This window comes from Megasphaera stantonii (assembly GCF_003367905.1).
GTDB classification, from domain to species: Bacteria; Bacillota; Negativicutes; order Veillonellales; family Megasphaeraceae; genus Megasphaera; species Megasphaera stantonii.
On the sequence record NZ_CP029462.1, the window covers coordinates 1,151,397 to 1,382,082 of the forward strand.

Genomic DNA, 230,686 nt, shown 5'->3' on the forward strand with positions numbered 1-230,686 from the left:
CGCCGCCTCGACGACTTCCTTAAACAGCTCCAGCCGGTCGTGGAAGGAAAATCCCATGAAGCGGATTTTTCCCTGAGCTTTCAGCTTTTCTATCTTTTCAATAAGGCCGAAGGGAATGACCTTTTCCTTCCAGCCGCGGTGCATGATCATGTGGATATGGTAAAAGTCGATGACGTCCGTGCCGATAGCCCGCCGCGATTCGTCAAACATCCTTTCGAAATCGTCAGGCGTCTCCATGATCCACCACGGCGACTTCGACGTGACGTATACCCGGTCGCGCCAGCCGTTGGACAGGGCCTTGCCTACGGCCAGCTCGCTCTGTCCGCCCAGATACACCCGTCCCGTGTCGATGTAGTTGACGCCGCCGTCGATGGCCCGATGGACCATATCGACGGTCTGGTTCATGTCGATGGTCTTGCCGTCGGCCAGCATGGGCAGGCGCAGCATGCCGAAGCCCAGGGCTGATACCTTGACGCCGGTCTGACCCATAGGCCGGTACTTCATCTTAGGATTGTAATTTAATATGTCTTTGCCGTCTTCTGCAACGCTTTCCGTCTTTTCTTTTGCCAGGGCCGTCGGCCCCATGACCATGCCGGCGGCGACGGTCAGGGCCGCGCTTTTGAGAAAATCTCGTCGGTTCATCGCCATTTCCTTATCCCTCCAGTCCGAGTAAGTAGGCCGGATTCCGCCGCACCAGCGTATCGACGACACGCTGGGACACGCCGCCGTCCAGCAGCTCGCCGATGCAGGCCCGCATCCCTTCCGACGGGTCGGGCATGTTCGCCTGGCCCATATCGGTAGAAATAAAGCTCCGTTCCGGCGCGACGGAAACGTAATTCATAAAATCCCGGGCTGATTCCCGTTCATATTGGCTCATCGCCGTGCCGGCTCCCCACACGCGGGGCAGGTAGCACAGCTCGATATATGCGCCCAGATCGACGCAGCGCTTGATGTCATCGGCCGTCATGCGCCAAATCAGGGAATTGACATGGGTGACGACGAATTTATGTACGCCCACTTCCTTGGCCTTGGCCGCCATGAGCAGGCTCTCCTGAGGCGACGAATGGCCCGTCGCAAAGATGATGTCGTGGTCGGCGCAGATTTCCATGACCTGCACGACCTCCGGCAGGACCTTGCCGTCCTGGACGACGGGAATCCCCTGTCCCGCGCGGCCTTCGACGGCGTTAGGATATACGGCGGCCATCGTCGGCATCCAGATGCATTTGCAGCAGTGCCCTGTCGTTTCCACGGCCATCTTCGCCGCGTGGACGTTGATTTTGTCGCCGATGGCGTAATTCATGCAGAAGCTGCCGAACACTTCAAAATCCGGCAGGGACTGGCGGATGAGATAGGCCCGGTCGTGGCAGCTCCATTCGTTCGACTTGTACATGACGGCCCGATAGCCCAGCTTCTTGGCCTTGCAGGCGAAATCAAACTCATTGATGCACCGCTCCCGCACGTCCGGCGCGGCATGGATGTGGATGTCGCAGACTCCCTTCAATAATTCGTCCGCAGCGCCCTTCTCTTCTTCCATCGCCGCCGCAGCCGACGGGATGCCGCCGGCTACATTGGCCATGACCATGGCGCCGCCGGCTAATCCGGCTTTTTTCAAAAACTCCCGCCGCGTATATGTGAATCCCTCACGCATAGCAAGCTCCTCCTCATTTTATTACATGTTAATACAAAACGTTATGTATATGGCAAGCAGTCGCCGTCCGGCGCCTTGCCTCTACCGATATTGTATCCCTTTCATGACAACGGGGCTAATGCTTGTTTCAAATAAAAAGAAATACGGCGCAAGCATTTTTACAGATCGGCAAGGTTCCATCTGTCTGGCGCCAATTAATTGTAGCTGGGCTGATGAAACAACGCTTCAAAGGCTTCCCGTTCGGCAACCCGGTCATAATAGGCCGCTTCCTGCTCCGGCGAATCGAAGGCCCGTACGGCATGATACGACGCGTTTTCCGAAGCAGTCTGGTTGGTATATCGTTCTTCAAAGGCCTGTCTTGCCTGTTCCTGCTGGTAATGGGCAGCTTCCTGCTCCGGCGAGTCAAAAGCCGGTACGGCGTAATACGACGCGCATTCCGAAGCGGTCTGGTTAGTATATCGTTCTTCAAAGGCCTGTCTTGCCCGTTCCTGTTGGTAATGGGCAGCTTCCTGTTCAGGTGAATCAAAGGCCGGCGCGGCGGCAAAGGCAGACGCGCTCATCAGGCATAATACGATAGCAGCCGTTACTTTTTTCATCATCGAATCTCTCTCCTTTAAATAAATAGTTAAGAAACTACACTAGCAATCCTAAAAATAAGTCTTTTAATTTTTTATTTCCTTTAGGATGACTTTAGTTTACACCCTGTTTCTTATTATGTCTAATGCCTATGTTTTATCGCTTAAAATACGATACGAGCATTTTTTATTGTCCCAAATTCACTCCGCTCCCACTGAGGTCATCGCCATGACCAAACAGCCAAAGGGCATAGAAATACCCCGACAGCTTGTCTTCACGCAATCTGTCGGGGTATTCCTCTGCTGCAGCATCCATGTCTACAGCCATATTTCTATGACGGAAAAGACGAGGAGAGCCGCCAATATCCAGTTTAAAAGGCGTTCATAGTTTTTAAAGAAACGGTCCAGCGCCGCGCCGGCTAAAGCCCAGACGACATTGGACGCCGCGCAGGCCAGGCACATGACGATTCCCAGGCCGACGATGATGCCTTCGCTCGTATATACGGGCAGGAGAAACGACGTGTAGCCGATGAGCAGGAAGATCATGACCTTGACATTCGTAAAGTTCAGCAGCATGCCGGCCAGAAACCGTTTCCCCTTGTCGACGGCCTTGCCGCTGCCGCCGCCTGCCGACGGCGCGAACATCTTATAGGTCAAAAATAAGATATACGCCGAGCCAACGGCCTTTAAGGGAATTTCTATCCACGGCAGGGCCGCCTGCAGCGAATGGATGAAGCCGTAAATGAGGCCATTCAAAATAAAAAAGCTGACGAACAACCCCCACAGCAGGGGCGCCGCGCCGCGAAAGCCGAGACGCCGGCTTTCGGACATGGCCATGAGGTTATTTGGCCCCGGCGTAAAGGCCATGACGAAGGTATACGATAAAAATGCTAGCAGTTCCATAGGGCACTCCCCTTCTCGCGGCGTCTTACAGGCACTCCTTGACCATTTTTATTTCGTATACAGGGTCACCGTCAGGACGCCATTCCGTATTTTTCACTCGTTCTGTAATATGAAATCCCAGGCATTCATACAAGCGTATCGCATCGGTCAGGGGCTCCGCCGACCAAAGCATGAGGCGGGTACAGCCCAGTTCCTTTGCCTTGTCTAACACTGTCTTCATCAAAGCCGATCCGACGCCGCAGCGCCGGTAGTCCGGCTCCACTAAAAACAGCCGAACCTGCCCTTCGCCGGCCTCGCCGCTCTGGCAAAGCATGACGCTGCCAATCAGCCTGCCGCCGCACTCGGCTACCCAAAGGGCTTCCCCCTCCTGCTGCGCGCCGGCAAACTCCACGGCGATCTTCGCGGCATACTCCGTAAAAGCCGGCCCCCAGCCGTATTCAGCCGGCAATGGGCGTCGGCGACGTACTGTTCTTCGCCGCGCCGATAGGGACGAACGATATACTTCATATTGCTATGGCCTCCTTTGCCTCTCTGTACTACAAGCATACCATACGATAGGTCAAAAAGAAATTTGACATTATTCATGCCCGGCCATAGAATGAAGTTATATCAGCAACCCGAAAGGATGAAATGTATGACCTTGCAGCAATGTCGTTATATCATGGAAATCGAGAGGTGCCGTTCCCTCACGGAAGCGGCGAAACGCCTCTTCGTCACCCAGCCGAGCATTACGAAGGCCGTGCGCGAGCTGGAAAAAGAGTTGGGCATCACGATTTTAAAGCGGACGAACCGCGGCGTCGACTTTACGCCGGAAGGCAAAGAGCTGGCATCGTACGCCCGGCTCCTCGTCGAGCAGGCCGACGCCGTGCGCAGTCGTTTTACCGGCAAACACGAGCCGACGCCGCTGAAATTGACCATCGCCTCGCAGCATTACCACTTCGTCACGCCGGCCCTGGCCGCTTTGATCGGCGAGATGGCCGATCGTTCCTATGAAATCGCCCTGCGCGAAGGAAAGGGAACGGACGTCGTCGAGCAAGTCGGCTCCGGTGCGGCATCCGTCGGCATCTTGTGCGCCTCATCCCTCAACCAGGCCGTACTGGAGCGCAAGCTGGCCGCCTATGGGCTGGTCTTCACGCAGCTGGCGACGCTGCCGGAGCACGTCATCCTCAGCAGACGCCATCCCCTGTCGGCCTTTTCCACACTGCGCCCGGAACAGCTCGCGCCCTACCCCTATATCACCTTCCGCAAGGACGATACGCTTCTCGATATTACGGAAAGCTATTTCACCCTCCGCCGTGCGTCCCGCCAAATCTTCGTCGAAGACCGGGCGACGATGAACTACCTCATCGTCCATACGGATAGCTACTGCCTCGGCACGGGCTGCCTGAGCGAGGGCTTTATTCCGCCGGATATCGTCCCTGTCCCCCTGGACGTGCCGTGGAATCTCTGCGTCGGCTATCTGCAGCGGAAAGACGCCCTGCTGTCGGAAGAATGCCTGCAGTTTATCGGGGACCTGCGCCAGGCCCTGCAGGACTCGCTCCCCCTTCGGTCCTAACGTACAGATCATCTGCGTATATTGCCTACAACAAAGCCCCGGCTTCCGAGCGCCGGGGCTTGTCGTATATTCTGCAAAGAAAGGAATTATTTCAATACGGCTCCCGTATTAGCCGACGTAACCAGTCGGGCGTAACGGGACAGGTAGCCCGTCTTGACCTTCGGTTCCGGCTGTTTCCAGGCCGCCTTGCGGGCCGCCAGCTCTTCGTCGCTGACCAGCAGCTCCAGCTTGCGGTTCGGGATGTCGATGGAAATCATATCGCCGTCTTCGATGAGCGCAATAGGTCCCCCTTCCATCGCTTCCGGAGAAATGTGCCCGATGCACGCGCCCCGGCTGGCTCCGCTGAACCGGCCGTCCGTAATCAAGGCCACTTTCAGACCCATGCCTGTAATGACTGCCGTCGGGTTAAGCATTTCCCGCATCCCCGGGCCGCCCTTCGGCCCTTCGTAGCGGATGACCACGACGTTCCCTTCTTTAATGTCGCCGCCGATAATCGCCTTGATGGCTTCTTCTTCCGAGTCGTAACACTTGGCCGTGCCTTGGTAAACCAGCAAGTCCGGTTCGACGGCGCTTTCCTTGATGACCGCTCCGTCAGGAGCCAGGTTGCCAGAGAGGATAGCGATGCCGCCGCGGTTCATGTAGGCGTTGTCTACGCTGTGGATGACGTCAGGCCGTTCGATATCCGCTTGGTCAATGCGCTCGCCTATGGTTCCCGTCACGGTCTTGGCCTCCGTATGGATGATGCCCAGCTTCGTCAATTCCTTCATGACGGCGCTGATGCCGCCGGCTTCGTTTAAATCCTGCATGTGGTACGTGCCTCCGGGGCTCATCTTGCAGATGTACGCCGCCTTGCGGCTGATTTCGTCGAACTTCTGCAGCGGCAGGTCAATGCCTGCTTCGTGAGCGATAGCCGGCAGGTGGAGCACCGTATTGGTCGAGCCGCCGATAGCCATGTCTACGGCGATGGCGTTTTCAAAGGATTCCATCGTCATGATATCCCGCGGGCAGATATTTTTCTTCACCAGCTCCATGACGACGGCGCCGGCCTTTTTCGCCAGCATGCGGCGGGCTCCGAAATAAGCCGCCGGAATGGTGCCGTTGCCGGGAAGGCCCATGCCCAGGACTTCGGTCATGCAGTTCATCGTGTTGGCCGTGAAGATGCCGGCGCAGGAGCCGCAGCCCGGGCAGGCTTCGTGTTCCATCTGGTGCATTTCTTCCGGCGTCATCTGGCCCGATTCGACCTTGCCGGCCGCTTCGAACATGGTGCTGACGCTGATATCCTTTCCCTTATGGCGTCCGGCCAGCATGGGGCCGCCGCTGACGACGACTGTCGGAATATTGATGCGTCCGGCAGCCATGAGCATGCCCGGCACGATTTTATCGCAGTTGGGGATCATGACCAGTCCGTCGAAGGCGTGGCCGTTGGCGACGGCTTCGATGGAGTCGCAGATGAGCTCGCGGCTGGCCAGCGGGTATTTCATGCCGTCGTGGCCCATGGCGATGCCGTCGCAGATGCCGATGGCCGGAAATTCGATAGGCGTACCGCCGGCGGCGGCGATGCCCAGCTTGACGGCTTCGGCGATGTCCCGCAGGTGCATGTGGCCGGGGATGATTTCGTTAAAGGCGTTGACCACGCCGATCAACGGCTTCTGCAAGTCTTCGTCGCTGTAGCCCATGGCGTGAAACAAGGTGCGGTGGGCCGTACGGGTGCTTCCTTTTTTTACTACGTCGCTTCTCATATCAACTATCCTTTCGTATATAGGGTATATTATCTCATGCGCATCTGCTTGACGGGGATGACGCCGCGGGACAAGGAAATCTGCCCCGTCCTGGCGATTTCAATGACCTCGTAGTCGTCGAGCATCCGCAGCAGCGCCTCGATATGGTCTTCCCGTCCTGTCAGGCGGAAAATCAGGGAGTCGCGCTGTACGTCGACGACCTTGGCGTGGAACAAGTTGGCAATATTGGTCAGCTCGTCCCGCACAGCCGGCGTATCGCATTTTACCTTGACCATAGCCAGCTCGTAGCTGACGAGAGGCGCGTCGTCCAGATTGACGACCTTGATGACGTCGATGAGCTTGGCCAGCTGGTTGACGGCCTGATCGAGCTCCCAGCGGTTTTCGACGGATACGACGATGTTGATGCGCGTCACGTCCGGCTCTTCCGTATAGCCGGCGTTGATGCATTCGATATTGATGGCCCGGCGGCTGATGAGGCCGGCCACGTGGGTGAGTACGCCCGGTTTATTGTCGGCTAAAATAGCCAAGTGCTGTCTCATCATTGTGCTTCTCCTCTTAAGACCATTTCGTCCAGGCGCTTGCCGCCTGGTACCATGGGATATACGTTTTCATCGGCCGGAATGTAGACGTCCAGCAGCGCCGCCCCTTCGGCGGCAAAGAGCCAGTCCAGGCCCTGGGCCAGTTCTTCAGGCTTGCGGACAGTCCGCCCCGGCACGCCCATGGCTCCCGATACGGCCGTAATATCCGGGTTGTCAGCGATGACCGACTGGGAATAATGCTGGCCATAAAACAGGCGCTGCCACTGGTTTACCATGCCGAGGACGCTGTTGTGCAGGACGATGACCTTGACGTCGACGCCGTACTTATGGAGCGTCGCAAATTCCTGGCAGTTCATCATGATGCTGCCGTCGCCGGTAAACAACAGAACCGTCGAGCCAGAGCATCCCAGCTTGGCCCCCATGGCCGCCGGCAAGCCGTAGCCCATAGTCCCCAAGCCGCCGGAGGTAATGAAGTGACGAGGCTTGGAAATGTCGCAGAACTGGGCGGCCCACATCTGATGCTGGCCTACGTCGGTGACGACGAAGTCGTCTGCGCCCAAACGGCTGTTGACGGCTTCGAACAGCTTCTGCGGCGATACGGCATCGGGAAGATCCCGCGTCGCAAAGGGATGGGCCTCGTTCATAGCCAGGACCTCTTTCCGCCAGTCGGCAAACTGGGCGGCGAAATCGACATCGCTTTGCCGTACCTTTTCGGCGAACAGCGGCAGGGACCAGCGAAGGTCGCCGTTGACGCTGATGTCGGCATGAACGATCTTGTTGATTTCTACCTTGTCGATGTCGAAATGGACGATCTGGGCGTTGGGCGCAAAGTTTTCCACGTCACCTGTAATGCGGTCGTCAAACCGCGTGCCTACGGCGATGAGCAGGTCGCATTTCGTCACAGCCATGTTGGCGGCATACGAGCCGTGCATGCCTACCATGCCCAGATGGGCGTCGTACGAATCGGGTACGGCCCCCTTGCCCATGAGGGACGTAATAACCGGCACCTGCGTCTTCTGGACGACGTCCCACAGGGGAGCGGCCATATCGGCGAGGATGATGCCGCCGCCCGTCAGAAGGACGGGACGTTTCGCCTGTTCCAGCGCCGCTACGGTACGGTCGATGTCGTAGGCCTGCCCCGTGTATACGCCGCTGTAGCCCCGCAGCTCTACCGTTTCGGGATATTCATAGTCGAACTCGGCGTCGAATACGTCCTTGGCTACGTCGACGAGGACCGGGCCGGGCCGGCCCGTCGTGGCGATGTAAAAGGCTTCCCGCAGCACCCGGGGCAGATCCTTGACGTTCTTTACCAGGTAGTTGTGCTTCGTAATCGGCGTCGTAATCCCCGAAATGTCGGCTTCCTGGAAGGAGTCGCGACCGATAAGAGTCGTCGCGACCTGTCCGCTGATGACGACGAGAGGGATAGAGTCCATGTTGGCCGTCGCAATACCCGTGACCATGTTGCACACGCCGGGGCCCGACGTGGCGAAGCATACGCCCGCCTTGCCCGTCGCCCTGGCGTAGCCGTCGGCGGCGTGGACGGCGCCCTGTTCGTGGCCTGTTAAAATATGGGGAAATTTGGCTTTGTATAATTCATCGTACAAGGTCAGAACAGATCCGCCGGGATAGCCGAAGACGACTTGTACTTGTTCACGTTTCAAGCTTTCGATGATCGCTTGTGCTCCGGTCATTTTCATAGGCACATACCCTCTTTTCTATGGATTGGAATGATTAGTCGTTGGTGTCGTTTTCATGAAGCCACGGCATCATGTCGCGCAGCTTCGCGCCGACCTGTTCGATCGGGTGTTCCGCGTGCTGGCGGCGCATCGCCATGAAGTGAGCCCGGCCGCCGGCCTTGTTTTCCAGGAGCCAGTCCTTGGCGAAGGTGCCGTCCTGGATGTCGCTCAGGATCTTCTGCATAGCCGCCTTTGATTCGGCCGGGATGACCTTCGGGCCGGCTGTGTAGTCGCCGTATTCTGCCGTGTCGCTGATGGACTTGCGCATCTTGGCCATGCCACCTTCGTACATGAGGTCGACGATGAGCTTCATTTCGTGGAACGTTTCAAAGTAGGCGATTTCCGGCTGATAGCCTGCGGCGACGAGCGTTTCGAAGCCGTTGGTGATGAGCTGGCAGATACCGCCGCAGAGGACGGCCTGTTCGCCGAACAAGTCCGTTTCCGTTTCTTCCTGGAAGGTCGTCTGGATGACGCCGGCCCGGGTGCCGCCGATGCCGCGGGCATAAGCGAGGGCGATGTCAAAGCACTGGCCCGTCGCGTCCTGTTCGACGGCGAATACGTCGGGAACGCCGCCGCCTTCTACGAAGGTACGGCGTACGAGATGGCCCGGCCCCTTCGGCGCTACCATGAATACGTCGACGTCGGCCGGCGGCACGATCTGCTTAAAGTGGATGTTGAAGCCGTGGGCAAAGGCCAGGGCGCTGCCGGATTTCAAGTTCGGCCCGATTTCGGCGTTGTATACGTCGGCCTGCTTTTCGTCGGGAATGAGGATCATCGTGATGTCCGCTTCCTTGACCGCTTCAGCTACTGTTTTGACTTCCAGGCCTGCGGCTTTTGCTTTTTCAGCAGATTTGCTGCCTGCGTACAAGCCGACGACGACGTCGACGCCGCTTTCCTTCAGGTTCAGCGCGTGCGCGTGGCCCTGGCTGCCGTAGCCGACGATGGCTACCTTTTTGCCGTGCATGACATCCCAATTTACGTCCTGATCATAAAATACCTTTGCCATTTGAACATCTCTCCTTTTGTATGTAACAAGTAATGATTTCGTTGGCCTTTAGAGAATACTGCAATAGGGAAATAAAAAAATCCGTCCCTCACTGAGGGACGGATTGAATTCCGCGATACCACCCTGATTCCCAAATCCATTACTGGACCCAGGCTCTCTACAACGTACCAACATACGCGTTTCCTATAACGTGGAAAAATCGTCAGCGCTTAATACGTACTTCAGCGCTCCTCTTCCGGGATGATTTTCACGGCCCTGCAATTACCGGCTCGCACCGCCCGCCGGCTCTCTGTGAATTGACTGAGGCAATTACTCTTTCCCATCATCAGATTTCATCTATGTCGCCCTCAGAAGGACATCCTTCTGAAGAACTTGAACTTATTCTACAAAATGCCGTCCCATTTGTCAATACATTTTACTTACATTTTTCTCAAAAAAGCAAAGTTAAACATTGCATTTGTTAAGTAAAACGTTTATTTCATGTTTGATTTCCAAGGTACCAGCGGACAAACTGGCGGGCGATGCGGCCGTTGCGGCCTGAATGTTCCATTTCCCAGCGCAATCCCAGGATGCGCAGCTCGTGAGCCTCCAGGACAACGCCGGCCTTGCGCAGCTCGTGGTCGATGATCTGCAGATACTCGTCCTGCGTCGGCGCGGCGTAGTGGATGATGAGGCCGAAGCGGTCCGACAGGGAAATGGATTCGTTCTGGCTGTCGTCGCGGTATACCTCGTCCAGATCGTCGCGCCGGTCGCGCCACGTTTCCTTGAGCAGATGGCGGCGGTTGGACGTGGCGTAGATGACCACGTTATCCGGCTGTGGGATAATGCCGCCGTCGATGACCGATTTCAGGTATTTGTATTCCTTTTCGTCCTCGTCGAAAGACAGGTCGTCGAAAAAGAGGATGAACTTCTTGCTCTTGATGGCGCTGAGATGCTCCATGAGAGGCGGCAGCTTCTTCATCTGTCCCCGTTCGACCTGGACGAGGCGCAGGCCCTCCTTGTGAAATTTGTACACCAAGGCCTTGACGGCCGTCGATTTCCCCGTGCCGCGGGCTCCCGTCAGGAGGACGTTGTTGGCCTGCCGCCCTTCGATGAAATTGACTGTATTGCGCAGGAGCTTTTCCTTCTGCACGGCATAGCCGATGAGGTCGTCCCACTCGCGATGGCGGAACGTCTCGATGCCCTTCAGCTCTCCTGACGGCAGCAGGTAAAAGGCCATATACCGGGCCATATCGCCCCGGCCGTAGGCCTTGTAGTGATGGAGCAGGGCTTCGGCCATCTGCGCCGCGTCGGCCCCGTCCATGGCCTCCGTCAAGGCCTGCAAAAACTCGTATTCCTTCGGAGCAGCAGGCTCGTAGTCGTCCAAAAAGGCGTCGAAGCGGAAATCAGAAGGCTTGGCCTGCAAGTAAGGCCGCAGCAAATGCATGTCCTTCTGCAAAGCCCGCAGCAGCCCCGCCCCGTAGGAACCGCAGTCCTCGATAGCCGTCGCGGCGATGTTGTTGCCGCGGCACAGCAGGTACAGCAGATACTGCCGCCAAACATTCCCCGATAAGCCAAGCCGTTCTGCCGCTGCCAGCAGCGCCGCAGCCGCGGCATTCCGCTTATTGACGTTGTCCGAACTCAGCAAATATTCCCCCATAATCAACAACACCGGGTCGGACAAAAATTCCCGGCACACCAGCAATCCCCGCAAATCAGGATAATTCATACGTCATTCCCCCTGTCCGGCAACAGCCGAATCGATATTTCATTTTTCAAAAGAATAGCAAAAAAAACATAAAAATGCAAGCCACGCCGCCGTCTCATCGTCAAACGCTTCGATTTTACTTGACGACTACGAGGCCGACAGCATATAATAAACATGAAAAGAGGCATGACGCCGACAAACGGTTATAGCCCCTATACTAAAAAGCGAGAAATAGACCGCCTAAGTTTGGAGACTAGAGGGCGGTCATTTCTTTTGGATAAGAAGCACTAAAACGATAAGCAATGCTAAAAAAAGATTCGTATCGTTCATGGGCATCACCCCCATTCATTTCAAATGGATAGGGGCGACATAACCGCCTGCCGTTGTATGCGTCATGCCTGTATTAAGATGATACTTGACAGGTGGACATGCTGTCAATATAGTATAAAAAAACGATATATCCATTTGCATACTAACAATCCCTGTAAAGCTCCATCGCTTTATAGGGATTTATTTGTATATGCAGTTGTTACGCCTTCGACGCTACATTTTGCAGAGCGATACTACCTCCCAGATGTAATCTTCTGCTTAACGCAAACAGACACTGCCAAACGAGGGCAGTGTCTGTTCCGTATGCACATACAGCGTCAAAAACGCAAGCTTATTTTGCTGCGTCGTCCCGTTTTACGACGCGGACGCGTTCGACCGTCGGGTTGCCGTCTTTATCTTTGTGAACAACGTCGACAGTGAATCGTTCTAATTCAGGCGCAAATTCCGTCAAAATCTTATCGGATAACTTCGCGCCGTTGAGCATCGCTTTATACAACATAGCTGCAAATTCATACCGCGTCATGGGACGAGCGCCGTCGAAATTCCCGTCAGGATAGCCTTCGATGACGCCGTTGCCAGCCAGGGTCGCAACGTATTCATACGCCCAGTGGTTCTGCGGCACGTCTGGGAAGAGCTGAAGCTTCGACGTATCCAGTCTGCGGCCGGCGTTGACGTCGAGCATCGCTGACTTCATGGCTTCCAATTCCTTACGCAGGTCTTTGATTTCCTTAGCCATGGCGACGCGGGACGTCGATACGCCGTTTCCTTGTCCAATCTTGAAGGACACACCGGCATTGACCATGTTGTCGTCATTGCCGACAGTACCGCCGACGCTGAACATGGTGTCTTCATTCGGACGGTAGAATGCGCCGATAGCCACAGCGTTTTCACCGCGGTAATTGCCGTAGCCTGCGGCAAAATCCCACTTGTCGTCGGGGTCGAAATCGAGCGGATGAAGGGCTGCCAAGGCAGCTGCTCCTGCGCCGACTTCGTCAATGCGGCTGTCTAATTCGCCGACTTTGTTGCCGATGTTGGTAATTTGACTTCCCATATTGGTGATCTGGTCGCCCATATTGGTAATTTCCGTCTTAATGCCAGACACCGCGCCGTGGAGCTGCGATTCCGTAGCGGCGTTGTCCGAGCCTTTGTAGCCGCCTTCTTCATATTTAGACCAATCCCATGTCGTATTCGTCAAGCCGTTAACAAGACCGTCGCCGCCTTTATTGATGTTGACCGTATGGCCGCCGCTGGTAACGGTCATGCCTCCTTCATTATTTTCATTGAGAGCAATTTTATTCGCACCGTTGCTGCCAATAACGGTAACGCTACCGTTTTCCGAATGACCTTGCTCATCCGTTTCATGACCGCCGAATACCGGATTATCGCTCATGCTGACTTCAAAATTCTGACCATTGTCACCAGCCGTACCCGGATTTTCTGTATCGCCGCCTGTTCCCGGATCGGTCGTCGAATCCGGCGTTTCTGTAACGTCAATATTTGTATCGCCGTCAATAGAAACATTTCCAGTTTGTCCACTGCCAGCATTTAACCCTTGAATTGTTACCTGATAATCCTCTCCAATACCATACTTATCTTCTAAAGTAAGTGTTAGTGACCCATTGTTTTGAATAGAGTATGTACCTGCTTTTACAGCGTAATCGCGTAGCTGACTACCATTAATAGCATCTGTTGAATCGGCACTAACGCGGCCTTTCGATACTCCTGTAATACGTCGAGTAAATGAATGGCTCCCCGAATCATTGCTATAAGAACCACCAACAGATACTACGCCATATATATCTCCCTCAGAAATATTCCAATTTGCTTTAATATGTTTATCTAGCCACTCATCAACTTCTGTTTGAGTTAATACGTCTCCAGCATCAACTTTACTATCACGCCCTAACGCTACGCTATTTTCAGAATTAACGGAACTATTGTACCCAAGAGCCGTACCACCCAACGCATTTACAGACGAATAACTCCCAAGTGTTGTAGAAAAATTGACTTCATCACCGATTGTGGCTAAATATCCTAGGGCAAGTGATTGTTCTGAATTTACGCCAACATTAGCTCCTGACCCAAATGCGGCAGAATAACTTGCGCCATCCTTAATTTGCGTTATATCTGTTGGGGCAGTTGTCATCGGTGACGTAACCCCACCAATAGCAATTGCTTGAACCGCATTTTCTCCAATTGTAGCAGAACCCCCAATAGCAATCGCTGCTTTTGCACCATCTTTTATTTCTGTCCTGCCTTCCACATATCCTCCACCAGAACCGCCGATAGCTATAGCATTATCGGCTTCATCATGAATTGTCGCCCACTCGCCAACAGCTACACTTTCTATACTATCTCCTACAGAGAGCCTATTCCCTAATGCAGCAACATAACTAGCATTTACTGCAGAAGATCTACCAATAACCAGAGTACTACTAGCAGTAGCTTTAGCCATCGTACCGATGACAACACTATTATTGGCATATGTATCTTTTTCATCATTATACGCGGCTGCCTGATAGCCAATAATAACATTAGAATGTGCACCTTTCGTTTCATTCCCTATCATTACTGAGGATGTGGTATTAGACGTTCCACCAACCATCATATTATTCCCAATAATAGTATAATTATCACCACTATTTAAAGAGTTATCGTTACCAAGAATTATTGAATTTTGAGTTGTTCCTTTCCATACATTATCACTACCAATAATAAAACTATTTGTAAGATATGCATTATTATTAGAATTATTAGAGTTATTATCCCCTATAACTAAGACACTATCATCATCATTACTCATATTCCCAATAAATGAATTATCGTTGCCAAATACTTTACTTTGATCAAGATATTTAAGATTATTCTCTTTTCCTTTAATAACATTATCACTACTTTGGTCAATTATATTATGCTTACCAAATATTGAGTTATTAGATGTCGGATGATTACTTAATCCTGTTAACTTATTTCCATCACCGATAATAAAATTATTTACATTGGTAGAAGGATTGCTAACATTGTTTTCTTCATCTAAATACGCCGAATAATTTCCATTGTTATCAGTACTCCCCGTCCATGTATCATTTTCTGCTGCCCACACCGGCACAACTCCCACGCCAGCCGTCAAAGCCAGCACTGCCATCAAGGCCGCGGCGCTTTTACCAAGCGTCCGCCCCGTGCGTTTAGCACAGCTATGGGCCAGTTCCGATACGACGACGTACCGTTGTTTTGTTTTGCTCCAAATGATTTTATATATCTTGTTCATACGTCTTCCTCCTTATATATGTCGCGTTTTCTTTTTTCGGTGTTGTGAAAACCATTGTTTGCGGCAAGCTTCGCTGCAAAAGGATGTCCGCCGGTCCTTCGGATCACTTACATCGACGCGGACGCCGCAGTTTCGGCAGTAAAAGGAACGGGCAACGCCGTGAGGCTTCACGTGCTGCGAATGCTTCCAATACAGCCGCTCGCAATGAGCCGAGCAAAATTTCGTCCGTTTATCTCGTCCGTCGACGATGGTGACGAGCGTACCGCAGCGCACGCAGTGAAATTCCCGCACTACGTCCGCCCCTTTAGGATGTTCGCCGCGATCGATTAAACCATACCGATGGGCATACCTCCGGCAAAAAGCGCTGCAATATTTCTGCGTAATCCTGTCAGCCGTAAACATAGCGCCGCAAACTAAGCATTTAGCTTTTCGCTTCATTATCTCGTCCCGCTATCTCCAGCCATGCCAGGCAGAGAAAAAAAACGAATCCATGGACGCAAAAAAGACAGCATATCCCTATGCTGCCTAAAAAAATACGTTCTATATATAAGGGGACGCACGTATCCCCATACATTTTTCATTATGGGCAGGTCAAAAATAATATACTTATAGTACCCCCCCCCCCGTATGCGATTTTTTCATGTTGCTGCCTGCCGACGTATGACTGTACATCTGCCGTTCGTTCCAGCTAGAGACCATCTTGCTCACCCCCTTTATATAGTTAAAAGTATACATCTTTTTTCCTATAAATACAATATGATAAATGCTTTAATTCATAAATAACAGCGTTATAATCAGCTATTTTCTGCTATATATTAAACATATATGAACACCTCATTTATATGTTTGTCAATGTATTTTATTCCAATTATTATTCATTTTATTAATATTTCGTTTGTATCGTTTCCTATTTCTTATATTTACAGTGACTTTTAATGATTTATAGTTTTTGACAAGAAAAAAAGGTTCTTTGTCAAATGTTGGGGTATATGCTCTTGTTACAGTATTTTGTAGCTTCCCGTTCCCAATCATTGGTTAGGCTATATATAAAATTCGGTTCTTAAACCGGCTATATCTTCGAATCCCAAAGCTGATTCGTTTTAGTACTTTGATTTTATTGTTGCACCCTTCGGTATATCCGTTGGACCATTGGTATTTCAGGGCATTTACAATCTCTTCGAACCAGTCTGTAAACGATTTTTGCAGCGATTGAAATTCTTCCAGGTCAGCAGAACGGACCAATTCCAGCCACTCCTGCAGCGCTGGTTCTGCATACGGAGTTCTCTTCATATCCAGTACCTTATAAAAGGCTTCTTTGAGTGCGTACGCTTTCCATAAGTCTTCCGAATGCGACAGGATTTCCTCAAGGCATACTAGTTCGTCCGGCGTCAGCGTATGGCCGGCTTTCCGCAGAATCCGTTTATTCCGCTTGAAGTAACGGCTTTTCTTGGGGAATGATTTCTGGGTTCACTTGCGTACTCGTTCCATAGCCCGCAGCACCAGTCGGATGATATGAAACCGGTCGCATATAATGACGGCATTGGGAAAGACTTCTTGTACGACTTTCCGAAACAGGTTAGATATATCCATGATGACCCAGCGCACCCGGTTTCGCTGTTTCTTTGGGAACGAACGGAAATACTTGATGATATCCTGCGTATTCTGGTTGGGCAGGATATCCAGAATCTTATGCGTAAAGGGATTCGTGATGCTCGTCTGATACTTCTGCCCTTGGGCGTTGCCTTTGAATTCATCCAGAGCCAACAGCCATGGCAGTCTTGTTGGTTTAGCATATTGTATGCGGTCAAAATAGCGAATTACTGTAGGAACAGACACTCGGTAGCGGGCGGCAATGGAGGTAAAGGTCTGGCGTTGTCTGCATTCCTTGAGAATCAGCATCTGTACTTACTGGCTACGGCGCTGATACGGCTGTACAAACGACAGCGACGGATAGAAGGTACGATAACAGGCCGGGCAGCTATACCGCCGTTTACGAAACTGCGCATATACGGGAAGGTCATTTACAATGGCAATGAACACGGTTTGCGAACGGTAATCCTTAATACGGGAAGTACGGGTATGACAATGCGGACAGCACTGTTCTTTCTTTGGTATAGACAGATGAAGAATCTGCTTATCTTCCAGCATTTCCAAAGAAGTTACTTCAGCCTCTTTTAAAGAGAGCATTTCTTCGATATAATAAAAATTGGACATAGGACATCTCCTTTCTATTGGGTTTGGTCGCTTTAATAGTAACAGGAGATTCGTCGTATGTCCATTTTTTTATAAAATGGGGTAGCGGCAGATATATGATGTCTGTCGTTACCTCAACACCTATTTATTATAGAACCAGTTTTTGCTGATTTTTCCATTAATCAATTAATCAAAAAATTAATCTAAAATTTCGCCGCATTAAACAGACCAAAAAACGGAAATAAGCAAAATAATTAATTACAGTGCTAAAAAGCGCAGCTCTGTGAGTTATTCCACAAAGCTGCGCTTTTGTTGTGCCGTATGTCAACTGTATACGGGCCGTTTACTGCTGGAGCCAGCGGCGCACGTCGTCTTCGGCATCGAGAATCGTCGTGCCGAACAGCGTCAGTCCCTGCCCGATCGTCGCCGTCGGGCACAGATCGTGCAAATCCTGCAAGCTGGTGCCCCAGCCGCTGCCTTCGTGAGTGCAGAAGGGCATGATGAGCTTTCCGCCGAAGTCATGGGATTCGAGGAAGGTCCACACGGCCATGGGCATCGTGCCGCACCAGTTCGGATAGCCCAGGAACACGACGTCATACGGCGCGACACTGTCCAGCTGCCGTTCCAAAGCCGGGCGGGCGCCATCGGCCTTTTCCTGTCTGGCGGCGGCTACGGTTTCTTTATAATCGTACGGATAGGGAATATCGCGCCGTATATGGAACAACGCGCCTCCCGTATACTGCCGTATCATGCGAGCCACCCGCTCCGTATTGCCGACAGTCAGATCGACTAATTTCCCGCTGGCATAGTTTTGGCCGGCGTGAGAAAAATACGCAATGAGACAATTTTGTTCCCTATACTTCATGCTCTCGCATCCCTTCTCTCCAGATACGCCGCAAATGCTGACTTGCTGCGGCATCTATTATTATATGCCAAAAGCAGCCTCCCGTGAAGACAGACAAGACATCGGCATAACGAATCATTTTGTTATGCAGTGCGCGAATAGATTCCCATGTATCAGGCTATGCAGTCTGCAATCGTCATGATATACTAAGACCGTTGCTCGCTCCATCCTGGCAACAGGAAGGTGGTGAAGCCTGTGCAAAAAAACACTCTCTATTTATTTTGGAAAGCTGTCATGGTAAATGTAACCGCCTACTACATTTGCAAAGGACTAGACATGCTTTTCCAGTTACTGAGCAACTAGTCTCGGATTGACATTTCCGTAATTATGTCAAAAAGCCCATGAGACCGCCATCTCATGGGCTTTTTCATACCTGTGCAAAACACTCTCTATATAGTCTTGCCTAACTGCATTATAACAAGGCTCTCACTGCAAGTCAATGCTCCGCGCCCCGATATGCCGCTTATCCCTGCAGCAGCTGCCGGGCAAAGGCTCTGGCGCGTTCCGCTTTTCCTTCGTCCATGAACACGGTCTTATATCCCAAATGCCGCTCGGCAAACAGTCCGGCGTAGCGGAGCCTGGAATGCTTGCAGTAGCGCCGTACGCCTTCGGCGAAGAGGTCCGCGCCGTGCTCCGGCTTATAGCCGCAGGTCGTAAAGACGGCGACCTTCTTGCCGGCCCACAGCGCCGGGCCTACTTCGTCGCCGTAATATTTATTGAAGCCGTATACGCAGCGGTCCAGCAGGGCTTTCATCGGCGCCGTGCAGTACCAGGAATAGATAGGCGTCGCCAGGACGATGACATCGCTGTCCTTTATGTCGGCAGCGATGGCCGTCATATCGTCGTCGATGACGCAGTTGAAATCAGACCAGTCCTTCTGGCAGCCGCGGCAGGCGTGACAGCCTTCTATCTTTTTGTCGTACAGCCAGGTCAGCGTATATTCTGCGCCGCCCCGTTTCAATTCGTCGCAGAAGGGCTCCAGACATTGGGCCGTGTTGCCGTGCTTTCGCGGGCTCCCCATCAAAATCGCAAACTTCATCGCCTCATCTCCTCATACATCACAAAAACTGTTTCATCCCTATAGTTTCATTTATGAATCGAATAATGATGATTTTATTTTATCATAAGCCAGCCTATTTGGCGAATCTTTGCAAGGACTGCGTATTGTAGTACAATAGTAAAAGATTATGCAAATCATACTATAGATTAGAAGCTATATAAGGAGGGCTCCGCATCATGGCTCATGTAAATGAAAATTATTTAAAGCTCCCCGGCAACTATTTATTCGCTACGATTGCGAAAAAAGTAGAAGCCTTTTCTAAAGCGCACCCTGAAGCAAACATCATCCGTCTCGGCATCGGCGACGTAACGCGCCCCCTGGCTCCGGCCATCATCGAAGCGATGCACAAGGCCGTCGACGAAATGGGCAAGGCCGAAACATTCCGCGGCTACGGCCCCGAACAGGGATATGATTTCCTCCGTCAGGCCATCATCGACGGCGACTACAAGACGCGCGGCATCGACCTCGACATCGACGAAGTATTCGTCGGCGACGGCGCAAAGACCGACGTTGCCTGCATTCAGGAAATCTTCGGCAGCGATTTGAAATTCGCCGTAGCCGACCCGGTATACCCGGTTTACCTCGACTCCAACGTCATGCTCGGCCATACGGGCGACTGGAACGCCGAAAAGGGCATTTACGACGGTGTCGTCTATCTCCCCTGCACGGCTGAAAACGGCTTCAAGGCCGAACCGCCGACGGAAGACGTAGACATCGTATACCTGTGCAACCCCAGCAACCCGACGGGCACGGCCATGTCCAAGGCCGAACTGGAAAACTGGGTCAAGACGGCGAAAGAAAAGAAATTCATCATCATCTACGACTCAGCCTATGAAACATATATTACAGAACCGGACGTTCCCCACAGCATTTTTGAAATCGAAGGGGCTAAGGAAGTCGCCATCGAACTGCGTTCGTACTCCAAATGCGCCGGCTTTACGGGCACGCGCTGCTCTTACGTCGTCGTCCCGAAGGCCTGCGTAGGCTATAAAGCCGACGGCACGGCAGTCGAACTGAACCCCATGTGGAACCGCCGCCAGTGCACCTTCTTCAACGGCACGCCTTACGTCATCCAGCGCGCCGCCGAAGCGTACTACAGTCCGGAAGGCCAGAAGCAGTGCCTCGCCGACGTCAACTACTACATGGAAAACGCCCACATCATCCGCGACGGTTTGGTAGCGGCTGGCTTCACGGTATACGGCGCGACGAACTCCCCCTATGCCTGGGTACAGACGCCGAACGGCATGAAGAGCTGGGATTTCTTCGACCTGCTCCTGGAAAAAGCCCACGTCGTCACGACACCGGGCTCCGGCTTCGGACCTCACGGCGAAGGTTACCTGCGCCTGACGGCCTTCGGCACGAAGGAAAACACCATCGAAGCGGTCAAACGTATTGCTGATTTAAAATTATTCAAATAAAAAGGTGGTTTAACCATTGAGTACCAATCTGGAAGTCGGCATTGTCGGCTTGCCGAACGTCGGCAAGAGCACCCTGTTCAATGCCATTACCAAAGCCGGGGCAGAAGCGGCAAACTATCCTTTCTGCACGATTGAACCGAACGTCGGTGTCGTCGAAGTGCCGGACAACCGCATCCAGGTCCTGACGGACATGTATCATCCGAAAAAGACGATTCCCGCCGTCATGCGCTTCGTCGACATTGCCGGCCTCGTAGCCGGCGCGTCCAAGGGCGAAGGGCTGGGCAATAAATTCCTCAGCCACATCCGCGAAACCGACGCCATCGCCGAAGTCGTCCGCTGCTTTGAAGATTCCAATATTACCCATGTGGCCGGCTCCGTCGACCCAATCCGCGACATCGAAATCATCAACACCGAGCTGTGCCTGGCCGACTTGGAAACGACGCAGAAGCGGGCCGACCGCATCGCCAAGGTAGCCCAGTGCGGCGACAAGGCGGCGAAAGCGGAATACGAAGTCCTGAAAAAGGTCCTGGCGGCTCTCGAAGAAGGCGAACCGGCCCGTAAAGCCGGCCTGACGGAAGACGAGCTCCCTCATGTCAAGGACTTGAATCTCCTCACGCTGAAGCCGATCATTTACATCGCCAACGTCAGCGAAGACGAAGCAGGCGATCCCGACTCCAACCCGAACGTCAAGCGCGTCGAAGAATACGCCGCTCAGGAAGGCGCTCAGGTCGTCGCCGTATCGGCTAAAATCGAATCGGAAATCGCCGAGCTTCCCGATGACGAAGCCTCAGTCTTCTTAGAAGAGCTGGGCCTTCCCGAATCGGGTCTGGACAAGCTCATCAAAGCCAGCTACTCCCTTTTGGGCCTTATCAACTTCTTCACGGCCGGCGCCGACGAAGTACGGGCCTGGACCATCGTCAAGGGCACGAAGGCGCCGAAGGCGGCCGGCAAAATCCATACGGACATCGAACGGGGCTTTATCCGCGCCGAAATCGTATCGTATGAAGACCTCATCGCCTGCGGCAGCGAACAGGCCGCCAAGGAAAAAGGCCTCGTCCGCCTGGAAGGCAAGGAATACGTCATGCAGGACGGAGACGTTACATACTTCCGTTTCAACGTCTAATATCGTCTATATTCGTAATACACGCATAAAAAAAGCGCTGTTCCCATCAGGGGCAGCGCTTTTTCACATGATTTACATATATTCGTCTTCGTCGTGCCAGGACTTGCGGCCTTCCCGTTCGTCCGTAAAGCCGACGAGATAGTCCAGCGACACATGGTACAGCTTAGCCAGTACCATGAGCTTTTCTACGGAAATTTTTCGTTTTCCCAGCTCGTACATTCCATATCCAACTTGCGAACAGTTCAACACTTTCGCCACATCGGCCTGGGACATTTTCGCTTCCAGGCGAAGGGGCTTCAAACGGCTATAATATTTCATCGTACCACCCTAGCTCCACTGCAACAACGGGGAACACCGCATTCCCATTTACTTCATTATCTACCTTATATAACTATAATCTATTTGTATGGTTATATCAACAATTTTATGACAATCTTTCCGCGAAAATATGGCGCAAGTTCATTCTTTCTTTACATATTATGCTATTCTATAAGGTAATAAAAAACGACAGGGAATATATAAAAAAAAGTATAAACCCTGTCGTTATCTTTGTTATGATCTGCAAAGGCGCTCTCAGCCGACGTTGACGAGCTTGCCCGGATTCATGATATCATTCGGATCCAAGGCCTTTTTGATAGCCCGGATCATCTTCAATTCTCCTTCAGGCGTGCAGGCTTCAAATTCTTCCAATTTCTTAAAGCCGATGCCGTGTTCTCCCGACATTTTGCCGCCTAAGGCATATACGCGGGGGAACAAATCGTGATGAAAAGCTTTGATTTTATTAAACCATTCTTCCGGCGATAAGCCTTTATTATTCAAAGGCAGGACGTGAATGTTGCCGTCGCCGATGTGGGCTACGGTGACGCAGTACAAATCGTATTTCCGGCGCAGTTCCGGCAGCTGTTTCGTAATATCGGGAATCTTGTCCAGCGGCACGACGAAATCTTCTGTCTGGAACATCTTGTCGACGCTGCGGGCCGCTTCGGCAAATTGCTTGCGCAGCTTCCAGATACGGGCGTCGGCTTCAAATTCGTCGATAGAGCCGTTGGCTTCCGCCAAGTCACAGAGCTGTTCCATCTTGCGGTCCGAATCGTCTTCGTTAAACGATTCGACCGTAACGATGACGTAGTCGCAGCCGTCGTCGACGTGGGGCATCTTCATGTCCAGGAATTTGCAGGTCAGCTGCAATGCTTCGTTATCCATAAATTCGATGCTCGTCGGGTCGATGCCGGCTTTTAAAATCCTATTCGGCAGGGCGAAGGCTTCTTCATCAGATTTAAACACGCAGACCATGTTGAAGCTATACGGCGGCAGCGGGCGAAGTTTGACCGTAACCTCTGTGATGATGCCTAAAATACCTTCCGAACCTGCCAGCAGCTGTTCCAGGCATAAGCCGGTAGAGCACTTTTGCAGCCGCGCGCCGAGCGTGACGATATCACCGGTCGGCGTAACGACTTTCAAGCTGTAAATCTGGTGGCGCGTCGTGCCGTATTTGACGGCTTTATTGCCACCGGCGTTGTTGGCGACGTTGCCGCCGATCTGGCAGCTTTCGGCGCTGGACGGATCGCCTGCGTACAACAAATTATGTTTCCGCGCTTCAGCCTGCAAATCGCCGGTCAATACGCCGGTCTGGCAGGTAGCGTACATATTGTCGGCGTCAAATTTCAAAATCTTGTTCATGCGTTCCAATTCGACGACGATGCCGTGATAGATGGGAATAGCGCCGCAGGCGACGCCGGAGCCGGCCGAACGGGGCGTCAATGGAACCAAATACTCGTTCGCCAGCTTGACGATCGCCGCTACTTCTTCCGTACTGCCGGGAAATACGACGACTTCGGGCTTGCGGAAGTAAATCGAATTTCCTTCTTCATCAGTCTGATAGGCCGTCAAATAATCTTCATCGGTCTTGACATACTTATCCCCTACGACGTTTCGTAATTTTTCCAGTAATTCCGGCGTAACCGGATTAAACGTTGCCATCATTCAATCGCTTCTTTCTGTATCTAAAATTTAGCTCATACCCCTCACTTTGAGCCGCTCGCGAGTGTAGGAAATCCTACCGGCTAAAAAGCGATTGAAGATAGTATAGCACGTTAAAATATATTGTAAAGGCTGCTGTTTTCAATATATTTATCATTTACAAGGCAAGACGTCGTTATAAAGATAGGCTCTCTTCCGATAATTACTTATGGTTCTACGTTTTACCAAAATTAATTCTCTTTGGTTATATATTATTTTGTCATGCAATTCATGATTAGAATACCTACTCAGAAAGCTGCTCCCACGTCTCGTACGCAGCGTCCAGCTGTGCCTGCGTTTCGTCGTAAAGGCGGGTCAGCTCCATCATCTTGTCGGCGTCGGTCTGCACGTCAGGCAGGTTCATCTGCACTTCGTACATCTTGAGCGTCGCTTCCAACTCGGCGATTTTCATTTCTATTTTTTCCAGCTTCAAGGCCGTTCCGTACGACGGTTCCTTGCGCGCAGGCCCTTTCTTGGCAGGCGGTTCCGCCTTAGCCGCTGCAGCGGCCGGCTTAGGCTTTGCCGCAGCCGTTTCCGCTTCCCGTTCGGCTAATTCCTGAGCCGCCCGTTCTTCCGCTTCCCGCACCTTTTCCCGGTAATAGGTATAGTTTCCTAAAAATTCCTTGATCTTCTTATCTTCCAGCACGAGGGTCCGCTGGGTAATCTTGTCTAGGAAATAGCGGTCGTGGGATACGACGAGGTACGTGCCGCCGAATTCCTGCAGGGCCTGTTCCAGTACTTCCCTCGTCGGAATGTCGAGATGGTTCGTCGGTTCGTCGAGGATGAGGAAGTTGGCGCCCTGCAAAAACAGCTTCAATAAGGCCAGCCGCGCCTGTTCGCCGCCGCTCAGGCTGTCGACGACCTTAAATACGTCGTCGCCTTGAAAGAGGAAGCGGCCCAGCACGGAACGGGCTTCGTCTTCGCCGTAGCTGAAATCGTTCATGATTTCTTCCAGCACCGTCCAGGCGCCGTGCAAATCCGTATGCTCCTGGGCGAAGTAGCCGATATGCACGCGGCTGCCCAGGGTGATGTGGCCCTTGTCCGCTTCGATTTCGCCCATAATCATGCGCAGGAGCGTCGTCTTGCCCGTGCCGTTCGGCCCGATGAGGGACGCCGACTCGCCGCGGCGCAGCAGCAGGGACAAGTGGTCAAATAACTGCCGGTCGCCGAAGCCGCCGCAGATATCGTCGAGGACGAGGACCTTTTGGCCGCATTCTTCTGCCGGCGCAAAATGGAAATGCAGCGTTTCCGCTTCAGGAGCCAGTTCGATGCGCTCCAGCCGGTTGAGCTGGGACTGACGGCCCCGGGCCTGCTTGGCCTTGATGCCGGCCTTATACTTGCGGATATATTCTTCGGTCTGGCGGATATGGTCCTGCTGTTTTTGGTAGGCCCTTTCCAGAGCCTTGCGCTGCTCCGTCCGCTGGACGATGTACCGGGAATAATTGCCCTTGTATTTGGTCACCTTGCCGTGTTCCAGCTCCAGTATGCCCGTCGCCACCTTGTCCAGGAAATAGCGGTCGTGGGACACGATGAGGATGCCGCCGCCATAGGACAGCAAGTAGCCTTCCAGCCATTCCAGCATGTCCATGTCCAGATGGTTCGTCGGTTCGTCGAGGAATAAGTAATCGGGACGGCGTACTAAGGCCTTGGCCAGGTTGATGCGCGTCTTCTGGCCGCCGGAAAACTGCTGCACCGGCCGGTCCAAATCGGCTTCGCCGAAGCCCAGGCCGTGGACGATCTTCCGGGACATGGATTCGTATTCATAGCCGCCGAGCCATTCAAACCGTTCCTGCAGGCGGGCGTATTTGTTCATGACGCTTTCATCGTCGGGATGGGCCTGCATGTCCTTCTCCGCATCCTTGAGCTGTTCTTCCAGGCGCAGCACGTCCTGCCAGGCCTCGGTGATGGTCTGCCGCAGCGTTACGTCGTCTTCAAAGGCAATATCCTGCTGCAGGTAGCCGACCGATTCGCCTTCGGACACGACGAAGACGCCGCTGTCATATTCTTCCTGACCCATAAGGCATTTCAGGAGCGTCGATTTGCCTGCGCCGTTGGCTCCGATGAGGCCGATGCGTTCGCCGCGGCGGATTTCAAAGGATACGTCCTGAAACACCGTATGGACGCCGAATGATTTCGATAATTTCTGTACTTTTATACTTCCCATGGTTATCCTCTCATCTATGCTGCATCATGATATAATTTGCTAAGTATACATTATAGCATATCTGCTGCCGCCGCGACAGCTTCCGGCCGTTGTCATATCCCGGCGAATATGCTACAGTAAAGGCAAAGACACCTTTTGAAAGCGGGGGATAGATTATGATGTACAAACACGTTATGCGCCGCGCTGCGGCGGCCTGCCTGTTCGTAGTGAGCGGGCTGTTTCTGAGCGGCTGCGCCGACCTGCACGCCGACATGACCTTTAAGGACGACGGCTCCATCGTCCTGCGCAAGGACTTATCCTTTCAGATTCCCATGCAGGCCGACATGGCCGCTTCCCTGAATCAATGGAAGCAGGAAGACCGGCAGAACGGCTTCACCGTCGAAGATACGGCAAACGGCTACCGGTCCAGCAAAACCTACGCCGGCATACAGGATATTGCCGATACAGGCGGCGAATTCTGGACGCCCGACCCGGAATACGGTGAAATCCGGCTGCACAAGGGCCTCTTGTATGACTATTATTCCATCCATACGCGGATCAAGGGACAGGAAAACGCCGCCCTGCCACAGGCCCATTACGAAGACAATATTCCCAATTTCTTCCAGGTACCGTCCAGCGTCGACGTCTGGAGCTATTTGGAATACCGTAAGCAGGCTGAACGGGAAGCGGCCCAGCTCAACGAAATCCATAACCAGGCCGTCGCCGCAGCCGTCAACTCGGCGTCTCTCGACTTTACGATGCACCTGCCCATGGCCGTCGACGCCACAAACGCCGACCAGGTCCTCGACGACGGCAAGACCCTCGTCTGGGATTTGAAGCCGGCCTTTATCAACACCCAGGGCGCCTCGGCAGGCCAGGATATTCACATGCAGGCCCAGTTCCGCATTTTCCATCAGACGACAGCCATCCTGTTAGGCGTCGTCTGCGCGGCCCTCGTCATCGCGGCGATTGTCTGCGCCGTCCTCGTCAAGCGCAAGCAGCCGACGGGACAATCCAAGCCCTATCTCATCGGCCTGGCCGTCTCCATCGTCTGCCTCGTCGGCTTAGGCGGCCTCGTCCAATCGGCTACGGCAACGCAGGTCACCTTCTCCGACAGCGACCGCATCATCAGCAAAGCGTTGCCAGAAGGCTCAGCCTATCAAACACTTCCGTCCCCCAACAGCCTGGACACCGCCAAGGCAATGGCTGAAGACCATACTCTCCATGGTGAAGTCGTGGCTGTTTCCGAAGAAGATGACGACGGCTACCTAGCATTGTTCCAGACGACAGCCGGCCCTTGTTTCGTCATTGCCGACAAAGCCAGTGATTCCATTGCCGTTGTGCCATTCAAACAGTCGCTCATCCATTTCCGCACACAGTACACCCAGTTCTCGAACGGTAAAAAGAGCTATTACCCCCTTACCTTTATCATGGCCCGGCAGAATGACACGAAAGATAGCCCTGACGTAAAACTAGGCATCTGGCAAAACGACATGCATCAAATTCCCACATACGTTCTCATTGAACCCGATGAAAACGATGTCATCCACGTTGACGGAAATCCGTCTTCAGCTTGGAACACCCTTACGCCATCGCATTATCAAGTGCCAATGAAAGATGAAATAAATATCCGCATGGCCAAGATTTTTGCCAACCACATTGACAGCCTGAGCAAGGACGTCCGGGCCCGCGACGTCATCCTGCCGAATAAATAAATACGCACAAAAAGACCTCGTACGACGCCGTACGAGGTCTTTTCCATGTCTTTATTTTTTAAGCAATCCCTTTTCTTCTATAAAGGCCGCCAGGAGCTCCGCCGTACCGACCATGAGCTCCGGACAGGATACGGGGCCGCCGTTGGCCGGGCTCTTGAGGACGCGGCAGCACGACGCGTGGAACTTACCCATCCACAGCTGATAAAATTCCTTTACGGGAGCGTAGATTTCCGCCTTGGTCTTTTCTTCCGGCGTATTGCGGCCTACGAGAAGGCCCAGGATATGGCAGGCGCCGTTCAGGGCGCCGCAGAGACAGCCCGAGCCGCCGACGCCGCCGCCCATGACCGATACCATGCGGAACACGTCGTCCGACAGGTTGAGGCCGTAATATTCATTGCAGGCCTTTAATACCGTTTCGGAACAGTTATTACCGCCTTGCTGGTATTTTTTTACTACGTCTTGAATCGATTCCATTTCGTATTACCTCCTAATGCAATATCTCGTCCTTTGATTATATCACATTTTTGCCGTTCTGCCCGTTACTTTCGTTCTCGTCATATCAGGCCGGCAGGCTATGCAAATATAGCAATTTGACAAATCTGAGATTCATGATACACTATGTTCAAGACAATTTTACATCCTTTTATCCAGAGCGGCGGAGGGACTGGCCCAATGAAGCCCGGCAACCGATAACGACGGTGCTAATTCCTGCGGATTGATTTCCGAGAGATAAAGACCCTGCGACGATACCTCTTTCTCTTGGGAAAGGGGCTTTTTTCATGGGATAAAAGGCTAAACGGTCTTACGCCATATCATTTTATATTTAGGAGGAATCATTTATGAAGCATTTCAAAAAACTTACCGTCCTGGCCGCTGCGGCTCTCTGTGCGCTGGCCGTATTGGCCGCCGGCTGCGGCAGCGACGCCCCGGCAGGCGGCAAAGAGTCGACGCAGAATAAGGTCCTGACCGTCGGCGCGACGCCCGTTCCCCACGCGGAAATCTTAAACGAAATCAAGCCCCTCTTAGCCAAGGACGGCATCGATTTGAAGATCATCGAATTTACAGATTACGTCAAGCCGAATCTGGCCCTGAACGACAAGGAGCTGGACGCCAACTTCTTCCAGCACGGCCCCTACATGGAAACGTTCAATAAAGAACACGGCACGCAGCTCAAGGCCATCTGCAAGGTCCACATCGAGCCGATGGGCATTTACTCCCATAAAGTCGCCAAACTGGACGAATTGGCAAACGGCGCGAAGGTCGCCATCCCCAACGACCCGACCAACGGCGGCCGTGCTTTGCTCATCCTGCAGAAGGCCGGCCTGATTTCCCTGAAGGATAACGGCAGCATCACCTCTACGGTACAGGACATCGTGAAAAACGACAAAAACCTCCAGTTCGTCGAATTGGAAGCCGCCCAGATTCCCCGCTCCATTGACGACGTAGACATCGCCGTCATCAACACGAACTTCGCCATGGAAGCCGGCCTCAATCCGCTGAAGGACGCGATTTTCCTCGAAGATAAAGACTCGCCGTACGCTAACATCTTAGCCATCCACGAAGGCGACGAAAACCGCCCGGAAATCCAGGCTCTCGTCAAAGCCCTCCAGTCTCCGGAAGTGAAGAAATTCATCGAAGACAAATACCAGGGAGCCATTCTGCCCAGCTTCTAATACAACACACATATATATTCATGCAAAAGGGCCTCGTTCCAGGCCCTTTTGTTATACATACGGCCATACTTCATGATATAATATAAACAAAAACACGCGGCTGTACTCGTGCTTACCCCCTGTCAGCTATGCAGCAAGGAGCAATATATATGCGCACAAATGAATTATTTGCCAAAAAAACAGTCTTTTCCTTTGAAGTCTTCCCGCCCAAGCCGGATACGCCCATCGAGACGATTTACGCCGCTTTAGACGAGCTGAGCCAGCTTTATCCCGATTTCATCAGTGTCACCTGCGGCGCCAGCGGAAGCGGCAGCGGCGGCAACCGCACCGTCGAAGTGGCCTCGGCTATCAAGCACACCTACGGCTGTGAAACGGCGGCTCATATGCCCTGCATTTACCTGACTGAAGACGACGCCCTGCGCACGTTGGACGCGCTGAAAAAGGCGGGCATCGAAAATATCCTGGCCCTGCGGGGCGACGAAACGCCGGGCCGCGAACGGGCCCATGTCTTCGAACATGCCAGCGACCTCGTAGCCTTCATCAAGCAGAACGCCCCGGAATTCAACGTCATCGGCGCCTGCTATCCCGAAGGCCATGCGGAAGCCCAGACCATGGCCGCCGACATCCGCAACTTAAAGACGAAGGTCGACGCCGGCGCCAGCGAGCTCATTTCCCAGCTCTTCTTCGACAACGCCACCTTCTACCGCTTCCTCGAACGGTGCGAAATCGCCGGCATCAGCGTCCCCATCGAAGCGGGCATCATGCCTGTCACCAATAAGAAGCAAATCGAACGGATGGTGTCCCTGTGCGGCGCGACCTTGCCGGTCAAGTTCCAGCGGGCCATCGCAAAATACGGCGACAATGCCGAAGCCATGCGGGATATCGGCATCGCCTACGCCATCGACCAGATCGCCGACCTTTTGGCTAACGGTGTCGACGGCATCCACGTCTACACGATGAACAACCCCTATATCGCCAAGAAGATTACAGAAGCCGTAAAAAATCTATTATAAGAAATCCAAAAAAGCCCTGTACAGCATCGCTGCACAGGGCTTTTAGTTTACCATATCGTTTTATTCTTTCAGCACGTAGCCGTAGGCGTGGACGCGGCCGTCGTCTTCGTGTTCCAGGTATACGCCCTGGATTTCCGAGGCAAAGCCGGGAAGCTCGTTGAGCCCTTCTTCGAGGGCCTTGAAATACTGGACGGCCGTCGGCGACCACCGTTCGCCCGGCACGACGCAGAGGACGCCCGGCGGATAGGGCAGGGCCCCTTCGAGGGCGATCCGGCCTTCCAGCTCGTCGAGAGGGACGAGTTCGCCTTGTCCGCGGATAAAGGCGTGCTGCGCTTCCTGCGGCGTCATGACGTATTCGGGGAAATAGTCGCGGCGGAACAGCTTCTTCTGCAAATTCTTTACATTTCTCGCCTTGTAGAAATCGTGCATTTCCTGACAGAGCTGCTGGATCGTGTAGCCGGCGTAGCGTGCCGGATGGGAATTGTACACGCCCAGGAGGACTTCCTGCATGGGTACGTTGTTATCGACAAACCGTTCGAAGCGGACGAGCTGCGACGTCAGGAAGCGGAGCTTATTCCAGTTTTCCGCCGGCGTCAGCAGGAACAGGATGGAATTCAGGTCGCACTTTTCCGGAATGACGCCGTTGCCCCGCAGGTACGTCGCCAGGATATTGGCGTGAATGCCGAAGTCTTCGTACTCGCCCGTCTCAGCGTCGATGCCCGGCGTCGTGAGCAGAAGCTTGCACGGGTCGACGCGGTACTGATCCGGGCCGTAGCCTTCAAAGGCATGCCATTTTGCGCCTGGCTCAAAAGTGAAGTAGGCGATGTCGTCGGCCATCTGCTCCGTGTCGCCGTCCTGCCAGGGCTTCCCGTGTACCGTCGGCGCGATGAACGGCTTGATGTAGTGGCAGCGCTGGAGGATGCTCTTGCGGGCGTCGATGCCCAGCTTCACGCAGTCGCGCCACATCTTCCGGCCAGCGTCGCCCGAATGGATTTTGGCGTTGACGGCGATAGTGGCGAACATGGGATAAAAGGGGCTCGTCGAGGCGTTGGCCATAAAGGCATTGTTAAAGGTCTTATGGTTGCAGTAGCGCTTCTGGTCGTGAATGTGATTGTCCTTCTTATGAATCTGCGACGCCTGGGAAAAGCCGGCTTGCTGCTTGTGAACCGACTGGGTCACCATGATGCCCGGGTCGTCGCCGTGCAGGTCCAGCAGCAACGGCGAGCTGTCCCGCAGCATGGGGATAAACTGCTCGTAGCCGACCCAGGCCGAATCGAACAGGATATAGTCGCAGAGATGGCCTATCTTGTCGACGACGTAGCGGGCGTTGTACAGCGTGCCGTCGTAAGTGCCGAGCTGAATGACGGCCAGGCGGAAAGGCCGGGGCTGCTTCGCCTTTTCCGGATCCCGTTCAGCAGCCAGCTCGCGCAGGTAGGCTTCGTCGAAGCAATGGGCGTCGATGCCGCCGATGAAGCCGTAGGGGTTGCGGGCCGTTTCCAAATATACCGGCGTCGCCCCGGCCTGGATGAGGGCACCGATGGCTACGGATTTATGGTTGTTCCGGTCATACAGTACCAGGTCGCCCGGCGTCAGCAAGGCGTTCGTCACGACCTTATTGGACGACGACGAGCCGTTGAGGACGAAATAGGTCTTATCGGCGTGGAACACTTCGGCAGCAAAATCCTGGGCTTCCAGGGCCGGCCCTTCGTGAATCAGCAAATCGCCCAGCGTAACGTCGGCGTTGCATATATCGGATTGGAAAATATGGGGACCGTAGAAATCATAGAGATAGCGTCCTGCCGGATGCTTCTTGAAAAATTCGCCGTCCTGATGGCCAGGGCAGTCGAAAGGATTGTTTTTTTCGCTCACGTACTCTACGAGGTCGGCGAAAAAGGGCGGCAGGACAAACTGCTCGTAGTTGCTGGCCAGCCGCTCTGCCGTAGAAATGCAGCGGCTCTTGTTGACCATTTCCTCCGTAATGACGGCGTCGACCTTGCCGATATATTTTTCCGGAAGCCGTTCGCCGCCAGGCATGATAATCATGATGGGAATGCCGAAGCCCGTCGCGTCGATCTTGTCGATGTAGGCGAAGTCCTGGTCGGACAACACGGCGACGGCTACGTCGGTAAAGTCCGTCTGTTCGACAGGCACGATTTCCCTGTCGCTGTCTACGAAGTAGTATTGTACGTCAAAGCTGTACGCTATCTTTAAATGTTTCATATCTAGTCTCCTTATCCTCTTCCTTTACTTTTTATAGTTTTTATGGGGCATACTTCATTTTAAAACAATAGGGCCGTCCCTGACAAGACTTGCCGGAAAATTAACCGCTTACAGGTAATACAAAAAGCGAGCCCTGCAGGACTCGCCTTTTTCAGCATAGGTATTATTCTGCGTCAATGACGTCTTTCACGATGGCAACGGCTTTTTTCAAGACATCCCAGGGAATGTTGAGGGGCGGCAGGAGGCGCAGCAGGCCGTTGGCCGTCAGGACCAGGACGCCCTTGTCCACGCATTCCTTTACGACGGTTCCCAAGTCCTTCTTGAGCTTCACGCCGATCATCAGGCCCATGCCCGACACGAATTCGACGTTTTGGCAGCCTTCCAGCTCAGCCTTGATATACGCGCCCTTTTCCCGTACTTCGGCCATCAATGCGTCGTCCAGCCGTTCGATGATGGAGATAGCCCCGGCGGCGCAGATCGGGTTGCCGCCGAAGGTCGAGCCGTGGGTGTGATCCGTCAGCGTATATTGGCAGGAATCGGCAAACATCGTCGCTGCAAAGGGCAATCCGCCGCCGATAGCCTTGGCCGTCGTGACGATATCGGGATGAATGCTGTAATTCATGTAGGCGTACAGCGCGCCTGTACGGCCGTTGCCGGTCTGTACTTCGTCGATAATGACCAAGATATCCTTTTCATGGGCATAGTCGACGACGGCACGGACAAAGGCCGGGTCAAGAGGATGGACGCCGCCTTCGCCCTGTACCAGTTCCATCATGACGGCGCAGACGTTATTTTCTTCAGCCAGGGCCTTGACCGATTCGAAGTTATCCGCTTCGGCATAGACGAAGCCGTCCAGGAAGGGGCCGAAATCTTCGTGGAGCGAATCCTGGCCGCAAGCCGTCAGCGTAGCCATCGTCCGGCCGTGAAAGCTGTTTTTCAGCGTGATGATCGTATAGCGGCCGTCGCCGTATTTGTCGTGAGAATATTTGCGGGCCGCCTTGATGGCGCATTCGTTCGATTCCGCGCCGGAGTTGGAAAAGAAGACCTTTTTCATGCCCGTCTTTTCGCAGAGCATTTTCGCCAGGATGACCTGAGGTTCCGTGTAAAATACGTTGGAAATATGGCTCAGCTTATTGAGCTGGGCCATCACAGCGTCTTTCCAGACGTCGTCGCAGACGCCGAAGACGTTGACGGCGATGCCGGCGCTGAGGTCGATATACTCCTTGCCGTTGACATCGTACAGGACGGAACCCTTGCCGTGGTCCAGCACGGCGTCCATCCGGTTGTATACGTTTACGATATATTCTTTATCTGCAGCTTTAAAATCCATAGCCAATTCGCACATCTCCTTTTTTTCATGCAATAGCCGTTCAGCGGCCTTCGGAATACTTGTTGACAAACATCGTGCCCAGGCCTTCTTCTGTCAGCAGCTCGATCAGGATAGCGTGGGGAACCATGCCGTTGACAATAAAGACCTTCTTGACGCCGGCCTGAATGGCGTCGATGCAGCACTGCACCTTGGGAATCATGCCGCCGGCGATGACGCCTTCTTTTTTCAGCTCGTCCGCCTGAGCCAGGGTGAGGTCCGTAATCAGCGACGACGGGTCGTCCTTGTCGCGCAGGACGCCATCGATGTTCGTCATGGACACCATGCATTCGGCGTTGAGAGCACCGGCGATTTCAGCCGCCGCCGTATCGGCGTTGATGTTGTAGGCCTGCCCATTTTTATCCGTACCGATCGTGGCGATGACGGGAATGTAGCCCTTATCCAGATTATCCTGAATGATTTCAACGTCCAGCGACGTAATCTTGCCGACGAAGCCCAGGTCGTCGCTCTGCTTGCGGACGCGGATCATCCGGTCGTCGAGGCCGCACAGGCCGATGGCGTTGCCGCCCATCGAGCCGATGAGGCTGACTAAATCCTTGTTGACCTGGCCGGCCAGCACCATCTGGACGATTTTCATCGTCTCCGCGTCGGTGACGCGCAGGCCGTCGATGAACTTCGATTCGATGCCGACGCGGTCCAATACTTCCTTGATGTGCGGGCCGCCGCCGTGCACCAGGACGACCTTGATGCCGATGAGGTTGAGCAGGACGATGTCGCCCATTACAGCCCGTTTCAGGCTTTCGTTGACCATCGCGTTGCCGCCGTATTTGACGACGACGATTTTGCCGCTGTATTTTTTAATATACGGCAGGGCGTTCATCAAAATCTGCGCCTTCTGGGCGTTCGTTACCGATTGGATATCGTGCATTGCTATGTCTTTATACTCTGTCATTTACCTTTCCCCCAGTACAAAAATGTAACGTGGTACAAGAAACTGCGTTCCCGCAATTTCATTGTACCACGCAGTCCTTTCAGATTCTGCTGCTCAGCTGCAGGCCTGTAAGGCCGGCTGGAATCCCAGCTGCAGCATAGTGCGCTTCATGGCCTGGGCCAGCGACGCGCCTCCGACCGGCTCGGACGCCATGCCGTTGGCCAGGGCAATAATCGTATACCCTTCCGTATTGATCGCGCCCGTACAGGCTGCCAGGGCGTCCCGCAGCTGCTGCGGCGTCGCTGCGGCATCCGTCGTGAGGATGCACAGTCCCGGCTTCGCCTCGGTGCCGTCGGCGGCCATGCCGTTCATATGAACGGAGCCGCTTCCCAGCGACACGGCGCTGTCCGTCATATCGCCTAAGTTGTCGATGACCGCGCCGACCTGAGCGCCGTGAGACGGCGAAAGCGACGCGCCTAAGGTTTCCAGGCTGTCGATGAGGCGGGACGGGCGGAAATGCTGGCCTTTTACGCCGCTGGCGACGAAGGCCACGTCCTGGGCGCCTATCGCCAAGTACTGCGACGCCGCGCTGCATACTTCCTGCTGGATTTCCTGTCCCCGCAGGCCTTCGGGAAGGGCCGCCCCGTTGTGCAGCAGCAGGGCCTTTCCCGCACTCTGCCATACGCCCTGAGCGCTGGAGACGACGATGGAGCAGTTTGTACGGCTTACGATCATAGCCAAATCCAATCGCACGCGGCTGTCACAAAGGCCGCTGTACGTACCGGCCGCGCTGAATCCTTGCGGTAAGCAGCTGTCATCATATACCTGTTTCATACTAACTCCACCTTTCTATTGCTGCGTCTTTACTTCGTTATCTGTAATCCTGTCGTCGGGTCGAGGCCCAACATGATGTTCATATTCTGAATCGCCGCGCCGGAAGCGCCTTTTCCCAAGTTATCGAACAAGGCCGTCACGACGACGCGCTGGTCATTGCCCGTCACGAGAATTTCCATATCGTCATATCCGCTCATGGCGTTGGCCGCGACGAAGCCGCTCTTGTCTTCGCCGAAGGGAAGGACGCGGACGATGGGGCTTCCTTCGTAATGAGCCGCCAAGGCCTGCCAGACGTCCTGCGCCGACGGTGTTCCCTTCAGCAAATGAGTAAACAAGGGAACCATGACTTCCATGCCGCTGTAGTAATCGTCGACGATGGGAGAGAAAATCGGCTCCTGAGCCAAGCCGCAGACGGCGACGATTTCCTTCAAGTGCTTGTGCTGCTGCGTCAGGCCGTATTGGCGGGGCGAGAACAATTCCTCGCCTTTGTCCTCTCCCTCATACTGGGCGATCATCTTCTTGCCTCCGCCGCTGTATCCCGTCAGGGACACGGCGCTTACGGGATAGTCGTCCGGCAGGATGCCGGCCTGTACCAACGGCTGGACGACGGCGATGACGCCGCTGGCGTGGCAGCCCGGGTTGGCGACGCGGTCGCTTTCGGCGATGGCCTGATACTGAGCCGGTGACAATTCAGGGAAGCCGTAGGTCCAGCCGTCGGCCGTCCGATGGGCCGTCGACGTGTCGATGAGGCGGACCTGGCAGTCGGCCGCAATGGCGACGGCTTCTTTCGCCGCCCCGTCGGGAAGGCACAAGAACGCCAGATCAGCTTTCTTCATGCATTCCGCAATCGCTTCGGGCTCCTTCCGCAGCTCGTCGGCAATGGGAACCAGCTCGATATCCTGGCGGCTCTTCAGCCGTTCGTGAATTCTGAGCCCTGTCGTACCTTCATGACCATGTATAAATACCTTCGTCTTCACCTTTCATGCACCTCTATACCTTACTGCCCCGCGGCCTTACCTTCCTTCTTACCGCGGCGGCGTTTTGTTGAATTTTTATTCATTATAATTGCATTTTAATAGTTTGTCAAGATTTATGCAGGATTTTTTACATAAAAATAACCTGTTGGCCTCCATTCTCACAGAAAATACACGCGATTTGTTATATTTTTTCGTATTTTCTCAAGAATTTCTGTAAAAAGGCAACAAAAGACCGCAGGAACCTGTTTCCAAGTTTCTGCGGTCTGTATATGTAATCTGTCTTAACGCATATTTTTTAACGATCCATGTCGTAATCCTGCAAGGCAGCGACGTGATGATAGCCGTCGTTTTTGCCTTTATTGGCGAAAACGCGCAGGACCTCGCGGGCCGTATCGAGAGACGTCAGGCAGGGAACGGCCAGCTCGACGGCCATGCGGCGCAGGTTGAAGCCGTCCCGTTCGGGATGCTTGCCGAAGGTCAGCGTATTGACGACCAAGTCGATCTTGCCGTTGCGGATGAGCGTCGCAATGTTCTGCCCGCTTTCATGAATCTTGCGGACGACGTCGACGGGCATGCCGTGGTCGTTGAAGTACTGGCCCGTGCCTTCCGTAGCGATGATGTGGTAGCCCAGTTCCTTGAAGCCGTGAGCCAGCTGCAGGGCTTCTTCCTTATCGCGGTCGGCGACGGTGACGAGAATCGTGCCGCCGGCGGGGATACGCATCTTCGCGCCGTTGACGGCTTTGTACAGGGCTTCGGAATAGGTCTTGCCGATACCCATGACTTCGCCTGTCGATTTCATTTCCGGCCCGAGGGCGATTTCCGCCAGGCCGATCTTGCTGAAGGAGAATACAGGCGCTTTGGCGGCGACGTGGCCCTTAGCCGGCAGGAGGCCGCTGCCGTAGCCCATGTCTTTCAGCGTTTCGCCCAAGGCGATGCGCGTCGCGACTTCGACGATAGGGAAGTGAGTTACCTTGCTCAGGAAGGGAACGGTACGGCTCGAACGGGGATTTACCTCGATGATGTACAGCTTGCCCTTCGATACGACGAACTGGATATTGACAGCGCCTTTAACCTGCAGTTCCAGGGAAATGCGCGTCGTGTAGTCGACGATCTGGTCGATCATTTCCTGGTCAAGGTGCTGCGGCGGATAGACGGCGATGGAGTCGCCCGAATGGACACCGGCCCGTTCGACCTGTTCCATGATGCCGGGGATGAAGACATCCGTGCCGTCGGCAACGGCGTCGACTTCGACTTCGCGGCCCGTCATGTATTCGTCGATGAGGATCGGATGGTCCGGCGAGGCGATAACGGCTTCGCGCAGGTACCGTTCCAGTTCTTTTTCATTATATACGATTTCCATGGCCCGGCCGCCGAGAACGTAAGACGGACGGACGATGAGGGGGAATTCCAATTCCTGAGACACCTTCATAGCTTCGCTGTCGCTGGTGGCGATGCGGCCATCGGGGCGAGGAATGTTCAGCTTCGCCAATACTTCGTCGAACCGTTCGCGGTCTTCGGCCCGGTCCATGCCTTCGACAGACGTGCCGAGGACCTTGACGCCCCGTTTTGCCAGGGGAGCCGCCAGGTTGATCGCCGTCTGGCCGCCGAACTGGCAGATGACGCCGACGGGCTTTTCCTTGTCGATGACGGCCATGACGTCTTCTACGGTCAGCGGTTCAAAGTACAGGCTGTCGGACGTATCGAAGTCCGTACTTACCGTTTCCGGGTTGTTGTTGACGATGATGCTGTTCATGCCGGCCTTGCGCAGCGCCCAGGCAGAGTGGACGGAGCAGTAGTCAAATTCGATGCCCTGGCCGATGCGGATCGGGCCGGATCCGAGAACGACGACGCTCTTGTCGCCCAAGGGCTTGACTTCGTCTTCGGCGGCGTAGCAGGAATAGTAGTACGGCGTAGCCGCTTCAAATTCGGCGGCACAGGTGTCGACCATCTTGAAGGTCGGCGTAATGCCCTTTTCCTGACGGAAGGCCCGTACTTCGTCTTCCGTCTTGCCGGCAAAGCCGGCGACGACGGCGTCGGGCATGCTGTACCGTTTAGCCAGCCGGACGTTGTCTTCCGTAAGGCCCTGCTTCTTCAGGGCTTCTTCCAGGTCGACGATGTTCTTCAGCTTGCTGAGGAACCACATGTCGTAGCCCGTAATATAGTGAATCTTTTCTTCGCTGAGGCCGAGGCGCAGGGCCTGGGTGACGACGAAGAGCCGTTCGTCGTCCTGCTTCTGCAGGAGCTCAGCGATTTCGATGAGGGATTTGCTTTCCAGCTTTTTCAGCGTCAGGTAGTTCACGCCGATTTCCAGGGAACGGACGGCCTTGAGGAGGGCCCCTTCAAAGCAGCGGTCTAAAGCCATGACTTCGCCGGTAGCCTTCATCTGCGTGCCCAGGGTCTTGTCAGCCAAGGCAAACTTTTCAAAGGGCCAGCGGGGGAACTTGACGACGCAGTAGTCGAGGGTCGGCTCGAAGCAGGCCGTCGTCTTGCCCGTGACGGCGTTGGTAATCTGGTCCAGCGTCAGGCCTGTGGCGACTTTCGCCGCAACCTTGGCGATGGGATAACCCGTCGCCTTGGAGGCCAGGGCCGACGAACGGCTGACGCGGGGGTTTACTTCGATGACGTAGTACTGGTTGCTGTTCGGGTCGAGGGCGTACTGTACGTTGCAGCCCCCTTCGATTTTCAGGCGGCGGATGATGGCCAGGGACGCCGTGCGCAGCATCTGGTACTGCAAATCGTTCAGGGTCTGGCTCGGCGCGACGACGATGGAGTCGCCCGTATGAACGCCGACGGGGTCGATGTTTTCCATGTTGCAGACGATGATGCAGTTGTCCGCTTTATCTCGCATGACTTCGTATTCGATTTCTTTCCAGCCGGCAACGGACCGTTCGACGAGGATCTGGTTGATCGGGCTGAGCTTGATGCCGCGGGTCGCGATCATGAACAGCTCGTCTTCGTCGTGGGCGATGCCGCCGCCCGTGCCGCCGAGGGTGAAGGCCGGACGGACGATGATCGGGTAGCCGATTTTATCGGCAAAATCGATGGCCGACTGGACGTCTTCAAAGATGTCGCTTTCCGGCACGGGCTGATTGATGTCCTTCATAGCTTCCTTAAAGAGCTCGCGGTCTTCCGCTTCCTTAATGGCCGAAAGGTGGGTGCCCAGCAATTTTACGTTGTATTTTTCCAGTACGCCGGCGTTCGCCAGTTCGACGGCCATGTTCAGGCCGACCTGGCCGCCCAGGGTTGCCAACAATCCGTCGGGACGTTCTTTTTCAATGACTTCCGTCACGTAATCGAGGGAAATCGGTTCGATATATACGCGGTCGGCAATATCTTCGTCCGTCATAATCGTCGCCGGGTTGCTGTTGATGAGGACGACTTCCAGGCCTTCTTCCTTCAAAGCCCGGCAAGCCTGCGTGCCGGCATAGTCAAATTCTGCGGCCTGGCCGATAATGATAGGGCCGGATCCGATAACGAGAACTTTCTTCAATCCTTCTATCATGTTAATTTTCCTCCATCATCTTGATAAATTGTTCAAATAAATACAAGTTATCAGTCGGTCCCGGCGAAGCTTCCGGATGGTACTGCACACACATGATATGTTGTTCCGGCACTTCGAAGCCTTCCAGCGTATTGTCGTGCAGGTTGCGGTGCGTAATGACGACGTTGTCCGGCAGGGACGCTTCGTCGATGACGTAGCCGTGGTTCTGCGACGTAATGTATACGCGGTTCGTGCGGATATCCTTGACCGGATGGTTGGCGCCGCGATGGCCGAAGGTCAGCTTGCGGCTCTTGCCGCCCAGCGCCAGGCCCAGCATCTGCAGGCCGAGGCAAATGCCGAAGATAGGCTTCTTGCCGATGAGTTTCTTGACTTCTTCTACGACGTAGGGAACGTCCTTCGGGTCGCCGGGGCCGTTGCTGAGGAAAATGCCGTCGGGATTGATGGCCAGTACGTCTTCGGCCTTCGTTTCCGCCGGGAAAATCGTCAGGCGGCAGCCGTTGCGGACCAAATCGCGGAGGATGTTGGTCTTCGCGCCGTAGTCCATGACGGCGACGTGGAATTTGCCGCTGCCCATGTGCTTGATGTCCCGCGTCGTGACGCGGCGGACGAGCTGCGTTTCCAAAGACGTATCAAACAGTTCCTTGACAGCACTTTCGCTCATCGTTTCGGGAACGATGACTCCCTTCATGACGCCGTGGCTGCGGATCGCCCGCGTAACGGCGCGGGTGTCGACGCCGTACAGGCAGGGAATATGATGGGTCCGGATGAACGTCGCCAGCTCGCCTTCGTTCTGCCAGTTGCTCGGCGCATCGCAGAGCTCGCCGACGACGAAGCCCGCCGCATAGGGACGGTCGGCCTGTTCGATTTCGTGGAACAAGCCGTAGTTGCCGATCAGCGGGTAGGTCATCGTAATGATCTGGCCGGCATAGGACGGGTCCGTAAAGGTTTCCTGATAGCCCGTCATGCCCGTATTAAATACGACTTCGCCGACAGCCGGTTCGCTCATCAGCATCTGGCCGTAAAATTTCTGTCCATTCTCTAATATGAGAATTCCTTTCATCGTAAGACCTCCCCATCTTTCATTACAAAGGCGCCGTCGACGACTGTCGCTACGGCCTTTCCTTTAAATATCATTTCATCAAAGGGCGATGCTTTGCCTTTGGAGTAGAACGCCGATGCGTCTACAGTCCATTCCTTGTCGAGGTCGAGAATCGTCAGGTCTGCGTCTTTTCCCGGAGCGATGACGCCGGCGTCGAGGCGCAGGATCTTGGCCTGAGCCGTAGACATGGCGTTGACGATCGTCATGAGGTCGACTTCGCCCGTATGATACAAGTAGGTCAGCACGGCGCCGACGCTCGTTTCGAGACCTACAAAGCCGCTGGGAGCCAGGTTGAATTCCTGGTCCTTTTCTTCCCATTCGTGAGGCGCGTGGTCCGTGACGATGGCGTCGATGGTGCCGTCCTTCAGGCCTTCTACGACGGCGGCGCGGTGGTCGTCCGAGCGCAGGGGCGGGTTGACTTTAAAACGCGTTTCAAAGGAGCGAATTGCTTCGTCCGTCAGGATCATATGCTGGGGCGTCGCTTCCGCCGTGACGCGGAGGCCTTTTTTCTTAGCCTGCCGTACCATGTCGACGGCGTTCTTCGTGCTGATGTGAGCGATGTGAACGGGCGTGCCCGTCGCTTCGGCCAGCAGGATATCGCGGGCGACGGCAATGTCTTCGGCGACGGCCGGACGGCCCTTAATGCCCAGCTGATTGGACACGACGCCTTCGTGCATATTGCCGCCGGCGACGAGTTCCGTTTCTTCGCAGTGGTCGATGATTACCTTGTCGAACATGCTGGCGTATTCCATCGCCTTGCGCATGAAGTCGGAGTTTTCGACGAAGCGGCCGTCGTCAGAAAAGGCGACGACGCCGGCCTTGACCATGCCGCCCATGCCGGACAGCTCCTGGCCTTCCAGGTTCTTGGAAATCGCGCCGATGACTTCGACCTTGACGACGCCTTCTTTTTCCGCTTTATATTTCAGGCCTTCTACGATAATGGCCTTGTCGATGACCGGGCTGGTGTTGGGCATCGTAGCGACACGGGTAATGCCGCCGGCCGCCGCGGCCCTCGTGCCCGTAGCGATGGTTTCCTTCGCCGACTGGCCGGGCTGGCGGAGATGGACGTGCATGTCGATAAAGCCCGGCGCTACGACCAAGCCCGACGCGTCGTATACTTCGGCTCCTTCTGCCGGAAGATTCGTTCCTACGGCTTTGATTTTGCCGTCTTCAATGAGGATATCGCATATTTCATCTTGCTGTACAGCCGGGTTGACTACCCTGCCGCCTTTAACGAGTAATGTCAACGTCATCGCCTCCTATGATTGTCAAATACAGAACTGCCATCCGGACGGACACGCCGTTTTTAACCTGTTCCTGAATGGCCGAATGGTCGCTGTAGCACGTGTCCGTGTCGATTTCTATGCCGCGGTTCATCGGGCCGGGATGCATGACAAGGACGTCGTCCTTAGCCAGGGCCAGTCGCTTCTGGTTGATGCCGAAAAGGGAATTGTATTCGCCGGCGCTGGGGAAGAACCCGATGCCCTGCCGTTCCTTCTGAATGCGGAGAACATTGATGACGTCGGCATCCTGAATAGCTTCCTCCAGGTTGTAGTGAACGGTGACGCCCATGGATTCCAGCTCCGGCTGGAGCAGCGTGCGGGGGCCGACGAGGTGCACGTCAGCGCCCATGGTCTGCAAGCCGTAAATATTGGAGCGGGCTACGCGGCCGTGGTCAATATCACCGACGATGACGACTTTCAGTCCTTCTATACGGCCCTTCGCTTCCTGAATAGTAAACAAGTCGAGAAGGCCCTGCGTCGGGTGTTCGTGCGCGCCGTCGCCGGCGTTGATGATGATCGGGTCGACGCATCGGCGGGCAAACCAGGGAGAGCCTTCCTGCTTCTGCCGCATGACGATGGCGTCTACGCCCATAGCCGTAACGGTAAGCAGCGTGTCGCGGAAGCTTTCGCCCTTCTGAATAGAGCTGCCGCGGGGCGTAAAGTTGATGACGTCGGCGCCTAAGTATTTTGCCGCCATTTCAAAAGAACCGCGCGTACGCGTGCTCGGTTCCCAGAACATATTGACGACAGACTTGCCCTTGAGCAGCGACAGCTTCTTATCGCCGCTGTTGACGACGGCCTTCATCTTCTTTGCTACTCGCAGTATCAATTCAATTTCTTCTTTTGGTACTCCTTGCAGCCCTAACAGGCTTTTTCCTTGGATACTAGCCATTGGAATCCTCCTTATAAAAAAAGACCTTTGCCGAAAGGCAAAGGTCATATCCATATCGCATGCATGGCAAACATATGTCCCTTTTTAGCCTCTCTGGACTATATTAAAGGTACAGTCATAAATATGGTGATGAATAACCCGGCCTCTCTGGACCGACAGTCTATTCTCTCTTATTATTGTATCTACCCATTCCTATAAAGTCAAGATTTTTTTATCTACCTATAAGGCCAATTTAGGGTCGGCCTCTTCCGGCCCGCCTCAGGGCGCCCCGTGCAGGTATACTTCCTGCGGCGCGATGACCAGGCTGCCTTCCTCGATAAACACGTCGTTAAAAAAGGCTTCGAACAGCTTGGCCGGCACATACAGCATGCCCTCGACGTTTTCCGGCCCGATACCGTATTGGTAAATGTGATTCAGGTTCACCGTCTTCAGCGAGCCGATGCGCTCGTACATATCGACGCCGGGATAGAGATGCATGTAAACCGTATTCGTCTCGATAAAGGCGCACTGTTTTTCTTCGTCCCAGGCGACGGTATAGCCCAGCTGCTCCGCTACGGGACGAAGGGGCACCATGAGCACGCCGTTTTTCTCATACACCGAAGCCGTCAGGGGCGTCTGGGCGCTGTTCCGGCCGATAAGAATCGTATACTCCGGCAAGATCTGGCCGGACGTCTGCACCGTAAGGGCCGGCTGCATGGGCTCGCTCACCGCCGTATCCGCCGCGCCGGCCGGGGCTGCGCAGAGCAGGCAGAGCGCCAAACCAGCTATATAATGTAGTCTCATAGCACATCCCTCCTTGAGATTTCCTGCTATCCCCCGACATGCTGCCGGGCCATGACTAAGAACACCGTCATGAGAACGCAGACGAACCCGATTAATTCGGGAATATAAAATACAGTCCCCAGCACCAGGGCGGAAACGACGGACGCCGAAACGGGCTCCAGCGTACCGATGAGCGTGGCCTTAATCGGGCCGATGTCTCCGACGCCCCGCAGGAATAAGATAAAGGTCAAGTCCGTGCCGATTAAAATAATGGCAGCAAAAATGATATATCCCGCCGTATCCAATACGGACGGCGTATTCCAGGGCTGGATGAACAGCGAAAACAGCGTTCCGCCGACGAGAAGGCTCAGCGCGTTGACCGGCACGCTGCCCCATTTCCAGACCAGATTCTGCGCCAAAAAGGAATAGCATACCGTCGCCACGGCCGCCGCCAGCCCCCATTGCAGCCCTTCCGGCGACAGGGCCATCCGGGATAAATCGCCGTGCGTCGCAATGAGAACGACGCCGACGAGAGCCAAGACGATGGACAGGCCTTCGCGGAAGTCGGGAAGACGCCGCGTCCGCAGGCAGACGATGACCGCCATCATGACGACGCTCAGGGTCTGCAAAATCCCCGCCGTGCCGGCGTTCGAGTATTGAATGCACTTGAGGAACGACACCTGGCTGAGCAGGAGCCCCATCAGACTGTATCCCAGCATCGAGATGCAATCCTTTTTATTCCTCAAGATATTCAGCATCGTCTTGTATTCCCTGCCGGCCAGCAGGGTCAATACCAGTCCGGCGCAAACCATGCGGATGCTGGTCAGCCAAAAGGGATCGACGCCGTAACGGCTCAGCAAATACTGTCCGGCCGTCCCCGACATGCCCCAGATAATCGCTCCGCCGCCGGAACAAAGATAACCGCGCATCATGCTGCGCTTAGCCATAGTACCGCTCCTTTCTCCTTGCCTGTAATTGTAACACAGAGAGTGCTCCTTATCCAGTCGGCGCAAAAAGAAAACACAGCAACTTCATGAAGAAATTACTGTGTTTCATACATCTATATACGATTAGAAATGAAGCAGCCCGCCGCTTTCGTTCGAAACAGGAACGGCTAAGATGCCCGTCGGCTGGGGCTGGGAAATCAAAAAGATCAGCGCCGCCACGATAGCCAGGGCGATGGTCACCCGCGAGAAGACGCCTCGTTCGCTGTATTCCGGCACGCCGAAGAAGCGGATACCGATGGACGCGCCGATCGTCGCGAACAACGCGCCTACGGAGAAATACCGGTACATCCCATAAGCCAGGATCAAGCCGACGATGGACGCCGCGTTGATGACGATGGGATAGCAGCGCGCCAGCATCGACTGGTTGGCGCGGCGCATGCTCATGAGCCAGTCCGTCGCGTCGATGCCGACCAGGCCGGTAATAAAGGTCGAAGCGTATAAAATGCCGTCCCACTGCGATTCCAGCCTGCGGCGGTCGCCGGCAATCCACATCAGTACCGTCAGCAGCAAAATAGCCGCGCCGGCGACGAGGTAATAATACTGCTCGGGAATAAACTGAATGACGAAGACGCCGACGAGGACGCATACGCTGGCGACGGCGCTCATCTGCACGAGCTTCTGCTTCGTCGGACGAATCTTCTTATTCATGCTGGTATAAATCTTAGCGAAGATTTCCAGCAGGAAGACGACGACAAAGAAGACGATGCCCAAAAACGGGCTGAGCAGCGCCAATCCCAGGGTAATCACCAGCGGGATGATAAACTTGACTCCCGGGAAGATGATGAAGGTCTTCATCGTCATGACGTGCTGCTGCGAATACACCGTAAAGTAGGTAAAGGTATTAAACAACAGCATGGCGACGATGGTCTCGCCGGGCTTCGCCCCCATGTACAGGAAGATCATGAGCAGGTACATGCTCATGTTGATGCCTGTGAAGCGGGCAAATACGGCAGACATCAGGCCATACATCAAAAACGGTAGAATTACTGAAAAGATATCCATTCTGACCTCTCCTGCTTCTTATTTCAAATGGTGGCTGCCCCGTTCCGTCATGGGAAGGCCTTCCTTGCACAACGGGCAGTCGTCGGGCTGATACGTAGGAACGGTCAAGTGAAGCAGGGCCTGTACGTCTTCCTTCGGCACGCCGAATTCGGCCTTGCCGCCGCTGCGGTCTACGAGGAGGCCGACGCCGACGATGACGCCGCCGGCTTGTTTAACGACGTTGACGACTTCCTGTACGGAACCGCCCGTCGTGACGATGTCTTCTACGATGAGGACGCGTTCGCCCGGTTCGATGCGGAAGCCGCGGCGCAGCGTCATGACGCCTTTTTCCCGTTCCGTAAAGATGGCCCGCGTGCCTAAGGCCTTGCCGACTTCATGAGCCAGCAAGATGCCGCCGGTCATCGGCCCCATGACGGTCTGGACATTTTTGTCCTTAAACCGTTCTGCCAATTCCTTGCAGAGCTTTTCCGTATATTCCGGATGCTGGAGGACGTTGAACTTTTCAACGTACAGCGGGCTGTGAAGGCCCGACGTCAATAAGAAATGGCCTTCCAATACGGCTTTCGTGTCTACTAATAACTGTCTTACTTCTGCTTCTGTCATCATGATGCTATACCCCCTGGATTTCTTCTAATATTTTGCGAACGGCTTCCCGCGGTTCATCAGCCTTCGTAATGGGCCGTCCGATGACTAAGTGGGACGCGCCGTCCTGCAGCGCCTGCCGCGGCGTCGTAAACCGCTTCTGGTCGTTGGCGACTGCGAAGGACGGGCGAATGCCCGGCGTAACGATGAGGAAATCGGAACCGTTCATTTCGCGGATGGCCTTCGCTTCATACGGCGACGAAACGGTGCCGTCGATACCGGCTTCCTTAGCCAGCTTAGCCAGGCGGAGAACCGTTTCGGCAATCGTATATTTTCCGCCGATTTCTTCCCAGCACGCTTCGTCGATGCTGGTCAGAACCGTGACGGCCAGCAAGCGGGGCCGTTCGATGCCCAGCTTTTCCGCCTCGTCGCGGACGGCTTCCGCAGCAGCTTCCATCATCGCCCTGCCGCCTGTGCCGTGAAGGGTCATGAGATCGGCTCCCAGCCGGGTCAAGGCGCGAATGCTCTGGCCTACCGTATTCGGAATGTCGTGTACCTTCAAATCGAGGAACACGTGCTTTCCCTGGTCCTTCAAATAGCGAACAGCGTCCGGACCGGCGCTGTAAAATAATTCCATGCCGACTTTATAGAAGGAAACGCTGTCTCCCAACGATTCGACAAGCTTCTTCATGTCGTCTAAAGAATGTACGTCTAAAGCCGTTATAATGCGATTATCTGCCATTCGTAACCCTCCGCGCAAAAAAATAAACTGCATAAGCCCCATACTGCATGGGCATATCTAATTAATTATGTCACGTTTTACCATACCTGTCAATTTACTTTTCCACTTGGGAACGCAGCTTTTGCGGCAGTAGCACCGGAATCCGAAATCCGCCGCACTTCGGCGAAAAGAGCATTCCCGGCCATGTCGTCGATAATCGATAAAGCAATCGTCTTCGCCTTGTCGCTCGTAGCCTTCGGGTTGTCCGGATCATCCAGGCGCAGGGCAAAATACGCTGTCTTTTCTTCCCTTTCATATAGCCCGACAAACCAGGCGTCTGTATTTTTCCCATCGACTCGCCCAAAACCGGTCTTGCCGTACACCTTCAAACTCGTCTCCGCGTCGTCCCTCGTCAGCATCAGCAGCTTCAACGTATTGGCAAGCTCGCCCTTCTCCGGACGTTCCATGATGCGCCGCAGCACTTGAATTTGTTCCTTCGGAGAGATCTTTAAGGACGACTCCAGCCAAAAGCCTTTTAAGTCAGTTAACGGCTCTCCTTCGTTTAAATCTCCCTGCCAGTCGGAAATATCCCTGTTGCCATAGTTCATCTCGTCGATATAAGCCTGCATTACAGGCTGCCCAATGTCGTCTATGACCTGCCGGTAATACCAGACACAGGATTGCCGAAAAGCATCGGGCAACCCAATATCGCGATTCCACGGCTCATACCAGTACCTCGTCCCGTTCCATGTCCGCACGGAATCATTCATCTGAATTACGCCCATATCTAACCCGACGTAGGTAGAGAAAATTTTGAAAGTCGAGCAGGGCGACGAGCGTTTTTCGCTGAGCTCTTTTTGGTATACGGCATAAGTGTCGGACTCGGGATAATAAAAAATAGCCGTGCCGTTTACGCCGTCGAAATATTCCTGTAAATTGATTTCCACCGTCGTTTCTGCTGCAGTATGGCTAACGCCTGCGGAAAAGAGTATTACCGTCAGACAGCATATGAAAACGAAAAATCTTTTAAATGGATTGGTCTGCATTTTTTCATTACCTCTTCTTTGAACTCATCTCTTAAAAGGATAGGAAGACGCACATATACAAAAAAGAACGCATACATATCGTATACGTCTCCTGCTAGCGGTCGCCGCACCTATCAGTCGGACCGGCGCGCATGTATATGTTTCTGTAACATATCCCGTTTACGTTAGCGGTCCGACATAAGTGACTCACACTCGTTTGCGCGTCGCTTTCGCTCCTTCAAACGAGGTTCGCTACTTATCCCAGGGCTTGCCCTGGGTAGATGGGAGGTCGTTGTATACAAAAAGACAGACAGTGTATCAGCACTGTCTGTCTTTTTGTAATCAGCGGCTTCCTATCCTTCCAGGGGGCCTCCCCCCAAGTACTTTCGGCGTTTGCGGGCTTAACTGCTGTGTTCGGCATGGGAACAGGTGGATCCCCACAGCTATCGCCACTGAATTTTCCTAAGGGCCCGTGCCCTTACAACTGCATAAAACGAACTTCCTTAACGAGCCTCCGCTCTTCAAACATTTTCTTTCCCTGCTTACCCTAAAGGGTAAGTGATTCAGTCGGTTTTACGCGTCGCTTTCGCTCCTTTAAAACCGCTTCTCTACTTAAGTCAAGCCCTCGGTCTATTAGTACCGGTCCGCTCCGTGCATCACTGCACTTCCACTCCCGGCCTATCTACCATGTCGTCTTCATGGGACCTTACTTGCTTTCACAATGAGAAACCTCATCTTTAGGCTGGTTTCACGCTTAGATGCTTTCAGCGTTTATCCGTCCCGGACGTAGCTACCCAGCTGCACGGCTGGCGCCATGACTGGTACACCATTGGTCCGTCCACTCCGGTCCTCTCGTACTAGGAGCAGCCCCTTTCAAGTTTCTTCCGCCCGCGATGGATAGGGACCGAACTGTCTCACGACGTTCTGAACCCAGCTCGCGTACCACTTTAATGGGCGAACAGCCCAACCCTTGGGACCTACTTCAGCCCCAGGATGTGATGAGCCGACATCGAGGTGCCAAACCTCCCCGTCGATATGGACTCTTGGGAGAGATAAGCCTGTTATCCCCAGGGTAGCTTTTATCCGTTGAGCGATGGCAATTCCACTCTCTACCACCGGATCACTAAGCCCGACTTTCGTCCCTGCTCGACCTGTCCGTCTCGCAGTCAAGCTCCCTTCTGCCTTTACACTCTTCGCGCGGTTTCCGTCCGCGCTGAGGGAACCTTTGGGCGCCTCCGTTGCTCTTTCGGAGGCGACCGCCCCAGTCAAACTGCCCGCCTGAGACTGTCCAAAGACTCGTTACGTCTCTCGTTAGAATCCCAATAAAACAAGGTTGGTATCCCACCAGCGGCTCTGCGGATACTGGCGTATCCGTTTCTCAGCCTCCCAACTATCCTGTACATCTCTTACCGGAATCCAATCTCAGGTTACAGTAAAGCTCCATGGGGTCTTTCTGTCCAGTCGCGGGTAACCTGCATCTTCACAGGTACTTCAATTTCACCGGGTCCCTCGTTGAGACAGTGCCCAAATCGTTACACCTTTCGTGCGGGTCGGAACTTACCCGACAAGGAATTTCGCTACCTTAGGACCGTTATAGTTACGGCCGCCGTTTACTGGGGCTTCAATTCTCTGCTTCGCCTTATGGCTAACACGTCCTCTTAACCTTCCAGCACCGGGCAGGTGTCAGCATCTATACGTCAGCTTTCGCTTTAGCAGACGCCTGTGTTTGTGGTAAACAGTCGCTTGGGCCTCTCTTCTGCCGCCTATTCCTGCTCCCTGCGTTTCTGCAGCTCACATACTTTAGGCTATCCTTTTCCCGAAGTTACGGATACATTTTGCCGAGTTCCTTAACGAGGGTTTTCCCGCGCACCTTAGAATTCTCTTCCTGCCTACCTGTGTCGGTTTCGGTACGGGCGCCTGAGTCCTCACTAGAAGCTTTTCTCGACAGCCTAGTTCCTGCCCCTTCGCCATTGTCTCCAATGGCTCCCATCACTTCTCGGCTTTTAGTATGGCGGATTTGCCTGCCACACAACCTACCAGCTTGGACGTGCTCTTCCAATCGCACGCGCGCATTCCTTTCTGTGTCACTCCTTCGCTCAAACAGACTCCTGCGGTACAGGAATTTCAACCTGTTGTCCATCTCCTACGCGTCTCCGCCTCGGATTAGGTCCCGACTTACCCTGGGTCGACGATCGTTGCCCAGGAACCCTTAGGCTTTCGGTGGAAAGGATTCTCACCTTTCTTTTCGCTACTCATACCGGCATTCTCTCTTCCTGCCTGTCCACCTGTCCTTCCGGTCAGGCTTCTCCCATGCAGGAACGCTCCCCTACCCAAGTATCTTTCGATACTTGCCAAAGCTTCGGTTCCGTACTTTAGCCCCGGTCATCTTCGGCGCAGAGTCTCTCGACCAGTGAGCTATTACGCACTCTTTTAATGGTGGCTGCTTCTAAGCCAACATCCTGGTTGTTTTCGAAATTCCACATCCTTCGCCACTTAGTACGGCATTGGGACCTTAGCTGTTGGTCTGGGCTGTTTCCCTCTTGACTACGGGCCTTATTACTCGCAGTCTGACTCCCATGTATAAGTACAGCCATTCGCAGTTTGATTAAGTTCGGTAGCCGGACAGGCCCCTACCTCGTTCAGTGCTCTACCGCCTGTACTCTTACCATGAGGCTAGCCCTAAAGCTATTTCGGGGAGAACCAGCTATCTCCACGTTCGATTGGCATTTCACCCCTACCCACATCTCATCCAAAAGCTTTTCAACGCTCACTGGTTCGGTCCTCCACACATTTTTACCTGTGCTTCAACCTGGACATGGGTAGATCACTGTGGTTTCGGGTCTACTGCTACCAACTTATCGCCCTGTTCAGACTCGCTTTCGCTTCGGCTCCGCGTTTTCCGCTTAACCTCGCTGGCAACAGTAACTCGCCGGTTCATTCTTCAATAGGCACGCCGTCGCGCATGTAAAGCGCTCCGACTGTTTGTAGACATACGGTTTCAGGTTCTCTTTCATTCCCCTCCCGGGTTCTTTTCACCGTTCCCTCACGGTACTATTCGCTATCGGTCCATATCAGTGTTTCGCCTTGGAGGGTGGTCCCCCTGCTTCCCACAAGGTTCCTCGTGCCCCGTGGTACTCTGGATCCTGCTCCATGGTCTTCCTTACGCTTACCGGGCTCTCACCGTCTCTGGCCCAGTTTCCCAACTGGTTCTGCTTCGTCCAACCATTTGTTAGCAGTCCGCAACCCCACAGCGGTTTCCCGCTCTGGTTTGGGCTCTGCCCTCTTCGCTCGCCGCTACTGAGGGTATCTCTGTTGATTCCTTTTCCTCCGGCTACTTAGATGTTTCAGTTCACCGGGTTCCCTTCCTTTCGGATGACAGCACTCCTGCTGCCGGGTTTCCCCATTCGGACACCTGCGGGTCTCTGGTTACTTGCACCTCACCGCAGCTTTTCGCAGCTTATCGCGTCCTTCATCGGCTGATATGGCCAAGGCATCCGCCGTACGCCCTTACTTGCTTGACTTTATGTCTTCACCGTTTTTCAGAGTTTCTTCGGTTCGTTAAGTCTTTCTCTTTTCTTCAAAAAAGAGGTTTGTTCGTTTCGTTTTATGCAGTTGTCAAGGTACGGGTCTTTCATCTTTTGCTTGAGAGGTTCATGGCCTCTCAAAACTGAACAATGTGTACGTACGTCAGAATGCCGACCTGAAGTTTCGTAACGTCTTCCTCAGAATCCGTTACTTCTTCCCTAGAAAGGAGGTGATCCAGCCGCACCTTCCGATACGGCTACCTTGTTACGACTTCACCCCAATCATCGCCCCCACCTTCGACGGCTGGCTCCGTAAGGTTACCTCACCGGCTTCGGGTGTGAATGACTTTCGTGGTGTGACGGGCGGTGTGTACAAGGCCCGGGAACGTATTCACCGCAGTATGCTGACCTGCGATTACTAGCGATTCCTGCTTCATGCAGGCGGGTTGCAGCCTGCAATCCGAACTGGGACTCTGTTTTTGGGGTTTGCTCCGGATCGCTCCTTCGCGTCCCTCTATTAAGAGCCATTGTAGTACGTGTGTAGCCCAAGCCATAAGGGGCATGATGACTTGACGTCATCCCCGCCTTCCTCCGCATTGTCTGCGGCAGTCTCTCCTGAGTCCCCGCCATGACGCGCTGGCAACAGAAGATAGGGGTTGCGCTCGTTGCGGGACTTAACCCAACATCTCACGACACGAGCTGACGACAGCCGTGCACCACCTGTTTTCGCGTCTTCCGAAGAAGAACTCTCCATCTCTGGAGATAGCACTCAATGTCAAGGCTTGGTAAGGTTCTTCGCGTTGCGTCGAATTAAACCACATACTCCACCGCTTGTGCGGGCCCCCGTCAATTCCTTTGAGTTTCAGCCTTGCGGCCGTACTCCCCAGGCGGGATACTTATTGCGTTAACTCCGGCACAGGAGGGGTCGATACCCCCTACACCTAGTATCCATCGTTTACGGCCAGGACTACCGGGGTATCTAATCCCGTTCGCTCCCCTGGCTTTCGCGCCTCAGCGTCAGTTGTCGTCCAGAAAGCCGCTTTCGCCACTGGTGTTCCTCCTAATATCTACGCATTTCACCGCTACACTAGGAATTCCGCTTTCCTCTCCGACACTCCAGTCTCACAGTTTCCGTCCCCTCACGGGGTTAAGCCCCGCACTTTTAAGACAGACTTATGAAACCGCCTGCGCGCCCTTTACGCCCAATAATTCCGGACAACGCTTGCCACCTACGTATTACCGCGGCTGCTGGCACGTAGTTAGCCGTGGCTTTCTCTTACGGTACCGTCATTCTAATGTGGTATTGGCACACTAGCCGTTCGTCCCGTATAACAGAGCTTTACAACCCGAAGGCCGTCTTCGCTCACGCGGCGTTGCTCCGTCAGGCTTTCGCCCATTGCGGAAGATTCCCCACTGCTGCCTCCCGTAGGAGTCTGGACCGTGTCTCAGTTCCAATGTGGCCGTTCATCCTCTCAGACCGGCTACTGATCGTCGCCTTGGTGGGCCGTTACCCCTCCAACTAGCTAATCAGACGCAAGCCCCTCCCCCGGCGGTAGCATATTCAGAGGCCACCTTTCTTCCCACTGCCATGCGGCAATGAAAACGTATTCGGTATTAGCAGCCGTTTCCAGCTGTTGTCCCCATCCGGAGGGCAGGTTGCTTACGCGTTACTCACCCGTTTGCCACTAGAGTCCATAGGAAGCAAGCTTCCCATGTCCTCCCGTTCGACTTGCATGTGTTAAGCACGCCGCCAGCGTTCGTCCTGAGCCAGGATCAAACTCTCCATGATATGTGAAGAGCTGATTGCTCGTTCTTGCTTATTATTGGTGTTACCTGTTTTGAAATCTTATTGCTAAGACCTCGCACTCTGGCGTATTGTTTCGTATCACACTGTTCAGTTTTCAAAGGCCATGCCGCCTCGCGACGACTTGTATATCTTACCAGACTCGCCCGGGCTTGTCAAGCACTTTTTGAAGTTCTTTTCAAGCGAACCGGCTATCCGGCCTGCCGCGGCGCCCTGCCGCAACAGCTTGTTTAGTATATCCCCTTTTTAGTCTATTGTCAAGGAAATTTTTCTACAAATTTTATAAAACGTCGCAAAACAGGAAAAGGCGGCGGGAAACCCCTGCCGCCTCGCCTGATTTATGCTTATTCAGCCATTTTATAAATCTTATATATATCGGCCGACGTCAGCTGCCCGAAGCAGCCTTCTTTGACCATATCCCGCTTCGTGCATTTCTTCGCCATGTCCCAATACTGTTCTTCCGTCGGCTGGATGCCCAATTCCGTCAGCGACGTCGGCATGTCGATTTCTTTAAAGAAGGCTTCCATTTTGGCGATGCCTTCCAGGGCCGCCGCTTCCTCGTCTTCAGTCTGCACGTCGAAGACGAGACGGGCTAATTTAGCGAAGCGCCCTACGTCTTTATGCAGGACGTACCGGGCCCAGCTAGGCCAGATAGCCGCCAAACCGGCGCCGTGGGCGACGTCGAACAGGCCGCTGACTTCCATTTCGATATGGTGCGTGCCCCAGTCGCCGCGGCCGTTGCCGCCGTCGAACAAGCCGTTATGAGCGAGGCTGCCGGCCCACATGATTTCAAAATTGGCGTTGTAGTCCTTCGGATTTTCTTTTACGATGCGCGCGTTTTTGATGACGTTGCGGATGAGAGCCGCCGCCATGGAGTCGGTCAGGTCGTCTTCTGCATTCGGGTTGAAGAACCGTTCCAGCACGTGCATGATCATATCGACGTTGCCGCAGGCCATCTGATACGGAGGCAGCGTGTACAACAGCTCCGGATTCATGATGGCGAAAATCGGGCGAAGGATGTCGTTCTGATAACCGATTTTATACCAGCCCTTTTCGTTCGTAATGACAGAAGCCCAGCTCGTTTCGCTGCCGGCTGCGGCGATGGTCAGAATGCAGCCCAGGGGCACGACCCGTTCCGGGACGGCGCGGCGCAGATAAAAGTCCCACACGTCGCCGTCATAGTAATAGCCCATGCCGACGGCTTTGGCTTCGTCAATAACGCTGCCGCCGCCTACGGCCAAAATGAAATCAATCGATTCCTGTTTTGCCAATGCAATAGCTTCGTGCGTATGCGAAAGGAGCGGATTCGGGTGCACGCCGCCGAAGGCAACATAGGACACGCCGGCGTCTGTCAGGGCCTGTTCCACCCGGTCGAGCAAACCGGAACGCTTGACGCTGCCGCCGCCGTACAGGACCAGCACCTTCGTTGCGCCGTAGCTCTTCACGATATCGCCGACCCGCCGTTCTTCGTCTCGGCCAAAAAAGACCTTTGTCGGCGTATAGTAGGTAAAATTATTCATAGTCATCCCTCCATATCTGATTCTGCGTTGTGATGATACCTTCATTATATAAGGTCGTCCCGTTCTGTGCAATCAAAACAGATGGGGCAATCTGCACGCATACGATACGACCTTGCGCGCTGTATGCAAAAAAAGAGACTCCGCAGAGCCTCTTTTCAGCAGATATTATGCGTCGAACAACGTATCCTGCGAATCCTCTTCGCCTTCTACAGTGATCGTATCTAACGCAGCGACTTTATCGTCGCCTTCCAGTTTTTGAATCTTGACGCCCGACGTATTGCGTCCCTTCTTGATGCCGATGCTTTCGATATCCGTGCGGATGACGATGCCGTTCGACGTAATGAGCATGAGCTCCTGGTTTTCGTGGACGACTTCTACGCCGACAATCGCGCCGGTCTTCGGCGTAATCTTGAAATTCTTCACGCCTTTGCCGCCGCGCAGCTGGATCTTATAGGCGTCCATGTTGTTCCGCTTGCCGAAGCCTTCTTCGCTGACCGTCAGGACCTGGCAGTCCGGCTCGAGCACGTCGGCGCCGATGACGCTGTCCCCTTCGGCCAAGGAAATGCCGCGGACGCCGCGGGTATTGCGTCCCATGGGACGGACGTCGTTTTCATTAAAGCAGATCGCCATGCCCAGCTTCGTCGCCAGAATAATGCGCTGATCTCCCTTCGTCAGGCGCACCTTCGCCAAGTGGTCGCCTTCCATGAGGGAAATGGCGATGAGACCGTGGCGGCGGACGTTTTTAAATTCCTTCAGCTCCGTCTTCTTGACCAGCCCCTTTTCCGTCGCCATGAACAAGTTCATAGACGGGTCTACCTGGTCCAGGTCGATGAGGGCGTTTACCTTTTCCCCGCTGGCCATCTGCGGCAGGATGTTGATCGCGGCGATGCCCTTGGAGTTGCGGCTGTTCGCTTCGGGGATTTCGTAGGCCTTCAGGCGGTATACTCGGCCAAAGTTCGTAAAGAACAAGACCGTATTGAGGGACGACGTATACAGCAAGTGGTTGACGGCGTCTTCATCCTTTGTGCTCATGCCCTTGATGCCCCTGCCGCCCTTATTCTGCGTATGGTATACGTTGGCGTTGATGCGCTTTACGTAGCCCCGGCGCGTCAGGGTAATGACCATCCGTTCGTTCGGAATCATGTCTTCGATAGCAAAATCGGACGAGTCGGCTACGATTTCCGTCCGCCGTTCGTCGGCAAATTTCTTCTTTGCGTCGAGTAATTCCGTCTTGACGATTTCCATGATCTTATGGTCGTCAGACAGGACGTCGCGCAAGTAAGCGATCCGGTCCTGCACTTCCTTGTATTCCTGTTCGATTTTTTCCCGTTCCAAGCCGGTAAGGCGGCGCAGGCGCATGTCGAGAATCGCCGTGGACTGCTTGTCGCTGAGGCCGAATTTGCTCATCAAGGCCTGTTTGGCGATTTCATCGGTCTGAGATTCGCGAATCGTCCGGATGACTTCGTCGATGTGATCCAGCGCAATGAGCAGGCCTTCCAAGATATGAGCCCGGGCCAGCGCCTTTTCCAGTTCAAATTTGCAGCGCCGCGTAATGACGACCTTCTGGTGATCCAAATAGTAATGGAGGACTTCCTTCAAGGTCAAGATGCGGGGATGGCCGTCGACGAGGGCCAGCATGATGACACCGAAGGTTTCCTGAAGCTGCGTGTGCTTGTACAGCTTGTTCAGGACGATGTCCGGGTTGGCGTCGGCCCGCAGCTCGACGACGATGCGCAGCCCCTTGCGGTCCGATTCGTCCCGCAGGGCCGTAATGCCGTCGATTTCCTTGTTGCGCGACAAGTTGGCAATCGATTCGATGACCCGGGCCTTGTTGACCTGATAGGGAATTTCCGTGACGACAATGCGGTTCTTCCCCTTCGCCATGGGCTCGATGGACGCGCAGGAGCGCATCTTGATGCTGCCGCGGCCCGTAGAGTAGGCTTTTAAAATGCCGTCGCGGCCCATGATTTTCGCGCCCGTCGGGAAATCGGGCCCTTTAATCTTGGTCATGAGCTCGTCCAGGCTCGCTTCGGGATTGTCGATGAGCATGACGCAGCCGTCGATGACTTCGCCTAAGTTATGGGGCGGAATGTTGGTCGCCATGCCGACGGCGATGCCGGCGGAGCCGTTGACCAGCAGATTGGGGATCTTAGACGGCAGCACGACCGGTTCCTGGAGAGAACCGTCGTAGTTAGGCATAAAATCAACCGTATCCTTGTCGATATCTTCCAACATTTCGCCGGTGATCTTAGCCATACGCACTTCTGTATAACGCATGGCAGCCGCGGAGTCGCCGTCGACAGAGCCGAAGTTTCCGTGACCGTCAACAAGAGGGTAGCGCGTGGAGAAATCTTGGGCCAGGCGGACTGTCGCGTCATATACGGAACTGTCACCATGGGGATGATACTTACCTAAAACTTCCCCGACGATACGCGCTGACTTTTTGTACGGCTTGTTCGGCGTCATGCCCGCTTCATGCATGGCGTACAAAATACGGCGGTGAACAGGCTTGAGCCCGTCCCGTACATCAGGCAGTGCGCGCGTAATGATAACGCTCATGGCATAGTCGATGTACGACGTCTGCATTTCGCTTTCCAGACAAACCGGTAATACTTTATCAGATTGTTGTTCGTCCACAATGTCACCTCAAATATAATGTAATAATATAAATACTGGGACGTCCTGCACATATCATTATAGATATATATTTAGGATATCTGTTCTATTATACCAAAAAATCAGCGAAATAGATAGCTCCGCCGAAAAACAGCCCTGTATCTGCCTTGACGCGCCTTTTATAAAGGATGTAGAATAGAGAAAAAGCATTCTTTAGGGAGAATCCATCATGACAACATCGCCTATTATACCCGATGATCCGGCAAAGGAAATCGGAAAAATTTTAAAGCGCATCCGCTTTGACCGCGACTTGACGCTGGATAATGTCGCCGCCATGACCGGCGTGAGCAAAACCATGCTGGGACAAATCGAACGGGGCGTATCCGTACCGACGATTTCCGTCTTGTGGAAAATCGCCAAGGGACTGCAAATTTCCTTGTCGACCTTGCTGAACGAACCGCCGCAGCAATACCAGGCCGTCGACATCCTGAAGGATCTGCAGCCCATTTACGATGAAAACAACAACATGATATTGTATAATATCTTCCCCTTCAATCCCCTCAGCGGCTTTGAATATTTCTACATCATCCTTCAGCCCGGCACGAAGCATCATTCCGACGCCCACCGCAACATCGCCGAAGAATACGTCATCGTCACGGAAGGCACCCTGACCCTGCAGGTCGAACAGCAGACCTTTACGCTGACGGCGCCGGCCAAGATCAATTTCCGGGCCAACGCGGACCACTACTACATCAACAACACGGATAAGCCGGTTATTTTCCAGAATATCATGAAATATTAATGCACGCCCGCAGCAAGAGCTGCAGCAAAAAACCTCTCTGCCTCCTATCCCATGGATAGGAAAGCAGAGAGGTTCTTTTTTATTTAAAGGATACGGCGCGGACGCCTTCTCTTTCGATAATATCGGTTAAATGCTGCAGCTCCTCCTGCGTGGGAGTCCGGAACTCGCCCTCGTCATAGGGCATTCCCAGCTGCACATACTTGTCCACGCCATACGGATGATAGGGCAGCAGCTCGATCTGCGGGTCGCGGAGATGATCCTTGACAAACTGCGCCGTGCGGCTGATGTTGTCGTCGTCGCCGTTGACGCCCATAATCGTCGGAATGCGGACGACGATGCCGCCGCGCTGCGCGCCGAGAGCGGCGATATTGCGCAGGATGAGGTCGTTGTCGACGCCGGTAAAGGCAAGGTGCTTGTCCCTATCCATGTGCTTGATGTCCAGGAACAGCAAGTCGATTTTATCCAACGTAGGCTGCAGGGCCTCCAAGTCAAAATAGGCGCTCGTCTCGATAGCCTGATCCAGCCCCATGTCGTACACGGCGTCGACGAGCTCTGCCAGAAATTCCGCCTGCATGGTGCATTCGCCGCCGGAATAGGTGACGCCGCCGCCGGAATTGCGGAAAAACCGCAGCTGCGATTCCAATTTGGCCACAATCTCATCGACAGTATACTCTGTGACAGTATTCTTGCGTGCCTTTTCCAGACATGCGTCGACGCAGGCGCCGCATCCCGTGCAGCGTTCCCTGGCCTGGGGCGACTGGAAATCGAAGGGGATGCCTTCGGGGCATACAGCTTCGCAGCGGCGGCAGCCAATGCACCGCGACGCGACGTACAGGATTTGATTTTTCGGCGTATATCCTTCGGGATTTGCGCACCACCGGCAGCGCAGGGGGCATCCGGCGAAAAATATCGTCGTCCGGATGCCGTCGCCGTCGTTGACGGAATAATTCTGCAGCTGTAAAATGCGGCCCTTAGAAGCCATCGTGGACGCTCCGGCGAATGATGGAATCCTGCAGCGTCTTGGAAAGGTGGACGAACTGCGTGCTGTATCCGGCTACGCGGACCAGGAGGTCTTTGTAATCTTCCGGATGCTTCTGCGCTTCGAGGAGCGTTTCCGTAGACAAGGTGTTGAACTGTACGTGGAAGGCGCCCATATCGAAGAAGGTCTGTACCATAGCGGCCAGGTTGCTTCTGCCCCGTTTCGTCTTGACCAAGTCGTGGCTTAAGCGCATGTTGAGCAGCGTGCCGCCGGAGTGAACGTCCTGGTTCATCTTGGCGCAGGAATTCATAGCAGCCAAAGGCGTAGACGTATCGGTGCCGGCGACAGGCGAAACGCCTTCGGAAATCGGTTCGCCGGCCTTGCGTCCGCATGCCGTCGCGCCGATGACCCGGCCGGTCGGAATGAAGTTGGAAATGCCCATAAAGGCGCTCGTAAAGGGATTTCCGTAAATATCCGTGTATTTATGCGTTTCTTCATAGAAATGATTGGAAATGCGCTGGGCGATGTCGTCGACAAAGTCGTCGTCGTTGCCGTACTTCGGCGCGTTCTGAGCCTGCTTGCGCAATTCTTCGTAGCCTTCCCAGTTCTTGTCCATGGCGTCGAGGATTTCGTCCATCGTGCAGACCTTATCTTCGAACACGAGCTTCTTAATCGCCGCCAGGCTGTTGGCCGATTCGGCCAGGCCGATGCCGGTCAGAACGGGGCCGACGTTGTACTTGGCGCCGCCGTCGACGAGGTCCTTGCCCTTTTCCAGGCAGTCTTCAAACAACGCCGAGAAATAGGGACGGGGAATCATGTCCTTCTGCAGGCGCTGGGCGATGAGCGTACCCGTGACGGAAATGTCGATGAGGTTGTCGAACTGTTCCATGAAGGCTTTTTCTACGTCTTCGTACGAAGCGAACTTTCTGTCCTGATAGATAGGCAGGCCCATTTGCTTGCCCGTCATGCGGCTCTTGCCGCCGTTCGTCGCATATTCGAAAGCGCCGCTGAAGTTGACGTTTACGGTGCTCGTCCATTCAAAGGTCTTGCGGAAGTGGGGAACAACGCAGCCGCAGTTATTCCAGTCGCGGGCGTCTTCCGTATCGTAGCCGAGGTTTTTCAGCATCTGGTAGCCCGTCTTATCGCTGTGAATGGCCGGGAAGCCCGTACCCAGGGCGACGAGGTCCATGACGGCGTCGACGAATTCCTTCGGGCTGTTCTGGGAAATGCGGACGGATAAGCCCGGCTGATGAGTCTTTACTTCAGCCGTCGCCTTCAGCGCCAGGTAGCTCAGCTCGTTCGTCGCGTCCTTGCCGTAGCGGTCGCTGCCGCCGACGGTCAGGTTCTGGAACTGGTTATAGCCGGCGAAGAAGTCTGCCGTGTTGGCCGAAATCGTCCAGACCCATTCGGACAGCTTGAGCCAGTAGCATTCGATGAGCTCTAAAATACCGTCGTCGTCGTGGAGCTTATTGTCGATATCGTAGCGGTAGTACGGATACATGTACTGGTCGAAGCGCCCCGGGTTGAGGGACAAGGGATTTTCCATCAAGATGCCGCCGAGCTGATAGAACCAGATCATCTGCAGGGCTTCCTGGAAGGTCTGAGGCGGGAATTCGGGAACGCGGCGGCAAATCGCGGCAATCTGCTGCAATTCGCTCTTGCGCACGGCGTCCGTCTCAGCCGCAGCCATTTCTTCCGCCTTGTCGGCATAGCGATGGGCCAGGATAATCATGCCTTCGCCGCACAAGATGACGGAGCGGTAGAAATCGTATTTTTTCAGCGCGTCGGGCTGGGAAAGCTTGAGCTGGGCCATTTTTTCCCGGCACGTATCGATAATGCCGCGGAAGCCTTTCTTAAACAAGACGTCCTGGTAGTCCGGCGTAATTTCGCCTACGGACTGACGCCATTTGGAATCGATATCGATAATGCCCGTATCGACGGCGACCTTCGCCGTTTCCGCCGGAATCTGGGCCAAGAAAGCTTCTTCCAGCGATTTGCCCTTCCAATAGGGGAAAATATTCTGTCGAACGAAGGCACGCTGTTCGTCGGTCATTTCATAGGGATCCTGCACGCGGTCAGAGAAATGATCCATTTCCCGATCTACCCAGGTCCAGGAAAATTCAGGCGTCAGGATACCGCATTTGCGGAATTCGCCGACGGCGCCGACGATGAGCTCGCCGGGGAAAATCGTAACGACGAGTTGTTCGCACACGTCTTTAAACGCCTGGGCGCGGCGAATCGGTTCCGTCTGGCCTTCCGTTTTTTTATACGACTCGGTCCAGATTCTGGCCCGGTCATAGGAAATAGCCGGTTTGTTATTTACATATTCATTTTTTGCTCTTTGAATTCGTTCCGTAAGCATAGGATGTGCCTCCTCTTTGAAGTACAAAGCATTTTGTGCGCTATAACGTCTTTCATGACTTCAATGTATCACATTAATGCTCCATTGTCAATAGAAAAAAGCAGGTCCTTTGCCGCATGCCATCGGGCCCGGCGGCGCGAGCTCTGTCGCCGCTGCGCCTCGCCCTTCGGCGCGATAAAAGGGCCGCCCCGCCGCTGGCGAGACAGCCCTTCATCGTCCGATCCCGACGGAAGGAGCGCCGTCGTCAGGACAGGTTATCCATTGTATTCCTTATATAATTCGTTCAGGATGTGCCGTCTCGTCACGAGACCTACGAGCCGGTTGTTGTCGATGACCGGAATCAGCTTGAGATGCTCCGATACCATGATGCCGGCGATCTGTTCGACCGTCGCCTTCGGCGAAGCGACGACGACGTCCGTCGTCATGAGCTCCTTCGCGTTGCAGGCCATCTTCTTCTGATAGCCCTTTTCATACTCGTTCATGCCGTTGTAATAGACGTTTTCTCCCAGCAAACTGGAATAATGGGCCATATGGGGCTTAACTTTTTTATACACCAGGTCTGCTTCCGTCACGATGCCCGCCAGAGCGCCGTCGTCCCGTACAATGGGAATGACGGCTACGTTATGCTCTACCATCATGTCGATGAGGTCAAAGACAGACGTGTCCGGAGCGGCCGTGACAAAGCTTTTTTCCATAATATCGGCAACAGTACGTTTTTCCATCGAAAACCTCCCCCTCTCAGCGTACTTGTCTGGAATAGGTCGTATGCAGCAGCTTGTGGGCTTTTTCACCCAGCGGCTCGCCCAGCCAGTTTTGATACAGCGCCTGAATCTGCGGATTGTCGTGAGATTTGCGGAGACGGCTGGCGTCGTCGATGCGATACAGCGCTTCCATTCTCTTTTTCTTGATAGCCATGCTCGTCGGAACGGGCTGGCCGCCGCCGCCGATGCAGCCGCCGGGACAGGCCATGATTTCAATGAAATCATATTCGGCGTTGCCGGCCCGGATGCGGTCCATGATCTGCTGCGCCGCTCCCAGGGAATTGCAGACGGCAATGCGGACCTTATGACCGGCTACGTATACCGTCGCTTCTTTCGTCTGATACAAGCCGCGGACGGCCGTATATTCGATGTCCTTCAGTTCTTCGCCGGCTACGATATCGGCGACGGTGCGCAAGGCCGCTTCCATGACGCCGCCGCTCGTGCCGAAGATGACGCCGGCGCTGGAGCCGAGGCCAACCAAGGGATCGTCGAAGTCGCTGTCCGGCAGAGATTCAAAGCTGAGCCCGTCTTCGCGGAGCATACGGCCCAGTTCACGCGTCGTAATGGAAATATCGACGTCCTGATAGCCCGACGCGCGCAGCTGCGGCCGCAGGCATTCGGCCTTCTTGGCTGTGCAGGGCATGATGGACACGCTGACGATATTCGCCGGATCGACGCCGGCCTTTTCGGCCCAATAGGTCTTGATGATGGAGCCGAACATGCCCTGCGGCGATTTCGCCGTCGACAGATGATCCAGCAAATCGGGATATTTCAATTCGCACATGTTGACCCAGCCGGGGCTGCACGACGTAATCATCGGCAGGATGCCGCCGTTCTGCACCCGCTGCAGGAACTCATGGCCTTCTTCCATAATCGTGAGGTCGGCGCTGAAGTCCGTATCGAATACGCGGTCAAATCCCAGGCTCTTCAGGGCCGATACCATCTTGCCCGTTACGATACTGCCCGGTTCCATGCCCAGCTCTTCGCCGAGAGATACGCGGACAGCCGGCGCGATTTGGCATACGACGACCTTGTCGGGATCGTGGATGGCGTCCCATACGCGTTCCGTATCGTCCTTTTCGCGAATCGCCGCCGTCGGGCACACACTGGCGCACTGGCCGCAGTAGGTGCAGGCTACGTTGGACAAATCCTGCTCGAAGGCCGTCGAGACCATGGAGTCAAAGCCGCGGCGGGCGTAGCTGTATACGTTCATCTTCTGTACGTCGCGGCACATGCGGATGCAGCGGCCGCAGAGGATACATTTATCCTGATCGCGGACGAGACAGGGATTGGAATCGTCTATCGTATGGGCTTTCATTTCCCCGCCGTCGAAGCGCCGCGTGCGGACGCCCAGGTCGGCGGCCATCTTCTGAAGCTCGCAGTCGCCGTTCTTCTGGCAGGACAGACAGTCCTGAGGATGATTTGCCAGCAGGAGCTCCATGACCATACGGCGGGCCGCCCGCACCTTGCTCGTATTCGTCTTGACGACCATGCCTTCGGCTACGGGATAACAGCAGCTGGCGACCAGTCCTTTGGCGCCGCTGACTTCGCAGATGCAGAGACGGCACGCGCCTTCAGGCTTTAAATCAGGATGATAACACAAAGTAGGAATATATATACCGGACATCCGCGCCGCTTCCAAAATAGTAATTCCTTTGGGAACCGTGACGGTCATGCCGTTTATCGTTAAAGTAATCGATTCCATAACACACTCTCCTTACGCCTTTTTAACAGCCTTGAACGGACATTTACTCATGCAGACTCCGCATTTGATGCAGCGCTGCGGGTCGATAACGTGCTTTTCCTTCGGCTGGCCCGAAATCGCGTGGACCGGACAGTTGCGGGCGCACAAGCCGCAGCCCTTGCATTCGTCAGAAATGACGTAGTGCAGCAGGTCGGCACAGACGCCGGCAGGACATTCCTTGTTTTCAATATGGGCCTTGTATTCGTCGCCGAAGTAGTGAATAGTGCTCAGTACGGGATTGGGAGCCGTCTGGCCCAGGCCGCAAAGAGCAGACAATTTAATATTATTGGCCAAATCCTGGAGGAGATCGAAATCGCGGCGCGTCCCCTGGCCCTTTGTAATGCGGACGAGGATTTCCAGCATGCGCTTCGTCCCTTCGCGGCAGGGAGCGCATTTGCCGCACGATTCGGCCTGCGTAAAGGTTACGAAGAATTTCGCCACGTCGACCATACAGGTCGCTTCATCCATGACGACCAAGCCGCCGGACCCCATCATTGCACCGATGCCGGACAAGGAATCAAAGTCGACAGGCGTATCAAGCATGGCTTCAGGCAGACAGCCGCCGGAGGGGCCGCCGATCTGCACGGCTTTAAAGGCCTTGCCATGAGGAATGCCGCCGCCGATTTCAAAGATGATTTCCCGCATCGTAATGCCCATGGGCACTTCGGCCAGGCCCGTGTTGTTGATTTTGCCGGTCAGGGCGAAGACCTTCGTCCCAGGAGACGTCTTCGTGCCGATGGAGTTGAACCACGACGCGCCGTTGCGGATAATCGAAGCGACGTTGGCCCACGTTTCGACGTTGTTGTTGTTCGTCGGCTTGCCCCATAGGCCGCTGTTGGCCGGGAAAGGCGGACGGGGACTCGGCGTGCCGCGGCGGCCTTCAATGGAAGCGATGAGAGCCGTTTCTTCGCCGCAGACAAAGGCGCCGGCGCCTTTCTTGATATGAATCTTAAAATTAAAGCCGCTTCCTAAGATATTATTGCCGAGCAGGCCGATTTCTTCTGCCTGCTTGATCGCGACTTCCAATCGGTGAATAGCCAAGGGATATTCAGCGCGGCAGTAGATATACGCTTCGTCGGCGCCGATAGCGTAGCCGCCGATGCACATACCTTCCAATACAGAGTGGGGGTCGCCTTCAAGAACGCTGCGGTCCATGAACGCACCCGGGTCGCCTTCGTCGGCGTTGCAGATGATGTATTTCTTATCGCCCGGCGCGTTGCGGCAGAACTGCCATTTTTTCCCCGTAGGGAAGCCTGCGCCGCCGCGGCCGCGCAGGCCTGAGGCAACAACTTCGTCGATGACGGCCTGCGGTTCCATGGTCAGCGCTTTCGCCAGACCCTGATAGCCGTCCATGGCGATGTATTCGTTGATGTTTTCCGGATCTACGAGACCGCACCGTGCCAGGACGCGCCGTACCTGCTTCTTGTAAAAGGGAACTTCGTCGTTTGTCTCAACGCGCGTTTCCGTCACGGGGTCCATGTACAGCAGCGATTCTACGACTTCGCCCTTCATGATATGCTGTTCTACAATGTCTTTGGCGTCGCCGGCCTTTACGTGGACATAAAAGGTATTTTCCGGATATATCGTCACGATAGGGCCGTTTTCGCAGAAGCCGTGACAGCCCGTCTGAATCAGCTTAACCGCCGCCGACAAGCCGTTGTCTTCCAAAGCCTTCTGAAAGGCCTCCTGCAACTTTACGGAATTGGAAGCCACGCAGGCCGTACCGCCGCAGACCAGGATGTGCTTCTGCACGCCGGGACGAGTCCGGTCGACAGGCGTTACGGGAACGTTCTTTTCCGGCATCCGTATTTTCATATAGTCTTTCAGGGATTCGCGCAATGCGTTTAATTCTGTTATGGATTTCATTCCTGTATACTCCCTTCACGGTAAAATGAATCGATCTTATTCGTAGCTGGCCAAAATACGGGATATGTCGTCGCTCGTCAGCCGGCCGTACGTTTCGCCGTTGATCTGCATGACCGGAGACATGCCGCAGGCGCCCAGGCAGGCAATGGTTTCCAGCGTAAACTTCTGATCGTCCGTCGTGTTGCCGGCTTTGATGCCCAGCTGCTTTTCCAGCTCGGCCAGAATGTGCTTGCCGCCGCGGACGTGGCAGGCCGTCCCCTGACAGCAGCAGATGATATTGCGTCCCCGCGGGTTCAAATGGAACTGGGAATAAAAGGTTACGACGCCGTACACGTCGGCAATCGGCACGTGAAGCCGTTCGGCAATGTACACCAGCGACGGCCGGGGCAAATAATTAAATAAATCCTGCACGTCCTGCAGGACGGCGATCAGCGAGCCTTCCTGCCCTTCATACTTCCTCATGATTTCATCAATTTTATCTTTTTTCTGTTCAAACGCTTCTTGTACGCTATTCGATGTCATCATATCCGCCTCCCATATTATGCAATTTTCTCATTTTCCCATTGCATTTCGATAATGATACTATACAACTTTTTTATCAAAATGTAAACATTTAAGTATAATATGCATTCTATTTAATTATTTGTGAATCTTTTAACTTTATTAAACGTTTTTGTAACAATTTTCGTCAACTATAAAAAACAGGGATGCAAATAGAGTACGGTCTCCATCTGCATCCCTGAGTCTGCGCCCAAAAGGCTGTATATGTAATTGTCAAACTAGCTGCTGCATCCGCTTGTATACGGGAAGCTTCCGCAAGTGAGCGAGCGTAAAAGAGGCCGTTACGCCGATGAGAATCCCCGTGCCGACGCCGGCAACGGAAAGCACCGGCAAATACAGCATGATTTTGATATTTTCCACGACCAACGAAGCGACGATGACCTGTCCCAGATTATGAAACACGCCGCCGGCTGCGCTGACGCCGATCAAGCTGAACCGTCCCGCCCGTTTCAGCGCAATCATGCTCACCAGACTAAAGGCCGCGCCGGCCGCGCTGTACAAAAAGGCGTTGATGCCGCCGCCGAAGGCCGTCGATAAGGCGACGCGCAGCAGCAAAATCAGGCAGGCGTCCCGCTTTTTCGGCAGGGCGTACAAGGCGATGACCGTAATGAGATTGGCAAGGCCCAGCTTAGCGCCCGGCGCAATGAACGGCACGGGCAGCATGCCCTCGACGATATATAAGACGAGGGACTGGGCGACAAACAGGCTCAATATGATGATGCGAAAGGTTTTGTTCATGTGACACCTCTACCGGGCGGGAATAACATCGGGCTCGCCGCCATGGGACGAGCGCACTTCTACGAGGACTTTGTGAGGCAGACAGACCGTCGTCGCACCGGGCTGGGAAATAAAGCCTTCTCCGATGCAGATTTTATCGGGGCAGTCCGCCTCGACGATGCCGATTTCCTGATCTCTCACGACGACCGTATTATAGCCCGACTCGGTACGGATCGTAAACGTATCCGTACCGTGATGATCTGACAGCGGTACCGTTTTATATTCTTTTCCATCGACCTGTATGACGGCGTACGTCCCGCCCTTGTCTGCCGAATTGCCGCCGAGCAGGAATACTCCCTCGGGAATGAAGGAAGCCGCCAGCAGCGCCGCTATGAGGATAATATCCCATTTTTTTATCATGACACGACTCCTATCCGCCGAAAGACAGCCATTCCTGCCTCATCGGCGCGGTGCAGCACCGGTAATCAACGTATTCTAATTATAGCAAATTTTAGTATAATAGGGAAAAGAAATACTATCTGAAAAAGGAGCCCTCGCCATGAAATACAAGATATGCCTCGCCGTCTTAGCATCCATCCTCGCCCTCGCCGCCTCGGGGTGCAGCTCATCCCAAGACGAAGGGCAGCCAAACATGCCCCAGCAACAGCAGTCCGAGACGAAAACCGCGCTGCCTATCAGCGCTGAATCAGAACGATTTTGCCAGGAAGGACTGGCCGCCTACAGCCGGTTCGAATACGACGCGGCCATCGCCGCCTACGACAAGGCCATACAGACCGACGGCCGCAATTACCAGGCCTTATCGGGAAAGGGCGTCGCTTTAGCCATGCGCGGCAACGAGACGGGGAGCCGTCAGGATGTCGCCGACGGCATCGCGTCCATTCAAAAGGCTTTGGCCCTGCAGCCCGATTACGTCCCGGCCTTTTACGACCTGGCCCTAGCGTATAAAATCGACGGCCAGTACGACAAATCCATATCCTATTTTCAAAAGGTATTGGCAGCTGACCCGAACAATACGTGGAGCTATTACGGCATAGCGACCATATACGGCGATAAGGGCGACGCCAAAAACGCCGTAGTCTATTTGAAAAAGGCCGCCGCACTGGACAAAGAAAACGTCTTGGAAGCGGCCCGCACGCAATCCCACTTTGACTCCATCCGCAATGACGCGGAGTTCCGCGCCCTCGTATCGCCGTAAGTCCTCGCGCCGGGCCAGACGTAATACAAGCCCCATATCATTTCATAAAAAAACGCTGCGCGCCCGTAGTTCAGGCAGCAGCGTTTTTCCGTTCTTATACAGGTTACATGTCTTCTTCGGCAATTTCGCAGAGGATATGGCCGATCATGATGTGCATTTCCTGGGCCCGGGCCGTCGTCTTTGCCGGAACGGCCAGGATGACGTCGCACAGCTCCTTCATCTTGCCGCCGCCGATAGCCGTCATGCCGATGACCTTCATGCCTTTGGCCCGCGCTTCGGCAATGGCCGCCAGGACGTTGCCGCTGTTGCCGGACGTCGAAATGCCGACGAGGACGTCGCCTTCGTTCCCCAAGGCCTGAACCTGGCGGCTGAATACGGTTTCATAGCCGTAATCGTTGGCCACGGCCGTCAGGACAGACGTATCGACGGTCAGGGCAATCGCCGGAAAGGCCCGCCGTTCCTTCTGGAATCGGCCGACGATTTCCGCCGCCAAGTGCTGCGAATCTGCGGCGCTGCCGCCGTTGCCGCAGAACAGGATTTTATGGCCCGTCTGCAAGGCCGTCTTGATTATATCGCCGGCTTCGGCAATGGCCGGGGCTAAGGCCTTCGTCGCCTGAAATACGGCTTCATGTTCTTTCATACGTTCTTCAATGATATTCATACGATAGCGCCTCCTCATCAGACATTGGAATTATCGTCTACTACGCGGATTTCCCCGCTGTGCGGATGGATGACCATGCCATAGACAGCGATATCCTTCGGTAAATAGGGATTAGCGCGCAGCCGCCGTACCGTTTCCTTTACAGACGTATCGACGTCGCCGATCGGGTCGGCCCATTGCCGCAACTTCGGCCGCACGGCTTCGATGACGGCGCTGTCGATGCCGGCTTCGGCCATTTTCCGGCTCAGGCTGTCCGACGTCGTGTTGAGCATGCCGCAGTCGTCGTGGCCCATGACGACGATATCATGGACGTGAAGCTCGTACACAGCTACCATCAGGCTGCCGATTACGCTGTCAAAGTCGTCGAAGGCCGTGTTGCCGGCGACCTTGATGATCTTCGCTTCGCCGCGGCGTAGCCCCATGGCCGGCTCGAGGAAATCGAGAAGGCGCGTATCCATGCAGGTCAGTACGGCCAGATTGCGGTTCGGGTATTTGCTCACTTCGTCCAAACCGCCCTGGGCCAGGGCTTCCTTGACAAAGGCTTCGTTTGCCGTCGTAATTTGCTGTATCAATGCTGACATGATCTGTTCCTCCTATGGCCGCGCGGCTCTGGCGAGCTGCTTAGCCTTAACCTATTCATCTATTTGTTTCTATTCATTTCGTCTGCTCCGAACGCCTTCGTATCGCCGCATTTCACGACGCCCATAGGAAACAGGCCGTCCGGACTGGCTCATAGATAAAAAAATGGTGCGCCCAAGATGACTCGAACATCCGACACGCAGTTTAGGAAACTGCTGCTCTATCCAACTGAGCTATGGGCGCACAATAATACTATACGCTATGTATGATAGCATGAATCTATAAAAAAATAAAGTGGAGATTGCGCAAAGACCGGTTCCCTTCACACAAAAAAACGTCGCCTCATCGTCGGAAAACGCGGAGGCGGCGTTAGTTATGATTTATATATTCAGTTAATTCGAAGCGAGTTTCCGGCTGTCCTGACGATGGAGGAACGTTTCTCCCGCAATTCCCGGCTTCGTCATCTCTTGCGGCGAAAGAATGACGTCGAGCTGTTCTTTCGTCAAGGTGCCGTGAGCCAAAATGATGTCCCGGACGGGCCGTCCCGTGCTGTACGCTTCTTTAGCCAGCATTGCAGCTTCTTCGTAACCGATATGCGGCAGCAGCGCCGTAATCACGCCTACGCTGCGGTCCACCCAATGCCGGCAGCCGTCCGTATTCGCCTGCAAGTCCTTCAGAAGGTAATCTACAAAGGTCTGTACAGCATTCGTCAAATAGTCCATAGAATGAAAGAGATTAAAAGCCATGACCGGCTCCATGACGTTCAATTCAAACTGGCCGTTTTCAACGCCGAGCGTAATCGCCATATCGTTGCCAATAACCTGATAGCAGGTCTGATCCAGCACTTCGGCGATAACGGGATTCACCTTGCCCGGCATAATAGACGACCCGGGCTGACGGGGCGGCACGTTCAATTCATGAAGGCCGCATCTCGGTCCGGACGCCATAAGGCGTATGTCGTTTGCCATTTTAATCAGTACCAGCGCCGCCGATTTCATGCTTCCCGATACGTCGGCAAATACATCTGTATTATTCGTGGCATCGACCATATTGCGGGCCGTAACGAACATTTCCCCCGTCAGCTCCGACAACTTCGCCGCGGCCAGCTTGCTGTATTCCGGTTCGGCGTTCAGCCCTGTGCCGACAGCGGTGCCGCCCATATTGACAACATGCACGTCGTCCAGAGACGTTTCGATTCGCCTGCGGGCGCGGCGAACGGCGGACGCATAGGCGGCCATTTCTTGTCCTAACGTAATCGGCACGGCGTCTTGCAAATGCGTGCGGCCCATTTTCAATACGTTTCTAAATTCATCGGCCTTTTCATCCAGCCAAAATTCCAGCGTCCGCAGCGTACTGGCCAAGGCCTTCCCCTTTGCGGCAAGGCAGACTTTGATGCCCGTCGGAAATACGTCGTTCGTCGACTGGGCCATATTGGCATGGTTGTTCGGCGAAATGATGTCGTATCGACCCTTCGGCTTGCCTAAGATTTCCAGAGCCCGATTACAAAGGACTTCGTTCATATTCATGTTGATAGACGTGCCGGCGCCGCCCTGAATCGGATCGACGGGAAATTGATCGAGCCACTGTCCGTCTATAATTTCATCGGCTGCGCGCGTAAGCGCCTTCCCGACGATGGCATTCAATCGCCCCGTTTCCATATTCGCCAGCGCCGCCGCTTTTTTCACAGTCGCCAGGGCCTTAATAAAATCCGGATCCAGCCGTTCGCCCGTAATATGAAAATTCTTAACGGCCCGCATCGTCTGCACGCCGTAGTATACGTCATCCGGTACGTTCATCGTCCCTAAAAAATCATGTTCTTTCCGCATAGGTGTCCCTCCAATGATACAGCAAGCAAAATACAAAATATTAAACTAACCGCGTCTTGCCGTTTTTCGTCACGGCGCTGACGAGAACAAATACGACGAAGTTCGCCGCTAAGGCGATAAACCCGGCGTTAAAGTGTCCGCCCAGCACCGGCAGCGGGTCCATCTGATTCAGCATGAGATAGAACACGAGTACTTCGCCGACGACCAGTCCGCAAAGGGCGGCTTTCTTACTGGCCTGCTTCCAAAACATCCCCAAAACCAGCAGCGGGAAAAACTGGGTGACGCCGGAATACCCTGTCAGCAGCAGGTTGACGAGCAGATTGGAGTGGAAAATAGACAGATACAGCGCCGCCGCCGTCAAAATGAGAATCAAGTATCGGGCCGTCCGCTTCATGTGCTCCGGCGAAATCCCTTCGTCGCCGCGGCGCAGCCCTTTAATGTATATATTGCGGGAAATGAGAAGGGACGTGGACAGCAGCAGGTCGGCCGCAGGAATCATGCAGGCCAGGGCGCCGGCCCCTCCGATAATTCCCAGCACCCATACGGGGAAGGAATCCTTGACCATGTATAAGAAGGCCATGTCGGCGACGGGAATCGGATTGTCCGCATATACCAGGACGGCCGTAAAGCCGACGATCATCGGGAAGATGAGAAACAGGTGGCACACGGGCAGCCATACGGCGTTATGCCGCGGCACATCGGGATCCTTGGCGCTGAAGGTGTTCGTCGAAAAATGCGGCCACATGTAAAACCCCGCCGCCATGACGACGAGGGTCGTCATAGCCCAGATGATATCCAGATTGCCTGTGCCTCCGGGAAACATCATAAACCCCGGCTTCATCGCTTCGACCTGGGCAAACATTTCGCCGATGCCGCCGCAGTAATGGTACGGCAGATATAAGCCGAAGAACAACATGGAGCCCATCATCATGACGTCCTTGACGACAGCCGTCGACGCGACGCCCTTCAAGCCGCTCAAAAATACAAACAAAGCGACCATGACGAAGGCGATGACCATGGCGTATACCCGCGGAATCGCGCCCAGGGACGTGACCTCTACGATAAGGCCCAGCGCCGTCAGCTGCAGCTGCAAATACGGAAGCAGAAAGGCGACGCCGATGCAGGATACTAAAATACCTAAAGGCCGGCTGTCGTACAGGTATTCGACCAAGTCGCCCTGCGTGACGAGCTGATGGCGATGGCCGTACTGGCAGACCCTCGGCAGAATATGATAGCCGACGACGTAGGCCAGCGCCCCGTAGCCAAGGATATAGAAGGTCGGGCCGCCCTTGGCGTAGGCCCAGCCGCTGGCCCCCAAAAAAGCAAAGGCCGTATACACCTCGCCGGCCATGATAAACCAGTTCAGCCAGCGTCCGAAATTCCGTCCCCCGACGGCCCAGTTCTCAGCGTTCATGTGCTTATCTTTCAATCCGGGAATTGCGCCCAGTACGGCGATCCCGATGATGAAGACAAATAAAATAACCAGTGCGCTCATTGCCTCCATAACATACTCCCCCTCTCGAACAGATACAAATTACGGCGTCGCCGCGTCTAATACGGCCTGCATCCACTGGCCGATCATCGCGCCGACAGTCAGACGTGTTTCATCAAAAGCATGGTCGGCCTCCACCATATCGAACTGCTGCACAGCTGACGTTTCATGGAGCTGCAGCTGCCGCCACAGCGGCCCGATCATGTCTGCCGCCGGCGCGACATCGTCTTTCGCCGCGCCGATGAAGTACAGGTTCCTGTCTTTGAGGTCTTCGGCGGCATGGCGAAGGCCGAACTCGGCGTGAAGACAATACTGCGCGTCTTCATATAAGTCCTTCATACTGGACAGGCGCAGGACGTCGGCTCCCTGAATCAGCAGCTCCTTCAGCGATTCTTCGTCTCCCCTTTCAAACAACGACGGAAAATCGTAAGGAGCCATGACGGCGGCTCCGCAAATCCAGGGAAGACGCCGCATGGCGTTTACGGCGGCAAATCCGCCCATGCTGTGGCCGATAAAGAACATCTTGCCCGTATCAATACCGTATGTAGAAGCTGTTTCCGTCGTCCGGGCCCACTCCGCCGCAGCCACGGCGTCTTCGATGATGCCCGACAAGGTATACTGGCCTTCGCTTCCCCAGCAACCCCGATACGATATGTTTACGGCGACGGCGCCCATCCGGCGCAGCCCCTGCCCGATATCGAACAGCGACGTATACCCCGGATACCCGTGCAGTAGGATTGCGCAGGGACGCCGTTCTCCCGGCGGTCTTCCCGGCGTCATCACCGTCCCGTATATATGGGCGTCCCCGCCGCCGCTGAGAATACTCAGCCCTTCCAGAGCCGGCGGTATTTCTCCGGGACGGCAAAGCGGGTCCTGATACATATATTCCAAATGCAGCGTCATATTACATCTCCTTTTTAGACCGCATCCGGTCTTTTTTATCCAGCACCCACAGCGTATGGATACAAGCCACCGTTACGATGACGCCGGCCTGAATCCAAAAGGCCAGGAAGGGCAGCCCGGCAATCTGCGGATGAAAGGTATTCACAAACGGCAGGGCCGCAATAATCCAAATAAATGGAATCACCGTCAATAGGCATTTCATAGCATGTTCCCCCTTTTCACTACAAAACAATTTGCGGCGCGGCTGTTAGGAATGAAGCCGCAGCCAGTCTACGGCATACATGGCGTAGATGCCGGCCGCTCCCGGCAGCGCCGATTCGTCAAGCGTAAAGGTATCGCTGTGATGGGAATGCACGGCGCCGACGTCGGGATTATAAATGCCGATCAGGGCAAAGCACCCGGGCTTCTTCTCCAGATAGTAGGCGAAGTCTTCGCCGCCTGTCGTCTTTTCCAGCGTCGTCACGGCGTCGCCGCCCAAAATCTTTCTGACGGCGTCTTCCGCAATGGCCGAGCAGCCTTCCTCGTTGACGACGGGCGGTACCATGACCCGGTACTGCAGTTCTGCCGAGGCGCCGTAAGCCGCCGCCGTGTTCTGAACAATCCGTTCCATCGTCGTCTTGATGTCCTCCGCCATTTCTTTCTTGAAATACCGCGTCGTACCGCGCAGCTCCGCTTCGCCGGAAATGATGTTGAACCGCGTGCCGCTCTTCATGGTTCCGACTGTCAGGACGACCGAATCCAGCGGACTGACATGACGCGACACGACGCTCTGCAAATTCAGGACGATGGCCGACGCGACGACCGTAGCGTCCACGGTCTGCTGAGGCTGCGAGCCGTGGCCTGCCAGGCCGTGTACGAGAATGGTGAATTCATCGGCCGCCGCCATCCGTTCACCTTTTTCGACGGACACCTTCCCCGACGGCACGTCGATCCAAAGATGGCCGCCGAAGATGGAGCCGATTTCTTCATACCAGTTTCCAAAGCGTATCATATACGGCGCGCCGCGCCCCGTTTCTTCGCCGGGCTGAAAAATCAAATACACCGTGCCGTACAGCCGGTCCTTCATGTTGACCAGCATACGCGCCGCCCCTAATAACACGGCGATATGGCCGTCGTGGCCGCAGGCGTGCATACAGCCGCTGCAGCGCGATTTGAAGGGCACGTCGTTTGCTTCCTGTACGGGCAGGGCGTCTATGTCGGCCCGCAGGGCCACAGCTTTTCCCGGATGATCCCCTTCAATCTTAGCGACTACGCCCGTATGCTGCTCCGGATTCACTTCGCACGGAATGCCCATGTCTTCCAGAATATTGACGATTCGCAGCGTCGTCCGCCGTTCCTGAAAGCTCGTTTCCGGATATTCGTGAAACTGCCGCCGCCACTGGCGAATCTGTCCTTCGTATGTTTTCATATATGTTTTAATCATATCGGCGTCGTTCATCAGTAGTTCCCCCTCTGCCGTTCAGATTATTTCACACTACGCGCCGCGCGGCTCCGTTTTCCCTCCAGCCGCGCAAAAAAGCGCCGTTGAATGCAGATTCAACAGCGCCTTTGCCGCACGTACTATGAAATTAAAGCCATTATAGGGGTTCCCTTTCGCCTTGTCAATAAAAGCCCCGTATTTTTTACAAAATAGTTAGAAATAGTTTAGAAAAAGTAAGGCTTGCGCGTCTATGCCATCCTTTCTATAATGGAAGGTATAAGTAAAGAAAGGACCTCTGCATATGATTGATCTCCACGCTATTGCAACAGAACAGCGCAACGAACAGACGCGGCATATAGACCGGCTGTCTACGCTGGATATGATACGCCTTATCAACGAAGAAGATACAAAGGCTGCCCTCGCCGTCGGCGCTATCGCCCCGGCCATTGCCGACGCCGTCGACTTGATTGCCGGCCGGCTGCGGCAAGGAGGGCGGTTATTTTACATCGGTTCGGGTACGTCGGGACGGCTGGGCATACTCGACGCCGTCGAATGTCCGCCGACGTACAGCACGGACCCCGACATGGTCCAGGGCCTCATCGCCGGCGGGTACGAAGCCATCTTCCGGGCCAAGGAAGGTGCCGAAGACTCACAGGACATGGGACGGGCCGACCTGGCAGCCAAGGCCGTGACGGCAAAAGACGTCGTCGTCGGCCTCAGCGCGTCGGGACGGACGCCTTACGTCCTCGGCGGACTTCAGTACGCCGCTTCCGTCGGCGCAGCGACGATTTCCATCGACTGCTCACCTCAGGCCCCTATCGCCCAGTATGCGCAAATCGACTTATGCGCCCTCGTCGGCCCGGAGGTCATCACCGGCTCGACGCGCATGAAAGCCGGCACGGCGCAGAAGATGATCCTCAACATGCTGTCTACAGGGGCCATGATACGGCTCGGCAAAGTATACGGCAACCTCATGGTCGACGTAAAGGCCTCTAATGAAAAGCTGAAAGAACGAGCCTGCCGCATCGTCATGACAGCGGCCCAATGCGGACGAAGGGACGCCGAACAGGCCCTGCTTCAATGCCGCGGGCAGGCTAAAACGGCTATCGTCATGCTGCGCCTCGGCGTGTCCGCCGCCGAAGCGGAGCAGCGGCTTGCCGCGCACGGCGGATACATAGACCGGGTATGCAAGGAGACACCTCATGACCGATAAAGAATTAGCGGAACAGCTGCTGGCCGCCGTCGGGCCGGCCGAGCGCATCGTCCACGCCTACAACTGCATGACCCGCCTGCGTCTTCACGTCAAGGACGGCGGCATCCCTGCCGAGGAAATCAAAAAAATTCCCGGCGTCTTAGGCGTCAACAAGTCGGGCGACGAATGGCAGATCGTCCTGGGCCCCGGCAAGGCCACCAAGGTGACGAAGGAGTTTAAAGCCCTTCTGGAAAAAGACAGCGCGACGCCCAAGTCCGACGGCGGCACGATTTCCTCCCTTGCCCAGGCCGCGTCGGTCGGCGACGGGAAAGAGCTCCACGACGCCATACAAAAAAAGAACGCCACGCCGGCTAAGCTGGCCTTAAAGAAAATTTCCGCCATTTTCGTCCCCATCATTCCGGCCTTCATCGCCTGCGGCCTCATTACGGGACTGCTGAACGTCGCCTTGAAAATAGAACCGTCGTGGGCGGCGTCGCCTATTGCGCAAATGCTGGCCGTCGCCGGCAGCGCCGCTTTCTTCGGCCTGAATATATTCGTCGGCATCAACGCCGTAAAGACCTTCGGCGGTTCGCCCATGCTCGGCGGCGTGCTGGCCGCCGTCATGAGCCATCCGTCTCTGGCGTCGATTTCAGCAGACGGCATCGCCTTCGCGCCCGGCCGGGGCGGCGTCGTCGCCGTCCTTCTCGTGTCGCTGTTCGCCGCCTGGCTGGAAAAAAAGCTCCATCGCCATATTCCGGACATGTTCGACCTCTTTGCGACGCCCCTCATTACAGTCCTCCTTTCCACCTTCGCGGCCCTCTGCATCTGCCAGCCCGTCGGCGGCTGCATATCCGAGGCCATCGGCGCGGCGGCGACGGAGTCTATCCGTTCCGGCGGAGCCGTCACGGGCTTCCTGTTAGGCGGAGCCTTCCTGCCCATGGTCATGGCCGGCGTGCACCAGGGCCTCACGCCGATTCACGCCGAGCTGCTGGCCCGCTACGGCGTGACGATTCTCCTGCCCGTCCTGGCCATGGCCGGCGGCGGACAAGTCGGAGCGGCCCTAGCCGTATATGCCAAGACGAAAAACAAAGGGCTGCGCAAAACCATCGCCTCGGCCCTGCCCGTCGGCATCATGGGCGTCGGCGAGCCCCTCATCTACGGCGTCACCCTGCCCTTAGGCAAGCCCTTTATCGGAGCCTGCATCGGCGGAGCCTGCGGCGGCGCCGTCCAGGCCTACTACATGGTCGGCTCGGCAGCCTTAGGAATTTCCGGCCTGCCCCTGGCGGCCAGCACCGATAATATTCCCATCTACCTGCTCGGCCTGGCCGTATCCTATGCCGTCGGCTTCATCGCCGCCTGGATTCTCGGCTTCGATGACCCCGAGCCATAAGGAGGAACGACATCATGAAAACGGGAATCTCCCTGTACCCGGGCCTGCACGGCACGGCAGAAGAACATTTGGCATTACTGGAAAAGGCCGCCGACGCAGGCATAAGCCGTGTGTTTACGTCCCTGCATATTCCCGAAGCAGACACTGCGGCGCTGCGCCGGGAACTGCGCGCCCTGCTGCAGACGGCACGGCGGCGCGGCCTGGACGTCGTCGCCGACGTATCGCCCCAAACGGCGGCCATCCTCGGCGCCGACAGCCTTCAGCCGCAGCAGCTGCGGGAACTGGGCATCACGACAGCCCGCCTGGACTACGGCTTCGACGTGCGAAAAACGGCCTTATTCAGCCGCATCATGTCCATCCAGCTCAACGCCTCGACGGTACAGCCCGAGTATTTAGACGCCCTGCGCGACGCCGGCGCAGACTTTTCCCGCATCGACTGCCTGCACAATTTCTATCCCCGGCCTCATACGGGACTGAGCGAAGCCTTTTTTACCGCCCAGACGGCGTGGCTCCAGCGGGAAGGCCTGTCTGTCGGGGCCTTCATTCCCAGCCAGCACGGCCGGCGCGGGCCTTTATTCGAAGGGCTGCCGACGCTGGAAGACCACCGCCGCCTCGACGTCAGCCTGACGGCCCGTCATCTGGCCGCCTTAGGCGTCCAGTCGGCCTTCATCGGCGACGGCCAGCCGTCCGACGCGGAGCTGGAAGCCCTCGCCGCGGCGGGCCGCGAAGAGAAGGGCGTCGTCGTCTTAAAGGCCCGCCTCTGCAGCCGCGAGCCCTGGGTCCGCGATTTCCTGTCCTATACCTTTACGTCCCGCCTGGACCCGTCCCGCGATATGATACGGACGCAGGAAAGCCGCTCTCATGCGAGCGGCTCCATTGTAAGAGACGAGGCTTGCCCCCGCCGCGGCCTGCGGCGCGGCGACGTAACCATCGACACGGATATGTACTTGCGGTACCGGGGAGAAATGGCGATTATGACGGCCGACGCCGAAGAAGACGACAAGACGATGATCGCCGCCCAAATCCTGCCAGAAGAACGGTTTTTGCTGAACTATATCACGCCGGGGCGGCGATTCCGCTTAGAATTCGTCCGCTGATCAGGATTTGCAGTTCAGCAGCACGACGGCTCCCAAAATACAGGCGATACCGCCGAGGCCGGCCGCCGTAAGGAGTTCGTGAAATACGGCGACGCCGACGAGGGTCGACGTCAGCGGTTCGACAGACGCCAGGATAGACGCTTTCCCCGCTTCCATCTTATTGAGCCCCAGCGTATACAGGCCGAAGGGCAGCGCCGTCGACACGACGCCCAGCAGGACGAACAGAGCCGCCGCTTCGGGCACTGCCAGGACGACAGCGGCAATCTGTCCGGCATGGCTGAAACCGATAAGCCCGGCCGCGGCGACGACAAAGGTCCACGTCGTCACGGCAAAGGGCGTGTATTTCGCCAAAGCATAGCGGGCAAAAATCGAATACAAGGCGTAGCCGAAGCCGGCTCCCAACCCGGCCAGGACGCCGGGAACGTTGACCTTCCCTACGCCCAGCCCGCTGACGAGGACGCACCCGGCAAAGGCCAGGACCAGGCACAGGGCTTTCACCGGCGTGAAGGCTTCTTTAAACAACAGGACCGACAGGACCATGACGATGCTCGGCGCGGTGTACAGCAAAATGGCCGCCATGGACAAGGTCGTCAGCTGGATCGCCGTGAAATAGCAGATGTTGAAAAAGACGATGCTGCACAGGCCCGTCCCCAGGAACATCCATATGTCCCGCTTGGCAATGGCCAGCTCTGACGACCTCGTGCTGGCCATGAACAGCACCATGACCACTGCCGTCACAAAGGAGCGGCCGAAGGCAATCTGGACCGGCGAAAATCCCAGCGCCGCCAGCTGACGGGAAAAAATCCCGATGACGCCCCAGCAGATGCCGGCGGCGATAATAAAAAACGGCGCCGTCTTGCCGTCAAGTCGTATAGTCATAGTCCATCCCTTCTTTTCCCTTTGTTATGCGTTTCATAGTAAAAGACTTTCGTCTCATTGTCAATACGCTGCCATAAGCGCTCCGCTATCGCCGCGCGCCTATGGCATGGTATACTACATGTATATGCACGATGTATAGTCACGGTATCTGCTTCGCCGATACCGCCTCTGCCGCCCTGCCTGCGCAGGAGAAAGGAGATACCTCTCATGTCCGCATCATCATGGAAACGAGCGGCCATACGCGCCGCCATCTGCATCACCCTCAGCACAGCCGCCGCACCGGCCGCGCCAGTCCAGGCCATTAACCTCGGCGCCATCGGCACGATCATCGGAGCCGGCGTACAGTACGCCAGCCTGAATAAGCAGCTCAGCTATCTGGACAACGAAGGGCGCGACGAATTCATGGAACAGGTCAAGGCCCAGTACGGCGTCAATTACGACCCGCAGGCCAACGCCATGACGGCCCGCGTCATGGAAAACCTGTCCCGCTCCGTCGCGGCCATCGACCCGTCCATCCTGGATAAGCCGTACAATTATTTCGTCAACAACGACACGTCCTTCAACGCCTTCTGTACCATCGGCCACAACATGAGCGTCAACATCGGCCTCTTTGAGCCCCTGAACTACAACGAAAACGAAGTCGCCTTCGTCCTGGCTCACGAAATGGGTCACGGCCAGGAAAACCATCCCATCGAAGGCGTCAAGAAATCCATGCCCCTCGATTTACTGGCATCGCTGGCCGGAGCCAACGGCAGCGCGGCCCAGCTCGGTTCAGCTATCTTGTCGCAAATCGGCACGGCTAACCTGGTCACCAAGCCCATGGAAAAGGAAGCGGACAAGCTGGCCTTCGAATACGCCGTCGGCGCAGGCTACAACCCCGGCGCGGGCGCCGCCTTATGGCAGCGCATGCTGGAAAAGGGCGGCTCCGTCAAGACGAGCGGCGTCATGGAGCTGTTCAACGACCATCCGACCAACGTCAGCCGCCGCGACACGTACAGCAAGACCCTAACGAAATGGAGCAACAACGTCGTCAAGGTCGACGCCGAAACGGGCATGATTTCCATCCGCGGCAAGGAATGGTTCGCCCCGGCCGATACGGCTTCTATGAGCGGCCGGGAACAGGCCTACCTAGTTGCCGGCAACCTGGCCGCCGTCTACCATCAGAACAAGCGGCCGACGGCCTCCGTCCATACACAGGGACAGATGCTCTACGTCGGGCCCCAGCCTATTGCCGACCTGAGCGCCGAGCCGGACCCAGCCGCCGTGACGGCACGCCTGCAGGCCCTGCTGTAATCGGCATAACACAGTATCTTTTATTTTCCCTGCCTAAATGATACAATAGCAGGCAGGAGGAATCACACTTATGGATCATGAAATGAAATTAGCCGTCCTCATCGACGCGGAAAATATTTCCAATAAGTACATTGACGTCATCTTATCGGAAGCCAACAACTTAGGCGACGTCATATACAAGCGCATTTACGGAAACTGGACGACACCGCAGATGGCCTCGTGGCGCAGCACCATTCTGGACAACGCTATCCAGCCCGTGCAGCAGTACAGCAACACGACGCGCAAGAATTCGTCCGATTCGGCCCTCATCATCGACACGATGGACCTGCTGTATCAGAGCCATCTCGACGGCTTCTGCATCGTATCGTCGGACAGCGACTTTACCCGCCTGGCATCGCGCCTGCGCGAATCGCAGAAATACGTTCTCGGCATGGGCGAAAGCAAGACGCCCCGCTCCTTCATCTCGGCGTGCAACAAGTTTCTGTATTTAGACGTCCTGCTGGAAGAAGCGGAAGAAAACGAAAGCGAAGAAGCTAAGCCTGTTTCAACGCCGGATACGGCCGTAGCGGCCCAGCCTTACGTACTGGCTCACGAAAAAACGCCGGGCAAGGATTTCCTGACCATCAAGCAGGCTCTCATCAAGCTGACCGAAGAAAACTCCGACGACAACGGCTGGATTTTTTCCGGCACCCTGGGGAATTTGCTGAGCAAGCAGTTCTCCGACTTCGACGTGCGCAACTTCGGCTACAAGAAATTTGTCCCCTTTATCGAATCGCTGAAGCTGTTCGACGTAAACACCATTACGGACGACAAGAACAAGACGGTAAAGCACAATTACTTCCGCCTCAAGTCGCAGACGTCGTACCGTCCGGCCCGCTCGTCCCATCCGTATCACAAGAATTACCGCTAATACGGCGAGGTACAATGGAACGGCCCATCCCGTTCCATGGCACCTCGTTTTTCCTATCGGCCTGCTCCCTTGGAAATACAGACGAAAGGAAGGGTTCCCATGTCTGACGAACAAATGCAGAAAACGCTCGAATCGCTGTCCCGAAAGCATCCGAACCGGCCCATCGCCGTGACGGCCGATTTGGCCAACGACAACTTAAACAGCATTTGCCGCCTGTCCCTGGCATGGATCAGCGACGGCAGCGTCCACGGTCTCACCTTCTTGATCAAGCCGCCGACGGACGAGTTTACGTGCCGCAAAATCACGGCCGACATGGTCGCCGACTGCCAGCCCTTCGCCGACGTCTGGGACGGTGAAATCAAGATATTGCTGAAAAACGCCGTCCTTTCGGCGTATTCGTCAGAACAGCTCTTCCTGGCCATCAAGGCCAGCTACGAAGCCAGCGGCAAGCCCTTTTCCATGGAAGACGCCTACGTCCGCGACCTGAAATTTCTCGCCGCGGCCTATATTGCCGACTTGGAAAACTTTTCTTTTTTATCGATTATGCATTACATGAACATTTCTGTAGACCTGGACAATTCCCTCAGCCGGGCCATGGCCTGCGCCTGCGGCATGAACTGGATGGAAAATCTGTATCCCATCGGCAACTACGGGCTGCCCCTGTCGGCCGTCATGGCCGGCGCGCTCCACGAACCGACGGAGGAAGAAACGCAGCGAAAGGCTGAGGCGCACAAAACACTAGAACAGGCCGCTCACTATATGCAGCGCCTCTTCCTACCCTTCGTCCTGCTGTGCCTGATTCTGGCTGGCTACTATCTATACTCGCTGCAGGAAAACGCCAAGACTCACGTCGACTTTTCGCAGTACTCGTCAGTCAAGGCCGTGCCGCCGGAGCAAAAGCCCTCCTTTCCAGCCATCGAGACGAATAAAGAGTACCTGATGCTCCGCGGCACCTACATCGTCTGCGACGCCGGGACTATTCCAGAATTTCTCGACGCCTTTCAAAACCACGACGTCGAGCTGATTCGCCAGATGGTGCGCTCCGACGAGGTCATCGTCTTTATGAATCCGACGCGCGTAAAATCACTGAGCCCGGCCGATGAAAAAGGCTTCGTCCTCGTAAAAATCCTCGGCGGCGAATACGACGGCGCGACGGGCTACGCCCACAGCATGATGCTGGAATAAGACTGTACTTCACATACCGACATACGCCCTCTTTATAGAAAGGACACGATATTGATTATGAAGCACTCTCCTATAGTTACGTTTCTAAAAGGCTTGATCGTCGGCGGAACGATGCTCGTTCCCGGCGTCAGCGGCGGCTCCATGGCCATCGTATTAGGCATATACGACAAGCTCATTCACGCCGTCAGCGCCCTGACGCGGCTCGATAAGGCCTCCTTTTTCTTTCTGTGCGCCTTCTCCGCCGGCGGCGGCCTCGGCATCATCGCCTTCGCCAAGCCGCTGCTTCACTTCATGGAAACGTATCCTATTCCCACGTCGTACTTCTTCCTGGGCGCCGTAGCCGGCAGCGTCCCTATTACCTTCCGCCAGGGAAATATCTCCAGACTGTCAGCTAAGGCCGTCCTGTATATCCTCTTGGGCGTGGTCATCGTCGCTTTGTTCGCCGCCGCGCCTATAGACGGGCTGCACGCCCAGACGGAGGTCGGCTTGTTCTTCCTCATCCTGTGGATCGTGACGGGCTTCGTCGCCTCCATCGCCCTCATTCTGCCGGGCATCAGCGTATCGTACCTGCTGTATCTCTTAGGCGTATACGACCAGATACTGCTGGCCATCAGCAGCCTGTCCTTTTCCCTGCTCATCCCCTTGGGCGGCGGCGTCATCGCCGGCATCGTGGCAACGACGAAATTGCTGGAAAAAGCTATGAGCCGCTATCCCCAGGCGACGTACCTCATCATCTTAGGCTTCGTCCTCGGCTCCATGTGGGAGCTGTTCCCCGGCGTCCCGACGGATCTGCTCTCCCTCGTGTCCGCCGTCGTTCCCCTGGCGGCCGGCTTCGCCGTCATCTATACCCTTTCAAAGCAGGAGCTTTCCTAAAACCTTTATAAAAAAAGCTGAATGCACGCGTCTAAGCGTATGCATTCAGCTCTTTTTGTATGCCTTCTTACATGATGGACAGCTGCGAATTCAGGACGTCCGTAATGAACATGTAGCCCGGCGCATGGGTAATCATGAACTCCGGCTTCACGGCCATGGCCACGGCCTGAGGCGTCACGCCGCAGGCCCAGAAGACGGGCACTTCGCCTGGCTTGATGTCGGACCGCTCGCCGAAGTCGGGCTTGTCGATGTCGGAAATGCCGATGGCTTCGGGATCGCCGATGTGGATCGGCGCGCCGTGGACGAAGGGCATGCGCGTCGTAATCTGCACGGCCCGGATCGCATCGGCAGGCTTCATGGGCCGCATGGACACGACCATGGGACCGTGAAATACGCCGGCCGGCACGCACTCGATATTCGTCTTGTACATGGGCACGTTGTGGTTGTCCGTAATGTGGCGGATTTCCAGGCCCGCCTCTATCATGGGGCCTTCAAAAGAAAAACTGCAGCCCAGCAAAAAGGCCACCAAATCGTCGCGCCAGAACGGCGCGGCATCGGTCACTTCGTCAGTCAGCTCGCCATGGCGATAAATGCGGTACCGCGGTATGTCGTGCCGCAGGTCGGCTTTGGGAGCCACGAGCTTCGGCACGGGAGAGCCGGCTTCCGTCACGTCCAACACGGGGCAGGGCACCTTGTTGCGCTGCGTGAACAGCAGGAAATCAAAGGCCAGTTCCTTCGGCAGCACGGCCATATTGGCCTGGGCGTAGGGAGCGCACATGCCGCTCGTCGGCTTATCCAATTCTCCGGCCCGGATGAGGCTTCGCACTTCTGCCGGAGACGCTTTCGCTAAATCCATGACAGTTCCCTTCTTTCTATGTATTTAAAATCTCTTCCAGATGCTCTTCCAAGTAATTCGTGTTGACCTGGCCGCATCGGAAGGCTTCCGTCATCAAGATCTTCCGCTGCAGGGGAATATTCGTCGTCACGCCCTCAATTTTAAAATCGGCCAAGGCTTTTTCCATCTTGTCGATAGCTTCCAGCCGCGTCGGAGCCCATACGATGAGCTTGGCAATCATCGAGTCGTAAAACGGCGTAATGACGCAGCCTCTGTACATAGCGCTGTCCACGCGGATACCGCGGCCGAAGGGCGGCGTATAGCGCGTGATTTTCCCTGGGCAGGGCATGAAATTGTGCATCGGGTCCTCAGCGTTGATGCGGCATTCGACAGCCCAGCCGTTCATGCGGATGTCGGCCTGCGTCCACGGCAGCTTTTCCCCTGCCGCAACGAGTATCTGCGCCTTGATCAGGTCTGTCCCCGTCACCATTTCCGTGACGGGATGTTCGACTTGGATGCGCGTATTCATTTCCATGAAATAGAAATTTCCCGTATCGTCTACGATGAACTCGACAGTGCCTGCGCCGCTGTAGTCGACGGCTTTGGCGGCCATGACGGCGGCTTCGCCCATCTTCTTCCGCATGTCCGGCGACACGACGGGCGACGGCGCTTCTTCGATGACCTTCTGATGACGGCGCTGCGTCGAGCAGTCCCGTTCGCCCAGGTAGACGACGTTGCCGTAATTGTCGGCCATGATCTGAATTTCTACATGCCGCGAATGGGATAAGTATTTTTCCAAATACACGCCGGCGTTGCCGAAGGAGCGTTCCGCTTCCTGTGAAGCCTGCCGCAGGGCCTTGACCAGCTCCGTGCTGTCTTCGACGATGCGCATCCCCTTGCCGCCGCCGCCGGCCGTAGCCTTGATCAGCACGGGATAGCCGATGGCTTCTGCCGTGCGGCGCGCTTCGTCTTCATCGCAGATGACGTCTTCCGTTCCCGGAATGACGGGCACGCCGACGCGCTTCATCGTGCTGCGGGCCATGGCCTTGTCGCCCATGTGGCGGATAGCTTCACCGCTGGCTCCGATGTAGGTGAAGTGATAGTTTGCGCAGGCGTCGGCAAAATCGGCGTTTTCCGACAAAAATCCATAGCCCGGATGAATGGCATCGGCCTTAGCCGCCTTCGCCGTTTCGATAATGCGGGCAATATCCAAATAGCTTTTCTTGGCCTGAGCCTGTCCGATGCAGTACGCTTCGTCGGCCAGGCGGACAGGCAGGGAATCGCGGTCGGCTTCAGAATATACGACGACGGCGCTGATTCCCAACTCGTGACATGCTTTGATAATACGCACGGCAATTTCGCCGCGGTTGGCAATCAATACTTTCTTAAACATATGCCCAAGCCCTTTCTATGCGCCGACATGGCCTTTTTTCACCTTGAACAACGGCTGGCCGAATTCGACGAACTCGCCGTCTTTTACCAGCACTTCCGTAATCTCGCCTTCTACCATCGCTTCGACTTCCGTAAAGAGCTTCATCGCCTCCAATACGCAGACGACCGTATTCGGCGTCACGGCCGAGCCGACCTTTACGAAGGGAGGCGCCTTGGGGTCCGGTGCGCTGTAGAAGGTGCCTACGATAGGCGCCGTAATTTCGACGATGTGCTCGCCGGGCTGCGGGGCTTCAGCCGGAGCGGCGGCGGGCTGGACAGCCGGCATCATCGGCTGCGGCACGGCGACGGCTACGGGCGCGCCGCCCTTTTCCAGCAGGACCTTTCCGTCCTCATAGGCCAGTTCCATCTTATTCAGGGATGACGTTTCAAGAATCCGTACTAATTCCTTGATTTCTTCTAGCGATAACAAACAAATCCCTCCTAGTTATAGCATGCCTGCGACGGCAATCTTTATATTTTCCATGCAGCGTTCCATGTCGATAAACAGACGCTCGCCTTCTTCGTTGCTGATCAGCCTGAAATACATGCGGTCGCCCGGCTTGAGCTGGGCCACGCGGGCTACGTCTACCTGGGCGACCTGGCCGATGACGGGATAGCCTGCCGTCGTCTGGTGGTCAGCCATCAGGATGATGGGCATGCCGTTGGGCGGCACCTGTACGGTTCCCAGCCCGGCAACTTCGGAAATCATTTCCAGGGGCCGCTTCATTTCCAGCTTAGGGCCGTTCAGGCGATAGCCCATGCGGTCGGACTGTGTCGTAATGAGAAAGTCCGTCCCGAAGAAGTCGTACTTGGCCTTTTCCGTAAACTCGTCGTACTGCAGTCCGGCCATGACCTTAATCGGCTTGCGCAGCCGCTCCGGCGTCGTATGAACCTTGCTGATGCTCCAGCGGGCATGCGTAAAGGAATGAGCGCCGCGGGTCAGCAGGTTGAACATCATCTGCTGGCCGTACTCGCTGGGCTCCTTCGTATTCAGCAAATCGCCGCGGCGCAGGGCCCGCCCTTCCAACCCGCCGAACTGAGCCCGCAGATAGGTGCTCTTGCTGCCCATGACGACGGGCACGTCGTACCCGCCGGCCACGGCCAGATAGGCCCGGCAGCCGACGACACAGGGGCCGAAGCGCAGGATCGCGCCGGCCTTGACGGCGACGGGACGGTGCATGGGCACCTTCTGGCCGTCGATCACCGGGCCGAAATCGCCGCCGGTAATAGCGATGAGCGTATCCGACGTAAACTCGATCGTCGGCCCCATGAGGGTGATTTCCAAAGCCCCTTCGGTTTCATCATTGCCGACCAGTATATTCGCCAGCCGCAGGGAATACACGTCCATCGCCCCTGAAGGGATGACGCCGATCTTCTGGTATCCATAGCGTCCCGTATCCTGAATCGTCGTCAGCAGGCCCGGGCGGATAATGTTAAGACTCATGGCCGTATTCCTCCTTTAAGGCTGCAAATTCTTCTTCCGATACGGCGTAAAACTTCACGATGTCGCCGGCGTGCAGCAGGCTCGGATCGTCTTCCTTCTTCAAGGAAAACATATCCATCGGCGTGCGCCCGATAATCTGCCAGCCGCCGGGCGTGCTCAGGGGATATCCCCCGGTCTGTTCGCCGGCAATGCCGATGCTGCAGGCCGGTATGGCTACGCGCGGCGTATCGCGGCGCGGCGTGGCGATGCGCTTGTCCATGCCGCCCAAATAGGGAAATCCCGGACAGAAGCCGATCATGTACACCAGGTATTCCGGCTCCGTATGGATGGCGATGACTTCCTCTACAGACAAATGATTGTACTGGGCCACATAGTCGATATCCGGCCCGTATTCTCCGCCGTAGCATACGGGAATCTGCACGACCCGGGCCGTTTCCTTCTGTACGTCGGCCAGCTGTTCCATGCATCTGCAGAGGTACGCCGACGTAATCTCCAGGGCCGAGTCGCTTTTATACTTACCGGCCTGCTTTTTGACGACGAAGGGATTGTAGTACACGGCCAGGCTCGTATACGAAATGACGTATTCTATCATCCCGGCGAAGGGATGGGTTTCCAAATAATCGGCCAGCGCCTTGACCTTGCAGTGAATTTCCGGGCTGATCGTACTGCCGAAATTCACGAGGACGCCGGCTTCGCCTAACGGTTTTATCGTAAATTCATGGTTCAAGCGTAACAGCCTCCCTGTCACATAAACAATTTAGGCAGCTGCTTCATAATAGTCAGCACGCCCATGTACGCCGTCATGATAACGACGATGACGCCGAAAATGCTCATCCACACCGGATGCTTGTAATCGCCGACGATCGATTTCTTATGGGCCGCGATGATCATGACCAGCAGCGTAACCGGCAGGATCAGACCGTTCAGCGTCCCTACGAGGATCAGCGTCTTGACGGGCTGTCCGACGAAGGCAAAGACGACCGTCGAAAAGACGATGAAAGCGATGACAAACCAGCGGTAGTTGTTTTCGATCTTAGGGCTGAAGGTGCGGATAAAGGAAACGGACGTATAGGCCGCGCCGATAACCGACGAAATAGCCGCCGACCACATGACGACGCCGAAGACCTTGTAGCCGATATCGCCGACAGCCAGCTTGAATACCGAAGCCGGCGGATTGGCCGGGTCGAGCTGCAGGCCGCTGGCTACGACGCCCAGCGTCGCCAGGAACAGGAATACGCGCATGACGCCGGTCAGGCAGACGCCGGTAACGGAGCTGCGCGTAATCTGGGGCAGCGCTTCCTTGCCGACAACGCCGGCGTCGACCAGGCGATGGCCGCCGGAGAAGGTAATATACCCGCCGACGGTGCCGCCGACGAGGGTGACGATCGCCAAGGGATCGATGACGTCGGGCACGAAGGTCTTCATGACCGCTTCGCCTACAGGCGGGGCCGAAGACACGGCGACGTACAAGGTCAGCACGATCATGACCACGCCGGCAGCCTGGGTGAATTTGTCCATGAGCACGCCTGCCTCTTTAAACACGAAAATCGAAATGGCAATCACTGCGCTGATGACCGCGCCGGTTACGGTATCCATGCCGAAGATGACACTGAAGCCCATGCCGGCGCCGGCGATATTGCCGATGTTAAAGCCCAGGCCGCCCATGACGATCAGGGCCGCCACGACGTATCCCAAGCCGGGAAGGACCATATTGGCCACGTCCTGGCCGCGCTTTCCCGAAATGCCGATGACCCGCCATACGTTGAGCTGCGAGCCGATATCCAAAATAATAGACGTCAAGATGACGAAGCCAAAGCTGGCCAGCAGCTGCTCCGTAAACACGGTCGTCTGCGTTAAAAATCCCGGGCCGATAGACGACGTAGCCATCAGGAAGGCCGCGCCCATCAGCACGCTGAAATCAAATCCTTTTTTAGTTTTCATACTCTCGCCTCTTCCTCCTTCATCTCAAGACACCCTTACCGGTGTATAAAGGACGTTATCTGAATCTGTTCCTTCTGCAGCGCCTCGCCGATGCTCCTGGCAAAGGCCAGGGCCTTCGGGCTGTCGCCGTGAATGCAAACCGTATCGGCCTTGACGGGAATATCCTTGCCCGTCGCCGTACGGACCTTGCCTTCGGTAATCATCGTCAGTACCTGCCGTATCGACGCGGCGTCGTCTGTAATCATGGCGTTCGGCTGCGTCCGCGGCGTCAGCGACCCGTCTTCCTGATAGGTCCTGTCGGCGAATACCTCGCTGGCCGTCTGCAATCCCGCAGCTTCCCCGGCTTTGACCAGCCAGCTGCCGGCCAGGCCGAACAGCACCAGCTGCGGGTCGACATCGTACACGGCCTTGGCAATCGCTTCGGACATGGCCTGATCCTTGGCCGCCATGTTGTACAGGGCTCCGTGGGGCTTGACGTGCTGCAGCCTGCCGCCTTCGGCCTTGACAAAGGCCGACAGGGCCCCGACCTGATAGACGATTAAATCGTAGATTTCATCGGGCTTCATGACGATATTGCGGCGGCCGAAGCCGTTCAAATCCATAAAGCCCGGATGCGCGCCGACTGCCACGCCCCGTTCCAGAGCCAGGCGCACCGTCTTGTGCATGACGAAGGGGTCGCCGGCATGCATGCCGCAGGCGATATTCGCCGAGCTGACGTAATTCAAGACGTCGCTGTCGTTGCCGATAGTATACATGCCGAAGCTTTCGCCCAAATCGCTGTTTAAATCGATTTTCATCATCTGAAATTCCTCCCGTTTATTTTCATATTTTATACAAAAAAGCGCTGAATATTAAACATACTCAGCGCTTTTATCCAGTAAAGTATATTTATAATTCATTATAATATACCACGGAAACCCTTGTCAATATATAGTCATTTCGACTATTTTCTTAAATTTTTAATAAAAACAGGGCCTATCTTCCGTTCTGGCGGTACATTACATATTTTCACATACTTTAAAGATTTTTATTGCATCAATATAAATTTTTTTATTTTTATCGCTATAATCCTGCGTTTTTATTTTCAAATGAAATTTAATTGCGCCATTCGAAAACGCCGCGGTTCAGGACAGCCTTCCCCGTCGTCTTGTTGACCAGCTTGAAGTAAGCCGTTCCTTCACCCATCTTCCAAAGCTGCAGCATAACCGGCGTATCGGGGAACAAGACTGACGTCATCTGCGCCGCCATGCGGGTCATCCGTTCCGGCTCGCCCGGAATCAGCGCGCCTATCGCCATGCGGCAGGCAAAGCCGAAGGAGCACAGGCCCTGCATGAACGACGTTTCAAAGCCCATCTTCTGGGCGTACTGCGGGTCGACGTGCACTAAATTCGTATCGCCGGTCAAGCGGTACAGGAGGTTCTGCACGGGGCTGATATAATCGTCGATTTCAACGTCGGGACCCCTGTCGGGAATCTGGACGGGGCTCTTGGGCATGGGCGCGCCGCCGAAGCCGCCGGCTTCGTGAAAAAAGGTCGTCGAGTAGTTGGTGCATACGTCGTTGCCCGCCTCGTCGCGCACGTCGATGCGCGTGCGCACGACGGCGCCCTTGCCTTCGCCGCGGTCGTATACGTCTGTAATAACATCCTGGTACTGGAAGGTTCCCTTAATCGGATCGATAGGCCGGTGCATGATAATTTCGTGGTCCATGTTCAAGAAGGAAATAGTCGGCTTGATGATGTCATTGGCCAGCATAGACGCCGGCAGAGGCATCCACTGATACGGCCGGACGTTGACCGTCCCCCAGTACGGCACGGTACCGTAGGTCGGGATGGCCTTCAAATACTTCTCATAGGTATACATCAAATCGTCCCGCTTGGCTCCGACTGCCAAAGCGTACAATACGACGTCGCGCCAGTTGTACTCCAGATAGCGCGGCTCCATCTTTTTTCCTACGAGGATTTCATCCAATTTCAGCTTCATCATACGTCACTCCTTTATGCGTTCTCGCGTCTAGTATCTACGTACTATTGTACACGATGCACAAGGGAATATCTACAGGACCGTATGCCCCCTGGCTGGACTTTTATTGCCAATACCTGTCCAGACGGGCGGCGGCAGCCTCGATGTCGTTGATCAGCTTGCACGTGTGATACCCGTCGGCCACGGCGTGATGAACTGAGACGGCCAGCGGCAGCAGCACCTTTTTCCCGGCAGCCTCGAATTTTCCGAAGCGGATGAGGGGGAACAGGAGAGAATTTTCAGCATACGTATCCTGAGAAAAGGACGTGAAATGAAGCCACGGCACCGACGATACAGGACAGAAATTAGGCGGCTGATTGGGCTTGGCCTTGACGAAGCCTTCTCCATTCTTGTAGGTCTCTATGTCTGCGGCAACGCCGTCGTAAAAGGCCCGCAGGTCCCCATCGTACTCGCTCCAGATATCAGAAAAAGTCTTATCCTCTTCGTGAAAGACCGTATAACAGGGCACGACGACATCCCAGTATCCCAGCCGGCCGTCGCCGTCAAAGCTCATGCGGAATTCCCTGTTCTCATTGACGGCCCGCATGATCGCATACAACATAAGAGGAAAAAACCGCAGCTGCCGCTGTTTCTGAAACTCCCGCAGCGGCGCAATATCGATGTGGGCCGTCAGCGTGTAGCGGCACTTGATTTGATTGTAATAATAATTGAAATGGTCCCTGCGGGGCCACGTTTCCCAGTCGATGGGATGAAACATAAGCAATCTCTCCTCACTATCCAGATATGGCGCAGCGGACGGCCTTATACGATTTTTTCGGCAATCAGTATATCCATCACATGCTGATGCAGCGTGCCGCCGCTGACGCAGTCGAAGATAATTTCTTCGCAGCGGTGGAATTTCCAATCGGCAAACAGCGAAAACAGCTCGCCTGACCGCCAATAACCGCCGTCGATCTCTTCATCAGGCGGAGGCGGAATAAAAGGCTTCTGGACGAATACGTTCAGGGCGCACAAGCCGCCGGGCCGGATGCAGCGCTGGTACTCCTGCAGGATGGCGCCTCGCCGCTCCGGCGGAAGATAGTGCAGCACGCCGCTTGCAAACAGTATATCATATTCCTGCTGCGGCACATACTCCAGCATGTCGGCCCGGAAGAATTCTGCCGCCGCCGTCGGATGCTGGCTCGCCAGCCATTTCGCCTTGGCTATGCCTTCGGCGGCTAAATCAAAGCCGACAGCGTCGTACCCGCACCGCGCCAGAAACACGGCGTCCTTTCCCTCGCCGCATCCCATATCCAGGACCAGGCGTCGCTGCGACGGCGGTTTCAGCCGCAGGATATCGTAGCACATTTCATTGGGCTCCAAGCCCCAATAAAACTCGTCGGCCTTATACCGGTCGTCATAGACAGTCTTTCCATACTGCCGATGATGCCCCAGCAGCTCGTCGGTGCTCGTCTGCAGCAAATCCGCCAAGGCCGGCAGCAGCAGGATATCGGGCATCGTCTTGCCCCGCTCCCATTTGGAAATGGCCTGAGCCGATAGGTGCAGAGCCTTCGCGATATACTCCTGCGTAAAACCCAGCTCCTTGCGGCGGCGCAGCAGTATATTTCCAAATTGTGTCTTCATCGCTTTCACCTCTCCCTCTAATGGTACGGCACGACGCTTTGCTATGGCAATAACTGCCTGCGGGAATTATTCAGACAAATTCCCCTATCCGTTGATATGGCAGAATTCCTCGAAATATCCGAATCACTCAGCCCAACGTTGCGATGTATCCTAAAATCAGCTATCATCAAATAAAAACCATATAGGAGGGCAGCTTCATGGCACAACACATCATCGTCGTCGACTACGACCCTTGCTGGGAACAGAAATACCTGGCCGAAGCGGAAACCATACGCGCCATTCTGGGCGAAAACTGCACGGCAATCTTCCACATCGGCAGCACCGCCGTCAAAGGACTGAAAGCCAAGCCCATTATCGACATCATGCCCGTCGTCCGCGACATAGCCGCTGTAGACGAAAAGCAAGGCGCCTTCGAAGGAATAGGCTACGAATACTTAGGCGAATTCGGCATGGCCCGCCGGCGCTACCTGCGCAAAGGCGGCGACGAGCGGACGCACCAGGTCCATATCTTTCAGGAAACGGACAGAGCCAATATCGAACGCCATCTGGCTGTCCGCGATTTCCTGCGGGCCCACGGCGAGATCGCCCGGCAGTACGGCGCGCTGAAGGAAACCCTGGCCCGCCAATATCCCTACGACATCGAAGGCTACTGCGACGGCAAAGAGGCCTTTGTAAAAGACCTGGAGCGCCAGGCATTGCGTTGGAAACAGAACGCACCTTCATCTATTTGACGAGGTGCCGTCCAGATGATATAGTAAAAATCAGATACGTTAAACACATGCGTTATATCCGTTATTTTTCTTTACATAATAAATAATTATATCTGTTATGTTTTGTTTTTAAATGCTATCATGCCATATATCATCAAATAATGCCATTACGGCATCGTACGAAAGGAGTTTTGCCTTATGAAAAATACCGTCGCTACGCTGCAGGCGCAAAAGGACAACCACGACAAGATTACCATGCTCACGGCTTACGACTATTCGACGGCCAAGCTCATGGACGAAGCGGGCATCAACATGCTGCTCGTCGGCGATTCTCTCGGCATGGTCATGCTCGGCTACGAAGACACCCTGCCGGTCACGATGGAAGACATGATCCATCACACCAAAGCCGTATCGCGGGGCGCAAAAAACGCTTTCGTCGTCGGCGACATGCCCTTCATGTCCTACCAGACATCTATTTACGACGCCGTATACAACGCCGGCCGGCTCATGAAGGAAGGCCGCTGCCACGCCGTCAAGCTCGAAGGCGGCATGAGCGTATGCCCGCAGATTAAAGCCATCGTCGAAGCGGGAATTCCCGTCGTCGGCCACATCGGCCTGACGCCCCAGTCGGTCAACGCCTTAGGCGGCTTTAAAGTACAGGGCAAGAGCGAAGAAGCAGCCCGCAAGCTCATAGAAGAAGCCAAAGCCGTCGAGGCGGCCGGAGCCTTTTCCATCGTCCTCGAATGCGTACCGGCTAAGCTTGCCGAGCTCATTACGGCGTCCCTGCGCATCCCGATCCTCGGCATCGGCGCCGGCGTCCACTGCGACGGCCAAATCCTGATTTATCAGGACATGCTGGCCCTGTTCAGCGACTTTACGCCGAAATTCGCCAAGCAGTTCGCCAACGTCGGAGCCCTCATGAAGCAGGCCTTCGCCGACTACATCAAGGAAACAAAAGAAGGCGCCTTCCCCGGCCCGGAACACGGCTTTAAAATCGACGACGAAGTCATTGAAAAATTAAAACAGTAAAAAACAAAAAAGCTATGCCTTCCCATGGAAGACATAGCTTTTGATCGTTGATACGCCATATGCCAAAAATATATACGACAGCCTTTGACATAGCCCGTATATATCGCATATACTAAACATCTAGGCGCTGCAAAAAGCGGTAGGCGGTTAATCCTGGCCCCGGAAAGGGGCGATGCCCTATGACACCATACGACCTGTTGGCCTTCGTGTTCTTAGTGGCAATTTGCATTATTGCATTAAAAGCATAAAAGGAAATCCGCCCCACAGCTACCAACTATAGGCGGATTTTCTTTTTTCCTATGATATGGGGCTGACCGTTGCCGGCAGCGCCTTTTTTCTATGTTTATTATACGTAAATCCTGTCAATTCGTCAAATATCCGAGACGCTACGGCTCGTAAATATCGCCGTATTCCTTATGCCGTTTGAGCCACGCCGACGCATAGGAACACGACGCGCCGGTTTTACGGCCTGTACTGCGGATGTAATCCGCCGCGGCCTGCACCAGCATTCCCGCCGTTCCCTGCCCCTGCTGCGACGGGTCGACGCCCGTATGGACAATATCGTATTTCCCGTTCTGATCCTGAAGGAAATCAATCTCACCGACAGTCTTTCCCTCTTCATCTTCTATCCAAATTCGCTTGTCGCTGTATAACATCTTCATGGCATATCATCTCCTTTGTTCTTAGTATATGCCATGAAAGCTGCCCTGTATGTTGTTTTTCCAACAAAAGCTATATTTCTCCATACTTAAAACGCATCCCATTCAGCAAAGCGTTCATTCATGCGCTTTTTCTTTTGCCTTGCCTTTGCCGGCCCTTCTGACGCCGGGCCGAAGGGCATTTTTCCTGCTTCTACTGTGCGCTTATAGAACAGGGCGACGGCTTCTTCTTCGCTTAATCCCATGCGGGCAAAGATAGCCGCCGCTTCCTTGCGCAGCTGTTCATCTATCATCCTGGTGTTCCGCCCCTTTCTCCATACGCCTGCGATGGCGTTCTTCCGCTTCGCCGTTGATGCCGTCGAGAGTCGCCATATGCCCTACGGCATACAGCATTGTCTTCAGCATGACGACGCCCAGCACAGCTCCCGTACCTTCTCCCAGAGCCATGTCAGCGTGGATAGGCACGTCGTATTCATCTATACCGCACAGCCGCAAGGCCGCGCTCATGCCGGGCTCGCGGGAAATATGCGACGGCAGCGCATACTGCCGCACGGCCGGATGGGTCTTCACGGCGCAGGCCAGGGCTACGGCTGTAATAAATCCGTCGATGTAAAACGGCAGATGAACGTCGGCACAGGCCAGCATTGCGCCGTACAAGGCAACTAAGTCGAATCCGCCGACGCAGCGCAGGGCGTCCTCCGGCGTCTGGATTTCCCCTTCATATTTTTGCAGCGCCTCCTTGACGACCTGCTCTTTGTGAAACCAAAGGCGGTAATTGCCCTTAGACGAGCCGTGGCCGACGAGAAACGCGCTGCCGGCCGGCGCTATGGCCGTCAGCACGGCGGCCGACGTCGTCGTGTTTCCTATGCCCATTTCACCGAAGGACAGGATGTTGCATCCCCGGGCTTTCGCCGCTTCGACCCGTTCCCTGCCGACGGCGGCGGCGCGGGTAAATTGTTCCGTTGTCATCGCCGGCTGTACCGAAAAATCGGCCGTCCCTCTGGCGATTTTCCTGTCGACGCCGACGGCGTCTTCACTGTCGATGCCGACGTCTACGACTTCGTAGGGAATGCCGTGACAACGGCAGAAACAGGTCACAGCCGACGTTCCTTCCGTCATATGCACGCTCTGCATGTACGTAATATCAGACAGCTGAGCTACGACGCCGGAGCGGACGACGCCGTTGTCCGCGGCAAAGATAATATGGCGGGGACGAAGTTCCTCCTGAAAGGAGCCCCAGGCCAGGAAAACCTGACGCACCTGCTGCTCCAGCAGGCCCAGGCTTCCCGGCGGCTTGGCTAAGTTATGGAGCCGTTCGTCTACTTGCGCTGCAAAATCCATTATACCGTCATCCCTTTATAAGCCCAATAAGCGCGCCGCCGCGCCTCACCCTGCTCATCCAGCGCCGGCAGCGTTACGCCGTGGGGCCGGGCCTGTCCCGTTTCCTCTTCGATATGGACGAAGGATACGAAGCATTCCGCCGCCATGGCCCCGTCGGAGCGCCGCGTCATGGCGATATGGGCGCCGACGCTCGTCGTCCCGGCATAGACGACGGTACTGGAAATATCGATGGTGTCGCCTTTGCGGACCGGCCGGAGAAACCGCAGCCCGTCCAATCCCAGGCAGACGATATGGCCGCTGTTCAGAAAGCTTTGCACGGCCAGAAAGCCGCACTCAATCATATACGACGCCGCCTGCCCGGCAAACAGCGTGTCATGAGGATTTAAGTCCTTTCCCAGTACCATATGAGCCGCCGATACGTGCCTGTCGATTCCCGTCATAGTCATTCCTCCCCAACTTACCGTTAATGTATCTATTGTATCATACTATAGCGAGGAAATAAGCCTAGTCTAGCCTTGAAAATTCGTTTTTTTTATGTCAAAATAAAACAATATAGAGGGGGTATAGTATGTCTACGATTAAAGATATCGCTCGTGAAGCCGGCGTTTCCATCGCCACCGTTTCCATCGTCCTGAACGGCAAGGGACAGGAACGAAAAATTTCCAAGGAAACGCAGGCCCGGATACACCAAATCGCCAAACAGCTGAAATACGTGCCGAACCAGTCGGCTAAAAAGCTGCGGGCTACGCAGAAAAACAGTTACGCCATAGCGTTTTATTGGGCGACGGACTTCCGCATCAATTACCTGGCCCGTATTACGCTGGGTATTCAAAAAGAAATTATGCAGCAGAATAAGGTCGTCCACCTGACCGTCGTGCCCTACGAGGTCGACAACCTGAAAAAGCAGATGGAAACGACGCAGAATGAATTTTTTAACGGCATCATCATCGCCAATATGTCTAACGCCGACATGGAATATTTAAACTCCTGCGACATTTCCTATCCCGTCGTCCTGTTCAACAGGGAATCGCCGAAATACAGCAGTGTCACCATGGACAACTACGAAGTCGGCGCCCAGGTCGCCCGCCATTTCCTCGACAAGGGAATCTACGACGCCGGCGTGCTGACCCACGACACGACCTTCCCCATCATGCGCATGTGGATGAAGGGCTTTCTCGACACCTTTGCCGAAGCCGGCCATCCCGTGCCGGAGGAAAATATCGTCCTGTGCGACACGTCGTCTTCCAGCGCTATCGACGCGACGAAGAAGCTCTATGCAGAAAAGCGCCTGCCGAAGGCCATGTTCTGCGAATCCGACGTACTGGCTCACGGCATGCTGTTCGCCTGCCATGAATTGGGCGTCTCCATTCCCGGCGACGTAGAAGTATTTACCATCGGCATCAACATGGCCGAATTCAACGATTACGCCATTCCGTCCTTGTCCCGCATCGATATTCCCATGCGGGAAATCGGCGAAAAATGCCTCCATCTCCTCGTCGACCTCATCGAAAAGAAGACGCCGAATCCGACAGTCGTCTACGCCGAGGGCATTAAAATCATCGGCCAGTCGTCGCCGGAAGCCTAATGGCCCGGCCGGAGGAGAGGGGATTCCGTTGCGCCGCCGCGGCAAACATGGTATACTGAACCTATCTTGGGGGAGTATGGGTTCTGGTGTGCCCTCTGGTCTTCAAAACCAGTATGAGGAGTTAAGAGCTTCTTAGGTAGGTTCGATTCCTACACTTTCCCGCCAACTACCCGACAAGGCAGCCCGCAAAGCCGCCTTGTCTTTTTTAGTATCTAGCCGCTCCGTTTGCCTTTGCAATAGAAGCAGCCCGATAAAAAAGCGAAGACCCGTAGTCGCGGTCTTCGCTGTTTTTACGTTATCCTTCGGCTACGGCCTTGGCAATTTCCGTGCAGATCAGGGGAAATTCGTCGTCCCGCAGCGTCCGTACGGACAGGCACAGCCAGTCTTGCTGCACTCTGGCGACAACGGGGACTTCGGCATGGCGCAGGCGGCGTTCTAATTCTGCCGCCGTCAGGCCTTCTGACGCGACGGCGGCGGCGTACCCCGGCAACGTATATTCCGGATAGGAACCGCCGCCGACCATGTCGCGGACCGGCACGGTCTGCACCTGCAGGGCCGCGTCGGCAGTCCGCAGCATTTGGGCCAGCACATCGGCTCGCCGCAGGCATTCCTTCTGGGTCCGCGCCAGCATCTGCAGCGCAGGAATAGACCGTATTGCCAGGTCTTCGTCCCGGTACAGCTGCAGCGTCGCCTCCAAGGCGGCCAGGGTCATCTTATCGACCCGCAGGGCCCGCAGCAGCTGGTGCTGTTTCATCGGCTCGATATACTCGGCCTTGCCGACGATAATGCCGGCCTGCGGCCCGCCGAGAAGCTTGTCGCCGCTGAACATGACGACATCGCAGCCTTGCTTCAGGACCTCCTTTACAGTCGGCTCGTAGGGCAGGCCGAAGCGGCGCATGTCGACGAATAATCCGCTGCCCAGGTCGTTGATGAGGGGCAGGCCCTTGGCGTGGGCCAGCTCGGCCAGCTCCTGGGCAGGCACGCTTTCAGAAAAGCCTATGATGCGGTAATTGCTCGTATGGACTTTCATAATCGCGCCGGTACCTTCGCCGACGGCCCGGCTGTAGTCTGACAGGTGGGTCTTATTGGTCGTCCCGACTTCCCGTATCGTGCCGCCGCTGGCTTCGATGACGTCGGGAATGCGGAACAGGCCGCCGATTTCCACGAGTTCTCCCCGGGAAATCACGACTTCCTTCCCCTGCGTCATCGACGTCAGGGCCAGCAGCACGGCGGCGGCGTTGTTATTGACGACGAGTACGTCTTCCGCCCCAGTCAGCTCTTTCAGCAGCGACTGCAGGTGGGCATAGCGGGAGCCGCGGCGCCCTTCGTCCAGATCGTATTCCAAGTTCGAGTACGACGCGGCGATTTCGCCTACGTGCCGTCCAATCTCCTCGCTCAGTACAGACCGGCCCAAATTCGTGTGAAGAATTGTCCCCGTAGCGTTGACGACTGTTTTCAGGCGCAGGGATTTCTGCCGGCGGAAATAGGCCAGCACCATGCCGTCCAGCTCGTCCTCTGCCGGTACGTCGCGGCGGCGTTCGGCCAAAATGTCCCGGCGCAGTCCGGCCAATACGTCCTGTACAGCTTGTTTTATCAGGCTGCGGGACAGGTTTTGTTCCCATTCGGCCAGCGCAGGCCGCTGCAGCAGTACGTCTACTTTGGGAAGCTGCCGCAGCAGCTGTCTTGTATCTTGTTTCATTGCCTCACCTGCTTTCTATACAATCTGCGCCGTCGTCGAGGACTCGCCCTCCTTCGGCGCGCCGCGTCACGTGCTGTTCATCCATGTAATCCAGTAATTGAAGGGCCCCTTTGCGCCCGATACCTAAGAGATCGCGGAAGGCAGCCAGCTCAATGGGCCCCTTTTCCCGCACGTAGCGGCAGAGGCGGCGCACGGCATCGTCATAGGCCTGGCGCGCTACGGCGTACTCCGGCGATAAGATCACAGCCGTCTTCCCCCGCATGGCTTCCAGCACGGCCCGGCCATCCGGCCAGGGAGCGATCAAATCGCTGATCTTTACAGGCGTATACCCCGACTGGATTAAGGCCGCCGTCATGGCGTCGCGGGCCTTTTTCTGCTCCGGCGTAAATACGACGCGGAACCGGCTGGCCGCTGCGACGGCATCCTCTATGCGGCAGCTCCCGTCTCCTTCCATGAGGCGCAGGATCTCGCCGGCTTCTTTTTCCGACAAGGAACCGCCCAAACGAGAGCGGAACTCGCCGAGGGGCATGCCCGGGCGCAGGGGATATTCCTTGTGATAGGCCAGCAGGAGCTGCACGGCCCGGCCTTTAAGCTTTTGATACGCCTCCCGATGGATATAGCCGGCCGCCGTCTCGTACAGAACGCCCTCTTCCGAAAGGCGGGCTGCAGCTGCGTCCAGTACGGCGGCATCTGCTCCCAAGGCGGCCTGCACGTCGGCCTGACGGGCAAAGGATTTCGCCTTGTGGAGCAGGTAATCGCAGAGCCCTTCGTCGAGGCTGCCGCTGTCCTTCGCTTTTAAGCTGTCCAGCACGGCTTCCTTAAAGCGGCGGTGCTTGCGGGGATTAGCGTCCAGTACTTCGCCGCCGCCTAGGGTGCGCATGGGGGAAAAGGTCCGCAGGATAAATCGATCCCTTGCCTTGACGACGATTTCATCCCCTTCCAGCCGCAGCTGCACAAAGCCTTCCTGTCCGGGCAGAATCGACTCCACGCCCAGGGGAACAGCCCGAACCATGACTTCCTGCGTCCCGACGAGGAGACGCAGGCGATCCCACATCTGAATCAGACAATCTGCTCGCTTTAAGCAGGAAACCTTGGCGTCGATCATTCTCGTCGGCGTCAAATCGGCGGAAGCACACAGCACATTGCCGCGACGTACCTCATCCGTCCCGATGTTGGCCAGATTGAAGGCCGTCCGCTGGCCCGCCTCGGCCCGTCCGACGTTTTGCTCATGAATCTGTATATTCCGAACCCGCACGGCCCGCTTCTTCGGATACAAAAACAGCTCGTCGCCGACGGCCACAGCTCCGTCCAGCAGCGTCCCCGTCACGACGGTACCGAAGCCCTTTACGGAAAAGGCCCGGTCGATATTCAGGCGGGCCGCGCCGCCGGAGTACCGTTCCGACAGATCTTCCGTCATGGCCTGTATCTTGACGACGAGGTTCGAAAGGCCCCGTCCCGTAAGGGCGTCCGTTTCGACGATGTCAGCATTGGCAGCTGCTGTATCGGCCAGCTTGGCACGGATATCCTCCTTGACCAGTTCCAGCATGTCCTCGTCGACCGTATCGGCCTTCGTAACGACGACGAGATACTTCTCAATTCCCAGAAGTGTCAAAATATCCATATGCTCGACCGTCTGGGGCATGACGCCTTCATTGGCATCTACGACCAGCAGCACCATGCCCAAGCCGGGCAGGCCGGCGACCATATTTCGGATAAATCGCTCGTGTCCTGGAACGTCGACGATGCCGGCGCGCGTGCCGTCGGGCAAATCCAAATAGGCGAAGCCCAGGTTAATCGTCAGGCCCCGCCGCTTTTCTTCCTTCGTCGTATCCGTATCGATACCGGTCAGGGCCTTTACCAGGGTCGTCTTGCCATGGTCTACGTGGCCGGCCGTCCCGATGACGACATGTCTTGCCATTTACGCACCGCCTCCCTGTTTTTCATAAGACACCTTCAATCCGTCCCGCACGGCATGATACAAGCTCTCGCAGGAAAAGCCGCATTGCGCCAGCATCGCCGTCAGCGACCCTTCCTCCTCCAGGTCGTAGCGCAGGGAAAATCCGCAGCTGGCGTAAATTTTTCCCGGCGTCGGCACGATGCGGGCCTTTATCTGACGCCGCTTAGCTTCCGCCTCGGCCTGCATCGCGTCCTTCGTATTGTAAAACAAAGCGATGCCATACGTTTCCATAGGCCCTCCTACGGCTTGACAATACGGTCGGCCGTCCGCATCAATTCGACGATGCGGTACATATTCGTGATTTCGCCGACAGCGACTTTATCCGTCAGCCCGTAGAAATTGAGGCAGGCGCCGCAGGCGTAAATCGGCACGCCCATCTGCGCCAGCTTCTGCAAATCTTCCAGCGATTCCGAGCCTTCCGTTACCAGGGGCACGCCGCCGTTGTAAAAGACGACGCACTGAGGCAGGACGTCCTGCTCCGTCAGGGTATACAGGAAGGTCTTGAGCAGGCTTTTGCCGAAAGCCTCGTCGCCGACGCCCATGTACGGCGAATTGACGACGACGATATACGAATCGACGGCCTTCGCCATTTCGGCTGCTGGAGACGAGACCGCCGCCTGCCCGTTCTTGGCGATGACGACGACGTAGCGATCCGGCGATTCTTCCGTCAGCGTATACGTGCAGCCCAGCTGATCGGCCAGGCGCTTTAAGTTTTCCGTCGCGATTTTATTATCGACAATCGTCTCCACTACGTCGTGTTCCTTCAGTGCTTTATGGGTTTGAATTACGGGAAGGGGGCAGGCCTTGCCCGTCATATCGATTTTAAACATGTTTCCATTCCTCCTTATACGATACGTTCTATTTCATCATTCTCCGCCGGCCTCACGTCTCCATGGCGGCAATATCCCGCAGGGCCCGCAGGGCCGCCGCGACGTCGTCCTCCGTCGTAAACCGGGAAAAGGAAAAGCGCACGGCGCCGCGCCGCTCCGTATGGAGCTCTTCGTGCATAAGCGGGGCGCAGTGAAATCCAGACCGCGTCGCCATGCCGTATTGATCCCATAAGATATCGCTGACCAAGGCCGAATCGGCGTCGCCGACATTCAGGGCGTATACGCCGACGCGAGGGCTGGAAAAGTCGCCGTACAGCGTGATGTTCGGCAGCTCCCGAACCCCTTCCGTAAAGATGCGCCCCAACGCCTCCTGATGGCGGACTGCCGCCTCCAGGCCTTCGTCAAGCAGCACCTGCACGCCTGCAGCCAGTCCGGCGATACCGGCAACGTTGGCCGTGCCCGCCTCGAATACACCCGGAATATCCCGCGGCTGTTCGTGGTCAAAGGAATGGACGCCGTCGCCGCCCGTAATATACGGCCGCACCTCCGTATCCTTTCGGATGCAGACGCCGCCCGTTCCTCCCGGCCCATAGAGTGATTTATGGCCCGTAAAGCACAGGGCCGTGACGACGCCGTCAGACAAGTCGATAGGATAGGCCCCTGCCGATTGGGACGCATCGACGACGAGCATCAGGGAATGCTTGCGGCAGAAAGCCTTGACGCGCTCCAAATCCACGACGTTGCCCGTCACGTTCGATGCATGGTTGCACACGACGGCCTTCGTCGACGGCCGCAGCTTCTGTTCCAGTTCGCCGTACTGCAGCGCGCCCGTACCGGCTTCCGAGCCTATAAAATCGACGGCCGTTCCCTGCTGCTCCAGCTGATACAGGGGCCGCAGGACGGCGTTGTGTTCCCATGTCGTCGTCAGGACGTGATCACCCGCTCCGAGCAGCCCTTTCAGCACCATGTTGAGAGCCGCCGTGGAATTATGCGTAAAGGCCACGTCGTACGCCTCGCCGGCATGAAACAGCGTCTTAATCAATTCCTTCGCCTGCAGCACTAACCCGTAGGCTCGCAGCGAATAGGCGTGGGCGCCCCGGGAAGGATTGCCCAGCAGGCCGCCGCTGAGGGCGTCGTACACGGCCTGGGCCACGGCCTGCGGCTTCTGCGCCGTCGTCGCGGCGTTGTCAAAGTAATACATGTCCATCGCTCCTTTCCGCAGAACTCCTAACCGATTTCATTTGTTAAAAAAAGGCAGCTCGCAACGGAGCTGCCTTTTATCTTGCCTGTAGGCGAATTAGAGGCCAAAGCGGGCAAAAATCGTATCGACATGGCTGAGCATCTTATGAACGTCGAAGCAGGCTTCGATGTCTTCGTTGCTCATGAATTTAGCAATATCTTCGTCTTTTTTGAGGTTTTCCAGGAAATCTTCCCCTTCGAGCCAGCGCTTCATGGCGTTGCGCTGTACCCAGCGGTAAGCCTGTTCGCGGACTGCGCCCTTTTCAACGAGGGTGTTGAGAAGAATCGGGCTGTAGATGAGGCCGCCCGTCAGGTTCAGGTCCTGCATCATCTTTTCCGGATATACGATGAGGCGGTCGACGACGCGCGTAAAGGTCTGGAGCATGTAGTCGAGGGCAATGGTGCTGTCCGGCAGAATAACCCGTTCGACCGACGAATGGGAAATATCCCGTTCATGCCAGAGCGCTACGTCTTCCAGCGCCGCCTGGGCGTTGCCGCGAATGACGCGGGCCAGGCCGCACATGCGTTCACACGTAATAGGATTGCGTTTATGCGGCATGATGGACGAGCCCTTCTGTTTGGGGCTGAAATATTCTTCCGCTTCGCGGACTTCCGTGCGCTGGAGGTGGCGGATTTCCGTAGCGAATTTATCGATGGAGCTGGCAATGACGGCCAGTGTCGTCACGAATTCTGCATGGCGGTCGCGCTGCAGCGTCTGGGACGAAATCGGCGACGCAGCGATACCCAAATGTTCGCAGACGTATTTTTCTACGAAGGGGTCGACGTCGGCGTAGGTGCCGACAGCGCCGGAAATCTTGCCGACGGCGATCGTTTCCTTCGCCCGTTTCATGCGTTCGATGTTGCGTTCCGTTTCAGCCAGCCAGTTGCAGAGCTTGAGGCCGAAGGTCGTCGCTTCGGCATGGATGCCGTGGGTACGGCCGATGCAGGGCGTATATTTGAATTCAACGGCGCGGCGGCGCAGAACGTCGCGGAAATCTTCCAGATCCTTGATGAGGATATCCGAAGCCTGCTTGAGCATATAGCCCATGGCCGTATCCTTTACGTCTGTCGACGTCAGGCCCAGGTGAACATATTTGCCGGCTTCGCCGATGTTTTCCGAAAGGGTGGAAACAAAGGCGGCAATATCATGATGTGTTTCCGCTTCGATTTCATGGATGCGTTCGACAGAAAACTTCGCTTTTTCGCGAATTTCCTTGGCCGCTTCCTTCGGCACGTTGCCGAGCTCGGCCTGGGCTTCGCTGGCCAGGATTTCTACCTGTTTCAGCGTATCCCATTCGTTGAATTCTGTCCAAATCTGACCCATTTCCGGTTTCGTATAGCGTTCAATCACGTTGAATCTCTCCTTTTTAGTTCATGAGTACGGTTGTAAAAAACTCACCAGTGCTATTATACACTATTTGCCATGCCAAAGGTAGGGCAAAGTGCGTATTTCATCGGCAAAGAACCCTTATTTCACGGACAAACCGCCGCAGGCCTCGTACATCCTGCGGCGGTTCTCTTATTCAACGACGAGCGCGCCTTCTTCGCGCTGCGCCGCGTAGCCTACGATTTCCGCGCAGGGAATCGCAGCCTGCAATTCTTGCAGCAAGGCCATGCAGTCCCGTTCCGAGACGGCGATGAGCAATCCTCCCGACGTCTGCGGGTCATACAGGATATCCATCATAGCCCGGCCGATGTCGCCCCTGACGATGACCTGCCCGTCCGTATAAGCCCGGTTGCGGTATGCGCCGGCGGGAATAAAGCCCATGTCGGCCATCTCGCAGGCTTCACCGTAATAGGGAACGCTTCCCGCCATGACGTGCAGCGTAAGGCCGCTTCCCCGGGCCATTTCAAAGGCGTGGCCCAAAAAGCCGAAGCCCGTCACGTCGGTGCAGCCGCCGACGTCGTAGCGGACCATGATATCCCTGGCCGCCTTGTTGAGCTGCGCCATTTGGCTGTGCAGCTCGCGCAGCAGGCCTTCCTCCACCATATCTCCCTGGGCCGCCGTCATGAGGATGCCTACGCCTAAGGGCTTGGTCAAAATCAATACGTCGCCTTCGCGGGCCGACGAATTGCGCAGGAGCTTCTGCGGATGGACGAAGCCCGTCACAGACAGGCCGTACTTAGGCTCCTTGTCTTCTATGGTATGGCCGCCTGTAATGAGGACGCCCGCTTCATAGGCCTTATCATAGCCGCCCTGCAGGATAGCCCGGACGGCATCCTTTCCCATCTGCGAATTGATGCACATGACGTTCATAGCCAGCTTCGGCTCGCCGCCCATGGCATACACATCGCTCAGGGCGTTGGCCGCCGCAATTTGTCCAAATAAGAACGGGTCGTCGACGATGGGCGGAAAGAAATCGACGGTCTGCACCAAGGCCAATTCCTCGCTGACGACGTATACCGACGCGTCGTCGCTCTTATCGTAGCCGACGATCAGCCGTTCGTCATATCTTGTTGGAATACCTTCCAACAGCTGCGCCAGTTCCCCGGCGCCAATCTTAGCACCTCACCCCGAGCAGGACGCCATTTGAGTCAATTTGATCCTTTCATCCATAGCCGGCACCTCCCTTCTTCAGCTTCCATATCCCTACAGGATACGGTTTACCGGCCTTCCCGTTCCAGGATTTCCTTGCCGACAGTCACGCCGGCCGCCGAGGCCTGCACCAGCCCCCGCGTAATGCCGGCGCCGTCGCCGATGGCAAAGAAATTGGGAATCTTCGTTTCCAATTTGTGATTCAGTTCCAGCCGGTTGGAATAAAATTTAACTTCCACGCCGTACAGCAGCGTATGGCGCGAATTGGCACCGGGAGCCACCTTGTCCAGCGCCTCGAGCATTTCCTTGATGTCCTGCAGGTGGCGGTACGGCAGGACGAGGGACAAGTCGCCCGGCGTCGCATCAGGCATCGTCGGCCGCACGAGGCCCCGCAGAATGCGCTCCGGCGTCGAACGGCGGCCGTCGAGAAGATCTCCCAGCCGCTGGACAATGACGCCGCCGCCGAGGATATTGGCCAAATTGGCGATGTATTTGCCGTATTTGATCGGCTCGTGGAAGGGCTCGGTGAACTTCTTCGACACGAGGATGGCAAAGTTCGTGTTTTCGCTGCGCTTGTGAGCATAGCTGTGGCCGTTGACCGTCAAGAGGCCGTCGTTGTTTTCTTCTACGACGAAGCCATAGGGATTCATGCAGAAGGTACGAATCCTATCGTCGAAGGACTTGCTGAAATAGATGAGCTTCGATTCGTACACTATGTCGGTAATGGTCTCTAAAATTTCTGCCGGCATTTCTACGCGCACACCGATATCGACGGCGTTGGACGTCAGCTTGAGGCCCAGCTTGTCTACTTCGCCGACAAACCATTCCGAGCCTTCCCGGCCCGGCGCGCAGACCAGGTAGCGGCAGGCATACAGCTGATCTGCTATGATAACGCCCCGCACCTGCCCGTCTTCCACGACGATATGGTCTACGGCCGTATCGGCCATGATGTCGATCTTGCCGTCGAGGAAGTCGCGCATATTCGTCAGTATCTGGGCGTTTACATCCGTGCCGAGGTGGCGTATCCGCGCCGGAATAAGCCGTAAATCAGCCGCCGCGGCCTTGCGCTGCATCTGGCGGATGCACTCCTTATTTTCGTCGCCGTATACCTTGCGGTCTGCGCCGCCGAAGCGGCAGTATACGTCGTCGACATAGGCTATTTTTTCCATGAGCTCGGCCTTGGACATGTAGTCGTCCAAATTGCCGCCGTATTCCGTCGTCAGCGTCAACTTGCCGTCGCTGAAGGCGCCGGCGCCGCCCCAGCCGCACACGACGTTGCGGACCTTATCCTTAGGCAGGGCGTTTTTATTGCGGCTCGTCGCAATGCGCTCGCGAATGTCCTGCCCCTTTTCCACGATGAGAATACTCAGGCCCGTATCGGCCAGCTCCAGAGCCGTAAAAATACCGGCCGGCCCGGCCCCGATAATGATGACGTCATAGGTTTTTACAGCGTTCATCGTCTATCTCTCCTTTCGCCGCGGCCTGCTGCCGCGCAGTCGGGATATCTGCGATTGTATATCAACTATCCTCATTTAGCGTATCATGGGGCACGGGCCCTGTCAATATAAGGCGACCCCTGCTCTTCCCGGCAGGTTGTGCTATAATAAGGGCATGACTATACAAGCAAGGAGAGGTTTCATATGGCACAAAAACGAAAAGACCGACGGCAGCAGGCTGTCGACGACCCGAAGGAAGAGCTTCGGCTGCAGGAATACATCTTTCTCTGGACCTTCCTGCTCATGGTCCTCCTATTAGTGTCCTTATATCTGCAAATCAATCCGATCGTCCCGGCAGCGGCAGGCGTCGTCCTCGTCGTGTCTACTATCGCCCTGTACGTCAAATACCGCGAATTCTACGCCGTCCGCGACCGAGGCCAGCGTACCTGGTGCTCCGTCCTGTCGATGTACGCCAGCCTGCTCCTCACGCTGGGCTGCGCCTATTACTACTCGCAGCACGAAAAGCTGACCGACGAATACGCCCTCGTGTTCCTCTTCGGCTTTCTGTTCTTTACGTACATGGCCTACCGCACACTGAGCCGTTCCATGGTCGTCGGCAACAAGCGAGTTCGCGTAAAACGCTGACGGCAGCGGGAAAAAGCCGGCAGGAAACAGTTATGCCGAAAGGCCAGGCAAAAGGCCGAAACGAATCAACTGCATACTTGAGAATATAAAAACAGCGCACACGATATCGTATGCGCTGTTTTTATGCACGCCGCTATAAACGGCGCAGCCTGTCGCTCTTAGCCTTCGAAGGGATGAGCGGCCTGTTTTTTCATGATATCTGTCGTAATTGCGTCAGAGCAGCAAACGGCGACGACGTCTACGACGTCTTCTGTCGAGCAGCCACGGGACAAGTCGAGAATCGGTTTTGCCAAGCCCTGAACCAAGGGGCCAAGAGCCGTTGCGTTGGCAAAACGCTGAACCATCTTGTAGCCGATGTTAGCAGCATCGAGGTTCGGGAAAATGAGGACGTTGGCATGGCCGGCAACCTTGGAACCCGGAGCTTTGCGTTCGCCAACTTCCGGTACCAACGCGGCGTCAGCCTGCATTTCGCCGTCGAAGTCGAATTCTACGCCGCGGTCTTTCAGGATCTGTACAGCCTGACGAACTTTGTCGACAGATTCGCCGGCGCCGCTGCCCATGGTGGAGTAGGACAAGAAGGCAACGCGAGGTCTTAACATCTGTACAGTTCTTTCAGCACGTTCCACGCAGATGCAGGCAATGTCAGCCAGCTGTTCTGCCGTCGGATCGGGAATAACACCGCAGTCGCCCAGTACGAGGATGCCGTTATCGCCGTACTGCGGCGTATTGGTCAGCAAAATGAAGGCACTGGATACGGTCTTGTTGCCCGGACGGGGGCCTACGACCTGAAGGCCGGCGCGGATAACGTCGGCAGACGTCGTAATCGCACCGGATACGACACCGTCAGCTTCGCCGAGAGCAACGAGGCCGGCAGCGAAGAAGGTGTAGTTGTTAACCATAACTTCGTATGCTTTTTCCGGCGTCATGCCTTTCTTTTCGCGGCGTTTTGCAAAATATGCGCACAATTCGTCCATGCGGTAATACGTTGCCGGGTCGATTACTTCAACGCCCGTAAGGTCAATCTGGTATTTAGCAGCATCTTTTTTGATTTGTTCCAGTTTGCCTACGAGGACAATTCTGGCAAAGCCTTCGGCCAAAACACGTTCGGCAGCTTTCAGTACGCGGGGGCTGCTCGTTTCCGGAAGAACAATCTTCTTCTGCGCTTTCGCAACACGGGCTTTCAAATCTTCAGTAAATCGCATGAGGGAACCACTCCTTAAATAAATCTTAAAAATGAATGTTTGACAGCTTTATTATAATACAAAATGGAGTCGAATCAAATACGTTTCGCCTGCTTATTGCAATAATACGAACAATTCGGCATGAAAGTTAATCATTTTATAATATACTATTATGCATTTATGCTATCATACATGAGTCTATGTGTTATCTTAAAGGCCGGCGGCAGAACGAAGGGAGTTTCGTTCCTGACCAGAAGACGAGGAATTTCAGCAAAGAGGGGATATCTTCGTATGCCAACAGGAAGCAACGACAGACATTCGGTACGCAGCGTCTTGGCCAATAACCGTCATACATGCAAAAAAAGACATACACCGAAGTGTATGTCTTGTAAAAAAATTGGTGGGCGATAACAGGATCGAACTGCTGACATCCTGCTTGTAAGGCAGGCGCTCTCCCAGCTGAGCTAATCGCCCGGATAGTGGTGACCCCTACGGGATTCGAACCCATGTTCTCGCCGTGAAAGGGCGGTGTCTTAAACCACTTGACCAAGGGGCCATGCTAGAGTAAATGATGGTGATCCACCCGAGATTCGAACTCGGGACACCCTGATTAAAAGTCAGGTGCTCTACCGACTGAGCTAGTGGATCATAAATTTGGCAGGGGTAGCTGGATTCGAACCAACGATGACGGAGTCAGAGTCCGTAGCCTTACCGCTTGGCGATACCCCTGTATTGGCTCCTCAAGTAGGACTCGAACCTACGACAAATCGGTTAACAGCCGATTGCTCTACCGACTGAGCTATTGAGGAATAGCTTCCTCTTAAAGAGGAAATATGGAGCGGAAAACGAGGCTCGAACTCGCGACCCCCACCTTGGCAAGGTGGTGCTCTACCACTGAGCTACTTCCGCATGACGACGAAGTTTATTTTAGCACTTTCGTTTGTGCTTGTCAACACATTTTTTGAAAGTTTTTTAAGAACTTTTTTGCGACGTTCTTTCTAACCTTCTCTGTGTCGGCGAGTTCATCAGAACGCTTAATCATAATATCACGCCTCCTGTAATCTGTCAATAGATTTTTTCACTTTTTTCGCAAATAGTTGATGGAATTGATTATATGATGAATTCTACCAGATATACTCTACTTTCTCCATAAAAGAAGCGCCGCAAAAAATATCTCCGCGGCGCCTTACCTATCTTACGTTTATGTAGCTGTCATGAGCCAAGACATGCAGGAGAATCGTGTCTGTCCTGCCGCCGTTCCTTACCGCCATGATTCAGCTTCTCCGATAAAGCCGCGGACGACGTTGGGGATTTCCAGGTCTTTCGTGCCTGCGCCGTAAGCCGTGATGTCATGGACAAAGGACTTGGGCCGGGGGCCGATATAGGAAGCCAGGGTCTTGACGAGGGCCGCGCCGGTCGGCGTGACGAGTTCGCCGCGGATGTCCGTAGCATAATAGGGAATGCCTGCCAGCAGTTCTGCCGTAGCCGGAGCCGGTACGGGCATAACGCCGTGGGCGCAGCGTACGAAGCCGCTGCCGACGTGGAGAGGCGACGCGCCGATTTGCTCTATGCCCAGATATTCGAGAGCCCAGGCAACGCCGACGATGTCCAGGATGCAGTCGACGGCCCCGACTTCATGGAAATGAATCTGGTCGACAGGCACGCCGTGAACCTTTGCCTCGGCTTTTGCCAGCTCGCCGAATACGGCGAGGCTTTTCGCCTTAACGCTGTCCGACAGCGGCGACGCTTCGATAATCGCCGTGATTTCCTGCAGGCCGCGGTGCTGGTGATGATGGTGATGGCCCGTCGTATCGACGAGATGCTCGTGGCTGTGCGAACCGTGATGTTCGTGATGATGATGGTGCTCATGATCGTGCCCGCCGTCGTGCGCATGGTGATGACGTTCCGCATCAAGAATTACGTTGTAATAGACCGATTGAATTCCCAGCTTGGAAACGGATTCGCAGACGAGGGAATATCCTTCCAGCTTCAGCGAAGCCATGGCGTCCTGAAAGGCGTCGAAGGGCACGCCGGCCTGCAGAAGCATGCCGGTGAACATATTGCCGCTGATGCCGGAAAAACAATCGAGGTATAAGGTCTTCATGTATAATCTCCTTCCTGCCGCAAAGGGGCATCGCTATCGTCTTATTTCAATTCCTTATTCATCATGTCTACTGCCGCATCCAGCAGGGACAAGCCGATGACCGAGCCCATGCCCTGATCCGTATCCTGCCCCGTTTCAAAGAAGGCCTTGAGGCCCATCTTTTTCATCTGCATCTGATGAACCGGCTCGGCATATCGCGCCGAAGGGATGACGTAGTCGTCTACCTGAGAGCAGAGGGCCCGGCTGAGCAGTACGGCCGCTCCCGTCACCGCGTTGTCGAATACGACGAGGAGACGGCGATGGGCCGCCGCCAATATGAGGCCGACCATGGCGGCGATATCGGGCGAGCCGGCGCGGCGCAGCAAATCCAGAGGATCGCCGGCATCCAGTTCCAGCCGGTCCATGAGAGCCGTCAGCTGCTCCAGCTTGCCCTGCGATTTCATATGGGACGGCAAGTCGTTCATAGAATCGCGGAAGAAGGCCGCTGTGAGGATAAAGGCCGTCAGCAGACCCCGTTCGCCGATATTGCCGAGGCCGAGGGCGTTGTAATGCTCGTCGGCCAGATTTTCTCCGATTTGCAGGCCGCTGAACATGGCGTCCAGCATCTGGTCTTCCGTCATGGCCGGCCCTTTGGCCCAAAAATGGCTGCCGTGCATGACCTTCAAGTCCTGAACGCCTTCCGATTCGGGAATATTCTGCTCCAGTCCCATATCCAGCAGCAACACGCCGGCTCCTATCTGATGGGCCACCTTGTTGATATGGCCCTTTCCGGCGGCGATTTCCAGCGCGGCGGCCTTGCTGCCCATGCCCTTCGTTTTATTTTCCCCGCCGTCGACGGCGTGGTCGGCGGCAAATAAGACGACGGCTTTTTTCAGCAGCGATGGCTGCAGCGTATCGGAGACGCCGGCAATACGGCCGGCCAAGTAAGTCAAATTCCCGTCCTGAGGGACGGCAAGGCTCGACAGCTTCGCGTAGCACTCGCCGGTCTTTTCCAGATTCAGGGGGCCGATACCGGCGATTACCTGTTCCAGCACACTATCCATTGCATACCTCCTGGTTACTCATTTTTGTCTATTATACCATAAAAGGACGGCTCTCCTGCAGAGAGTCGCCCCTTTTTATGCGGCTGAACAGTTTTATAATGCGCTGCCAAAGGCGTCCGTGTCGACGATCGCCTGCTTGAAGGCTTCTTTCGTCAGCGGAGACGGCACGCAGTTCCATTCCGTAATGGCCGGCGCTTTTTCGACGATCGCGTCGATTTCGTCGGCTTTGATATCCAAATCGGCCAACTTGACCGGATAGCCGGCTTTCTTGTAGAAGGCGGCTATCCGGTCGCGCAGTTCGAACTGCTTGTCGTACGTCAAGAGGACGAGTACGCCGAAGGATACGATTTCGCCGTGGAGATGGCCTTCTACGACCTGCGGCAGCACCGTCGACGAGTTGTAGAACAAGTGGGCGATAGACGAGTTATAATAGTATACGCCGTTGTGGCCTGTCGTGCAGTTGGAAACGAGGCCCGTGCTGATGATGATGTCCAATACGACCTGCTGCAGCTCATAGGTGACCTTCTTTTCCTTGAAGTCAGCCAAGGCTTTTTCACCGTATTCGAGAAGCGGTTCCGTGCAGACCTTGCCCAAAGCCCGCCCCAGGAGAATCGTATGGAAAATGTCGGCTGCGCGGCTGGCCAATTCGCTTTCGCATTCCTTGCTCATGGCGTCGCCGATGCCGGCCCAGAACAAGTCGAAGGGCGAGTCGGCGATGATGTCCATATTGATAAACGTATGGACCGGCGGCGTCGGCAGGTAGTAGTAACCGGCGAAGGATTTATCTTCGTTGTACATGACGGCGATGGCCGTAGACGGAGCGCAGTTCGAAGCGACCGTCGGGAAGGCGAAATAGGGCTTGCCGACTTTATCGGCTACGACCTTGCAGGTGTCGATAGCCCGGCCGCCGCCTACGCCGAAAATGAGGTCGGCATTTTTAACGGCGTCTTCAGCCATCAAGGCGTCTACCCGTTCGTACGTCGCGTCGTCGCCGTACCACAGCACGCCGAGAACTTCCAGATCGGTGTTTTTAATGGCGTCGAGGAGCAGCTTTTCCGCTTTGGACAAGGCCGTTTTGCCGCCGATAATGACGACTTTTTTGCCGAAAGGCTTCGTAACCTGGCCGATGGCATCGTAAGCGTTGGCGCCGATCGTAAAGGCCGGCAGCACCAGTGTGTAATCAGACTGAGACATAATTGTACCCCCTATACAAGTTATGTAAAATATAAATAAGTAATAGCTGAAGCCGTCATGCTATACGGCTCGAAAAAGTTAAAGCAGATATATTATACCACTGTCAGCAAAATCTGACTATTGGTAAACGAACATTATGTTTTTTTGTTTTCCTCCGGCGTATATTATCAATTGATATACATATCTGCATAAAATGATATTTTTTCATCACATACTACATATGACTTGTAACCTCTTTCATTATACTAGATAAGGCATGTATATTTGAGCCATTTTTTATTTTTTTGTCACCAAAAGATTTTATTATCACCGGAGGACGGACTGTGCCCCTGCCCACCTTGAAATTTTAATCTTATTGATATATAGTTAGAGTCGGTTAAAGGGCTTGCTCTAGTAGGAATCATTATAGCAGTTCATTTCTCAAAAGCAGCCCTAAAATTTTAAAAGGAGGTTGTTTTTGTATGAACGGTTTGTATTTAGTTATTGTTTCTGCACTCGTGTTCGTACTGGCTTACCGCTTTTACGGCGCCTTCATCGCCGCTAAAGTATTGACGCTGAACCAGTACAAAGTCACGCCGGCATTCCGTTTCGAAGACGGCCACGACTATGTTCCGACGAACAAATACGTCGTATTCGGCCATCACTTCGCAGCTATCGCTGGCGCAGGCCCGCTCGTAGGCCCGGTTATTGCCGCTCAGTTCGGTTATTTGCCCGGCGCGTTGTGGATTCTTATCGGGGGCGTCCTCGCAGGGGCCGTACACGATATGGTTATCCTCTTCGCTTCCATGCGCTATGACGGCAAATCCATCGCCGAAATCGCAAAAGCGCAGATCGGCGACAAAATCGGCTTGGCTACGTCCTTCGCCGTATTGTTCCTGAATATCCTCGCTATGGCCGGTATGGCCGTCGTCGTCGTCAACGCCTTGCACGACAGCCCGTGGGGTACCTTCACCATCGGCATGACGATTCCTATTGCTATTCTCGTCGGCTTGTATCTGCAGTTCCTGCGCCCCGGCAAGATTCAGGAAGCTACGATCATCGGCGTCGTCCTCGTATTGCTCGCCGTCGTCGTAGGCCCGTCCGTCCAGGCTTCGCCGACATTGGCTCCTATCTTTACCATTAGCGCCAGAGGCGTCAGCATCGCCTTGATCCTCTACGGTTTCATCGCCGCTGCCCTCCCTGTATGGCTGCTCCTCGCTCCGCGCGATTATTTGTCCACGTACATGAAGATCGGTACGATCGGCGCCTTGGCCCTCGGCATCATCATCGTCGGCCCGAGCGTTGAAATGCCTGCCGTTACGCAGTTCTGCGCCGGCGGCGGCCCGGTTATTACCGGCCCGGTTCTTCCGTACATCTTCATCACTATCGCCTGCGGCGCTATTTCCGGCTTCCACTGCATGATTTCCACAGGCACGACGCCGAAAATGCTCATGAACGAACGCTCTATCCTCCCCGTAGGCTATGGCGCAATGCTTACAGAATCCTTCGTCGGCATGATGGCTTTGATCGCAGCCTGCGCTCTCCAGCCGGCCGACTACTTCGCTATTAACTCTACAGCCGCTCACTTCCAGGCTCTCGGCATGCAGGTCGTTGACCTCCCGATGCTGAACCAGATGGTCGGCGAAGACGTTGCCCATCGTCCCGGCGGCGCCGTTTCCCTGGCAGTCGGCATGGCTCACATCTTCTCCAGAATTCCTGGCCTCGACCACCTCATGAACTACTGGTACCACTTCTGCATCATGTTCGAAGCATTGTTCATCATGACGATCATCGATGCCGGTACTCGTGTCGGCCGTTACATGTTCCAGGAACTTATCGGCCGCGTATGGCCTAAGTTCGGCGATCCCCATTGGCTCCCCGGCGGCATCATCGCTTCCGCATTAGTATCCGGCGCTTGGGGTTACATCGTACTGCAGGGCAGCTTGTCCACGATTTGGCCTATCTTCGGCGTATCCAACCAGTTGCTGGCTATCATTACCTTGGCTATTTCTTCCGTCGTTATCTGCAGCATGGGCAAAGCCCGCTACGTTTGGGTAACAGGCTTCCCCTGGGCTGTTTTGACGGTCGTTATCTTCTGGGCAGACTTCCTCAACATGTTTGAAATCTATCTGCCTCAGGGCGAAATGCTCATGTTTACCGTTTCGGCCATCATGGCTATCCTGGTAATCATCATCAGCGTCGCTTCCCTCAAGAAGTGCATGTACCTGGCTAAGACCGTTCCTGCCAGCTACGATACTACAGCTACCGTAGAAGCAGAAGAACTGAAGCATTTGGAACAGCTCGTCGCTCAGCAGGACGACGAAGGCGCAAGAGCAAGACGCTTCAAAGAATTGACGATTGCTCATCATTAATTCGAAAATTTGCTTGTCATGTAAAAAGGCTGTCTCGTAAGAGGCAGCCTTTTTCTATATATGGTATAATGCAGTATATCCCTTGGCGGCCTGCCGGCGCAGACTGCCGCACACTGTACTGCAAGGAGATGTTTTTATGTCCGAATATATCTGCAACGATTGTCCCCGGCGCTGCGGCGTCGTCCGCAGCCAATACTACACGCCCCATGCGCCCATGGCCGGCTACTGCCATACGTCCCTGCAGCCCGTCGTAGCCAGGGCGGCCCTGCACTTCTGGGAAGAGCCCTGCATCAGCGGCACGCGGGGTTCGGGGACCGTATTTTTTACGAGCTGCAACCTGCGCTGCTGCTTCTGCCAAAACGCCTCTATCAGTACGGGCGGCACGGGCATTCCCATTACGGTAAAGCGGCTGCGCGAAATCTACGGCGAACTTATCGCGCAAGGAGCCCACAACATCAATCTCGTCACGCCGACGCCCTATACCTGGGCTGTCCGGCAGAGCCTGGAGCAGCCCCTGCCCGTTCCCGTCGTCTACAACTGCGGCGGCTATGAAGCGCCGGAAACCATTGACGCCTTACGAGGTAAGGTACAAATTTATCTGCCTGACCTGAAATACATGGATTCGGCTCTGGCCAAGCGCTACAGCGGCGCCGCCGACTATCCCCAGGCCGCGGCGGAAGCCATCCTGCGCATGTACGACCAGGTCGGCCCCTACGAGCTCGACGACGACGGCATCCTGCAGAAGGGCGTCATCATCCGCCACCTCATCCTGCCGGGCTGCGTCGAAAACACTAAGGCCGTCATCGACTGGGTGCGAAGCCATTTCGACGACGGACAAGTCCTGTTCAGCCTCATGCGCCAGTACGTCCCCTGCGGCAAAGCCGCCGACTATCCCGAAATCGACCGCTTCCTCACTGACGAAGAGTACGACGAAGCCGAACAGTACCTCTTCGACAGCGGCATCGAAGACGGCTTCGTCCAGGAAAAAGACAGCGCCAGCGAAACCTTCATTCCCAGCTTCTGCGGCGAAGGCGTGCTGAAATCGAAAAAAATATAATATTCAAACGCCCAACAAGCAGCATATCCTTATACTGCATCTATTAGAACTTCTTAAACAAACTAGATCGTCCTATATATGAATAAATACAAAAGGGAAAGGCTTCGTCATGCAGATAAAGCCTTTCCCTTAATGTATTTACATGTATAACTAAAAATATTTATTCTTTTATATCAACCCAATATCAACCCAATACACATTGGATTCATAGGCATTTAGCGCTTTAAAATCCAATGAGAGGTCTTTCTATTCTCTGAATCACGCTTAATCTTTCCTTGCTGCTTTAAACGAGTCAGCAGCGTCAATATCTTTTCTATTCACATGCCTTTATCACTTTTTCTATAAAGAGTAATACGGCGTGGCTGTTCGTCACGCCGCATTATTCGCATTTAGCTGTATATATTTCAGATTACTCTTCCATATCAAATACTTTCCCCGGATTGAGGATCAGATTCGGATCAAAGGCTTTTTTGACGGCTTTCATGAGGGCCAGGGCCGCCGGGTCCTCGTATTTAGCGAAGAGGGCCTTGCGCTTTTGGCCGATGCCGTGTTCACCGGAAATCTTGCCTCCCAAGGCGTAGACGGCGGCGCAGGCCGCATCTTCAAAGGCTTCTATCTTCGCAGCTTCTTCGTCGGCCGTAAAGCCGCGGCGAAGCACGTCGAGGTGCAGGTTGCCGTCGCCGGCATGGCTGACGCCGCGGAACTTGACGCCCTGCGCCTGCCCGATTCTTTCCAGCTCTATCAGCAGCTTTTCCAGCATATCCGGCGGCACGACGAAATCTTCCATGGCTGCGACAGGACATTCTGCTGCCGACGCTTCCGTAAAGGCCTTGCGGGCGTTCCACACCTTATCGGCGTCGGCGACGAAGATTTCCAAGGCTCCCTGAGCCCGGCAGATTTCATCGACGGCGACGCACATATCGTCTACGTCGTCTTCGCTCTTGCCATCGAGCTGAATGACCATGTAATTGCCCTTGTCCGAGTAGGGCTGCTTTTCGTCGAGGTACTGCTCGACGACGCGGATGACGGCGTTATCCATGCATTCAAGGCACGTCGGCTCAATACCGGCCTTGGGAAGAGCCGTTACGAGGGACAGGGCGCTTTCCACCGTCGGGAAGACGGCCAGAATATCTACGGTATATTTTGGCAAGGGAACGAGCTTTAAAGTCAGCTTCGTAATGATGCCTAAGGTTCCTTCGGAGCCGATGATGATTTTTTCCAGCGGATAGCCAGCCGTCACTTTTTTCAGCCGGCCGCCGAACTGGGCAATCTCTCCCGTCGGCGTCACGACTTCGATAGCGTATATCTGGTCCCGCGTCGTACCGTATTTCACGGCCCTGTTGCCGCCGGCGTTGGTCGCCGCGTTGCCGCCGATAAAGCAGCTGTCGCCGCTGCACGGATCGCCGGCATAGAGCAGGCCCTTCGATTTTGCCAGCGCCTGAAGCTCCGCTGTAATGACGCCGGGCTCGACGACCATGTACATCTTATCGGCGTCGAACTCGAGAATGCGGTTCATCCGTTCCGTACTCAGTATGATGCCGCCGAAATCATTGGTCACGGCGCCAAATTCCAGTCCCGTGCCGGCGCCGCGCGGGACGACGGGAATCCGTTCCCGATTGGCCAATTTCATGACCGCCGCCGTCTGCTCCGCCGTTTCCGGCAGTACGACGGCCTCGGGCAAATGGAAATATTCCCGTTCGACGCCTTCGTCTTTCTCGTAAGGAATCAGCTTATCCTTATCAGTATATACGTATTTTTCGCCGACAATCCCCTTCAATTCTTCTACTAAGGCCGGCGTAAGATGATGATACTCTTTCACTTCGTTCCCTCCCCGAAAAAATAAGCAGTTTACGTTATTATACCATATTGACGCCCTAATTTCCCCTTGCTATGATGATGTTAACGACTTCCATTCACACCTCGAGGCTCTTATGACAAGACACGTACTAACAGAAGAATTAATTTACGAAATACTCTCAGTCGTCGCCGAAATCCCTGCCGGCTCCGTTGCTTCGTACGGCCAAATCGCCCGGCTCATCGGCCGCGATCGCAACGCCCGGCTCATCGGCAAGGTCCTGTCCATGGCCCAATACTACGGCAAATACCCCTGCCACCGCGTCGTAAACAGCGCCGGCCGTACTGCGCCGGGATGGGCCAGGCAGCGGGTTCTGCTGGAGCAGGAAGGCGTGCAGTTCAAACCTAACGGCTGCGTCGACATGAAGCGATATCAATGGGAGTATTAATCAACAGCCTCATCAGCATAAACGAAGGGCTTGCCGCCTCCAATACATGAGCGGCAAGCCCTTTGCTGCAGTTGTATTCAATTATAAAAACAGTCCCCGCATAAAGGGCACGAAGAAGGGCTCGTAAATGAGCCGCAGGAAGGCGAATACGGCAAAGCCGATCGTACCACCGACGAGAGCGCCGTTGATGCGAATCCAGGCCAAATCTTCGCCGACCTTGCTTTCCAGGAAGGCGTTGAACTTTCTCTTGTCGAAGCCCGTCAGCACGTCTCGGACGGCTACGGCGATGAGCGAGTGCTCGTGTTCCAGGATGACGTTGCAGGCCCGGCGGATCTGTTCGTCCAGCCAATCTTTGATTTCCGGATGAGCGCTGCAGTATTCGACATAGCGCAGGAATTGTTCTTCCAGCAAATCCTTCAGCTCTTCTTTTCCCTTATCGCCTTGGGTAAAGTAGTCCTTGGCCGAACGCTGCGTCGCGCTGAGCCACTTTTCAATAGGCAGGGAATCGACAAACTGGTCCTGCCAGTTCTGCACGCCGTAAGCCAGCTGGCCGTTCATCGAATACAAGAACAATTCAAACTTGCGGCACAGCCATTCACGCTGTTCCCCTTCGGCCTGTTCCCACTGGTCCAGCCAGGAGATGATGCCTTTTTTGATGTCCTTGGCAATTTTCCGCGTGTCGACGACGCCGATAAACTTGTTAATCGTAATGATGGATACGGTCGAATACTTCGATTCTTCCATCCACTGCTGAATGAGCTTATCCAGGAGGGCGTCGAAATCGTCGCTGCGCACCAGCTCGCGGCCCAAGCCGACGGCATCGTTGAACATATGGCTGTTCGGATCTTCCAGCAGCGATATGAGACGATCCTGGAAGAAGCTGACCAACGGCTGCCGTTTCAAATACTGGCGGATATGATCGGCGATGGATTCCTGCGTGCTGCCCTTCTGGGCGTGGTTATAGGCACGCTGGGCTACTTCATACAAGAGAGCGCGGAATTTTTCCCGACCGCTGGGGCTGCGAAGCCAGCCGATAAACTTATCCATAAAGGATATCTGATATAACTTATCCTGCCACATATTGGGCTGGAGCAGCTTTTCCGAAATGATCTTCGTAATGCTGTCGATAATCTGCGTACGGTTGCGGTACAGCAGCTCCGTATGATAGGGGAAGCCCAGGGGCTTGTCGAACAGCGCCGTAACGGCAAACCAGTCGGCAATACTGCCGATGAGGGCCGACTGAATGACGAAAAACAGCAGTTCTTCCCACAAGGTTACGTCGTGGGTATACCACCACCAGAAGATGGCCAGAAAGCAGAGAAAGGACAAGGCCAAAATAGCGTTGGCCCGCTGGCGATATGTCATACTATACGCCTCCTTTCACGGCATACATGACGAGATAGATGACGGCGCCGAGAATTGCGCCGACGAGAGAGCCGTTGACGCGAATCATCTGCAAATCGTACCAGACGCTGCTTTCCAGCTGCTGCGCCAGATAATTTCCGTCGTACTTCATGATTTCCTGTTCCGCCGTCTTGCCGAACCATACCTGGAGCCGCTTCAATTCACGGGCGGCGAAGGCCAAAGCCGTGCGGTTCATCTGTTCCACCTGGTCGGGACTTTGCCGCCACCGTTCCAGCTTGCCGATGACGTATTTCGCCGCGACGGTGCAGACGCGCTTCTGCCGTTCCGGCGTCTGTACATAGCGCTGCCAGGCTTCCTTCGTGTCGGGACGGGTAACCAGGCTTTGATACATGCGGTTCTTGTAGCTGTCGATGCGTTCGTGCCATTCGCCGTTGAACTCGATGCGTTCCGTTTGCTTCCACAAATAATTCAGGGCCTGCTTGCGCTGCGGCGAATCTTCCCGCTTCGCGTCGTCCAGCAGGCTGAGGCATTTTTCCTGCAATTTTTCGGCGACGTGCTCCGGCCGGAACATGTCCATCTTGAGGGCCGCCTTGATGGCCCATTCAAAGAGGAAATTCCGTTCGGCATATTGCTGCAGGGACGCCTCGTAAATTTCGCCGATGTACTTTTTCATCGTATCGCTCTTGACGAGTATTTCCAGATGAAGAATCATGAAATCGAGAAAATCCTTCCCCGATTCGCCGCGCAGGCCGATCTTAATAGCCCGGCTCATGATAGGGGCCAAATCGATTTTTTCAATAGCCTGGCCGCCGACGCCGGAAAAGGCCTTGACGACGATTTTCATATCGACGGTATATAAAAACGTATTGAGGATTTGCCCAAATACGCGTTCCGCCGACTGAAAGCCCTTCTCCGTGTGGAGATACTCAAGGGTCGCTCCCAATATCGGATGATGCTTCAGCACGTTGTACATATTGGGCACCGTCAGGATTTCGCTTTCAATCATGTGACGGGCCATTTCGGCGATCCGTTCCTTGCTGTTCGGAATCAGGGCCGTCTTAAAGGAAATGCCCAAGGGCCGCCGGAACAGAGCCGTTACGGCATACCAGTCAGCCAGGCCGCCGATCAGGGCCGCTCCGGCTAAATGGGTCAATAACCCGCCCCAGAAAAAGTCCTGGAACGGATACGCCAGCAGCAGGATAATCGCCGCCGCCGCCAGTATATAATTGGCAATCTGACTGCGTTTAGGCTGCGCCGCCGTGTGTAATTCAGTCATGCTATACCTCCTCTGCTCTTCCAGTATATGCAGATATTGCTGCCTTATCGAACTGTCGTTTCCTCGCCTTTGCGGGCCGGTATCCACAAGGGCACGCCGCCGTAGGCCGCCTTAAAGTCAGGCGACGGCGACCAGACCGTTCCAAAATGATGCATAGAAACTAACAGCTTGTTCACATGCACCTTGTCTAAAAATCCTTTTACGCCCCATTCGCGCGCTCCTTCCAGCCGCGCGTCTACGGGGAAAAAGGCAACGTCTACAGACAGGCCGGCCAGTTTCTTCATTTCCCGGTCGAAATTGCCCTTCGCTTCGGCGTTGTTTTCGTCCGTGTCGCCCAGCCAGTGCCACCAGTTGAGGTCGCCGGCATGGAAGATGGAAAATCCGTCCGTTTCCACAAAAAAAGAACCGCCTTCGTCTGTAGAGCCATACTGGGTAATCGTTGCGTCTTCCATATGTATTGTATCATATAAACGCATAGTTTGCATTTTTTTTACGTCTACATCTTCCAGCGTCACGCCGTCGTTGAGAATATAATGGGCCGTATGGGCGGCGAAGTCGGCAATGCGGGGATTGAAGTGGTCTTCATGCCAGTGGGTGACGAAAAACCATAGGGGCTTATCCCCTTTCGCATAGGATTCCACCTTTCCTGCCGGATCCTTAAAGTAGTCGAATACCAGCACTTTTGTATCCGTTTCAACGGCAAAGCCGCTGTGGGCTAAAAACGTAATGTTTAATCCTGTCATATCTATTCCTCCTTGCTGTACGTAAATTCCATAGGTATTATCATGAGGCTATTATATTATTATACCATTAATTGCGCCTGTTCTTGAAGGCTTGCAGCGACATTATCTTCATTTTCTCCAGATTTCTCCAACCCATCCTCTCATGGATATGACTAAGAAGAATATGTTTCGTTTTGTTTATGTCCGATTCGCAAAGGCGAGTACCAAAATAGTCATAGATGAGGTATAATAAGAAGTAATGTACTCGTGATTCAGGAGGATTATGGTATGGCTGAAAAAGCACAAATTTTAATTGTCGAAGATGAAAAACAAATTGCTCGTTTTCTTCAGATGGAGCTCGAACACGAAGGCTACGAGTGCGGCATCGAAACGAACGGAGCCGCGGCGCTGGACCGCATCGGCCAGGATCATTTCGATTTGATTTTACTGGACGTCATGCTTCCCGACATCGACGGCCTGACGATCTGCCGCCGGACCCGCGAACTATCCAACGTCCCCATCATGATGCTGTCGGCAAAGGACGACGTCGAAACGAAGGTCGCCAGCCTGGACTTAGGAGCCAACGACTATCTGACGAAGCCCTTCAACAGCAAGGAATTATTCGCCCGCATCCGCGTGCTCCTGCGCGAACGGGACTATAAGCCGGCTGACGAAAACTTCCTGCAGCTCCAGGACATGATGCTGTATTTGGACCGCCACGAAGTCGTCATCGGCACGCAGAAAATCATTTTGACGAAGAAAGAATTTGAACTCTTGTCCTATTTAATCCGCAATAAAAACATCGTGCTGACCAGAGACCGCATCGTAGAAGAAGTATGGGGATACGATTATATTGGCGACACGAACGTCGTCGACGTGTATATCCGCTATATTCGCAGCAAGCTCGGCAAGGAAAAAGGACGGGAATACATTCAGACCATCCGCGGAGTAGGATATGTGGCAAAGGATTAAACAGGCAATACTGCAGCATCCGACCTTCGCGCCCCTGCCGCTCTTCGCCAAAATGGTGCTCCTCTATTCTTCCATCGTATTCTTTATCCTCATCGTCGTATCGGTCATCACCGTCGCCAGCATTCATTACATCATGAACGACTCCATTAAAGAGGATTTGGAATCGAGCGCGCAAAACACCGTAGCCTATTTGGATTCGTACGGCAAAGTCGACTCTTCCGTCTTCGTCCGGTCCAATCTGCCCAATTTCGTTACCCTGCAAATTTACAACGGCGCCGGCAAATTGGTTTTGGATAATTGCCCGACTCATACGATAAAAAAATTGAGCGACCGCCATATCGACGAGGATATTCAGGATAAAACGGTAAACGCCCTGCCGACGACGATACAGGGCAGCGAAACGACGGAGTTTTCCTATTACAAAAAATGGGACGGCGACGACGGCAAGAGCTACTACCTGCGGTTCTCCCGCCAGCCTGATAAGGAAAACGACTTCATTACCCTGCTGTCCAAGCAGCTGCTGGCGTCTATCCTCATCTGCTTGGCCCTGACCGTTCTGACCGGCATGTACCTGATGAAAAAGTCCCTGGCGCCGCTGCGCATCATCAACGACACGCTGGAAACCATCGAGGTCAACCAGCTCGATAACCGCATTACCCTGTCAGATAACCGCAACGAGCTGCACGACTTAGCCGTTACGATCAACCAGGCCTTAGACCGCATCGAATACGGCTATAAACAGCAGCAGCAATTTATCAGCGACGCGTCGCACGAGCTGCGCACGCCGATTACCGTCATCGCCGGCTACGCGGACCTGCTGGACCGCTGGGGAAAAAACGACCCTGCCGTGCTGCAGGAAAGCATTACGACCATCAAGCAGGAAACGGAATACATGCGCCAACTCATCGAGCGCCTGTTGTTCTTCGCCCGCACGAACAGCGGCACGCTGAAGAAGCACTTCGCCGACATCAACACGGCCAAGCTGCTCCAGGATGTGTACAACGAAGTGACCCTGCTGGATCATGACCATAAAATCACGATTGTGGAAAACGACGAAGCGACGATTTATGCCGAGCCGGGCAGCGTAAAGCAAATGCTGCGAATCTTCGTCGACAACGCAGTCAAATACACGCCTGCCGGCGGAAACATCACCCTGTCCTGCCGCCGCGACGGCGACAACGTATACTATTCCGTATCGGACACGGGCATCGGCATTCCCGAAAAGGATATCGACAGGGTATTTGAACGATTTTACCGCGTCGAACAATCCCGGGCAAAAGAAACAGGCGGCTCCGGCCTAGGCTTATCCATCGCCCAATATATCGCAAAAGGGAATAACGCCGAGCTCTCGCTGAAAAGCAAATTAAATGAAGGAACGACGATTTCCGTTATATTTCCCGTGAAGAAAGAAGAAGAAATAACTGAAGAGTAAAGAGTACCCCCGCTGTCTTATTTGCAGAGACAGCGGGGGTACTTTATGTTTCGCGTCGTGTCATCTTGTTTAGGGTATCGTCATCAAGGCTTCGAATCGGCAGGCTTTGCAGCATAAGCCTATCAGCATTCTATCTTATGTGTCCCGATTCGAAGTAAGCGACTCATTACCGTTTGCGCGTCGCTTCGCTCCTTCAAACGGTGTTCCCTGCTTATGCTTACTCTAGGAACCTGGAAGGATAGAAAGCCGCACATATACAAAAAAAGAACGCATACATGTCGTATACGTCTCCTCCTGGCGGTCGTCGCACCTATCAGTCGGGTCTGCACACATGAATACTTCTTCATGACATGTGCTGCTTACGTACGGACCCGACATAAGTGACTCACACTCGTTTGCGCGTCGCTTTCGCTCCTTCAAACGAGGTTCGCTACTTATCCCAGGGCAAGCCCTGGGTAGATGGGAGGTCATTGTATACAAAAAGAGAGCAGTGCCAATGCACTGCTCTCTTTTTGTAATCAGCGGCTTCCTATCCTCCCAGGGGGCCTCCCCCCAAGTACTTTCGGCGTTTGCGGGCTTAACTGCTGTGTTCGGCATGGGAACAGGTGGATCCCCGCAGCTATCGCCACTGAATTTTTCCTAAGGGCCCGTGCCCTTACAACTGCATAAAACGAACTTCCTTAACGAGCCTCCGCTCTGTTTACGGTTCCTTTCTCAGAACCTGCTTCCAGATTCCCTCACCCACTCCCTCCGGGAGTAAGCGACTCGCTCCTGTTTGTGCGTCGCTTCTCAGCTCCTTCAAACAGGGCTCCCTGCTTAAGTCAAGCCCTCGGTCTATTAGTACCGGTCCGCTCCGTGCATCACTGCACTTCCACTCCCGGCCTATCTACCATGTCGTCTTCATGGGACCTTACTTGCTTTCACAATGAGAAACCTCATCTTTAGGCTGGTTTCACGCTTAGATGCTTTCAGCGTTTATCCGTCCCGGACGTAGCTACCCAGCTGCACGGCTGGCGCCATGACTGGTACACCATTGGTCCGTCCACTCCGGTCCTCTCGTACTAGGAGCAGCCCCTTTCAAGTTTCTTCCGCCCGCGATGGATAGGGACCGAACTGTCTCACGACGTTCTGAACCCAGCTCGCGTACCACTTTAATGGGCGAACAGCCCAACCCTTGGGACCTACTTCAGCCCCAGGATGTGATGAGCCGACATCGAGGTGCCAAACCTCCCCGTCGATATGGACTCTTGGGAGAGATAAGCCTGTTATCCCCAGGGTAGCTTTTATCCGTTGAGCGATGGCAATTCCACTCTCTACCACCGGATCACTAAGCCCGACTTTCGTCCCTGCTCGACCTGTCCGTCTCGCAGTCAAGCTCCCTTCTGCCTTTACACTCTTCGCGCGGTTTCCGTCCGCGCTGAGGGAACCTTTGGGCGCCTCCGTTGCTCTTTCGGAGGCGACCGCCCCAGTCAAACTGCCCGCCTGAGACTGTCCAAAGACTCGTTACGTCTCTCGTTAGAATCCCAATAAAACAAGGTTGGTATCCCACCAGCGGCTCTGCGGATACTGGCGTATCCGTTTCTCAGCCTCCCAACTATCCTGTACATCTCTTACCGGAATCCAATCTCAGGTTACAGTAAAGCTCCATGGGGTCTTTCTGTCCAGTCGCGGGTAACCTGCATCTTCACAGGTACTTCAATTTCACCGGGTCCCTCGTTGAGACAGTGCCCAAATCGTTACACCTTTCGTGCGGGTCGGAACTTACCCGACAAGGAATTTCGCTACCTTAGGACCGTTATAGTTACGGCCGCCGTTTACTGGGGCTTCAATTCTCTGCTTCGCCTTATGGCTAACACGTCCTCTTAACCTTCCAGCACCGGGCAGGTGTCAGCATCTATACGTCAGCTTTCGCTTTAGCAGACGCCTGTGTTTGTGGTAAACAGTCGCTTGGGCCTCTCTTCTGCCGCCTATTCCTGCTCCCTGCGTTTCTGCAGCTCACATACTTTAGGCTATCCTTTTCCCGAAGTTACGGATACATTTTGCCGAGTTCCTTAACGAGGGTTTTCCCGCGCACCTTAGAATTCTCTTCCTGCCTACCTGTGTCGGTTTCGGTACGGGCGCCTGAGTCCTCACTAGAAGCTTTTCTCGACAGCCTAGTTCCTGCCCCTTCGCCATTGTCTCCAATGGCTCCCCATCACTTCTCGGCTTTTAGTATGGCGGATTTGCCTGCCACACAACCTACCAGCTTGGACGTGCTCTTCCAATCGCACGCGCGCATTCCTTTCTGTGTCACTCCTTCGCTCAAACAGACTCCTGCGGTACAGGAATTTCAACCTGTTGTCCATCTCCTACGCGTCTCCGCCTCGGATTAGGTCCCGACTTACCCTGGGTCGACGATCGTTGCCCAGGAACCCTTAGGCTTTCGGTGGAAAGGATTCTCACCTTTCTTTTCGCTACTCATACCGGCATTCTCTCTTCCTGCCTGTCCACCTGTCCTTCCGGTCAGGCTTCTCCCATGCAGGAACGCTCCCCTACCCAAGTATCTTTCGATACTTGCCAAAGCTTCGGTTCCGTACTTTAGCCCCGGTCATCTTCGGCGCAGAGTCTCTCGACCAGTGAGCTATTACGCACTCTTTTAATGGTGGCTGCTTCTAAGCCAACATCCTGGTTGTTTTCGAAATTCCACATCCTTCGCCACTTAGTACGGCATTGGGACCTTAGCTGTTGGTCTGGGCTGTTTCCCTCTTGACTACGGGCCTTATTACTCGCAGTCTGACTCCCATGTATAAGTACAGCCATTCGCAGTTTGATTAAGTTCGGTAGCCGGACAGGCCCCTACCTCGTTCAGTGCTCTACCGCCTGTACTCTTACCATGAGGCTAGCCCTAAAGCTATTTCGGGGAGAACCAGCTATCTCCACGTTCGATTGGCATTTCACCCCTACCCACATCTCATCCAAAAGCTTTTCAACGCTCACTGGTTCGGTCCTCCACACATTTTTACCTGTGCTTCAACCTGGACATGGGTAGATCACTGTGGTTTCGGGTCTACTGCTACCAACTTATCGCCCTGTTCAGACTCGCTTTCGCTTCGGCTCCGCGTTTTCCGCTTAACCTCGCTGGCAACAGTAACTCGCCGGTTCATTCTTCAATAGGCACGCCGTCGCGCATGTAAAGCGCTCCGACTGTTTGTAGACATACGGTTTCAGGTTCTCTTTCATTCCCCTCCCGGGTTCTTTTCACCGTTCCCTCACGGTACTATTCGCTATCGGTCCATATCAGTGTTTCGCCTTGGAGGGTGGTCCCCCTGCTTCCCACAAGGTTCCTCGTGCCCCGTGGTACTCTGGATCCTGCTCCATGGTCTTCCTTACGCTTACCGGGCTCTCACCGTCTCTGGCCCAGTTTCCCAACTGGTTCTGCTTCGTCCAACCATTTGTTAGCAGTCCGCAACCCCACAGCGGTTTCCCGCTCTGGTTTGGGCTCTGCCCTCTTCGCTCGCCGCTACTGAGGGTATCTCTGTTGATTCCTTTTCCTCCGGCTACTTAGATGTTTCAGTTCACCGGGTTCCCTTCCTTTCGGATGACAGCACTCCTGCTGCCGGGTTTCCCCATTCGGACACCTGCGGGTCTCTGGTTACTTGCACCTCACCGCAGCTTTTCGCAGCTTATCGCGTCCTTCATCGGCTGATATGGCCAAGGCATCCGCCGTACGCCCTTACTTGCTTGACTTTATGTCTTCACCGTTTTTCAGAGTTTCTTCGGTTCGTTAAGTCTTTCTCTTTTCTTCAAAAAGAGGTTTGTTCGTTTCGTTTTATGCAGTTGTCAAGGTACGGGTCTTTCATCTTTTGCTTGAGAGGTTCATGGCCTCTCAAAACTGAACAATGTGTACGTACGTCAGAATGCCGACCTGAAGTTTCGTAACGTCTTCCTCAGAATCCGTTACTTCTTCCCTAGAAAGGAGGTGATCCAGCCGCACCTTCCGATACGGCTACCTTGTTACGACTTCACCCCAATCATCGCCCCCACCTTCGACGGCTGGCTCCGTAAGGTTACCTCACCGGCTTCGGGTGTGAATGACTTTCGTGGTGTGACGGGCGGTGTGTACAAGGCCCGGGAACGTATTCACCGCAGTATGCTGACCTGCGATTACTAGCGATTCCTGCTTCATGCAGGCGGGTTGCAGCCTGCAATCCGAACTGGGACTCTGTTTTTGGGGTTTGCTCCGGATCGCTCCTTCGCGTCCCTCTATTAAGAGCCATTGTAGTACGTGTGTAGCCCAAGCCATAAGGGGCATGATGACTTGACGTCATCCCCGCCTTCCTCCGCATTGTCTGCGGCAGTCTCTCCTGAGTCCCCGCCATGACGCGCTGGCAACAGAAGATAGGGGTTGCGCTCGTTGCGGGACTTAACCCAACATCTCACGACACGAGCTGACGACAGCCGTGCACCACCTGTTTTCGCGTCTTCCGAAGAAGAACTCTCCATCTCTGGAGATAGCACTCAATGTCAAGGCTTGGTAAGGTTCTTCGCGTTGCGTCGAATTAAACCACATACTCCACCGCTTGTGCGGGCCCCCGTCAATTCCTTTGAGTTTCAGCCTTGCGGCCGTACTCCCCAGGCGGGATACTTATTGCGTTAACTCCGGCACAGGAGGGGTCGATACCCCCTACACCTAGTATCCATCGTTTACGGCCAGGACTACCGGGGTATCTAATCCCGTTCGCTCCCCTGGCTTTCGCGCCTCAGCGTCAGTTGTCGTCCAGAAAGCCGCTTTCGCCACTGGTGTTCCTCCTAATATCTACGCATTTCACCGCTACACTAGGAATTCCGCTTTCCTCTCCGACACTCCAGTCTCACAGTTTCCGTCCCCTCACGGGGTTAAGCCCCGCACTTTTAAGACAGACTTATGAAACCGCCTGCGCGCCCTTTACGCCCAATAATTCCGGACAACGCTTGCCACCTACGTATTACCGCGGCTGCTGGCACGTAGTTAGCCGTGGCTTTCTCTTACGGTACCGTCATTCTAATGTGGTATTGGCACACTAGCCGTTCGTCCCGTATAACAGAGCTTTACAACCCGAAGGCCGTCTTCGCTCACGCGGCGTTGCTCCGTCAGGCTTTCGCCCATTGCGGAAGATTCCCCACTGCTGCCTCCCGTAGGAGTCTGGACCGTGTCTCAGTTCCAATGTGGCCGTTCATCCTCTCAGACCGGCTACTGATCGTCGCCTTGGTGGGCCGTTACCCCTCCAACTAGCTAATCAGACGCAAGCCCCTCCCCGGCGGTAGCATATTCAGAGGCCACCTTTCTTCCCACTGCCATGCGGCAATGAAAACGTATTCGGTATTAGCAGCCGTTTCCAGCTGTTGTCCCCATCCGGAGGGCAGGTTGCTTACGCGTTACTCACCCGTTTGCCACTAGAGTCCATAGGAAGCAAGCTTCCCATGTCCTCCCGTTCGACTTGCATGTGTTAAGCACGCCGCCAGCGTTCGTCCTGAGCCAGGATCAAACTCTCCATGATATGTGAAGAGCTGATTGCTCGTTCTTACTTATTATTGGTGTTACCTGTTTTGAAATCTTATTGCTAAGACCTCGCACTCTGGCGTATTGTTTCGTATCACATTGTTCAGTTTTCAAAGGCCATGCCGTCTCGCGACGACTTGTATATCTTACCAGACTCGCCCGGGCTTGTCAAGCACTTTTTTGAAGTTCTTTTCAAGCGAACCGGCTATCCGGCCTGCCGCGGCGTCCTGCCGCAACAGCTTGTTTAGTATATCCCCTTTTCGTCCTGTTGTCAAGAGATTTTTCCTACAAAAATGTGTGTTTCGGAAAAACACCTGGTAAACGCCGCATCAGGCCGTCTCGTTTAAATGGCGGCAACAAAAAACGCTAAAGAAATCCAATGGATTTCTTTAGCGAGTCCGTACAAATACAAGCGATTAAACTCCGGCGCCCATCAAGCGGTCAAGCGTATTTTCTGCAAAGTCCCGAGCAAAAGCCCGCGCTTTCTGATCACTTTCTTCTTTATTATCTTCCCGTTCCGTCGGCGTGACATAGGTGCCGACGATTTTGCAGCCCGAAGGAAGGACATCGATGACGGTGCGCAAAATTTTCGCCGAGTCGTCGGAGAAGGGTCCGCTCTGCACTGTGACAAATACGGCGACGTTTTTATTATCCAATTGTTCCAAAGCCTGCGCAGCGCCGGCGTCTACGGCATCGCCGTCAGCCCAGCAGCCCAAAAAAACGCAGTCGTAGGAGTTGATGTCGGCCGGCATTTCTTCAACGGGCAGGCACGGCGTACCTTCCGGCAGTCCGCTTACGACGTGTTCGGCAATTTTTTTCGTTCTTCCTGTATGAGACGAGTACAATACGATAGATTTCATGATGTGATCACTTCCCTCTTCTTTCTTAAGACGTTCCGTAAAATGATAATGAAATATCATCTTGCCTAAAGTATATTATTGAGGTGTTCTTTTGTCAATATATCTCATCACGTTTTACTCATACATTTTTTGCCAGTTCACAAAGAAAAAAATTCACAACAAGACTTCTTTGCCATTCTTTTCATTCATGACTTCTACAGCCACCATAGCCATCGCTTTAGCCCCTACTAAGGCCTGCATTTTCCCCAGCTCGCTGCCTGCTGCCGCGGCGAATTTCTCCGTATGAGCCGCCGCGTCGTAGCAAATGCAGATTTCCGGCTGACAAGCCCGCGTGACCTGGCTCACGTTGCCTACGTCGCTGGAACCGTCGGCATAATCATCGCCCTTTACATCGAAGGGTTCATGGAGGGCGTTAAAGGCTTCGGCAAAATATACGTTCATTTTGGCATCTTGTATCATATTTTTATACAGCGGCTCATAATGAACCATCGCGACCTCGGCCCCGTGCGCCTGGGCAACAGCTTGAGCCAGCTCGCGAATCTGCGGCAGCATGACCGTTTCTAAATACTGCGCGTCGAGAGCCCGTATCGTAGCCCGCATTACCGCTTTATCGGGGACGATATTGGGCGCGATGCCGCCGTCCGTAATGATAGCGCCAATCAGATGGGTTTCCGTCCATGTCTGTTCCAGGTCTTTCAGCTGCCGATAAAAATCGACAAGGGCATCCAGCGCGTTGATTCCCTCGTATTCCCTGTCGGCAATATGGGCGGCCTTGCCCAAAAAGGTAAATTCCATCGGATGAGAGGCATACGACGTGCCGCCGATGCTGGTCGTATCGGCACAGGGATGAAGAATCACAGCAGCGTCCAATTCATCAAATACGCCCTGGTCGCTCATATACACCTTGCTGCCTGCCGTTTCTTCCGCCGGACAGCCGTATACATGGACAGTCGCGCCGGCGCCGCAGACAGCGGCAAAGGCCAGGGCCGCCCCGACGCTCATAGCTGCGATGAGATTGTGCCCGCATCCATGGCCAATCTCCGGAAGGGCGTCGTACTCCGCTAAAAATCCCATGTGAAACGGCCCGTCTCCCCACGAAGCATGAAAGGCTGTCGGAAACGCTTCGGGCACGACGTCTTCCACCGTAAAGCCGGCGTCGCCCAGTACCTTCCGCAAATAGGACGACGCCAAATATTCGCTGCCGCCCAATTCGGGATGGGCGTGTATGTAGTCGGCAATTTCATAAATTAAGGACTGCAGCTCGTCGACCTTTCGGCAAGCTGCTTCCTTCATCTTCTGCTTATCCATGTCAATCTCCCTTTCTGCTTCAGAATGTCGGCGCAGTAATGGCCAGCTCCGCTCCGTCCGCCGTACTGCGCAGCCAGGCAGTCGCACCGAAGGGAAGCCAGGCGTTATGCCGGCCATGACCGGCAGGAAAGCCCCAAAGGGACGGCTTTCCCCAGCGCTGGGCGTATTGGAATACGACTTCCTTTACGGTGAACTCATACTCGCTCTTCTGCGTCGGCTCACAGTGGGCAAAATCGCCGAAGACAAAGGCCGCTGCCCGCTCGGACAATCCTGACTGCTCAAACTGGCACAGCATCCGGTCCAGGGCATAGGCGTCTTCGCCGATTTCTTCCAGCAGCACGACGGCAGCCGTGCCGTCCAGCTCATACGGCGTCCCCGTCAGGACCGACAGGAGCATCATGTTGCCGCCGCACAAGGGACCGGAAACGCAGCCCGGTACGATAGGCTCCAGCATAGTTCCTTCGGGAAGGGAAAGGGATCGCGCCGAAAAGGGCGACTGCAGCCCCTGGGCAAACTGCTCCCGCGTATAGTCCGACGCCGTATGGCCCAAGGACATGGCCATGGCGCAGTGGACAGTCGCCATGCGGCAGCGCTGCTGAAACGCCGTGTGCAGGGCCGTAATGTCGCTGAACCCCATAAATAATTTAGGATGGGCCGCAATGAAATCATAATCCAGAAGCGGCAGCAGCCGGGCCGCCCCATATCCGCCGCGCAGGCAGAGCACGGCGGACACGCCGTCGTCGCCGAAGGCTTCGTGAATATCCTGCGCCCGCAGCTCATCCGTGCCGGCCAAGTAGCCCCAATGCGCGCCGACAGACCGTCCCAGCTTGACGTCATAGCCTAAGGATCGTATGAAATCGACGCCTTCCTGCAAATCGTCGTCCGCCAGGGCAGCCGACGGCGCTACGATGACAATCGTATCGCCTGGCCGCAGCGGTTTCGGAAAAGTATACATGCAGTTCATCCTTTCTGATCTTCTAAGTAGGCCCGTTTAAAATCGACGACGCCCAAGGGCGACCAATGATAGCCCTTGACATAGGGCTGCACGACGTAGGGCTGCGTCGTATAGTAAATCGGGATGATGACGCAGTCGTCGAACAAAATTTGTTCGGCTTCGTGCATATACTGCCGGCGCAGCGCCGGGTCGTTGGTCTCCTTAGCCGCCTGTACCAGATTATTATATATAACATTATGATAGCGGGCGTCGTTATCCCTATCTGCAAACACGTCTAAAAACGTCATCGGGTCGACGTAGTCGGCAATCCACGACGCCCGGGCAATTTGGTAATCGCCTTGGCTGCGCGTCGCCAGGAACACCTTTGATTCCTGATTCGCCAAAAAGACATCGGCTCCCAGCGCGTCCTTCCACATGGACTGCATCGCTTCTGCGATGGCCTTGTGCATTTCATTCGTATTGAATAAAATCGTCACCTCCGGCAGCGGATGGTCTTCGTCATATCCGGCAGCTTTCAGATATGCTCGGGCAGCCGCCTCGTCTTCGACAGCTAAATCGCCGCCTTCTTCACGAAAATCGCGGCCCGTCTTTTCATCGACAATTCCCGGCGGCACCCAGGCGTAGGCCGCTTCCTTCTGAGCCCGCACGACATAGCGCACCAGCTCTTCCCGCCGCACGGCCGCCGCAAAGGCCCGGCGGACGTTCACGTCGTCAAAGGGCGGCTTCTGCACGTTGAATACATAGTAATACGAGCCAAGGTACGGCGCAATCTTATACAGCCCCAGCGCCTCTAATCGTTCCTGTTCCGACGGCGGCGGCTCGACGGTCATATTGGCCTGTCCGCTTTCTACCAGCGTGAGGCGCGTCGCCTGAGAGTCGCTGATGGGAAATTCAAGACGGTCCAAAACGACGGCGCCGGCATCCCAATAGGCGTCGTTTTTCACCATATCAATTTGGCTGGAATGATTCCAAGCCGTAATCTTATAAGGCCCGCTGCACACCATCGTCTCTGCGTCAGCCGCCCACGTATCAGGCCGGGCTTCGACGACGTGCTTCGGCACGGGGTAATAGCAGTGGAAGGCCGTCAAATTGAGAAAGTAGGCCGTCGGGTTCGTCAGCCGCACCTGCAGGGTCTTATCATCCAAGGCAGTGACGCCCACTTCGTCAGCTCGGGCCTGCCGGTTAAAATACGCTTCGGCCTTATCAATGCAGAACAGCATGTAGGCGTTTTCCGAAGCGACGTCCGGATTCAGCACCCGCTTCCACGAGTATTCAATATCCTGGGCCGTAATCGGCGTGCCGTCGCTCCAGCAGATGCCGTCGCGCAGATAAAACGTATATACCTTGCCGTCCGGCGAAATCTGCCACGAAGCGGCCAGGGCCGGCTGCGGCACGTCATGGTCATCTAAGCGGGTCAGCCCCTCGAAAATCTGCAGCTCCACGTTGCTTTCCGGCAGGGCCGTCGTCATCGCCGGGTCCAGGCGCGACGGCTCGGCTTCCAGCACATAGCTTACCGTATCGGGACGGGGCGCAGCCCCGCAGCCCCAGCAGGCCACCAACAGCAGCCCCAGGCCGATAGCCGCCAATATCCGTTTCATCATAGGCCCTCCTCTGCCACGGCGTGGCAGGCGACGTACCGCTCCGGCCGCACCTTTCGCCACAGGGGCTCTTCCCGGCGGCACCGGTCCGACGCATAGGGACAGCGCGGATGAAATACGCAGCCTGACGGCACGTCGAAGGGCCCGGGAATTTCCCCTTCGACGACGACGCGCCGCTTGTATCCCGGGTCGGGACGCGGCACGGCGGAAATCAGCAGCTTCGTATAAGGATGAAGGGGCCGGTGAAACACGTCGCCGCCCGGTCCCAGCTCGACGAGGCGTCCCAAATACATGACGCCGATACGGCGGCTGACATGATGCACCATAGCCAAATCATGGGAAATAAACAAATACGCCAATCCCAGCTCCTGCTGCAGCCGCTTCAGCATATTGACGATCTGCACCTGCACGGATACGTCGAGGGCCGAAATGGGCTCATCGCAGAACACGCATTCCGGCTTCAAGGCCAGGGCGCGGGCGATGCCGACGCGCTGCCGCTGGCCGCCGCTGAATTCATGGGGATAGCGCTGGGCCGCTTCGGCCCGCAAGTCGACCATCTCCAAGAGAGCCTCTACGGTCTTCCGCCGTTCCGACGCCGTAGGGCAAAGGCCGTAGTTCCGCAGGGGTTCACTGATAATATCGCCGACGGTCATACGGGGGTCCAAGGACGAATAGGGGTCCTGAAAAATCATCTGGACGCAGCGCCGGTACGCTTTGGCCGCATCGGCCTCTGCCGTATCCCGTCCCTTATATAATACCTGTCCGCCCGTCTTTTCATACAGTCCCAGTACGGTGCGGGCAAAGGTCGATTTGCCGCAGCCCGATTCGCCGACTAAGCCGACGGTCTCGCCCGGCCGTATAGCCAGCGATACGTCGCGCACAGCCGTCACTACCTTATTCGGCCGTCCCAGCCAGTCCCGGCCTGCGACGAATTGCTTCGTAATATGAACAGCCTCAATCAGATTCACAGGCCTTCCTCCTTTCCGGGCACAGAAGCCAGCATGCCGCGCGATGGCCGCCGCCCAGCTCGTACGGCGGCGGCAGGCTATGCGTACAGATGCGCATGGCCTGCGGACAGCGGCGATAAAAGCGGCAGCCTGCCGGCATATGGAACAAATCGGGAGCCTGTCCGTCGATGCCCGTCAGCTCCTTATCCGGCCGCGACGGGTCCGGCAGCGACGCCAGCAGCCCCTGCGTATACGGATGGGCAGGCCGATAAAAAATATCTTCTACAGCCCCTTCTTCTACGACACAGCCGGCGTACATGACGTATACGCGCCGGCACATCTGGGCGATGACGCCGAGGTTGTGGGAAATAAGGACGACGGCCATGTCCAGCTGCTTCTGCAGCTCCTGAATCAGCGCCAATACCTGCGCTTCCGTCGTCACGTCGAGAGCTGTCGTCGGCTCGTCGGCGAAGAGCAGCCGCGGCTCGCCGGCCAAGGCCATGGCGATGAGGCAGCGCTGGCGCATGCCGCCGGACAGCTCATGGGGATATTGGCCCAACCGCTTTTCCGGATTTGTAATCCCGACGGCCCGCAGCAGCGCCAGGGCCCGTTCATCCCGTTCCTTCCGGCTCTTGAATTTCGCCGGGTCCAGGCCTTCGCAAATCTGGCTGCCTATCGTCAGCACCGGATTCAGCGAGGTCATAGGGTCCTGGAATACCATAGCCATCTGCCGGCCCCGCAATGCGTTCATATCCCCCTCGCGCAAGGGCAGTATATCCCGGCCGTCCCAGTAAATATGGCCGTTCGTATACATCGCCGTTTCTTCCGGCAGCAGCTTCATCGCCGACTGGGCCGTAATGGATTTGCCGCAGCCCGATTCGCCGACAATGCCCACGGTCTCGCCGGGGTATACCTGCCATGACACCTCATGCAGCCCTTCGAGGATGCCGCGGTACGTGCGGAACGACACGGACAGCCCATCGATTTCTAATAACGGCTTCATCGGCTACCCTCCTTCTGGTTTTGCGGGTCTAAGGCGTCGCGCAGGCCGTCGCCGAGAAACATGAATCCCAGCATGGTCAGGCTCAGGGCAGCCGCCGGAAAGAACAGCTGGAACGGGAAGGAACGCATGCTGTTGATGCCTTCCGAGGCCAGTACGCCCCAGCTGGCCATGGGCGCTGATACGCCCAGGCCGATAAAGCTCAGAAAAGCCTCCGTAAAAATAGCGTCAGGAATGGATAAGGTCAACGTGACGATGATCGGGCCAACGCAGTTGGGAATCATGTGGCGGCGCAGAATCTGCCACGTCGACGCGCCGCAGGACCGCGCGGCCAGCACGTAATCCTGCTGCTTTAAGCTCAGTATCTGGCCGCGGACGATGCGGGCCATGTTGAGCCAGTACGATATGCCCAGGGCCAGGTAAATATTGAGCAGGCCCGGACGAAATACTACCATGAGCAGGATGACGTACAACAGCATAGGAATCGAATACAAGACGTCGACAATATGCATCATGATCCGTTCCGTCCGGCCGCCGACAAGGCCGGCGACGCCGCCGTACAAGACGCCGATGCATACGTTGATCAGGCTGGCAACCAAACCGATGGACAAGGAAATGCGCGCGCCGTACAGGACGCGGACGAACAAATCCCGTCCCAGCGCATCGGTACCGAACCAGTGCTCCCGCGACGGCCAGGCATTGGCCATGGTGAAATTCTGCGCGTCATACGTATACGGCGACAGCCACGGCCCGACGACGGCCAATACAGTCATGACGGCGACGATCGCCATGCCCCAGAGGGCCAGCCGATTTTTTTTCATCTGCCGCCAGCCCCGCTCGCGCAGCTTCTGCGGCGGAACATAGGGCTCCAGGCGCGCTTCCGGCCCGATGGGCTCAAATTCACGAGCGTCCATGGTCATTCCCCCTTACGCGATTTCAAGGCAATCCGCGGGTCCAGCAGCGGATACACCAGATCTACCAATAAATTCATCAGCATGATAAGAAAGCTGTAAAAAATCGTAATCCCCAATATGACCGTATAATCGCGGTTATATATGCTGGTAACAAAATGCCGCCCCAGACCGGGAATGGCGAACATGGACTCGACGATAAAGCTGCCCGTCAGCAAGGCCGCCGCCAAGGGGCCGATGTAGCTGACGACCGGAAGCAGGGCGTTGCGCAGGGCGTGGCGGCACAGGAGGGAGTATTTGCCTGCGCCGCGGGAGCGGGCCGTGCGTATATAGTCCTGTCCCAGCGCGTCGAGCACGCTGGAACGGGTCAAGCGCATGACGAAGGCCGTCGGGTGGGCTGCCAGAGCCAACGCCGGCAGGATGACGTAGGACGGCCCCTTCCACATCGCCGCCGGCAGCACGGGCCAGGTAAAGGCGAACAGCTGCACCAGCAGCGCCGCGATGATAAAGCTGGGAACAGATACGCCGAAGGTCGCCCCAAGCATCAGGGCGTAATCGAGCCAGCGGTTCTTGTGCCAGGCTGCGGCCAGACCGGCCGCCACGCCGACGCCGACGGCCAGGCACAGGCTGATGCACCCCAAGGCGGCCGATACGGGAAAGGTTTCGGCGATGATGTCGTTCACCGTGCGGCCAGGATATTTATAAGACGGGCCCAAATCCAACACGGCGGCCCGGCCGACGTAATCGGCATACTGTTTCCAGAGCGGGTCGTTCAGATGGTATCGGGCCTCGATGTTTTCCATGACGGCCGGCGGCAGCTTCTTTTCCTGCGTAAAGGGGCCTCCCGGTATGGCGTGCATCAGCCCGAAGGTAATCGTAATAATAGCCCACAGCACGACGGCAGCGCCGGCTATGCGCTTCAGGAGATATATAATCATGCAGCGTTCCTTCTTTTCAAATCTTGTCCTTCCGCAGGAAAAAGGCGGCGCCATGCCCGCCCGTCGCCATGCGGTGTCTTTATTATATAAGTCCGGCATGAATTCAGCAAGACCATAAGACGGGTCTATCATTTTCCAAAAAGTTGCAGTATAATGAACGTACTCAAATAGATTATTATAAGTATATAAAGAAATATATAGAATGTTCCATATAAAAGAGGCGAATCGATCATGAATTGGAAAGTCTGTTTAGCCATATTAACCTGCAACGTCGTGTTCATGTCTTCCAGCTACACGATGCTCATTCCTTTTCTGCCCATGTATTTGACGCGGGAGCTGGGCGTAGACGCGTCTTCGGTCAATATCTGGTCTGGCGTCGTCTTTTCGTCGACCTTTGCCGTCAGCGCGATCATGGCTCCGATTTGGGGACGCCTGGCCGATAAGAAGGGCAAGCGGCTCATGGCGATCCGTTCCAGCCTGCTGCTGGCGATCAGCTATTTTCTCGGCGGCATCGTCACCTCGCCGCTGCAGCTGACGTTCATGCGCATGTTCCAGGGCTTTGCCGCAGGCCTGTGGCCTATGGAGCTGGCTATTATGACGACGTACGCGCCGCCTAAAAAGCTGGGCATCTGCCTGGGCGTCATGCAGGGCGCCCTGACGGCCGGCGGGGTCATCGGCCCCCTGTTCGGCGGGCTGCTGGCGGAAATCTTCGGCATGCGCATGTCCTTTTTCCTCGCCGCAGGCGCTTTATTCCTAAACTTTCTCATCCTCGTATTCTTCATCAAGGAACCGCCTGATACGGACGCTCCGGCAGAAACGACGAAGGCCGCCGCGCCGGCAGAAGAGGGCAGCCTGTGGCATCATCCCCTCATCCGCAACATGCTGATCTTCGCCGTCTTCGTGCAGATGGTCATCCTCATCATCCAGCCCGTCCTGACGACGTACGTAACGGAATTGGCCGGCCACCTGGACAACCTGATCTTCATTTCCGGCCTCGTCTTCTCCTTGGGCGGCTTTGCCAGCGCCGTTTCATCGCCCTTGTGGGGCCGGTTCGGCCAGCACCACGGCTTCCACACGTCGCTGACCTACGCCTTGTTCGCCACGAGCCTCGTATTCTTCCTGCAAGCCGTGCCCGACGACCTCTATTACTTCGCCGCAACGCAGTTTGCCATCGGCCTGTTCTTCTCCGGCATTTATCCGTCCATCAACGCGATTTTAGCGGAAAACACGACGGCCCACATGAAAGGCCGCGTCTTCGGCCTCCTCTTTTCAGCTCAGCAGATCGGTTCTATGGCCGGGCCCCTTCTCGGCGGGGTCATTGCGACCTTCGTCGGCATCAAATTCGTCTTCGTCCTGGCCGGCGTCATCGTGCTCATCATGAGCATCTTCGCCCGCCGTCAGCAAAAAATCGCCATGCGGCAATATCACCCATAACGAAAAACATCCCGTAAGCCTGTCCGGCAGTTATAGCCGACGCGCCTGCGGGATGTTATTTTTTTGCTTCTTTATTTGCGTCCTTATCGTGTTTTAAGGAACGTTCGTCCTCTTTGAGCTTTTTGAACTCTTCCCGGTCTTCCTTTTTTGCGCCGCCCCAGCGCAGGACCAGACCTCCGGTTACGCTCCACGTCTGTTTCATATCAGGGCCGAAGCGCCGCGTCAGCTCGCCCCAAATCGTATTGCCCTGGCCCATGGTGAAAGACGTGCCGACAGTCATATTGTACCAAGATGACGGCCCCGACCCCAGCGACACGGAAGCCGAATCGCCGCTCTGCACATTCTTCCCTTCTCCGTACAGGGGGCCGGTAAAATCGCGCTGCACTTCGAACCGGCCGTAGGCCAGCCCCTCATTGCCGCGAATGCGATAGGTTTTTCCAGCCATGAGTCCGGCCTTTCCCGTAAGCAGCGTCTGATTCTTCGGCGTGTACACCGCTGTCGTCCCTACGGACGGCAGATTCATATAGCCGAAGGACACGCCGACCTGGGGCTCCCAAAAGAAGCTGTCTGCGGCAAACTTCGTCTGGTACCAGCGCAGGCCCAGCGCCGGCATCCACGTCCGATACGATTCCGACCGGCTCTGGCCGGCCTCGTCCGTATAAGACAAGTGATTCCGCAGGCTCGTCACTCGAAACACGCCTTCTATGCGGTGGGAGTCCGCGCCCTCCCACGACGTGTACCAAGCCGCGCCGTATTTCTTCATGGCCGACGACGCGCCGCCGTACGATATATCGCCGGAGTCATAGCTGCTCAAATACGCGTTCGAAGACCCCGACAAGTAAAACAGCCCCTGCCGCATCGTGCCGCCGCGCCAATTCCACACGCGCCCCGCTTCGTAGCCCAGCTGCATGGAGCTGTAATCCTGGGACAGCGAGGCGCTGCCATAGCGGGGAAATACGTCGCTGCGGTAGAAAAACTTTACCGACCAGTCCGAGGCATCCGTCGGCAGCTGCATGCCTTTAAATGCCGCAAACCGGCTGTCGTCAATGCGCCGCCATATCAAGTCGTCCTCTATGCGGTAAGCGTTGACGGCCCCAATCTGCCCGGCCGCAATAGAATAGGCAGTCTGCCGCCAGTCGCTGGATTCGGCAGCATGAACAGAAATGGTGAAATTGACAAGAAGGCAAATGACCGCAAGCCCTTTCTTTTCCCGCTGTCTGAGCATACTCCGTCCTCTCCTTTCACTTCTCATGTAAACGGGACAGCCGACGCTTCGCTCCTGACTGCCTGTCTATTTTTGCAAATAGATAAAAATCGTATCCCCATAGTGAAAGAGATACGATTTTAATTACTCACTTCATAACACATTAGCTATATATCATCTTATTACGTTCATTTTACATCATATACCATTCTTGTCAATATACCTTATGAGTGCCATATCATATTATCAACATACTATTCCTTAAATAAAAACTCAATTAAAAAATAGTATTTTTTATATAGCTCTTCTAGTTCTTTCGCAGTATATTCTTTATAATGCTTTGACTTTGTCAGATTATCAAAATATGCCTGGAATGAATTTAACAGCATCGTATTTTTGATAAAATATATCGGCAAGGTGTCCGGATGAATCAGCTGGATGTTCTTCTTTAAAAATCCTGTAGAATAACTCGTGTTAAACGACAAATTTATAAAATTAGTGCCGCTATATTTCTCCGTTGTAGGCAGTAATACGCCGAACGTAATATTAGGATTGGATTGAATCAACTTCAATACATGTTTAATATGAAGCTTTCGTTCCTCAATTGTCATTTGATAGGGAAAATCGGTTAAATTAATATTTCCCGTTTCCAAATATCTAACAATCGAATTAGTAGGCAGCATAAATCGCAGCGGTACTTTTTCCAAGAGATTCTTGAAAAGATTTTGAACTCTTTGAACCCATTCCACGTCGGCCATTCCCAAATTGCCGACTTTTGCCTTCTCAATCATCGAATTGAATACCTCGTCAGGAAGGAGAAATTCAAAGCCGTTCACGCAAAAAAAGAAAAATTTTTGTGAAGCGTAGAATTGATCGCGAAATCCAAACCGCGTCATTCCCAATGTCTGCTTCGGCTCCAAAATAACGGGCTGACTCGCCATAAATTGCTTGCATTTTGTATATACTGAATGAGCTTGCTTTAAATCAGCACTTGATGTACAAATTTCAATTTCACCAGCTGCGTTCACACTATAAAAAATAACAAATTCATTATTGATTGCAATTATATTATTATAAGCATTAGATTTCTTTTCATATATAGTAAAATCATAATTCAGCAAATCGTTCAAACATTGAAACAATATTTCAGCCGCGCCAATCGCACCCTTTTCCAATTCAGAAAGGTCTAAAAATACATGTATATCGCAAGGCCAATGATTTAATTTAATGTCATAAAAAATCTGCCAAAAGTGATTTTTAGCCAAATTGAAGAATTCTCCTGTAATGATGATAGTTGGCGGTACAGTACTTTCTTCTAACTTTTCTTTGATTATTTTTTGCAAAAAAGCAAAGCATTCCGCTTTTCCCAAAACAATTTTATCATCAGTAATATTAGAGATGCTAACCCCTTTTTTACACTCTAAAGAACTGCGGTACGCACAACTAAGGCTCTGATAAATTTCAAAGGCTACATTTTCTTGTTCAATTGATTCTCTGCCTAAAAAATGTTCAGCAAAAGCTTCTAAGTTATTTTGCTTAATGATAATTTCTGAAAGAAACCGGGCAATCTCTTGATTAATTCGATCTACATTTTTAGCTGCTGGCAGGCGAATCCCTGTCGTCCATTTACTAACATATGACAAATCATAGCCAATGGCATGAGATAGGGCTGCATATTTAATCTGTGAAAAATTAAGCAACTCCTTTAACACCAAAGAATAACTTTCTTTTTTCATCACGCTCATCACCTTTACCTTACAACAACTACTAACGAACAATGTTTGTATACAGTATACCAAAATGCAACGCATATTGTACACAAAAACAATCAACTTGCACAAAAAACCCCAAGCCTGAATAGTTACAGTTCAGGCTTGGGGCATAATATCAAACAATACCAGTGACCATATACAGGAATACAGCAAAGAATGCCATGGCAAATTTCAATAGTGTAACACCAAAAATATCTTTATACGATTCTTTATGAGTCAACCCGCAAATAGCTAAGGTCGTAATAATGGCCCCATTATGAGGCAGCGTATCCATGCCGCCTGCAGCCATAGACGCAACGCGGTGCAATACTTCAGGCGGAATTCCAGCTGCCTGCGTCGCTTCCAGCCAATGAGCGCTGAAAATTTCCAAGGCAATCCCCAAGCCGCCAGTCGCCGAACCAGTAATAGCCGCTAATACGTTAACCATAATCGCTGCGTTCAGCAGAGGCATGCCTTCTCCAACGCTATACAACGAATTGGCTATTTCCGTAAAACCGGGCAGCGAAGAAATAACACTTCCGTAACCGACTTCCGACGCTGTGTTCATAACAGCCAGCAACGAACCGATCGCACCGGCATTTAAAGCCGATTTAATACTGATATTCTTAGGCATAAACCGATAGCCTAAGCCAATAGCCAGCAAGATGGAGACGATAAGCCCGATAATCAGCGCCCAAATCGAGATAACGCTGCTAATCGCTTTTGTCGCCAAAGGCAATCCCATCTTTTGGAAGGGCTCGATCATGGAAGGATCCCATTTGTAAATAAAGGAGAGATAGAAACTTACAGCCAGTACCGTAATCAGAGGCAGAATCGAAAAATACCATGGCGGCGTCGGCTGATCCGGGTCGATAGTCGCTTCATTCAGCGTATGATTTCCATAGCCTTCGCCATGTTTTTCAGCAACTTTTTTCCGCCAATTAATGTAGATATAACACAAGGCCAGCGTCATAATGCCGCAAATAGTACCCAGTGTAGGAGCAGCGTAAATAGTCGTTCCCAAGTATACCGTCGGAATAATATTTTGCAGCTGCGGAGTTCCCGGAGCCGAGTCCATAACCATTGTCAGCAAACCAGCTGTTAATGCTCATGTACGGTAAGGAAGCAAGCAACCGAAAACAAGAGATAGACCGCCAGCACTACACTATTCCGAACCAAAGACCAAAAGATAAGCATTGTGGGAAAATCTAAACTTTTGGATTTTCCTACAATGCCAACTACGGCGGAATCCCTCCCACTCCTTATATCTTTCTGTATACATTGAATTTGTATTTAGTAAAATGCAGACAACACCACGGATCGGCTTTTGGTTGGACAATTCCAACCAAACACCACAGCAGACAGCAGAAAACATTCTGAACGCTAGGAAGCCGGTATGATTGTTACATATAAGGGGAAGAAAAATTTCTTTTAGGTACTTGCTTTCCTAAAACTGATGTGATACAATGATTTAATCCAGAAAAGGAGTAAAAAATATGCGGCAAGGTATTCTTAAATAAAACTATAATCAAATAGTGGGAACAAAGGATTATGATAGCTCCTTTTGTAGGGGCTTAGTTTTTTGTACCCAATTTAAGAATACTTTTGCCTTATCAATTTTGACATATCCCCAAAAACAGCAATCACAAACAGGTGTATGCTGTATATGTGTATGTCCGCAACTTATAATCCCAGTGGTAAAAGTATTTTACTGCTGGGGATTTTTATGCCCTTTGGGGCTGTAAAGGGAGGACAATCACATGAAAATAATCAATATTGGAATTCTTGCCCATGTAGACGCTGGAAAGACGACCTTGACGGAGAGCCTGCTATATGCCAGCGGAGCCATTTCAGAACCGGGGAGCGTCGAAAAAGGGACAACGAGGACGGACACCATGTTTTTGGAGCGGCAGCGTGGGATTACCATTCAAGCGGCAGTCACTTCCTTCCAGTGGCACAGATGTAAAGTTAACATTGTGGATACGCCCGGCCACATGGATTTTTTGGCGGAGGTGTACCGCTCTTTGGCTGTTTTAGATGGGGCCATCTTGGTGATCTCCGCTAAAGATGGCGTGCAGGCCCAGACCCGTATTCTGTTCCATGCCCTGCGGAAAATGAACATTCCCACCGTTATCTTTATCAACAAGATCGACCAGGCTGGCGTTGATTTGCAGAGCGTGGTTCAGTCTGTTCGGGATAAGCTCTCCGCCGATATTATCATCAAGCAGACGGTGTCGCTGTCCCCGGAAATAGTCCTGGAGGAAAATACCGACATAGAAGCATGGGATGCGGTCATCGAAAATAACGATGAATTATTGGAAAAGTATATCGCAGGAGAACCAATCAGCCGGGAAAAACTTGCGCGGGAGGAACAGCAGCGGGTTCAAGACGCCTCCCTGTTCCCAGTCTATCATGGCAGCGCCAAAAATGGCCTTGGCATTCAACCGTTGATGGATGCGGTGACAGGGCTGTTCCAACCGATTGGGGAACAGGGGGGCGCCGCCCTATGCGGCAGCGTTTTCAAGGTTGAGTACACCGATTGCGGCCAGCGGCGTGTCTATCTACGGTTATACAGCGGAACGCTGCGCCTGCGGGATACGGTGGCCCTGGCCGGGAGAGAAAAGCTGAAAATCACAGAGATGCGTATTCCATCCAAAGGGGAAATTGTTCGGACAGACACCGCTTATCAGGGTGAAATTGTTATCCTTCCCAGCGACAGCGTGAGGTTAAACGATGTATTAGGGGACCAAACCCGGCTCCCTCGTAAAAGGTGGCGCGAGGACCCCCTCCCCATGCTGCGGACGACGATTGCGCCGAAAACGGCAGCGCAAAGAGAACGGCTGCTGGACGCTCTTACGCAACTTGCGGATACTGACCCGCTTTTGCGTTGCGAAGTGGATTCCATCACCCATGAGATCATTCTTTCTTTTTTGGGCCGGGTGCAGTTGGAGGTTGTTTCCGCTTTGCTGTCGGAAAAATACAAGCTTGAAACAGTGGTAAAGGAACCCTCCGTCATTTATATGGAGCGGCCGCTCAAAGCAGCCAGCCACACCATCCATATCGAGGTGCCGCCCAACCCGTTTTGGGCATCCATAGGACTGTCTGTTACACCACTCTCGCTTGGCTCCGGTGTACAATACGAGAGCCGGGTTTCGCTGGGATACTTGAACCAGAGTTTTCAAAACGCTGTCAGGGATGGTATCCGTTACGGGCTGGAGCAGGGCTTGTTCGGCTGGAACGTAACGGACTGTAAGATTTGCTTTGAATACGGGCTTTATTACAGTCCGGTCAGCACGCCGGCGGACTTCCGCTCATTGGCCCCGATTGTATTGGAACAGGCATTGAAGGAATCGGGGACGCAGCTGCTGGAACCTTATCTCTCCTTCATCCTCTATGCGCCCCAGGAATACCTTTCCAGGGCTTATCATGATGCACCGAAATACTGTGCCACCATCGAAACGGCCCAGGTAAAAAAGGATGAAGTTGTCTTTACTGGCGAGATTCCCGCCCGCTGTATACAGGCATACCGTACTGATCTGGCCTTTTACACCAACGGGCGGAGCGTATGCCTTACAGAGCTGAAAGGATATCAGGCCGCTGTCGGTCAGCCGGTCATCCAGCCCCGCCGTCCAAACAGCCGCCTGGACAAGGTGCGCCATATGTTTCAGAAGGTAATGTAAAGATACATAATCGTCAAGACGGCAACAATCAGAAGTTATGGAGGGTAACAATGGAATATAGTAAGGAAGATTTAATGGAAGCAAAAAAGCAAATTTGGGGAGTGGGAGAGAACATGGGAACAGAGGAAAGTAAAAAAATCTGGGAGGAGAACGCACAATTTTGGGATAATGCAATGGGTGACGAATCTAATGAATTTCACAGAGAGGTAGTGCGTCCCAAAGTAACGGAACTTCTATCTCCTAATCCTGCGGATTACATTTTGGATATTGCGTGTGGCAATGGAAATTATTCTTCGTATCTTGCACAAAGAGGCGCTTCGGTTGTCGCTTTTGATTACAGCAAAAAAATGATAGAATTGGCTAAAAGACGGCAATCACAATATGCAAAACAAATTGAATTTTGTGTGGCGGATGCGACCGATAGAAAAAGTATATTAGAATTAAAAAGAAATCGAGCCTTTACGAAAGCAGTTTCTAATATGGCAATTATGGATATTACGGATATTGAACCACTTCTTATGGCTGTTTATGAACTGTTGCAGGAAAGCGGAATTTTTGTCTTTGCAACGCAACACCCTTGTTTTGTCACGTTGACTGAAAAATATATGACACCGCACAGTTACTATGATATAGCGATTGAAGGGCAACCGAAAGAGCAGATTTATTATCATCGTTCCATACAAGATATTTTAACCTTTGTTTTAGAGCTGGATTTGTCATTGATGGATTTTATGAAGAATGTTTTAAAACCAACAAAGAAATTCCTATGGTAATGATAGTAAGGCTTAAGAAGGTAAAACGTGATAGCTTAAAATAAATTCAAGTTTGTCGGGTAAATAGCAAACCCAGCCGAGCCAGTCAACGGTCAAGATGAACGGCGCATATGCGCAGCCGTTGACAGCCCCGCCCGCCTTTGCTGGTAGGCAATCAAGGGGCGACAGCAAGAAGTGCCACCGCCCCGCACTATTATTCAGAAAGGGGAATTTCCATGACCGACCAGATAGCCTATCAAGAATATATCCAGCGCAGGTACAACGCCTTTTGCAAGACTGTTATCCGCTGTGCCGCCTTGGACAAGATTTTGAAGCTTAAACGGCAATGGGAACGGCAAGTTTCCCTTGACTATCTGATGAACGAGAAGTTTGTCCAGTTTGCCGCGTCGGAGCCGGACGAGGAATACCCATTTACCGTCTGCGGTCAGACCGTCCTGCTCTGCAACGCCGCCCTTGCCGACGCGATCTCTGTTTTGCCGGAGCAGACGCGGGAAGAAATCCTGCGCTATTACTTTCTGCGCCAGCCGCAGCGCGTGATCGGCGCGTGTATTGGCCGGTCACGCAGCACAGCGGGGCGGCATATCCAGCTTGCCTTGCAGCGGCTACGCGAAGAAATGGGGGTGAGCCGGTATGAGTAGACTTCTCCCCTATGAAACAATCCTCAAAGCCCGTGAGGGCGACCCAGAAGCCGTGAACGCTGTCCTGCTCCACTACGCCGGATATATCCGCTATTTCTCAAAAGTGAACGGGCAGGTCAACGCCGAGGTGGAGGACTATGTAAAGCAGCGGTTAATTGACTGTCAATTCAAGTTCCGGCTTGACGAACCACCGGACAAGTCATAAAAACTGAATACCAGCCGCCACCGACGCGGCCAGCGAAAGCAGTAAGTCTTGAAAAAGATTTACTGCTTTTTTTGTTGTCCGGCTCCGCTCCCGGCCATTTTGCCCCCTGCCGGTTGTAGTAGTAAGCGAGGAGGGAATTTTTCTGCCCTGGTGTTTGGCATTTGGAGCATTTACCCGTAGTAGAGGGCAAAGAGAAAGGATTTCTCCAACACCGGGTAGAAACCACTGCGTCCGGTGTCATTTTAGCGAAAGCGGGCAGGAATGCCCTTTACAGGATTAGTAGTAGCAGAAAAAGAGAAACAAACTTTTGTGGTTGCAGTTTTCCAAAAAAGTGGCGGACGGAAGTGAGAGAAAGTTTGCAGTCACGGAGAGCAAGTTTCTACCACGGTGCCAAAATCCGCAATTCTGCGGTTTTGCCCCTCGCGGGAAACTTGTTGGGGAGTGCCTTCCCCAAACCCTGCTTTGCGCCCTTGCGGGCGAAAAAACTGAAAACAGTTTTTGTTATTTTCCAAAAAGTTGCCCAATGGGAGAAGTAGAGAGTTTTTTACCCCAAACGCAAAAAAATTTTTGTTATTTCCCGAAAAGTTCAGCAATGAAAGGGGTAGAGAGATTTCTCCGCCCAAAGTAGAAAAAAGTTGCCCAATAGGAGGAGTGAGGGGAAAAATTCTCCGCCCAAAATCCGAAAAAATTCAGCAATAGGAATAGTGAGAGGAGGTTTTCAGCCTATGCCGAAGCGATACAACACACCCCACCGCAGCCGCGTTGTGAAAACCCGGCTGTCCGAAGATGAATACGCCGACTTCACAGCGCGGCTTGCGCCCTATGGTATCAGCCAGTCCGAATTTCTCCGGCAGGCGATACGGCGCACCGCCATACGCCCCGTTATCCATGTATCAGCGGTCAATGACGAGCTGCTTTCCGCTGTCGGGAAACTCACAGCCGAGTACGGCAAAATCGGCGGCAACCTTAACCAGATAGCCCGGTGTCTGAACGAGTACGGCGCACCCTACAACGCGCTGTCCGGCGAGGTACGCGCCGCCATAGCCGACCTTGCCGCCCTCAAGTATGAAGTCTTACAGAAAGTAGGTGACGCGGTTGGCAACACTCAAGCATATCAACTCTAAAAACGCCGACTACGGAGCCGCCGAACAGTATCTGCTGTTTGAGCATGACGAGTTTACCATGAAGCCCGTCCTTGATGAAACCGGCAGGCTTATCCCCCGCGAGGACTACCGGCTGTCCACGCTGAACTGCGGCGGGGAGGATTTTGCCGTTGCGTGTATGCGGGCAAATCTCCGCTATGAGAAAAACCAGCGGCGGGAAGATGTGAAAAGCCACCACTATATCATCAGCTTTGACCCACGGGACGGGCCGGACAACGGCTTGACCGTAGACCGGGCGCAGGCATTGGGCGAGAAGTTTTGCGCCGAACATTTCCCCGGCCACCAAGCCCTTGTATGCACTCACCCGGACGGGCATAACCACAGCGGCAATATCCATGTGCATATCGTCATTAACAGCCTGCGGATTGAGGAAGTGCCGTTCCTGCCCTACATGGACAGGCCAGCCGACACGAAAGCCGGGTGCAAGCACCGCTGTACCGACGCGGCCTTGCGCTACTTCAAGTCCGAAGTCATGGAGATGTGCCACCGGGAGGGGCTTTATCAAATCGACCTCTTGAACGGCAGCAAGAACCGCGTCACAGACCGAGAGTATTGGGCGCAGAAAAAGGGACAGGCCGCGCTGGATAAGCAGAACGCCCCCATGATTGCAGGCGGTATCACGCCCCGGCAGACCAAGTTTGAAACGAACAAGGAGAAGCTGCGGCAGACCATACGCGCCGCGCTGTCTGCGGCGGCCTCATTCGAGGACTTTTCCTCTCTGCTGCTGCGGGAGGGCGTGGCCGTCAAGGAGAGCCGGGGGCGGCTTAGTTACCTCACGCCAGACAGGACAAAGCCCATTACCGCCCGCAAGCTGGGCGACGATTTTGAACGCGCCGCTGTCCTTGCCGTTTTGGAACAGAACGCCGCCAGAACCGCAGAAAAGGCCGCAGCTATATCCAGTACGCCGCCCTCTATCAAAGACCAACTGCGGGCAGACAGAGCCGCCCGAACCGCCCCGAATGTGCAGCGGCTTGTGGACATTGAGCAGAAGAAAGCCGAGGGCAAAGGCCGGGGCTATGAACGCTGGGCGACCATGCACAACCTCAAACAGATGGCCGCGACGCTGAATGTGTATCAGGAATACGGCTTTACTTCCCCGGAGCAGTTAGAAGCCGCCGTTGATACTGCCTATCAGGAAATGCGCCAGACCAGCGGCGAACTGAAAGCACTGGAAACGAAGCTACAAGGGAAAAAGGAGTTGCAGCGGCAGGTGCTTGCCTACGCCAAGACCAAGCCCGCCCGCGACGGGCTGAAAGCGCAGAAATCCGAGAAAGCCCGCGCCGCATACCGGCAGGCGCATGAGAGCGACTTTATCATAGCCGACGCAGCCGCCCGGTATTTCAAGGCGCATGGTATTACCAAGCTGCCCGCCCGGAAAGCGTTGCGGGACGAGATCGAGCAGCTTGTTTCCAAGAAATCCGGCCTGTATAACACCTACCACGAACAGAAACAGCGGTATGCGGAGTTGCAGACCGTCAAGCGGAACATCGACCAGATTTTGCGCCGGGAGGAACCCCGCCGCAGAAAGGAGCAGAGCCATGAACGATAAGCTGCCCCGCATGGACTACCGACAGCACCGGCGGGCGCGGCGGCTGGTGCATGAGTGCTGTAACTACGATGGAGGGAACTGTCTGCTGTTAGATGACGGGGAGCCTTGCGTGTGCGTCCAGAGCATTTCCCTTTCCCTCATGTGCCGGTGGTTCCGTGTGGCTGTCCTGCCCCTTGACGGGGAACTGGCCGCAGCCCTCTTGTACCGGGGGAGCCGGAAACGGTGCGCCGTCTGCGGCGCGGCCTTTGTCCCCAAATCCAACCGGGGAAAATACTGCCCCGACTGCGCCGGACGCATGAAGAAAATCAAAGCCGCCGAGCGAAAACGGAAACAAAGGCATAAATGTCACGCTTTAGAGCCTTTCAAACCCGCATAAATCAAGGCTTTTTTCGTGGGTGTCAAAGGGTGTGCGATACATTTATCCTTTTCCTCCGGAAACGGCGTTCTAAATGCGTACAAACCGCCAAAATCAACCCGAACACAGGGAGGTGATACTATCGCTGATTATATCACGGCAGACACGAAGCTGCCCGCCTATCTGCCCTATCCCCGTTTCCTGTTCAAAATGGAGATTTCCCAGACCGCCAAGCTGCTCTATGCGCTGCTGTTAGACCGCTCCACCCTCTCCCAGAAGAACAAGTGGCAGGACGACGAGGGCAGGATTTATATTATCTATCCCATCGCGGAGATAGCCGAAATACTGGATAAAGGCAGCACCACCATAAAGGGGGCGCTTAACGAACTGGACATGGCGGGGCTTTTGGAACGGGAACGGGGCGGCTTCTCCGCACCGAACCGGCTATATGTGAAAGTGCCGCGTGTGCCACAGGTACAGTTTTCCGACCAACTGATGGCCGGAAATCCGACCCTCACAGAGCCGGAAAACCGACCTACTGATGGTCAGAAAACCGACCTTATGATGGTCGGAAAACCGTCCCCTAACCAAACTACTATAAACAACCTTACAGAGAACCAAACAATGGGAGCGAGTGGGGAGCCGCCCGCAGCTTTTGGCAGATACCAGAATATTTTTCTGTCACAGACCGAATACGACGAGTTGCAGGCAGAGTACCCCGACAGGCTGGAACGGTTCATCGAGGAATTGAGCCAGTATATCGCCGCCACCGGGAAAGATTACCGCAACTATGCCGCCGCTGTCCGTATGTGGGCAGACCGGGACAGAAAGGGAGCCGCAAAACAGGGCGTCCCCGATTACTCATTCAAGGAGGGAGAGAGCCTATGAACACCACATTTTCAGAAATGATTGACAGATTGACCGCCACCACCCCGGAGCAGGAGGACTACACCGGCGAGGACGGTTTACTGTACTGCGGCAAGTGCCATAAGCCGAAAGAAGCCTATTTTGCGCCGGACAAGGCCGCTATCTTTGGCCGTGACCGCCACCCGGCAGAGTGCGACTGCCAGAGAGCCGCCCGCGAGGAACGGGAAGCCGCCGAGAAACGGCAAAAGCACCTTGACACCGTAGAGGACTTGAAACGCCGGGGCTTTACCGACCCCGCCATGCGGGACTGGACTTTTGAGAACGACAACGGCCAGAACCCGCAGGCAATCCGGGCGCGCAACTATGTGAAGAACTGGGAACGGGCTTACGCCGGGAATGTGGGCTGCCTGTTCTGGGGGAGCGTCGGCACCGGCAAGAGTTACCTTGCGGGCTGTATCGCAAACGCCCTCATGGAGAAAGAAATCCCCGTCTATATGACGAATTTTGCCCTTATCCTCAATGACCTTGCCGCCAGCTTTGAGGGCAGGAATGAATATATTTCCCGTCTTTGCCGCTATCCGCTGCTAATCCTTGACGACTTCGGTATGGAGCGCGGGACAGAATACGGGCTGGAACAGGTTTTCCATGTGATTGACAGCCGTTACCGCAGCCGCAAGCCGCTGATCGTCACGACCAACCTCACGCTTTCAGAGTTGCAGCACCCAAAAGACACCGCCCATTCCCGGATTTATGACCGGGTGCTGGAAATGTGTCCCCCGGTGTGCTGTACCGGCGGCAATTTCCGCAAAAAGGCCGCACAGGACAAGCTGGGGCTTTTGAAAGAACTGATGAACGAGTGAAAGGAGTATTGCCTATGGCAGATAACAAGCAGCCCGACACCCGCACCGCCCGCCGCCCCGACTGTGTGACGGAAATCCGCATGGGCAATTCCGTCCTTGTCGTGTCCGGCTATTTCAAGAAAGACACTACCACCACCGCCGCCGACAAAATGGCGCGGGTACTGGAAGCGGAAGCCGCTGCTACACAAAAACCGGCGATTTGACAAGCTGTAAAGAAGCAGATTTGACACTTTTGCCGCTATACAACCAGCCCTGTTCCGTGGTACAATGAAACCACGGAATAGTGGGGCTGGCTGTCGGAAACGGAGGATTTTATGTGGCGAATTTACAATACAAGTGCAACACCTATAAAAAATGACACATAGGTTTCTGATATAATAATGCTACCAAACAAAATCTATATCTCGGAGGAAACCTATGTGCCACTATCATCATCTTACTCTATCTGAACGAGAAAATCTACTCTTTTTTCGCGCGCAGTCCTATTCTATCTCTCGAATTGCGGCGGCCCTCGGCCGAGATAAATCCACGATCTCACGGGAACTACGCAGAAATACAGTGAACGGCAAGTATCTGCCCATCACCGCACAACAACAGTATGCCCGCCGCCGTAAGGCATGCAAGCCTCACAAGCGGTTAGAGAATGCCGAGCTATTCGCATTGGTTAAAAATCTCTTCCTGGTGCATCATTGGTCCCCAGAAGAAATTGCCGGACGCTTGCAGCTGGAACATCAGAAGGCACTCCTTAGCTATGCAACGATTTACCGCGCCATATATGCCGGTATGTTTGATGAAACGTCGTCCTCCCATGGGTCCCGCGGTGCGGTCCGCCGCTTGCGGCATCATGGAAAATCCCGGCATACCCGGCAATATCAGGAACGACGGGGTTCTATTCCCATCTCTCACGATATTTCGGAACGGCCAGCAGGAGCCGCTAACCGCTCCCGGCGAGGACATTGGGAATGTGATACCATAGCAGGAAAGACAGGAAAAGCCTGTCTGGTTACGTTGGTAGATAGAAAGAGCCGGTATCTGGTAGGAGGCAAAGCAGCCAAAAAGACAGCACAAGCCGTCAATACGGTATTGCTTCAGGTACTGCAAGGGCAACCTGTAAAAAGCCTTACGCCGGACAGAGGAAAAGAGTTCGCCCATCATGCCGCTGTCACGGAGGCCTTGAACGGCGTGCCGTTTTATTTCCCGCCGCCGCATCAGCCCTGGCAGCGGGGAAGCAACGAAAATACCAATGGCCTAGTCCGAGAGTATTTCCCGAAAGGGACGGACATCACACTCGTTCCAGAAGCCTATGTGCAAGCTGTTTTTGCAGAACTAAATCGCCGTCCCCGAAAATGTTTAGGATACAAAACGCCATACGAAGTACATTACTCTAAAAAGTTGCACTTAGCTTGACAATTCGCCGTTAAGACAAGCCACCCAAAACCTCATTACCGCCCTTTATCCGAGATTGTCCCATGAGGACGAATTGCAAGGCGAGAGTAATTCCATATCGAACCAAAAACGGATACTCGAAACCTTTGCAAAACAGAATGGCTTTACCAACCTGCGCTGGTACACCGACGACGGCTATTCCGGCGCGAACTTTCAAAGGCCCGGTTTTCAAGCCATGCTTGCAGACATTGAAGCCGGGAAAGTGGGTACGGTCATCGTCAAGGACATGAGCCGGTTAGGGCGTAACTACTTGCAGGTGGGATTTTACACGGAAATGCTGTTCCCTCAAAAGGGAGTGCGTTTTATCGCTGTCAACGACAATGTGGACAGCGCAAACGGCGGCATGGACAACGATTTTACCCCTCTGCGAAATCTGTTCAACGAATGGCTGGTGAGAGATACGAGCAAGAAAATCAAGGCAGTAAAACGAGCAAAAGGCATGAGCGGCAAGCCCGTTACCAGCAAGCCGGTGTATGGCTACCTCATGGACGAGGACGAGAACTATATCGTTGACGAGGAAACCGCGCCGGTAGTCAAGCAGATATACCAGCTTTGCCTTGCCGGGAACGGCCCGACCAAGATTGCCCGTATGCTTACGGAGCAGCAAATCCCCACGCCGGGGACGCTGGAATATCAGCGGACTGGCAGCACACGCCGCTATCACCCCGGCTATGAGTGCAAATGGGCGACAAATACCGTTGTCCACCTGTTGGAAAACCGGGAGTACACCGGCTGTCTGGTAAACTTCAAGACGGAGAAGCCCTCTTACAAGACCAAGCACAGCGTAGAGAACCCCATCGAGAAGCAGGCCATTTTCCCGAACCACCATGAGCCGATTATCGACACGGAAACATGGGAGCGCGTGCAGGAGTTACGCAAGCAGCGCAAACGCCCGAACCGCTATGATGAAGTGGGGCTGTTCTCCGGTATGCTGTTCTGCGCCGACTGCGGCCATGTGATGTACCAGCAGCGGTATCAGAACAAGAACCGCAAGCAGGACTGTTACATCTGCGGCAGCTACAAGAAGCGCACCCGCGACTGTACGGCGCACTTTATCCGCACCGACCTGTTGACCGCCGGTGTCCTCTCCAATCTCCGGCAAGTGACCGAGTATGCCGCCAAGCATGAGAGCCGCTTTGTGAAGCTGCTTATCCAGCAGAACGAGATCGGCGGCAAGAGAAAGACCGCCGCAGCCACGAAGCAGCTTGAACAGGCACAGGAGCGCATTTCTGAAGTGAGCCGCATAATCAAGCGGCTGTATGAGGACAATGTGAACGGCAAAATCAGCGACGAGCGTTTCATGGAACTGTCGGCAGACTATGAGCAGGAACAGCGGGAACTGAAAGACCGCGCCGCCGCTTTGCAGGAGGAACTTTCCAAGTCGCAGGCCGCCACCGTCAATGCGGAAAAGTTTATGGGTATCGTCCGAAAGCACCTTGCCTTTGAGGAATTGACCCCCACCCTCTTGCGGGAGATGATTGAGAAAATCGTCGTGCATGAGTGCAGCTATGACGAGAACGGCACCCGCAGGCAGGACATTGAGATTTATTACAGCTTTGTCGGCAAGATTGACTTGCCCGAAGCCTAACGCCCGACCTATCCGACACAACGCGCGAGTGCCGGATAGGAACGGCAAAATTTTTTACACTTCTATTACTTCTTTATCGCACATCAGTAAACACAGCCGGAATTAAACGTTTGGGAATATTAGCTTCTCTGAAAATAGAAGCTGCAAACGGATAAATGGCAAATACGGCAACGTATACGCTGACGCCGCCATATGCCAAAATGATGCACACCATCATGACGGACAAAATAGCTTTATCTTTCCCAAGCTTTTGAATAACGAATTCAGCAATACTGCGGGCCATCCCCGTTTCTTCCATGACTTTGCCAAATACAGCGCCTAACAGGAATATCGGGAAGAATGATTTTACAAATACAACTGCTTTACCCATGAATAAGTCCGTATACGCCGGCAGTAAGTGGTACTCCGCCATACTAGCTGCAACTAAGGCGCATACCGGCGCAAACAGAATAACGGAAAAGCCTTTATATGCAATGGTAACTAATAATGCTAAACTCACTATAATCATTACGACTTCCATACTATTCACCATCCTTACTATAGCAGGTAATTATAGATAAAGGCTGCAAATCAGTAGAATGCATAATTTACAGCCTTATCGTCTCACAAACTATTACTTGCCTTTAAATACAGCCTTGCGTTTTTCAACAAAGGCCTGCATACCTTCTTTTTGATCTTCTGTTGCGAAGCAAAGGCCGAATACTTCCGCTTCATAGGCAATGCCTGTAATGACATCGCAGTTAATGCCTCTATTAATCGCTGCTTTAGAAAGGTTTACGGCGACAGTTCCTTTAGAAGCAATGACCTTCGCCGTTTTCATTACTTCTTCCATGAGCTGTTCCTGAGGTACTACCTTGTTAACTAAGCCAATGCGATAGGCTTCCTGCGCGTCGATCATCTGTCCCGTATAAATCAATTCTTTACCGTATCCGCGGCCGACGACTCTGGGCAGACGCTGCGTTCCGCCAAATCCAGGCGTAACGCCGAGCCCCACTTCGGGCTGGCCAAATTTCGCCGTATCAGCAGCGTAGCGGAAATCGCAGGCGCAAGCTAATTCGCAGCCGCCGCCTAAAGCATATCCGTTAATAGCGGCGATAACCGGCTGGGGCAGATTTTCAATGCGTGTAAATACATCCTGTGCTAAAATCCCAAACGTCCTGCCTTCGATAGGATTCATCGTGGACATAGCCACAATGTCCGCACCGGCTACGAAAGATTTCGTTCCGCCGCCAGTAATAATGACAACTTTGATATCTGTATTGCTTTCAATCATGCCAACGCACTGGCCTAATTCATGAATTGTTTCCGGATTCAAAGCATTTAAGGCTTTAGGGCGATTGATCGTCACGGTAATGATGCCGTTATCTATAACGTATTGTATATTTTTGAATTCCATGTCGTTCACCTCACGAAAATATCTTCTGAATATGTTCTATTCTTCACATGAAATAGCACCAATATCTTTTAAGTGCTGAATGGCAGCGTCATCATAGCCATATTCCTTCAAGATTTCTACGGTATGTTCGCCAATTTGCGGCGCGTCCCGTTCCACCGTCGGCTCAATATCTTTCGGACTCTGCGGCTCTTCTAAGCAGAATCGTACCGGCGACATCGCCTGCAGCGTTTCCGTATGATTTAAGTTTTTAACCGGCACGACGTATTGATTTTCCAGCGCCTGCGCGTCCGTCAGTATATCCTTGACGTGGCGGATGTAGTCGAAAGCAATATCTGCTTTAGCCAGCCGTTCGGCCATTTCTTTCTGCGTATATTTCGCAAAGCCTTCACTGATAATTTCAACCAATTCTCTCGTACGTTTCTTTGCTTCTACGGCAGTGCAAAAGCGAGGATCGTCTACTAAATCCGGCCGGTCAATCACGTCTTTCATCAATGTATTGTAATACCGCTCATGCTGCAAAATACTCATGTAAATCCAGTTGCCGTCGGAGCATTTAAAACTGTCCATGACGGGAGCCATCGGATTTTTACGCGTTTTCGGATATTCGTCGCCATACTGGGTAGCAACAACCAAGGCGCTGTTGTTCCAGATAGCCTGCCCATATAAAGAAACCATAACCTTGCAGCCTTTGCCGGTCTGCGCCTTCTGATACAGTGCGCCGGCGATACCGCCTGCCAAGGAGCACGCCGTCGTCGCGTCGCCAAAACCGTATGGCGCGTTGATTGGAGACGTATCGACTTCCGCAAAGTCCATCATCGCACCGGAACGAGCCCAAAACGCAACTACGTCGAACCCAGGATTGTCCTTCGCCGGACCAAAATCGCCGTAGCCGTTCAGCTGAGCCCAAATCAGCTGGGGATATTTTTTACTCAGCGTTTCATAGTCTAAGCCCAGGCGCTTTAACGCTCCCGTACGATAGCTGGAAACAAATACGTCTGCCGATTCGAGCAGTTTCCCTAGAATCTGCTTGCCCTCTTCGGTTTTCAAATTGAGAGCCAAGCCGCGTTTATTTGCGTTATAAGCGGCCCATAAAGGGTTGCAGTCTTTTTCAATAGGAGCCTGCAAGGTCGTACCGGATGTACGAATCGGATCGCCAAAAGGAGGCTCTACTTTTATGACATCGGCGCCCCAGTCCGCTAAAATCTTCGCAGCGCCCGGGCCAGCGACAAAATAGGTTAAATCAATAACTTTAACGCCTTTCAACGGTAAAAACATGACGACACCTCCTTACTTCAAGATAGACCGGCTGATGACTACGCGCTGAATCTGGTTCGTGCCTTCGTAAATCTGCGTTATCTTCGCGTCGCGCAGCAAACGTTCCACCGGGTATTCTCTGGAATAGCCATATCCGCCCATAACCTGCACGGCGTCTAAAGCGACTTGAACGGCGATATCAGAAGCAAAGGTTTTCGCCATAGCCGCTTCCGTGCCAAAGGACTTGCCGGCGTCTTTTAATTCAGCAGCGTGGTATGTAAGCTGACGAGCAGCTTCAATTTGAATCGCCATATCGGCTAAGGTAAATCCAATCGCCTGATTTGCGCAAATCGGTTTGCCGAATTGTTCCCGCACCTTGGAATATTCCCTGGCCGCATCATAGGCCGCCGATGCGACGCCGACGGCCAAGGCAGCAATGCCGATGCGGGCAGAGTCTAAGGTTACCATGGCTATCTTAAATCCTTCGCCGTCTTTGCCTAACTGATTTGCTTTCGGTACTCGGCAGTTATCAAAAGCAAGTTCTACAGTAGAAGACGCGCGAATTCCCATTTTCTTTTCATGTTTTCCAACAATAAAGCCTGGCGTGTCTTTTTCTACAATAAACGCCGTTAACCCCTTAATTCCCAAGGAACGATCTTTAGAAGCAAAAATAATGAAAGTACCGGCAGCACTGCCATTGGTAATAAAGCATTTCGTACCGTTTAAGACGTAATACTCGCCGTCTTCTTTAGCCGTTGTCGCAACTTGGGCTGCATCGGATCCTTCACCCGGTTCGGTCAATGCAAACGCTCCGACAACTTCGCCGCTGGCCAGCGAAGGAAGATATTTTTCTTTTTGTTCTTCTGTCCCAAACATCAATATCGGCAAAATCGCCGCCGAGTTATGGACGGCCATGACCGTACCGGTCGACGCGCAGGCCTTGGAAACTTCTTCCAAAGCAGCGACGTAAGACACCGTATCCAGTTCCGCGCCGCCAAACTTTTCAGGTACGACGACGCCCATAAATCCCATATCAGCCAAAGCTTTCGCGTTGTCCCAAGGAAATTCTTCCGTTTCGTCACAATGCGCAGCCATAGGAGCAATCACTTTTTTAGCTACGTCGCCGGCAATGTTTTTAATCGCCAATTGTTCTTCGTTCAAAATCATACAAATCACCTCTGCAAGAAAATTTAAAAATCGTTCGTACTTATGCTTTTATTATAAATACACAAGTAGTTGAATTATATACACAAACACTCGACACATTTTGACATGGATGTCATGGTATTTTGTCATTTTATTTGGCAAGTTTCTATTTTCACAATAACAGCCAAAGTATATCTGTCTATCCAATGTATAATTGCATTGTCTAATATGCAGCAAAAAAGCCATGATATGCCTTTTGCCTCATCGCATCGGCATATCATGGCTTTGTCGTAGGTTGTCTCAGCCACGCTTAGAAATAGATTTTATTGTTTCTTTTTTCACAAATAATATACTGCACACGGCTCTTGGCTCCATAGTATAATCTATAAACCGCAGCCAAAAACATGAACTATAACACAAAACGCCCTGCCTCCGTATCAGAAGCAGGGCGTTTTCCTATATTTCTATGTCTGTATTATTTAAAATACGCTACGCCGGCAGCAAAGATGGGCTGGAGTTTGTTGCCGCTGATGTTTTCGAAGATGTCATCGGCGCTGAACCGTTCTGTATGGGCCATCTTGCCGAGGACGCGGCCGTCGGGGCTGGTAATGCCTTCGACGGCGAGGACCGACTGGTTCGGGTTGTATTCGCTGTCATAGGTCGCCTTGCCGGATAGGTCGACGTACTGCGTGGCGATCTGGCCTTTGGCGGCTAATTCGCGGATTTGTTCCGGCGAGGCGACGAAGCGGCCTTCGCCGTGGGAAATGGCCACGGTGTGGACGTCGCCGGCCTTGACGTTGCTGAACCAGGGGCTCATGACCGATACGACCTTGGTGTCGACCATGCGGGACAGGTGACGGCCAATGGTATTGTACGTCAGCGTCGGGCTGTCGGCCTTCAAGGGCTGTACGTGGCCGTAGGGCAGGAGGCCCAGCTTAATGAGGGCCTGGAAGCCGTTGCAGATGCCGAGAGCTAAGCCGTCGCGCTGATACAGGAGCGATTCGAGGGCTTCCGTAAGAGCAGGGTTGCGGAACAATGTCGCAATGAACTTGCCCGAGCCTTCCGGTTCGTCGCCGGCGCTGAAGCCGCCGGGGAACATGATGATCTGGGCCTGGGCGATGCGCTTGGCCATTTCGTCGATCGATTCGGCCAAGTCCTGCGCCGTGTTGTTGCGCAGGACCATGACGTCCGCTACTGCGCCGGCCCGTTCAAAGGCTTCGGCCGAGTCATATTCGCAGTTCGTGCCCGGGCATACAGGGATGAAGACACGGGGCTTGCCGAAGGATTCGCTGCGGCGCGGGCCGTAGGTCGTGAACAAGGGCAGCTCGGCGTCGCCTTCGCCGCTTTCGCTCTTGATGGGGAATACGCCGTTCAGCGGTTCTTCCCAAGCCTTCTGCAGGTCGGCTAAGGCAATCTTCACATCGCCGATTTCCATGAGGCCGTTGCCGCGGGTCAGGCCGACGCGGCACACGTTGTCGCGGCGAACCCATTCGACGGCGTCGTCCGTATTGGCTTCGACGACGATTGCGCCGTAGCGGAGGTTGAAGAGTTCCTGGGCGCTGAAGGCGCCGTCGATTTCCACGCCGAGACCGTTGCCGAAGGCCATCTGGGCGATAGCCGCGGCAACGCCGCCTTGTCCGACGGCGTGCATCGCCTTAACCTTGCCGGCGACTACGGCTTCGTGGAGGAAGTCGCAGTTCGCCTTAAAGGCGTCGAAATCAGGCACGCCTTCGCCGTCGCAAGGCAGGTCGAAGAGGAGCACGGCGTTGCCGGGCTGTTTAAATTCAGGAGAAACGATATTCTTCGTATGTTCGGGAACGATGGCAAAGGATACGAGGGTCGGCGGAACCGTCAGGTTTTCGAAGGTGCCGCTCATGCTGTCCTTGCCGCCGATGGCCGCAACGCCCATTTCTTTCTGGGCGATATAGGCGCCGAGAAGGGCGCTGACAGGCTGGCCCCAGGCCTTTTCGTTCGTGCCGAGGCTCTGGAAGAATTCCTGCATGGTCAAATAGACCTTCTTGCGGTCACCGCCGAGAGCCACGAGCTTGGCGATGGACTGGACGACGGCGTAGAGCGCGCCGTGGAAGGGGCTCCAAATCGCCAGATCGGGGTCGTAGCCGTGGGTGAAGATGCTGGCCGTCGTCGTCTTGCCGTTCATGACGGGGATCTTGGCGACCATGCCTTCAACGGGCGTCTTCTGGTATTTGCCGCCGAAGGGCATGAGGACCGTGCGGGCGCCGATAGTGCTGTCGAACCGTTCGGCAAGGCCCTGTTCGGAGGCGATGTTGAGCGTCCCCATCGTGTCGAGCCACGTTTTGGCGACGTCCGTCACTTCGGGAGCCGTAAAGAAATCTTTGTCTTCCGGAGCCGTGACGAAGGCCTTGCGGCGCTGGGTTACGCCGTTTGTATCGAGGAAGGCTCTCGTGATGTTGACGATATTCTGGCCGCGCCAGTGCATGACGAGGCGCTTTGTATCCGTCGCAACGGCGACGATGGTCGCTTCGAGGTTTTCTTCTGCGGCGTATTTCATGAATTCGTCGACGTGTTCCGGTGCGACGACGACGGCCATGCGTTCCTGCGATTCGGAAATAGCCAGTTCCGTGCCGTCGAGGCCTTCGTATTTCTTCGGAACCTTGTCGAGGTTGATGTCGAGGCCGTCGGTCAATTCACCGATAGCAACGGAGACGCCGCCGGCGCCGAAGTCGTTGCAGCGCTTGATGAGGACCGTCACTTCGTGGCGGCGGAAGAGGCGCTGGATTTTCCGTTCTGTCAGGGCGTTGCCCTTCTGGACTTCAGCTCCGCACGTTTCCAGGGATTCGACAGTGTGCTTCTTCGACGAGCCCGTCGCGCCGCCGCAGCCGTCGCGGCCGGTCTTGCCGCCGAGAAGGATGATGATGTCGCCGGGGACGGGCGCTTCGCGGACGACGTTGTTCCGCGGCGCTGCGCCGAGGACTGCGCCGATTTCCATGCGCTTCGCTACGAAGCCCTGGTTATAATATTCCTTAACTTCGCCCGTCGCCAAACCGATCTGGTTGCCGTAGGAGCTGTAGCCCTTGGCCGCGCCGGTCGTCAGCGTGCGCTGGGGCAGCTTGCCCTTGAGCGTGTCCTTGACGGCCTGACGGGGATCGCCGGCGCCGGTGACGCGCATAGCCTGGTATACGTAGGAACGGCCGCTCAAGGGGTCGCGGATGCAGCCCCCCAGGCAGGTTGCCGCGCCGCCGAAGGGTTCGATTTCCGTCGGGTGGTTGTGCGTTTCGTTCTTAAACAGGAGAAGCCATTCTTCTTCCACGCCGTCGACGTCGACGGGGATGATGATGGTGCAGGCGTTGATTTCGTCCGATTCGTCGAGGTTCTGGAGCTTGCCGGCAGCCTTCAGCTCTTTGACGGCGATAGTCGCCATGTCCATGAGGGTCTGGGGTTTCTTGCGGTTCAGGTTTTCCCGCGTCGTTTTATACGCTTCGTAGGCCCGCTGGATAGGCGCGGTGAACTTGCCGTCTTCAAAGGCGACGTCTGTCAGTTCCGTCATAAACGTCGTATGGCGGCAGTGGTCGGACCAGTACGTATCGATGACGCGGATTTCCGTTACCGTCGGATTCCGCTTTTCTTCTTCGCCGAAATAGGTCTGGCAGAACTTCAGATCGTCAAAGCTCATGGCAAGGCCCATGTGAGCCGACAATTCCTTCAGCGCGGCGTCGTCCATCGTCGTAAAGCCTTCGATGACGGCGACATCTGCCGGCTGTTCCCAGGCCATTTCCAGGGTGTCTACCGGGTCGAGGGACGCTTCGCGGGCTTCGACGGGGTTGATGCAGTAATGCTTGATGGCGGCGACGTCTTCGTCGGATAAGTCTCCTGACAATACGACGACCCGGGCGGTGCGGACGAGGCTGTCGTTCTGCATCGTCAGCATCTGCAGGCACTGCATGGCCGAGTCGGCGCGCTGGTCGTACTGGCCGGGCAGGTATTCGATAGCCAGCACCGTGTCGCCTTCTTTGACAGGCAGTTCATCGTATACGGCGTCTACCGGGGGCTCGGAGAAAATCATGGTTTTCGCCGCTTCGAAGGCGGCGTCGTCCAGACCGGCCACGTCGTAGCGGTGGAATATGTTAATATCGGTCAACCCCTTGATAAGCAGGTTTTCCTGTAAATCAGCAAGCATGCGTTTTGCTTCATCGGCAAACACGCCTTTTTTGGCAACATACAAACGTCGAATAGACTGCATGTCATGACCTCCCTAAAAAGATATACATAATCGAATGCTACCCCTAGTATACCTGTTTTATTTCCATAAGTAAATTAGAAATTCAGCTCTATTATTGACTTGACTGGGGTTTCGTATTAGACTGTTACTATTCTAAACGTGTACGTTTACATTTGACTTTCATAATTACTAGGAGGGTTCGTAATGGACGAATTGAAACAGCGCATCCTGCAGGACGGCATCATCATCGACAACCGTATTTTAAAGATAGACAACTTTTTAAATCAGCAAATCGACACGACGCTCATCAACCACGTCGGCCAGGAATTTGCCCGTCTATTTCAGGACGTGCCTGTAGACCGCATTGTCACCATCGAATCTTCCGGCATCGCCGTAGCCTACGCCGTATCGCTGGCCATGAACAACCGGCCCGTCGTCTTTGCCCGCAAGAAGAAATCGCTCCTGACGAGCGGCGAGCAGTACACGGCGTCGATTTACTCCTATACGAAGGAAGAAGCGTATACGGCATCTATCGGCAAATCCTATCTCCACGCCGGCGAATCCATTCTCATCATCGATGATTTTCTGGCCAGCGGCGCGGCTGCCGTAGGCCTGGCCGAAATCGCCGCCCAGGCGGGCTGTTCCGTCGCCGGCATCGGCATCGTCGTCGAGAAGACCTTCCAGGGCGGCCGACAAACCTTGGAATCCAAAGGCCTGCGCGTCGAATCGCTGGCCCGCATCGCCCGCTTTGAAAACAACGCCCCGGTTTTTGCCGATTAAACTCGCGCCCCCCAGACGGGGCCGGCGCCTATAAACAGGAGGAACTGCCATGCGCGCTCAGTTTTTTGACGGCTTCGACTTCGCCGATTTCAAGCTCAGCATCGTCGCCGTCGAATACGTAGAAGATTTTTTCAATATCGAAGAGTTCGGCCTGCATCCCATCATGTACAACGAAGCGTGCCTGCGGGGCTACACGGCCATCTTCGGCTTTAACGATGAGAAAATGCTGACCCTCCACAAGCTGCTGACCAACAACAACGGCATGGAACCGCCGGCTATCGACGGCATAAAGCCCGTCCCATTCAACTCGCCGGCAGGAGACCTGAAGTACGACCTGAATCATGTCATGGACTACTCCGGCTCTATCCTCATCGCAAATGGCTTCATCGACAAATATTTCGTCCCCTTCGGATTTCAGCTGCCCCACGCCTTCCGCAAGGTCTACGAGCTGACCTTCCGCCACGGTCTCTTCGTCCGCGTCGAAGACAAATCGGAAGCGGCCCGTATGCTGCGCATCGAGTACGAAGAGCCGGTAACGGCCAAAAAGAAGATGCAGATGCGCGTCGGTTCGTGGATGCGCAAATCGGAAGAATACGGCTTCGACGACGAAACGATCGCCCAGTATATGGATCTGAGCTACGATACGAAGTATCTCTTTTAAAAGCTTCCGTCGGCCCCTGGGGCGTCTTGCAAAGGAGGTCTTGTCGTGCGCGACAGGCTATGGACTAAAGATTTTACCATTGATGTATGCATCAACTTTCTCCTCTACGTCATCATGTACCAGCTCATGCTGTGGTCGACCCAGTTTGCCATCCACACCTGGGATGCGACGGTCAGCGAGGCTGGGCTGGCGTCGGGTATCTTCATCATCGGCGCTTTATCGTCCCGCATCGTCACAGGCCACGTCATCGATGCCTTGGGCCGCAAAAAGGCTTTACTCGTCGGCACGAGCATGTACATGCTGGGACTCTTATTATATTTCCCCGTCCACTCGCTGACGGCCTTTCTGGTCATCCGCTGCCTCCACGGCGCGGCCTACGGCATATCCGCCACAGCGGCCAGCACCATCGTCGGGGCCATCGTCCCGCCGAAGCGGCGCGGCGAAGGCATCGGCTACTATGCCCTGGGCAACACGCTGGCTTCGGCGGCGGGTCCCTTCTTAGGCATGACCCTGTGCAGCGGCGGAAACTACTACTTGAACGTGTACGTGTGCATCGGCCTGGCCGTGCTGACCTTTGCCTTGGCTGCCGCCATCCATTCGCCGGAGCACGTCTGTACGGCAGCCGACAGGGCAGCCCTCAAATCCCTGCGCTGGGACAGTTTCATTTCCGTACAGGCCCTGCCCATTTCCATCATTTCCTTCTTCTGCGGCATCGGCTATTCTACGGTGCTCAGCTTCATCGGGGCCTATACGAATTCCCTGAATCTGGCCATTGCCGGCAGTATTTTCTTCTGCACCTATTCGGTCACGTCGTTTTTCAGCCGGCCCATTATCGGCCGCTTTCTGGACCACCACGGCGGCGACGCCGTCATGTATCCGACGCTGGCCATCTTAGCCCTGTGCATGGCTGCCGTCGGGCTTGCTGAAAGCAATGCCCTCTTTGCCATCGGCGGCATGCTCCTCGGCCTCAGCTACAGCACCGTCACCTCGTCCGGACAGGCCCTGGCAATCCACGGCGTGCCGGAAGACCACATCGGCCTGGCCACGTCGACCTTTTTCATCTTCGTCGACCTGGGCGTCGGCGTCGGGCCTTACATGCTGGGAAGCCTCGTGCCGGCCTACGGGTTTTCCAGCGTCTACTTCGGGGCCGCCGTCATCGCCTTGGCGGCCATTCCCCTGTACTACGCCCTCATCGGCCGGACCGGCGTGTTCTCGTACAGGCAGATGGAGCAGATTCGTTCCAAAGAAAGATAAATATACAGATCATGCAGAAACGCTGCCGCGTCAGGAAATTCTCTTGGCGCGGCAGCGTTTTTTACGTCTGCTATATGCGGTTATGCAGCCGGCTTCCTTCTCAGGAGTCAGCGTCAATGCAGCTCGCCGACAGCCGGCTGGATGGAAATCGTAAGGATATCCGGCATCTGGTGCATGACGGCAATGAGTTCCTTCGCATTCCAGCGGCGATTGCGGCTTCCGCCTTCGGAAATGTCAGGGTCCAGCGTCGGCTCCGTCCCCATCATGGCCGTGACATAGGCAGCCCATGCCGCAGCGTCCCTTTCCGTCACAGGCCGTTCTCCGCCTATGACCCACAAGGATACGGCCTCTACAATCTTATCCCTGCTGCAGATCGTAAACAGGCGGCAAGGCTGTCCATGCAGCATGATTTCATAGGTCCGGCCGACGAAAAACGTGCGGTCTGCCGACCAATTTTCCCGGCCGCCGCCAAAGAGCCGCGACGTGTCCTCATCGTTCATCCCCAGCAGCCCTGTCAATTCGGACAGGCTGTCGACGGCATAGGGCCTGATGATTTCAAATTCCGGCCGTCCCTCGCTGCCTGGAGCGATTTCATAAGCGGAAAAGACGACGACGGGGTTGCCCTTTTCATTGATGTAAAAGGGCGTGTCCTCATCTATGCCCGTAAAGGTCCCGTACGAAGCCCCGCCGTTCCAGCGGTGATCCATCTGCCGCCGGATGCTGACGTCGGCAATCGTCCGATACTCGTCTCCCAAAATATCTTTCAGCGCGACGGTCTGTCCCGTCCGGCAGTCGAAGGTATAGTATTTCGCCCGATAGTGGGCGCGACTCCAGTTATCTGTTCCTATAACTTTCAGGGACAGGTAGTCGTCTGTCTGCGCCAGGACTTCGTACCTGACGGAAACCGCTATGCCGTGGTCTTTCCATTCCTCTTCGCTGCCGCCTGTTTCCAAAAAGGCCTTACGGTACTGCCGGGCCCAGTCTTCTGCTTCTTCAGCATACTGCTCGCACAAGCGGCGTATGCCGGCGTTTACCTGCTTCTGCCGGGCAGCGGAGACAGAAGGCCCCCAGTGTATTTCAGGAATTTTCACGGAAACAGCGATGTCCCTGTCCTCCTTCTCATAGGCCAAGGCCGTGACTACCTTCGGCGCAGGCAGAAGATCCCCTTCGGCTGCACTGACCGGCAGGACAGCCATACCCGCCGTCAGGGCAGCTGCCGCAGCAGCTTTCATAAGGCAGCCCTGCAGCAAAAAGATGGAACGTCGTCCAAAGCCTCCGTCTTTATTTCGCATAACTTTCATCTCCATCGCCTCCTTAAAAAGTAGTGTCGTTACCTTAAGCATACCCTATGCCATTGATTTCGTAAACGATAAAAAGCTGCTATAAAAAAGTTTCATGGAGGAGGCTGAGTTTTTTACAAAAAAACTGCCGCACCAGACGATGCGACAGTGTAATGAGTTCGTTTATTTCAATTTCGGCAGCGTACCGGCGATGATGCGGACCAATAAGGCTACCGTATCGAGCTCGAGCGATTCGTCGGCACTGTGGATGGCGTGCGTCGTCGGGCCGACCGATACGATATCGAGATTGGGATTCATGGCGTAGAAATAGCCTGTTTCCAAGCCGCCGTGCATCGCTTCCACCCGGGGAGCATGGCCTGCTTCAGCCGTATATACTTCCGAAATGATGGGCAGAAGCTGGCTGCGGGGATTTTCCGTCCATGCCGGTTCAGGCGAGGCGATGTCGACGGTGCAGCCCGTCAGCTCGCCGTATACGGGCAGTACCTGCATGAACTCGCGCAGGCGGGCGTCGGAGGACGAACGGGGGAAATACTGAATGGCAACGCGTTCTTCTTCCGTCCGAATCGTGCCGACGTTGGCTGATAAGTCCGGCAGCTTGGGCAAGGTCTGGTTCATGGCAAACACGCCGCAGTGAAGGATTAGGAGCAGCTGTACGACGGCCTTGGCGTCGTCGGCAGCCAATACCGTTTCCGGCATGGGACGGTCTTCCATGACGATGGCCGCCGTCTTTTCTACTTCGCCGTACACCAAATCCAGTTCCGCCTTCGCTTCGTCCAGCACTGCCTGGACGGCCGCCGTATCGGCATCCGGAAGGACGAGAAGGGCTTCTGCCGACGACGGGATAGCGTTTGCCGCTACGCCGCCGTCGATGGATGCCAATTCATAGGCGATACCGGCGTCGGTCAAACGGCGCAGCGTATGAGCCAGCGCCTTGATGGCGTTGCTCTTGCCGGCGTTGATCGTTTCGCCCGAATGGCCGCCGACAAAGTCCTTGGTCATGACGGCGACGGCTTTCGCTCCCTGAGGCTGACGCCGCGTCAAGGTGCGGTAAAAATGCGTATGGACGCTGCCGGCAGAGCCGACGCACAAAACGTCGATGTATTCAGAGTCGCAGTTGAGGACGTATTTGGCGTCCTGCACATATTTCGGGTCTAAGTGCGTCGCGCCGGTCATGCCCGTTTCTTCGTCGACTGTGAAGATGAGGCGCAGCGGGCCGTGCTGCACGTCGGGCTGCTGAATCAGGTACAGCGCGACGGCCACGGCAATGCCGTCGTCGGCGCCTAAGCTCGTGCCGTCGGCGCGCAGGATGTTGCCTTCGCGGACCAGCTTGATTTCACTAGTCAAGGGGTCGTAGTCCACGCCGGGTTTGGCCACGCAGACCATATCCATGTGTCCTTGTACAATGGTCAATGCCAGGTCTTCACAGCCCTGCGTGGCCGGTACGTCGGCGATGACATTGTACACCTCGTCCTGTACGACTTGGGTAATGCCCAGCTCTCCCAAGCGCTTTACGATGTAGTCGCTGACTATTTTTTCATGGCGCGACGGCCGGGGGCATTTGGCAAGGCCGGCAAACTCCTTCAGCACGCCTTCGATAATTTCGTTATCTTTCATCACGTAGTTCCTCCTTTTATCGTCTCATAGAGCACGCAAATTCATTACTTTTTATTATACCACGTATGCGCAAGATTTTCGTCTGCTTTATCGTTTTACGTTGTATAAAAATCATTGAAAACCGTCTATTTATTCTTATATGCAGCCAACCGTTCCCCTGCCGGGCCGATGTGACGAATCTATAAAAATCTAGTATACTGTATGTGAAGAATTGTCATAATATATGGTCAAATCTATCTATACTTTTCGAAGGAGGTTTCCATCATGGATTCAAAACCAAACATGACGGTAAACTACCCCAACCTGCCTGAATTGACCGTCCGCGGCATGCTCCTCGGCGCGCTGATTACGGTTATCTTCACGGCGTCCAACGTCTATCTGGGGTTGAAGGTCGGCCTGACGTTCTCGTCGTCCATTCCGGCTGCCGTCATTTCCATGGCAATCCTGCGCATGTTCCAGCATTCCAATATCCTGGAAAACAACATGGTCCAGACGCAGGCTTCCGCTGCCGGCACCTTGTCGGCCATCATCTTCATCCTGCCGGGTCTGCTCATGCTCGGCTACTGGCAGGGCTTCCCCTTCTGGGAAACGCTGCTCCTGTGCGCCTGCGGCGGTTCCTTAGGCGTACTGTTTACCATTCCGTTGCGGCGGGCGATGGTCGTCAACAGCGACCTGCCCTATCCGGAAGGCCGGGCCGCCGCTGAAATCCTGAAGGTCGGCAGCGACATCCGCCAGGCCGAAGCAGCTCACGAAGATACGAGCAAGAAGGAAACGGGCATGAAGGATATCGTGTCCGGCACGGCGCTGGCCGGCTTGTTCAGCCTCTGCGCCAACGGCTTCCACATCCTGTCGTCCGAATTCAGCTATTGGATCGCCCTCGGCAAGACGGCGACGACACAGCTGCCCCTGGGCTTTTCCATGGCCCTTCTCGGCGCGGGCTACCTCATCGGCATTGCCAGCGGCATCGCCATCTTAGTCGGCACGCTCCTGGCATGGGTCGTCTTCGTCCCCTATCTGACCAGCGTCATCACGCCGGCTGAAGGCCAGGCTGCAGCCGACTTCGCCAGCCAGATCTGGGCTCAGAAGGTCCGCTTCATCGGCGCCGGCTGCATCGGCATTGCCGCCGTATGGACCCTGATCCGCCTGGCAAAACCGGTTATCGACGGCATTAAGATGTCCATCAGCGCGATTCGCGATAACGATACGGCAGAAAAGAAGGCCCTTCATCACACGGATATCGACATGACGCCGAAATCCATCGCCATCGTCTTCATCGCCATCCTCGTCGGCCTGTTCATCACGTTCTACTCCTTCGTAGGCGCTGCAGGCCTTCCCATGTCCGTCACGATTACCTACATCGTCGTCGGCATTATCGTCGCCGTCCTCATGGGCTTCTTCGTCGCCGCTGCCTGCGGCTACATGGCCGGCTTAATCGGCACCTCAGCCAGCCCGATTTCCGGCATCGGCATTTTGGGCATCATCGTATCGTCCCTCGTCGTCTTCGCCCTGAGCACGTCCTTCGGCGTCTTTGAAACAGCAGAAGGCACGAAATTCGCTACAGCCCTGGCGATCTTCATCACCAGCGTCATCGTCAGCATCGCCGCGATTTCCAACGACAACCTGCAGGACCTCAAGACAGGCTATATCGTAGGCGCTACGCCGTGGAAACAGCAGGTAGCCCTCATCCTGGGCTCGATCATCGGCGCCATCGCCATCGCTCCCGTACTGAACCTGCTCTATCAGGCCTACGGCTTCACCGGCGCCCTGCCCCGCGAAAGCATGGACCCGTCCCAGGCCTTATCGGCTCCGCAGGCAACCCTCATGACGACCATCGCCCAGGGGATTTTCAGCTCCAGCCTCGACTGGGATTACATCCTCTTAGGTATCGGCGTCGGCATCGTCGTCATCATCATCGACCTCTTGCTGACGAAAAACACGAAAGCCCTGGCCCTGCCGCCGCTGGCCGTAGGCATGGGCATCTACCTGCCGCCGACCTTGGAAATCCCCTTGGTCATCGGCTCGGTTATCGGCTACTTCGTACATAAGCACCTCAAGGCCAGAGCGGCGCTCCGCAGCCCGGGCCATGAAGAAGAAGACGTAGAAGCCTGCAGCCACCGCGGCGTACTCTTCGCGTCGGGCCTCATCGTCGGCGAAAGCCTTATGGGCGTCATCATCGCCCTGCTCATCGTCGTTTCCGTCACCTCCGGCGGCAGCGAAAACCCCTTGGCCCTCGTCGGCAAAGACTTCAAGAGCACGGCTGATATCCTCGGCCTCGTATGCTTCATCGGCGCCATCGCCTTGTTCGTCGGTCATATCCTTTCTACGAAGTTCACACCGGAAAAGAAAGATTAAAATTAGATTAGGCGAAAATTAAAATTAGATTAAAAAAGAAATCCCGTTCCAGCCATGCCTTGTCATGGGGGAACGGGATTTTTGCATAAAAATTTTCTTTTCTGACTGTCCGGCAGCGCAGCCATATCGCTGAAATTCGGCCGTCCGTTACCATCTTCTGCGCCAGGCGGCCATCGCCCCGGCGAGGCCGTCGTACAGCCAGAGAACGTACGTCGCCGCCTCCTTAGCGGCGGCGCTGCGCCGAATAGCCCAGGCGCTGACCGCACCAATGGCAAAACCGCCTACCACGTCGCTGACATAATGAAGGCGGCAGACGACGCGCGAAGCGCCTAATACGACGCTGCCGGCTAAAAAGGGAAAGCCCATCCAGTTCTTTCGGCTCAATAACATGAGGGCTACGGCCATGGAATTCATAGCGTGATTGCTCGGAAAGGACGCGTTTTCCTTATGAGGAATGAGGGAAGATATCCCTCTATGGCGGACAAAGGGACGGGGACGGCTCCAAATGCGCCCGATGACAAACGATGCGGCCGAGCCCAGCCCTACGGAAAACAGGCAGTACAACAAAGTCCGGCGGCGGTACAGGGTGCCGGCCATGCGGCCGGGCCGGAACCACTCGACAAGGCCGTACAAAACGTAGGCCAAGTAGCCGAAGCGGGCAATCCAGGCAAAGGCCATCAGCACAGCCCGGCGATATACGAGCAGCCTGCCAAGGCAGAGAAATATAAAGCGAATCATGGCGCGTCCCCCTTATCGAATCGTCGTTACAGCCTCAGTATATCAAAAATACAAATGTATGCCTAGATTCATCATAAAAGATACGGCGCGGCGAAACGTTGCCATACACTACAAAGAAGATTACACTATAACCAAGACTTACGACAAAGGAGGTTCCCATCGATGGAACTATGGATATTAGCCGCCTTTTCCGCCGCTCTCATCGCCTGCCTGGCGTCAGGGAAATCGTTGATTCTCGCCTTGCTGGCAGGCTTCCTCTTGTTTTTCAGCTACGGCGTAAAAACGGGACATCCCTTTTCAGAAATGGCCCGTCTGGCTGTCTCAGGCGTCAAAACGGCCAAAAACGTCATCGTCACCTTGATTCTCGTCGGCATGCTGACGGCGGCCTGGCGCGTCAGCGGCACTATCCCATATATCGTGTACCATGCGTCCCAATGGTGCGACGGCAGTGCCGTTCTCCTGGCATCGTTTCTGCTGTGCGCCCTCGTATCGGCCCTGACCGGCACGTCCTTCGGTACGGCGGCCACCATCGGCGTCATCTGCATGACCATCGCCAACAGTATGAATATCCCGCCCATGTATTCCGGCGGGGCCATCATGGCCGGCGCATATTTCGGCGACCGCTGCTCCCCCATGTCGACAAGCGCCCTTCTCGTCGCCGCCATTACGAAGACCGATATCTTTACCAACTGCCGCCTCATGGTCAAGACGGCTATGGTCCCCTTCGTCCTGACCTGCGCCGTCTACGCGGCCATGGGCCTGCTGTTTCAAGACGGCGGTGCCCATCACGACGCGGCCGGAATCTTTCGACAGGCCTTTACCCTATCGTGGATTACTCTCATACCGGCGGCCCTGGTCATCATCTTATCGGCACGGCACGTCGATGTGAAGCTCATCATGATCGCCAGTACAGCGGCAGCCGCAGCTATTGCCGTAAGCACGCAGCAACTAACTCCCCTCGAAGTCCTGACAGTCTGCCTTTTAGGGTTTCATCCTGCCGATCCGGCTCTGGCCCGCTTGGCGTCTGGCGGCGGAGCTGTTTCCATGACCGATGTCGTCGCCATTATATGCATTTCATCCAGTTACGCCGGCATGTTTTCCGGCACGGGATTTCTCCGTGGCATCCAAGGGCATATAGCCGCCCTGAGCCGACGCGCGACGCCCTTCGGAGCCGTCATTGCGACATCCGTCGCAACCTCTATGGTCTCCTGCAACCAGACCTTAGCTACCATGCTGACACACCAGCTTTGCCAGTCTGTCGAGCCCGACCCGCAGCGCCTAGCTATTCATCTGGAAAACACGGTCATCGTCATTTCCGCCCTCGTCCCCTGGTCCATCGCCTGCTCGGCCTTTCTGGCGATTATCGACGCGCCCCTGGCCTCGGTGCCCCTGGCTTGTTACTTATATTTCCTTCCCCTTTGGAACTTCCTGACCAGCCGCCCGAAGCAACACCGCCCCCAGTCCAATAGATTATGATTCTCTCTTGACGGCATACGCATCTTTCGATATGATAAAATTGATTTTTATTATCTGTTGAATGGGGTGATTTTCTCATGCCGTCATTTCGTGCCGCTCCTTGGCACCGCATCTTTCAAGCCTGCTGGCTAGCCTTAGGCTTCGCGTCTCTGGCGTTAGGAACTATTGGGATATTCCTTCCTATTTTGCCGACGGTTCCCTTTTATATGCTGACGCTCTTTTGTTTTGCCAAAGGGTCAGCTCGTCTGCATCACTGGTTTCAGCAATCGGATTTATACCAAAAACATCTGGCAGATTTCCTAGAAAAGAAGTCCATGCCATTAAAAACAAAGGCTGTAATCATGAGTACTGTTACCATTATGATGGCTTTCGCCGTATGGATCATGGACGCTTCATGGCCAGCCAGTCTTGTCGTCGCTATAATTTGGTGCATACATGTATTATATTTTCTCTTCGCCATAAAAACAGAACGCTGAAATCACCCAAACAAGATACGGCTTATCTTCATGACGAGGGCCGACGGCAGCAGCTTCGCGCCGACGCGAATCAGACTGGCAACCCAGCCCGGCGTCGACACGACCTTTCCTTTTTGTAAATCATCCCAGGCGGTCTTCGCTACAAAGGCCGTCGACGACGCAAAGGGAAAGCGTCTGAAATAAGGCTGATCTTCCCCTTGTCTGGCAACGGCGATAAATTCCGTATCTCTAATCCAGTAGGGGCATACGACTGTAACGCCGACGCGCCGCGGCGCAAGTTCGACAGACAACGCCCGGCCGTAGCGATACAAAAAGGCCTTGGTCCCGGCGTATACGTTCAGATACGGAATCGGCAGAAAGGCCGCGACAGAGCAGATGAAAGCCACGCGGCTTCCTGCGGCCATATACGGCAAGCAGACTTCAGTCAGCGTCACGGCCGCCGTATCGTTGACTCCTATCATCTGCCGCAATTCAGATAAGGGAATGCTGCCGGCCGCACCGATCTTTCCAAACCCGGCGGCATATATGTAATAGGCGACGACGGGGTTCTCTTTTTCCAGAGCCGACCGAAAGGCCCCTATCGTCATCTCGTCGCTGATGTCTCCGGCAATGATCCGCATCGGCGTTTTTATCCCTTGGCGAAGAGCTTCCAAGCGTTCGGCACGCCGGCTGTTTACCCATATTTCATCGACGCCGCTCCGGTCGAGATAGGCCGCCAGCGCCCGTCCCAATCCGCTGGACGCGCCCGTAATAATGGCAATCTGCTTCTGTCTCATGTCTTCCGCCTCCCGCTGCTGTACTACGTCTATTGTAGCGTGCAGGCCCCGTCTCTTCAATCGATTTTTCCAAATAAAATTCCCCCTCCCGACTGGCACGCAGTCTGAGAGGGGGATGTTGTATTATGCCGGCAGTACGGCGGGGAAAAACCGGCGGACGACTTCTACAATGCCGCGCTCGTCGTTGGAACGGCAGGTGACGTAATCGGCAAATTCCTTGACGGCCTGCGGCGCGTTGGCCATGGCCACGCCGACTCCGGCATACCGCAGCATGCCGATGTCATTGTAGCTGTCTCCGCAGCACACGACCTGAGACGGCGAGATATCCAAATGACAGAACAGCTTTTTAAGGCCCAGCGATTTGTCGACGCGGCACGGTGTCACTTCCAGACAGGACGGTTCCGAATGGAATACTTCCGCCTTGCCGAGGTACAATTTCGACAGCAGCGGGTTAAGGGCCTGGAGCTGTTCCGGCTTTCCTGTAAGCAGGCACTGGTAAATCGTCTTGGGAGCGTGCTTTAGAAAATCCTCGTGAAGGACGATAGGCATATGGCTCCACGACGACTCAGCCCGGACATAGGGGTCCGGCTCAGACGCCGTAATGATTTTCCCCTTGCCGTACGTCATGATGCCCAAGCCGTAGCAGCGGGCGTCATACCACAAGGAGCGCAGCGTTTCCTTCGACAGATATTGCTCGTACAAACAGCGCTTCGTCTTGTACTCTATGACCTTCGAACCATTAAAAGCCACGATATATCCGCCGAACTGCTGCAGACGCAGTTGTCTGGCAATGGGATATACGCCTTCAGGCGGCCGGCCCGACGCCAGGATAAGGCGGATGCCCTGCTTCTGTAATTGAAGCAGGGCATCTTTCGTATCTGGGTCTACGCATTTTTGCGATGTCACCGTCGTCCCGTCTATATCCAGAACGAGGACGTTCGGTACTCCCGTTGCAGCCATGTTATATCCCCGTGTTGATATAGGCCTGGCGGACGTCTTCCGGCACCATGCTGCCGCCCGTCGCCCAAGCGATGTGCGTCGCCTGTCCCATAACGGCTTCGAGGCCGGCCTGACGGACATATTCCTGCAGCGAATCCGACTGAAGGAAGGCAGCAAAGGCAGCGCATGAGCTCGGCTCGATAAATACGCCTTCCGTATCGAGAAGTCCCCGCATCAAATCGTACAGCGTCCCATCCTGAATCGTCGCAATGCCCGACAGCAGCGGTTCTACGACGCGGCCTACGAAGGCCGACGGTCTGCCGACAGCCAGTCCGTCAGCATCGGTTTTGCCGTCGATACCGATATCTTCTACGGAAATGCCGTCGTGAAGCCCCGTCGCCATTCCCAGCATCATGCAGCAGGCATGAGTCGGTTCCGTAAAGAAGCAGTGAACGTTATCGCCGTATACTTCTTTCAGGCCGTAGGTGACGCCGCCGGGAGCGCCGCCGATGCCGCAGGGAATATAGACGAACAAGGGATGCTCGGCATCTACAGGAATCTGCATCGCTTCCAGCTGCTTCTGGAGACGGCGGCCCGCCACGCTGTAGCCTAAGAACAAGTTCTTCGAGTTTTCATCGTCGACGAAGTAGCTCATGGGATCGGCATCGGAATTCTTCCGCCCTTGTTCTACGGCGGCGCAGTAGTTGTCTTCATATTCAATGACCGTAACGCCGCGGCTGCGGAGCAAATCTTTCTTCCACTGCTTAGCGTCGACGGACATGTGAACGATAACGCGGAAGCCCAGCTGGGCGCTCATGATGCCGATGCTCATACCTAAATTTCCTGTACTGCCGACCTGCACCGTATACTGACTGAAAAATTGACGAAATTCCGGTTCCGCCAATACGGCGTAGTTATCCGTTTCCTTCAGCTTGCCCGCTTCTATTGCCAGTTCTTCGGCGTGTTTCAGAACCTCGTAAATGCCGCCCCGGGCCTTGACTGATCCGGAAATAGGCAAATCACTGTCCATCTTGAGAAGCAGGTTTCCCTGAATGCCGGCTTCGTAGGAGCGATTCAAAAAGTCTTTCATCTTCGGAATATCCCGAAGTTCCGATTCAATGATGCCGCCGCTGGCCTTGAGCTCGGGAAATACCGTTTCCAAATAAGGAGCAAACCGTTGGAGGCGGGCTGCCGCATCCTGTATGTCTTCAGGCGACACAGCCGTAATATGCCAGTTTTTCTGTTCTTCCTTCTTCGGATTGATCCAGAAAACTTCTTCCAATTTGGCGGCTTTCGCTACAGCCGGCACCGTTTCTATATATTTCTTGACATCTGTGTTCATGTTGTTTATTCTCCTCTTTTTGCAATATACCCATTAGCCGGGTCTAAGAATTCCTTCGTAAGACGCCGAACTTCCGGCGACAAAAACAGCATCGCGACGATATTGGGAATGATGAGCAATCCCAGCGCAATATCCTGAATGGACCAGACCAACTGTATCGTTCCCAAGCTGCCGATGACGATGAGGACAGGAAAGGCATACCGATACAGGGAATCCCATGATTCTTTCTTCAAAAACGTAAGACTGACATGGCCGAAATACCACTGGTTCATGATAGATGTGCCGGCGAATAATATCAAGCTGAAATACATGATATACCGCATGCCGGGCACGACGGAATCAAAGGCTACAGCCGTCAGCGTCGCGGCGTTGTCGTGAAACTGTGCCGCGCCGGTCAGCAATACGACGATGCCCGTCGCGCTGCAGATTAAAAAGGTGTCGACAAATACTTCGATGATGCCATAGAAGCCCTGCCGAACCGGATGGTCTACCTGAGCCGCCGAGTGAAGAACGGGAGCCGTGCCCTCACCAGCTTCGTTGGAATACAGGCCCCGGGCTACACCGTAGCGCATGGCTTCTTTCATCGTATAGCCCAGCACGCCGCCGGCTCCGGCCTCCCAGGCAAAGGCGTGGGACACGATAGCTTGAAACATAGCCGGCACGGCATCCAGATGCACAACGAACACGACCAGGCCGCTCGCCAAATACAATCCGGCCATAAACGGCACGATGCGCTGGGCGATGTATATGAGCCGCTTAAACCCGCCGCTGATGATGAAGAACATCAGCGCAGCCACAAACAGGGCCGTCACACCGACAGGCAGATAAAAGGCCTCTTTCATGACCTGCGCAATCGTATTGGACTGGATCAGCGTTGCGCCGCAGTTTTGGATGAATAAGAACACGGCGACGGCTGCGCCGGCTTTGCGCCACCGCAAACCTTGGGAAATATAGTACATAGAACCGCCCGTAATATTTCCCTGCCGGTCTTCGCCGTGATAGCGGACGCCCATGACGATTTCGCCGAACTTCGTAGCCATTCCCAGAAAGGCCGCCGCCCACATCCAAAACAACGCGCCGGGACCGCCGCACAGGATTGCCGTCGAAACGCCGACGATGTTGCCGCTGCCGACACAACTGGCAAGGGAGGCACACAGCGATTGGACGGACGTACAGCCCTTCTTTGCCGCGCCGTCCTTCTGGGAGGCGCGCAGAAACAGTCCCCGCCGGATATAGCAGAGAAACCGCAGCTGAATACAGCCCGTCATGATCGTATAGACCAGGCCCAGGCCCAGCAGCGCGCACAGGAGCCAGTCGCCCCACAGCAAATCGGCAGCTTGCTTCACAAAGATTTCTATATCTGCCACGTTCGTTCTCCTTATGCCAATACGTTACGGCCTTCCGCGTCGGGAAGCTCGGCCCCCATCAGGGCGGCCAGCGTCGGCGCGACGTCGATGAGGCGCATGTCGTCGACGACGCCTTCTTCGACGCCCTCGCCGGCCAGCAGGAAGGACGCCCGCATTTCGGGAAATTCCTCGTTATATCCGTGCTGCGCCTTCTGCGTCAGCTCCGTACGGATAAACTTGCCGTCCGCGTCGTCCCGTATTTCGTACCCTTTATGGGAAATCAACACGTAGTCGGCGTCGGGGAAGCCGCCGCGGGCCCGCGCTTCTTCGCCGGTCAGGACGGCCATGATGGCGTTCCGTCCGTCCTGGGCCAGCTCTCTCATGACGCCGTCCAGTATCTTCCGAGACGCTTCGTCGTCCTTGCGGGCCAGGCGGATTTCACAAATGCCGCCGGCTCGCTGGCTGTACGCTTTCCAATCGGTAACGCGGCCCGTATCGTCGCATTCGATCAGCCCGGCCTGACGCAGCAATACGTTGGGATAAACAGTGTGAGTGTTGTCCAACGTGCCGTGGTCGGATACGACGCAGACGATGAGGCTGCCGCCCGCAATGGCTTCGGCTTCGCGAACCAGCATGCCGACCATGGCGTCGATTTTTTCCAAACTGCGGGCCGCTTCCTTGCTGTATACGCCGAACTGATGGGCGCTTTCGTCAAAACTGGCGAAATACGCCGTCAGGAAGAAAGGCTTTTCTTCCTGGCAGGGTCCCAGCTTGTTCTGCAGCAGCCACGCGGCAGCCTTATACCGCTGAGCGTCTCCGTCGTCAGACAAATCCAAGCCTCCGGCGTAACGGCCGATATCTGCTTCCATTTCCGCAACCAAACCCTGAGGCGTCGACACGGCGTCGATAAAGGCACTGTCCATCTCCGAGCCGTCCCACCAAAATTCCGGCGCTACGTAATCGCCCTTGGCGCCGACAGAAGTAGGAAAGGCCGCGCTGCCTACGACATAGCCAGCCTGGTGGGCCGCTTCCCAAAGGGTCGTCACCCGCTTGTTGGCAAACCAGTGCCACGCGCCCTTATGGCGCGACGACGGGTCGAATACGGCGTTGTTGACGATGCCGTGAGTCACGGGGTTCGTTCCCGTAATCATGCTTTGGTGACACGGATAGGTAAAAGGCGGGAAGACGCTTTTCATGCCCTTCGGCGCGACGCGCCCGCCCTTCAGAAAATACGACGTAAGAAACGGAAGGGAAATGCCTAATCGTTCCTGTTCAAAGAGAAATTCCGGCTTTAAGGCGTCGACGGACACCAATAAAACGCTGGGCTTTCTAGTATGTTCTACATGTTCCTTCATCACTTATTCGCTCCTTTCCGGCGCTACGACGACGTGTACGCCGGCTTTTTCAAAACGCCGCCTCTGCTCGGCAGAAATACCGACGTCGGTAACCAGGGCGGCGATGCTTTCGATGCCGCACATGCGCACCAGGGAATTGACGCCCAGCTTCGAGCTGTCGACGATGGCGATCGTGCAGTCCGCCGCCTTCATCATCTTGGTCTGGACCGGTATTTCGTCCATTCGCTGATATGTAACGCCCGCTTCTACCGAAATGCCGCAAGTAGTCAAAAAGAAAATATCAACGTGAATTTTTGAAAATATCAGGCTGGCAAAATCAGATAAAAAGGCTTCTTCATCTTCTTTATATACACCGCCCGTCACGATGAGCTCTATACCCGCCGCGCCAGCCAGCTCATTTGTAATTGCCAGGGAATTCGTCACGACAGTCAAAGACCGAAACCGGCCTTTCAACTCTCTTGCCAACAGCAAGGCCGTCGTCCCTGAATCCAGAGCGACGACTTGGCCGTCCTGAATCAGTTTCACCGCTTCTTTAGCGATATGTTCTTTATATACCACCTGGCTCTGCTTGCGTTCGTGAAACGACTCGTACGCCGACGGCGCAGATCCTTTAGCGATCTTCATGGCTCCGCCGCGGATGCGCTTGAGGAGTCCTTTCTCTTCCAGAGTCATTAAATCCCGCCGGACTGTTTCCCTCGTCGTCGACATCAATTTGCACAAGGCGTTGTTTTTGACAATCGGTTCCTGTTCCAATAAATCCATTATGATCTTATATCGTTGTTCAGACAGCATATCTATCTCTCCTTCTGTCCGCGTGCACCAAATCTGTTCTGATAGTATCTTAACACATTTTGCCACAATTTGCAACGCATTTACTTTTTATTTTGCCAAATAATTACATATTTTGACTTGACATTACACATTTTCACACATATACTAAAGGTGTCAAATCTGTTCGACACGACAACGACATTCCTTTAAGATTATCTATACTTACTTGATACGGAGAGTGATTCAGAAATGGCTGAACAAGCGGTAATGCGCCCGAAGAAAGCAGGCTTAGACAAAAAATGGATATCCTTTGGTACCCTGGTGCTGGGAGCCGGCACGATTTACAAGCTCGGCTTTTTAAAAGATGCCTTCTACGTACCGATGCAGGACTTCATGGGATTATCCCACACGCAGATCGGCGCAGCGATGAGCGTCGCCGGCTTAATTTCCACCTTCGGCTTCCTGGCTTCTATCTATTTGACCGACCGGGTGTCGAAAAAAATAATGATTCCTTTGGCATTACTTGGCATTTGCCTTTGCGGGTTGTGGCTTTCTACGTTCCCATCGTATACGTCCTTCCTGCTCATTTACTGTCTGCTGGCAGTCTGCGCTGACATGCTTTACTGGCCGACGATGCTTAAAACGGTCCGCCTGTTGGGAACCCGCGAAGAACAAGGCCGCATGTTCGGCATCATGGAAGCCGGCCGTGGTCTCGTAGACACCCTTGTCGCGTTCTGTGCCTTAGGTATTTTCTCTGCCTTGGGAAGCACGGCCGAAGGGCTGCGTGCGGCAATCCTGTTTTACGCGGCCGTCCCCGGCGTCATCGGCGTTGTCATGTATTTCTTATTAGAACCTGACGCAAAACAAGACAAGACAGCGCAAAGCGAATCAGTCAGCAAAAATCAGCAGGCATGGCAGGGCGCCGTACAGGCTTTGAAAAACAAAAATATCTGGCTCGTATCGTGCAATATCTTCCTGGTCTACAGCGTATATTGCGGTATTACGTATTTTATCCCCTTCCTGAATGAAGCCTATGCCCTTCCGGCAGCGCTGGTCGGCGTATACGGCATCATTAACCAATACGGCCTGAAAATGGTTGGCGGTCCTATCGGCGGTCTGATCTCCGACAAAGTCCTTCATTCCCCGACCAAATACCTGCGGGTTGGATTCCTCGCGACAGGCGTCGTCCTCGCAGCCTTCGCCTATCTCCCCCACGAAGCCCTCGGCATCTGGGCCGGCATCGTCATTTCCCTGGTCATCAGCGCCTGCGTCTACAGCATGCGCGCCGTCTTCTTCGCCCCGATGGACGAAGTCAACGTCCCCCGCGAAATTACCGGCTCGGCCATGTCCATGGCCTCCTTCGTCGGGTACCTCCCCGGCGCATTCATGTATGCCGTATACGGCTCCATCTTAGACTCCCATGCAGGCATCGCCGGCTACCAAATCGTCTTTACGGTCATGGCGGTCTTCGCATTGCTGGGCATTCTCCTGAGCACGTATATTGTCAAACGTATCCATCCCATTACAAAATAATCGATATATGACAAAACAGCTGCCGCATATCAAATACGATGATATGCGGCAGCTGTTTTTTACATGCATGGAGAAGATTATTCCTTCATTCTCCTTCGCATGCGGCTGTTGGGGATATTCATTTTAAATCGAAATTTCGTAATCGTCCGCCGTGCCACGTGCACGGACTGCTGGCTGAAGTAATCGGCTAAATCCTGATCAGACCAGGGACGCCGACAGTCTTCTTCCGCAATAAGCCGCGCCATTTTCTCCATGATAGCCTTGTCGGAAATACTGCCGTCCCGCTCCCTATCGCAGCGGTAATGGTGGGCCAAAAAAGACTGAATTGGATAGATGCGGCCGCGAAACAAGGCGTAGCGGTCGCGGCAGACGCGGCTCACCGTCGCCGCGCTGAGCCCTGTCGCCGCAGCGATGTCTTTTTGAGTCAAAGGACGCAGGCTGCCGCCATGGAGGAAATGTTCGCCCTGTTCCTTTACTATATGCTCCACGACTGTAAAAATTGACTGGCGGCGGTACGCCAGGGCTGTCTGTAAATCCAAAAACTGCCGCTTGGCCTTGCGGATAAAATCCTGCGTCGCCTTATCGCCGTCCTTACCATAAGCCGTATACAAATCGTCGCGGAAAAATACATCCGGCAGGTCTTCCAGAGACCGCACCGTCAGATGTCCCTCTTCATCGCAGAGGATTTCTATATCAGCCCGCACGAATTCCGTCCGCTCGTCGGCCGGCGCGACCGGCTGCAGGGCCAGCTTCTTCAAAAAGCGCCGGATTCGTCCCAGCCCTTCCGGCGACAAGCCCATTTGTTCTTCCAGCCGCTTCCAATGGCCGCGGATGAAATCGTCGTAATGGTTCAGCAGCAGCTCTTCCGCCCCTGCCGGCGCGTCCTTCCGGCGGCGCGTCTGAATCAGCAAGGCTTCCTGTATCGTCCGCGCGCCGACGCCCGGCGGGTCGAAGGTTTGGACCAGGCGCAGCCCCTCTTCCATATCGGCGACAGACAAGCCGTAGTCGACGCCGATGTCCTCTAACGCGGCGGCGAAAAATCCTTTCTCGTCGAGGGACTGGATGACCAGCCCGGCGGCCAGCATCACCTTTTTGGAAACGGCCTGGACGCGGAGCTCTTTCATGAGCTTTTCCTCCAGCGAGTCGCCGCCGCTGCGGATATTGTCGATAGGCTTTTCCATACCTCCGCCAGATCTAGGCCGCACGTCAGGGTAGCGAATATCCAGCAGGGGATTTTCCGTTACCTTTTCGTGAAGAAATTCCACCAAATCCTGTCCCCGCAGGGTCATCATCTGAATGGTCAGGCGCTGCATCTGCGATAATTTAATCTTTTGCTCTAACGTTAACGCGATTTTTGCCATACTCATCCCCTCGCATCGATGCGCCCGCTGCAGGCGCGCTGCAAATCAGCCTAAGGCCGCAGCTGCATCCGCCCCTGCGGCGCGGCGTATTCCGTCCCGATCCGCCCCTGCAGCTCGTCCTGAATGTAGTGGACGATGGCTTCGGCGTCGGTATAGCCGACATACTTCGTCTCGGCCCTTCCCGCCTCGGCCAGTGCGCTGTAGGCGTCGCCGCCGCGGCTGATGAATTCATACGTGGCGATCGTATATACCGCGTCGGGAGAAAAGGCCCTGCCGCCGACGGAATGAATCGTCACGCGCTGCCCGGGCTTTGCCGGCTTGTAATATTTCCCATTTCCATAGGCCGGTCCCTTCGCGAAAGGGATATCCGTACGAACCGTCATTTCGATGCCCGAAACCTGAGGAAAGGCCCCCGCCGGATAGGGAGCCGCCGCCGTCGCCGCTTCCATGATTTCCAGCAAGGTTTGGCCGGTCATAGTCACGACGCACACCTGATTTCGGTATGGCAGCACGCTTTGGATACCTCCCTGCGTGACTACTCCAGCCGGAATAGAAGCGCGCAGGCCGCCGCCATTTACGACAGCGCCGTCGATACTCGTTCCTTCTGCGGCCGTCGCCATGCGGGCTTGCCACAAGACGGCATCGGCAATAAAGTCGCCTAAGTTCGTTTCTTCCATCCGCACCTTAGGCCGGCTGCCGTCCAGCATGATATCTGCCGTGCCGATAGGCCGGGATAATTCGGCCTGTACGTCGGCCGCCGCCTTGTCGACTAAGGCCTTGACGGCCTCGTCTTCCTTGGCAAAGGCGCCGTAGGGAAGGTTCTGTTCCTGCCATTGGCCGTCCGCATAGGAAACGACGCCGATGTTGGCTAAATGGCTGCCTGTCGCCGCCAGCAGCACGCCGTCGACGCGGTAGTTCTTCACGCGGTGGTCGTGGCCGTCGATAAAGAGATCGATGCCCCGCACGCGGCGCAGGATGTCGTCAGATCGATGGCCCTCGCTGATCGGCTCGCTGCCCACATGCCCCAGAGCCACGATGAGATCGCAGCCAGCGCCGCGCAGATAATCCACGTTAGATTGCACGGCATCATACAAATCCTGTCCGTCTAAAAAGGTCAGGCCGTATACGTGTTTCGGATTCGTCGCCCCCGCTGTTTCCGGCGTCGTGATGCCGATGATGCCGACGGTTACGCCGCCTTTTTTAACGATCGTATAAGGTCGGACGAAGGGCTTTCCCGTCGCGTCGACGAGGATATTGCAGGAGAGGAAGGGAAAGTCCGCTTCCGCTGCCCGTTCGAGGGTTACGTCCTGGCCGTAGTCGAATTCGTGATTTCCCAGCGTCATGGCGTCGTAGCCTGCAGCGTTCATAAAGGCGATAGCCGTCGCGCCCTGACTCAGATTAACTAAATTATGGTCCTGTATGGCGTCGCCGGCGTCGACGAGAAGCACGTCCTTGCCCTTCGCCTCGTACTCCTGTTTCAGCGCCGCTACGGCTGCCATGCCGTACACGCCGTCGGCCTTCTGGTCGTAGCCGTGGGTGTCATTGGTATGAATGACGACGAGATTGGAAAAGTCCGCCGCCCCGATGACCTGGAAGACCGCTATCGACAGGGCCAGGGCCAGCCAAAGAATTTTTCTCATATATACGCTCCATTTCTCAAAATTTGTCTTTATTATAGCATATATGCTGTCATTCCCCTATAGCAGCTGGAGTGAACGATCGGGCGCGAAAAAATATCCCGGGAGCTCGCAGAGAACTCTCGGGATGTTTTGCGTTATTTCACCAAGGCCGCCAAATGGGGGAACGGCCCCAGGGATCGTTTTAAGATGCCCTTCATGTAGGCGATGGCGATGCCGTAGTTAGTCATCGGCACGCCTTGCCGACCGGCGAACTTCATACGCCACTGCACTTCCCGCTCGTTGAGCATGCAGGCACCGCAGTGAATGACCATGGCGTACGGCGACAGGTCTTCGGGAAATTCCCGGCCGCTGCAGGTCTGGATGGCAATATCCTTTCCCGTGTGCGCCCTGAGCCAACGGGGAATTTTCACCGTGCCGATGTCGTCGCACTGGCGGTGGTGGGTGCAGCCTTCAGCCACGAGAACCGTATCGCCGTCCTTTAATCCTTCGATAGCCGTCACGCCTTGCACGGCGTCCCGGAGAAACCCCTTATGACGGGCCATGAGGATGGAAAAGGACGTCAACGTCATTTCGTCCGACACGACGGCGGCGACTTCGCCGAAGACCTGGCTGTCCGTCACGACCATGCGCGGGGCCTTGCCCAGTTCTTCCAGCGTCTTCGACAGGGCGTTTTCCTTGACGACAACGGCCGTACAGCCAGCGTCGAGGATTTCCCGGATGGTCTGCTGCTGCGGCAGGATGAGCCGGCCCTTCGGAGCCGCCGTATCAATCGGCACGACGAGGACGACGAAGTCGCCGGCCGTCAGCAAGTCGCCGATAATCGGCGTGTCCTCGCCGACGGGCTTCAGGCGGGCCATCCGTTCTTTTAATTCAAAGATGCCGTCCTTCGTGACGGCGCTGACGTATATGTCATGGTCTCCGGCCTGCGGGCAGGCTGCCAGCAGGTCTTTTTTATTGTACACCGTAATATAGGGTATGTTCTTTTCTTTAAATAAGGCCAGCAGGTCTTCGTCGCATCCCTTCAGGCCTTCCGTCCCGTCGACGACAAGGACGGCGATGTCCGTCTTGTTGAGAACCTGCTTCGTCCGCTGGACGCGCATTTCCCCCAAAGCGCCTTCATCGTCGAAGCCCGGCGTGTCGATGATCATGACCGGCCCTAAAGGCAGCAGCTCCATAGCCTTGTAGACCGGGTCCGTCGTCGTGCCCTTCGTATCAGACACGATGGCCAGATTCTGGCCCGTCACGGCGTTGACCACGCTGGACTTGCCGGCGTTGCGGCGGCCGAAAAAGCCGATATGGACCCGTTCACCCGACGGCGTATCATTCATAGACATGGCGATTCCCCCTCTTATACCGTCTAAACCAAGGCGGCGAAATCATTGATCTTTTTGACAAAGGATTCGAACTCATCGATCAGATTCGGGATGACCTTTTGGTACAGCCGCCCGGAAAAGGCCGTATGGCCCAAGCCGACGAAATGAGCGCTTGCCGGAATGACAGGCCCGTACAAGGGATCGGCGATGACCGTCCCCGTCCAGTCCGCCAAGCGGCGGCGCAGCTCGCCTTCGGAAGAAACAAAGACGTCTTCTTGTCCCAAAACGCCTGGCCACTCGTTCAGCAGGCAGTACACCTTCGCCGTCCGGCCTTCCCGTCCGAGAGCGGCCGCCAGAGACGCCGAATAGACGCTTTCGCCGATGATAATCGTATCGGCTTCGCTGCAATCGGCCCGGCTGTCGGCGCAAACGTAGATATCTTCCTTCATTTCTGCGGCGCGGCGCAGTCCCCGGGCGATTTCTTCCTGCATATAAGGGCCGATGGGAACGCCGACGACATAGGGTATGCCGAAGCGCTTCTTCATCACCTTGGCCCCTTCGACAGCGCCGGCCGACACGACGAGGTTCACGTCGGCCAGGCCGGCCATTTCGATTTCTTCCAGCGGGCTTCCCATAGCCCAGACGCTGTGCGGGGAAAAGCCGCTGCGGCGCAGAAACCGCTTCATCGACTTTTCGCTGCCGTTATAGGAAAAATCGAGAGGCGTTGCGCCGATGACGTTGACCCGCAGCGGTTTAGCCGATGTTCCCGCACCGCCGCAGGCTGCAAATTCAGGCTGCCACGAGCAGCACATAGGCCCGGCCGGCGCCGGCGCAGGTACGTCCTTTACGATTCGTTCGGCCAGCATGTTCATGGCCCAGGCGATGCCCTTGTCGTACAGATTCATATTATTCGTCGTCGCAGCCATCGTCATGATGCCCGTCTGTTCTTCAATCAGCGCCGCCAGGGCGTCCATATCGGCCCCCGTCATGAGCGGCACAGGCGTGCACAGGATGACGATGAATTTCGGTGAAAAATCGCGGGCCGCCGACACGACGTCGTGGACGAACTTGTCATCGTTGCCCATGATGGCGTCCATTTCGGTGACGCCGGAGATGAAGATGAGGCTGTCCTGGTCGTACCAGCGCGGCTCGTCGTGGGTCGCATACGTCGAGTTGCAGCCCGACGGGTCGTGAATGACCACCATGCCTCTGAGCTCATACAGGGACGAGCAGACGCCGAAGGTGTCGGCAGAGTACGTCGATATACGGCTTACGGCTTCTTTCATACACATGACCGGCACCCCCATCCTTTCAGGTTAATCGATTCGCGGGCTTCCTTTTCCGTCTGGAAAGCCTCGGTCATCCAGTCCAGCAGCGTCCGAATGCCGCGGAAATCGCGGAGGCCGCCGTTTTCCGCCATATCGACGAAATGGGCCGTCCCCGTAAAATAGGCCGCCTTTTGTCCTATAGCCAGCATAGGCACGTCTGTATGGCGGTCTATGCGGCGCATCTTGGCGTGGCGCATGGAATACAGCTCCAGATCAGGATAGTGCTCCTGTACCCAGAAGAAATCGTCGCCGTCTTCGCCGCTTACGCCGTCCGTATAGACGCGCCGGACGGCAAAGCCGTGCTGCAACAAGGTCTTCGCCAAGCTAAAGGGCCGGAACACAGCGGCGCTGTCAATGGCGACGGGCATAGAGCCGATGATGTCCCTGGCCGCTGCAAAGGCCTGCTCGCACTGCTCCACTTCTCTGTCATAAGACTGCCGCGGCAGCTGAAGGGCGTCGGCGACGGCGTGGAGATTGGCGATGATTTCGTCGTAGCCGAAGCTGTTGGAAAGATACAGCCCTTTTTGTCCTAATTCCCGTTCCATATCTTCCAAGGGGCCGCGGGCGTAGGGCTCCTGACCGATATTCAATATGCTTTCGGCCATTTTTTCATAATCTTCATAGGTCTTGCAGACCGGCAGTTCCCGCAGGATAAAACCGTTCTGCTTCAGCAGCAGCGCCAGCTCGCAGTCCTGGGGCACGGCGAGATTGCTGCCGACGATGTTGACCGATTTAGGATTGATGGGGCCCTTTTCCAGCAGGCTGTACAACTGCCGCCGCGTCCGCATTTCCGCCGTCAAATCGGAATGGCGGCGGATAGGGTCCATCCAGCAGGCGACGAAGCGCGTCTGCGGATAGGCCTCTTCCAGGCGGCGGTATACGTCGTCCATATCGCAGCCCATGAAATGATGAATGCAGGCCGGATAGATAAAGCAGGCCGTCGGCACCTGAGGCAGCAGCCCCTGCAGGATTTCGCCGACGCCGTCGACGATACAGTCTTCCATGGTGCCGTCATATAAATGATGCTCTTCGACGACGATGGAGGAAAAGCGGTCCATCGCCCCCATTTCGGCCGCCGTCAGGACGACGCCGCGCAGGCAGCCGAGAGCGCAGATATAGATTTGATGAGAACCGGGAACGAGCATGTTCGTGTGGACGATGTTCCATGTCCCCCGGGCCGGCGGCGTGTACTGAAGGCCGTCGTAAAAGATGCCGGGAAATACGGCGTCCTTTATGGCCACGCAGGCACCCGACGTGTCTTCCCGTCCGTCAATTCGTTTCAGCATCGTATCACCCCTTTGCTGCCGCCAGGACAGCGTCGGCCAAGGCGCGGTACTGGCCGGCCATGGGGCTGTCCGGAAAGGCTTCGACGACGGTCTTTCCCAGCTCTTCCGCCTGAGACACGATGTCGCTCCGGTCGAGGGTCCCGACGACGGCCGAATGGATGTCGCCGGCCAGCTCCCGTACCTTTTCCTCTTCGTTCTTTACGCTGCGGCGGTTCAGGATAAGGCCGCCCAGGCGAGCGTAGCCCCGACCCTTAAAGGATTCAACGGCCATGGCGATGTTGGCCGCCGCATGGATGGCCATGTTTTCTCCCGACGTGACGATGAATACGGCGTCGGCATAGCCCTTGTGCATGGGCATGGCGAAGCCGCCGCAGACGACGTCGCCCAGGACGTCGTAGAAAATGACATCGGGCTGATATACCTCGTAAGCCCCCTTTGCCTTGAGCAGATCCAGGGCGGCGATGATGCCCCGGCCAGCGCAGCCCCGGCCCGGAGCAGGGCCGCCGGCTTCTACGCAGACGACGCCGCCGTAGCCGGCGACGGTCATCTCGTCTAAGGAAACATCCCGGCCCTTTTCCCGCATGAGGTCGAGAACTGTAGGAATCGCCGCGCCGCCGTGAAGGCCCGCCGTCGAGTCGGCCTTCGGGTCGCAGCCGATCTGCATGACCTTCAGGCCCCGTTCCGCCAGGGCCGCCGCCATGTTGGAGACCGTCGTCGACTTGCCGATGCCGCCCTTTCCATATACAGCAATTTTTATCATAGGTTACATCCTCCGTCTTCTCAGCAAATGCGGGGCAGCAATTCGCCGCCCGGCGGCGGCAGCAGCGTTTCCGCGCCGATTTCCGTGCGGACGACGACCCGTCCCGGCCGCTCTGCCGTCACTTCGCCGATAATCGCCGCTTCGCCGGAGTATTTCCCCTGCCGCAGCGTTTCCACGATGGCCGGAGCCTTATCCTTCGGCGCGAAGATGACCAGACGGCCTTCGCAGGCCAGATACAGGGGCTCTAAGCCCAGCATGCCGCAGACGCCGCGGACCGACGGGGCGACGGGGATAGCCGCTCCGTCCAGTCGGATGCCGACGCCGCTCTGGGCAGCAATTTCGTGGAGGACCGTACCGACGCCGCCGCGGGTCGCATCGCGGATGACGTGAATGTCCTTCGTCGTTTCCAGCATGGACTGCACGGTCCCCCACAAGGGAGCGCAGTCGCTGGTTACGTCGGCGTCGATGCCGAACTGGCTGCGGGCCAGTAAAATCGTGCAGCCGTGACGGCCGATATCGCCGCTGACGATGACGGCGTCGCCGGGCCGGGCCAGGGCGCCCGACAAATGAACGCCTTCCGTCGCCAGGCCGATACCCGTCGTCGTAATGAACAGGCCGTCGACCTGTCCCTTGCCGGCTACCTTCGTATCGCCGGCGACGATGCGCACGCCCGCCTCGGCCGCCGTCTCGGCCATGGCCGCAGCGTACGCTTCCACCTTCGCCAAGGGAAAGCCTTCTTCCAGGACGAAGGCGCAGGTCATATACAGGGGCTTCGCGCCCATGCAGGCCAGGTCGTTGACGGTGCCGCAGATGCTGAGCTTGCCGATGTTGCCGCCGGGAAACTCAGGAGGCGACACGATGAACCCGTCCGTCGTAAAAGCCAGGTTTGCGCCGCCGACGGACAAGAGAGCCGCGTCGTCGGCCGTAAATTCAGGATTAGAAAAATGAGCTTTAAATACCGTATCGATTAATTCCGCCGTCTGTTTGCCGCCGCTTCCATGGGCCAGCGTCACTACGTCATTCATGATTTCCGCCTCCATATTGATAATAGGCCGAGCAGGCTCCTTCGTGCGATACCATGCAGGCCCCTACGGGATGGTCCGGCGTGCAGCCCCTGCCGAATACAGGGCACTGCGGCGGCGTGCAGATTCCCTGCAGGACTTCGCCGCAGCGGCAGGCCGGATTAGACCGCCCATGCATAGGCGGCACGCCGTATTTCTGCCGCGCGTCATAAGCCGCATACCGCTGCTGCAGCCGCTGGCCCGACATCGGAATCACGCCGAGGCCCCGCCATTCCGAATCGCAGGGCTCCATGACCTCCGCCATGAGCCGCTGGCCCGGCAAGCTGCCTTCTGCCGTGACGACGCGGGGATAGCAGTTTTTGAAAAAGGGCTTTCCCTGAGGAAATTTCGCCAAGATGACGGCAAAGGCCGTCAAGAGTTCTTTCGCCGTAAATCCGGCAACGACGCCGGAAATCCCCTGCTCCGCCAGTCCTTCGCAGTGCTTCGTCCCCATGACGGCTTCGACATGTCCCGGATAGAGGAATACGTCGGCGCTGTTCTTGAGAGCCTCGTAGGCCTGGGGCATCGTCTTGTTCGCCGTTAAGATAGAAAAATTAGTCAATTCTTGTTCCGCTGCCTCTTTGACAGCCAGACAGGCTGCCGGCGTCGTCGTTTCAAAGCCGACGGACAGGAATACGACCTGTTCATCCCGATGAGCCGCCGCATAGCTGCAGGCATCGACAGGCGAATAGACGATTTCTACCCTCGCCCCCTGACTGCGGGCTGTGGCCAGGCTGCCTTCCGAGCCGGGCACGCGGACCAGGTCGCCGAAGGTACAGATCGTAACGCCTCGTTCCAGCGCCAGCCAGATCGCTTCGTCAATGAAGCTGACCGGCGTCACGCAGACCGGGCAGCCCGGCCCGGAAATGAGCGTGACCTCCTTGGGCAGAATCTGCCGCAGGCCTAAGCGGAATATTTCGTGCGTATGGGTCCCGCAGACTTCCATGATGCGCACCGGCGGCCCATCGTAACTTTTAATGATGTCCAGGGCCGATTTTTTCTTTCCATCTGCCATCATAAGTCCTCCAGGATATCGTCCATTTCATGATCGTCCGTATCGGTAATCTTGGCGATAGCCATGCCGGCATGGACCATGACGTAATCGCCCGGGTCCAACTCGTCAATGAGCTCGGCCGACACGGCGCGCCGCGCGCCGGACGCGTCGACTAAGGCCATGCCGTCCTTTATCGTAACCACTCGCGCTGGTAATCCTACACACATCGTAATTCCTCCTTCAATCTATTGCAGATGGTACATGCCGTACAAAGCCTGCCCTAAGGCCAGTCCGCCGTCGTTCGGCGGCACGAGGCGATGACGCAGTACCGTAAATCCATCTCGTTCCAAGGCCCGGCAGCACAGGCGCAGGAGCAACGTATTCTGAAAGACGCCGCCGCTCAGGGCCACGGCATTCCGTCCCGTCTCTTCGCGAGCCTGCCGGGCCGCCGCCAGCACCATGCCGGCTAATCCCCTATGAAAGGCATAGGCCTCCCTGCCGGCGTCGCCGTGCTTTACATACGACTGGACGCATCCGTCGAAGACGCGCTGCGTCGCCAGGACGTATCGATCGGAAAGCCGTTCCAACGGGCCGGGGACGACAGCCTCTTCTCCGTGGGTTTGCTCCCACGCTTCAGCGGCAAACTGGAGGGCCATGGCCCCCTGTCCTTCAAAGGTCGACTGTCGGCACAGGCCCAGGGCGGCGCTGAGGCCGTCAAAGAGGCGTCCGGCGCTGGTCGACATGACCGTGTTGACACCGTTGTCAGCTAGGAAAAACTGGGCCTGCAATTCTTCCCGGCTGCAGAGACGGAGCTTTTCAGCCAGAGCCGCCGTTTGTTCCTTATTCCGTCCCGTATTGTCGTACAGCAGGCTTACGGCAATGCGCCAGCCCTCGCGGGACGCTGCGTCGCCGCCGACATGATGGAAGGGCGCGACGGAAGCAAAGCGGCTGTAACCGTGCACGTCGGCCAAAAGCACTTCGCCGCCCCAAATCGTGCCGTCGCCGCCGTAGCCCGTGCCGTCAAAGGAAACGCCGATGACCGGCTCGAGGTAATTGTTCTCGGCCATGCACGACAAGACGTGGGCGTAATGATGCTGTACCTTCAGGACCGGCAATCCCAATTCCTCAGCAACGGCGACGGAATTGTACTGCCGATGCGTATCGCAGACGACGGCCGACGGCGTCGCTTCTAGGAGCGATTCCATGCGCTCCACCGATTCGCGCAGGGCGTCGACGGTCCGCGCGTCGCTCAGATCGCCGATGTACGGCGACAGGTAATATAAATTGCCTTTGGCAAGGCAGAATGTATTTTTCAGTTCGCCGCCGACAGCCAGCACCTGCTTTCCCTCGTCGGGGCCGACGAAAAAGGGCAGGGGCGCGTAGCCGCGGGAACGGCGTATCATATACGGTTCGCCATCGAAAAAGTCCATGACCGAATCGTCGGCCCGCAGGCGTATGCGGCGGTTATGCGACAATACGGCGTCGCACAGGGACGACAATTCCTTGTTCGCGTCGTCGTCGGTCCGGCAAATCGGCGCACCCGATTCGTTGGCGCTGGTCATGACCAGGCAATCAGGCATGGCGACGCCGTCGTCGTACGTAAACAGCAGGAGCTGCAGGGGCGCATAGGGAAGCATGACGCCGACCTTGGGATTGCCCGGCGCAATAGACGGGCACAGCCGTCCGCCCTCCTTTCTGCGCAGCAACAGAATCGGCTTCTGGCATCCGTCCAGTATCTCCGCTTCGCCGGCTTCGACGACGCATTCGCGCCGGACGACGTCCATATCGCGCATCATGACGGCCAGGGGCTTGACGGGGCGGTGCTTCGACTGGCGCAGGCGGCGCACAGCGTCTTCGTTCCCGGCATCGCAGCACAGATGAAAGCCGCCGATGCCCTTGACGGCGACGATGCCGCCGCCTGCGATGATGCGCCGGGCCTCCGTAATGGCCTCCCTGCGCCGTTCCGTCCGGCCCAGCAGATACACTTCGGGGCCGCAGTCGTTGCAGCACACCGGCTGGGCGTCGTAGCGCCGCGTTTCGGCGTGGGTGTATTCGTATTCGCAGGCCGGGCACATGGGAAAGGCGCCCATGCTGGTCCGTTCCCGGTCATAGGGCATGGCGTCGAGAATCGTCAGGCGCGGCCCGCAGGCCGTGCAGTTGATGAAGGGATGGAGATAGCGCCGGTCCGACGGGTCGAAGAGCTCGGCCTTGCAGGCGTCGCAGACAGCGATATCGGGAGAGACGAAGATATGACCTTCTTCCCTGGCGCTTTCTACGATGTCAAAGGATGAATAGGACTTCGGCTCTGCCGCCGACCGGTCGATGTTCAAGATAGCCGACCGCTCCGGAGCCAATTCCGGCAAGTCGCGGCAGAAGGCCTCTACGGCGTCGTCCGCTCCCTGAGCGACGATTTCTACATACGAGCCCTTATTGCAGACCGTGCCGCCCAAGCCGTGCTTCGCCGCCAGACGGCTCACGAAGGGCCGGAAGCCTACGCCCTGGACGATGCCGAACACGCAGATCCGTTCCGTCTTCATGGCTCATTCCCTCCCCGATACGGCAAAATGAGGAAAATCTATATAGATGCCCCGGAAATGGGGCAGGGCTTTCTTAAAATACAGGTCGCCGATGACGATATCAAAGGCGTCGTTATCGGCCAGGCTGCGGAAATCGTCTTCTTCTTTCAGCAGGATGTCTCCTTCGCGGCGGCATTCCTGGGGCTCCATAAACCACGACGCGACGGTGACGGCCTTCGCCCCCCGCCGTTCCGCCAGCTCCCGCATGGCGTTGGCCGCCGTCTGCTGGTGAACGACGAGGACCGACGCGCCGGAAAGGTCGAGCCCCTCCGGCAGCACCGATTCCAAACCGAAATAACGAAATTCGTAGGGCGTGCCGAAGGTTTCTTTCAGGTACTTCGCACTCCGAAGGCCCGACGGCGACACGACGATGTTGCGGCTGACCTTGCCGGCCTGGGCAAATTCGCCGAAGGTATCGTACAGCCATACCTGCCGCCAGCCCTCTTCCCGAAGGGCGCCGACGATGCCTTCCCTGTCGCAGGGATGCATGAGGTCCAAGGGGACGGCGCCGATGACGCCGACGATGCCGTCTTCAGCCTGCATAGACAAGTCGGCAAAGGCCCTGAACAGCGTATCATACGCTTTTTCAATGCCTGCGTCGTACAGCTCCATGCCCGTCGTATCCAGCGTGACGACTGGGATAGACAGTTCCTTCTCAGCCATGCGCTTCAAAGCCCGGTAATCCGTGCCGATGACCGACGGCACGGGCGTACCGACGATGGCGGCGAAGGAGGCGTCGATTTGCCGGGCCGCGTCGGCCAATTTCGCCACCAGGCGGTCGTCGCGGCCCAAGATGGCGTCCATATCGCGCAGGCCGGCGCTGAATACGGCGCTCTTGCCGCCGCTGAACCAGCGCGGCTCGTCAAAGCCGCAGATATTGCCGGCGCAGCCGCCGGCGTCGCAGATGACGACGATGCCGTTCAATCCGTACATCACCGCCGCCGCTCCGGACTGGTCCGGCGCAAAGGGCGATATATATTTCCAAAGACCTTTCATCGGGCCGACCTCCCTTCCAATGCCGCCGAAATCTGGCGCAGCAGCTCCCGCAGCCCGTCGTATCCGAAGGGCTGAATCTCTTCGTCCCAAAAGACATGGGCCGCATCGTCGTGATAATAGGCCGCGTCCTTGCCGATCGTCAGCTCGACGGGATGGTCCCCGCCTTCGTAATACAGCATCGACGGCGACAAATTAGAGTATACCTCCGTGTCGGGGCTTAGCGCTTCCAAGCGGCGGATATAGGCGAAATCATAGGGCGACACGCTGGCGTAAATCTCCTTGACCACAAAGCCGTACTGCGTCAGAGCCAGAGCCATTTCAAAGGCGTTGCCGTTCTGCATTTCCCCGACAGCGATAGTCGTACCGCCGTACCGCTTCGCCGCTTCCGCCGCGTCGGCCGCCGCTTCGTCATACCATACCGTATCGTCTGCGGCCCCGCCTAAGGCGCCGGCAAAAGCCTGGTACTGGCTGCGAATCTTGTCGATCTGGTACAGCCGCGTCAGCTCGATGCTGGGAATGCCCAGCCGCTTTTCCATATCCTGGGCGGCCAGCCGCGCCTCGGGATGGAGGATGACGTTGAAATTGGCCTTGGACATGGCCTTATATTCGGCGAAATCGCGGCAGCGGGAAATCTCGTTTATCCGGCGGATGCCCAGCTGGCGCAGGACGCCGTAGAGCTCGCACGTATCGCGGAGCGGCGCAAAATGCCCTAATATATTGACGGTACGGCTGTCGCGGTCGTCCCTTTCGAGAAGGGAGTAAATGGCCCGGCGCACGTCGACCATAGGAGGCTTGCGGCCTTCGCGGGTCAGGGCGTACATATAGCAGGGCACGACGGGCAGGCCCACCTTAGCCTCGGCCTTGCGGCACACCCGTTCCATGTCGGTGCCCAGCAGGGCGTCGACGCAGGTCATGCAGATCATGACGACAGTCGGCTCCTGGGGCAGTGCTTCGACGACTTCCGCCACGGCCTGGGGAATTTTTCGCAGATGGCGTCCCGTCACGATATCCGTTTCATCCATGATGTAGTAGAAAAACCTGTCGCTGTAGCCGCCCATTTCGCTCAATATCGTCGTGTTGCGGCCGCAGCATCCCGGGCCGACGAGCAGCATGACCGAGCCGGGAATGGCCAGGCCGGCCCGCTTGACGCCGAAGCCCTGGGCTCCGGGAGAGTTAAAGGCCAGTGCCGCCGGCGAATTGTAAATGAGGTGAGCCGACGACACGAGGTCCGACGGAATATCGCCGCGGCCCCGCCGGGCCAGCTCCCTGACAGTAATCGCATAGGGTTTTCGTTGTGTCATATCGCAGTATCCTTGTCTTTCCATAATGTCTGCGCCAGCTGGATGAACACCTGGCTGATGGGCAGCTCCGGATTGCCCTCGACGACGGTCTTGCCTTCTTCCTCAAAGCGGTTTATGTCGTCGCTGCGGGGAATATCGCCGACGATTGCCAGGCCCCGTTCCGCCGCGAAGGCCCGGACCTTTTCTTCTTCTCCCGGCACGTTGCGGCGGTTCAGGATGATGCCCTTGACCTTTGCATAGCTGCGGTCGGCGAAATTCTTGACGGCCGTGTTGATGTTGTTCGCCGCATAGAGGGCCATCTTTTCACCCGACGTGACGATGAGGACCTGAGCGGCATAGCCCTCGCGGATCGGCGCGGCAAAGCCGCCGCAGACGACGTCGCCCAGCACGTCGTACAGCACGACGTCGGGCTCGTACTGTTCAAACAATCCCATGTCTTCCAATAAGTCAAAGGTCGCGATGATGCCCCGGCCGGCACAGCCCAGGCCCGGCGTCGGGCCTCCCGTTTCGATGCACAGGACGCCGCCGTAGCCGACGCGAGAAATCTCTTCGATAGCCTGCGGGTCGTCGTCGTGCTCGCGCAGGTAATTCATGACCGGCTCGAGCAGCTCGCCGCCCAGCAGGTTCAGCGTCGAATCGGCCTTGGGGTCGCAGCCGATTTGTATGACTTTCTTTCCCAAATAGGCGAAGGCCGCCGCCAGGTTGCTGGTCATAGTCGACTTGCCGATGCCGCCCTTTCCGTAAATCGCAAGTTTCAGCATGGTCTCACCTCTGCTGCGGCAGCGGCGGGTAGATCGTCTTCGTGCTCACGTCGGGAAGCATGCCGAGCTTTCCCGACAAGGCGCTGATCGTATCCTGCGGCGCGTCGATAATAATGCTGATGACGTTGATATCCTTATCCTTATACGGAATACCCATGCGACCGACGATATACTGTCCGTATTCGTGAAGGAGCTCGTTGAGCTTCGTCGTCTCGTCCCGCTTGCCTACGATGATTCCGATAAGGGCTAATCTCGTTTCCATAGTCTTCCTCCTTTTGTATAAACAAAAAGGCTCTGTGCGAAAACACAGAGCCTCGTAGCTTTCCACTATACGTGCTTTCGCCTCGCCTGCGCAGAATCTCTTCTTTGCAGATAAGTACGGCTGCATGCCTATGACGTTTTCCATCAGAAGTCCTTCTGGAGCACGTGTTTTATTTATTATAGCAAAAAACGAGGGAAATGTATATCAATTTAGGGGAGAATACATTCCGCCGGCCCGCCTCTTGACAGCCCCCGCCTATCCCCCTATAGTAATAGTGATATATAGAAATAGGAGATGATACCGTGATTTGTCCTACCTGCGGCACAGAGCTGCGCGACGGCGTCCTCATGTGCCCCATCTGCGGCACGAAGCAAATCGTCCCGCCGCCGGCGCCGCCGAAAAACATGCAGAACAATCCGAAAATTTTCTCCAAGACCCGGGTCGTCAGCTTTATCATCGTCATGATATTCTTGATCATCGGCCTTTGGAGAGTCTTTCTGCAATAGCCTATCCGCCACAATTCCCCGTATATGATAAAAGGAGCCGCAGCAAGCGAAACTGCGGCTCCTTTTTTACGAGCGATTTTTCTATAAGCGTTTTCGTACTCTACTATGTGAATGCGTATTTCTAAAGAGGTCCTGCCGAATTATTTCAGGATAGCGCCGGAAATAATCATCTGCTGTACCTGGTTCGTGCCTTCGTAGATCTGAGTGATCTTAGCGTCGCGCATGTACCGTTCTACCGGGTATTCGCGGGTGAAACCGTAGCCGCCGAAGACCTGTACGGCGTCCGTCGTAACCTGCATCGCGATGTCGGAAGCGTATTTCTTAGCAATAGCCGCGTCCATGGAGTAGGACTTCACGTCGGGCTGGCCCATCTTCCAGGCTGCTTTGTATACGGCGAGGCGAGCCGTTTCGATCTTGAGCTTCATGTCAGCGAGCATGAAGGCGATAGCCTGCTTCGTAGCGATGGGTTTGCCGAACTGAACGCGTTCTTTCGCGTATTTAACAGCTTCGTTGTATGCGCCTTCGGCGATGCCGAGAGCCTGTGCGCCGACGCCTACGCGGCCGCCGTCGAGGGTCATCATCGCAATCTTGAAGCCTTCGCCTTCTTTGCCGAGGAGGTTGGCTGCCGGAACTTTAACGTTCTGGAATACGAGTTCGCGCTGTACGGAAGCGCGGATACCCATTTTGACTTCCTGTTTGCCGTAGGTGAAGCCTTCCATGCCTTTTTCAACGATGAACGCGCTCATGCCCTTCGCGCCCTTGGATTTATCCGTAGCTGCAAATACGATGGTTACGTCGGCTTCGCCGCCGTTGGTGTTGAAGACCTTGGATCCGTTGAGGATGTAGTAGTCGCCTTCCTTAACAGCCGTGGAGGAACCGTTGAGGGCATCCGTGCCGGCGTTGGGTTCGGTCAGGCCGAAAGCGCCGAGTTTCGTGCCTTCTGCCAGGGGTTTCAAATATTTTTCCTTCTGTTCTGCCGTGCCGAACTTCCAGATAGGCCAGGAGCAGAGCATGGTGTGAACTTCGAAGCTCAGGGCGATGGAGGGGTCAACTTTGGCAACTTCTTCGCAGGCAACGGCCAGGCTGAGGAAGTCGGCGCCAACGCCGCCATTTTCTTCTTCCCAGGGAATGCCGAGGAGGCCGAGGGTGCCCATTTCATCGAGGATAGCGCGGTCGAAGATTTCCTTTTCGTCGCGTTCTTTTACGGTCGGAGCCAAGCGTTTTGTAGCAAAATCTTTGGCGAGATTGGCAATGTCTTGCTGCATTTCTGTGAGTTTAAAATCCATGAGTAATATTCCTCCTAAAAATATTTCCTAATACATACTATAGGTTATTAAGAAAGGCGTCACGATACATGACGCCTTTTTTAACCGATGCAGGTCAGGCAGACAGTCTATTATTTGTCTGTGAAGTTTGCTTTGCGTTTTTCAACGAAAGCAGCCATGCCTTCCTTCTGGTCTTCCGTAGCAAAGCAGAGGCCGAATACTTCGTCTTCATAGGCGATACCGGTAATAACGTCGCAGTTGATGCCGCGGTTGATAGCTGCTTTAGCAAGCTGTACGGCGATTTTAGCGTTGGAAGCGATCTTCTTAGCCGTCTTTTTAGCTTCGTCCATGAGCTGTTCCTGAGGAACGACTTTATTTACGAGGCCGATGCGGTATGCTTCCTGAGCGTCGATCATCTGAGCCGTGAAGATCAGTTCTTTGCCGTAGCCGCGGCCAACGACACGGGGAAGGCGCTGCGTGCCGCCGAAACCGGGAGTAATGCCGAGGCCGACTTCGGGCTGGCCGAATTTAGCGTTGTCGGAAGCATAGCGGAAATCGCAAGCGCAGGCGAGTTCGCAGCCGCCGCCGAGAGCGTAGCCGTTTACAGCGGCGATAACCGGCTGGGGAAGATTTTCAATACGAGTAAACGTATCCTGAGCGATCTTGCCGAAGTGACGGCCTTCTACGGCGTTCTTCGTGGACATTTCGACGATATCTGCGCCGGCTACGAAGGATTTAGCGCCGCCGCCGGTAACGATGAGGACTTTAACTTCCGCGTCGTTTTCGATTTTGCCGACGCAGTCATTCAGTTCCATAACCGTTTCTGTATTCAAGGCGTTGAGAGCCTTCGGACGATTAATCGTCAAGATACCGATGCCGTCTTCTTTTGTAAATTCAATGTTCTGATAAGCCATTTTGAATAAACCTCCTTGGGAGAAATAATAAATTGGCCGAGCAGCGTTTTGCTTCCGCTTGACTTTGTGCTTTAAGTATACAAACTTTCCCGACGAAATGAAACAGGACGGTTTGGCATAAATTCGCACGCATTTCCAGTCTATAACATTCCTTTGCCTTCTTTTTGACTTTTTTTCTTCCTTCGTGAAATCCTTTTGCCACCCCATATATGCTGTGCTATAATGATGATACATTATTCAGACGGGCATTGGCCATTTTTTGCATTTTTAGGCAAACGAACGAAAAAGGAGGGATTCCACGATGATTTCAGACGGCTACGCATCGACGTTAAAGAGGCTGATTACGTTTACGCAGGCGAAATTTATTTCCCTCGCCGATATCGTAGGCTACGACGTATCGTACGTCAACAAGTGGAGCAACGGCACAAAGTTGCCTTCGTCCCGGTATGTAGAACGCATCAACGAAGAAATGGGCAATTATTTTGCCGAATTAATCGTAAAACAGAAAAAAGAAGAAAAATTTTATAAAACCTTCCCCATTTCCTGTGAAGTCAAGGATTTGGGCTTTGAAATCAGTCAATATCTCTGCGCCGCCTACCGATCGACGCTGCACCAGAACCACGCGACAAAGGTAAAGGAAAACCGCCCGTCCATTCAGGTCATTACGGGCCACCACGACACGGCGGCCTTCCTGGCCGACCTGCTGCAGAAGGGCGTCCAGAACCTCGAAAACGACGGCGAGCTCCTCATCCTCGGCGAATTCTGCACCTTGTACCAGGCCGGTTTTTGGAAATACTTCGATTCGATTCAGCTGGACTCGGTGAAGCTAACCATCCGCGTGGGACTGGACATGGACAAGCTGGAGCAGAACCCTGAATACGTGCAGCAGCTGTATAAGATGATCAACCGCTTTTTGGACTTCGATTTCGTCTTCTACGACTTCTGCGACATTCAAAACGCCAACCTCATCATCCTGCGCGGCGCCTTCGCCGTCCAGTACGCCATGTCCAACAATCCGCCCCGGTTCACCATGTGCACGTACATCTTCGACGAATCGACGGTTTGGGACATTTATGAAAAATTCAGCTTTACAGGCACGGAAAAGGAGCCTCTCATTTCCGTCAGCAGCTCTCTCGGCATGGACGAAATGGGCTACCGCACGGCATTCTACGCAGCGAACAGCTTTTTCTTCTTCCTGACGAACGGCTTCGAATTCCTGCTGCCTCACGAAGTCTTTGAAAGTATTATCCGCCAAGTGTCGCCGGAGCAGGCCTTCTCGGTCCAGCGCCTCTGCGTCACGTGGGAAGAAATCGTCAACGCGGCGGAAATCGAATTCATTACGACGACGTCGTCCCTCATGCGGTATTTAGAAACAGGGTACATCTACCTGACCGACGTGGAATACTCCCTGACGGCGGAAGAACGGAAGGAACACATTCAGACCGTACTGGAAACGATGCAGGTCAACCCGCACATCGTCATCGGCGTGCTGCCCTCCTTCGGCGGCGATTCGACGTACAAGGGTGAAAACGTGTCCTTCTACTCCAACTATAAGACGGGCTTCCTGAAAAAGAATAAGAAATACATCCACAATCAGGCCAGCCCCTTTTACCTCATCGTCAACCGCCGGCTCCACTCTATCTTCCTCAAGTATTTCCAGGGCTTAAAGGACTTGAACGTATACCATCAGTATACGCTGGAGCAGCTGAACCAAAAATACGACCAGTACAAGCCCCTCATCGAGCGAACGCTATCCTTAAAATAACGATAACCGTATGTAAAAGCGGCATCGGGAACGCATACCCGATGCCGCTTTTTGCATGCCTAAATCAATATTATATTATTTCGCAGGTTCTTCCAGCGCATCCCAGGCCTCGTCAGCCCGCTCCACGAACAACTGCCGGACGGCTTCGTTTTCACCTAAGCCGTGAATATACGGCGTGACGGCAAAGCCCGCCTGTTCCAGTATGCTTTTATGAGAATCGGCTTCGTCCCCGGCCATGTCGTTGTTGGCATGGTCGCCGGCGACGACCATCATAGGCATGATAGTCACATGCTCGATACCCTTAGCCTTCAGCATCGGAATGACCGTATCCAGGTGAGGCCAGCCTTCGACGGAATAGACGAAGACCTTCCCCAGGCAGGCCGCGTCAAAGCGGCTCTGCAGGACGGAATAATAGGCGTTGGCCGGATGGGGCGTGCCGTGGGCCATGACCAGGACGGCGTCGGTCTCGCCTAACGGCGGGAACTGCGTCGCTATGGCCTGCACGAATTCGGCCACGTCGTCGCGCTGGTTTTCCTGGCCCATCCAGTACAGGACGGGCGTGCCCAAGGTCATCTTTTTAAACTGGCCCTTGTACATATCGAACAAGGCGGCGTTGTAATCGTACTCTATGCCGGGAATGACGTTGAGCGTCGTCACGGCGACGCGCGTATAGCCTTCGGCCTTCAGCTGTTCCAGGGCCTGCTCCGGCGTAGGAATCCGCAGGCCTTCGTTTTTTTGAATGCGGTCGATAATGATGTGGGACGTAAAGGCCGAGACGACCTTCGTATCGGGATGGGCGGCCTGAATTTCCGCTACGGTCTTATCGATCGTCGCCGCCCTGTTTTCCGCGTACGTCGTGCCGAAGCTCAATACGAGGATAGCGTCTTTATTTTCCGCCTCCTTCATGGCCGGATTGTCGTATGACCGGACGCCGATCTGCGCCGCCTGACGCAGGGCCGGCGTAGCGTTCTTTACCTCCCGATTCAGGGTATAGCCGGCCGAGCTGGCCGGAAGGGCGCCGACCGCGCCGATTGAAATGCCAAGTACTGCCATTGTCACAACCTTCTTCCATCGTTCCTTCTTCATACTATCACTCCTATGTCCGTTGATGATTACATACTGCCGTCACCACCCAACGCATAGGCATATATAAAATGCCGCACGAATCCCGTGCGGCATAGTCATAGCGTCATATACGCATTCAATCTCCATCCCCATCGCTCGCAGGTCTGTCGGTGATTATCAGTCAGGCAGTTCTTCTGGCTCGGATTCATCGCTCCGCTGCGCCTTCCCATGCCTATGGGGCACAGTGACATCATGCAGCATAGCTCATCCTTACAGCGGCGGGACCGCGCCGGCCTTTCACCGGTCTTCTCTATTAAGTCTGCGACACCTGACCTGCAATATGTAATTTCATTTACTATAGCATGACATATATCCCTATGTCAAAGACTTTTATTTCATGCTTTCTTTGATGGATTTCAAGTCTTCAATGTCGATGTTTTTCAAAATCTTGCGGAACTGCTCCAGCTGGCTTTCTACCTCCGCCGACAGCTTGGGGAAATCAGGATTGATTTCCCGCAGCGATTTCAGGACGATCTGAGCCACGACGTACCGCGTATACCACTTGTTGTCCGCCGGTACGACATACCACGGCGCGTAGTTCTTCGTCGTCGCCGAGATGACCTCGCTGTACACCTTCTGATAGCGGTTCCAGTACTGCCGTTCTTCGATATCGGACATGGAAAACTTCCAGTTCTTCTGCTTGGTCACGATGCGGTCGATGAGGCGCTTTTTCTGCTCGGCCTTCGACACGTGGAGAAAAATCTTGATGACCGGGAACCCATTTTCCGTCAGGTATTTTTCCCAGTCGCAAATCTGGCGGTACCGCTTCTTCCAGATGCCGTCGCTGATCAGCTCTTCCGGCAGGCCGTCGCTTTCAATCAAGTTGTGAATGCGTGCTATGACGACGTCCTCGTAGTGAGAGCGGTTGAATATGCCGATTTCGCCGCGGCTGGGCAGGGCCTTGTTGACGCGCCACATGTAGTCGTGTTCCTTTTCTTCCGTGCTGGGCTGCTTGAAGCTGTGAACGTGGACCGCCGCCGGGTTCAGGCGGGCGAACACGTGCTTGATCGTGCCGTCCTTGCCGGCCGCATCCATGGCCTGCAGCACGATCAAAATGCCGTACTGGCCTTCGGCAAACAGCTTTTCCTGCCACTGCTTCATTTCTTCAATGGCCTGGGGCATGAGCTCCGTCTTGACCTTTTCCTTATCTATGTCGACGTCGCAGACTGTAGAAAACTTGCTCAAATCAATTTTTTCGCCTTCCTTGGCTAAATATCTCTTGATGTCCATACCTAACCTGCCTTCCCCCTCTCCCGAAGGAACTATATCATTTATTTATATTGTACATCGTATCATGAATTTTATAAATAATAAAAAAACATATTTACCATTACAAATTCACATTAAAAATCTTCATCTATCCCGAAACTGCCGGCCATAAGCCGTCTGCCGCGTCGTGTCTCCCCGTCCGGGCCGGCGCGGCGCTCCTTGCAGATTTTGAAAGTCCCCGTCCCTACACATTGCCGGAAGTCCTGCTATAATAAAGCTGTACAATGGCTCTGGACAGGAGGTACCCGGATGGACAAGATGTCGATAGAATTACTCCAGCAACAAAACCCGTTCATGTCGCTGAACGACATTACCTACACGATTCTGCTTCAAGAAATCGTATGCTTCCGCATCCCTCCCGGCAGCTGGATTAACGAAAACGCCATTGCCAAGCAGCTGGGCATCAGCCGGTCGCCCATGAAATACGCCCTGAGCCGGTTGGAAAAGGAAGGCTACGTCAAAAAATCCCATAAGTACAGCGTGACGGGCTTTTCCATCAAAGAGTACACCGACTTAAAGGAGCTGTGCTTTCTCTTGGAATCGTACGCCGCCGGCCGGGCCGCCGTCGCCGCGACGGATACTCAGCTAGAAGAGCTGCGCGAGTTGGCACACCAGATGAACGACATATGCTGCCGCGCAGACGAAACGCCTCGCGACATCCTGTCACGGACGATCATGGATCTGGAATACCAATTCCACCTGAAGCTCGTCCTATTCGCTGATTCGCCTTTATTGTCCGACCTGTACGAGCAAATCAAGTTCAAGCTGTTCCGCTACCGCAGCTACATGATTTACAATCCGCCCGAAGGGTATTACGACATCATCGCCACGGATCACCTGGTCATCTGCGACGTCCTGGCCCTGCACGACCGCCAGCTGGCCGAATCTATCCTGCGCCGCCACCTGAATTTCTTTAACACCCACTTCCTTAAATTATTTCACCTAAACAGTTTATAAATATCATATTTCAAAAGCAAAAAGCATTGTTCGTAATTAAATTTACGGCAATGCTTTTATTTTTTGTTTCACATTCCAGTCATTTTACCGCCTTCGGCTGAATAATTCCCTCGTTTTTCCGGCCTTTTGTACAAATTTTGACACATTCGGAAGGATAGGATATTCTACAATTAACTAAAACGCATTTATAATATGCATTTAAAATATGTTATAAATGGAACGTGTTCGTTTTATCAAAGCCGATTGCACAAAGCAGATTCTTTTACAAGCGGAGGTGTTTAGGTCATGGCTGGTTTATTAAAATTTATTTCCTTTTTTACCAAATACGTCACGTTGTGGGTCATCCTCTGCGCCGTATTTGCCTACTTCTATCCCGAGCCGCTGAAGCCTTACGGCAGCTGGATTTCCTATTTTTTAGGCATTATCATGCTCAGCATGGGCCTGTCCATGTCACCCAACGACTTTAAGCTCATCTTCTCCCGACCGAAGGACGTCATCATCGGCGTCGTCACCTTGTACGTCTTTATGCCCCTCGTCGGGCTCGGCATCGGCACCTTCCTCAACCTCTCGCCTATGCTCCTCGTCGGCTTCGTCCTCCTCGGCTGCTGCCCTACGGGCACGTCGTCCAACGTCATGACCTTCCTGGCAAAGGGCGATAAGGCCTTGTCCGTCACCATTTCCAGCATCAGCACCATCGTCGCCCCCTTTATCATGCCCGTGCTGCTCCTGTTTTACGTAAAGCAGTACGTAGATATCGACGCCGTGGGGTTATTCATCAGCATCATTCAGATTATCATCATCCCTATCGTCTTAGGGCTTATTGTCAATAAGGTCTGCAAAAAACAGATGCCGGTCATTCAGAAGATCGTCCCCTTATTTACGGTACTGGCCCTGCTGGGCATCATCCTCGTCGTCGTAGCCCTGAACGTCGAACGGCTGCAGACCGTGGCCCTGATGGCCGCCGTCGCCATGATCCTCTACACCGTCATCGGCCTGATCGTCGGCTTTTCCGTATCCCGCCTCCTGCGCATGCCCCAGGCTAAGGGCAAGGCCATGACCTTCGTCATCGGCGTGCAGAACACGGCCTTAGCCGTAACGCTGGGCATTACGTACTTCGATCCCCTGGCCGCCATCCCCGGAGCCATCGGCGTCGTCTTTACGACGGTATTCTGTTCGTTTATCGCCTCTCTCTGGGGCAACCGGACCGTCGAAGAATAAGGCATTATCAGCATATCCTGTTTATTTTTAATCACTTGCAGAAGGAGCGTGTCATCGTATGTCAACATTCAACAAAGTAACGGACGAATTAGTACAGGAACTGAAAAGCGTATTAGGCGAAAAGGGCGTCACTGTCGACCCGGAAAAATTAGACGTCTACAAAACGGACGAAGAAGGTAACTCCTATTGGTTCCACACGCCGGAAGTCGTCGTCTTCCCCGAAACGACGGAACAAGTAGCGGAAGTCGTAAAGCTCGCCAATAAATACCTCGTACCGATTACGCCCCGCGCAGCTGGCTCCGGCGTCGCCTGCGGCGCCATCCCCGTCCACGGCGGCATGGTCATGGAACTGGACCGCATGGACAAAATCCTGAAAATTGATACGGACAACATGTACGCCGTCGTCCAGACCGGCGTCCGCACCAGCGTCATCCAAAAGACGGTCAACGAATACGGCCTGCTCTACGCCGGCGACCCCTGCAGCGCCGACAGCTGCCAGATCGGCGGCAACGTCGCGACCAACGCCGGCGGCAACAAGGCCGTCAAATACGGCACGACGCGCAACCAGATTTACGGCATGAAGGTCGTCACGCCGACAGGCGACATCGTCGACGTCGGCGCGCGCCTGCAGAAATGCTCCACAGGCTACTGCCTGGAACAGCTCATCTGCGGCTCCGAAGGCACCCTGGGCATCGTAACGGAAGTCACGCTGAAGCTCCGTCCCCTGCCGCCGTATAAATTCGACCTCGTCGCCATCTTCAAGGAAGATGAAAAGGGATTCGCCCTGCCCAACAAGATCCTCAAGGCCGGCCTCGAACCGACGAGCATCGAATACATGGACAACAAGGCCCTGTCCATGTGCAGCAAGTTCTGCAAGGTATCCCTGCCCCACGTCGACGAAGGCTGCTGCTACGTCATCATTACGGTAGAAACGTTCGACGAAGACGAACTGGACAAGAAGATGGAAAAACTGAGCGATTTGTGCGACGCCATGGGCGCCGTCGACGTCATCCAGGCCGACGACCGCATCTGGGGATGCCGCCGTCAATTCGCCGAAGCGGCCCGCGACATCGACATCATGTTCGTCGCCGAAGACTTCGTCGTTCCCCTCGAACACATCGCCGAAATCACCTCCAAGATTCCGGGATTGGAAGAAAAACACGGCATTTACAGCGTAACGTCGGCTCATATCGGCGACGGCAACATCCACGTCCTGCCGCTGAACGTCGACAAGCTGTCTCCTATCGAATGGATGGAAAAGATGGAAGGCTTCCATAAAGACCTGTTCGACGAAGTATACGCCTTAGGCGGCAAGATGTCCGGCGAACACGGCATCGGCTACAAGAAGCTCCACGACTTCAAGCGCTGCACGCCTCCCGGCGAATACAAGATGATCTGCGCCATCAAGAAGGCCCTCGACCCCAACAACATCCTCAACCCGTCGAAGATCATCAACGTCGACGACCAATAATTCCGCATTTTCTCCTATGATTCCCATATTCAACTAAATCACCTTAATGAACGAAAGGCCCGCCGTCTTCATGGACGGAGGGCCTTTCGCCGCGCCGGGAAGCTTTCATATCCATTTGTCAAATACGAATAAAAGGGACGGCATCGTAAGGATAGACAAGATCGTCGACAAGACGCACAGCTCGGCCGAATACACCGGGTCCTTGTCGTATAAGGCGGCCATAGACGTGACGATGGCCGCCGTCGGCGTAATAGACGCTAAAAATATGGTCATGAGAATGTTCTTCCCGTCGTCGACAAAAGATGCCGCACCCAACAGGGCCAGGACGCTGGCCAGGACGACAGGATATACGATGAGCCGCAGGCCTACGGGCAGATAGGCACGAAGCTTGCCGAAGATTTCCTTCAAATCGCAGTCGGCAATAGCCATGCCCGTAATGAGCATGCCGACGGGACCGATCATAGAGCCGACGCTGCCCATAGTCTGGTCGATGAGGGGAGGCAGGGAAATATGCAGCAGAAAGAGGGCTGCGCCGAAGCATATGGCCAAGATATTGATGTTGCAGACGATGCTGCGGATATGGATTTCTCCTCGCCCGCAGAGCAGGCAGGAGCCGTGCGTCCATAGCAATATCAGCTGGACTACGGCGTAGGCGCAGGGATAAATGAGATACTCCGTCCCCAGCAGGGCTGTGACCAGGGGAAAGACCAGTATGCCCGCATTGGTATAAATCAAGGCCATTTGCTCGACAGCCTTCAGGCTAAAGATGGGACGGAAAGCCGCCGTGAGGAGGATGAACAAGGCGTGAACAGCGACGGCGGCACAAAAGGCGAAGAACAGCCCCCTGCGCACGGCCTCGCTCGGCTCTACCTGAAAGGAATGGATGATGACGCACGGCAGGATGAGATAGACCAGCAGGACAGACAAGGCCTTGCCGTCGGAGCTGCGCAGCTTGCCCGTCCGTATGAGGGCGAAGCCCATGAGCATGATGAGAAACAGCTTTACCGTTTCCTTTAGTAATATCAGACTGATTTCCACTGAAACTTCCTTCTTTCTCCATAGACGACGAAGCCAAGGAAGACCATATCCCCTATTTCATGGCGCTGTCGTTCGTCCTGTTCCATTATATGAACACTTTTATTTTTGTATAAGTTTATACTATTTTCCTTTCTTGTCAATGGAGTCTGATAACTTTACCGTATCATTTTTATATGACCAGTATGCTCATGATTTATATATCATACAGGTATCAGCGTCGCTTTCCTGCAGCAAAAAAACAGGCCGCCTTGCCGCGCGCGTTCGTACCGCGGCCACCGACGGCCTGTTTCGTCGGACAATTCCGTATATCGTTACGGCCCGATTACCTTTCGTTTAAAAATGCCGTTATTTTATGGACGCCATATACTCCAGATATTCTTCCTTCGTCATGAGGGGCTTGTAGCCGTCCAGCAGGTCTTCGATGCCCTGGGCGTCGCCGTAAAGCAAGTCGATGAGGACGCAGGCCAGCGCCTGGGGCGTCTTCGTGTACGCCGTCTTTTCTTCAAAGAGGGTGAAATCCACACTGTGCAGCGCGCCGTGGACGCAGCCGACCCAGGGATGGATAATCGGCATGAGGTGCGATACGTCGCCCATATCGGTGCTGCCCGTATCCTGAGGCGTATAGCGGATGTGCTCTGCGCCGAAGATGGACTGGCAGTTTTCTTCCAGCAGCTTCGTCAGTTTTGTATCCTGACGCATGGGCAGGTAGCCCGGCAGATTCTGAATTTCACAGGTCGCGCCGACGGCCATCGCCCCAGCCTGCAGGGCCCTGTCGACGCTGGCGTTATATTCCTTAATGGCCTCGACAGAGGCGGCGCGGACGTAGCTTTCCATCCGCACGTGATCGGGAACGACGTTTACCAAGTCGCCGCCGCTGGTGATGATGGGATGGAAGCGGACGTAATCTTCTTCGCGGAAGGTTTCGCGCAGGGCGTTGACGCCCATGAGGCCCAGCATGGCCGCGTTCAGGGCGTTAATGCCGTCGTGCGGAGCCGCCGCGGCGTGCGCCGCTTTGCCGTGGTATTCGACGAGCTTGCTGATGAAGCCGTCGCAGGGGCTGCCGAGCTGGATTTCGCCTTGCGGGTCGTCCGTCGTCGTGACGTGCATCTGCATCGCCGCGTCGATATCGTCGAAGCCGCCCTGGTAAATAATTTCTTCTTTGCCGCCGAAGAAATGAATTTTTCCCTTATTCCGCAGGGAATTTCTGTATTCGATTTCAATGCATTCTTCAGCAGGCACGGCGAATAAAACGACGTCGCCGCCCAAATATTTCATGGCGTCCGTATCGTGCAGGGCCATGGCGACGGCCATCAGGTTGGCCATCTGTACGTAGTGGCCGCAGCAGTGCGCCGCTCCTGTCGTTTCGTCGGCGCCGGGATGATTGCGGCAGACCAGGGCGTCCAGCTCGCCGAAGACGGCGACGGTGCGGTCCGATTTCGTCCCCTTCATGCGGCCTTTTACGCCGTTGATTCCCCAGCCGTCCGTATAGGAAATGCCCAATTCGTCGAAGGCTTTCTTTACCTTGGCCGACGTCTTATATTCCTTATAGCCCAATTCCGGTTCGGCGAAGATAGATTCGCCGAAGGCCTTTATGTCGTCGAAGCGCTTTTCAATGGCTTCGCACACCGCTTTTTTTAATTCTTCTTTTGTCATTCGCACACACCTTTTTTCATAAGATTTGCTTGCTTAGAATATGCCTTCCAGATGAAGGACGATTTCCGCCATAATCGTCGCGCCGAGGAACGAACCTGTCGCTACCATAAGCGCTACGGGAACGATACGCCAGGACAGGCGCTTAAAGGCCGGAATATCTTTGCCCAGCGACAAGCCGGCATAGGCCAGGATCGGCGTCGTCGCAGCCAGTACGCTGAACTTGCCCGTCGTCTGAGTAATCCAGGCTTCGCCGGGGAATCCGGGAATCGACACGATGACGGCGATGATAGATGCCCAGAACACGATAGGCAGCTTATTCAGGCCGGGAACATGGGCCAGCAGCACGCCGATAAGAGACAGGACGACAAAGACGATAGAGCTGATAGCCGAATCGGCAAAGTTGCCGCCGAAGCCGACGCAGTTGCCGACAGTGCAGAAAATACCGGTCAATACTAAAATGATGATCGTGTCGCGCATCATGTCGCCAAAGCTCTGCTTTTCCGCAGCCTTGGGAACGGCGTCGGCAACGACGTTTTCTTCCTGAACCGCTTCGACAGGAGCGTTTTTAGACCGTTTATCACCCGTAACCAGCTCATATACCTTAACCGTAACGGGCAGGGAAATGAACAGGGCGAAGTAAATACCCAAAATGGTCGTCATGAGGTTTGCCGCGCCGGCATAGGCCTGGATGCGCTGCGCTTCTTCCGGGAATACGGCGACCAGAGAGCCGATAGACGCGGCCATCATGCTGGCGCTGCCGATGCCGCCGCCCATCGCCAGGGCATAAGGATGGAAAAATCCCGTCCTGGCAATGATGCCGCTCAGAATAGAAATCCACAGCGCGCCGAACAAGGTACCGCAGATGTACATACCCATAACGCCGCGGCCTTCAGGAGAAAAAATACCGTATTTTTCAGCAATAATCGCTACGTTCGGTTCGCGGTCGATAGAATAGCAGGCGCCGATAGCTTCGCGGCCCATCTTCAAGGCCAGCGCCATGGGAAGGCCGAAGACGATCGTGCCGAAGAAGTGGCCTAATTCCTGCATGATCAACGCCCAGCCGGAATTCAGCAGCATGTGCAGGTTCGGCCCGATGCCGAGACCGATCTTTACGATCAGCACCAGCATGGCAATCGGCATGACCTTGCCGGCTACATCCATCATTTTTTCATTCATGACTCCAAGAGACGGATAACTGAGGATGCCGCCCATTACCAGTGCATACAACAGCGGTAAAAATACGACGAGACCGAAAGAATGAACGCCTATCAGTTCAGCAATAATGATGATAATGAACGCAAATAGGTGCACCTTCCAATTCCTAAGCAATTCCATAAAAAATCCCTCCTATAAATACATTTGTATGATTTTAATAATACCATACTTTCTCTTATTACCATAGGCTTTTTTTTGTATTTATACAGGAAATATTTTCCTGGTAAATTGCAAGTTGAATTTGAACAACCATAATCAGGAAACACACTCACTAGCATAAACTTCATCGAGGAATGCATCAAATAGCTCTGGCGGCGTATGGTAGCCCAAAACACGCCGTGGGCGCTGGTTCAGCGTATCTGCCATGTTCAGGATATCCTCATCAGAGAACCGCTCCATGGACATGCCCTTTGGGATGAAATCCCTCAGCAGGCCATTGTGGCGTTCGTTCTGAGCCCGCTCCCATGAGCTGTACGGATGTGTAAAGTATATCTTGGTATCGAGGTTCTCGAACTGCGATAAGTTCTCAAACTCTGGACCGTTATCGGCCGTCATCGTCTTAAAGATCTGGCTGAAGTACTCTGCGCCATATCGCTCCTGCAACTGTGCAAGAGCAGCTTCAACGCCGGCGCAGGTACGTCCAGGAATTCGGATAGCGATGTAGTTGCGCGTAACCTTTTCAACAGCGGTGAAGACTACTGCTTCACGACCTGCGCGCCGACCAACGACCGTATCCACTTCCCAGTGGCCCATCTCGGTACCATCATCGACGACGGCAGGACGTTCCTCAATGGAGCGACCCTTCATACGTTTGTTCTTACGCACCCATTTGCGGCGGCGTTTGTGCTTCAAGACCTGCGGTACCTCGAAGAGTGACAGTGGAAGTTTGTTAGCCCAAAGCATGTTGTAGAGCGTCTTGGTACAGGGAATCTGTTCCGGCGTAAATAGCTTATTTCGCCTAGCATAGCCAACGCAGGCATCCAGTGACCAGCGTTCTTGGCGGACTCGTTCCACCATCCATTGGATAAACAGCTCGCAGTCGTCATGATCGATTTTACAAGGCTTCCTGGAGTTCTTGCGATTCTCTGCATAAGCCTTCTGACCGCGCTTTGCCATATACTGAGGGGCACGACCGTGCTTGCTTTTCCGATCCGGCGTTCCACGCCGAAGTTCATAGAAAACAGTCGTATGAGCACATCCTACTGCAGCAGCGATGTTGCGAAGGGAAAGCCCCTGGCGATGCAGGGCCTGAATCATGCCACGTTCCTCCAAAGAAAGATGGCGGCCGGGTGTACGTACGTCCTCAATTGTGTTAGAATGGATGTGATCCATAGTGATTGCTCCTTTGTTGATGATTTCTCGCAAAACCATTTTAACATGAAGCTTCACTATGGATTTTTGTTTTTTGATTACCTGTTCAAATTCATTTTACAATTAACCGAAATATTTTCCTGACCCAATAGTATATATGCCCTTATATACATAATAAGTATATAAGGGCATATTATAAAATATACAAGCCGCAGTCATGGTACATACAAAAAATACAGGAACAGTCTTCGCACGGAGGGCGACACGTCAAAAACGGATATTGCTACTGCAGTTAGCTGATTTCAATCCACACCCTCACGTGGAGGGTGACCGGTGCAGCGATTTTTGCATCGACGACCTCATGAAATTTCAATCCACACCCTCACGCAGAGGGTGACGCCGGCGCCTCGTTTGAGAGCATGCATATGGCGCAATTTCAATCCACATCCTCACACGGAGGATGACAGGACGCGGCTGAAAAATACCGCCCCGACGATGCATTTCAATCCACATCCTCACACGGAGGATGACTTGATACGCATTAAGCCACCCACCATGCCAGAGGAATTTCAATCCACATCCTCACACGGAGGATGACCGACGTAGACTACGGTACTCGTGTCATCGGGTATCTATTTCAATCCACATCCTCACACGGAGGATGACGGCACCCCACCAATATCGGGACAGCCCCGTCTGTATTTCAATCCACATCCTCACACGGAGGATGACAAAACGATGTCAATAGCTTGTTGGACTCGTGGGATATTTCAATCCACATCCTCACACGGAGGATGACGTCGAAATGAAACGACGCCGGGGACGCAGCGGTAAATTTCAATCCACATCCTCACACGGAGGATGACACGAGCGGATCGGCGGCATGGAAGTTGATATGAACATTTCAATCCACATCCTCACACGGAGGATGACTATGTGTCTGGGGATTTGCCAACCAAATCATGCTATTTCAATCCACATCCTCACACGGAGGATGACACAGCTCTTGCCGTCTGGCACCCAGCGATTGAAGATTTCAATCCACATCCTCACACGGAGGATGACATAGATATAGACCAATGATAAGACATGCGGTAAAATTTCAATCCACATCCTCACACGGAGGATGACCTGTACGGTATCGCCACCGGCAACGCCGTTTGCACATTTCAATCCACATCCTCACACGGAGGATGACCGCTGCATTTGGTATATCTTATTCCGAAATACAGCATATATAGAACTTGATGCAACTTTATCCAGCTGATTTGCTGAAAATCGCTGTCTATTTCGACAACATGTTACTTGTTTGAGTGCGAATCTCTCCACGATATATCCGATACTTGCAATTCGCACTTACCCATGTATTAAAGTATATAATCTCATTCACTAACTGAATTATGCGATTTTCCGAGAATTGTTTCCGATACCATATCCCTAAGGGAACATAAAAGGGAAAATCTAATCCAGTAAACAGATAGCTCGGACAACGTCTATCTCCACTCTTTTTCCAGCAGGAAATCGCGAATATTTCGATGCTTGATGCCGTCCCGGCTCATGTCAAACTCATCCAGCGTAAGAACGTACTTAGGGTAATTGTCCCGAACTCGCTCATAAACGCCAAATTCTCGTTGAATCGTTTCCTCTGACGCCAACAAGTAGGCGACCTGGATATACAGCCGATTACCTTGCGATTCACAGATAAAATCAATTTCTTTATCGCCAACTTTACCTACGGTTACAACATACCCGCGGCGCAGCAGCTCCAAATAGACAATATTTTCCAATACCAAATTAATATCTCGCTGATTGCCGCCAAACACGGCCTCCCGCACACCATGGTCGGCCACATAGTATTTCTCGTTCACCGTAAGAATTTTCTTCCCCCGGAGATCCTGCCGCTTCACTTGATAGAACAAAAAGGCGTCAGTACAGGCTTTCAAATATCCTAAAACCGTTTCCGGCGATACGGACCGCCCTTCGCTCTTCAAATACTTAGAAATAGCTGTAGATGAAAAGGTAGTGCCGATGTTGGCCGTCACATAGGCAATAATCCTCTCCAGCATATCTACGTCGCGAACTTTATTGCGTTGAACAATATCTTTAAGCTCTACAGAGTTAAACAAATCCTGCAAGTACTGACGGCAAGCAGTTTCTTCATATCGCAGGTTGGCTAAATACGGCATTCCTCCAGCAGTGAGATAACGATTGAAACACGTCCTGACATCTGCTTCCGGGAAAATAGTACGGTACAGCTGAATGAATTCATCAAAAGAAAAGGGATAGATGACGAACTCCACATATCGCCCGGCTAAATATGTAGCCAGCTCGCCGGAAAGCAGCTTGGCATTAGAGCCTGTAATATAAATATCGCAGTCCAGCTCCACCCGAAAGGAATTGATACATGTTTCCCAATTCTGCACTTCTTGAATTTCATCAAAAAAGAGATATATCTTTCCTGAAATCTTAGCCGCTCTGCAGATGATTTCATCATGAAGGGCTTGAGCAGTACAAAGACTGGCATTGCTCATATTTTCAAAGTTAATAGATATAAACTGAGAAGGATCTACACCAGACGCCATTATCTCCTCCTGAATCAGTTCCAGCATAACAGACTTTCCACAGCGCCGAATACCCGTTAGTACTTTGACCAAATCGCTTCCAATAAACGGCCGAATACGGCTCATGTACGCCTCCCGCTTAATCATGCCTTTCCCCTCCCCTTCGATAGTAAAATTATAATAACACAGATATATATGATATTCAATTTATTTTCATCATTTTTAACAGTTACACTAGATAAAAATATAAATTATACAAAATATAACAGATATGGAGGAGCAATTAGCGGTGCTTAAATTTTTTATATCGTTTGCAACAAAACTCTCTATATACCCATGTATAATAAATTTTAATCTTAATTCATCCTATGTCTCAGTCTATTTAATATAGGTAAATTGCAAGTTGAATTTGAACAACCATAATCAGGAAACACACTCACTAGCATAAACTTCATCGAGGAATGCATCAAATAGCTCTGACGGCGTATGGTAGCCCAAAACACGCCGTGGGCGCTGGTTCAGCGTATCTGCCATGTTCAGGATATCCTCATCAGAGAACCGCTCCATGGACATGCCCTTTGGGATGAAATCCCTCAGCAGGCCATTGTGGCGTTCGTTCTGAGCCCGCTCCCATGAGCTGTACGGATGTGTAAAGTATATCTTGGTACCGAGGTTCTCGAACTGCGATAAGTTCTCAAACTCTGGACCGTTATCGGCCGTCATCGTCTTAAAGATCTGGCTGAAGTACTCTGCGCCATATCGCTCCTGCAACTGTGCAAGAGCAGCTTCAACGCCGGCGCAGGTACGCCCAGGAATTCGGATAGCGATGTAGTTGCGCGTAACCTTTTCAACAGCGGTGAAGACTACTGCTTCACGACCTGCGCGCCGACCAACGACCGTATCCACTTCCCAGTGGCCCATCTCGGTACCATCATCGACGACGGCAGGACGTTCCTCAATGGAGCGACCCTTCATACGTTTGTTCTTACGCACCCATTTGCGGCGGCGTTTGTGCTTCAAGACCTGCGGTACCTCGAAGAGTGACAGTGGAAGTTTGTTAGCCCAAAGCATGTTGTAGAGCGTCTTGGTACAGGGAATCTGTTCCGGAGTAAATAGCTTATTTCGCCTAGCATAGCCAACGCAGGCATCCAGTGACCAGCGTGTTCCTGGCGGACTCGTTCCACCATCCATTGGATAAACAGCTCGCAGTCGTCATGATCGATTTTACAAGGCTTCCTGGAGTTCTTGCGATTCTCTGCATAAGCCTTCTGACCGCGCTTTGCCATATACTGAGGGGCACGACCGTGCTTGCTTTTCCGATCCGGCGTTCCACGCCGAAGTTCATAGAAAACAGTCGTATGAGCACATCCTACTGCAGCAGCGATGTTGCGAAGGGAAAGCCCCTGGCGATGCAGGGCCTGAATCATGCCACGTTCCTCCAAAGAAAGATGGCGGCCGGGTGTACGTACGTCCTCAATTGTGTTAGAATGGATGTGATCCATAGTGATTGCTCCTTTGTTGATGATTTCTCGCAAAACCATTTTAACATGAAGCTTCACTATGGATTTTTGTTTTTTTGATTACCTGTTCAAATTCATTTTACAATTAACCTCTATTTAATATATAACAGATATTACGATTCTTTTATTACCATAATTTTATCCAAAAATGTAATATTAAGTTTTCAATTCGCCTCCTCACACGGAGGGTGACCGATGATTTTAGAGCGATGGAAATTGTAGAGGAGATTTCAATCCACACCCTCGCGTGGAGGGTGACTCAGTTCCTCGATGAGCTCGCCGGCCGTGCGTTTATTTCAATCCACACCCTCGCGTGGAGGGTGACACCGCACAGCGGCCGAACGAGCCAAAGCTGAGAAATTTCAATCCACACCCTCGCGTGGAGGGTGACTACATTCTGTCGAGCTGTAATGCCCAACAATCGGCATTTCAATCCACACCCTCGCGTGGAGGGTGACCCACCATTCAACCGTTTATCTAATGCGACCTTACCATTTCAATCCACACCCTCGCGTGGAGGGTGACATACCATTATCGTCTTTATCCAACATGGCCCGGCCATTTCAATCCACACCCTCGCGTGGAGGGTGACCTCACACCACGAGTATCTTTGTATAGTATGACCAATTTCAATCCACACCCTCGCGTGGAGGGTGACACGATGGAATTTCCGGGCATGTACGACCACATTGCATTTCAATCCACACCCTCGCGTGGAGGGTGACTGTCTGGTTTCACTACCGTGTTCTCCAACGTATTATTTCAATCCACACCCTCGCGTGGAGGGTGACAACAAGACGCCGGCCGAATGTGTGGAAATGCTGACATTTCAATCCACACCCTCGCGTGGAGGGTGACCGAGCTGAGTAGTTCAGCTTTTCTTGTTTAGCAAATTTCAATCCACACCCTCGCGTGGAGGGTGACGAAAAATGTAGGAAAGCATTTCGTCCGGTGTATCTATTTCAATCCACACCCTCGCGTGGAGGGTGACGCTAGAGGCACCCGCCCACTGTTCTTTACCTTATAATTTCAATTCACACCCTCACACTGAGGGTGACGGAGCGAGACACCAAAGACCTTGCTGGACACGATATTTCAATCCACACCCTCACACTGAGGGTGACTTCCGGGGCATACCCCAGTCGTGGAGCCGGAAAAAATTTCAATCCACACCCTCACACTGAGGGTGACGTACGCCACGACCGTATTTAAGACCGATATGGACATTTCAATCCACACCCTCACACTGAGGGTGACGTTGCGTCCGTAGCATATACCAATGAGTACGGCGATTTCAATCCACACCCTCACACTGAGGGTGACGTTATTAAATATTTGTTGCGAGCCGAGCTGAAAGATTTCAATCCACACCCTCACACTGAGGGTGACTCTTCATGACCGATACCAACAAATTCATCCAAAAAATTTCAATCCACACCCTCACACTGAGGGTGACTTTTGTTGTAGGAATTATGCGAATACCTCTTTCTATTTCAATCCACACCCTCACACTGAGGGTGACTTTGTTTGACGACCTGAACCGTCGCGCCTTAGACATTTCAATCCACACCCTCACACTGAGGGTGACACCAGCTGCGGGTATTCTTCGTTTCATTGATTGCTCATTTCAATCCACACCCTCACACTGAGGGTGACCGCAATTTGAAAACGTGCCCGATGCGTTGCTGACATTTCAATCCACACCCTCACACTGAGGGTGACTTACAGCATATAAAGGAGCTGATATATCATGGCAATTTCAATCCACACCCTCACACTGAGGGTGACGATGTAGGACGGTCAACAACAAGAGCTGTCAATAATTTCAATCCACACCCTCACACTGAGGGTGACCATCGACGCTCATCATAAGCCGTAACAATGTGAAATTTCAATCCACACCCTCACACTGAGGGTGACTAGTCTGATTCCATACATATCACCTACCCCATATATTTCAATCCACACCCTCACACTGAGGGTGACCGGCGCCGATACTTTTTTGTCCGTATCGGGATTTATTTCAATCCACACCCTCACACTGAGGGTGACCCGACGTTGCGAGGCGGCGACTTTTTGCAACGGATTTCAATCCACACCCTCACACTGAGGGTGACTTTTGCCGATTCCGTAGCGGACGCCTATCTGCTGATTTCAATCCACACCCTCACACTGAGGGTGACGTAGTTCCGAATAACTGATTTATATGTTTTTCATATTTCAATCCACACCCTCACACTGAGGGTGACTTCCGGCAAAATGCTGTGGAACTGCTGGTACAAAATTTCAATCCACACCCTCACACTGAGGGTGACTTCAAGATGGTACTATGGAAGCAGGCTTTGAAAAAATTTCAATCCACACCCTCACACTGAGGGTGACAATTGGTGTCAGTCGTAACAGTTACATCAAGTAAATTTCAATCCACACCCTCACACTGAGGGTGACAGCTACATTTGGCATCTCTTACTCCGAAACGTAGCATATCTAGAATCCTATACAACTTTATCCAGCTGATTTGCTGAAAATCGCCGTCTATTTTGACAGCATATTACTTGTTTGAGTGCGAATCTCCCTGGTATATGTCCGATGCTTACGATTCGCACAGCCTATTTCTATTGCCGGAAAGCCGCTACAGAATCAACGGGCCTTCTATGTCATATCGTTTGTCGACGCCGATGGATTCTACGGTCTTTTTATAGTGTTTCCCGAGGCGATAGAAACGCAAATTATCGACAGATTCGTCAATCACCTCATGTAATTGGTGTTTCAGCTGCAAATATTGTCCTTCGTCTACTTCGCATTCAAATACAGAGTTTTGAACGCGCTGCCCATAGTTTAAACATATCTTAGCAGCCGTCCGCAGGCGGCGTTTTCCTGCCGCTGAATTCGTACTGATATCGTACGAAACTAGAATATACATTTCGTCTGCCACCTCAATTCCTGTTATTTCCAAAGAAAGGGCGGATAGGCGTCCAAATCGTTCCGCAAAAACCGGGCTAATAACGACGCCTGCAGGAACGGAACTAATCCCCAGGAAATCTTTTCCTTTATATAGGGATGAGTCAATTCTTCTTTTTTGCGTTCCTGCCATTTGGCAATCACTTTCTTGCGCCCCGATTCGTTTAACATGACCGCCCCGTTGCTCTCGGCGTCGAAGTCCCCAGCATCGACGACCTTTTTATTGATCAGGGACAGGACAAAGCGGTCCGCAACGGGAGCCCGCAATTCTTCCATCACATCCAGAGCCAGCGAAACGCGGCCCGGTCGGTCGACGTGCATAAATCCAGCATAAGCATCCAGGCCAACCGTCTCCAACGCACTGGCTACGTCGTTGGCCAATACGGCATACATAAAGGACAAAAGGGCATTGACGCGGTTCAATGGCGGCCGGCGCGAGCGTATGCCAAAGGTAAAATCGTCTTTCTGATTTAAAATCATGTCGTCAAAACAGGAAAAATACAAAGCCTGAGCGCTGCCTTCAAAGCCTCTCAGCGTATCCAAAGCAGACGCGCCCCAAACCTTTTCCAGCATATCCGTCAGCTGCAGAGAACAAGCCTGCAGACGCCTGCCGTCCAGCCGATGCTCATACTGCCGAATATATCGTTCCATGACCCATTTTTCGTTGTACACTTTAGCCGCAATGATGTTGCGGATAATATCCAATGATTGGGCCGGATCATCGGCTACGCGGTACTGCGTCCGCCGCAGCAGGATATTTCCCTTACTGCTTCCCTGAATCCGAGCAATAAGACGTCCCCGCGGCGACATATAGGCAATGCCGATGCCGTATTCCATGCACCGTTCCATAAGCTGCGGGCTCATTCCCAAATACGTAAACAGTACAATGTCCTGCAAATTATGAAGGGGATAACGGGCCAGTGTTTTCTGCTGTTCCCGGACGACGATATTCTCTCCCTGCGTCGCTAAATACACGTCAGGCTTCGTGATATACAATGTATTTAGTAGCTTTCTCATTCTCCCAACGTCCTCTCTACGTACGAGCGGGCCGATTCTAATTTCTGCAGTCCCGGAAGGCAGATATCCTGCAGCGAACAAGCCCGGCACTTTGCGCTTTTCCGCACCTTCGGCGTATAGCCCTGCCGGTAGTACTTATTCATTTCGGCAGCCATATTCCTGACCGTTGCCCGCAGCTCGTCCGTAAATTCGACTTTCTCCCGCCGGCGCGTTTCAAAGTAAAATACCGCACCTTGGGAGACGCGGACTTCCATCATTTCTTCCAGGCACATAGCCTGAGCCGTAAGCTGCAGTATGTCGCTTTCTATCGTCTTCGGCTTCCCGCGCTTGTATTCCACGGGGTATACGATAAAGCAGGCGCCGTATTTGCTGAAGTAAGCTCCGCCCTCGTCTTCTATCAGCTCTACAGCGTCGCACACGCCTTGTATTCCCAACTCGTGAGATACGACAGGCAAGGAGCGCAGCACGCGCTTCTTGCCCATCTTTTCATCGCTCAGCCCTTCATCTACCAATGTATGCTTAATCGCTCCGTCGACGGTAAAGTAGTTTTCCGCCCATTGCTGCTCAATGTGGATGAGGGCCCATTGCCGGCGGCAGAAAGAAAAATGCTGCAGGCCGGCAAGCTGCAAATATTCAGTTTCGTTTCGTTGTCCTACGTTTTTCATCATATACCGTCTTCAATTTCTAATGTCAGACCCTTTTGCCGATACAGGTTGAACCGGTCTTCATCTACAGACACGGCGTAATCAGAGAAATCATGGACTTTTTCATCGGCCGGAGCCTGCGCCTGCACGAGTTGATGAATCTTCGCCGACGAGGCAATCCCTAAGGCATTGGGATGAACAAACCAATACAATTTCTCTACGGTCATGCTGCCTTCGGGACGAGCCGACGACATATCATTTTCAAACAAGGACAACAGGGCCTGCCGAATCAGCTGGGCGTCCTCGTCGGAAAAGCCTGTCCGCTGTGCAAAATAGCAGTTCATGCTGCCTGTAATCTTATATACGCCGAAATCCACAAAATGCTTCGTTCCCATCGTATCGGCCGACCGCTTTCCACTTTCCGAGGCCATACCGTTTGTGCTTCTTGTAATCTGCATGGTAATCACATCGACAGGGGACAGGCTTTTCCCCAGGCTGACAGACACGGGACCCCGGATGCCCAACGACTGCTTTTTTTGGAAGGTCATAACCTGTCCGAAGCTTCGCACGTCGATCCACCGCCGGCATGCCTCCGCAGCAACGTCTTCAACAGTCTCTTTTGACGTAAAATGAGCCTTGTACCGTTCTTCCAATGACTTGCAGGCATCATCTACCCGATCGTTGGCCTGTACGAAAATTTCCTGTCCCATGTCCTGAAGCCTGTTGCGTATTTTTCGTTTGATGCAGACATCGGATATTTCCCCATAGCCTTCATAATCGGTACGAGGCATGTTTCCCAATAAGGGATCGCCGTTAGGATTTGCCTGCCGTACCGATACAAACAACACAAAATCTATTTTCTTCGTCAAGCTGCTCATACCGCCGTTCCTCCTTCTTGCCGCCGCGCGTCGGCCCCTTCGTCTTTTTTCTTATAAAATTGCTGCTGCTGATAATAATAGCCTAATATGAAATCGGAATTGGCCGTCTTCTCATGATGCTGCCCGTCCCCTTCATATTCCATAATTTCAGTATACAGCTCAGCCAATATCTTCTCAAAATAGACCTTGTATCCTGGCTTCTGCTTGCTCAGGATGGCCTTACAATACTGGGTCCGCTCTTCTAAAATAGAAATCGTCCGATACGGGCGGTGTATCATGGAGGACCACAAGCGCGCCGCGTTGGTAACGCGCAGATTGGAGTTTTCTTTTTTCTTTTCTTCGCCGCCGCTCTTACTTTCCAAGGCCGCCGTTTCCATTTTTTCATACACGGACAACAATCGCCCGTAAGCAAAGCTTCGCTTGTCCATACGCAGTATCGCTCCTTTATCGTTCAATATGGGAATCTTCTGATTCCACATCTCATGATCCCAATAATATTTCTTGACGATGCCGCAGCCCATCAGCAACGCCTGGGGCCAGTATTGCCTATAGGACTGACGGTTCGTAAGGCGGAAAAACGCCGTTCGCATCATATCGGCCGGCAAGGGCTTTCTTTCCAGGATACAGGGCAGCAGCCGTTCAATAGCCGCCCGCCGTACCTTATCGTTCGCGCAGATAATCCCCTTCTCCGTTTCCTGGCCGTACAGGAAATGGACGACAGAGTACACCGACGGTGTTTTTAACACGAAGGCTTTCTTTTTTGCCGACCATCCGGGCCATTTCATGCTTTCGTACCAGGCCTCGGCCCGCTGCTTTATGTCGGCTTTGGGAAACGCGCGGAAATACTTTACGGCCATCCTGCCGTTATTGACCTTTTCCAGTACGAGAACGCAGAAGTAGTTATCGAAAATCTCATCTCCGGCGTCTTTCTTGCCGGCAAAATACTGGGCGATGGTCTTGCTATCTTTCCCGTGCAGTACCTCTTCTTCCGTACGCCGTATGGGAACAGGCTCTACGGCGATTTCTCCCATGACGACGCTTTCGAGGATATCATCCCGCTCCTCTTCTTCCATGTCCTTCATGATCGGAGCGCCGCCTAAGGGCAAATCTCCGGTCATCCACGAAACGACGTTGGCTCCGCCGCCGATATACTCGCTGTACCGCTTCGTATCCAATAAGTATTTCAGCATATTATGAATCCGCTGCGACGTTTCGTAGCCCAAGTGAAAGACTTGCTCCCCCTTGGTAAAACGCCCTATGTACGCTTCCTTATGATTGCTGATGCCTATCAGCTTCGCCGTGCCGACGACGCCGCGATGGGACGACACGCAGTACATGGGAAGGCCGGAAACGTCGCATGGTTCTACAGGCTTATCGCGGTTTGTATACTGCACGTAGTCTATAAAAAATCGATGGAGTTCCCGATTCTGCGAAACCGATACGGCTCCGTCGCTGCGTTCTACGGCAAAGGTAATGAACAAATCTTCCAAAGAAATTTGCCGTGTTTTACCTTTCCCTTTTTCTTCTTCCTGCCAGGAGACGACGTCTCCCTCAACGTCGTAGGCCTGCTCGCCGCAGCAGATTTGGACCGTACGCAGCACGTCCCGTCGGATAGTCCCCGACATGAGGTAGGTACATATGCTTTGGAAATCTTCATTGCGATGGCATTTCTCATACTCCCCTAGGTCCTGAAGCTGTTTCATATATAAGCTGTGGCGGGCGCCCTTCTTTTTTTCTACAGGCGCAAGATAGGAAAACTCGTCGCACAGAAAATGGGGGCAGTCGTTGGCCGTGCGGATGAGAGAGCCTTCCGACACGGGAAAGACCGTATATTCACCTTTTGTCAAAAAACGGCCCTGCAAAAACATCCCGTCCCGGCTGATAGTCAGCTGCACGATATCTTCGCCCCGGCTCTGGCGGCTCGAGTGGTACAGCGGCAGCAGCATAGGCTCTGATTCTTTCCACACGTCGACTAATCCCGCCGCTTCAGCAGCGTTATACGTCTGAAGCAGCGCCTGAAGCAGATTCATCGGCCATTCCTCCCTCCTCGTCATATAGGTTCCATTGTTCGTCAACGGACATATACATGTCTTCCGTAAATTCTTTTACATGATAATCGCGGAGTTCATGGCGAATGAAGCATTCTTCCGGCCGTATAAATGTAATGACGCCGTCATTCATGACGATCGGCGCAAACTGCGAATACAGCGTGCCGGCAAGGCCTCCTTTTTTCATTCGCTCCTGATAGGAAAAGGAATGGAACATGATGCCGAAGGACATCTTTCCAGAAAATGGCGTCGTCAGCCCTTCGTATTCGCTGGCCCGCAGCCGTTCTACTTCGCCGATGCATTCCCTCGTCCCCAGGAAGATATCGTGCCGTCCGCCGCGTTTCATCGATCGCAGCAATATTTGCTCGTGTTTCTTTTCATTCCGATCCTTTTCCATATCCGGCCGGTCGGCCCACTCAAAATGAAATTTCACGGCGTAGGCCACGTCTTTTAAATACGTGTAATAACTCAAATCTTTATCCCCATTCACCATGGGTACAAGTATGTTTTTCGTCTCCGTCTGAATCGGTTTCAATACTTTGACTTCGTCGACTACATACCGCAGCGTCGGCTTCCAATACACGGCTTCGACGATGCCCTGCAGCGCTTGGGCCGTCGGGACTTGGTAGGTAAATTTTTCCCCATTCGCCTTGCTCATCGGGTCGGTGAACAACGCATAGGGGCCGCTTATCTTCATGTAAAATGGGTTGGATTGAAACATAGATCTTTTCTCCTTATGCAAGTTAAAAAATGAGTTCGCTCCATTCTCCCTTCGTCAAGCCAAACTCTTCGTCGTATCCTTCTGGATCCAGCAGGTATATTCCCAGCTCCGGTATGACCTGCACGTATTCTTTCATATCGTACATGCCGACGGTATATCGCTGCAGCTTCTGCAGCACAGGCTTCAGCGCGGCAAAGTCCGGATGGCCGTCGTCGCCGACTAATGCAAAGACTTCATCTATCAGCTCCTCGTTCTTGTACGGAACGATGACAGTCTTCTCCTTGTTATCGATAAGCTGAAAGGCGTCCGCCGCCGTTTTAAACCGCTGCCTCAGAAGATACGGAACAGAGGAGCGATGTCCTATGCGGTATTGCGCCGCCATATCCCGATTTTCAGACAACATCTGCAGCAGCGTCTGGGAAAACGGGCCGTCCTGCACCGGATAGTCCAACGCTTGCCGATTCTTATGATATAAACGCCGAAAATATTCGTCTAAGCATGCCCCTATATCTAACGCTTCCTCTTCACGCTTCGATCCATATACCTTACGCAGCGCTTCCAGCGAAGCCTCCCGTTCTTTTTGCAAAACAGGCATCTTTTCCAGCGTTTCATCCATATACATAAACAAATAGACCCGTCCGGGAATCTTCCGTTTTCCATCGCGGTTGCACCGGCCGCCGGCCTGCAGCACGCCGTCCAGGCTGGTCAATGAACGATATACGACGTCAAAATCAATGTTAACGCCTGCGGCAATTAAATTGGTACTCACGCAAATCAACGGCGTCTGCCTCGAGCCTTCCCGCAGCTTCTGCAATTCCTCTTTCATGCGCGTAATGCGCTCCAGCCGATGGGCCGCGCATAAATTCGTCGTCAAATACCAGCATTCCCCAGGCCGGTCATGCGCATCGAGCCAATCGGCTATCGCGTCGTATACTTTGCGTACGGCCTTTTTCGTATTGACAATAATCAAGGCGCTTTTTTCCTGCTCCAGCTGCATCATGACATGGGCGACGAGCTGTTCCGTAGATAAAAACTGTGTAAATCGCTCGCCCAAAAGAGAATAAAACTGAGCCCGCGCAAAAACCGGCGCTGCCATGAGACTCCCGTCGACTAACGCGACGGGACTTCCCTTTTCGTCCTTTTCATATATGCAGGGATAGTTCAGAGCCCCTTCATCGTCCAAGCCCGGCGGAGTCGCCGTACAGTGAATAATCGTCGCGCCCATCATATGGGTCAGGAAATTCATCATTAAGTTATACACATGTACGCACGTCACTGGGAGAGACTGTATTTCATCGATGATGATGACGGAGCGTATCAGCTTGGAAAACCGCCTCAAGCACGCCGACTGCCCTTTGAACAGCGTATTGCTGAGCTGTACCAGCGTCGTCAGTATAACCGGCGATTCCCAGCTTTCCCGCAGATATTCGGCGCCTTCGTATTCGTCCTCTTCTCCCGCGCAGTCATCGGCAACGACGCTGCTGTGATGCTCCAGCACATGTTCCTTTCCGATGATATCCTGAATATCCTTGGCGTTTTGCTCCAACACGGACAAAAACGCCGTCGCATATATGATTCTTCGGTCGTGAAACGTACGGGCGTGATGCAGGGCATAGCGAAGAGAGGCGTTCGTCTTGCCCGCCCCTACCGGCATAGGAAGCCTATAACAGCCATCCTTCGTTACCGCTGCCGCCGCATATGCGTCGTCGGCCATGGCCGTACGTACCTGATTCAGCAAGGACGGATTCTCAGCCTTATGAAACAGGTCGTACAAACGCTCCACGTTATCGCCCATTTGCTGCCAAACAGCGTCTAATTCTTCGTCTTTGTATACCTGCTGCCTTTCTTCCAAAGCCCAATTTGCCGAATCATACACGTCAGCTTCTTTTAAGATGCCTGTCAATAGCCGTACAGTAGCGCCGAAATAAAACAAGCTGGCCTGACGCCGACTGTCTGCGTCCTGCATAACGGCTTTCCCCGATTTCCCAATCATGTGCTGGATGGCTTTATGCCAATCCATCCATTCAGCAAACCCCTTCTGATACAGCTGAAAAAGGGATGTCTTAAACCATTTTCCAGCCCAACCGTCCAATACATGGATAAAGGATGTCAGCTCTTCATGCGCCAAGATAAGGCGCTCATTTTCTTTCAGCCTCTTTTCTGTCCAGCAGCAGACAGAACCGTCTTCCATTTCCTTGAGCACATCATACAATCCATGGTGAGCCAGAATAGGATATATGAGAAATTCATTATATATGCCGTACCATCGATACGTATCGGCAGGTACGGAA

188 protein-coding genes, 8 tRNA genes, 6 rRNA genes, 2 pseudogenes, 2 CRISPR repeat arrays, 2 riboswitches and 1 other annotated feature (2 of these 209 only partly in view) are annotated in these 230,686 nt (G+C 54.5%); of the genes and pseudogenes, 50 read left to right on the forward strand and 154 right to left on the reverse strand.

Features of this window, described 5'->3' with window-relative positions:
- The 6 genes from DKB62_RS05405 to DKB62_RS05425 form a co-directional block, all read right to left on the reverse strand.
- On the reverse strand, positions 1 to 642 hold the beginning of the coding sequence (locus tag DKB62_RS05405) for an aldo/keto reductase (protein ID WP_107196252.1). 645 nt of this gene lie to the left of the window's left edge; the window shows 642 of its 1,287 coding nt (coding positions 1-642); the start codon lies at positions 640 to 642; the stop codon falls past the left edge of the window.
- A 10-nt stretch (positions 643 to 652) separates the two neighbouring features.
- A complete protein-coding gene (locus DKB62_RS05410; protein WP_107196219.1) occupies positions 653 to 1,648 on the reverse strand; it encodes a DUF6282 family protein in 996 nt (331 codons plus the stop codon).
- Positions 1,649 to 1,842: 194 nt separating this feature from the next.
- Positions 1,843 to 2,247, reverse strand: coding sequence for a hypothetical protein (locus DKB62_RS05415; RefSeq protein ID WP_107196218.1), 405 nt, complete (start codon positions 2,245 to 2,247; stop codon positions 1,843 to 1,845).
- A gap of 163 nt (positions 2,248 to 2,410) precedes the next feature.
- Positions 2,411 to 2,551, reverse strand: a complete 141-nt coding sequence (locus DKB62_RS12545; RefSeq protein WP_162860292.1) for a hypothetical protein — start codon at positions 2,549 to 2,551, stop codon at positions 2,411 to 2,413.
- Positions 2,542 to 3,126 (reverse strand): LysE family transporter, encoded by a 585-nt coding sequence (locus DKB62_RS05420; protein WP_107196217.1) that lies wholly within the window; start codon positions 3,124 to 3,126, stop codon positions 2,542 to 2,544. Before DKB62_RS05420 ends, DKB62_RS12545 begins: the two co-directional genes overlap by 10 nt.
- Positions 3,127 to 3,151: 25 nt before the next feature.
- Positions 3,152 to 3,574: a GNAT family N-acetyltransferase gene (locus tag DKB62_RS05425; RefSeq protein WP_107196216.1), complete on the reverse strand. Its 423-nt coding sequence runs from the start codon at positions 3,572 to 3,574 to the stop codon at positions 3,152 to 3,154.
- A 186-nt stretch (positions 3,575 to 3,760) separates the two neighbouring features.
- Between DKB62_RS05425 and DKB62_RS05430 the strand changes: the two genes are divergently transcribed.
- Positions 3,761 to 4,681 carry a LysR family transcriptional regulator gene (locus tag DKB62_RS05430; RefSeq protein ID WP_198643510.1) on the forward strand — a complete coding sequence of 307 codons (921 nt, stop codon included), beginning with the start codon at positions 3,761 to 3,763 and terminating at the stop codon, positions 4,679 to 4,681.
- A gap of 86 nt (positions 4,682 to 4,767) precedes the next feature.
- Here DKB62_RS05430 and ilvD read toward each other — a convergent pair whose 3' ends face one another.
- The 11 genes and pseudogenes from ilvD to DKB62_RS05490 all read right to left on the reverse strand — a co-directional run bounded on the left by ilvD (position 4,768) and on the right by DKB62_RS05490 (position 19,122).
- Entirely contained in the window at positions 4,768 to 6,420 is a 1,653-nt protein-coding gene (ilvD, locus tag DKB62_RS05435) for a dihydroxy-acid dehydratase (protein WP_107196214.1), read from the reverse strand.
- Positions 6,421 to 6,449: 29 nt separating this feature from the next.
- On the reverse strand, positions 6,450 to 6,962 hold the full coding sequence (gene ilvN / locus DKB62_RS05440) for an acetolactate synthase small subunit (RefSeq protein WP_198643509.1): 513 nt from the start codon (positions 6,960 to 6,962) through the stop codon (positions 6,450 to 6,452).
- Positions 6,959 to 8,656, reverse strand: coding sequence for a biosynthetic-type acetolactate synthase large subunit (gene ilvB / locus DKB62_RS05445; protein ID WP_107196213.1), 1,698 nt, complete (start codon positions 8,654 to 8,656; stop codon positions 6,959 to 6,961). Before ilvB ends, ilvN begins: the two co-directional genes overlap by 4 nt.
- A gap of 34 nt (positions 8,657 to 8,690) precedes the next feature.
- A complete protein-coding gene (ilvC, locus tag DKB62_RS05450; RefSeq protein WP_087477615.1) occupies positions 8,691 to 9,701 on the reverse strand; it encodes a ketol-acid reductoisomerase in 1,011 nt (336 codons plus the stop codon).
- A gap of 91 nt (positions 9,702 to 9,792) precedes the next feature.
- Positions 9,793 to 10,036: a binding site (T-box leader), on the reverse strand.
- Between the two features lie 143 nt (positions 10,037 to 10,179).
- The gene (locus tag DKB62_RS05455) at positions 10,180 to 11,409 is read right to left on the reverse strand and encodes an ATP-binding protein (RefSeq protein ID WP_107196212.1); all 1,230 of its coding nucleotides are present in this window, start codon (positions 11,407 to 11,409) and stop codon (positions 10,180 to 10,182) included.
- A 640-nt stretch (positions 11,410 to 12,049) separates the two neighbouring features.
- Positions 12,050 to 14,986 (reverse strand): ESPR-type extended signal peptide-containing protein, encoded by a 2,937-nt coding sequence (locus DKB62_RS05460; RefSeq protein WP_107196211.1) that lies wholly within the window; start codon positions 14,984 to 14,986, stop codon positions 12,050 to 12,052.
- Between the two features lie 12 nt (positions 14,987 to 14,998).
- A complete protein-coding gene (locus DKB62_RS05465) occupies positions 14,999 to 15,424 on the reverse strand; it encodes a hypothetical protein (protein ID WP_107196210.1) in 426 nt (141 codons plus the stop codon).
- Positions 15,425 to 16,021: 597 nt separating this feature from the next.
- Positions 16,022 to 16,885 (reverse strand): annotated as a pseudogene (locus tag DKB62_RS12795) (ISL3 family transposase).
- Positions 16,886 to 16,891: 6 nt separating this feature from the next.
- Positions 16,892 to 17,200: a transposase family protein gene (locus DKB62_RS05480; RefSeq protein WP_087477620.1), complete on the reverse strand. Its 309-nt coding sequence runs from the start codon at positions 17,198 to 17,200 to the stop codon at positions 16,892 to 16,894.
- Between the two features lie 322 nt (positions 17,201 to 17,522).
- Entirely contained in the window at positions 17,523 to 18,044 is a 522-nt protein-coding gene (locus DKB62_RS05485; RefSeq protein WP_087477651.1) for a flavodoxin, read from the reverse strand.
- A gap of 502 nt (positions 18,045 to 18,546) precedes the next feature.
- Positions 18,547 to 19,122: a flavodoxin family protein gene (locus DKB62_RS05490; protein ID WP_087477621.1), complete on the reverse strand. Its 576-nt coding sequence runs from the start codon at positions 19,120 to 19,122 to the stop codon at positions 18,547 to 18,549.
- Positions 19,123 to 19,319: 197 nt separating this feature from the next.
- Between DKB62_RS05490 and DKB62_RS05495 the strand changes: the two genes are divergently transcribed.
- On the forward strand, positions 19,320 to 20,561 hold the full coding sequence (locus DKB62_RS05495) for an LL-diaminopimelate aminotransferase (protein WP_087477622.1): 1,242 nt from the start codon (positions 19,320 to 19,322) through the stop codon (positions 20,559 to 20,561).
- 16 nt (positions 20,562 to 20,577) lie between these two features.
- The gene (ychF, locus tag DKB62_RS05500) at positions 20,578 to 21,684 is read left to right on the forward strand and encodes a redox-regulated ATPase YchF (RefSeq protein WP_087477623.1); all 1,107 of its coding nucleotides are present in this window, start codon (positions 20,578 to 20,580) and stop codon (positions 21,682 to 21,684) included.
- Positions 21,685 to 21,756: 72 nt separating this feature from the next.
- Here ychF and DKB62_RS05505 read toward each other — a convergent pair whose 3' ends face one another.
- From DKB62_RS05505 to DKB62_RS05515, 3 genes are all read right to left on the reverse strand, one after another.
- Positions 21,757 to 22,002, reverse strand: a complete 246-nt coding sequence (locus tag DKB62_RS05505) for a helix-turn-helix domain-containing protein (protein WP_087477624.1) — start codon at positions 22,000 to 22,002, stop codon at positions 21,757 to 21,759.
- Between the two features lie 255 nt (positions 22,003 to 22,257).
- On the reverse strand, positions 22,258 to 23,667 hold the full coding sequence (locus tag DKB62_RS05510; protein ID WP_107196208.1) for an FAD-binding oxidoreductase: 1,410 nt from the start codon (positions 23,665 to 23,667) through the stop codon (positions 22,258 to 22,260).
- A 280-nt stretch (positions 23,668 to 23,947) separates the two neighbouring features.
- Positions 23,948 to 25,867, reverse strand: coding sequence for an ABC-F family ATP-binding cassette domain-containing protein (locus tag DKB62_RS05515; protein ID WP_095629744.1), 1,920 nt, complete (start codon positions 25,865 to 25,867; stop codon positions 23,948 to 23,950).
- 155 nt (positions 25,868 to 26,022) lie between these two features.
- Between DKB62_RS05515 and DKB62_RS05520 the strand changes: the two genes are divergently transcribed.
- Entirely contained in the window at positions 26,023 to 27,561 is a 1,539-nt protein-coding gene (locus DKB62_RS05520; RefSeq protein ID WP_107196207.1) for a hypothetical protein, read from the forward strand.
- Positions 27,562 to 27,612: 51 nt separating this feature from the next.
- Here the strand turns inward: DKB62_RS05520 and DKB62_RS05525 are convergent, their stop codons facing one another.
- Complete coding sequence (locus tag DKB62_RS05525; RefSeq protein ID WP_087477628.1) at positions 27,613 to 28,035, reverse strand: C-GCAxxG-C-C family protein; 423 nt, start codon at positions 28,033 to 28,035, stop codon at positions 27,613 to 27,615.
- A gap of 166 nt (positions 28,036 to 28,201) precedes the next feature.
- Positions 28,202 to 28,297, forward strand: a riboswitch (SAM riboswitch).
- 103 nt (positions 28,298 to 28,400) lie between these two features.
- On the opposite strand from DKB62_RS05525, the gene DKB62_RS05530 reads away from it, so the two are divergent.
- Entirely contained in the window at positions 28,401 to 29,234 is an 834-nt protein-coding gene (locus DKB62_RS05530; protein WP_087477629.1) for a MetQ/NlpA family ABC transporter substrate-binding protein, read from the forward strand.
- A 149-nt stretch (positions 29,235 to 29,383) separates the two neighbouring features.
- Entirely contained in the window at positions 29,384 to 30,247 is an 864-nt protein-coding gene (gene metF, locus DKB62_RS05535; protein WP_107196206.1) for a methylenetetrahydrofolate reductase [NAD(P)H], read from the forward strand.
- Between the two features lie 60 nt (positions 30,248 to 30,307).
- On the opposite strand, the gene speC is transcribed toward metF, so the two are convergent.
- From speC to gyrA, 20 genes are all read right to left on the reverse strand, one after another.
- The gene (speC, locus tag DKB62_RS05540) at positions 30,308 to 32,467 is read right to left on the reverse strand and encodes an ornithine decarboxylase (RefSeq protein ID WP_107196205.1); all 2,160 of its coding nucleotides are present in this window, start codon (positions 32,465 to 32,467) and stop codon (positions 30,308 to 30,310) included.
- A gap of 163 nt (positions 32,468 to 32,630) precedes the next feature.
- Positions 32,631 to 33,797 carry an aminotransferase class III-fold pyridoxal phosphate-dependent enzyme gene (locus DKB62_RS05545; RefSeq protein ID WP_198643508.1) on the reverse strand — a complete coding sequence of 389 codons (1,167 nt, stop codon included), beginning with the start codon at positions 33,795 to 33,797 and terminating at the stop codon, positions 32,631 to 32,633.
- Between the two features lie 40 nt (positions 33,798 to 33,837).
- Entirely contained in the window at positions 33,838 to 34,713 is an 876-nt protein-coding gene (gene argB, locus DKB62_RS05550; RefSeq protein WP_107196250.1) for an acetylglutamate kinase, read from the reverse strand.
- 126 nt (positions 34,714 to 34,839) lie between these two features.
- Positions 34,840 to 35,559 carry an arginine biosynthesis protein ArgJ gene (locus DKB62_RS05555; protein ID WP_107196203.1) on the reverse strand — a complete coding sequence of 240 codons (720 nt, stop codon included), beginning with the start codon at positions 35,557 to 35,559 and terminating at the stop codon, positions 34,840 to 34,842.
- A 29-nt stretch (positions 35,560 to 35,588) separates the two neighbouring features.
- Positions 35,589 to 36,536, reverse strand: a complete 948-nt coding sequence (gene argC / locus DKB62_RS05560; RefSeq protein WP_107196202.1) for an N-acetyl-gamma-glutamyl-phosphate reductase — start codon at positions 36,534 to 36,536, stop codon at positions 35,589 to 35,591.
- A 295-nt stretch (positions 36,537 to 36,831) separates the two neighbouring features.
- Complete coding sequence (gene carB, locus DKB62_RS05565) at positions 36,832 to 40,038, reverse strand: carbamoyl-phosphate synthase large subunit (protein ID WP_107196201.1); 3,207 nt, start codon at positions 40,036 to 40,038, stop codon at positions 36,832 to 36,834.
- A 1-nt stretch (position 40,039) separates the two neighbouring features.
- Positions 40,040 to 41,098: a glutamine-hydrolyzing carbamoyl-phosphate synthase small subunit gene (gene carA, locus DKB62_RS05570; protein ID WP_107196200.1), complete on the reverse strand. Its 1,059-nt coding sequence runs from the start codon at positions 41,096 to 41,098 to the stop codon at positions 40,040 to 40,042.
- The gene (locus DKB62_RS05575) at positions 41,095 to 42,384 is read right to left on the reverse strand and encodes a dihydroorotase (protein ID WP_107196199.1); all 1,290 of its coding nucleotides are present in this window, start codon (positions 42,382 to 42,384) and stop codon (positions 41,095 to 41,097) included. Before DKB62_RS05575 ends, carA begins: the two co-directional genes overlap by 4 nt.
- Positions 42,368 to 43,312 carry an aspartate carbamoyltransferase catalytic subunit gene (locus tag DKB62_RS05580; RefSeq protein ID WP_107196198.1) on the reverse strand — a complete coding sequence of 315 codons (945 nt, stop codon included), beginning with the start codon at positions 43,310 to 43,312 and terminating at the stop codon, positions 42,368 to 42,370. Before DKB62_RS05580 ends, DKB62_RS05575 begins: the two co-directional genes overlap by 17 nt.
- Positions 43,313 to 43,570: 258 nt before the next feature.
- On the reverse strand, positions 43,571 to 44,095 hold the full coding sequence (locus DKB62_RS05585) for a stalk domain-containing protein (protein WP_107196197.1): 525 nt from the start codon (positions 44,093 to 44,095) through the stop codon (positions 43,571 to 43,573).
- A 26-nt stretch (positions 44,096 to 44,121) separates the two neighbouring features.
- Positions 44,122 to 45,021, reverse strand: coding sequence for a DMT family transporter (locus tag DKB62_RS05590; protein ID WP_087477640.1), 900 nt, complete (start codon positions 45,019 to 45,021; stop codon positions 44,122 to 44,124).
- A 123-nt stretch (positions 45,022 to 45,144) separates the two neighbouring features.
- Entirely contained in the window at positions 45,145 to 46,038 is an 894-nt protein-coding gene (locus tag DKB62_RS05595) for a hypothetical protein (protein ID WP_240320144.1), read from the reverse strand.
- 63 nt (positions 46,039 to 46,101) lie between these two features.
- Entirely contained in the window at positions 46,102 to 46,689 is a 588-nt protein-coding gene (gene pyrE / locus DKB62_RS05600; protein WP_087477642.1) for an orotate phosphoribosyltransferase, read from the reverse strand.
- A gap of 4 nt (positions 46,690 to 46,693) precedes the next feature.
- A complete protein-coding gene (gene pyrF / locus DKB62_RS05605; RefSeq protein ID WP_087477643.1) occupies positions 46,694 to 47,407 on the reverse strand; it encodes an orotidine-5'-phosphate decarboxylase in 714 nt (237 codons plus the stop codon).
- Positions 47,408 to 47,496: 89 nt separating this feature from the next.
- On the reverse strand, positions 47,497 to 48,333 hold the full coding sequence (locus tag DKB62_RS05610; RefSeq protein WP_157949717.1) for a penicillin-binding transpeptidase domain-containing protein: 837 nt from the start codon (positions 48,331 to 48,333) through the stop codon (positions 47,497 to 47,499).
- 418 nt (positions 48,334 to 48,751) lie between these two features.
- Positions 48,752 to 48,868 (reverse strand): 5S ribosomal RNA (gene rrf / locus DKB62_RS05615).
- Positions 48,869 to 49,024: 156 nt separating this feature from the next.
- Positions 49,025 to 51,932, reverse strand: a 23S ribosomal RNA gene (locus DKB62_RS05620).
- A 226-nt stretch (positions 51,933 to 52,158) separates the two neighbouring features.
- Positions 52,159 to 53,724 (reverse strand): 16S ribosomal RNA (locus DKB62_RS05625).
- The 16S, 23S and 5S rRNA genes sit together here, the layout of an rRNA operon.
- A 359-nt stretch (positions 53,725 to 54,083) precedes the next feature.
- Positions 54,084 to 55,259: an iron-containing alcohol dehydrogenase gene (locus tag DKB62_RS05630; RefSeq protein ID WP_107196170.1), complete on the reverse strand. Its 1,176-nt coding sequence runs from the start codon at positions 55,257 to 55,259 to the stop codon at positions 54,084 to 54,086.
- A 165-nt stretch (positions 55,260 to 55,424) separates the two neighbouring features.
- On the reverse strand, positions 55,425 to 57,896 hold the full coding sequence (gene gyrA / locus DKB62_RS05635; RefSeq protein ID WP_095630400.1) for a DNA gyrase subunit A: 2,472 nt from the start codon (positions 57,894 to 57,896) through the stop codon (positions 55,425 to 55,427).
- Positions 57,897 to 58,104: 208 nt separating this feature from the next.
- Here gyrA and DKB62_RS05640 point away from each other — a divergent pair, with 208 nt between their 5' ends.
- Positions 58,105 to 58,677 (forward strand): helix-turn-helix domain-containing protein, encoded by a 573-nt coding sequence (locus DKB62_RS05640; RefSeq protein ID WP_087478121.1) that lies wholly within the window; start codon positions 58,105 to 58,107, stop codon positions 58,675 to 58,677.
- 79 nt (positions 58,678 to 58,756) lie between these two features.
- On the opposite strand, the gene DKB62_RS05645 is transcribed toward DKB62_RS05640, so the two are convergent.
- The 8 genes from DKB62_RS05645 to DKB62_RS05680 all read right to left on the reverse strand — a co-directional run bounded on the left by DKB62_RS05645 (position 58,757) and on the right by DKB62_RS05680 (position 68,087).
- The gene (locus tag DKB62_RS05645) at positions 58,757 to 59,659 is read right to left on the reverse strand and encodes a glycyl-radical enzyme activating protein (protein WP_107196169.1); all 903 of its coding nucleotides are present in this window, start codon (positions 59,657 to 59,659) and stop codon (positions 58,757 to 58,759) included.
- The gene (locus DKB62_RS05650) at positions 59,649 to 62,018 is read right to left on the reverse strand and encodes a glycyl radical protein (RefSeq protein WP_095629724.1); all 2,370 of its coding nucleotides are present in this window, start codon (positions 62,016 to 62,018) and stop codon (positions 59,649 to 59,651) included. The genes DKB62_RS05645 and DKB62_RS05650 overlap by 11 nt, the downstream gene beginning before the upstream one ends.
- Positions 62,019 to 62,272: 254 nt before the next feature.
- Complete coding sequence (locus DKB62_RS05655; RefSeq protein ID WP_087478124.1) at positions 62,273 to 62,740, reverse strand: CBS domain-containing protein; 468 nt, start codon at positions 62,738 to 62,740, stop codon at positions 62,273 to 62,275.
- 16 nt (positions 62,741 to 62,756) lie between these two features.
- Positions 62,757 to 64,484 carry an NADH-dependent [FeFe] hydrogenase, group A6 gene (locus tag DKB62_RS05660; protein ID WP_095629722.1) on the reverse strand — a complete coding sequence of 576 codons (1,728 nt, stop codon included), beginning with the start codon at positions 64,482 to 64,484 and terminating at the stop codon, positions 62,757 to 62,759.
- Between the two features lie 12 nt (positions 64,485 to 64,496).
- Positions 64,497 to 66,389 carry an NADH-quinone oxidoreductase subunit NuoF gene (gene nuoF / locus DKB62_RS05665; protein ID WP_168061169.1) on the reverse strand — a complete coding sequence of 631 codons (1,893 nt, stop codon included), beginning with the start codon at positions 66,387 to 66,389 and terminating at the stop codon, positions 64,497 to 64,499.
- Between the two features lie 36 nt (positions 66,390 to 66,425).
- Positions 66,426 to 66,914: an NADH-quinone oxidoreductase subunit NuoE gene (nuoE, locus tag DKB62_RS05670; protein ID WP_087478126.1), complete on the reverse strand. Its 489-nt coding sequence runs from the start codon at positions 66,912 to 66,914 to the stop codon at positions 66,426 to 66,428.
- A gap of 249 nt (positions 66,915 to 67,163) precedes the next feature.
- Complete coding sequence (locus DKB62_RS05675; protein ID WP_087478127.1) at positions 67,164 to 67,688, reverse strand: Gx transporter family protein; 525 nt, start codon at positions 67,686 to 67,688, stop codon at positions 67,164 to 67,166.
- 9 nt (positions 67,689 to 67,697) lie between these two features.
- Positions 67,698 to 68,087, reverse strand: coding sequence for a NusG domain II-containing protein (locus DKB62_RS05680; protein ID WP_087478128.1), 390 nt, complete (start codon positions 68,085 to 68,087; stop codon positions 67,698 to 67,700).
- Positions 68,088 to 68,226: 139 nt separating this feature from the next.
- Between DKB62_RS05680 and DKB62_RS05685 the strand changes: the two genes are divergently transcribed.
- Complete coding sequence (locus DKB62_RS05685) at positions 68,227 to 68,883, forward strand: tetratricopeptide repeat protein (RefSeq protein WP_107196168.1); 657 nt, start codon at positions 68,227 to 68,229, stop codon at positions 68,881 to 68,883.
- Positions 68,884 to 68,986: 103 nt separating this feature from the next.
- Here DKB62_RS05685 and gmhA read toward each other — a convergent pair whose 3' ends face one another.
- The 8 genes from gmhA to DKB62_RS05725 form a co-directional block, all read right to left on the reverse strand.
- Positions 68,987 to 69,544, reverse strand: coding sequence for a D-sedoheptulose 7-phosphate isomerase (gmhA, locus tag DKB62_RS05690; protein WP_107196167.1), 558 nt, complete (start codon positions 69,542 to 69,544; stop codon positions 68,987 to 68,989).
- 17 nt (positions 69,545 to 69,561) lie between these two features.
- Complete coding sequence (locus DKB62_RS05695; RefSeq protein WP_087478133.1) at positions 69,562 to 70,125, reverse strand: beta-class carbonic anhydrase; 564 nt, start codon at positions 70,123 to 70,125, stop codon at positions 69,562 to 69,564.
- A 164-nt stretch (positions 70,126 to 70,289) separates the two neighbouring features.
- A tRNA-Arg gene (locus DKB62_RS05700) sits at positions 70,290 to 70,366 on the reverse strand.
- Between the two features lie 149 nt (positions 70,367 to 70,515).
- Positions 70,516 to 71,949: an aspartate ammonia-lyase gene (locus DKB62_RS05705; protein ID WP_107196166.1), complete on the reverse strand. Its 1,434-nt coding sequence runs from the start codon at positions 71,947 to 71,949 to the stop codon at positions 70,516 to 70,518.
- A gap of 40 nt (positions 71,950 to 71,989) precedes the next feature.
- Positions 71,990 to 73,453, reverse strand: coding sequence for a sodium:solute symporter family protein (locus DKB62_RS05710; RefSeq protein WP_107196165.1), 1,464 nt, complete (start codon positions 73,451 to 73,453; stop codon positions 71,990 to 71,992).
- 30 nt (positions 73,454 to 73,483) lie between these two features.
- A complete protein-coding gene (locus DKB62_RS05715) occupies positions 73,484 to 74,344 on the reverse strand; it encodes an alpha/beta hydrolase family protein (protein ID WP_107196164.1) in 861 nt (286 codons plus the stop codon).
- A 1-nt stretch (position 74,345) separates the two neighbouring features.
- Positions 74,346 to 74,546 (reverse strand): DUF3311 domain-containing protein, encoded by a 201-nt coding sequence (locus DKB62_RS05720; protein ID WP_095629715.1) that lies wholly within the window; start codon positions 74,544 to 74,546, stop codon positions 74,346 to 74,348.
- A 45-nt stretch (positions 74,547 to 74,591) separates the two neighbouring features.
- On the reverse strand, positions 74,592 to 75,782 hold the full coding sequence (locus tag DKB62_RS05725; RefSeq protein ID WP_107196163.1) for an amidohydrolase: 1,191 nt from the start codon (positions 75,780 to 75,782) through the stop codon (positions 74,592 to 74,594).
- 283 nt (positions 75,783 to 76,065) lie between these two features.
- On the opposite strand from DKB62_RS05725, the gene murQ reads away from it, so the two are divergent.
- The 3 genes from murQ to DKB62_RS05740 are packed head-to-tail and all read left to right on the forward strand — an operon-like array spanning position 76,066 to position 79,443.
- On the forward strand, positions 76,066 to 76,977 hold the full coding sequence (gene murQ, locus DKB62_RS05730) for an N-acetylmuramic acid 6-phosphate etherase (protein WP_107196162.1): 912 nt from the start codon (positions 76,066 to 76,068) through the stop codon (positions 76,975 to 76,977).
- A complete protein-coding gene (locus DKB62_RS05735) occupies positions 76,967 to 78,346 on the forward strand; it encodes a PTS transporter subunit EIIC (RefSeq protein ID WP_107196161.1) in 1,380 nt (459 codons plus the stop codon). Before murQ ends, DKB62_RS05735 begins: the two co-directional genes overlap by 11 nt.
- 14 nt (positions 78,347 to 78,360) lie before the next feature.
- Complete coding sequence (locus tag DKB62_RS05740; RefSeq protein WP_107196160.1) at positions 78,361 to 79,443, forward strand: MupG family TIM beta-alpha barrel fold protein; 1,083 nt, start codon at positions 78,361 to 78,363, stop codon at positions 79,441 to 79,443.
- Here DKB62_RS05740 and DKB62_RS05745 read toward each other — a convergent pair whose 3' ends face one another.
- Positions 79,444 to 80,322 (reverse strand): DMT family transporter, encoded by an 879-nt coding sequence (locus DKB62_RS05745; RefSeq protein WP_232818800.1) that lies wholly within the window; start codon positions 80,320 to 80,322, stop codon positions 79,444 to 79,446.
- Positions 80,323 to 80,529: 207 nt separating this feature from the next.
- Here DKB62_RS05745 and DKB62_RS05750 point away from each other — a divergent pair, with 207 nt between their 5' ends.
- The 4 genes from DKB62_RS05750 to DKB62_RS05765 all read left to right on the forward strand — a co-directional run bounded on the left by DKB62_RS05750 (position 80,530) and on the right by DKB62_RS05765 (position 84,583).
- The gene (locus tag DKB62_RS05750; RefSeq protein WP_107196159.1) at positions 80,530 to 81,615 is read left to right on the forward strand and encodes a M48 family metallopeptidase; all 1,086 of its coding nucleotides are present in this window, start codon (positions 80,530 to 80,532) and stop codon (positions 81,613 to 81,615) included.
- A 70-nt stretch (positions 81,616 to 81,685) separates the two neighbouring features.
- Positions 81,686 to 82,525, forward strand: coding sequence for an NYN domain-containing protein (locus DKB62_RS05755; RefSeq protein WP_107196158.1), 840 nt, complete (start codon positions 81,686 to 81,688; stop codon positions 82,523 to 82,525).
- Positions 82,526 to 82,624: 99 nt separating this feature from the next.
- Positions 82,625 to 83,710 carry a 3'-5' exonuclease family protein gene (locus DKB62_RS05760; protein WP_232818799.1) on the forward strand — a complete coding sequence of 362 codons (1,086 nt, stop codon included), beginning with the start codon at positions 82,625 to 82,627 and terminating at the stop codon, positions 83,708 to 83,710.
- Between the two features lie 57 nt (positions 83,711 to 83,767).
- Positions 83,768 to 84,583 carry a DUF368 domain-containing protein gene (locus DKB62_RS05765; RefSeq protein WP_107196157.1) on the forward strand — a complete coding sequence of 272 codons (816 nt, stop codon included), beginning with the start codon at positions 83,768 to 83,770 and terminating at the stop codon, positions 84,581 to 84,583.
- A gap of 67 nt (positions 84,584 to 84,650) precedes the next feature.
- Here the strand turns inward: DKB62_RS05765 and DKB62_RS05770 are convergent, their stop codons facing one another.
- The 10 genes from DKB62_RS05770 to DKB62_RS05815 form a co-directional block, all read right to left on the reverse strand.
- On the reverse strand, positions 84,651 to 85,439 hold the full coding sequence (locus DKB62_RS05770; protein WP_107196156.1) for a putative hydro-lyase: 789 nt from the start codon (positions 85,437 to 85,439) through the stop codon (positions 84,651 to 84,653).
- Between the two features lie 16 nt (positions 85,440 to 85,455).
- The gene (gene accC, locus DKB62_RS05775) at positions 85,456 to 86,811 is read right to left on the reverse strand and encodes an acetyl-CoA carboxylase biotin carboxylase subunit (protein WP_107196155.1); all 1,356 of its coding nucleotides are present in this window, start codon (positions 86,809 to 86,811) and stop codon (positions 85,456 to 85,458) included.
- Positions 86,812 to 86,826: 15 nt separating this feature from the next.
- Positions 86,827 to 87,279 (reverse strand): acetyl-CoA carboxylase biotin carboxyl carrier protein, encoded by a 453-nt coding sequence (gene accB, locus DKB62_RS05780; protein ID WP_095629708.1) that lies wholly within the window; start codon positions 87,277 to 87,279, stop codon positions 86,827 to 86,829.
- A gap of 15 nt (positions 87,280 to 87,294) precedes the next feature.
- On the reverse strand, positions 87,295 to 88,293 hold the full coding sequence (locus tag DKB62_RS05785; RefSeq protein ID WP_087478147.1) for a 5-oxoprolinase subunit C family protein: 999 nt from the start codon (positions 88,291 to 88,293) through the stop codon (positions 87,295 to 87,297).
- Complete coding sequence (gene pxpB / locus DKB62_RS05790; RefSeq protein ID WP_198643501.1) at positions 88,283 to 89,020, reverse strand: 5-oxoprolinase subunit PxpB; 738 nt, start codon at positions 89,018 to 89,020, stop codon at positions 88,283 to 88,285. Before pxpB ends, DKB62_RS05785 begins: the two co-directional genes overlap by 11 nt.
- A gap of 17 nt (positions 89,021 to 89,037) precedes the next feature.
- Positions 89,038 to 90,234: an NRAMP family divalent metal transporter gene (locus DKB62_RS05795; protein ID WP_107196154.1), complete on the reverse strand. Its 1,197-nt coding sequence runs from the start codon at positions 90,232 to 90,234 to the stop codon at positions 89,038 to 89,040.
- A gap of 35 nt (positions 90,235 to 90,269) precedes the next feature.
- Positions 90,270 to 91,034 carry a LamB/YcsF family protein gene (locus DKB62_RS05800; protein WP_107196153.1) on the reverse strand — a complete coding sequence of 255 codons (765 nt, stop codon included), beginning with the start codon at positions 91,032 to 91,034 and terminating at the stop codon, positions 90,270 to 90,272.
- Between the two features lie 295 nt (positions 91,035 to 91,329).
- Entirely contained in the window at positions 91,330 to 92,217 is an 888-nt protein-coding gene (locus tag DKB62_RS05805) for a MaoC/PaaZ C-terminal domain-containing protein (protein WP_087478150.1), read from the reverse strand.
- 100 nt (positions 92,218 to 92,317) lie between these two features.
- A complete protein-coding gene (locus DKB62_RS05810) occupies positions 92,318 to 92,971 on the reverse strand; it encodes a CatA-like O-acetyltransferase (RefSeq protein WP_107196152.1) in 654 nt (217 codons plus the stop codon).
- Positions 92,972 to 93,015: 44 nt separating this feature from the next.
- Positions 93,016 to 93,837: a methyltransferase domain-containing protein gene (locus DKB62_RS05815; protein WP_107196151.1), complete on the reverse strand. Its 822-nt coding sequence runs from the start codon at positions 93,835 to 93,837 to the stop codon at positions 93,016 to 93,018.
- Positions 93,838 to 94,034: 197 nt separating this feature from the next.
- On the opposite strand from DKB62_RS05815, the gene DKB62_RS05820 reads away from it, so the two are divergent.
- Both DKB62_RS05820 and panB read left to right on the forward strand, forming a co-directional pair.
- Positions 94,035 to 94,568 carry a GrpB family protein gene (locus DKB62_RS05820; protein WP_095629702.1) on the forward strand — a complete coding sequence of 178 codons (534 nt, stop codon included), beginning with the start codon at positions 94,035 to 94,037 and terminating at the stop codon, positions 94,566 to 94,568.
- A gap of 177 nt (positions 94,569 to 94,745) precedes the next feature.
- Positions 94,746 to 95,576 (forward strand): 3-methyl-2-oxobutanoate hydroxymethyltransferase, encoded by an 831-nt coding sequence (gene panB / locus DKB62_RS05825; RefSeq protein ID WP_107196150.1) that lies wholly within the window; start codon positions 94,746 to 94,748, stop codon positions 95,574 to 95,576.
- 386 nt (positions 95,577 to 95,962) lie between these two features.
- Here panB and DKB62_RS05830 read toward each other — a convergent pair whose 3' ends face one another.
- The 4 genes from DKB62_RS05830 to DKB62_RS05845 form a co-directional block, all read right to left on the reverse strand.
- Positions 95,963 to 96,238, reverse strand: a complete 276-nt coding sequence (locus DKB62_RS05830; protein ID WP_107196149.1) for a GNAT family N-acetyltransferase — start codon at positions 96,236 to 96,238, stop codon at positions 95,963 to 95,965.
- 86 nt (positions 96,239 to 96,324) lie between these two features.
- Positions 96,325 to 96,528 (reverse strand): type II toxin-antitoxin system RelB/DinJ family antitoxin, encoded by a 204-nt coding sequence (locus DKB62_RS05835; protein WP_232818798.1) that lies wholly within the window; start codon positions 96,526 to 96,528, stop codon positions 96,325 to 96,327.
- Entirely contained in the window at positions 96,518 to 97,576 is a 1,059-nt protein-coding gene (locus tag DKB62_RS05840; RefSeq protein WP_107196148.1) for a nicotinate-nucleotide--dimethylbenzimidazole phosphoribosyltransferase, read from the reverse strand. The genes DKB62_RS05835 and DKB62_RS05840 overlap by 11 nt, the downstream gene beginning before the upstream one ends.
- Positions 97,576 to 98,016, reverse strand: a complete 441-nt coding sequence (locus DKB62_RS05845; protein WP_157949715.1) for an acyl-CoA thioesterase — start codon at positions 98,014 to 98,016, stop codon at positions 97,576 to 97,578. Before DKB62_RS05845 ends, DKB62_RS05840 begins: the two co-directional genes overlap by 1 nt.
- Before the next feature lie 128 nt (positions 98,017 to 98,144).
- Between DKB62_RS05845 and DKB62_RS05850 the strand changes: the two genes are divergently transcribed.
- Together DKB62_RS05850 and DKB62_RS12550 are read left to right on the forward strand one after the other, a co-directional pair.
- Complete coding sequence (locus tag DKB62_RS05850; RefSeq protein WP_087478161.1) at positions 98,145 to 99,161, forward strand: LacI family DNA-binding transcriptional regulator; 1,017 nt, start codon at positions 98,145 to 98,147, stop codon at positions 99,159 to 99,161.
- 68 nt (positions 99,162 to 99,229) lie between these two features.
- Positions 99,230 to 99,326, forward strand: a tRNA-Sec gene (locus DKB62_RS12550).
- Between the two features lie 130 nt (positions 99,327 to 99,456).
- Here DKB62_RS12550 and selA read toward each other — a convergent pair.
- The 8 genes from selA to DKB62_RS05890 form a co-directional block, all read right to left on the reverse strand.
- Positions 99,457 to 100,860 carry an L-seryl-tRNA(Sec) selenium transferase gene (gene selA, locus DKB62_RS05855; protein WP_107196146.1) on the reverse strand — a complete coding sequence of 468 codons (1,404 nt, stop codon included), beginning with the start codon at positions 100,858 to 100,860 and terminating at the stop codon, positions 99,457 to 99,459.
- A gap of 4 nt (positions 100,861 to 100,864) precedes the next feature.
- A complete protein-coding gene (gene selB / locus DKB62_RS05860; protein WP_107196145.1) occupies positions 100,865 to 102,778 on the reverse strand; it encodes a selenocysteine-specific translation elongation factor in 1,914 nt (637 codons plus the stop codon).
- Entirely contained in the window at positions 102,779 to 103,048 is a 270-nt protein-coding gene (locus DKB62_RS05865) for a putative Se/S carrier protein (RefSeq protein WP_107196144.1), read from the reverse strand.
- A gap of 8 nt (positions 103,049 to 103,056) precedes the next feature.
- On the reverse strand, positions 103,057 to 103,647 hold the full coding sequence (yedF, locus tag DKB62_RS05870; RefSeq protein WP_107196143.1) for a sulfurtransferase-like selenium metabolism protein YedF: 591 nt from the start codon (positions 103,645 to 103,647) through the stop codon (positions 103,057 to 103,059).
- A gap of 52 nt (positions 103,648 to 103,699) precedes the next feature.
- Positions 103,700 to 104,848: an aminotransferase class V-fold PLP-dependent enzyme gene (locus tag DKB62_RS05875; RefSeq protein WP_107196142.1), complete on the reverse strand. Its 1,149-nt coding sequence runs from the start codon at positions 104,846 to 104,848 to the stop codon at positions 103,700 to 103,702.
- 96 nt (positions 104,849 to 104,944) lie between these two features.
- A complete protein-coding gene (purB, locus tag DKB62_RS05880; protein WP_095629692.1) occupies positions 104,945 to 106,237 on the reverse strand; it encodes an adenylosuccinate lyase in 1,293 nt (430 codons plus the stop codon).
- Between the two features lie 168 nt (positions 106,238 to 106,405).
- The gene (selD, locus tag DKB62_RS05885) at positions 106,406 to 107,443 is read right to left on the reverse strand and encodes a selenide, water dikinase SelD (protein WP_107196141.1); all 1,038 of its coding nucleotides are present in this window, start codon (positions 107,441 to 107,443) and stop codon (positions 106,406 to 106,408) included.
- A 47-nt stretch (positions 107,444 to 107,490) separates the two neighbouring features.
- Positions 107,491 to 108,879, reverse strand: coding sequence for an NAD(P)/FAD-dependent oxidoreductase (locus DKB62_RS05890; protein ID WP_087478867.1), 1,389 nt, complete (start codon positions 108,877 to 108,879; stop codon positions 107,491 to 107,493).
- A 183-nt stretch (positions 108,880 to 109,062) separates the two neighbouring features.
- Between DKB62_RS05890 and DKB62_RS05895 the strand changes: the two genes are divergently transcribed.
- Positions 109,063 to 109,503 carry a hypothetical protein gene (locus DKB62_RS05895; RefSeq protein ID WP_087478868.1) on the forward strand — a complete coding sequence of 147 codons (441 nt, stop codon included), beginning with the start codon at positions 109,063 to 109,065 and terminating at the stop codon, positions 109,501 to 109,503.
- Between the two features lie 158 nt (positions 109,504 to 109,661).
- Here DKB62_RS05895 and pta read toward each other — a convergent pair whose 3' ends face one another.
- The 10 genes from pta to DKB62_RS05945 form a co-directional block, all read right to left on the reverse strand.
- On the reverse strand, positions 109,662 to 110,705 hold the full coding sequence (gene pta, locus DKB62_RS05900) for a phosphate acetyltransferase (protein WP_107196140.1): 1,044 nt from the start codon (positions 110,703 to 110,705) through the stop codon (positions 109,662 to 109,664).
- A 377-nt stretch (positions 110,706 to 111,082) separates the two neighbouring features.
- Positions 111,083 to 111,158: transfer RNA gene (locus tag DKB62_RS05905), tRNA-Val, on the reverse strand.
- 6 nt (positions 111,159 to 111,164) lie between these two features.
- Positions 111,165 to 111,240 (reverse strand) — tRNA-Glu (locus DKB62_RS05910).
- 16 nt (positions 111,241 to 111,256) lie between these two features.
- A tRNA-Lys gene (locus DKB62_RS05915) sits at positions 111,257 to 111,332 on the reverse strand.
- A gap of 7 nt (positions 111,333 to 111,339) precedes the next feature.
- Positions 111,340 to 111,413: transfer RNA gene (locus DKB62_RS05920), tRNA-Gln, on the reverse strand.
- Between the two features lie 4 nt (positions 111,414 to 111,417).
- Positions 111,418 to 111,493: transfer RNA gene (locus DKB62_RS05925), tRNA-Asn, on the reverse strand.
- Positions 111,494 to 111,518: 25 nt separating this feature from the next.
- A tRNA-Gly gene (locus DKB62_RS05930) sits at positions 111,519 to 111,593 on the reverse strand.
- 352 nt (positions 111,594 to 111,945) lie between these two features.
- Positions 111,946 to 112,788 (reverse strand): nickel pincer cofactor biosynthesis protein LarC, encoded by an 843-nt coding sequence (gene larC / locus DKB62_RS05935; protein WP_087478791.1) that lies wholly within the window; start codon positions 112,786 to 112,788, stop codon positions 111,946 to 111,948.
- Between the two features lie 41 nt (positions 112,789 to 112,829).
- The gene (locus DKB62_RS05940; protein WP_107196139.1) at positions 112,830 to 113,831 is read right to left on the reverse strand and encodes a nicotinate-nucleotide--dimethylbenzimidazole phosphoribosyltransferase; all 1,002 of its coding nucleotides are present in this window, start codon (positions 113,829 to 113,831) and stop codon (positions 112,830 to 112,832) included.
- A 93-nt stretch (positions 113,832 to 113,924) separates the two neighbouring features.
- The gene (locus tag DKB62_RS05945; protein WP_107196138.1) at positions 113,925 to 115,025 is read right to left on the reverse strand and encodes an iron-containing alcohol dehydrogenase family protein; all 1,101 of its coding nucleotides are present in this window, start codon (positions 115,023 to 115,025) and stop codon (positions 113,925 to 113,927) included.
- A 461-nt stretch (positions 115,026 to 115,486) separates the two neighbouring features.
- Here DKB62_RS05945 and DKB62_RS05950 point away from each other — a divergent pair, with 461 nt between their 5' ends.
- Both DKB62_RS05950 and DKB62_RS05955 read left to right on the forward strand, forming a co-directional pair.
- Positions 115,487 to 117,376: a carbon starvation CstA family protein gene (locus DKB62_RS05950; RefSeq protein WP_087478788.1), complete on the forward strand. Its 1,890-nt coding sequence runs from the start codon at positions 115,487 to 115,489 to the stop codon at positions 117,374 to 117,376.
- A 136-nt stretch (positions 117,377 to 117,512) separates the two neighbouring features.
- Positions 117,513 to 118,433, forward strand: coding sequence for a radical SAM protein (locus DKB62_RS05955; RefSeq protein ID WP_107196137.1), 921 nt, complete (start codon positions 117,513 to 117,515; stop codon positions 118,431 to 118,433).
- Positions 118,434 to 118,842: 409 nt separating this feature from the next.
- Here DKB62_RS05955 and DKB62_RS05960 read toward each other — a convergent pair whose 3' ends face one another.
- Positions 118,843 to 120,252, reverse strand: a complete 1,410-nt coding sequence (locus DKB62_RS05960) for an FAD-binding oxidoreductase (protein WP_107196136.1) — start codon at positions 120,250 to 120,252, stop codon at positions 118,843 to 118,845.
- Positions 120,253 to 120,364: 112 nt separating this feature from the next.
- Between DKB62_RS05960 and DKB62_RS05965 the strand changes: the two genes are divergently transcribed.
- Positions 120,365 to 120,676, forward strand: a complete 312-nt coding sequence (locus tag DKB62_RS05965; protein WP_107196135.1) for an MGMT family protein — start codon at positions 120,365 to 120,367, stop codon at positions 120,674 to 120,676.
- 81 nt (positions 120,677 to 120,757) lie between these two features.
- Here DKB62_RS05965 and DKB62_RS05970 read toward each other — a convergent pair whose 3' ends face one another.
- From DKB62_RS05970 to DKB62_RS05980, 3 genes are read right to left on the reverse strand one after another with little or no spacing between them, the layout of a single operon-like run.
- Entirely contained in the window at positions 120,758 to 122,041 is a 1,284-nt protein-coding gene (locus DKB62_RS05970) for a DUF445 domain-containing protein (RefSeq protein ID WP_107196134.1), read from the reverse strand.
- Position 122,042: 1 nt separating this feature from the next.
- Positions 122,043 to 123,317, reverse strand: coding sequence for a DUF445 domain-containing protein (locus tag DKB62_RS05975; RefSeq protein ID WP_087478783.1), 1,275 nt, complete (start codon positions 123,315 to 123,317; stop codon positions 122,043 to 122,045).
- Positions 123,318 to 123,361: 44 nt separating this feature from the next.
- A complete protein-coding gene (locus DKB62_RS05980) occupies positions 123,362 to 124,060 on the reverse strand; it encodes an MBL fold metallo-hydrolase (RefSeq protein WP_107196133.1) in 699 nt (232 codons plus the stop codon).
- 267 nt (positions 124,061 to 124,327) lie between these two features.
- Here DKB62_RS05980 and DKB62_RS05985 point away from each other — a divergent pair, with 267 nt between their 5' ends.
- Together DKB62_RS05985 and DKB62_RS05990 are read left to right on the forward strand one after the other, a co-directional pair.
- Positions 124,328 to 125,011, forward strand: a complete 684-nt coding sequence (locus DKB62_RS05985; RefSeq protein WP_087478781.1) for a response regulator transcription factor — start codon at positions 124,328 to 124,330, stop codon at positions 125,009 to 125,011.
- Positions 124,995 to 126,443: a sensor histidine kinase gene (locus DKB62_RS05990; protein ID WP_087478780.1), complete on the forward strand. Its 1,449-nt coding sequence runs from the start codon at positions 124,995 to 124,997 to the stop codon at positions 126,441 to 126,443. Before DKB62_RS05985 ends, DKB62_RS05990 begins: the two co-directional genes overlap by 17 nt.
- 516 nt (positions 126,444 to 126,959) lie before the next feature.
- Here DKB62_RS05990 and rrf (DKB62_RS05995) read toward each other — a convergent pair.
- The 11 genes from rrf (DKB62_RS05995) to DKB62_RS06045 form a co-directional block, all read right to left on the reverse strand.
- Positions 126,960 to 127,076 (reverse strand): 5S ribosomal RNA (gene rrf / locus DKB62_RS05995).
- 184 nt (positions 127,077 to 127,260) lie between these two features.
- Positions 127,261 to 130,169: ribosomal RNA gene (locus tag DKB62_RS06000) — 23S ribosomal RNA — on the reverse strand.
- Between the two features lie 225 nt (positions 130,170 to 130,394).
- Positions 130,395 to 131,959 (reverse strand): 16S ribosomal RNA (locus DKB62_RS06005).
- Positions 131,960 to 132,377: 418 nt separating this feature from the next.
- Positions 132,378 to 132,821, reverse strand: a complete 444-nt coding sequence (locus tag DKB62_RS06010) for a flavodoxin family protein (protein ID WP_157949754.1) — start codon at positions 132,819 to 132,821, stop codon at positions 132,378 to 132,380.
- A gap of 153 nt (positions 132,822 to 132,974) precedes the next feature.
- Positions 132,975 to 134,129 (reverse strand): amidohydrolase, encoded by a 1,155-nt coding sequence (locus tag DKB62_RS06015; RefSeq protein WP_107196792.1) that lies wholly within the window; start codon positions 134,127 to 134,129, stop codon positions 132,975 to 132,977.
- Positions 134,130 to 134,148: 19 nt separating this feature from the next.
- Complete coding sequence (locus DKB62_RS06020) at positions 134,149 to 135,084, reverse strand: S66 peptidase family protein (RefSeq protein WP_107196794.1); 936 nt, start codon at positions 135,082 to 135,084, stop codon at positions 134,149 to 134,151.
- A 5-nt stretch (positions 135,085 to 135,089) separates the two neighbouring features.
- Positions 135,090 to 136,682 (reverse strand): peptide ABC transporter substrate-binding protein, encoded by a 1,593-nt coding sequence (locus DKB62_RS06025; protein ID WP_107196791.1) that lies wholly within the window; start codon positions 136,680 to 136,682, stop codon positions 135,090 to 135,092.
- Entirely contained in the window at positions 136,682 to 137,650 is a 969-nt protein-coding gene (locus DKB62_RS06030; protein ID WP_107196790.1) for an ABC transporter ATP-binding protein, read from the reverse strand. The genes DKB62_RS06025 and DKB62_RS06030 overlap by 1 nt, the downstream gene beginning before the upstream one ends.
- The gene (locus DKB62_RS06035) at positions 137,637 to 138,632 is read right to left on the reverse strand and encodes an ABC transporter ATP-binding protein (protein ID WP_107196789.1); all 996 of its coding nucleotides are present in this window, start codon (positions 138,630 to 138,632) and stop codon (positions 137,637 to 137,639) included. Before DKB62_RS06035 ends, DKB62_RS06030 begins: the two co-directional genes overlap by 14 nt.
- Positions 138,629 to 139,543, reverse strand: a complete 915-nt coding sequence (locus DKB62_RS06040; RefSeq protein ID WP_198643559.1) for an ABC transporter permease — start codon at positions 139,541 to 139,543, stop codon at positions 138,629 to 138,631. Before DKB62_RS06040 ends, DKB62_RS06035 begins: the two co-directional genes overlap by 4 nt.
- Before the next feature lie 2 nt (positions 139,544 to 139,545).
- On the reverse strand, positions 139,546 to 140,478 hold the full coding sequence (locus DKB62_RS06045) for an ABC transporter permease (protein ID WP_107196787.1): 933 nt from the start codon (positions 140,476 to 140,478) through the stop codon (positions 139,546 to 139,548).
- A gap of 231 nt (positions 140,479 to 140,709) precedes the next feature.
- On the opposite strand from DKB62_RS06045, the gene DKB62_RS06050 reads away from it, so the two are divergent.
- On the forward strand, positions 140,710 to 141,912 hold the full coding sequence (locus DKB62_RS06050) for an MFS transporter (RefSeq protein ID WP_107196786.1): 1,203 nt from the start codon (positions 140,710 to 140,712) through the stop codon (positions 141,910 to 141,912).
- Between the two features lie 55 nt (positions 141,913 to 141,967).
- On the opposite strand, the gene DKB62_RS06055 is transcribed toward DKB62_RS06050, so the two are convergent.
- The 3 genes from DKB62_RS06055 to DKB62_RS12800 form a co-directional block, all read right to left on the reverse strand.
- The gene (locus tag DKB62_RS06055) at positions 141,968 to 143,137 is read right to left on the reverse strand and encodes an autotransporter domain-containing protein (RefSeq protein ID WP_107196785.1); all 1,170 of its coding nucleotides are present in this window, start codon (positions 143,135 to 143,137) and stop codon (positions 141,968 to 141,970) included.
- Positions 143,138 to 143,370: 233 nt separating this feature from the next.
- Positions 143,371 to 144,852, reverse strand: coding sequence for a helix-turn-helix domain-containing protein (locus tag DKB62_RS06060; RefSeq protein ID WP_107196784.1), 1,482 nt, complete (start codon positions 144,850 to 144,852; stop codon positions 143,371 to 143,373).
- Between the two features lie 151 nt (positions 144,853 to 145,003).
- Complete coding sequence (locus DKB62_RS12800; RefSeq protein ID WP_157949752.1) at positions 145,004 to 145,960, reverse strand: GntP family permease; 957 nt, start codon at positions 145,958 to 145,960, stop codon at positions 145,004 to 145,006.
- A gap of 667 nt (positions 145,961 to 146,627) precedes the next feature.
- Here DKB62_RS12800 and tet(W) point away from each other — a divergent pair.
- The 12 genes from tet(W) (at position 146,628) to DKB62_RS06145 (ending at position 157,991) form a co-directional block, all read left to right on the forward strand.
- Positions 146,628 to 148,547 (forward strand): tetracycline resistance ribosomal protection protein Tet(W), encoded by a 1,920-nt coding sequence (tet(W), locus tag DKB62_RS06075; RefSeq protein WP_002586627.1) that lies wholly within the window; start codon positions 146,628 to 146,630, stop codon positions 148,545 to 148,547.
- Positions 148,548 to 148,597: 50 nt separating this feature from the next.
- A complete protein-coding gene (locus DKB62_RS06080) occupies positions 148,598 to 149,320 on the forward strand; it encodes a class I SAM-dependent methyltransferase (protein WP_476738580.1) in 723 nt (240 codons plus the stop codon).
- 215 nt (positions 149,321 to 149,535) lie between these two features.
- Positions 149,536 to 149,958 carry a sigma-70 RNA polymerase sigma factor region 4 domain-containing protein gene (locus DKB62_RS06090; RefSeq protein WP_002586616.1) on the forward strand — a complete coding sequence of 141 codons (423 nt, stop codon included), beginning with the start codon at positions 149,536 to 149,538 and terminating at the stop codon, positions 149,956 to 149,958.
- Positions 149,951 to 150,163, forward strand: coding sequence for a helix-turn-helix domain-containing protein (locus DKB62_RS06095; RefSeq protein ID WP_002586615.1), 213 nt, complete (start codon positions 149,951 to 149,953; stop codon positions 150,161 to 150,163). The genes DKB62_RS06090 and DKB62_RS06095 overlap by 8 nt, the downstream gene beginning before the upstream one ends.
- 725 nt (positions 150,164 to 150,888) lie before the next feature.
- On the forward strand, positions 150,889 to 151,287 hold the full coding sequence (locus DKB62_RS06110) for a plasmid mobilization protein (RefSeq protein WP_066522956.1): 399 nt from the start codon (positions 150,889 to 150,891) through the stop codon (positions 151,285 to 151,287).
- Positions 151,250 to 152,875 carry a relaxase/mobilization nuclease domain-containing protein gene (locus tag DKB62_RS06115; protein ID WP_465270643.1) on the forward strand — a complete coding sequence of 542 codons (1,626 nt, stop codon included), beginning with the start codon at positions 151,250 to 151,252 and terminating at the stop codon, positions 152,873 to 152,875. The genes DKB62_RS06110 and DKB62_RS06115 overlap by 38 nt, the downstream gene beginning before the upstream one ends.
- Positions 152,865 to 153,251 carry a cysteine-rich VLP domain-containing protein gene (locus DKB62_RS06120; RefSeq protein WP_079699043.1) on the forward strand — a complete coding sequence of 129 codons (387 nt, stop codon included), beginning with the start codon at positions 152,865 to 152,867 and terminating at the stop codon, positions 153,249 to 153,251. Before DKB62_RS06115 ends, DKB62_RS06120 begins: the two co-directional genes overlap by 11 nt.
- A 189-nt stretch (positions 153,252 to 153,440) precedes the next feature.
- A complete protein-coding gene (locus tag DKB62_RS06125; RefSeq protein WP_476738581.1) occupies positions 153,441 to 154,118 on the forward strand; it encodes a replication initiator protein A in 678 nt (225 codons plus the stop codon).
- A complete protein-coding gene (locus DKB62_RS06130) occupies positions 154,115 to 154,957 on the forward strand; it encodes an ATP-binding protein (RefSeq protein ID WP_066522962.1) in 843 nt (280 codons plus the stop codon). Before DKB62_RS06125 ends, DKB62_RS06130 begins: the two co-directional genes overlap by 4 nt.
- 14 nt (positions 154,958 to 154,971) lie before the next feature.
- Positions 154,972 to 155,160, forward strand: coding sequence for a transposon-encoded TnpW family protein (locus tag DKB62_RS06135; RefSeq protein ID WP_066522963.1), 189 nt, complete (start codon positions 154,972 to 154,974; stop codon positions 155,158 to 155,160).
- Between the two features lie 214 nt (positions 155,161 to 155,374).
- Positions 155,375 to 156,364 (forward strand): IS30 family transposase, encoded by a 990-nt coding sequence (locus DKB62_RS06140; protein WP_107196804.1) that lies wholly within the window; start codon positions 155,375 to 155,377, stop codon positions 156,362 to 156,364.
- 34 nt (positions 156,365 to 156,398) lie between these two features.
- On the forward strand, positions 156,399 to 157,991 hold the full coding sequence (locus DKB62_RS06145) for a recombinase family protein (RefSeq protein ID WP_107196095.1): 1,593 nt from the start codon (positions 156,399 to 156,401) through the stop codon (positions 157,989 to 157,991).
- Positions 157,992 to 158,064: 73 nt separating this feature from the next.
- Here DKB62_RS06145 and DKB62_RS06150 read toward each other — a convergent pair whose 3' ends face one another.
- From DKB62_RS06150 to DKB62_RS06170, 5 genes are all read right to left on the reverse strand, one after another.
- On the reverse strand, positions 158,065 to 158,511 hold the full coding sequence (locus DKB62_RS06150) for a GntT/GntP/DsdX family permease (RefSeq protein WP_107196094.1): 447 nt from the start codon (positions 158,509 to 158,511) through the stop codon (positions 158,065 to 158,067).
- 93 nt (positions 158,512 to 158,604) lie between these two features.
- Positions 158,605 to 159,387, reverse strand: a complete 783-nt coding sequence (locus tag DKB62_RS06155) for an enoyl-CoA hydratase-related protein (RefSeq protein WP_107196093.1) — start codon at positions 159,385 to 159,387, stop codon at positions 158,605 to 158,607.
- 36 nt (positions 159,388 to 159,423) lie between these two features.
- Positions 159,424 to 160,662 carry a CaiB/BaiF CoA transferase family protein gene (locus DKB62_RS06160; protein ID WP_107196092.1) on the reverse strand — a complete coding sequence of 413 codons (1,239 nt, stop codon included), beginning with the start codon at positions 160,660 to 160,662 and terminating at the stop codon, positions 159,424 to 159,426.
- 12 nt (positions 160,663 to 160,674) lie between these two features.
- Positions 160,675 to 161,808 carry an acyl-CoA dehydrogenase gene (locus DKB62_RS06165; RefSeq protein WP_107196091.1) on the reverse strand — a complete coding sequence of 378 codons (1,134 nt, stop codon included), beginning with the start codon at positions 161,806 to 161,808 and terminating at the stop codon, positions 160,675 to 160,677.
- 454 nt (positions 161,809 to 162,262) lie between these two features.
- A complete protein-coding gene (locus DKB62_RS06170) occupies positions 162,263 to 166,006 on the reverse strand; it encodes a phosphoribosylformylglycinamidine synthase (RefSeq protein WP_107196090.1) in 3,744 nt (1,247 codons plus the stop codon).
- Between the two features lie 183 nt (positions 166,007 to 166,189).
- On the opposite strand from DKB62_RS06170, the gene DKB62_RS06175 reads away from it, so the two are divergent.
- Genes DKB62_RS06175 through DKB62_RS06185 form a run of 3 tightly spaced genes read left to right on the forward strand, consistent with a single transcriptional unit; the run spans position 166,190 to position 168,680 of the window.
- Positions 166,190 to 166,765 carry a xanthine phosphoribosyltransferase gene (locus tag DKB62_RS06175; RefSeq protein WP_107196089.1) on the forward strand — a complete coding sequence of 192 codons (576 nt, stop codon included), beginning with the start codon at positions 166,190 to 166,192 and terminating at the stop codon, positions 166,763 to 166,765.
- Positions 166,766 to 166,814: 49 nt separating this feature from the next.
- Complete coding sequence (locus DKB62_RS06180) at positions 166,815 to 167,426, forward strand: hypothetical protein (RefSeq protein WP_107196088.1); 612 nt, start codon at positions 166,815 to 166,817, stop codon at positions 167,424 to 167,426.
- Between the two features lie 45 nt (positions 167,427 to 167,471).
- Positions 167,472 to 168,680 carry an MFS transporter gene (locus DKB62_RS06185; RefSeq protein WP_107196087.1) on the forward strand — a complete coding sequence of 403 codons (1,209 nt, stop codon included), beginning with the start codon at positions 167,472 to 167,474 and terminating at the stop codon, positions 168,678 to 168,680.
- 113 nt (positions 168,681 to 168,793) lie between these two features.
- On the opposite strand, the gene DKB62_RS06190 is transcribed toward DKB62_RS06185, so the two are convergent.
- Positions 168,794 to 169,981, reverse strand: a complete 1,188-nt coding sequence (locus tag DKB62_RS06190; RefSeq protein ID WP_157949709.1) for a DUF3298 and DUF4163 domain-containing protein — start codon at positions 169,979 to 169,981, stop codon at positions 168,794 to 168,796.
- A gap of 162 nt (positions 169,982 to 170,143) precedes the next feature.
- Positions 170,144 to 171,595, reverse strand: coding sequence for a beta-Ala-His dipeptidase (gene pepD / locus DKB62_RS06195; RefSeq protein ID WP_095629564.1), 1,452 nt, complete (start codon positions 171,593 to 171,595; stop codon positions 170,144 to 170,146).
- Positions 171,596 to 171,859: 264 nt separating this feature from the next.
- Here pepD and DKB62_RS06200 point away from each other — a divergent pair, with 264 nt between their 5' ends.
- Positions 171,860 to 173,947, forward strand: coding sequence for an OPT family oligopeptide transporter (locus DKB62_RS06200; protein ID WP_095629565.1), 2,088 nt, complete (start codon positions 171,860 to 171,862; stop codon positions 173,945 to 173,947).
- Positions 173,948 to 174,094: 147 nt separating this feature from the next.
- Here DKB62_RS06200 and DKB62_RS06205 read toward each other — a convergent pair whose 3' ends face one another.
- The gene (locus DKB62_RS06205; RefSeq protein WP_087478648.1) at positions 174,095 to 174,685 is read right to left on the reverse strand and encodes a phosphatase PAP2 family protein; all 591 of its coding nucleotides are present in this window, start codon (positions 174,683 to 174,685) and stop codon (positions 174,095 to 174,097) included.
- Between the two features lie 162 nt (positions 174,686 to 174,847).
- Between DKB62_RS06205 and DKB62_RS06210 the strand changes: the two genes are divergently transcribed.
- Positions 174,848 to 176,161 (forward strand): Na+/H+ antiporter NhaC family protein, encoded by a 1,314-nt coding sequence (locus tag DKB62_RS06210; protein WP_107196085.1) that lies wholly within the window; start codon positions 174,848 to 174,850, stop codon positions 176,159 to 176,161.
- A gap of 77 nt (positions 176,162 to 176,238) precedes the next feature.
- On the forward strand, positions 176,239 to 176,637 hold the full coding sequence (locus tag DKB62_RS06215) for a YbaN family protein (protein WP_095629567.1): 399 nt from the start codon (positions 176,239 to 176,241) through the stop codon (positions 176,635 to 176,637).
- A 2-nt stretch (positions 176,638 to 176,639) separates the two neighbouring features.
- On the opposite strand, the gene DKB62_RS06220 is transcribed toward DKB62_RS06215, so the two are convergent.
- From DKB62_RS06220 to DKB62_RS06245, 6 genes are all read right to left on the reverse strand, one after another.
- Positions 176,640 to 177,413: an SDR family NAD(P)-dependent oxidoreductase gene (locus DKB62_RS06220; protein WP_107196084.1), complete on the reverse strand. Its 774-nt coding sequence runs from the start codon at positions 177,411 to 177,413 to the stop codon at positions 176,640 to 176,642.
- A 123-nt stretch (positions 177,414 to 177,536) separates the two neighbouring features.
- Positions 177,537 to 178,373 (reverse strand): Cof-type HAD-IIB family hydrolase, encoded by an 837-nt coding sequence (locus DKB62_RS06225; RefSeq protein ID WP_107196083.1) that lies wholly within the window; start codon positions 178,371 to 178,373, stop codon positions 177,537 to 177,539.
- Position 178,374: 1 nt separating this feature from the next.
- Positions 178,375 to 179,694, reverse strand: a complete 1,320-nt coding sequence (locus tag DKB62_RS06230; protein ID WP_087478654.1) for a D-serine ammonia-lyase — start codon at positions 179,692 to 179,694, stop codon at positions 178,375 to 178,377.
- Between the two features lie 5 nt (positions 179,695 to 179,699).
- Positions 179,700 to 181,061: an alanine/glycine:cation symporter family protein gene (locus tag DKB62_RS06235; protein WP_107196082.1), complete on the reverse strand. Its 1,362-nt coding sequence runs from the start codon at positions 181,059 to 181,061 to the stop codon at positions 179,700 to 179,702.
- Between the two features lie 11 nt (positions 181,062 to 181,072).
- Positions 181,073 to 182,395 (reverse strand): alkaline phosphatase family protein, encoded by a 1,323-nt coding sequence (locus DKB62_RS06240; RefSeq protein ID WP_107196081.1) that lies wholly within the window; start codon positions 182,393 to 182,395, stop codon positions 181,073 to 181,075.
- A 3-nt stretch (positions 182,396 to 182,398) separates the two neighbouring features.
- Complete coding sequence (locus DKB62_RS06245) at positions 182,399 to 183,187, reverse strand: DeoR/GlpR family DNA-binding transcription regulator (protein ID WP_107196080.1); 789 nt, start codon at positions 183,185 to 183,187, stop codon at positions 182,399 to 182,401.
- Between the two features lie 228 nt (positions 183,188 to 183,415).
- Here DKB62_RS06245 and DKB62_RS06250 point away from each other — a divergent pair, with 228 nt between their 5' ends.
- Entirely contained in the window at positions 183,416 to 184,699 is a 1,284-nt protein-coding gene (locus tag DKB62_RS06250; RefSeq protein WP_198643495.1) for an MFS transporter, read from the forward strand.
- A 77-nt stretch (positions 184,700 to 184,776) separates the two neighbouring features.
- Here the strand turns inward: DKB62_RS06250 and rpoN are convergent, their stop codons facing one another.
- The 14 genes from rpoN to DKB62_RS06320 all read right to left on the reverse strand — a co-directional run bounded on the left by rpoN (position 184,777) and on the right by DKB62_RS06320 (position 200,338).
- Positions 184,777 to 186,060 (reverse strand): RNA polymerase factor sigma-54, encoded by a 1,284-nt coding sequence (rpoN, locus tag DKB62_RS06255; protein ID WP_107196079.1) that lies wholly within the window; start codon positions 186,058 to 186,060, stop codon positions 184,777 to 184,779.
- 50 nt (positions 186,061 to 186,110) lie between these two features.
- The gene (locus DKB62_RS06260) at positions 186,111 to 187,700 is read right to left on the reverse strand and encodes a bifunctional metallophosphatase/5'-nucleotidase (protein ID WP_107196078.1); all 1,590 of its coding nucleotides are present in this window, start codon (positions 187,698 to 187,700) and stop codon (positions 186,111 to 186,113) included.
- Between the two features lie 134 nt (positions 187,701 to 187,834).
- Positions 187,835 to 189,034 (reverse strand): [FeFe] hydrogenase H-cluster maturation GTPase HydF, encoded by a 1,200-nt coding sequence (gene hydF / locus DKB62_RS06265; protein WP_107196077.1) that lies wholly within the window; start codon positions 189,032 to 189,034, stop codon positions 187,835 to 187,837.
- A gap of 23 nt (positions 189,035 to 189,057) precedes the next feature.
- Positions 189,058 to 190,299 carry a nitrogenase component 1 gene (locus DKB62_RS06270; RefSeq protein WP_232818795.1) on the reverse strand — a complete coding sequence of 414 codons (1,242 nt, stop codon included), beginning with the start codon at positions 190,297 to 190,299 and terminating at the stop codon, positions 189,058 to 189,060.
- On the reverse strand, positions 190,296 to 191,627 hold the full coding sequence (locus DKB62_RS06275; RefSeq protein ID WP_107196075.1) for a nitrogenase component 1: 1,332 nt from the start codon (positions 191,625 to 191,627) through the stop codon (positions 190,296 to 190,298). Before DKB62_RS06275 ends, DKB62_RS06270 begins: the two co-directional genes overlap by 4 nt.
- Before the next feature lie 4 nt (positions 191,628 to 191,631).
- Positions 191,632 to 192,387 carry a nucleotide-binding protein gene (locus DKB62_RS06280; RefSeq protein WP_107196074.1) on the reverse strand — a complete coding sequence of 252 codons (756 nt, stop codon included), beginning with the start codon at positions 192,385 to 192,387 and terminating at the stop codon, positions 191,632 to 191,634.
- A 20-nt stretch (positions 192,388 to 192,407) separates the two neighbouring features.
- Positions 192,408 to 193,412: a hydrogenase expression/formation protein HypE gene (gene hypE, locus DKB62_RS06285; protein ID WP_107196073.1), complete on the reverse strand. Its 1,005-nt coding sequence runs from the start codon at positions 193,410 to 193,412 to the stop codon at positions 192,408 to 192,410.
- Positions 193,405 to 194,463: a hydrogenase formation protein HypD gene (gene hypD / locus DKB62_RS06290; RefSeq protein WP_107196072.1), complete on the reverse strand. Its 1,059-nt coding sequence runs from the start codon at positions 194,461 to 194,463 to the stop codon at positions 193,405 to 193,407. The genes hypE and hypD overlap by 8 nt, the downstream gene beginning before the upstream one ends.
- Positions 194,463 to 194,669, reverse strand: a complete 207-nt coding sequence (locus tag DKB62_RS06295) for a HypC/HybG/HupF family hydrogenase formation chaperone (RefSeq protein WP_087478799.1) — start codon at positions 194,667 to 194,669, stop codon at positions 194,463 to 194,465. The genes hypD and DKB62_RS06295 overlap by 1 nt, the downstream gene beginning before the upstream one ends.
- An 18-nt stretch (positions 194,670 to 194,687) precedes the next feature.
- Complete coding sequence (hypF, locus tag DKB62_RS06300) at positions 194,688 to 196,979, reverse strand: carbamoyltransferase HypF (RefSeq protein WP_107196071.1); 2,292 nt, start codon at positions 196,977 to 196,979, stop codon at positions 194,688 to 194,690.
- A 3-nt stretch (positions 196,980 to 196,982) separates the two neighbouring features.
- Positions 196,983 to 198,014: a nitrogenase component 1 gene (locus DKB62_RS06305; RefSeq protein WP_087478797.1), complete on the reverse strand. Its 1,032-nt coding sequence runs from the start codon at positions 198,012 to 198,014 to the stop codon at positions 196,983 to 196,985.
- Positions 198,011 to 199,315, reverse strand: coding sequence for a nitrogenase component 1 (locus DKB62_RS06310; RefSeq protein ID WP_107196070.1), 1,305 nt, complete (start codon positions 199,313 to 199,315; stop codon positions 198,011 to 198,013). The genes DKB62_RS06305 and DKB62_RS06310 overlap by 4 nt, the downstream gene beginning before the upstream one ends.
- Positions 199,312 to 200,076, reverse strand: a complete 765-nt coding sequence (locus DKB62_RS06315) for a nucleotide-binding protein (RefSeq protein ID WP_107196069.1) — start codon at positions 200,074 to 200,076, stop codon at positions 199,312 to 199,314. Before DKB62_RS06315 ends, DKB62_RS06310 begins: the two co-directional genes overlap by 4 nt.
- 4 nt (positions 200,077 to 200,080) lie before the next feature.
- Positions 200,081 to 200,338: a TM1266 family iron-only hydrogenase system putative regulator gene (locus DKB62_RS06320; RefSeq protein ID WP_107196068.1), complete on the reverse strand. Its 258-nt coding sequence runs from the start codon at positions 200,336 to 200,338 to the stop codon at positions 200,081 to 200,083.
- 302 nt (positions 200,339 to 200,640) lie between these two features.
- Here DKB62_RS06320 and DKB62_RS06325 point away from each other — a divergent pair, with 302 nt between their 5' ends.
- Complete coding sequence (locus DKB62_RS06325) at positions 200,641 to 200,844, forward strand: zinc-ribbon domain-containing protein (protein WP_087478793.1); 204 nt, start codon at positions 200,641 to 200,643, stop codon at positions 200,842 to 200,844.
- Between the two features lie 140 nt (positions 200,845 to 200,984).
- Here DKB62_RS06325 and DKB62_RS06330 read toward each other — a convergent pair whose 3' ends face one another.
- Both DKB62_RS06330 and DKB62_RS06335 read right to left on the reverse strand, forming a co-directional pair.
- Complete coding sequence (locus tag DKB62_RS06330) at positions 200,985 to 202,130, reverse strand: acyl-CoA dehydrogenase (protein ID WP_095629585.1); 1,146 nt, start codon at positions 202,128 to 202,130, stop codon at positions 200,985 to 200,987.
- A 110-nt stretch (positions 202,131 to 202,240) separates the two neighbouring features.
- Entirely contained in the window at positions 202,241 to 203,023 is a 783-nt protein-coding gene (locus tag DKB62_RS06335; protein ID WP_087478730.1) for a short-chain-enoyl-CoA hydratase, read from the reverse strand.
- Between the two features lie 301 nt (positions 203,024 to 203,324).
- Between DKB62_RS06335 and DKB62_RS06340 the strand changes: the two genes are divergently transcribed.
- Positions 203,325 to 204,788, forward strand: a complete 1,464-nt coding sequence (locus tag DKB62_RS06340) for a hypothetical protein (protein ID WP_107196067.1) — start codon at positions 203,325 to 203,327, stop codon at positions 204,786 to 204,788.
- Positions 204,789 to 204,863: 75 nt separating this feature from the next.
- On the opposite strand, the gene DKB62_RS06345 is transcribed toward DKB62_RS06340, so the two are convergent.
- Together DKB62_RS06345 and DKB62_RS06350 are read right to left on the reverse strand one after the other, a co-directional pair.
- Positions 204,864 to 205,874, reverse strand: a complete 1,011-nt coding sequence (locus tag DKB62_RS06345) for a sirohydrochlorin cobaltochelatase (protein ID WP_107196066.1) — start codon at positions 205,872 to 205,874, stop codon at positions 204,864 to 204,866.
- Positions 205,875 to 206,020: 146 nt separating this feature from the next.
- Positions 206,021 to 206,200: riboswitch (cobalamin riboswitch) on the reverse strand.
- Positions 206,201 to 206,243: 43 nt separating this feature from the next.
- Positions 206,244 to 207,143: a PPK2 family polyphosphate kinase gene (locus DKB62_RS06350; RefSeq protein WP_107196065.1), complete on the reverse strand. Its 900-nt coding sequence runs from the start codon at positions 207,141 to 207,143 to the stop codon at positions 206,244 to 206,246.
- A 288-nt stretch (positions 207,144 to 207,431) separates the two neighbouring features.
- Between DKB62_RS06350 and DKB62_RS06355 the strand changes: the two genes are divergently transcribed.
- The 3 genes from DKB62_RS06355 to DKB62_RS06365 all read left to right on the forward strand — a co-directional run bounded on the left by DKB62_RS06355 (position 207,432) and on the right by DKB62_RS06365 (position 210,828).
- Positions 207,432 to 208,139: a GntR family transcriptional regulator gene (locus DKB62_RS06355; protein WP_107196064.1), complete on the forward strand. Its 708-nt coding sequence runs from the start codon at positions 207,432 to 207,434 to the stop codon at positions 208,137 to 208,139.
- Between the two features lie 285 nt (positions 208,140 to 208,424).
- Positions 208,425 to 209,357, forward strand: a complete 933-nt coding sequence (locus DKB62_RS06360) for a bile acid:sodium symporter family protein (RefSeq protein WP_107196063.1) — start codon at positions 208,425 to 208,427, stop codon at positions 209,355 to 209,357.
- A 58-nt stretch (positions 209,358 to 209,415) separates the two neighbouring features.
- Positions 209,416 to 210,828, forward strand: coding sequence for an FAD-binding oxidoreductase (locus DKB62_RS06365; protein WP_107196062.1), 1,413 nt, complete (start codon positions 209,416 to 209,418; stop codon positions 210,826 to 210,828).
- A gap of 105 nt (positions 210,829 to 210,933) precedes the next feature.
- Here DKB62_RS06365 and DKB62_RS06370 read toward each other — a convergent pair whose 3' ends face one another.
- The 14 genes and pseudogenes from DKB62_RS06370 to DKB62_RS06430 form a co-directional block, all read right to left on the reverse strand.
- Positions 210,934 to 211,866, reverse strand: coding sequence for an AEC family transporter (locus DKB62_RS06370; RefSeq protein WP_107196061.1), 933 nt, complete (start codon positions 211,864 to 211,866; stop codon positions 210,934 to 210,936).
- A 345-nt stretch (positions 211,867 to 212,211) separates the two neighbouring features.
- Positions 212,212 to 213,519 carry an amidohydrolase gene (locus DKB62_RS06375; RefSeq protein ID WP_107196060.1) on the reverse strand — a complete coding sequence of 436 codons (1,308 nt, stop codon included), beginning with the start codon at positions 213,517 to 213,519 and terminating at the stop codon, positions 212,212 to 212,214.
- 33 nt (positions 213,520 to 213,552) lie between these two features.
- Entirely contained in the window at positions 213,553 to 214,854 is a 1,302-nt protein-coding gene (locus tag DKB62_RS06380) for a DUF3100 domain-containing protein (protein WP_107196059.1), read from the reverse strand.
- A gap of 135 nt (positions 214,855 to 214,989) precedes the next feature.
- Positions 214,990 to 216,066: an IS30 family transposase gene (locus DKB62_RS06385; RefSeq protein ID WP_115759887.1), complete on the reverse strand. Its 1,077-nt coding sequence runs from the start codon at positions 216,064 to 216,066 to the stop codon at positions 214,990 to 214,992.
- 278 nt (positions 216,067 to 216,344) lie between these two features.
- Positions 216,345 to 217,243: a CRISPR direct-repeat array (repeat unit 32 nt; unit sequence ATTTCAATCCACATCCTCACACGGAGGATGAC).
- Between the two features lie 295 nt (positions 217,244 to 217,538).
- Positions 217,539 to 218,753, reverse strand: a complete 1,215-nt coding sequence (locus DKB62_RS06390; protein ID WP_095629593.1) for an ATP-binding protein — start codon at positions 218,751 to 218,753, stop codon at positions 217,539 to 217,541.
- A gap of 276 nt (positions 218,754 to 219,029) precedes the next feature.
- Positions 219,030 to 219,797, reverse strand: coding sequence for an IS30 family transposase (locus tag DKB62_RS06395; RefSeq protein WP_205410340.1), 768 nt, complete (start codon positions 219,795 to 219,797; stop codon positions 219,030 to 219,032).
- 197 nt (positions 219,798 to 219,994) lie between these two features.
- Positions 219,995 to 220,147: pseudogene (locus DKB62_RS12955) on the reverse strand (helix-turn-helix domain-containing protein); the annotation flags it as partial.
- 206 nt (positions 220,148 to 220,353) lie between these two features.
- Positions 220,354 to 222,574: a CRISPR direct-repeat array (repeat unit 32 nt; unit sequence ATTTCAATCCACACCCTCGCGTGGAGGGTGAC).
- 184 nt (positions 222,575 to 222,758) lie between these two features.
- The gene (gene cas2, locus DKB62_RS06400) at positions 222,759 to 223,049 is read right to left on the reverse strand and encodes a CRISPR-associated endonuclease Cas2 (RefSeq protein WP_095629594.1); all 291 of its coding nucleotides are present in this window, start codon (positions 223,047 to 223,049) and stop codon (positions 222,759 to 222,761) included.
- Positions 223,050 to 223,072: 23 nt separating this feature from the next.
- Positions 223,073 to 224,104 carry a type I-C CRISPR-associated endonuclease Cas1c gene (gene cas1c / locus DKB62_RS06405; protein WP_107196253.1) on the reverse strand — a complete coding sequence of 344 codons (1,032 nt, stop codon included), beginning with the start codon at positions 224,102 to 224,104 and terminating at the stop codon, positions 223,073 to 223,075.
- Positions 224,101 to 224,772 carry a CRISPR-associated protein Cas4 gene (cas4, locus tag DKB62_RS06410; protein ID WP_232818808.1) on the reverse strand — a complete coding sequence of 224 codons (672 nt, stop codon included), beginning with the start codon at positions 224,770 to 224,772 and terminating at the stop codon, positions 224,101 to 224,103. The genes cas1c and cas4 overlap by 4 nt, the downstream gene beginning before the upstream one ends.
- The gene (cas7c, locus tag DKB62_RS06415) at positions 224,769 to 225,626 is read right to left on the reverse strand and encodes a type I-C CRISPR-associated protein Cas7/Csd2 (RefSeq protein WP_107196254.1); all 858 of its coding nucleotides are present in this window, start codon (positions 225,624 to 225,626) and stop codon (positions 224,769 to 224,771) included. The genes cas4 and cas7c overlap by 4 nt, the downstream gene beginning before the upstream one ends.
- Positions 225,623 to 227,656 carry a type I-C CRISPR-associated protein Cas8c/Csd1 gene (cas8c, locus tag DKB62_RS06420; RefSeq protein WP_157949721.1) on the reverse strand — a complete coding sequence of 678 codons (2,034 nt, stop codon included), beginning with the start codon at positions 227,654 to 227,656 and terminating at the stop codon, positions 225,623 to 225,625. The genes cas7c and cas8c overlap by 4 nt, the downstream gene beginning before the upstream one ends.
- Positions 227,622 to 228,395: a type I-C CRISPR-associated protein Cas5c gene (cas5c, locus tag DKB62_RS06425; RefSeq protein WP_107196256.1), complete on the reverse strand. Its 774-nt coding sequence runs from the start codon at positions 228,393 to 228,395 to the stop codon at positions 227,622 to 227,624. The genes cas8c and cas5c overlap by 35 nt, the downstream gene beginning before the upstream one ends.
- 22 nt (positions 228,396 to 228,417) lie before the next feature.
- On the reverse strand, positions 228,418 to 230,686 hold the 3' portion of the coding sequence (locus DKB62_RS06430; RefSeq protein WP_107196257.1) for a CRISPR-associated endonuclease Cas3''. It continues 281 nt past the right edge of the window; the window shows 2,269 of its 2,550 coding nt (coding positions 282-2,550); its start codon lies off the right edge, out of view — the gene reads right to left on this strand; its stop codon occupies positions 228,418 to 228,420.

Coding starts and splice junctions, on each gene's coding strand:
- DKB62_RS05410 (WP_107196219.1), bottom strand. CDS start 1,648: ATGCGTGAGGGATTCACATATACGCGGCGGGAGTTTTTGAAAAAAGCC.
- DKB62_RS05415 (WP_107196218.1), bottom strand. CDS start 2,247: ATGATGAAAAAAGTAACGGCTGCTATCGTATTATGCCTGATGAGCGCG.
- DKB62_RS12545 (WP_162860292.1), bottom strand. CDS start 2,551: ATGGCTGTAGACATGGATGCTGCAGCAGAGGAATACCCCGACAGATTG.
- DKB62_RS05420 (WP_107196217.1), bottom strand. CDS start 3,126: ATGGAACTGCTAGCATTTTTATCGTATACCTTCGTCATGGCCTTTACG.
- DKB62_RS05430 (WP_198643510.1), top strand. CDS start 3,761: ATGACCTTGCAGCAATGTCGTTATATCATGGAAATCGAGAGGTGCCGT.
- ilvD (WP_107196214.1), bottom strand. CDS start 6,420: ATGAGAAGCGACGTAGTAAAAAAAGGAAGCACCCGTACGGCCCACCGC.
- ilvN (WP_198643509.1), bottom strand. CDS start 6,962: ATGATGAGACAGCACTTGGCTATTTTAGCCGACAATAAACCGGGCGTA.
- ilvB (WP_107196213.1), bottom strand. CDS start 8,656: ATGAAAATGACCGGAGCACAAGCGATCATCGAAAGCTTGAAACGTGAA.
- ilvC (WP_087477615.1), bottom strand. CDS start 9,701: ATGGCAAAGGTATTTTATGATCAGGACGTAAATTGGGATGTCATGCAC.
- DKB62_RS05455 (WP_107196212.1), bottom strand. CDS start 11,409: ATGAATTATCCTGATTTGCGGGGATTGCTGGTGTGCCGGGAATTTTTG.
- DKB62_RS05460 (WP_107196211.1), bottom strand. CDS start 14,986: ATGAACAAGATATATAAAATCATTTGGAGCAAAACAAAACAACGGTAC.
- DKB62_RS05465 (WP_107196210.1), bottom strand. CDS start 15,424: ATGAAGCGAAAAGCTAAATGCTTAGTTTGCGGCGCTATGTTTACGGCT.
- DKB62_RS05480 (WP_087477620.1), bottom strand. CDS start 17,200: ATGTCCAATTTTTATTATATCGAAGAAATGCTCTCTTTAAAAGAGGCT.
- DKB62_RS05485 (WP_087477651.1), bottom strand. CDS start 18,044: ATGAAGTATAGGGAACAAAATTGTCTCATTGCGTATTTTTCTCACGCC.
- DKB62_RS05490 (WP_087477621.1), bottom strand. CDS start 19,122: ATGAAGTTTGCGATTTTGATGGGGAGCCCGCGAAAGCACGGCAACACG.
- DKB62_RS05495 (WP_087477622.1), top strand. CDS start 19,320: ATGGCTCATGTAAATGAAAATTATTTAAAGCTCCCCGGCAACTATTTA.
- DKB62_RS05505 (WP_087477624.1), bottom strand. CDS start 22,002: ATGAAATATTATAGCCGTTTGAAGCCCCTTCGCCTGGAAGCGAAAATG.
- DKB62_RS05510 (WP_107196208.1), bottom strand. CDS start 23,667: ATGATGGCAACGTTTAATCCGGTTACGCCGGAATTACTGGAAAAATTA.
- DKB62_RS05515 (WP_095629744.1), bottom strand. CDS start 25,867: ATGGGAAGTATAAAAGTACAGAAATTATCGAAATCATTCGGCGTCCAT.
- DKB62_RS05520 (WP_107196207.1), top strand. CDS start 26,023: ATGATGTACAAACACGTTATGCGCCGCGCTGCGGCGGCCTGCCTGTTC.
- DKB62_RS05525 (WP_087477628.1), bottom strand. CDS start 28,035: ATGGAATCGATTCAAGACGTAGTAAAAAAATACCAGCAAGGCGGTAAT.
- DKB62_RS05530 (WP_087477629.1), top strand. CDS start 28,401: ATGAAGCATTTCAAAAAACTTACCGTCCTGGCCGCTGCGGCTCTCTGT.
- metF (WP_107196206.1), top strand. CDS start 29,384: ATGCGCACAAATGAATTATTTGCCAAAAAAACAGTCTTTTCCTTTGAA.
- speC (WP_107196205.1), bottom strand. CDS start 32,467: ATGAAACATTTAAAGATAGCGTACAGCTTTGACGTACAATACTACTTC.
- DKB62_RS05545 (WP_198643508.1), bottom strand. CDS start 33,797: ATGGATTTTAAAGCTGCAGATAAAGAATATATCGTAAACGTATACAAC.
- DKB62_RS05555 (WP_107196203.1), bottom strand. CDS start 35,559: ATGAAACAGGTATATGATGACAGCTGCTTACCGCAAGGATTCAGCGCG.
- carB (WP_107196201.1), bottom strand. CDS start 40,038: ATGATAGAAGGATTGAAGAAAGTTCTCGTTATCGGATCCGGCCCTATC.
- carA (WP_107196200.1), bottom strand. CDS start 41,098: ATGAAAGGAATTCTCATATTAGAGAATGGACAGAAATTTTACGGCCAG.
- DKB62_RS05580 (WP_107196198.1), bottom strand. CDS start 43,312: ATGGCTAGTATCCAAGGAAAAAGCCTGTTAGGGCTGCAAGGAGTACCA.
- DKB62_RS05585 (WP_107196197.1), bottom strand. CDS start 44,095: ATGAGACTACATTATATAGCTGGTTTGGCGCTCTGCCTGCTCTGCGCA.
- DKB62_RS05590 (WP_087477640.1), bottom strand. CDS start 45,021: ATGGCTAAGCGCAGCATGATGCGCGGTTATCTTTGTTCCGGCGGCGGA.
- DKB62_RS05595 (WP_240320144.1), bottom strand. CDS start 46,038: ATGTCTGCCGTATTTGCCCGCTTCACAGGCATCAACATGAGCATGTAC.
- pyrE (WP_087477642.1), bottom strand. CDS start 46,689: ATGATGACAGAAGCAGAAGTAAGACAGTTATTAGTAGACACGAAAGCC.
- pyrF (WP_087477643.1), bottom strand. CDS start 47,407: ATGGCAGATAATCGCATTATAACGGCTTTAGACGTACATTCTTTAGAC.
- DKB62_RS05630 (WP_107196170.1), bottom strand. CDS start 55,259: ATGAATAATTTTACCTACTATACGCCGACAAAGGTCTTTTTTGGCCGA.
- DKB62_RS05640 (WP_087478121.1), top strand. CDS start 58,105: ATGACAACATCGCCTATTATACCCGATGATCCGGCAAAGGAAATCGGA.
- DKB62_RS05645 (WP_107196169.1), bottom strand. CDS start 59,659: ATGGCTTCTAAGGGCCGCATTTTACAGCTGCAGAATTATTCCGTCAAC.
- DKB62_RS05650 (WP_095629724.1), bottom strand. CDS start 62,018: ATGCTTACGGAACGAATTCAAAGAGCAAAAAATGAATATGTAAATAAC.
- DKB62_RS05655 (WP_087478124.1), bottom strand. CDS start 62,740: ATGGAAAAACGTACTGTTGCCGATATTATGGAAAAAAGCTTTGTCACG.
- DKB62_RS05660 (WP_095629722.1), bottom strand. CDS start 64,484: ATGGAATCGATTACTTTAACGATAAACGGCATGACCGTCACGGTTCCC.
- nuoF (WP_168061169.1), bottom strand. CDS start 66,389: ATGAAATCCATAACAGAATTAAACGCATTGCGCGAATCCCTGAAAGAC.
- nuoE (WP_087478126.1), bottom strand. CDS start 66,914: ATGATGACATCGAATAGCGTACAAGAAGCGTTTGAACAGAAAAAAGAT.
- DKB62_RS05675 (WP_087478127.1), bottom strand. CDS start 67,688: ATGAACAAAACCTTTCGCATCATCATATTGAGCCTGTTTGTCGCCCAG.
- DKB62_RS05680 (WP_087478128.1), bottom strand. CDS start 68,087: ATGATAAAAAAATGGGATATTATCCTCATAGCGGCGCTGCTGGCGGCT.
- DKB62_RS05685 (WP_107196168.1), top strand. CDS start 68,227: ATGAAATACAAGATATGCCTCGCCGTCTTAGCATCCATCCTCGCCCTC.
- gmhA (WP_107196167.1), bottom strand. CDS start 69,544: ATGAATATCATTGAAGAACGTATGAAAGAACATGAAGCCGTATTTCAG.
- DKB62_RS05695 (WP_087478133.1), bottom strand. CDS start 70,125: ATGTCAGCATTGATACAGCAAATTACGACGGCAAACGAAGCCTTTGTC.
- DKB62_RS05705 (WP_107196166.1), bottom strand. CDS start 71,949: ATGCGGAAAGAACATGATTTTTTAGGGACGATGAACGTACCGGATGAC.
- DKB62_RS05710 (WP_107196165.1), bottom strand. CDS start 73,453: ATGGAGGCAATGAGCGCACTGGTTATTTTATTTGTCTTCATCATCGGG.
- DKB62_RS05715 (WP_107196164.1), bottom strand. CDS start 74,344: ATGACGCTGCATTTGGAATATATGTATCAGGACCCGCTTTGCCGTCCC.
- DKB62_RS05720 (WP_095629715.1), bottom strand. CDS start 74,546: ATGAAATGCCTATTGACGGTGATTCCATTTATTTGGATTATTGCGGCC.
- DKB62_RS05725 (WP_107196163.1), bottom strand. CDS start 75,782: ATGAACGACGCCGATATGATTAAAACATATATGAAAACATACGAAGGA.
- murQ (WP_107196162.1), top strand. CDS start 76,066: ATGATTGATCTCCACGCTATTGCAACAGAACAGCGCAACGAACAGACG.
- DKB62_RS05735 (WP_107196161.1), top strand. CDS start 76,967: ATGACCGATAAAGAATTAGCGGAACAGCTGCTGGCCGCCGTCGGGCCG.
- DKB62_RS05740 (WP_107196160.1), top strand. CDS start 78,361: ATGAAAACGGGAATCTCCCTGTACCCGGGCCTGCACGGCACGGCAGAA.
- DKB62_RS05745 (WP_232818800.1), bottom strand. CDS start 80,322: ATGACTATACGACTTGACGGCAAGACGGCGCCGTTTTTTATTATCGCC.
- DKB62_RS05750 (WP_107196159.1), top strand. CDS start 80,530: ATGTCCGCATCATCATGGAAACGAGCGGCCATACGCGCCGCCATCTGC.
- DKB62_RS05755 (WP_107196158.1), top strand. CDS start 81,686: ATGGATCATGAAATGAAATTAGCCGTCCTCATCGACGCGGAAAATATT.
- DKB62_RS05760 (WP_232818799.1), top strand. CDS start 82,625: ATGTCTGACGAACAAATGCAGAAAACGCTCGAATCGCTGTCCCGAAAG.
- DKB62_RS05765 (WP_107196157.1), top strand. CDS start 83,768: ATGAAGCACTCTCCTATAGTTACGTTTCTAAAAGGCTTGATCGTCGGC.
- DKB62_RS05770 (WP_107196156.1), bottom strand. CDS start 85,439: ATGGATTTAGCGAAAGCGTCTCCGGCAGAAGTGCGAAGCCTCATCCGG.
- accC (WP_107196155.1), bottom strand. CDS start 86,811: ATGTTTAAGAAAGTATTGATTGCCAACCGCGGCGAAATTGCCGTGCGT.
- DKB62_RS05785 (WP_087478147.1), bottom strand. CDS start 88,293: ATGAGTCTTAACATTATCCGCCCGGGCCTGCTGACGACGATTCAGGAT.
- DKB62_RS05795 (WP_107196154.1), bottom strand. CDS start 90,234: ATGAAAACTAAAAAAGGATTTGATTTCAGCGTGCTGATGGGCGCGGCC.
- DKB62_RS05800 (WP_107196153.1), bottom strand. CDS start 91,034: ATGATGAAAATCGATTTAAACAGCGATTTGGGCGAAAGCTTCGGCATG.
- DKB62_RS05805 (WP_087478150.1), bottom strand. CDS start 92,217: ATGATGAAGCTGAAATTGGATGAAATCCTCGTAGGAAAAAAGATGGAG.
- DKB62_RS05810 (WP_107196152.1), bottom strand. CDS start 92,971: ATGTTTCATCCCATCGACTGGGAAACGTGGCCCCGCAGGGACCATTTC.
- DKB62_RS05815 (WP_107196151.1), bottom strand. CDS start 93,837: ATGAAGACACAATTTGGAAATATACTGCTGCGCCGCCGCAAGGAGCTG.
- DKB62_RS05820 (WP_095629702.1), top strand. CDS start 94,035: ATGGCACAACACATCATCGTCGTCGACTACGACCCTTGCTGGGAACAG.
- panB (WP_107196150.1), top strand. CDS start 94,746: ATGAAAAATACCGTCGCTACGCTGCAGGCGCAAAAGGACAACCACGAC.
- DKB62_RS05830 (WP_107196149.1), bottom strand. CDS start 96,238: ATGAAGATGTTATACAGCGACAAGCGAATTTGGATAGAAGATGAAGAG.
- DKB62_RS05835 (WP_232818798.1), bottom strand. CDS start 96,528: ATGATAGATGAACAGCTGCGCAAGGAAGCGGCGGCTATCTTTGCCCGC.
- DKB62_RS05840 (WP_107196148.1), bottom strand. CDS start 97,576: ATGGATTTTGCAGCGCAAGTAGACGAACGGCTCCATAACTTAGCCAAG.
- DKB62_RS05845 (WP_157949715.1), bottom strand. CDS start 98,016: ATGACGGGAATCGACAGGCACGTATCGGCGGCTCATATGGTACTGGGA.
- DKB62_RS05850 (WP_087478161.1), top strand. CDS start 98,145: ATGTCTACGATTAAAGATATCGCTCGTGAAGCCGGCGTTTCCATCGCC.
- selA (WP_107196146.1), bottom strand. CDS start 100,860: ATGAAACAAGATACAAGACAGCTGCTGCGGCAGCTTCCCAAAGTAGAC.
- selB (WP_107196145.1), bottom strand. CDS start 102,778: ATGGCAAGACATGTCGTCATCGGGACGGCCGGCCACGTAGACCATGGC.
- DKB62_RS05865 (WP_107196144.1), bottom strand. CDS start 103,048: ATGGAAACGTATGGCATCGCTTTGTTTTACAATACGAAGGACGCGATG.
- yedF (WP_107196143.1), bottom strand. CDS start 103,647: ATGTTTAAAATCGATATGACGGGCAAGGCCTGCCCCCTTCCCGTAATT.
- DKB62_RS05875 (WP_107196142.1), bottom strand. CDS start 104,848: ATGTATTACTTTGACAACGCCGCGACGACGGCGCAGAAGCCGCAGGCC.
- DKB62_RS05890 (WP_087478867.1), bottom strand. CDS start 108,879: ATGAACGCTGTAAAAACCTATGACGTCATCATTATCGGGGCCGGGCCG.
- DKB62_RS05895 (WP_087478868.1), top strand. CDS start 109,063: ATGGCACAAAAACGAAAAGACCGACGGCAGCAGGCTGTCGACGACCCG.
- pta (WP_107196140.1), bottom strand. CDS start 110,705: ATGCGATTTACTGAAGATTTGAAAGCCCGTGTTGCGAAAGCGCAGAAG.
- larC (WP_087478791.1), bottom strand. CDS start 112,788: ATGAAGACCTTATACCTCGATTGTTTTTCCGGCATCAGCGGCAATATG.
- DKB62_RS05940 (WP_107196139.1), bottom strand. CDS start 113,831: ATGGATAGTGTGCTGGAACAGGTAATCGCCGGTATCGGCCCCCTGAAT.
- DKB62_RS05945 (WP_107196138.1), bottom strand. CDS start 115,025: ATGTCTCAGTCTGATTACACACTGGTGCTGCCGGCCTTTACGATCGGC.
- DKB62_RS05950 (WP_087478788.1), top strand. CDS start 115,487: ATGAACGGTTTGTATTTAGTTATTGTTTCTGCACTCGTGTTCGTACTG.
- DKB62_RS05955 (WP_107196137.1), top strand. CDS start 117,513: ATGTCCGAATATATCTGCAACGATTGTCCCCGGCGCTGCGGCGTCGTC.
- DKB62_RS05965 (WP_107196135.1), top strand. CDS start 120,365: ATGACAAGACACGTACTAACAGAAGAATTAATTTACGAAATACTCTCA.
- DKB62_RS05970 (WP_107196134.1), bottom strand. CDS start 122,041: ATGACATATCGCCAGCGGGCCAACGCTATTTTGGCCTTGTCCTTTCTC.
- DKB62_RS05975 (WP_087478783.1), bottom strand. CDS start 123,317: ATGACTGAATTACACACGGCGGCGCAGCCTAAACGCAGTCAGATTGCC.
- DKB62_RS05980 (WP_107196133.1), bottom strand. CDS start 124,060: ATGACAGGATTAAACATTACGTTTTTAGCCCACAGCGGCTTTGCCGTT.
- DKB62_RS05985 (WP_087478781.1), top strand. CDS start 124,328: ATGGCTGAAAAAGCACAAATTTTAATTGTCGAAGATGAAAAACAAATT.
- DKB62_RS05990 (WP_087478780.1), top strand. CDS start 124,995: ATGTGGCAAAGGATTAAACAGGCAATACTGCAGCATCCGACCTTCGCG.
- DKB62_RS06010 (WP_157949754.1), bottom strand. CDS start 132,821: ATGAAATCTATCGTATTGTACTCGTCTCATACAGGAAGAACGAAAAAA.
- DKB62_RS06015 (WP_107196792.1), bottom strand. CDS start 134,129: ATGGATAAGCAGAAGATGAAGGAAGCAGCTTGCCGAAAGGTCGACGAG.
- DKB62_RS06020 (WP_107196794.1), bottom strand. CDS start 135,084: ATGTATACTTTTCCGAAACCGCTGCGGCCAGGCGATACGATTGTCATC.
- DKB62_RS06025 (WP_107196791.1), bottom strand. CDS start 136,682: ATGAAACGGATATTGGCGGCTATCGGCCTGGGGCTGCTGTTGGTGGCC.
- DKB62_RS06035 (WP_107196789.1), bottom strand. CDS start 138,632: ATGAAGCCGTTATTAGAAATCGATGGGCTGTCCGTGTCGTTCCGCACG.
- DKB62_RS06040 (WP_198643559.1), bottom strand. CDS start 139,543: ATGGACGCTCGTGAATTTGAGCCCATCGGGCCGGAAGCGCGCCTGGAG.
- DKB62_RS06045 (WP_107196787.1), bottom strand. CDS start 140,478: ATGATTATATATCTCCTGAAGCGCATAGCCGGCGCTGCCGTCGTGCTG.
- DKB62_RS06050 (WP_107196786.1), top strand. CDS start 140,710: ATGAATTGGAAAGTCTGTTTAGCCATATTAACCTGCAACGTCGTGTTC.
- DKB62_RS06055 (WP_107196785.1), bottom strand. CDS start 143,137: ATGCTCAGACAGCGGGAAAAGAAAGGGCTTGCGGTCATTTGCCTTCTT.
- DKB62_RS06060 (WP_107196784.1), bottom strand. CDS start 144,852: ATGAAAAAAGAAAGTTATTCTTTGGTGTTAAAGGAGTTGCTTAATTTT.
- DKB62_RS06080 (WP_476738580.1), top strand. CDS start 148,598: ATGGAATATAGTAAGGAAGATTTAATGGAAGCAAAAAAGCAAATTTGG.
- DKB62_RS06090 (WP_002586616.1), top strand. CDS start 149,536: ATGACCGACCAGATAGCCTATCAAGAATATATCCAGCGCAGGTACAAC.
- DKB62_RS06095 (WP_002586615.1), top strand. CDS start 149,951: ATGAGTAGACTTCTCCCCTATGAAACAATCCTCAAAGCCCGTGAGGGC.
- DKB62_RS06110 (WP_066522956.1), top strand. CDS start 150,889: ATGCCGAAGCGATACAACACACCCCACCGCAGCCGCGTTGTGAAAACC.
- DKB62_RS06120 (WP_079699043.1), top strand. CDS start 152,865: ATGAACGATAAGCTGCCCCGCATGGACTACCGACAGCACCGGCGGGCG.
- DKB62_RS06125 (WP_476738581.1), top strand. CDS start 153,441: ATGGAGATTTCCCAGACCGCCAAGCTGCTCTATGCGCTGCTGTTAGAC.
- DKB62_RS06130 (WP_066522962.1), top strand. CDS start 154,115: ATGAACACCACATTTTCAGAAATGATTGACAGATTGACCGCCACCACC.
- DKB62_RS06135 (WP_066522963.1), top strand. CDS start 154,972: ATGGCAGATAACAAGCAGCCCGACACCCGCACCGCCCGCCGCCCCGAC.
- DKB62_RS06140 (WP_107196804.1), top strand. CDS start 155,375: ATGTGCCACTATCATCATCTTACTCTATCTGAACGAGAAAATCTACTC.
- DKB62_RS06150 (WP_107196094.1), bottom strand. CDS start 158,511: ATGGAAGTCGTAATGATTATAGTGAGTTTAGCATTATTAGTTACCATT.
- DKB62_RS06155 (WP_107196093.1), bottom strand. CDS start 159,387: ATGGAATTCAAAAATATACAATACGTTATAGATAACGGCATCATTACC.
- DKB62_RS06160 (WP_107196092.1), bottom strand. CDS start 160,662: ATGTTTTTACCGTTGAAAGGCGTTAAAGTTATTGATTTAACCTATTTT.
- DKB62_RS06165 (WP_107196091.1), bottom strand. CDS start 161,808: ATGATTTTGAACGAAGAACAATTGGCGATTAAAAACATTGCCGGCGAC.
- DKB62_RS06170 (WP_107196090.1), bottom strand. CDS start 166,006: ATGCAGTCTATTCGACGTTTGTATGTTGCCAAAAAAGGCGTGTTTGCC.
- DKB62_RS06175 (WP_107196089.1), top strand. CDS start 166,190: ATGGACGAATTGAAACAGCGCATCCTGCAGGACGGCATCATCATCGAC.
- DKB62_RS06180 (WP_107196088.1), top strand. CDS start 166,815: ATGCGCGCTCAGTTTTTTGACGGCTTCGACTTCGCCGATTTCAAGCTC.
- DKB62_RS06190 (WP_157949709.1), bottom strand. CDS start 169,981: ATGAAAGTTATGCGAAATAAAGACGGAGGCTTTGGACGACGTTCCATC.
- pepD (WP_095629564.1), bottom strand. CDS start 171,595: ATGAAAGATAACGAAATTATCGAAGGCGTGCTGAAGGAGTTTGCCGGC.
- DKB62_RS06200 (WP_095629565.1), top strand. CDS start 171,860: ATGGATTCAAAACCAAACATGACGGTAAACTACCCCAACCTGCCTGAA.
- DKB62_RS06205 (WP_087478648.1), bottom strand. CDS start 174,685: ATGATTCGCTTTATATTTCTCTGCCTTGGCAGGCTGCTCGTATATCGC.
- DKB62_RS06210 (WP_107196085.1), top strand. CDS start 174,848: ATGGAACTATGGATATTAGCCGCCTTTTCCGCCGCTCTCATCGCCTGC.
- DKB62_RS06215 (WP_095629567.1), top strand. CDS start 176,239: ATGCCGTCATTTCGTGCCGCTCCTTGGCACCGCATCTTTCAAGCCTGC.
- DKB62_RS06220 (WP_107196084.1), bottom strand. CDS start 177,413: ATGAGACAGAAGCAGATTGCCATTATTACGGGCGCGTCCAGCGGATTG.
- DKB62_RS06225 (WP_107196083.1), bottom strand. CDS start 178,373: ATGGCTGCAACGGGAGTACCGAACGTCCTCGTTCTGGATATAGACGGG.
- DKB62_RS06230 (WP_087478654.1), bottom strand. CDS start 179,694: ATGAACACAGATGTCAAGAAATATATAGAAACGGTGCCGGCTGTAGCG.
- DKB62_RS06240 (WP_107196081.1), bottom strand. CDS start 182,395: ATGAAGGAACATGTAGAACATACTAGAAAGCCCAGCGTTTTATTGGTG.
- DKB62_RS06245 (WP_107196080.1), bottom strand. CDS start 183,187: ATGCTGTCTGAACAACGATATAAGATCATAATGGATTTATTGGAACAG.
- DKB62_RS06250 (WP_198643495.1), top strand. CDS start 183,416: ATGGCTGAACAAGCGGTAATGCGCCCGAAGAAAGCAGGCTTAGACAAA.
- rpoN (WP_107196079.1), bottom strand. CDS start 186,060: ATGGCAAAAATCGCGTTAACGTTAGAGCAAAAGATTAAATTATCGCAG.
- DKB62_RS06260 (WP_107196078.1), bottom strand. CDS start 187,700: ATGAGAAAAATTCTTTGGCTGGCCCTGGCCCTGTCGATAGCGGTCTTC.
- hydF (WP_107196077.1), bottom strand. CDS start 189,034: ATGTCTATGAATGATACGCCGTCGGGTGAACGGGTCCATATCGGCTTT.
- DKB62_RS06270 (WP_232818795.1), bottom strand. CDS start 190,299: ATGAAAGAAGCCGTAAGCCGTATATCGACGTACTCTGCCGACACCTTC.
- DKB62_RS06275 (WP_107196075.1), bottom strand. CDS start 191,627: ATGCTGAAACGAATTGACGGACGGGAAGACACGTCGGGTGCCTGCGTG.
- DKB62_RS06280 (WP_107196074.1), bottom strand. CDS start 192,387: ATGATAAAAATTGCTGTATATGGAAAGGGCGGCATCGGCAAGTCGACG.
- hypE (WP_107196073.1), bottom strand. CDS start 193,412: ATGAATGACGTAGTGACGCTGGCCCATGGAAGCGGCGGCAAACAGACG.
- hypD (WP_107196072.1), bottom strand. CDS start 194,463: ATGGCAGATGGAAAGAAAAAATCGGCCCTGGACATCATTAAAAGTTAC.
- DKB62_RS06295 (WP_087478799.1), bottom strand. CDS start 194,669: ATGTGTGTAGGATTACCAGCGCGAGTGGTTACGATAAAGGACGGCATG.
- hypF (WP_107196071.1), bottom strand. CDS start 196,979: ATGAAGACGGAACGGATCTGCGTGTTCGGCATCGTCCAGGGCGTAGGC.
- DKB62_RS06305 (WP_087478797.1), bottom strand. CDS start 198,014: ATGAAAGGTCTTTGGAAATATATATCGCCCTTTGCGCCGGACCAGTCC.
- DKB62_RS06310 (WP_107196070.1), bottom strand. CDS start 199,315: ATGACACAACGAAAACCCTATGCGATTACTGTCAGGGAGCTGGCCCGG.
- DKB62_RS06315 (WP_107196069.1), bottom strand. CDS start 200,076: ATGCTGAAACTTGCGATTTACGGAAAGGGCGGCATCGGCAAGTCGACT.
- DKB62_RS06320 (WP_107196068.1), bottom strand. CDS start 200,338: ATGGAAACGAGATTAGCCCTTATCGGAATCATCGTAGGCAAGCGGGAC.
- DKB62_RS06330 (WP_095629585.1), bottom strand. CDS start 202,130: ATGGATTTTAAACTCACAGAAATGCAGCAAGACATTGCCAATCTCGCC.
- DKB62_RS06335 (WP_087478730.1), bottom strand. CDS start 203,023: ATGGCTTATCAGAACATTGAATTTACAAAAGAAGACGGCATCGGTATC.
- DKB62_RS06340 (WP_107196067.1), top strand. CDS start 203,325: ATGATTTCAGACGGCTACGCATCGACGTTAAAGAGGCTGATTACGTTT.
- DKB62_RS06345 (WP_107196066.1), bottom strand. CDS start 205,874: ATGAAGAAGGAACGATGGAAGAAGGTTGTGACAATGGCAGTACTTGGC.
- DKB62_RS06350 (WP_107196065.1), bottom strand. CDS start 207,143: ATGGACATCAAGAGATATTTAGCCAAGGAAGGCGAAAAAATTGATTTG.
- DKB62_RS06355 (WP_107196064.1), top strand. CDS start 207,432: ATGGACAAGATGTCGATAGAATTACTCCAGCAACAAAACCCGTTCATG.
- DKB62_RS06360 (WP_107196063.1), top strand. CDS start 208,425: ATGGCTGGTTTATTAAAATTTATTTCCTTTTTTACCAAATACGTCACG.
- DKB62_RS06365 (WP_107196062.1), top strand. CDS start 209,416: ATGTCAACATTCAACAAAGTAACGGACGAATTAGTACAGGAACTGAAA.
- DKB62_RS06375 (WP_107196060.1), bottom strand. CDS start 213,519: ATGACAAAAGAAGAATTAAAAAAAGCGGTGTGCGAAGCCATTGAAAAG.
- DKB62_RS06380 (WP_107196059.1), bottom strand. CDS start 214,854: ATGGAATTGCTTAGGAATTGGAAGGTGCACCTATTTGCGTTCATTATC.
- DKB62_RS06385 (WP_115759887.1), bottom strand. CDS start 216,066: ATGGATCACATCCATTCTAACACAATTGAGGACGTACGTACACCCGGC.
- DKB62_RS06390 (WP_095629593.1), bottom strand. CDS start 218,753: ATGATTAAGCGGGAGGCGTACATGAGCCGTATTCGGCCGTTTATTGGA.
- DKB62_RS06395 (WP_205410340.1), bottom strand. CDS start 219,797: ATGGATGGTGGAACGAGTCCGCCAGGAACACGCTGGTCACTGGATGCC.
- cas2 (WP_095629594.1), bottom strand. CDS start 223,049: ATGTATATTCTAGTTTCGTACGATATCAGTACGAATTCAGCGGCAGGA.
- cas1c (WP_107196253.1), bottom strand. CDS start 224,104: ATGAGAAAGCTACTAAATACATTGTATATCACGAAGCCTGACGTGTAT.
- cas4 (WP_232818808.1), bottom strand. CDS start 224,772: ATGATGAAAAACGTAGGACAACGAAACGAAACTGAATATTTGCAGCTT.
- cas7c (WP_107196254.1), bottom strand. CDS start 225,626: ATGAGCAGCTTGACGAAGAAAATAGATTTTGTGTTGTTTGTATCGGTA.
- cas8c (WP_157949721.1), bottom strand. CDS start 227,656: ATGAATCTGCTTCAGGCGCTGCTTCAGACGTATAACGCTGCTGAAGCG.
- cas5c (WP_107196256.1), bottom strand. CDS start 228,395: ATGTTTCAATCCAACCCATTTTACATGAAGATAAGCGGCCCCTATGCG.